The following is a 162,542-nucleotide window of genomic DNA, read 5'->3' as shown; positions in this document are numbered from 1 at the left end:
CGCACACCAGCGGGTCGAGGCGATCGTCGCCCACGAATATTTCCACAACTGGTCGGGCAACCGCGTGACCTGCCGCGACTGGTTCCAGCTGTCGCTCAAGGAAGGCTTCACCGTGTTCCGCGATTCCGGCTTCTCCGCCGACATGAACTCGGCCACGGTCAAGCGCATTCAGGACGTCGCCTACCTGCGTACCCACCAGTTCGCCGAAGATGCGGGCCCGATGGCCCACGCCGTGCGCCCGGACAGCTTCATCGAGATTTCCAACTTCTACACCCTGACCGTCTACGAAAAGGGCTCGGAAGTGGTCGGCATGATCCACACCTTGCTCGGCGCCGAAGGCTTCCGTAAGGGCAGCGACCTGTACTTCGAACGCCATGACGGTCAAGCCGTGACCTGCGACGACTTCATCAAGGCCATGGAAGATGCCAACGGTGTCGACCTGACCCAGTTCAAGCGCTGGTACAGCCAGGCCGGCACACCGCGTCTGGCAGTGAGCGAGTCTTACGACGCTGCGGCGAAAACCTACAGCCTGACCTTCCGCCAGAGCTGCCCGGAGACCCCGGACAAGGTTGAAAAACTGCCGTTCGTGATCCCGGTCGAACTGGGCCTGCTCGACAGCAAAGGCAACGAAATTGCCCTGCGTCTGGTTGGCGAGACCTCGGCTCAAGGCACCACGCGCGTCATCTCGGTGACTGAAGCCGAGCAGACCTTCACCTTCGTCGACATCGCCGAACAGCCGCTGCCATCGTTGCTGCGCGGTTTCTCGGCGCCGGTGAAACTGAGCTTCCCGTACAACCGTGATCAGTTGATGTTCCTGATGCAGCACGACAGCGACGGCTTCAACCGCTGGGATGCCGGTCAGCAACTGTCGGTGCAGGTGCTGCAAGAGCTGATCGCCCAGCAGCAGAAGGGCGAGAGCCTGGTGCTCGATCCACGGCTGATTTCGGCGCTGAAAACAGTGCTGTCCGACGAGTCGCTGGATCAGGCGATGGTTGCCGAGATGCTTTCGCTGCCGGGCGAGGCGTACCTCACCGAAATCAGCGAAGTGGCGGACGTCGACGCCATCCATATCGCTCGCGAGTTCGCCCGCAAGCAACTGGCGGACAATCTGTTCGAAGCGTTGTGGCTGCGTTATCAGGCCAACCGCGACCTGTCGAAGCAGACGCCGTACGTGGCCGAGGCCGAGCACTTCGCCCGTCGTGCATTGCAGAACATTGCGCTGTCGTACCTGATGCTCAGCGGCAAGCCGCAAGTGCTGGCAGCGGCGCTGGAGCAATTCGAAACGGCCGACAACATGACCGAGCGCCTGACGGCGCTGGCGGTGTTGGTCAACTCGCCGTTCGAAGAGCAGAAAGCATTGGCGCTGGCGAGTTTCGCCGAACACTTCAAGGACAACCCGCTGGTCATGGATCAATGGTTCAGCGTGCAGGCCGGCAGCACTTTGCCCGGCGGTCTGGAGCGCGTGAAAGCGTTGATGCAGCACCCGGCGTTCAACATCAAGAACCCGAACAAGGTGCGTGCACTGGTCGGTGCGTTTGCCGGGCAAAACCTGATCAACTTCCACGCGGCGGATGGTTCCGGTTATCGCTTCCTCGCGGATCTGGTGATCGAGCTGAACGGCTTCAACCCGCAGATCGCTTCGCGCCAATTGGCGCCGCTGACTCGCTGGCGCAAATATGATGGTGCGCGGCAGGCGTTGATGAAGGGTGAGCTGGAGCGGATTCTGGCTTCGGGGCAGCTGTCGAGTGATGTGTATGAGGTTGTCAGCAAGAGCCTGGCCTAAGGTGTTTTAACACCAAGCCCTGTGGGAGCTGGCTTGCCAGCGATAGCGGTCTATCAGTCAACAGTGATGTTGAATCTGCTGCCGTCATCGCGGGCAAGCCCGCTCCCACAGTTATTTTGCGTTACTTCAAATCAAATCGATCCAGGTTGGTCACTTTCGTCCAGGCCGCCACGAAGTCCTTGACGAACTGCTCCTTGGCATCCGAACTGGCATACACCTCGGCCAGCGCCCGCAATTGCGCGTTGGAACCGAACACCAGATCAACCCGCGTCGCCGTCCACTTCACGCTACCGGTTTTACGGTCGCGGCCTTCAAACTCATCGGCATCCCTTGAAGTCGGCTTCCACTCCACGCCCATATCCAGCAGGTTGGTGAAGAAGTCGTTGGTCAACGCTTCGGTTTGCGAGGTGAACACACCATGACGGGTTCCCCCGACATTGGTATTCAACACGCGCAAACCACCCAACAGCACGGTCATTTCCGGCGCGGAGAGGGTCAGCAGTTGCGCCTTGTCGATCAACAGCGCCTCCGCTGAAACCCGGTATTTGCCCTTGCTGTAATTGCGGAAACCATCGGCAATCGGTTCCAGAAAACCAAACGAATCAACATCGGTTTGCTCCTGCGAGGCATCCGCACGCCCCGGCGTAAACGGCACCGTCACCGAGTGACCGGCGTTTTGCGCCGCTTTCTCGATCCCGGCATTGCCCGCCAGCACAATCAGATCCGCCAGCGAGACTTTCTTGCCGGCGGCGCCGCCATTGAACTCGCCCTGAATGCCTTCAAGAGTTTGCAGCACTTTGGCCAGTTGCTCGGGCTGGTTGGCTTGCCAGAATTTCTGCGGTGCCAGACGTAACCGGCCACCGTTGGCGCCGCCACGTTTGTCCGACCCACGGAAAGTTGAAACGGCGGCCCAAGTGGTTGAAACCAATTGCGACACCGAAAGCCCCGACGCAAGGATTTTGCTTTTCAGCGCGGCAGCGTCGCTCTCGTCGATCAGTGCATGAGTGACCTCTGGAATCGGGTCCTGCCACAGCAGTTCTTCGTTAGGCAGTTCCGGGCCGAGGTAGCGGGACAGCGGGCCCATGTCGCGGTGGATCAGTTTGTACCAGGCGCGGGCGAAGGCGTCGGCCAGTTGATCGGGATTGGCCAGAAAGCGCCGGGAGATCTGCTCGTAGGCCGGGTCAAAACGCAGCGCCAGGTCAGACGTGAGCATGGTCGGGTCAATGCGTTTGTTCGGATCGTGAGCGTGAGGAATGGTCCCGGTACCGGCGCCGTTCTTCGGTTTCCACTGATGCGCCCCCGCCGGGCTTTTGGTCAGTTCCCACTCGAAGCCGAACAGGTTTTCCAGATAGTTGTTGCTCCATTGGGTTGGTGTGGTGGTCCAGGTCACTTCGAGGCCGCTGGTGATGGTGTCTGCGCCCTTGCCGGTGCCGAAGGCGTTTCTCCAGCCCAGGCCTTGCTCTTCAAGCCCGGCGGCTTCCGGCTCTGCGCCGACGTTATCGGCAGGGCCCGCGCCGTGAGTCTTGCCGAAGGCGTGACCACCAGCGATCAGTGCCACGGTTTCCTCATCGTTCATGGCCATGCGGCCAAAGGTTTCGCGGATATCGTGGGCCGAGGCTACCGGGTCCGGGTTGCCTTCGGGACCTTCCGGGTTTACGTAAATCAGGCCCATCTGCACAGCGGCGAGCGGGTTTTCCAGATTGCGCTCGCCCTGATCGGTGCGGCTTTCTTCTTTGCCATGCAAATCCGGTTCAGCCACCAGCGTACCGTCGCCGGGCTCCTGCATGGCGGACTTGTCTTTGCCGTAACGGCTGTCGCCACCCAGCCATTCGTGTTCCGAACCCCAGTACACGTCTTCGTCCGGTTCCCAGACGTCGGGACGACCGCCAGAGAAACCGAAAGTCTTGAAGCCCATCGATTCCAGCGCGACGTTACCGGTGAGCACAATCAGGTCAGCCCAGGAAATATTGCGGCCATATTTCTGTTTGATCGGCCACAGCAGACGGCGGGCCTTGTCGAGGCTGACGTTGTCCGGCCAACTGTTGAGCGGGGCGAAACGTTGCTGTCCGGACCCCGCGCCACCACGGCCATCGGCCGTGCGATAGGTGCCGGCACTGTGCCAGGCCATGCGGATGAAGAGCGGGCCGTAGTGCCCGAAGTCGGCCGGCCACCAGTCCTGGGAGTCGGTCATCAGCGCGCGCAGGTCTTGTTTCAGCGCCTGAAAATCCAGGCTCTTGAAAGCTTTGGCGTAGTCGAAGTCCTTGCCCAACGGATCGGACTTGGGCGAGTGCTGACTCAGGATTTTCAGGTTGAGTTGATTCGGCCACCAGTCACGGTTCGTCGTACCACCACCGGCGGCGTGGTTGAACGGGCATTTCGATTCGTTAGCCATGTTCGGGTCCTTATCAGGTCTGCTACGGCCGGCTCGTGCCGACTTCGGACTAGTAAGGCTAGACCCGACTGGATGAGTCAGCTAATAGCCCGACTATTGGGGGCTGATAGGCGCAGTCTTTCAGGATTTTTTCGCGACTGGCGCCTCTGCCTTAGGCGTTTGCTCAGAAGTTGAAATCCGCGTCCTTGAGCGTTTGGTGACACGCAAAAAGTCAAAATCGTAATGACAGGACGAAATGTTATTGTATAACATGAAATTCGTTTCATTCTGTTTCTGCCAGTGTCGTGTGCAAGACGCTGGCAGCGATGCTCACTTTTCTGCTCACGGAAGTTCTGAAATGCCTGCCCGATCCCAGCCCCTGCAACGACGACTGACTCCCTTGGCCGCCGCGCTGCTGCTCGCTTCACCGGTATTCGCTGCTGACGCCCTCGAATTGCAACCGCAAGTGATTACCGGCAATCCCTTGGGCAGCCAGATGCTGGCCTCACCGGCGACAGTGCTCAGTGGCGATGACCTCACGCTGGCACAGAAGGGCAGCCTCGGTGAAACCCTGAACAAACAGCCCGGCGTGTCATCGTCGTATTTCGGCCCGGGGGCCAGTCGCCCGATCATTCGTGGTCAGGACGGTGACCGGATTCGCATCCTGCGCAACGGTGTCGGCGCGCTGGATGCTTCGTCGTTGTCTTACGATCACGCTGTGCCGCTGGACCCGGTCAACGTTGAACGCATTGAAATCATCCGTGGCCCGGCCGCGCTGCTTTACGGTGGCAGCGCCATCGGCGGGGTGGTCAATACCTTCGATAATCGCATTCCCACCGAAGCCATCGACGGTATCCATGGCGCTGGCGAGCTGCGTTATGGCGGCGCTGATACCACCCGCAGCAGCGCCGGCAAACTCGAGGCGGGTAACGGTGAGTTCGCCCTGCACCTGGACGCCAGTGCTCGGGAGTTCAATGATCTGAAAATTCCCGGTTACGCGAAAACCGGCGCTGAGCGCGCCAACGATGATGGTGATTCACGCAAGCATCGTCTGGCCAATAGTGACGGTCGTCAGGACGGCGGTGCAGTCGGCGGTTCGTACACCTGGGATGACGGCTATGCTGGCCTTTCGTACAGCAATTACGACTCCAATTACGGCTCGCCCGCCGAAGACGACGTGCGCATCCGCATGGAGCAGGAGCATTACGCCTTTGCCTCGCAGATACGCAATCTCGACGGGCCGTTCAGTTCAATCAAATTCGACGCCGGATACACCGATTATCAACATCGGGAAATTGAGGGCGGTGAGGTCGGCACGACATTCAAGAACAAGGGTTACGAGGCGCGGGTCGAGGCCCGGCATCAGCCGCTGGGGCCAGTCGAAGGGGTGATCGGCGCACAGGTCAGCCGCAACGAGTTTTCGGCGCTGGGTGAAGAAGCGTTTGTGCCGCAGACCGATACGAATGCCGGTGCACTGTTCATTCTTGAGGAGCTGCAAGCCACCGAGCGACTGTTGTTCACTCTCGGTGGACGGCTTGAGCACACTACGGTTGACCCGGATGCCAAGGGCAACGAGCGTTTCGCCAATGCCGACCGCTCGAGCAGTTTCACCGCCGGCAGCCTGTCGTCCGGTGCGGTGTACACGCTGACGCCGGTTTGGTCGGTTGCCGCCACCGTCGGTTATACCGAGCGTGCGCCGACGTTTTACGAGTTGTACGCCAACGGTGCGCATGTCGCGACCGGCACTTATGAAGTCGGCGACGCCGGGCTGTCGAAAGAGAAAGCCGTCTCCAGCGACCTCGCTCTGCGTTTCGACAACGGCACGCACAAGGGCAGTGTCGGTGTGTTCTACAGCCACTTTTCCAACTACATCGGCTTGCTCGGTACGGGCCGAACGCTGAATGATGAAGGCGAGGAGGATAGCGGCGGTATTCCTGAATACGCTTACTCGGGTGTGCGTGCGCGCTTCAGTGGCATCGAAGCCCAGGATCGCTGGAGTCTTGGCGAGACTGCCTACGGCAAGTTTGCCCTGGAGTTGTCCGGTGATTACACCCGCGCGAAGAACCTGGATAACGGCGAGGACTTGCCGCGCATCGCGCCGCTACGCTTGAACAGTGGTTTGCTATGGGAGCTGGATCGTTGGCAGGCGCGGATCGACCTTGAACACGCCAGTTCGCAGCATCGTGTGCCGGCCAATGAAAGCAGCACGGATGGCTACACCACGCTGGGTGCCAATGTCGGTTATCACTTTGACGTCGGTCAGAGCAAATGGCTGGCTTTCGTCGATGCCGATAACCTGACCAACCAAACCGTGCGCTACGCCAGTTCGATCCTTCGCGACGTTGCGCCGGCACAAGGACGGAGCATTCAGGTGGGATTGCGCACCACGTTCTAAATCACTCCCCCCCATGCAGGAATTTGGTCGTTCCCGCGCCGAGCGTGGGAACAATCAAGAGGGGCGGGTAATCAGGTGGACTGTGCGGCTTCGTCTTCCGGCACGTCGTCGAGCGTGTCTTCCTGGCCTGGCAATTCCGTGATCACGCTGAAATCCGTGACCTCGACGGCTCCGAGGCCATAACCCAGCAGATGGAACGAAAAGGCTTTGCGCGGTTGCGGGTTTTCGAAGCTGAAATCCATCTCCAGCGGCTGATCGGCGGTGGCGACCATTTCCGCCGGCAATCCCAGTTGCACGTCCTGTTCGAATTCCTTGGCCTTGAGTTGAATGAACGCCGCCTGCTGCGGATCCACCGAGCGCACGGTCAGGCGTACGCGGGTGTGCGAGCCCTTGGGCATTTCCAGGTATTGCGCGCCGATCAGGTTGTCGGCCCAATCGTCGATGATCTGCGCTTGCAGCGGGATGATGTTGTTGCTGCCGAACTGATAGCGATGATTGAGCGGGGTGCGCAGCAGCGACAGGTCGAGTGCCGTGGCGCGGGCTGCGATCTGGCGAGCGCGCTGACCGCTGTAGGTGCCTTTGAACGTGGCGCTCTCGGCGATGAAACCGGTACTTTCGTAATAGCGGCAGCGGCGCGGCATGTCACATTCGGAAAAAATCCCCTTGCCGTCGTGATAGCGCAGTTTGCCGTTGGTGAACGACATGATCTCGCGCCCGGAATCGTAGTCGCGAAACAGTGAGCGACCGCTCAGCGCGGTAGGCACCGGCAGGTCGAAGTAGTCGAGGATCGACGTGCTCAGATCGACATGGCCATACACCCCGGCATTGAGTCGCGGCAGTTGCTCATGTTCAGGTGCCAATGTCAGGTTGAAACCCCAGGAAGAGGCCAGACGCACGCCGTCGATGCCGTGGGATTCATCCGAGGTGATCACCACGAGGGTGTCTTTCAATACACCCTGGCGCTCAAGTCCGCTGAGGAATTGATCCAGTGCATCGTCCAGATAACCGACAGCCGCCTGCTTCGGCGTGTCATAGCGCTGCAGATAATCTTCCGGCGCGGAGTAGGGCTGATGGGTGCCCACCGTCAACAATGTCAGCATCCACGGTTGCTTTTGCTTTTTCAGTTGACCGACATAATCCAGGGCACCTTCAAAGAAGGCCTTGTCGTCCTTGCCCCACGGGAATTCCAGATAGTTGCTGTTGGTGAACCACTCCAGGCCATGAGTCGCATCGAAACCGATGTGCGGCATGATCTTGTCTTTGGCCATGAAGCGCAGGCCGGCGCCCTGCAGGTAGTGGGTGCTGAAGCCGTGTTCGCGCAGTTGCGCCGGCAGACAGGCCTGATTGCGCTCCTTCTGGGTGAGCATTTCCACGCCTTTGGGCGTGCCGTTGTTCAGTTTGTCGTAATCACCGCAGAGCATGGCGTACAGACCGCGAATGGTCTGGTGTGTATGCAGGACGTAGTCCGGGGTATTCATGCCGCGCTCGGCCCAACGGCTGAGTCTGGGCATCAGGTCTTCCTGATAATGGCTGCCGATGGCCTCGCGATTGGCGCGGATGTAGGCGCCGGGAATGCCTTCCAGGGCGATGACCAAAACATTGCGCGCCTGCCCTGGCGCAGTCAGCAGCTTGTGGCCATCAAGATCGACGTCGGTGAGTCCGGCCATGGGTGGCGCGACTTCTTCGACATCACCGTCCAGCCATTCCTCGGCCTGGATCTGCACATCGGCGACCTGAGTGGCCAGCAGTTGATGGGGCAGGTTGTACGCTCGCCACGGATCTTCCTCGCTCGGCCACAGATTCTGTACGCCCCAGTGCGCGGCGAACAGCGCCAGCGGCGCCGCCCACAAGGCGCGAGGCAGGGCCGGGCGGGCGATGCCGCGTCCGGCAAACTGGGTTAGCAACCAGACCAGCAGCGCCAGCAACAACGTGACGCCCACACCTGGATGCGCCAGCCCACCGCCGGTGGAGTTTTCGACAAATTGCGGATCGAACAGGTAATGCAGATCGGCCGGGCTCGGCAGTCGGCCGACGGCGCTGACCAGTTCCGCCGTCGCCACTGCCAACAGGCCCCAGAACAACAGCACCGGCAATGCCAGCCACCACGCACGGCGATGCAGCAGAATGACCAGCGAGCTGCCGATGGCCAGATCCGACAGATAACCCAACGGTGTCGACCAACCGAGTGCTGCACGCAGGCACACCGGCACGATCAACAGCAGAAAAATCAGGGAATAGAGGCGGGCACGCGGATGTCGCAAGCCGTTCAAGAAAGCACTCACAAAAAAAGACCTTCCAGTCATTAAACCGTCAAAAAAGTGTGCGCGATGATACCAAGGGAGAGCTGTCTGATCGCCTTTTTAAACACACGGGTGATCTGTTGTCAGACGGCCCTGGAACCGGGGAAAAGGTGCTGGAGCCTTGACAGGCGTTCGTGTCAGACGATCAGGCCATAGGCGGCAGGCGAATCGGTGCAGGCGCTTTATTGTTTCAGACTGTTTATCTGGCCGTTGAAGCCGGGTAATCCCGCCAACAAAGGTTGGAACGGGCGTACGGCCGAGGCAATGGCACGCGCGCCGCTCAAGAATGCCGCTCACCGGGCGATACCAGTGATCTACACGTGCGCCGCAAACCATCGATACGGCGCACGGCATGAATCAGTTGTCAGACTCGGAAATCAAAAATGCTACGGAAAGTTTTCACCTCATTCGCTCATTGGGGCGCTATCACCCTGTGCCTCACGGTATTGAATGGATGCACGACTGCGCGCTATGACGGTTCCCGGCCACCGGATCCGGCCAAGGCGCTGATTGTGGGTTCGATTACCGAAGGTTATCTGACGCAACCGCATGGGTTGACGGTCGAAATCAGACAATTGAACGAGCCGAACGCGTCGATCACGTTGCAGACGCTGTATAGCGAAGACGATCAGCCTTCCGCCAATCTGCTCGGGCACTTGTTCATGTACGAAGTGCCACCAGGGCGTTATCAGTTCACCGACTGGCGCTACCAGTATTACCTGGGTAATGCGCTCGCACGCCCGGCTCCGGTGGTATTTGAGGTGAAGGCCGGTCAGACACTGTACATCGGCGACCTTTACGCCAATGCCCTGACGTTCTGCCTGTCCAACGTCGATAACGCTGAGAAAACGGTTGAAGGCCTCAAACGCAAGTATGCAGTTCTGCAAAACCGCACGATTTACAACCTGACCGCTGAAAGCGCTTTCAAACCCTGGCCAACTTCTGACGCCAAAGACTCGGGCAAAGGACTTTGCATGTTCTGATGCATGCGTTCGCTCTTGCTGTCCTGCCACCGCTTTTCGCTCAAGGAAAAACATTGATGAGCCGCACCATACTGCTCTGGGCCAGCCTGTTGGCCAGCCTGATCCTGCTCGGCGGATGTAACACCGGACCCGACTTGAAGGGCCAGCCATTCTTCAGTGCCGTGGAACAAGCGCAGCCGGATCAGGCAACGCTGTATTTCTATCGCACGGCCGCGTCGGTTGGGTACTTTGTGACGCCCACGATCAAGGTCAATGGAAAAGACGTCGGGGTTTTACCGTCGGGCGGGTATTTCAAAACGAGCCTGCCGGCCGGGCGCTACAGCATTGAGTCGACGTCGCCCCCTTTTGTCAGCAGCAGCGTCAACAAGCGTTTCGAGCTGAACGTCGAGAACGGCAAAACCTACTTCATTGCCGATCAGACCAGCTCGCAAGCCTTCAGTGATGAACAGACGCTGGGTGAGTTGAACGACGCCTACTACTCGGGGGCGCATTTCTTTTTCCGTTATGCGCTAGTGCCGGAGGAGGAAGCGTTGCGTTCGATCAAATGGTGTCAGCAGGTGCCGGTGGCCGTCAGGTAACCTTTTCAGCCGTTGTACCGAGTGGCGATGATGGGTCGAATCTCGCCACGCGGTTCACGTCAGTTCAGCCCATCATCAAAGATGCTTTCAATCGGCATCTCAAACGCCCGGGCGATCTGAAACGCCAGCGGCAGGCTCGGATCGTAGCGTTCGTTTTCAATCGCATTGATTGTCTGGCGTGACACGTTAAGCCGTTCAGCCAGATCGACCTGTGACCATTTGCGTTCGGCGCGCAGTTCCTTCAGGCGATTTTTCATTGGTAACGGCGTCGGGCGATTTGCAGGCCGAGGATCCACATCAAGCCCATCACTGGCCAGACGCATGTCCACGGAATATGCGGGGCACCGACGTTTTCCAGGAAACCGTAGCTGAAGGTCAGCAGGGCCGAGGCGGCGAAGGCGAAACCCAGCGCTTCGAACTGGATGCGCAGGTGCATTTCGTCCATGCGCCGCATGTTGCGCACGATCGCCCAGCACATCAATCCGGCCGGAATCATCGGCGTCACCGCGACGGCTGAGCGCAGAATAATGTTGGCCTCCAGCAGATACTGCGAGGCGATCAGCGATGCAGTCAGCACCAGCATGTAAAGGATCAGGGCTGCGCCCAATTCGAGGTAATAGCGGTTCATGCTGCACTTCCTGTGTAAAAGACCCTTTACATAGTCGCTGATGATTTTTCTGATGTAAAGCCTGCTTTCCATAAATTCTGCAGACTGTTTAATCGTCGGCATTCATCGACTTGATCAGGTTGTTGCGCAATTTGACGATCGATTGCTGCATCTGGGTGAACTCGTCCACGGTCAGTCCGGTCGCTTCAAACAGACTGCTGCCTGAGGAGACGTTGCGCAGATCCTTGCCGCTCTGGGTCAGGCTGATGCGCACCTGACGCTCGTCTGCCGGATCGCGCTGACGTTGCAGGTAGCCCATGGCTTCGAGTTTTTTCAGGATCGGCGTGAGCGTGTTGGATTCCAGGAACAGCTTCTCGCCAAGGCTGCCGACGGTCTGGTCGTCTTGCTCCCAGAGTGCGACAACGGTGATGTACTGGGTATAGGTGAGACCGAGTTTTTCGAGGATCGGTTTGTAGGCTTTGCCAAACGCCAGGTTGGTCGAGTAAACGGCAAAGCACAGGAAGTCGCTGAGTTTGAGATCGGTGGGGGCCTGGGTGTTTTTCATGTTCATCCTCGTGGTCTGTTGAACCGTTGAAACGTATGCGGCGAACTATACGTCGGATGCGATTGTATCGGGAGTGTTGGGTGTCACCATCGACTCAATCGGTGCGCCCTGTACAACAGAGCGAACCGATTGCTTATTTATCCTATGCGCCTATATCGCATGCGATATATCTATTTGGGCAAAATCACGCGGTGATGACATTCAACGCCACATCAATGTTGCCGCGCGTGGCTTTCGAGTAGGGGCAGATCTGGTCGGCGGTGTGCGCGAGGTTTTTCGCGATGTCTTCGGCAATGCCCGGTACGCGCAGGGTCAGGCGAGCCTGAAGGAAGTAGGCCGGGCCGGTCTGGCCAAGGTCGACCTCGATGTCCACCGACATGTCGGCAGGCAACACCACATTGAGGTCGTTGGCAACCAGGCCGACCGCAGCGGTGTAGCAGGCGGACCAGGCACCGGCAAACAGTTGCTCGGCGGTGGGATGAGGCAGGGCGTTGGCAAACACATGAGCCGGTTTTGCGCTGCCCGGCGAGGACAATTGAATGTCGAGGTTGCCGTTGTGACCACGGGAGGTGAGGCCGGCGCTGGCAGCTGTGGTGTGGGTTTTTCCGGTGGCGAGTACTTTTTCGATCTTGCTCATGGGATTAATCCTCAAAGACATAATAGTTGGTTTATTATCGTATGCGGTTAAGTCGCATGCGATTGAATAATAATCCTCCTGACGCGGATTTCTGTCAACCCGCCCTGGCGGCCTTATGCGACGGGCGGTAAATGATGTCTCGCGCAAAAAAAAACGGGGCGGCCTGATCAGTGATCAGGCCGCCCCGTGGGTACTGCAGTCAGTCAGATCAATGCATTTTGCTGTGATCGTGACCTTCCATGTTGGTCAGTGAGCGCACGGCGGCCTTCACTTCAACGGTTTCTTTCTCGCCCTTGGCGTTTTCCACGGTCAGGGTCAGCGGCACGCTTTCGCCTTCTTTCAGTTGACCGTTCAGGCCCATCAGCATCACGTGGTAACCGTTCGGGTCAAGCTTGACGGCTTTGCCGGCCGGCAGTTCGACGAACTTCACCGGGCCCATGCTCATGACGTCGTTCTTCATGGTCATTTCGTGGATCTGCACGTCTTTGGCCACCGGGGTCGCGACGCTGAGCAGCTTGCTGTCGCTGTCGGCGGTGAGGGTCATGAACGCGCCGCTGGCGGACTGGGTTGGTACGGTGGCACGAACCCAGGCATCGTCGACCTTGGTTTGCGCGGACGCCTGGAACGCCAGGCCCAGCAGCGAGAGACCCAATACCGCGTGTTTGATCGAGTTCAGAACAGGTTGCATCAGCAAACCTCCATAACAGTAAGCAAATCTTCCGTGCATTGTTCTGCCGAAAGCGAGGTGGACAGACCCAGGCGCAAGCCGCCGTTGGAGTCGTAAACGTAACTGGTGGCGGTGTGCGAGATGGTGTACGTGTCGCCGGCGGGGACTTTCTCGTAGAACACGTCGAATTCCTTGGCCGTGGCCTGGGTTTCCTCAAGCGTGCCGTACAGCGCAACGAAGGTCGGATCGAAGGCTTTCATGTAGGCGTCGAGGATTTCAGGCGTGTCGCGTTCGGGATCGAGGGTGATGAAAATCACCTGCAAGCGATCGCCATCGGCGCCCATCAGCTTTTTGATTTTCGCCGCGCGGGCCAGAGTGGTCGGGCAGACGGCCGGGCACTGGGTGAAGCCGAAGAACACCATCGGCATCATGCCGCGAAAGCTCGACAGCGTCATGGTTTCGCCATCGGTGTTCTTCAGTTTGAAGGTGCGCCCCATGATCTTGTTACTCAGATCCTTGCCGTACTTGTACGAAAGTTGGCCGCGAGTGTCGCAACCGGCGAGCAGGCCGAGCCCGAGTACGCCCATTCCCGCAAGCACCTTGCGGCGAGTCAACAAAGCCGTCATCTAATACCGCCTTTTGCAGCCCGTCAGTCGACAGGACTGGCGGGGGGGTTAACCGTAAAAGCGGCGCATGATACCAAACTGAACCGGCGAGTCGGTTTTTGATCGGCTGACAGGGTGTCGCAGGGCGACAAAAGGTGTAAGAAAAAGTGACGGGTGCTTACTGAACTTTCGCCTCCGTTGCCCGCCAACCGCCGCCCAGCGCGGTGTACAGATTCACTTCGGCGACCAGTTGCGCGAGGCGGTCGGTGATCAGCCCTTGCTGCGAACTGAACAGTGAACGCTGGGCATCGAGAAACACCAGACTGCTGTCGACGCCATTCTGATAACGGTGTTGCGCGAGGTTGTAATAGTCCTGAGTGGCTTGCACCAGATCGCGCTGCGCCTGTAATTGCTGCTGATACGTGCTGCGTGCCGCCAGCCCATCGGCGACTTCTTGAAACGCCGTTTGAATCGATTTCTCGTATTCGGCCACGGCCACGTCTTTCTGCAATTTCGAATAATCAAGGCTGGCGCGCAGGCTGCCGGCATTGAAAATCGGCAGGCTGATCTGCGGCTGAAACGTCCATGCCCCGGAGCCGGCGCCGAACAAACCCGAGAGGTCGCGGCTGGACGTACCGGCGTTGGCCGTCAGACTGACGCTGGGGAAAAACGCCGCTCGCGCCGCGCCGATGTTGGCGTTGGCCGCTTTCAGTTTGTATTCGGCCTGGAGAATGTCCGGGCGCCGTTGCAGCAGATCCGACGGCACACCGGCCGGCAGTTGCAGCACCAGATCGCTGGCCAGCGGACGTGCAGGCAAGGACTCCGGCACTGGCGCGCCGACCAGCAGCGTCAGGCTGTTCAAATCCTGGGCGACCTGACGCTGATAACGCGCCAGATTCGCCCGAGAGGTATCAACGCTGGTTTTCGCTTGAGCCTGCTCCAGCGCCGACGACTTGCCGGCCTCACGGTTGCGCGTGGTCAGGTGCAGGCTCCGTTCATCGGCGGCGAGGGTCTCGCGAGTCAGGGCCAGCAGTTCCTGATCGGCGCGCCAGGTCAGGTAGGCATTGGCGACGTTGGCCACCAGGCTCAACTGCGCACTGCGCCGCGCCTCTTCGGTGGCCAGCCAGGTTTGCAAGGCCTGCTCGCTGAGGCTGCGCACGCGGCCAAAAAAATCCAGCTCATAGGCGCTGATACCGAGGTTGACCGAGTAGGTCGAGTTGATCATGGCTTTGCTGCGGGTCACGCTCGGCGGCATGCGTTGCCGCGATTCGCTGGCGTTGGCCGACACCGCCGGCAGCAGGTCGGCGCGCTGAATGCGGTACTGCGCCTGGAAGGCTTCGACGTTCAACGCCGCTACACGCAGGTCGCGGTTATTGATCAGGGCGCTTTCGATCAACTGTTGCAGGGCCGGGTCGTTGAACAACGTGCGCCAGTCTTCGTCAGTGGTTGCCGCCTGCGGACCTTGCGGATATTGCGCGGCACTTGGTGAGGCGGGGCGTTGATAGTCGGGAATCAGTGAGCAACCAGCCATCAGCATGGCCATGGACAGCAAGGAAATTCGCAGGGTGGACATCGAACAGCCTCATGCGCGGAAGATGAAGGATTGAAAGCAGACGAGCATTTTGTGGTGAGGGGATTTATCTGTGGTGAGGGGATTTATCCCCGATGGCCTGCGCAGCAGGCCGCTTCTTTGAGATCAAAAGGGGGGCGCTTCGCGCCCCATCGGGGATAAATCCCCTCGCCACAGGTAAATTCCCAGATCACAGATAAATCCCCAGATCACAGATAACTCCCGAAACACAGAAAGATCTCTCTCCACAGTGTTAACAGGTCAGGAAATTCAATGGTTCAGATCACGCCCCGGCCATCCATTTCGCCAACCCATGCCGGCCACTGACACCCAATTTGGCCGTAGCGCGTTTAAGGTAGGTCTCGATCGAACTGTTCTTGACCCGCAGCTTTTCCGCCATGTGCGGCACCGTGCCGCCGGTCAGCAAACCCAGGCAGACTTCTTTTTCGCGTGCCGACAGCACAACGCCGCTCAACATCAGGCGCTCATCGAACACCAGCGCAAGGGGGGCGTGATCCAGATCGATCGAGGGCAGGCGCGGTTGTCTGGCGATGGTTTGCCGACTGATCTGTGCATGTCGCTCGATCAGAGGCAGCAGGGTGTCGGACAGACTCTTGAGGAATGACAGCTCCGGCAGGGAAAACACCCGTTGAGTGTGCGGACGGTAAAACGAGATGACGCAACGGCGGTTGGACGTGCGTGACACCAGATTGCATTGGTGGACGCTGTGTTGCGGGTGGCAGGGCAGAAGCGAGGCTTTCAATTGGATCAACAGTGAATCATTCATCTCGATCATTTTCTGCAACAACGGGTGATCGTCCGGGCTCTCCAGGGGATCCGGCGGCGGGAAGGTTCGTGCCGGACCGGCACTGCCCAACGGCTTGATCTCGACCACGCTGGCCTGACGCTCATCAAGCGTCCACTCGGTCAGATCGACCCGATTGACCGGCACCAGAGTGTCGACCAACTGGAACATGTTCGTGGCGAAGTGATCATCGCCCGTGCTTGCAATCAGTTCCCCCAATTGCCAGTAGAAGTGCGGGTTTTCCACATTGCGAATACTGCCGGTCAGATTCATATCCTTGTCATCCCTGGTACAGAGCCATCACTGAATCGTCTGCCGTCTATGTAAAAGCCGCCCACGCAGTCATTTCTCCTTGAACATGATCTGGAGCGGGATTTAAGCCTATGGATTTGTCCTACGTCTGTAGGGGAATCCGGGGACACAAAGTGCCAGCATTTCTGATTGTTGGCGCCGGGGTTCTGACGGGGTTGTTTGCTGGAAAGTCGTTCACCGTGACCATCCAGTCACTGCAAGGGCCCGGAAAATCGGCAGATCGTGTTCCTCGATTGCTGATGCTGGGGCAAATGGCAGCATTGGCATGTGGTTCTTTTCCTACAAACTTTTCAGTATTTTCTCTCCGAGAACTTAGACAGGACCTATGCGAAAAAGCCGATAAGCACTGTCGGGCGCGCCGGGGAGCGATGGTTGTCCGGGTTTCGGGTGTCATGTCGGCGCCGGGGCCGATGCTTGAATACGGGCAAAATCTCATGAGAAGGATCTTATGCCGCCTATTTCTGCCTCTGCGGCGGACACCTCGTCCGTTGCGCCCGCGACCTTTCCCCTGACCGCCGCACAGCTGGACATCTGGCTCGATCAAATGAGCCGGGGTGACTCGCCGCTGTACAACATCGGTGGATACATGGAGTTGACCGGCCCGCTGGATCCTGCGCGGATGCAGGCGGCGCTCAGCCACCTGGTGAGCCTGCATGACGCGATGCGAATCGAATTGTTGCCGAGGGCCGGCGCGGACGGACTGCCACGGCAACGATTTGCGCCATCGATGCCGGGGCCACTGATGACGTGGGATGTCTCTGGCCAGTCAGATCCAAAAGCGGCGGCGCGAGCGCTGATTCAGGAGCGGATCGACCAGACGTTCACGCTGGACGGCGGGCCGTTGTACCGTTTTTTGCTGATCCGGCTTGATGACGATCTGCACTGGTTCTCCATCCTGGCTCACCACCTGATCGTCGACGGCTGGGGCTTCGCCGAGATGATCAAGTCGTTGGCCGCCATCTATAACGCGCTAGACGCCGATCAGAAGGCACCTGACACCGCGTTGTCCTACGTCGATTTTATCGAGGACGATGCGCGTTATTACCAGTCACCCCGATACGCGCAGGATCGCGCGTACTGGCTGGACAAATACCGCCTCCTGCCCGAACCCCTGCTGGTGCCGCGTTATCAGGAGCGCTTTGTCGGGCATGCGCCGTCCAGTCAGGTCGTGGCGCGGACGTTCCCCGCCGTGCTGCATGAGCGCATGAAACAGCTCGGTCAGGGACTTGGCGCATCGGCGTTTCATGTGCTGCTGGCGGCGCTTCATGTGTATTTCAGCCGTACCGCACAGCGTGACGAATGGGTGTTGGGAATGCCGATTCTCAACCGGTCTGGCGCTCGATTCAAATCTACCGTCGGCTTGTTCACCCAGGTCAGTGCGGTGCGCATGGGGTTTGGTCGCGACCTCACATTCGCCGACTTGATCAGGGCGATTCGCGATGAGCTGAAAGAAAACTTTCGTCATCAGCGGTTTCCCCTGAGCGAGATGAACCGCGCCTTGGGCTTGCTGCGCGAGGATCGCGCGCAACTGTTTGAGCTGACGGTTTCTTACGAACTGGATGATCAAGAACATATTTACGGCCAGGCACGGGGTCACGTGGTCAAGGTTTCCAATCATCAGGAGGCTGCGCCGCTGGCTATTTATTTGCGCAGTAACCGCTTCGACGAACAGGCCTGGTTGCACATTGCCTACTCCCCGATGTATTTCGAGGAAGGTGAAGTCGAGGCGTTTGCCGAGCGGCTGTTGTCGGTACTGGAGCAAGGGCTGGAAAACCCGCAACTGCCCGTGACCGAATTCGGCCTGCTCTCGCCGACGGAAACCGCGCTGCTGCAGCAATGGAACGACACTCGCGTGGTTTATCCGCAAGGATTGACCATCGTCCAGCGTTTCGAGGCCCGAGCGGCGCAACAGCCCGAGGCAGTGGCGGCGGTTGGAGAAGGACAACCACTGACATATGCCGAGTTGAATCGTCAGGCCAATGCATTGGCACATCGCCTGCTCGGGCTCGGCGTGCAGCCGGATGATCGCGTGGCGCTGATGGCCCGCCGTGGACTCGACAGCCTGGTCGGATTGCTGGCGACTCTCAAGGCCGGAGCCGGTTATGTGCCGATCGATCCGGCGCACCCCGCCGAGCGTTTGAACTATCTGCTCAATGACAGCGCACCGGTTGTCGTCCTGACGCAAAGCGCTTTGCGCGCACGTCTGCCGAAACTGGATGTGCCAGTGATCGATCTGAATCTGCGCGACTGGCCGGCCGACAACCTTGCCAACCCGCGAGTGGCCGGGCTGACCCCGGCGAACCTCGCCTACGTGATCTATACCTCCGGTTCTACCGGCCTGCCCAAAGGGGTGATGGTCGAGCACGGGACACTGGGCAATCTGGTCGACTGGCATTGTGACGCCTTCGAGCTGCGCGCCGGTCAGCACACCTCAAGCCTCGCCGGTTTCGGTTTTGATGCCATGGCGTGGGAGGTCTGGCCGGCGTTGTGCGTGGGCGCGATCCTGCATCTGGCGCCCGCCACTGGCAGCAACGAAGACATCGCCGCGCTGCTCGACTGGTGGCGCGCGCAGCCGCTGGACGTCAGTTTTTTACCAACGCCGATCGCCGAATATGCCTTTGGCAAACAACTCGACCACCCGACCCTGCGTACGCTGCTGATTGGCGGTGATCGCTTGCGTCAGTTCAACCGACAGCAGTCCTTCGAAGTGATCAACAACTATGGGCCGACCGAAGCCACAGTGGTTGCGACCTCGGGGCGGATCGACGCCGGCCAGGCGCTGCACATTGGCAAGCCCGTGAGTAACAGCACGGTGTACTTGCTCGATGATAAACAACGGCCAGTGCCGATGGGGATTACCGGCGAGTTGTATGTCGGCGGCGCCGGTGTTGCCCGGGGCTACCTGAATCAACCGGAACTGACCGCCGAGCGCTTTCTGCGCGACCCGTTCAGCAGCGAACCGCAGGCGCGTATGTATCGCACCGGCGACCTCGCACGCTGGCGTGCCGACGGTAACCTCGACTACCTGGGACGCAATGACGATCAGGTGAAGATTCGCGGTGTGCGCATCGAACTCGGCGAGATCGAAACTGCGCTCGGCAGCCATGCCGCCGTGCAGGAAGCGGTGGTGCAGGTGCGCGACGGGCAACTGTTGGCGTGGTTCATCGAGCATGAGCCGCTCGACATCAACGCCTTGCACGCCCACCTGAAAACCCGTCTGACCAGCGCCATGCTGCCGAGCGCTTATGTGCGCCTGACGGCGTGGCCGATGACTGCCAACGGCAAGCTTGATCGCAAGGGATTACCGGCGCCGTGTCAGGACGACCTGATCAGACGCGAATATGAAGCACCGACAGGCGAAGTCGAAGTGTTGTTGGCGCAGTTATGGGCCGAGGTGTTGCAGGTTGAACGGGTAGGGCGCCACGACCATTTCTTCGAACTGGGCGGGCATTCGCTGCTAGCGGTGGGCATGGCCGAACGTATGCGCCAACACGGTTTGAGCGTCGATGTGCGGCAACTCTTCGCTCAGCCCACACTAGCGGCATTGGCTGCCGCCGCAGGACGCAGCCAGGAGAGCGACGTGCCGCCCAGCCGTATCGTTGCGGATTGCGAACTCATCACGCCGGATATGCTGAGCCTGGTGCAACTGGATCAAGCCAGTATCGATCAAGTCACCCTGACGGTTCCGGGCGGAGCGGCAAACGTGCAGGACATCTATCCGCTGGCGCCTTTGCAACAAGGCCTGTTGTATCACCACATCACCGCTGAGGGCCGCGATCCGTATCAGCAGAACGCCGTGTTGTCTTTCGCCAGCCGCGCGCAACTGGATGCCTTTGCCAGCGCTCTGCAAAAGGTTATCGAACGTCACGATATCCTGCGCACCAGCCTGGTCTGGGAAGGCATCGAACCCGCGGTGCAGGTCGTCTGGCGTCAAGCGAAACTGGGTATCGAAACCGTCGTACTGGAGCCCTGCGCCGGTGATATCGCACAACAGTTGCGCGAAGCCTTCAGCCCGCTGCAACGGCCTCTGAATATCCGCCAGGCACCGATGCTGGCGCTGGCGGCAGCCGAAGACAAACCTGACCGGCGCTGGCTCGGCCTGCTGCGCTTTCATCATCTGATCAACGATGCCACTTCGACGGCGGTATTGATGCACGAAATCCAGATGCATCTGCTCGGGCGCGAACATGAATTGCCGCTGTCGGTCCCGTATCGCAACTACGTCGCACAGGTTGGTTTGAAGGATCGGCAAGCGGAGCATGAGAGGTTTTTCCGCGAGCAACTGAGCGATGTCGATGAACCTACGCTGGCTTTTGCCTTGAGCGACCGTCAAGTCGACTCCAGTGGACACGACGATGCCAGACACCCCCTCGCTGCCAGCCTCGCGCAGCGCCTGCGCGATCAGGCGCGCCAATCGGGCGTCAGTCCGGCGAGCCTGTTCCATCTGGCCTGGGCCCAGGTGGTCGGGGCGTGTGCCGGGCGTGAGGACGTGGTATTCGGCACGGTGTTGTTGGGACGACTGCAGGCCGGTAACGGTGCCGACCGTGCGCTGGGCATGTTCATCAATACCTTGCCATTGCGCCTGAGGTTGGCAGGAGCCAGCGTCAGCAGGGCATTGGCCCAGACTCACGAACGCCTTGCCGCGTTGCTGGCCCACGAACAGGCACCGCTTGCACTGGCGCAGCGTTGCAGTGCGATAGCGTCCGGTACGCCGCTGTTCAACAGTCTGCTCAACTATCGACATACCGACGCGGCTCCATTGCTGAGCGCTGTGCCGGGAATCGAGTTGTTGAGCAGCGTCGAAATCGTCAGCTATCCATTGATGCTGTCTGTAGATGACGACACCACGGGTTTTCATCTTGCCGCCAAAGCGCCGCGCCTGATCGGTGCGCAACGTGTATTGGATTATCTGCTCACAGCGCTCGAAGCGCTGATCAATGCGTTGGAACACACGCCGCAATTGTTGCTGAGCAACGTATCGGTTCTGCCACCAGCCGAGCGCGAGAAATGGCTGGTCGAGTTCAACGCCACCGAGGTCGCTTGCCCACTGGAGCAGCCGCTTCAGACGTTGTTTGAACAACAGGTTCGCCGCAAACCGGATGCCATCGCGCTGCAATCCGAGCAAGGAGATCTGACTTACGCCGAGCTCAATGCACGCGCCAACCGACTGGCGCATCATCTGCGCGAACAAGGCGTGCAGCCGGATACGCGCGTGGCGATCTGTGTCGAGCGTGGACTGGATCTGGTGGTCGGTCTGCTCGCCATTCTCAAGGCTGGCGGGGCGTATGTGCCGCTTGACCCGGACTATCCGCTGGAACGCCTGCGCTACATGTTGCAGGACAGCGCGCCGGTCGCCGTGCTGGTGCATGCCGCTACCCGTGAGCTGCTCGGTGAGCACGATGTGCCGCTGATTGATCTCGAACGTGGCAGTTGGCAGTACAACCCCGAGAATAACGTGCAGGTACCGGGCCTGAGTGCCTCAAATCTTGCTTACATGATCTACACCTCCGGCTCCACCGGCCTGCCGAAAGGCGTGATGATCGAGCACCGCAGCGCCTGCAACATGGTGCACTGGGGCTCACAGATCAGTCCGCCCACCGAGCACGGTGCGCTGCTGCAAAAAGCGCCGTTCAGCTTCGACAGCTCGGTGTGGGAGATCTTCTGGCCACTGTGTTCCGGCCTGCGTCTGGTGCTGGCACGACCTGACGGCAACCGCGATTCGGCGTATGTGGTGCAGACCATTCGCGAGCATCAGGTCAGCGTGGTCAAGTTCGTTCCGGCGTTGCTCCAGCAGTTCATCGAGCAGGACGATGTTGACCAGTGCACCAGCCTCACCGATGTGCTCAATGGTGGCGGCGAACTCAGCGCGGCGCTGGCCCGTCAGGTGCGTCAGCGCCTGCCGTGGGTGCGTTTGCACAACGTCTACGGCCCAACCGAAACCACAGTCGACAGCACCGGCTGGACGCTTGAACCGCAAACGTCGGTGCCGGACCACGTCGTGCCGATCGGCAAGGCACTGAGCAACACGCGCCTGTACGTCCTCGATGCCCACGATCAGCCAGTGCCGCAGGGCGTCGCCGGTCAGTTGCACATCGGTGGCGTGGGCGTGGCGCGCGGCTATCACGGACTGCCCGAGATGCAGGCCGAGCGCTTCATCGACAGCCCGTTTGTACCGGGTGATCGGCTGTACCGAACGGGTGATCTGGTGCGCTACAACAACGACGGCGACCTGGAATTCCTCGGCCGCAACGATTTCCAGGTCAAGTTGCGTGGCTTGCGTCTGGAACCGGGTGAAATCGAAGCTCGGTTGATCGAGCATCCGGCCGTACGCGAAGCGGTGGTGATGGTGCGCGACGAGCGCCTGGTCGCCTGGTACACCGTGCGTGCCGGCGTTGCTGCGCCAGGTCTGGAGGCGTTGCGCGCCCATGTGCTGGAGCGCTTGCCGGAGTACATGGTGCCGGGGGCTTTTGTGTTGCTTGACGCTCTGCCGCTGACGCCCAACGACAAGATCGACCGCAAGGCCTTGCCTGAACCGGGAGCAGAGGCGGTGTTCAATCGCCCGTATCAGCCACCCGAAGGTGAAGTCGAAGCGGCGTTGGCGCAGATCTGGGCCGAGGTGCTCAACGTCCATCAGGTCGGGCGTCACGACAACTTCTTCGAGTTGGGCGGGCATTCGTTGCTGGCGGTCAGCCTGGTTGCGCGCATGCGCCAGACCGGGTTGCACACCGACGCGCGAGCGCTGTTCAGTCAGCCGACGCTGGCGGCACTGGCGGCCAACACCCGCAGCCAGGCACAGCACCTGGAAATCCCGCAGACCACCATCCCGAGCCTCAACCGCAAACGCCGGCTCTGACAATCCAGCCTGTGGGCGCTGCCGCAGCCTGCGGCAGCGCCTGCCGGGGGATGCAAAGGATCGCGGCTCATGGGGAGGTGGATTGTCCCTGCTTCCCATGTCAGCTCGCCAAGCCTTGATGTTTTAGTTTTTCCAGGCTGCGCGCAACTCGCACGGACTCGCGGCTGCGCGCTCCTTTTTCTCGTATTTACAGCAGGTTATCCCATGCATTTCAGCGAACTGATGGCTGTTATTTCGACCCATGCGATCCGCCTTCAACAGGAAGATGAAGACCTGGTCATTCTGGGCAGCGACGACGCGTTGGACGACGCGTTGTGGGACAGCCTCGCCGAACACAAGTCGCAGTTGCTGGAGCTGGTCGCCAGCCATGGCGGCGACTGGTTGAGCCCGGCCTTTCGCATCACCCCGGACATGTTGCCGCTGGTGCAGCTGGATCAACCGACCATCGACCGCATCGTTGGCGATGTGCCGGGTGGCGCCGCCAATCTGCAAGATATCTACCCGCTGGCGCCGTTGCAGGCGGGCATGCTTTACCTGCATTTGTCCGCTGCGGCAGGTGACCCTTATGTCTCGCAGGCGCGGTTCGCCTTTGACAACCGCGAACGTCTGGATGCCTTCGCGCAAGCGCTGCAATGGATGGTCGAGCGCCACGACATTTTGCGCACCTCGTTCATCTGGGAGCGGCTCGACGAACCCTTGCAAGTGGTGCAACGCCATGCGCCGCTGTTCTGCGAAGAAATCGAACTCAACGCCGACGGTGACGTACTGACGCAGTTGCTGGAACGCCACGATCCACGGTTTTTCCGTCTTGATGTGCAGCAGGCACCGTTGCTGCGTCTGGTGTACGCCGCCGATCCGGACAATGATCGTGTGGTTGCGCTGTTGCTGTTTCACCACTTGATCATGGATCACGTTGCCCTCGACGTGGTGCGCCGCGAAACCCGGGCATACCTTCTCGGACACGCGGAGCAGGTCAGCCCGGCCGTGCCGTATCGCGATCACCTGGCCAAGGCACTTCTGGGCCTGAACGAGCAGGCGCAGACCGCGTTTTTCCGCGAGATGCTCGCCGATATCGATGCACCGACGTTGCCCTGCGGTTTGCAGGACGTGCAGGGCGACGGCCAGGCTATCGAAGAGTCTTCGCTGCTGCTCGACAGTTCATTGAGCCGGCAACTGCGCAGCCAGGCCAGGCAACTCGGTGTCAGCGTCGCGAGCCTGTTGCATCTGGCGATGGCGCGGGTGCTCGGCCAGTTGTCCGGACGCACGGCTGTGGTGTTCGGCACGGTGCTGCTGGGACGCATGGAGGCGGGCGAGGGTGGCGAACAGGCGTTGGGGATGTTCATCAACACCTTGCCGCTGCGGGTGGATGTCGGTCAGGAAGGTGCGCGCGCCGCCGTGTTGGCGACGCATCGCCGCCTGACCGCGTTGCTCGCGCACGAGCAGGCCTCGCTGGCACTGGCTCAGCGTTGCAGTGCTGTCGCGGTGCCGACGCCGCTGTTCAGTGCGATCCTCAACTACCGCCACAGCAGCGCCGAAGAAGTCGTCGAGGTCAACGAACTGGCGCCCGGCGTGCAGATTTTGGGCGCCCGAGAGCGCACCAACTATCCGTTGACCGTCAACATCGATGATCTCGGCGAAGACCTGCGTATAACCGCGCTCGCCGATGTCGCTCTCGGTGCAGAACGCATCGCCCGCTACCTGAACACCGCGCTGCACAGTTTGATCCAGGCCCTGCAATCGACGCCGAATGCGCCGGTGCACGGCCTCGACATCCTGCCGGCCGACGAGCGCGAGTACCTGCTGCACGGTGTCAATTCGCCGTTGCCACGCTTCCCCGACACGCCGCTGATTCACCAGCAGTTCGAAGCCCATGCGCAGGCGCGGCCCGACGCTGCGGCACTGCTTTTCGAGGGCCGCATCGTCAGCTATGGCGAGCTCAATCGCCGCGCCAATCAGGTCGCGCATCAGCTGTTGGCGCGCGGCATTCGCCCCGATGACCGGGTGGCAATCTGCGTCGAACGCGCGCCACAGATGATCATCGGCCTGCTCGGCGTGCTCAAGGCTGGCGCCGGTTATGTGCCGATCGATCCGGCGTATCCGCTGGAGCGCATCGCTTACACCCTCGAAGACAGTGCCCCGGTGGCGCTGCTGATACAGGCGCAAACCGTTGATCGAGTCGGCGCACCTGACATGCCAATCATCGACCTCGACAGCGAGCAGCTGCAGGCTGAACTCACCAGTAATCCACAGATTGCCGAGCTGACCCCGAACCATCTCGCCTATGTGATTTACACCTCCGGCTCCACCGGTCTGCCGAAAGGCGTGATGGTCGAGCATCGCAACGTGGTGCGGCTGTTCTCGGCGACCCATGACTGGTTCAACTTCAATCCGCAGGATGTCTGGGCATTGTTCCATTCCTTCGCGTTCGATTTCTCCGTGTGGGAAATCTGGGGCGCGTTGGCATTTGGCGGGCAATTGTTGTTGGTGCCGCAGGCAGTCAGTCGCTCGCCGGACGACTGCTACGCGTTGCTCTGCCGCAGCGGCGTGACCGTGCTCAACCAGACCCCGAGTGCATTCCGCCAGTTGATCGCCGCGCAGGGTCGCAGCCCATTGCAGCACTCGTTGCGCGAAGTGATTTTCGGCGGCGAAGCCCTGGAACCTGGCCTGCTCAAGCCGTGGTATGCGCGGGCCGGCAATGCCGGCACGCGCCTGGTGAACATGTATGGCATCACCGAAACCACGGTGCACGTAACCTATCGCCCACTGGCGGCAGCGGATGCGCAACGGGCCGGCCGCAGCCCGATTGGCGTCGGCATTCCCGACTTGCAGCTGTACGTGCTGGACACGCAGCGTGAGCCGGTGCCGGCGGGCGTTGTCGGTGAGTTGTACGTGGGCGGTGCCGGGGTGGCCCGGGGTTACCTCAATCGCGAGGCACTGACCGCCGAACGCTTTATCGCCGACCCGTTCAGTGGCCGTGCCGAAGCGCGTCTGTACAAGACTGGCGACCTCGCCCGGTGGACGGCCGATGGCAACCTCGAATACCTCGGGCGCAATGACGATCAAGTGAAGATTCGTGGTTTCCGGATCGAACTCGGCGAAATCGAAGCGCGTCTGGCCGCGTGCGACGGTGTGCGCGAAGCCGTGGTCATCGCTCGCGAGGACAGCCCCGGCGACCAGCGTCTGGTGGCGTACTGGCTGGCGTCCGAAGGTGCTGAGCCGAGTGCTGCGCAACTGCGTGAACATTTGCTGGTTTCGCTGGCCGAGTACATGGTGCCGAGCGCTTTCGTGCGCCTCGATGCCTATCCGTTGACCACCAACGGCAAGCTCGACCGCAAGGCGCTGCCGCAGCCCGACAGCGACGCATTTGCCCGCCGCGGTTTTGAAGCGCCGGTGGGTGCCGTGGAAACGCTTATTGCCGATATCTGGCAGACCTTGCTCGGCGTCGAGCAGGTCGGCCGCCATGACAACTTCTTCGAACTGGGCGGCCATTCACTGCTTGCGGTGAAGCTGATCGAGCGCATGCGCCAACACGAATTGCATTGCGACGTGCGCGTGCTGTTCGGCCAGCCAAGTGTGGCAGCACTGGCGGCAACGTTGAGCGCAGCGCAAGCCATCGTGGTCCCGGACAATCTGATCGAGCCCGACTGCGCGCGCATCACTCCGGACATGCTGCCGCTGGCCGCGCTGGATCAGGCGGGCATCGATCGGGTCATCGCAACGGTGCCCGGCGGCATCGCCAACGTGCAGGATATTTATGGCCTGGCACCGTTGCAGGCGGGGATTCTCTATCACCATCTGGCCACCCATGCCGGTGACCCGTATGTGTTGCAGGCGCAATTCGCCTTCGACGGTTTGCCGCAGATCAAGGCCTTCGTCCGCGCCATGAACGCGGTGATCGCCCGTCACGACATCCTGCGCACCAGCGTGGTCTGGGAAGGCCTTGAAGAGCCGGTGCAAGTGGTCTGGCGCCAGGCCCCGCTGGCGCTGGAGCGGGTCGATGCCGATTTGCTGGAAGGCGATGTGCTGGAGCAGATGCAGGCACGGTTCGACCCGCGACACTATCGACTGGATCTCAATCGCGCTCCGCTGATGCGTTTCGCCTACACCGAAGATGTGGCGCACCAGCGCTGGGTTGCCATCCTGCTGTTTCATCACATCGTGCTGGACCACACCGCATTGGAAATGCTGGTGGCCGAAATGGATGAGGCCATGCGCGAGCAATCGAGCGATCTGCCAGCTCCGGTGCAATACCGCCACTACGTAGCGCAGGCGCGGCTTGGCACGGATGCCGAGGCTCACGAAGCATTCTTCCGCGACATGCTCGGTGACATCGACGAACCGACCGTGGCCTTCGGCTTGCAGGACGTGCACGGCGATGGCAGCACGATTGTCGACACAGAGCTGATGCTCGATGCCGGCGTTGCCCAGCGTCTGCGGGAACAGGCGCGCCAGCTCGGCATCAGTGTGGCGAGTCTGGTGCATCAGGCGTGGGGCCAGGTTCTGGCGCAAATGTCGGGCCGTGATGATGTGGTGTTCGGCACGGTGCTGCTGGGGCGGATGCAGGGCGGCGCGGGTGCTGACCGTGCGCTGGGCATGTTCATCAACACCTTGCCGGTGCGCGTCAGCGTGGGGGCGACCACGGTGCAAGAGGGCGTGCGTGCCACGCACGAACGTCTGGCGCAACTGCTCGGACATGAGCAGGCCTCCCTGGCCCAGGCCCAACGTTGCAGCGGCGTGCCCGGGTCGCTGCCGCTGTTCAGCACGCTGCTGAATTTCCGACACAGTGCGCCGCAAACCGCCGCAGTGGCGTGGGACGGTATTCAGATTCTCAGTTCCCGTGAGCGCAGCAACTACCCGTTGGTGATCAACGTCGATGACCTTGGCGAAGGTTTTCGTCTGGGTGTGCAGGCGTTGCCACAAGTGGATGGCGTGCGGGTCTGCGATTACCTGCAAACCGCGTTGCACAATCTGGTCACGGCGCTGGAGTTGCACCCGACCACGCCGTTACAGCAGGTGTCGATCCTGTCGCCGAGCGAGCGCCAACGGGTGCTGGTCGGCTTCAATATCACCGGCCGTGACTATCCGCGTGAGCAAACCGTGCAACGCTTGTTCGAAGCACAAGCGGCGCTGCGTCCGCAGGCATTGGCGGCGGTGCAAGGCCGGCAGCAGTTGAGTTATGAAGAGCTGAATCGGCGCGCCAATCGTCTGGCCCACCACCTGATCGGCTTCGGCGTGCAACCGGGGCACAGTGTGGCGACGTTGCTTGAGCGCTCGCTGGATCTGCTGGTGTGCATCCTCGCGATCAACAAGTGCGCCGCGGTGTACGTGCCGCTGGACATCAACGCCCCGGCCGAGCGTCAGAGCTTCATGGTCCAGGACAGCCGTGCGGTGCTGTTGCTGACCCAGAGCGATGCGTCAGTCGAGTACTCGGTGCGACGTCGGGATCTCGACACGCTGATGCTGGAAGAATATCCCGCGCATAATCCGAATCTGCCGCAGTCGGCAGAATCGCTGGCCTACATCATGTACACCTCAGGTTCGACCGGCGCGCCGAAAGGCGTACTGGTGCCGCATCGGGCCGTCACGCGGCTGGTGATCAACAATGGCTACGCCGATTTCAATGGCGGCGACCGCGTAGCGTTCGCTTCGAACCCGGCATTCGACGCCAGTACGCTGGAAGTCTGGGCGCCGCTGCTTAACGGCGGCGCGGTCGTGGTGATCGGGCAGGACGACGTGCTGTCTCGCGAGAGCTTCCTCAACGTGCTGCTGACGCAGGCCGTCAACGTGCTGTGGTTGACTGCCGGCCTGTTCCATCAATACGCCGATGACTTGATGCCGGTGTTCCGCCGCTTGCGCTACCTGCTGGTGGGTGGCGATGTGCTGGATCCTGCGGTGATCGCCCGCGTGCTGCGTGATGGCGCACCGCAGCATTTGCTCAACGGTTATGGCCCGACCGAAGCCACGACATTCACCACCACCCATGAAATCCGCGCTGTCGAAACCGGCAGCATTGCCATCGGCCGGCCGATCGGCAACGCCCGCTGCTATGTGCTGGATGCCCGTCAACAGCCGCTGCCGGTGGGGGCCGTCGGTGAGCTGTTCATCGGCGGTGCCGGGGTGGCGAAGGGGTACCTGAATCAGCCGCAACTGAGCGAAGAGAAATTTCTTGCCGACCCGTTTGCCGACGCGCCGGATGCGCGGATGTATTGCACCGGTGACCTGGTCTGCTGGCTCGCCGACGGCACGTTGCAGTACCTGGGGCGCAATGATCAGCAAGTGAAAATTCGCGGCTATCGCATCGAACTGGGGGAGATCGAAACCCGCCTGAGCGCCTGTGCCGGGGTCCGCGATGCCGTGGTGCTGCTGCGCGAAGACGTGCCGGGCGATAAACGTCTGGTGGCGTGGTTCACCGCGCAGGACACTGCTCACGTGCCTGCGATCAGCGAGTTGCACGGGCAATTGCAAGGGCAGTTGCCCGACTACATGTTGCCCGCGGCCTATGTGCGACTGGACGTATGGCCACTGACGGCCAACGGCAAACTGGATCGCAAGGCATTGCCGGCACCCGATCAGGATGCCGTGCTCAGCCGGGAATTCGCAGCACCGCAAGGGGAAGTGGAAGTCGCGTTGGCGCAAATCTGGGCCGACCTGCTCAAGGTCGAGCGCATCGGTCGGTATGACCACTTCTTTGAACTGGGCGGGCATTCGTTGCTGGCGGTGAGCCTGATCGAGCGCATGCGTCAGCTCGGCCTCAGTGCCGATGTGCGCGTGCTGTTCAATCAGCCGACCCTCGCTGCATTGGCGGCGGCGGTGGGCAGCGGTCGCGAGATAGAGGTACCGGCCAACTTGATCCCGGCCGGATGCACGCACATCACTGCGGACATGCTGACCCTGACTGAACTCGATCAAGCCAGTATCGAGCGCATCGTCGCCACGGTGCCGGGCGGCGCGGCCAACGTGCAGGATATTTATCCGCTGGCGCCGTTGCAGGAAGGCATCCTCTATCACCACCTCAGCGCCGAACAGGGCGATCCGTACCTGCTGCAATCGCGTCTGGCATTCGACAGCCTCGAGCGTTTGCACCACTTCGCTGATGCTTTGCAGCAGGTCATCGTGCGTCACGACATTCTGCGCACCAGCGTGGTCTGGGAAGGCCTGCCGAGCGCTCACCAGGTGGTGTGGCGTCAGGCGCAACTGGTGGTGCGAGCGGTGCCGCTGGACCCGGCGCACGGCGATATTCTCGAACAGTTGCACCAGCGCTTCGACGCCCGACATCACCGCATCGATCTGACCCAGGCACCGTTGCTGCGCATCGTTTATGCCGAGGACCCGGCGCAGCAACAAGTAGTGGCGATTGTGCTGTTCCAGCACTTGATCCTCGATCACACCGCGATGGACGTGGTCGGTCAGGAAATGCGCGCGATCATGTTCAATCAGGCACACACCCTGACAACGCCAATGCCGTATCGCAACTACGTGGCGCAGGCGCGTCTGGGTGCTGACGAGCAAGCGCACGAGGTGTTTTTCCGCGAAATGCTCGGCGCTATCGATGAACCGACGTTGCCGTTCGGCTTGCAGGATGTGCAGGGCGATGGCAGCGATATCGAAGAAGCCCTGCAAGCGGTCGATGCCGGTCTGAACGTGCGGTTGCGCGAGCAGGCCAGACAGTTGGGCGTCAGTCCGGCGAGCCTGATGCACCTGGCTTGGGCGCAGGTGCTGGGCGTGGTTTCGAATCGCCGTGATGTGGTGTTCGGCACCGTGTTGATGGGGCGTATGCAGGGCGGCGAGGGCGCGGATCGAACACTGGGCGTGTTTATCAACACCTTGCCTTTGCGCGTGGATGTCAGCGAAGGCGTGCGCGCTGGCGTCAAGCGCACCCACGCCCGGCTGACTGCGCTGCTGGGCCATGAACATGCATCACTGGCGCTGGCCCAGCGTTGCAGCGCGGTGTCCGCTTCGACGCCGTTGTTCAGCGCTTTGCTCAATTACCGCCACAGTGCCGCAGATTCCCAGGCACAAGAGGGGCAAGGAATCTGGGAAGGCGTGCGCCACCTGGGCGGTGAAGAGCGCAGCAATTACCCGCTGACCCTCAGCGTTGATGATCTCGGCGAGGGCTTTGCCCTGACGGTGCTGGCGGTCAGGCAGATCGGCGCGCCACGGATTTGCAGCTACATGCACACCGCGCTCGAACATCTGGTGACAGCGCTCGAGCAGGCGCCGCAACGTCCGCTGAACCGTTTACCGATTCTCTCGGTCGCGGAATACGAGCACCTGCTGGTCGGCTTCAACCAGCATTCAGCGGCGTATCCGCGTGGCGCGACGATCCATCGGTTGGTGGAGGCTCAGGCCGAGCAGCGGCCAGATGCTCTGGCAGTGGTCCAGGGCGCGCAGCAGTTAACCTACGCTCAGCTCAATCAGCGCGCCAATCGCCTGGCCCATCACTTGCTCGGCCTCGGCGTGCAGCCCGATGACCGCATCGCCGTGTGCCTGCGCCGCAGCCCGGACATGCTCGTGGCGTTGCTGGCGATCCTCAAGGCTGGCGCCGGTTACGTGCCGGTCGATCCGGCGTACCCGGCGCAGCGCATTGCCTATCTGTTGCAGGACAGCGATCCCGTGGCGGTACTCGCACAGGCTTCGACCCGCGATCTGCTGGGGCGGATGCCGGTGATCGATCTGGACAACCCCACCTGGCAACACCTGTCCGAAGCCAATCCGCAACTGCCGACCCTGACGCCGGCGCATCTGGCTTATGTGATCTACACCTCCGGCTCAACCGGTGAGCCGAAAGGTGTAATGGTCGAGCACTCGACCTTGGAAAACCTTGTGCACTGGCACTGCGAGGCTTTCGATCTACAGGCCGGCAGCCACACCGCGAGTGTCGCTGGATTCGGTTTCGACGCGATGGCCTGGGAAATCTGGCCGGCGCTGTGTGTGGGCGCGACCCTGCACCTGCCGCCGCAGTCGATCAGCAACGAACACCTCGATGACTTGCTCGACTGGTGGCGCGCGCAGCCGTTGCAGGTGAGTTTCCTGCCGACGCCGGTGGCCGAATATGCCTTCAGTCGCGATCTCGGTCACCCGACTTTGCGCACGCTGTTGATCGGTGGCGACAAGTTGCGGCAATTCCCTCGCAATCAGACCTTCGCGGTGATCAACAACTATGGCCCGACCGAGGCGACGGTGGTCGCCACGTCTGGCGCGGTCGAGGCCGGGCAGACGCTGCATATCGGTCGACCAATGGCCAACGCCAAGGTGTATCTGCTCGACGAGCAACAGCGGCCGGTGCCGGTCGGCGTTGCGGGTGAATTGTTCGTTGGCGGTGCCGGCGTGGCACGCGGTTATCTGAACCGGCCCGAGCTGAGCGCCGAACGCTTCCTCGAAGACCCGTTCAGCGACGAACCGCAGGCGCGCATGTACCGCACCGGCGACCTCGCACGCTGGCTGGGCGACGGCACTATCGAATACCTGGGGCGCAACGACGATCAGGTGAAACTGCGCGGTGTGCGCATCGAACTGGGCGAAATCGAAGCGGCGCTGAGCCGCCACGATGCGGTGCAGGATTGCGTGGTGTTGGTGCGTGACGGGCAACTTCTGGCGTGGTTCACCGGGCAGGTGAGCGTCGAGATAGAGGATTTGCGCAGTCAGCTGCAAGCGCAGTTGCCGCCAGCACTGGTGCCGGCAGCCTATGTGCGACTGGACAGCCTGCCGCTGACCGCCAACGGCAAACTTGATCGCAAAGCCTTGCCCGAGCCGGACCAAAGCGCCTGGCTCAGCCGCGAGTACGAAGCGCCGCAGGGCGCAGTCGAAACGACGTTGGCGCAGATCTGGTCTGACGTGCTGCAGGTCGAACAGGTCGGCCGTCACGACAATTTCTTCGAACTGGGCGGGCATTCATTGCTGGCGGTGACACTGATCGAGCGCATGCGTCAGGCCGATCTGCGCACCGACGTGCGCGTCCTGTTCAGCCAGCCAACCCTGGCTGCGCTGGCCGCTGCGGTGGGCAGTGGCCGCGTGGTCGAAGTGCCGGCCAATCTGATTCCGGCCGATTGCACCCACATCACCCCGGACATGTTGCCGCTGGTGCAACTGGATCAGGCCAGCATCGAGCGCATCGTCGCCACGGTGCCGGGCGGCGCGGCGAATGTGCAGGACATTTATCCGTTGGCGCCATTGCAGGAAGGCATTCTTTATCACTACATCACCGCTGAACGCGGCGATCCGTACCTGCTGCAATCGCGTCTGGCGTTCGACAGCCTTGAACGGCTGCAAGCCTATGCCGACGCATTGCGTCAGGTCATGGCGCGCCACGACATCCTGCGCACCGGGGTGGTCTGGGAAGGGTTGACCGCGCCTGTGCAAGTAGTCTGGCGCGCAACTGAACTGCCGGTGCAGGAAATCGCGCTCGACCCGGCGGCGGGCGATGTGTTGTTGCAGTTGAATGAGCGTTTCGACGCGCGGCAGTTTCGTCTGGATATCAGCCAGGCGCCATTGACGCGTCTGGTGTATGCACAGGATCCGGTCAACGATCGGGTGGTGGCGATGCTGCTGTTCCATCACATCGTCATGGACCACACCGCGCTGGAAGTCGTGCAACAGGAAATGCTCGCGATTCTCTTGGGGCACGGCGAAGCGCCAATGCCGGCGGTGCCTTACCGCAACTATGTGGCCCAGACACGGCTGGGCATCAACCAGCAGGAACACGAAGCGTTTTTCCGCGAGATGCTGGGCGCCATCGACGAGCCGACGCTGCCATTCGGCATGCTCGATGTGCGCGGTGACGGCAATGACATTGAAGAAGTCCGCCAAAGCGTGCCCGAAGCGTTGGCCATGCGCCTGCGCAGTCAGGCGCGGCAGTTGGGCGTGAGCGTTGCCAGCCTGTTCCATCTGGCATGGGCACAGGTGCTGGCGGCGACCTCGGGTCAGGAACGCGTGGTGTTTGGCACCGTGCTGCTGGGGCGGATGCAGGGTGGTAGCGGTGCTGATCGCGGCCTGGGGATGTTCATCAATACCTTGCCGATACGCGTGGATCTGGGTCAAACGCCAGTGCGTGCCGGTGTCAGGGCGACGCATGCGCAATTGACTGCATTGCTCGGCCACGAACATGCACCACTGGCGCTGGCCCAGCGTTGCAGTGGTGTGACCGGGTCATCGCCATTGTTCAGCGCCATGCTCAACTATCGCCACAGCGTCAGCGAGCAACAGCAGCAAGCCGCTCGCCTGAGCTGGCAAGGCATCGATAGCCTCTCCAGCGAAGAACGCACCAACTATCCGCTGAGTCTCAACGTCGATGACCTCGGTCAGGGCTTTTACCTGACGGTCATGACCCCTTCGAACATCGGCGCGACGCGGGTTTGCGGTTACATGCAGCGGGCCTTGTCGAGCCTGGCCGAAGCGTTGGAGCAATCACCGCAGGCGCCGCTGAGCCATCTGCCGGTGTTGCCAGAGGCAGAGCGGCAGAAATTGCTGTGCGAATTCAACGCTACCGAAGTCGATTACGATCTTGAGCAAACGCTCCATGGTCTGTTCGAGGCGCAGGTACAACGTACGCCACAGGCGCCGGCCGTGGCGACGGCAGCGCAACAACTGAGCTATGCCGAACTGAACGCCCGGGCCAATCAACTGGCGCGGCACCTGCGAGGCCTGGGCGTGCAGGCGGATTCGCGGGTGGCGATTTGCGTCGAACGCAGCCTCGATATGGTGGTCGGCCTGCTGGCCATTCTCAAGGCGGGCGGCGGCTATGTGCCGCTGGATCCGGCGTATCCGTTGGAACGTCTGGCCTACATGCTGCACGATAGCGCGCCAGTGGCGGTGCTGGTGCAGGGTTCGACTCGTGCGTTGCTGGGCGAGGTTGATGTGCCGATGATCGATCTCGATCAACCGCACTGGCAAGCGCAACCGACGGACAATCTGCCCGGCGCTGGATCGACCCCACAGCACACCGCGTATGTGATCTACACCTCCGGCTCGACCGGCCAGCCCAAAGGCGTGGTCAACGAGCACGCCGGGGTGGTCAACCGCTTGTTGTGGATGCAGGACGCTTACCCACTGACGGCGGCGGACACGGTGTTGCAGAAAACCCCGTTCAGTTTCGACGTGTCGGTGTGGGAGTTTTTCTGGCCGTTGATGACCGGTGCGCGCCTGGTCATGGCTCAGCCTGGCGGACACAAGGACCCGCAATACCTCGCAAAAGTGATTGAGGCCGAGAACATCACCACGCTGCACTTTGTGCCGTCGATGCTCGACGTGTTCCTTGCCAACAGTGACACCGAACGCAGCAGGGGGCTGCGGCGGGTGATGTGCAGCGGTGAGGCGTTGCCGGGCAGTCTGGTGCGACGTTTCAAACTGCAATTGCCGGGCAGCGAGTTGCACAACCTGTACGGCCCGACCGAAGCGGCCGTCGACGTGACCGCGTGGAACTGCGCCGGGCCAATCGAACACACACCGGACAACACGCCCATCGGCAAACCGATTGCCAACACCCGTATGTACATCCTCGACGCCCAGCAACAACCGGTGCCGCAAGGCGTGATCGGCGAGTTGTACATCGGTGGCGTGCAGGTCGCACGCGGCTACCTCAATCGCCCGCAACTGAACGCCGAACGCTTCCTCGACGATCCGTTCCGGCCCGACGGCCGGATGTACCGCACTGGTGATGTCGCCCGCTATCTGCCCGACGGCAACATCGAGTACCTGGGCCGTAACGACGATCAGGTGAAAATCCGCGGCCTGCGTATCGAACTGGGTGAGATTCAGGCGCGCATGACCGCGATCGCCGGCGTGCAGGAAGCCGCGGTGCTGGCCCGTGAAGAGGTCCCGGGGGACAAGCGTCTGGTCGCGTATTACACCGGCGAACGTCTGGAAGTCGACGTGTTGCGCGGGCATCTGCTGGAGCATTTGCCCGATTACATGGTGCCTGCGGTGTTCGTGCATCTGCACGCGTTGCCCCTGAGCCCCAACGGCAAACTCGACCGCAAGGCCTTGCCGGCACCGGATCAGAGCGCGCTGAAAACCCGTGAATACGAAGCGCCGGTCGGCGAAGTCGAAATCACCCTCGCACGGCTCTGGGCCGAGTTGCTCAACGTCGAGCGGGTAGGGCGGCACGACCATTTCTTTGAGCTGGGTGGTCACTCATTACTGGCGGTCAGCCTCATCGGCCGGTTACGTCAGGAAGGCATGGAAGCCGATGTCAGGGCGCTGTTCGAACAGCCGACCCTGGCCGGCTACGCCGCAATTACGGAAAGAATGGAGATCGTCCTGTGAATGTGATCGAACTGTTGGCAACCCTGAAAAGCAAAGACATTCAGTTGGCGGTCAGCGACGACCAGTTGCGCGTAAACGGCAACAAGCAGGCCTTGAGCGATCCGGCATTGCTGGCAGCGCTACGTGAGCACAAACCGGCGCTGATCGAACTGATCAAGGCCGGGCAATATTCGGCCACCAAGGCTGGCCAGATCGACGTGCCGGCCAACGGCATTGTCCCCGGTACCACGCGCATCACGCCGCAAATGCTGACCCTCGCCGAAGTTGATCAAGCGACTATTGACCGCTTGATCGCTGACGTCCCCGGCGGCGCCGCCAATGTGCAGGATATCTATCCGCTGGCGCCGTTGCAGGAAGGCATTCTTTACCACCATGCGAGCAACGAGCAGGGCGATCCGTACGTCATGCAGTCGTACTTTGCGTTCAGCAATCGCCAGCGGTTACAGGCTTTTGCTCAGGCCTTGCAAACGGTGATCGATCGCCACGACATCCTGCGCACGGCAGTGCATTGGGAGGGGCTGGATACGCCGCTGCAAGTGGTCTGGCGCCAGGTGCAACTACCCGTGGAAGAGGTGCTGCTCGACCACGCAGGCGATGCTTTGCAACAACTTCACGAGCGTTTTGACGCGCGACATTTCCGTCTCGACGTTACCCGGGCACCGCTGATGCGTCTGGCGTACGCCTGGGATGAGGCCGGTCAACGGGTCGTGGCGACGTTGCTGTTCCATCACATGGCGCTGGATCACTCGGCGCTCGACGTGGTGCGGCACGAACTGCAAGTCTGTCTCACCGGCCAGCATGAATTGCTGGGGCGGCCAGTGCCGTTTCGCAATTACGTCGCGCAGGCACGGTTGGGCATCACAGAGGCCGAACATGAGGCGTTTTTCCGCGACATGCTTGGCGATATAACCGAGCCGACGCTGCCGTGCGGCTTGCACGATGTGCAGGGCGACGGACTCGGCATCGCCGAACTGAGCCTGCCGATCAACCCGTTGCTGGGGCAGCGTTTGCGGGCGCAGGCGCGTCAGCTCGGCGTGAGTGTCGCGAGCCTGTTCCATCTCGGCTGGGCGCAGGTGCTGGCGGTGTTGACCGGCAAACCCAATGTGGTTTTCGGCACGGTGTTGATGGGGCGTATGCAAGGCGCCGAAGCCACCGAGCGCGCGCTGGGGATTTTCATCAATACCTTGCCGCTGCGGATCGATGTCGATGCGCAGGGCGTGCGTGCTGCGGTCGATGCGACGCACAAACGCCTGACCACGTTGATGCGTCACGAACACGCGCCGCTGGCGTTGGCACAACGTTGCAGCGGTGTGGTCGCGCCCACGCCGTTGTTCAGTGCCTTGCTCAATTACCGCCACAGCCACACGGCGGCGACGGCCAGTGCCGAGACCCTCGCTGCGTGGGAAGGCATCAGCACCCTCAGCTCCGAAGAACGTACCAATTACCCGCTGACCCTGAGCGTCGATGATTTCGCTGATGCCTTCAGCCTGACTTTGCTGGCCACCACTGAGGTTGACCCGCAGCGCATCTGCGAGTACCTGCACTGCGCGCTGGAAAGTCTGGTGCTGGCGCTGGAGCAAGCGCCGGACACTGCGCTTAACCAACTGCCGATTCTGCCAGCGGCCGAGCGCGAGCAAGTCTTGCTGGCGTTCAATGCCACCCACGCCGACTACCCGGCAACGCTGACCATCGCGCAACGTTTCGAGGCGCAAGTGGTGCAGCGGCCGGAGGCCGTGGCGGCGGTCTTTCTCGATAAGCCATTGAGTTATGCCGAGCTCAACCGGCAGGCCAATGCGCTGGCGCATCACTTGATCGAACTCGGGGTGAAACCCGATGATCGTGTCGCCATCGTCGCCCGGCGCGGCCTCGATACGCTGGTCGGGCTGCTGGCGATTCTCAAGGCGGGCGCCGGTTACGTGCCGATTGACCCGGCGCACCCGGCAGATCGTCTGCACTACTTGCTGAGTGACAGCGCCCCGGTTGTGATCCTCACCCAGAGCACTTTGCACCAGCGCTTGCCGGCGCTGAATGTGCCGGTGATCGACCTCGATCAGCGCGCCTGGCCGCTGGGCGTGACCGCTGATCCGCAGGTGCCGGGCCTGACCAGCGCGCACCTGGCCTACGTGATCTACACCTCCGGGTCCACCGGCTTGCCGAAAGGCGTGATGGTCGAACACCGCACACTGTCGAATCTGGTCGACTGGCACTGCACAGCGTTCGATCTGTGCGCCAGTCGCCACACGTCGAGCCTTGCCGGATTCGGTTTTGACGCCATGGCGTGGGAAGTCTGGCCGGCGTTGTGTGCCGGCGCGACCCTGCATCTGGCACCGACTCACGAAGGCAGCGAAGACATCGACGCGCTGCTCGACTGGTGGCGTGCGCAGCCGCTGGACGTGAGTTTCCTGCCGACGCCAGTGGCCGAATATGCCTTCAGCCAGAACCTTGAACACCCGACCTTGCGCACGTTGCTGATCGGTGGCGACCGCTTGCGGCAGTTCAGCCGCAACCAGCAATTCGACGTGATCAACAACTATGGCCCGACCGAAGCCACGGTGGTCGCCACCTCTGGCCGGATCGAGGCCGGTGATGCGCTGCACATCGGCAAACCGGTCGCCAATGCCACGGTGTATCTGCTCGATGAACAACAACGTCCGGTGCCGATTGGCGTCATGGGCGAGTTGTACGTCGGTGGTGCGGGTGTTGCGCGTGGCTATCTGAATCGTGCCGATCTGACGGCCGAGCGCTTCCTCGACGATCCATTCAGCAGCGCCGCAAATGCGCGCATGTATCGCACCGGGGACCTCGCCCGTTGGCGCGCCGACGGCACGATTGATTACCTGGGACGCAATGACGATCAGGTGAAAATCCGTGGCGTGCGCATCGAACTTGGCGAAATCGAGACCCGCCTCAACCAGTTGCCCGGCATCCAGGAAGCGGTGCTGCTGGCTCGCGAAGACGAGCCCGGCCAGCCGCGTCTGGTCGCCTATTTCACCGAGCAGGCGCAGGTCGAACCGCTGGCCGTGGCCGAGTTGCGCGCGCACCTGTTGACGCAGTTGCCGGATTACATGGTGCCGGTGGCCTTCGTCAAACTCGACGCGTTGCCACTGACGGCCAATGGCAAGGTCGACCGCAAGGCACTGCCCAAGCCTGATCGTGCGGCGCTGTTCACCCGCGAATACGAGGCGCCACACAATGAGCTGGAAACCGCACTGGCACAGATCTGGGCACAAGTGCTACAGGTTGAGCGAGTCGGGCGTCAGGATCACTTTTTCGAACTCGGCGGCCATTCATTGCTGGCGATGCGCATGGTTTCCCAGGTTCGCCAACGCCTCGGGGTAGAACTGGCGCTGGGCGATCTGTTCGCCAACGCTGAACTGGCGGCGGTCGCCGCAGCGGTGGCGCGAGCCGGGCGCAGCACGCAACCGGAGATTGTGCCGGTGGCCCGTGACGGTGCTTTGCCGCTGTCGTTCGCCCAGCAACGTTTATGGTTTCTGGCGCAAATGGAAGGCGCCAACACCGCGTACAACATTCCCATCGGCCTGCGCCTGCGTGGCCAGTTGAACGAAGAGGCGCTGCAACAAGCGCTGGGCCGCATCGTCGCCCGCCACGAAACCCTGCGCAGCCGTTTCGCTCAGTTCAATGACGAAGCACAGGTATTGATTGCCCCGGTCGACAGCGGTTTGCTGCTGCGCGTCGAAGATCTGCGGCAGCACCCGCAACCCGACAAAACCTTGCTGGCATTGATCCAGGGCGAAGCGTCGGGGCCCTTCGATTTGCAGGACGACCCGCTGATTCGTGGGCGGCTGGTGCGTCTGGCCGATGATCACCATGTGCTGTTGCTGACCCTGCACCACATCATCTCCGATGGCTGGTCGATGGGTGTTTTGACCCGGGAACTGATGGCGTTGTATCAGGCGTTCAGCCATGGCCAACCGGATCCGTTGCCACCGCTGGCGCTGCAATACACCGATTACGCGGTGTGGCAGCGCCGCTGGCTCAGCGGTGAGGTGTTGCAGCGCCAGAGCGAATACTGGCAACAGACGCTAGCCGGCGCGCCGGCGCTGTTGATGCTGCCGACCGATCGACCGCGCCCGGCAGAACAGGATTTCGCCGGCAGCACTGTCGATGTGCTACTTGACGAGCGTTTGAGTGCCGGGCTCAAAGCCCTGTCCCAGCGCCACGGCGTGACGATGTACATGCTGATGATCAGCGCATGGGCGAGCCTGCTCAGTCGTTTGTCCGGGCAGTCGGAAGTGGTCATCGGCTCGCCTGTCGCCAACCGTAACCGCGCCGAGATCGAAGGCTTGATCGGCATGTTCGTCAACACCCTTGCGCTGCGCATCGATACCTCCGGTGAGTTGAGCAGCGAGGCGTTGCTGGCGCGGGTCAAGGCGCAGACACTGTCGGCGCAGGCGCATCAGGATCTGCCGTTCGAGCAAGTGGTGGAAATCACCAAACCGCTGCGCAGCATGGCGCACAGCCCGTTGTTCCAGGTGATGTTCAGTTGGGAAAGCGGCCACGGCGCTGGCCTGAGCCTGGGTGATCTGACGCTGGAAAGCGTCGCCGAGCCGAGCCATTTTGCCAAATTCGATCTGTCGTTGACCCTGGCGGAGGCTGCGGACGGCATTCGCGGTTCGCTGGAATACGCCATTGCCTTGTTCGATGAGGTGACGATCCAGCGATATGTCGGTTACTTCCAGCGCTTGTTGCAAGCGATGGTCAGCAACGATCAAGCGGTGCTGGCGCAGGTCGAGTTGTTGGCGGACGAAGAGCGCCGGCATTTGCTGGTTGATCTGAACTCGACCGCCATCGAGCATGATCTTGAGCAGACTGTCCATGGCCGCTTCGAGGCGCAGGTCTTGCGCACGCCAGAGGCTGACGCCGTGGTGTGCGCTGAGTTGCGTTTGAGTTATGCCGATTTGAACCGCCGCGCCAACCAGCTTGCGCATCATCTGCGCGAGTGCGGCGTGGGCAGCGATTCGCGGGTGGCGATCTGCGTCGAGCGCGGACCGCAATTGCTGGTCGGTTTACTGGCCATTCTCAAGGCCGGCGGCGCTTATGTGCCGCTGGATCCGGGTTATCCCGCCGAGCGTCTGGCCTACATGCTCGAGGACAGCGCGCCGGTGGCAGTGCTGGTGCACTCGGCGACGCGTGCGCTGATCGGCGAATCTGCGGCGGTGCTGATCGATTTCGACCATTGCACCTGGCACAACCTGCCGGAAAGTAATCCGAAGGTGCCAGACCTGAGCGCTGCGAATCTGGCGTATGTGATTTACACCTCAGGTTCCACCGGCGCCCCGAAAGGCGTGATGGTCGAGCACCGCAACCTGAGCAATCTGTTGCACTGGAGCGCCAGCCTGTGTCCGCTTTCAACCGGCGCCGCGCTGTTGCAGAAAACCCCATTCAGCTTCGACGCTTCGGTCTGGGAGCTGTTCTGGCCGTTGACCACGGGCATGCGTCTGGTCCTCGCCAGCCCCGACGGGCACCGCGACCCGGCGGCGCTGGTGCAGCTCATTCGCGAGCAACAGGTCAATGTCGTTCAGTTTGTGCCGGCGCTGTTGCAGCAGTTCCTCGAAGTCGAGGATGTCGGCGAATGCAGCAGCCTGACCGATCTGTTCTGTGGTGGCGGTGAGTTGACCGCCGCGTTGGTGCGCAGCGTGCGCGTGCGCCTGCCGCACGTTCGCCTGCATAACGTCTATGGCCCGACCGAGGCCACCGTCGACAGCACGGTGTGGACACTTGAGCCGAATACGCCGGTGCCGGAAGGCGCACCACCGATCGGCAAACCGCTGTGCAATACCCGCGTGTATATCCTGGATGCTCATCAGCAACCGGTGCCATTCGGTGTCGTCGGCGAGATGTATCTCGGCGGCGTGCAGGTGACGCGGGGTTATCTGAACCGGCCGGAGCTGACAGCCGAACGCTTCCTCAACGACCCGTTCAGCGAGCAAGCGGACGCGCGCCTGTACCGCACTGGCGACGTCGCGCGATATCTCGCCGACGGCAATATCGAATACCTGGGGCGCAATGACGATCAGGTCAAGATCCGTGGTTTGCGCATCGAACTCGGCGAGATTCAGGCGCATCTGGCGCAGGTCGACGGCGTGCGCGAAGCCGCCGTGCTGGCCCGTGAAGACGCCCCGGGCGATCAGCGACTGGTGGCGTACTACAGCGGCGAGCCCTTGCAGATCGAGCAGTTGCGCAGCGAATTGCTCACGCATCTGCCGGACTACATGGTGCCCGCCGTGTTCGTGCATCTGGAAGCCTTGCCGCTGAGCCCCAACGGCAAACTGGACCGCAAGGCCTTGCCGGTACCGGACCAGACCGCGCTGTTGAACCGCGAATACGAAGCCCCGGTCGGTGAAGTCGAAACAGTGATTGCCGGGCTCTGGGCCGAGCTGTTGAAGGTCGAGCGGGTAGGGCGCCACGACCACTTCTTTGAACTGGGCGGGCATTCGTTGATGGCGGTCAATCTGGTTGCACGCATGCGCCGGGCCGGCCTGTCGGCGGATATTCGCGTGCTGTTCGGCCAGCCTACCCTGGCGGCGCTGGCCGCAGCCGTGGGCGGAGAACCTGAAGCGGCTGTCCCGGCCAATCTCATCCCTCCGGACTGCACGCACATCACTCCTGAGTTGCTGCCGTTGGTCACGCTGGATCAGGCGACTATCGACAGAATCGTGGCGAGCGTCCCCGGTGGTGCCCTGAATGTGCAGGATATCTATCCGCTGGCACCGTTGCAGACCGGGATTCTGTTCCATCATCTGGCGGCGGCTCAGGGCGATCCGTATGTTCTGCAAGCGCAGTTTGCCTTCGCCGATGAGCAGCGTTTGCAGGCATTTGTCGCGGCGCTGCAACGGGTGATCGAACGCCATGACATTCTGCGCACATCGCTGTTCTGGGAAGGCCTGGAACAGCCGGTGCAAGTGGTCTGGCGTCAGGCTTCGCTGAGCTGCGAGGCGCTGGAACTTGACGCTGATTCGGCTGATGCGCTGAGTCAATTGCGCGCGCGCTTCACCGTCGATAAATACCGCATGCCCGTCACCGAGGCACCGCTGATGCGCGTGGTGTACAACCGCGATGCCGTCAATCAGCGCGTGGTCGCGTTGCTGCTGTTCCATCATCTGGTGATGGATCACGTCGCGCTTGAAGTGCTGCAACACGAGATGCAGGCGTTTCTGCTGGGTCAGCCACTGCATCTGAGCGAGCCGGTGCCGTACCGCAATTACGTGGCGCACACCCGTTCCGGGTTGAGCGAGCAGGATCACCAGGACTTCTTCCGCGAAATGCTCGGCAATATCGATGAACCGACCTTGCCGTACGGCCAGCACCTGGCGGACGACGGACCTGCGCAAGAGGCACAACTGACGCTGCAAAGCACACTCAGCCACAGCGTGCGTCAGCAGGCACGGCGCCTGGGTGTCAGCGCGGCCAGCCTGATGCACCTCGCCTGGGCGCAGGTGCTGGGGCAACTGTCCGGCCGCGAAGCCGTGGTGTTCGGCACGGTTTTACTCGGCCGATTGCAGGGCGGTGAAGGTTCAGAGCGAGCGCTCGGGGTGTTCATCAACACCCTGCCGCTGTGCATCGAACTGAACGGGCACAGCGTCAAAGGCGCCGCACTGGCGACCCATAAACGCCTGAGTCAGTTATTGGCCCATGAGCATGCGCAATTGGCGCAGGTACAACAGTGCAGTGCGATGCCGTCGGGTACGCCGCTGTTCAGCGCATTGCTCAATTATCGTCACAGCGCACCGCTCGGGCCGATCTCCACCGAGGCGCAAGCAGCATGGCAGGGGATGCAGTTGCTTGAGGCCGAGGAGCACACCAACTATCGCTTGACGCTCAGCGTTGATGATCTCGGCGAAGATTTCAGCCTGAAAGTATTGGCCGCTGCCGGGATTGATGCGCAGCGGATCTGCGCGTACATGCAAAGTGCTTTGGGTGCATTGCTCGATGCGCTGGAACATACGCCGCATGTGGGTTTTGATCGCCTGTCAGTGGTGCCTGCCGCAGAGCGGCATCAGTTATTGGTCGAGCTTAATGCAACGGCACGTGAATACCCGCAATCGCTGACAGTGCACGGTCTGTTCGAGCGCCAAGCCGTAGCGCACGCACAAGCTGTGGCAGCGGTGCATGGCGAGCAATCGTTGAGTTACTTTGAGTTGAACACCCGAGCCAACCAATTGGCCCATCACCTGATCGCGCAAGGCGTGCAACCGGGCAGCCATGTGGCAATCCTGCTGCCGCGCTCGCTGGACCTGCTGATCGCGCAACTGGCGATTGCCAAGTGCGCGGCGGCCTACGTGCCGCTGGACATCAACGCGCCGAGCGAGCGTCAGGCGTTCATGGTCGAGGATTGTCGGGCGGTGGCATTGCTGACCCTGAGCCGCGAAGTGATCGACTACGCCGCGCCGCGCATCGATCTCGACAGGCTGACACTCAGCGGGCAACCGACGCACAACCCGAACCTGGTGCAATCCTCGGAATCGCTGGCGTACATCATGTACACCTCCGGCTCCACCGGTACGCCGAAAGGCGTGATGGTGCCGCACCGTGGTATCGGCCGCTTGGTGATCAACAACGGTTATGCCGATTTCAATCCGCAGGATCGCGTGGTGTTCGCCTCGAACCCGGCGTTCGACGCCAGCACCATGGACATCTGGGGGCCGCTATTGAACGGCGGGCGAGTGGTGGTCATCGATCATCAAACCCTGCTTGATCCAAATGCTTTCGGCCGAGAACTGAGCAGCTCCGGGGCGACGATCCTGTTCGTCACCACGGCGCTGTTCAACCAGTACGTGCAACTGATTCCGCAGGCGCTCAAAGGCCTGCGCATCCTGCTGTGTGGCGGTGAGCGCGGCGATCCGGCAGCGTTCCGCCGGCTGCTGGCCGAGGCGCCAGCGTTACGCATCGTGCATTGCTACGGCCCGACCGAAACCACCACTTACGCGACAACGTTTGCCGTGCATGACGTCGCGGAAAACGCCGAAAGCGTGCCGATTGGCGGTCCGATTTCCAATACTCAGGTGTACGTGCTCGATGCCCATCAGCAACCGGTGCCCATGGGCGTGACCGGTGAGCTGTACATCGGCGGGCAAGGGGTGGCGCTGGGCTATTTGAATCGGCCGGAGCTGACCGCCGAGAAATTCCTTCATGACCCGTTCAGCGACAGACCCGGCGCGCTGCTGTATCGCACCGGCGACCTCGTACGCTGGCTGGCGCCGGGGCAACTCGATTGCATCGGGCGCAATGACGATCAGGTGAAAATCCGTGGTTTCCGCATCGAGCTGGGCGAAATCGAAAACCGTCTGTTGAACTGCCCGGGCATCAAGGAAGCGGTGGTGCTGGCGCGCCGCGATGGCCAGGAGAACGCACGACTGGTGGCGTATTACACGGTGACTGGCGACAGTCTCGACAGCGCTGATCTGCACGCTCAGTTGCAAGCACTGCTGCCGGAATACATGGTGCCGACGGCGTGGGTGCAACTCGATGTGCTGCCGCTGAACAACAACGGCAAGGTTGATCGTAAAGCCTTACCCAAGCCTGATGATGCTGCGTTACTTATCCGTGAGTACACGGCGCCGCAGGGCGAGTTGGAAAGCGTTCTGGCGCAAATCTGGATTGAAGTGCTGCAGGTCGAGCAGGTCGGCCGTCACGATCACTTCTTTGAACTGGGCGGCCATTCGTTGCTGGCGATGCGCATGGTCTCGCTGGTACGTCAGCGCCTCGGTGTCGAGCTGGCGCTGAGCGATCTGTTTGCCGATGCGCAAATGCACGCCGTGGCCGCGACGCTGAATCGCGCCGGCCGCAGCACGTTGCCGGAAATACTCCCGGCGCCACGTGATCAAGCGTTGCCCCTGTCTTTCGCCCAGCAACGCCTGTGGTTTTTGGCGCAGATGCAGGGTGGCAACTCGGCGTACAACATCCCCATCGGCCTGCGCCTGCGCGGCCGTCTCGACGCCGATGCGCTGCAACGGGCGTTGACGCGGATCGTTGCTCGTCACGAAACCTTGCGCAGCCGTTTCGTCAGCATCGACGACACCGCGCAGGTGGCGATTGCGCCGGTCGGCAGCGATTTGCTGCTGCGCGTTGAAGACCTGCGCCAACACCCGCAAGCCGAGCCTGCCTTGCAGACATTGATGACGCAGGAAGCCTCGGCCGCATTCGATCTGCAAACCGATGCACTGATTCGCGGACGGCTGGTGCGTCTGGCCGACGATCACCATGTGCTGTTGTTGACCGTGCATCACATTGTCGCCGACGGTTGGTCAATGGGCGTGCTGACTCGCGAGCTGATGGCGCTGTATCAAGCGTTCAGCCATGGCGGGGCAGATCCGTTGCCGCCGCTGGCATTGCAATACGGCGACTACGCCGTGTGGCAACGGCGCTGGCTCAGTGGCGAGGTACTGCAGCGGCAAAGCGATTACTGGCAGCAGACCCTCGCCGGTGCGCCCGCGCTGTTGACCCTGCCGACCGATCGGCCGCGCCCGGCGCAACAGGATTACACCGGCGGCAACGTCGAAGTGTTGTTGGACGCGCGCTTGAGTGCGGCGCTCAAGGCCTTGAGCCAGCGTCATGGGGTGACCTTGTTCATGACCATGACCGGCGCCTGGGCGCTGTTGATGAGTCGTCTGTCCGGGCAGTCCGATGTGGTGATCGGCTCACCGGTGGCCAACCGTACCCGTGCCGAGATCGAAGGGTTGATCGGCATGTTCGTCAACACCCTCGCGTTGCGTATCGACACCTCGGGCGAACCGAACGTCGAAGCGCTGTTGGCGCAGGTCAAGGCACGAACACTTGAGGCCCAGGGGCATCAGGACCTGCCATTCGAGCAGGTGGTGGAAATTGTCCGGCCGGTGCGCAGTCTGGCACACAGCCCGTTGTTCCAGACCACGTTGAGTTGGGACAGCAGCGTCGGGCCGCGTCTGGTCCTCGGCGATCTGTCGCTGGAAGGTGTGGCCGGGATGGACGATGTCGCCAAATTCGACCTGACCCTGACGCTGGGGGAGGTCAACGGGGTGATACGTGGTTCGCTGAACTACGCCACGGCATTGTTCGACGAATCGACGATCCAGCGCTATGTCGACTATTTCCAGCGGCTGCTGGAAGCGATGGTCGGCGCTGATCACACCGTACTGGAACACGTGCCGCTGCTGGCGCCGGATGAGCGTCAACGCTTGTTGACGGATTTCAACGCCACGGCGCGTGAATATCCGCAGACGCTGACCGTGCATGGGATTTTCCAGCAGCAGGTCGCGGCGCATCCGAAAGCTGTCGCAGCGGTGCATGGTGCGCACTCGCTGAGCTACTTTGAACTGAACGCGCAGGCCAATCGTCTGGCCCATCATCTGATCGGCCAAGGCGTGCAACCGGGCGATCATGTGGCGATCCTGTTGCCACGCTCGCTGGAATTGCTGGTCGCGCAACTGGCGATTGCCAAATGCGCGGCAGCCTACGTGCCGCTGGACATCAACGCGCCGAGCGAGCGTCAGGCGTTCATGGTCGAGGATTGTCGGGCGGTGGCATTGCTGACGCTGAGCAGCGAAGTCATCGACTACCCGGCATCGCGTATCGACCTGGACAGGCTGAAGCTCAGCGGGCAGCCGACGCACAACCCGAACCTGTTGCAGTCATCCGAATCGCTGGCGTACATCATGTACACCTCCGGCTCCACCGGTACGCCGAAAGGCGTGATGGTGCCGCACCGTGGCATCGGCCGGTTGGTGATCAACAACGGTTATGCCGATTTCAATCCGCAGGACCGCGTTGTGTTCGCCTCGAACCCGGCGTTCGATGCCAGCACCATGGACATCTGGGGGCCGCTGTTGAACGGCGGGCGAGTGGTGGTCATCGATCATCAAACCTTGCTTGATCCGAATGCTTTCGGCCGAGAACTGAGCAGCTCCGGGGCGACGATCCTGTTCCTCACCACCGCGCTGTTCAACCAATACGTGCAACTGATCCCGCAGGCGCTCAAAGGCTTGCGCATTCTGTTGTGCGGCGGTGAGCGCGGCGATCGGACCGCGTTCCGCCGAATGCTGGCCGAGGCGCCAGCGTTGCGCATCTTGAATTGCTACGGCCCGACCGAAACCACCACGTTCGCCACGAGCTTCGAAGTCGATGAAGTGGCCGAAAATGCCGAAAGCGTGCCGATTGGCGGGCCGATCGCCAACACTCAGGTGTATGTCCTCGACGCTCATCAGCAACCCGTGCCGATGGGCGTGACCGGCGAGCTGTGCATTGGCGGGCAGGGTGTGGCGCTGGGTTACTTGAACCGGCCGGAGCTGACTGCGGAAAAATTCCTCCGTGATCCTTTCAGCGACACGCCCGGCGCACTGCTGTATCGCACCGGCGACCTCGCGCGCTGGATAGCGCCGGGGCAACTCGATTGCCTCGGGCGCAATGACGATCAGGTGAAAATCCGTGGTTTCCGCATCGAGCTGGGCGAAATCGAAAACCGCCTGCTGAACTGCCCGGGCATCAAGGAAGCGGTGGTGCTGGCGCGCCGCGACGGCCAGGAAACCACGCGTCTGGTGGCGTACTACACCGCCCACGACGAGGCGCTGGACAGTGCCGATCTGCACGCGCAGTTGCAGGCGCGCCTGCCGGAATACATGGTGCCGACGGCGTGGGTGCGGCTCGACGTATTGCCGCTGAACAACAATGGCAAGGTCGACCGCAAGGCGCTGCCGGCACCGACGCAGGAGGCGATGCTCAGTCGAATCTACGAGGCCCCGGCCAATCCACTGGAAGCAAGCCTCGCCGCCGTCTGGTCCGAGGTGTTGCAGGTCGGGCAGGTCGGTCGGCACGACAACTTTTTCGAACTCGGCGGTCATTCGCTGCTGGCGATGCGCATGTTGTCCCAGGTGCGTCAGCAAATGGGTGTGGAACTGGCGTTGGCCGATCTGTTCGCCAACCCGCAACTGGCCGCCGTCGCCGAAGTCCTCAGTCGTGCCGGCCGCAGCACGCTGCCGGATATTGTGCCGGCACCACGTGATCAAGCGCTGCCGCTGTCGTTTGCCCAGCAACGTCTGTGGTTCCTCGCACAGATGGGCGGTGGCAACTCGGCGTACAACATACCGGTGGGTCTGCGTCTGCGCGGGCGCCTCGATGAAGACGCCTTGCAACGGGCGCTGGCGCGAATCGTCGCCCGCCATGAAACCCTGCGCAGCCGCTTCACCCCGCACAACGATCAGGCACAAGTGCTGATCCTGCCGGTCGACACCGGTCTGTTGCTGCAAGTCGCAGATTTGCGTGAGCATCCGCAAGCCGACGAGGCGTTGCAGCAACTGAGCGAAGCCGAAGCATGCGCGCCGTTCAACCTGGAACATGATCCACTGGTGCGCGGCCGACTGGTGCGTCTGGCCGACGATCACCATGTGCTGTTGCTGACCATGCACCACATCATCTCCGACGGCTGGTCGATGGGCGTGTTGACCCGCGAGCTGATGGCGCTGTATCAGGCTTTCAGCCGTGGTGCAGCCGATCCGCTGCCGCCGCTGGCTCTGCAATACACCGACTACGCGGTGTGGCAGCGCCGCTGGCTCAGCGGTGAAGTGTTGCAGCGTCAGTCTGATTACTGGCAACAGAACCTCGCCGGCGCTCCGGCCTTGTTGAGCCTGCCGACCGACCGTCCGCGTCCGGCGCAGCAGGATTACAGCGGCGGCAGTGTCGAAGTGCAACTGGACGAGCAGACCAGCGCCGGCCTCAAGGCGCTGTGCCAGCGACGCGCCGTCACGCCATACATGGTGATCATGAGCACATGGGCGATATTGCTCGCGCGCTTGTCCGGCCAGTCCGACGTGGTGATCGGCTCGCCGGTGGCCAACCGTACCCGCGCCGAGATCGAAGGTTTGATCGGCATGTTCGTCAACACCCTCGCATTGCGCATCGACACGTCCGGCGAGCTGAGCGGTGCGGCGCTGCTGGCGCGGGTCAAGGCGCAGACCCTGCAAGCCCAGGCGCATCAGGATTTGCCGTTCGAACAAGTGGTGGAAATCACCAGACCGGTCCGCAGCCTGTCCCACAGCGCGTTGTTCCAGACCCTGTTGAGCTGGAACAACAACGACGGCCCAAGCCTGACCCTCGGCGACATGACGCTCGAAGGTGTCGCCAGCCCGAACCATTTTGTGAAATTCGACCTGTCGTTGACCCTCGGCGACTATCCGGGCGGGATTCGAGGTGCGCTGAACTACGCCACGGCGCTGTTCGACGAGACGACGATCCAGCGCTATGTCGGGTACTTCCAGCGACTGCTAGCGGCGCTGGTCAGCGATGATCAAACGGTACTGGAACACCTGCCGTTGCCGGCGCCGGAGGAGCTTCAGCGATTGCTGGTCGAGTACAACGCAACCGAGGCCGAGTGTCCGGTGGAGCAGCCGCTTCAGGCGTTGTTCGAAGCGCAGGTTCGGCGTAAACCGGACGCCGTTGCCGTGCAATCCGAGCAAGGCTCTCTGACTTATCAAGCGCTCAATGCGCGCGCCAACCGACTGGCTCATCATCTGCGCGAAATCGGTGTACAGCCGGACACGCGCGTGGCGATTTGCGTCGAGCGCGGGCCGGATCTGGTGGTCGGTCTGCTCGCCATTCTCAAGGCGGGCGGGGCGTATGTGCCGCTGGATCCGGGTTATCCGGCCGAGCGTCTGGCCTACATGCTCAAGGACAGCGCACCGGTAGCGGTGCTGGTGCAATCGGCTACCCGCTCGTTGTTGGCAACGTCTGCGGTCGCGCTGATCGACCTTGATCGCAGCACCTGGCAGCAACAGGCCGAACACGATCCGCAGGTGCCAGGCCTGAGTGCGTCCAGCCTTGCCTACATGATCTACACCTCCGGCTCCACCGGCCTGCCGAAAGGCGTGATGATCGAGCATCGCAGCGCCTGCAACATGGTGCACTGGGGGTCGCAGATCAGTCCGCCCACCGAGCACGGTGCGCTGCTGCAAAAAGCGCCGTTCAGCTTCGATAGCTCGGTGTGGGAGATCTTCTGGCCACTGTGTTCCGGCCTGCGTCTGGTGCTGGCACGACCTGACGGCAACCGCGATTCGGCTTATGTAGTGCAGGCGATTCGCGAGCATCAGGTCAGCGTGGTCAAGTTCGTTCCGGCGTTGCTCCAGCATTTCATCGAGCAGGACGATGTCGACCAGTGCACCTGCCTCACCGATGTGCTCAACGGCGGTGGTGAACTCAGTGCGGCACTGGTTCGCCAAGTGCGTCAGCGCCTGCCGTGGGTGCGTTTGCACAACGTTTACGGGCCGACCGAAACCACAGTCGACAGCAGCGGCTGGACGCTGGAACCAGGTAGCCCGTTGCCGGACAGCGTGGTTCCGATCGGCAAGGCACTGAGCAACACTCGCCTGTACGTCCTCGATGCCCACGATCAGCCAGTGCCGCTGGGCGTCAGTGGTCAGTTGCACATCGGTGGCGTGGGCGTGGCGCGCGGCTATCACGGACTGCCCGAGATGCAGGCCGAGCGCTTCATCGACAGCCCGTTTGTGCCGGGTGATCGGCTGTACCGCACCGGCGATCTGGTGCGCTACAACAACGACGGCGACCTCGAATTCCTCGGCCGCAACGACTTCCAGATCAAGCTGCGTGGCTTGCGCCTGGAACCGGGTGAAATCGAAGCTCGGCTGATCGAGCACCCGGCGATCCACCAAGCAGTGGTCATGGTGCGCGACGAGCGCCTGGTCGCCTGGTACACCGTGCGTGCCGGCGTTGCCGCGCCAGATCTGGAAGTGTTGCGCGCCCATATGCTGGAGCGATTGCCGGAGTACATGGTGCCCGGGGCTTACGTGCTGCTCGACGCTCTGCCGCTGACGCCCAATGACAAGGTTGATCGCAAGGCGCTGCCTGAACCGGGGGGGGATGCGCTCATCAACCGTCCGTACGTGGCGCCGCAAGGCGAAGTCGAAACGGCATTGGCGCGAATCTGGGCGCAAGTGCTTGGCGTTGAGCAGGTCGGGCGTCACGACAACTTCTTCGAGTTGGGCGGGCACTCGCTGTTGGCGGTGCGTCTGGTCAATCTGATGCAGCGAGCAGGGTTGCCAGTGTCGCTGGCGCAGTTGTTCCAGCACCCGAGCGTCGAATCCGCCGCTGCGCTGCTGAATCAGCGTCGCGACGTTGCCGGACAGCCCGAAGGACTGGTCGTGGTGCGCGCCGGGGATCACGGTACGCCGCTGTTTCTGATGCACGAGTTCAGCGGTCGCGAGGTGTATTTTCCGGCACTGGCCATGCACATCGGCGGAGAATTCCCGATTTACGGTTTGCCCGGTGTGCCACTCGGCGAGCCGCAACTGCGTACGATCGAGTGCATGGCTCGGCGTCTTGTCGGGATCATCCGTTCGGTACAGCCGCACGGGCCATATCGTCTGGCGGGATGGTCATTCGGCGGGGTGTTGGCCCTTGAAGTTGCCCAGCAATTGCTTGGCCTTGATGAGCCGGTTGCGTTCATCGGCATGCTCGACAGTTACGCGCCCAACCCACTGGCCCAGAACAAGGCGATGTGGAGCGGTGAAGGGCTGGACAAGCGCCAGTTGCTGGGCCATTGCCGGGGTCGTTCGATGATGCTTGGTGCAGAGGGGCAAACCGCGCTGGCGCGTGTGCAGGCGCTGGAGGCTGAAGTCGGGCAACTGGATTTCAATGAGCTGTTCCAGCGTTGCCTGGCGCAGCAACTGACGGATCCGGAATTGTCGACCGTCAGCACCGCCGATGCCAGACACTACTTCGAGCGCGAAGCCGCGCATCGACTGGCATTGGCGCATTACCGGGTCAGCCCGGCCAGCCAGACAATCCATCTGTTCCGCGCGCAGGAACTGATGGACGGGCAATCGGTGCCGAGTCCGACGCGCGGATGGGAGGAACGTTTTGCCAGCGCAATGCTGCGCTGTATCGATATCCCTGGCGATCACCGCACGATGATGAAAAACCCGCATATCCAGGCCCTCGGACAAGCCATCAGTCAGGCGCTGGAAGCTGCCGTGGCGCCGGAACCTACGCTGTATCAGCCACTGCTGACCATTCAGACCGGGCACGTCGGGCATGCGCCGATCTTTTGTGTGCCGGGGGCGGGGGACAGCGTGACCGGGTTCATTCACCTGACCGAAGCGCTCGGTCCGGAATGGCCGATCATCGGCCTGCAACCGCGAGGTCTGGATGGCAGCAGTGTGCCGCACAGTCAGGTGGAGGCGGCTGCCGCGTTTTATTTGCAGGCGATTGAGCAGGTTTATCCGCAGGGGCCCGTGCACCTGATCGGCCACTCGTTCGGCGGTTGGGTGGCGCACGCCATGGCGGCGCAGTTGCAGGCTGCCGGGCGTGCAGTGGCGTCGCTGACGTTGATCGACAGTGAAGCGCCCGGCGGCGACGGCACGGCTGGTAAACCGTATACGGCGACGGCTGCGCTGGAGCGCCTGATCGAAACGCTGCAATTGTCCAGCGGCAAGTCCCTGGGTATTGACCCGCTGACCTTTGCCAATGCCGATGACACGACGCAGATGCGTCTTCTGCATGCCGGCATGGTGAGCGTCGGGGTGCTTTCGGAAAAGGCTGCGGCAGACGCCATGCACGGCCCGGTGCGGACCTTCGCCACGGCGTTGCGCACGGTCTATCAACCGACACTCGCCTACCACGGGCCGGTCAGGCTGGTGCTGGTCGACGACCCGACGCTGGACGCCTGGGGCAATCAGCGCGAGCAGGCCGCGATCCTGGAAGGCTGGCAGCGTCAGGTCAACGATCTGGCGGTGTGGTACGGGCCGGGCAACCACTTCACGATTCTCAAGGCGCCCAACGTCTTCAGTCTCGCGGCGTGGTGGCATGACGGCCTGTCGGTGCCGGTCAACGAAACGCTGTCCTGAATGTTGTTTCTCTACCCGAGCCCGGCCGCTGGCCGGGCCCACTCCTGAACGGACTTGTGGTCATTTATGGAAAAGTCGAAGTTGCGCAAAGTCGGTATGGGATTGGCGTTGGCCGCGGTGGCCGGATTGGTGTTCTACACGGTGCAGGCGCCGGCTGAAGCACCGCAGTACCTGACCGCCACGGTCGAACGCAGTGATATCGAAAACGCGGTGCTCGCCACCGGGTTGCTCGAAGGCATCAAGCAAGTGGACGTCGGTGCGCAAGTGTCCGGCCAGTTGAAGTCGCTCAAGGTCAAGGTCGGCGACAAAGTGAAAAAGGGCCAGTGGCTGGCGGAAATCGATCCGCTGGTGTTGCAGAACACCCTGCGTCAGGCCCAGGTCGATGAGGAAAACCTGCAAGCGCAAAAGCGTGCCACACAGGCCCAGCTCAAGCAGACCAAAGCAATTTACGAACGCTATAAAAACCTGCAGGAAGACGCCTCGATCTCTCGCCAGGATTTCGAAACCGCCCAGTCGGATTACGAAGTGCAGCAGGCCAATCTGTTGTCGCTGGACGCGCAGATCAAGAGTGCGCACATCCAGATCGATACCGCCAAGGTCAACCTGGCGTACACGCGGATTGTCGCGCCAATTGATGGCGACGTGGTCGGTATCGTCACCCAGGAAGGGCAGACCGTGATCGCTAACCAGTTGGCGCCGATCCTGCTGAAACTGGCGGACCTGGACACCATGACGGTCAAGGCCCAAGTCTCCGAGGCCGATGTGATTCACATCGCCCCGGGGCAGGAGGTGTACTTCACCATTCTCGGCGAGGACAAGCGCTACTACGGCAAGCTGCGCGGCACCGAACCGGCGCCGCAGAACTTTCTGGAAACGCCGCCCGCCGGTACGCCCAAACAAAACTCGGCGGTGTTCTATAACGCGCTGTTCGAAGTGCCCAACCCTGATCACCGCCTGCGCATTTCGATGACCGCGCAAGTGCGCATCGTCCTCGACACGGCCAAGTCAGTGCTGACCGTGCCGGTGGCGGCGCTCGGCCCGCGCAATGCCGATGGCAGTTTTCCGGTGCGGGTGCTGGACGCCAAGGGCCATGCGCAGTCGCGCAACGTGCAGACCGGGATCAACAATAACGTCAAGGTGCAGGTCAATGAGGGGCTGGCCGAGGGTGATCGTGTGGTGATTGGTGATCCAGTGACCAACGTGGCGGGGGCTTGAACATGACGCAACCGCTGCTCCAACTCACGGGCATCACCCGCAGTTTCACCGCCGGTGACCGCGAATTTCTCGCGCTGAAAAATATCAACCTGACGATCAATGCCGGGGAAATGGTGGCGATCATCGGCGCCTCGGGCTCGGGTAAATCAACGTTGATGAACCTGCTAGGTTGCCTCGATTACGCCACTGCCGGCAGCTACAAGATCAACGGCCAGGAAACCCGCGATCTGGATAATCAGGCGCTGGCGGAACTGCGCCGCGATTACTTCGGCTTCATCTTCCAGCGTTACCATTTGCTGCCGCACCTGAGCGCCATGCACAACGTCGAAATGCCAGCGATCTACGCGGGTATTCCACAGCTGCAACGCCATGCCCGAGCCCGTGAGTTATTGGCGCGATTGGGCTTGCAGGAGCACTTGAGCCACCGGCCGAGCCAACTGTCGGGCGGGCAGCAACAGCGGGTAAGTATCGCCCGCGCCTTGATGAACGGCGGCGAAGTGATTCTCGCCGATGAACCGACCGGCGCGCTCGACACCGCCAGCGGCAAAGAAGTGATGCGCATCCTGCTGGAACTGCACGCGGCCGGACACACGGTGATTCTGGTGACCCACGACCCGAAAGTCGCGGCCAACGCCGAGCGCATCATCGAGGTCAGTGACGGTGCAATCTTCAGTGACCGCAGCAACGTGCGTGACACCACGCAACTGCCGGATGAAGAATCGGTGACGCCAAAAGCCACGGCTTCACGGCGCCTGGTGGCCAGCCTCGGCCTGTTCAAAGAGGCGTTCAGCATGGCCTGGGTCGCGCTGATCTCGCACCGCATGCGCACGTTGCTGACCATGCTCGGTATCGTCATCGGCATCACGTCGGTGGTGTCGATCTCGGCGGTGGGTGAGGGCGCCAAGCGCTACGTGCTCAAGGACATCGCGGCCATCGGCAGCAATACCATCGATATTTATCCCGGCAGCAGCTACGGCGACAAGCGCGCCGCCGCCATCGAAACCCTGTTGCCCGCCGACGTCACGGCGCTGAATCAGTTGTATTACGTCGACAGTGCCACGCCGATGATCGGCCGCAGTCTGTTGCTGCGCTATCGCAATATCGATCTGGACGCACAGGTCAATGGCGTCAGTCACCAGTACTTCCAGGTACGCGGCATCAAAATGGCCGAGGGCATCCCGTTCAGCGAAAGCGATGCGCGGCGCCAGGCGCAAGTGGTAGTAATCGACCACAACACCCGTCAGCGCTTGTTCGGTGGCGGCGTCGACCCGTTGGGGCAGGTGATCCTGATCGGCAATCTGCCGTGCACGGTGATCGGCGTGGCGGCGGAGAACAAAAATCTCTTCGCTTCGGGCAAGACCCTCAACGTCTGGGTGCCTTATGAAACCGCCGCCGGGCGGGTGTTGGGCCAACGTTATCTGGACAGCATCAGCGTGCGCATGAAGGACGGTCAGCCAAGCAAAGTGGTCGAAGAACATGTCACGCAGTTGTTGCTGCAACGCCATGGCATCAAGGATTTCTTCACCAACAACCTCGACAGCGTCTTGCAAACAGTGCAGAAAACCAGCCGCTCGCTGGCGTTGCTGCTGTCGTTGATCGCGGTGATTTCGTTGGTGGTGGGGGGGATCGGGGTGATGAACATCATGCTGGTGTCGGTGACCGAGCGGACGCGCGAGATCGGCATTCGCATGGCGGTCGGTGCCCGGCAATCGGACATTCGCCAGCAGTTTCTGGTAGAGGCGGTGATGGTTTGTCTTTTGGGCGGGGCGATCGGGATTACGCTGTCCTACGCCATCGGCCACCTGTTTTCGGTGTTTATCAAAGAGTGGGAAATGGTTTTCTCGCTGACGTCGGTGCTGACGGCGGTGGTCTGCTCGACGCTGATCGGCATTGTATTTGGCTTCGTGCCGGCAAGAAATGCCTCGCGACTTGATCCGATCGAGGCGTTGGCCCGGGATTGAAAACGGCCCTCACCCTAACCCTCTCCCGGGGGGAGAGGGGACTGACCGAGTCGTACTTGCGAGCTTCACCGACCTGAACCACCGAGTCGAACTCGGGTTTGCAAGCCGCGAAGATCGGCTCCCTTTCCCCCTCGCGCCTTGGGGTAGAGGGGACTGACTGAGTCGTACTTGCGAGCTACACCGACTTGAACCATCGAGTCGAACTCGGTTTTGAAAGCCGCGAAGATCGGCTCCCTTTCCCCCTCGCCCCCTTGGGGGAGAGGGCTGGGGTGAGGGGGATGGATCTGAAGTCGTACGCAATAAACGGGATTGTCAGGCAGCGCTTGAAGCGGAGGTTTCCATTGGCGAATACATCCAGCGCATCAGCGAATGACGGCCGCTGATACCGAGCTTGATGGCTGCACGTTTGAGATAGCTTTCCACCGTGTTGACCTTCAACTGCAACTGCTCGGCCAGTTCCGGCGCGGTGCGGCCGGCGAGCAGGCCGACACACACTTCGGTTTCGCGATTCGACAGGCTCAGCCCCAATTGCTGCAAGCGCTCGGTAAAACGCCCTCGCAGGGTTTCCAGCCCCGAGCCTTCGGCGGCCTCGCAGGGGCGCGCGGCGTCAATGCTGGCAGGCTGCAGTGCGTTGATGTGTTTTTCCACCATCGGCAACAGGACTGGGGAAATGTCTTGCAATAGGCTGCGTTCCTGCGCGGAAAAGCGCTGAGACTGACCGTTGCGGTACACCGAAATCACATAACGGTAACCGTCCTTACGGCGGGTCAGATGCAATTGCGAGGCGTCTGCGCACGCCGAAGACTCAGGCGGCGACACAGCGTCGGGCGTCGCAGTACTGTGTTCGGAGAATACCGTTTCGGCCAGCAGAGCCGGATCTTTCATCGGTTCGGATTCACTGCGGCTCGCGGTGCGCCCCACGGGTTCGACGCGCATCTGGCGAATGTGCGTGGCATCGACCGCCAGTTGGGTGCGGATGAGGTCATGCAGCATGCGCGGGAAATGCCGGCTGCCGGTACTCGCAATGACTTTGCCGATGTGGGGGAACAGGTATGAATTCATATACGTCATCCATGAATTTTCGGGTTTACAAACGTCCCGGCAGCGTCGTCTACGATCTCCTTGAACGCACAATTGCTGCAGGAATTGGATCCTATCCTAGTACAACGTTTGAGTGACGGCTGAATGAAGGGGTTATTTGTTAATAACCGCATGGCTTCTCCCTCTTGCGAAGTCCTGCGCCGGAAACACCGTGACGTCTGAGCGATTGTCCTTTCTGAGTTGACGGTGAAACGCTTTTCAGCTGATTTATCCCGTTTCAGTGTGTCAGTAATCTGTGCCCATCTTGAACGCAACAAGAACTCACACAACTGAAAAGGAATGCACAGATGAACACTCCAACCTACAACCGCCTCAACAAAGACGACGCCGTAGTGCTGCTGGTCGATCACCAGACCGGTCTGATTTCGCTGGTGCAGGACTTCTCGCCGAACGAGTTCAAGAACAACGTGCTGGCGCTGGCCGATCTGGCGAAGTTCTTCGACCTGCCGACCATCCTCACCACCAGTTTCGAACAAGGCCCGAATGGCCCGCTGGTGCCGGAACTGAAAGAGATGTTCCCGGACGCGCCATACATCGCTCGCCCTGGCCAGATCAACGCCTGGGACAACGAAGACTTCGTCAAGGCGATCAAAGCCACCGGTCGCAAGCAGATCATCATCGCCGGTGTGGTGACGGACGTCTGCGTCGCGTTCCCGACACTGTCTGCGCTGGCCGAAGGCTTTGATGTGTTCGTGGTGACCGATGCCTCCGGCACCTTCAACACCACCGTGCAACAGGCTGCATGGAGTCGCATGACCCAGGCTGGCGCACAGATGATGAACTGGTTCTCGGTGGCGTGTGAGCTGCACCGCGACTGGCGCAACGACATTGAAGGGCTGGGTAATCTGCTGTCGCAGCGGATTCCTAACTACCGCAATCTGATGAACAGCTACTCGGCGCTGACGGCTCAGCAAAAATAAGTGGGTGGAGATACCTGTAGGTGCGGCACGCTGCGATCTTTTGATCTTTTGCGAAGATCAAAGGATCGCAGCCTCGTTTCACTCGACAACTCCTGCAAAATCCCTGAACGACGCGCAAACCTGTGGGAGGGGGCTTGCTCCCACAAGGGTTATTCAGCGGCTCGCATAACGTCTTTTCCCCGCAAGTTCGGCGCCCCACGCAACGTCTCCGGAACCCCCACCCAAAGCAACACAACGGCCACCGCCGCAATCCCCGCCAACGTCAGAAATGCAGCGCTATAACCGGCGCCTTGCACGACAAACCCGGCCAGCCCGTTACTCAGTGCCGCACCGAGACCAAACACGGTGGTCAGTGCGCCCAGGCTGATATTGAAATGACCGGTGCCCTGTGTGAGGTCTTTCACCATGATCGGGAACAACGCGCCGAACAGACCCGCGCCGACGCCATCGAGCATTTGCACCGCGACCAGCCAATAGGGATCGTCAGATAACGTGTAGAGCACGCCGCGCAGAGGCAGGATCAGAAAACCCGCCAGCAGCAGGGGTTTGCGCCCCCACTCATCGGCTTTGGCACCGACCAGCAGCGCAGCCGGAACCATGACCAGTTGCGCCGCGACGATGCACGCGGACGTCAGTGGCGTGGCCATTTGCAGATTGGTTTGCGCGAGTTTCTGGCTCACCAGCGGCAGCATCGCGGCATTGGCCAAGTGAAACAGCGCGCAGCAAATGGCAAACAACAAAAGTGGCCGGTTGCTAAGCAGCACAGACAAACCGGAGGGTTGATGCTTGTCCGCAGTGGGGTCGAGGCCGCGGGCCAGGTCGTGGTCGATGGCATCTGCGCTGACGAAGTGGATGGCGATCACGCTGGCGAGTGCCATGGCTGCCATCAAGTAAAACACCGCAACGGGGCCGAACAGATAGGCGAACAGTCCGGCGAGCAAGGCCGCGCAGGCGTTGCCGGCATGGTTGAAGGTTTCATTGCGCCCGGTGCGCCGGGTGAACGCTCGCGGGCCGGTCATGCCCAGGGTGATCGCGGAAATGGCCGGGGCGAAGATCGAGGCCGCCGCTGCGCTCAAGGCTTGAGTCAACGCCACCAGAGTGAAGGACGTGACGAAGGGCAGCACCAGGCAACTGCCGGTCACCAGCAGTGCCGCGAGGGCTATCAGCGCGCGCTTGCTGCGGCTGCTGTCGACCAGTGCGCCGGCCGGTGTCTGGGTGATCAGCGCGGCGATGCCGGCAAGGGTCATGACCACGCCGATACTGGCCGGGTCCCAGTGATGCACCGCCAACAGGTAAATCGCCAGGTACGGCCCGAGCCCGTCGCGCACGTCGGCGAGGAAAAAATTGAGGCTGTCCAGTGACAGGTTATTGCGGCGATCCAGTTGATTGCTCACAGCAGCCTCACTCGAAATTGGCAGACAGCAGATGGCTGACCCGTGCCACCAGGGTGTCGACGGCAAATGGCTTGGTCAGGACTTGCATCCCCGGTCCGAGTTGGCCGCTGCCGATCACGGCATTTTCGGCGTAACCGGTGATGAACAGGGTTTTCAGTTTCGGACGGATTTCCCGGCCCGCTTCGGCCATTTGCCGGCCGTTCATGCCACCGGGCAAACCGACATCGGTGATGAGCAGGTCGATGTGTACGCGCGATCGCAACGTTTCAAGGCCTTCGACACTGTCCGCGGCTTCCAGCACGGTGTAGCCGAGCTCGCTGAACACATCCTTGAGCAGCATGCGCACCGTCGGCTCGTCGTCGACGATCAATATGGTCTCACCGGCCTTGGCCACCGGCGTAGTGGTGCTGTGGGTGGCGTCTTGGTTTTGCTGCGCCTCACCGCGATAACGCGGCAAGTAAATGCACATCGTCGTGCCTTGCCCGACTTGCGAGTGCACGCGCACCTGACCGCCGGATTGCTTGGTGAACCCGTAGATCATCGACAGCCCCAGGCCGGTGCCCTGGCCGAGCGGTTTGGTGGTGAAAAACGGGTCGAAAGCCTTGGCGATGACTTCGGCGCTCATGCCGGTGCCAGTGTCGGTGACGCAGAGGCACAGGTACTCGCCTTCAGGCATATCGAGGGTTCGGGCAGATTCGAGCGCAATGGATCGATTGGACGTTTCAACGGTGATGCGCCCGCCATCCGGCATCGCGTCGCGGGCGTTGATGCACAGATTGAGCAGGGCGTTTTCCAGCTGACTGGCGTCAACCAGCGCCGGCCACAGATCGGGTGCCGCCAGCGTCTGCAAGCGAATGCTCGGGCCGACGGTGCGTTGGATCAACTCGGTCATCCCGACAATCAGTGTGTTGACGTCGGTCGGACGCGGATCGAGCGTCTGGCGTCGGGAGAAGGCCAGGAGTCGATGGGTCAGGGCGGCGGCACGGCGGGTCGCGCCTTGAGCCGTGGCCATGTACTTGTCGACGTCTTTCAGGCGACCCTGCGCGATGCGTTTTTCCATCAGCTCCAGCGCGGCCGAAATGCCGGCCAGCAGGTTGTTGAAGTCATGGGCCAGGCCGCCGGTCAGTTGGCCGACCGCTTCCATCTTTTGCGACTGTCGCAGTTTTTCTTCGGCTTGCATGAGATCGGCGGTGCGCGCCAACACACGTTGTTCGAGGGTGTCGTTGAGCGCGCGCAAGGCTGCGTTGGCACGGTCACGTTCGGCCTCGACATTGCGCCGGTCTTCGACATCGATAAGTACGCCGGGGAAGCGCAACGGGGTACTGTCGTCGGCGCATTCGACGCGGCCGTTGGCTTCGATCCAGTTGTATTTCCCGTCGGCGCCGCGCACCCGGTACTGATGGGAATAGGCGCCGCCACGGGCAATCGCCGCAGTCATTGCGTCGGTGAGTCCAGCCTGATCGTCGGGGTGTACGGTCATCACCACTTGTTCCAGGCTCAGGCCTTCGCGACCCAGCGCCGGATCGAGGTTGAACACCCGGGCAAAGCCTTCGTCCACGGCGAAGCGATTACTCGGCAGGTCCCAGTGCCAAGTACCGATAATGGCGCCGGCGGCGAGGGCAAGTTGCACGCGCTCGACGTTTTCCCGGGCGACGGCTTCGCTGATCCGCAGTCGCTCTTCGGCGTCGCGGCGTGCGGTGACGTCGCTGAAAAAGATAGCAATCTGACGATCTGCCGGGTCACCGACGCGCACCGCCCGCACGTCGAACCAGCGCTCGAAGGTGTTGGCGTAGTTCTCGAAGTTCGCCGGTTCACCGGTCTTGGCAACGTGCCCGTAAGTCTCGAACCAGAACTTCTCCAGATTTGGCGCAAACTCGGTCACCCATTTGCCGCGCAGGTTGACGCCGCACTGACGCTCAAATGCCGGGTTGGCCTCGACGAAGAAGTAATCCACCGGGCGGTCGTCGGCGTCGAATTTGACTTTGACGATGGCGAAGGCCGCTTCGATGGTTTCCAGAATGGTGCTGAAGCGTTCCTCGCTCAGGCGCAGTGCGGTTTCGGCACTGCGCGAGCGGGTCAGGTCGAGCATTGCGCCGATCATGCGTTCGGCCTGGCCGTCGGCGTTGCGGATCACGTGGCCGCGGTCGAGCACCTCGGCGTAGGAACCGTCCTCGCAGCGGAAGCGATACTCGGCGCTCCAGGTCGAACCTTTTCCGTCAATCGTTGAGCGGATCGAGGTCCTGACGCTATCGCGATCCTGTGGGTGGATCTGCGCGAAGCGCCAATCGATGCTCGGGTCAATGGCGGCCGGCGGGAACCCGTAAGCCTGTTGCAGCGCTTCGTTCCAGACAATCTGTCCGCTTTGCAAATCCCAGTCCCAGACCGCATCGCGGGTCGCCTTGACCGCCAGGCGATAGCGTTCTTGAGTGTCGAAGAGCGCACGGCCGGCCAGATGTTCGCCGGTGCGGTCACGCAGGATTTTCACGAAACCCAGATGTGTTTGATCTTCAGCGTACAGCGGCATCAGTTCGCCTGACGCCCAGAACAATTGGCCATCCTTGCGCAGGTGCCAACGTTCATCGGAGGCGCGTCCCTCCAGCAGCGCGCGCTGCATTTCCAGCGCTATACGGCCAGCGGCACGATCCGCCGGGGTGAAAAAGCGCTCGGCGCTGTGGCCGAGAATTTCCTCGGCCGTCCAGCCCATGACATTGACGGCGCCTGAGTTCCATTCGGTGATGGTGCCCTGCGGGTCGGTAACGACCATGGCGAAATCGATCGCGCACTCGAAGATCGCTCGCTGGCGTGCCTCGCTGCTGGCCAGCGCCGCTCGGCTGGCGGACAGTTGCGTAGCCAGATCGTGCGGAACACAGGCGTCTGGCGAAGGCAATGCGGCACTTTCGAGCGCCTGGCGCAGGCGCAGAACCTCAGCTTCAAGCGCCTCACGAGTAAGATCTTTCAGGGTTTCCACCACTCATGCCTTATTGATTTTTGTGGCAAACGAACACTACGGGTCACTCATTGACACGGCGCCTCATGCTTAAGTTGCAGTCGTGAAGCGCGGCGCAGCCTGATCTCAAAACGACTGCCCGTTATCCAGCCTGTCGAGCAGCCCCTGGCCCCGTTGCCAAAGGGCCTGTTGTTTGTCCGCGGGCATGCGGTCGAGGTTTTTGTAGAGCATGCCCATGCGTTGATTGCTGCGCAGCACATCGCCGTGGCGCATGAGGAAATGCCAGTACAGCGCATTGAACGGGCAGGCGTTGTCAGTGGTGCTTTCGCTGACCTTGTAGACGCAATCGCGACAGTAATCGGACATCCGCTTGATGTACTGACCGCTGGCGCAGTAGGGCTTGGAACCGAGATAACCGGCGTCGGCATGCATCACCATGCCGAGCGTGTTGGGCAGCTCGACCCAGTCGAAGGCGTCCATGTAAATGGCCAGATACCACTCGCAGATCTGCTTCGGCGCGATGCCGGTCAGCAAGGCGAAATTGCCAGTGACCATCAGTCGCTGAATGTGGTGGGCATAGGCGTGTTTCAGGCTTTGACCGATCGCCTGGCGCATGCAGTTCATCTGCGTGTCGCCGGTCCAGTAGAACTCCGGCAAGGGTCTTTGGTTACCGAATGCATTGCCTTCGGCGTAGTCGGGCATCTTCAGCCAATACACACCCCGCACGTATTCCCGCCAGCCGATCAATTGCCGAATGAAGCCTTCGGCGGCATTCAGGGCGACGCTGCCCGACCAATACGCGGCCTCTACGTCACTGCACAACTGGCGCAGATCGAGCAGCCCGATGTTCAGCGCAGCACTGATCCGTGCATGGAACAGAAACGGTTCGTCGCTGGCCATGGCGTCCTGGTAATCGCCGAAACCGGCCAGACCGAAATCCACGAAGTATTCCCAGAGGGCTTGGGCATCGGCGTGTGTCACCGGGTAATTGAAATCCTCCACGGAACCGTAGTGGCTGGCGAAACGCTCCTTCACCAGCGCGATCACTTCAACGGTGATGGAGTCTGCGCAGAAGTTGAGCGGGTAGGGCGGCTTGACGCTCTTGGGCAGTGACTTGCGGTTGTCGGCATCGAAATTCCACGCGCCGCCCACCGGGGTGCCGTCGCCGTTGAGCAACAGGCGACTCTTGCGCCGCATCTCGCGGTAGAAGAACTCCATGCGCAGCTGTTTTTTGCCGGCAGCCCAATCTGCGAACTCGCCGCGTGAGCAGAGAAAGCGGCTGTCACTGTGCCAATGGATCGCCAGACCACACTCGCGCAGCGATTGCTCCAGACGCCAGTCGCCGGTTTCGCTCAGGTGCACTTCGTCTGGCTGTAAAAGCGCGTGCCAGCGCTGCAACTCGCTTGGCACGTCGCCGGTATTTTCAGGGTCGTCGAGGCGGACGTACTGCACCCGAAAACCCTGGCTGCGCAACGCCTCGGCAAAGTGCCGCATGGCGCTGAACACCAGCACGATTTTTTGCGGGTGATGAGGCACGTGGCTGGCTTCCTCCATCACCTCGACCAGCAGAACGGTATCGCGTTCGCGATCCAGCCCCTGCAACGAGGCGAGATCGAAAGATAACTGGTCACCGAGGACCAGGCACAGCCGGTGGGTTGCTTTCATTCGAACGGATTCAGCTTGATGAGAGGCAAAGGAGAAGCCAGTGGTTTAGGGACCTTTGTTCAGATAGTTGTACGGAATTGTGTTTTTGTATAGGTTTTTTTGATCAGCCGGGATACGTCGGGTAATCGACGTAACCTTCGGCGTTGCCGCCGTAGACCGTGGCCGGGTTGAGGGCATTCAGCGGCCAGTCGTTGGCGATTCGCGCGGGCAGATCCGGGTTGGCCATGAACGGTCGACCGAAGGCCACCAGGTCGGCGAGGCCGGAGTCGAGTAATCGCGCCCCGGATTCGGCGTTGTAGCGCCCGGCGTAGATGATCGCGCCGCTGAAGGTTTCGCGTACTGCTTGGCGGAAGGTTTGCGGCATGGCGGGCGCATCGTCCCAATCGGCTTCGGCGATAGACAGATAAGCAATGCCGACCGCTTCGAGGATTTTGATCGCTTCTATGTAGGTGGTGTGTGGATCTTCTTCGACCATGCCCAGATACGTGCGCGCCTCATCGGTTGTGGTGAACAACGGAGCGAAACGCACGCCGACTTTTTCCTTGCCGATGCACTCCGCCACACCCGCGACTACTTCGCGCAGAAAACGCAGGCGGTTTTGTAACGAACCACCGTACTGATCGGTGCGCAGATTGCTGTGGGCGGAGATGAACTGGTTGACCAGGTAGCCGTTGGCGCAGTGCAGTTCGATGCCGTCGAAGCCGGCGTCCATCGCATTGCGCGCGGCCTGAATATAAAGCTGGACCAGTTCCTGAACCTCGTCGGTGCTCAGCGCTCGCGGTGCCGATGGCGGCACCAGTTCGCCTTTGCCGGGCGCGGTTTCGATGAACACGCTGACCCGATCGGTGGCGACGGCGGACGCCGAAACCGGCGCTGCGCCACCCGGTTGCAAGGCGCTGTGGGACACGCGGCCGACGTGCCAGAGTTGGGCAAAGATGACGCCGTCGACCGCATGCACGGCGTCGGTGACTTTGCGCCATCCGGCAATTTGCTCCGGTGTGTAAATGCCGGGTGTCCAGGCGTAACCCTGGCCACGCGGTTCGATCTGCGTGCCCTCGGTCACCAGCAAACCGGCGCCGGCGCGCTGCTGGTAATACTCGGCCATCAGTTCATTGGCGATGTTCCCCGGTTGGGTGCTGCGCTGGCGGGTGAGTGGTGGCAGGACAATACGGTTTTTCAGGGTGTGAAGGCCGAGTTTCGCGGGAGTGAAATAAAGGCTGTTGTTCATCGGGAACCTTGTGGAGGGGCTTATTAGACCAGTCGTCTATTGAGTGGATGAAAAAAAACGCCGTGCGGCACGCGCACGGCGTTCGGATGGCTTTTACGGGGCAGGCGTCAGCCGAGCATCTTCAACAGTTTCTCGGCCACAGCGGCGGAACTGGCCGGGTTCTGGCCGGTGACCAATTGCCCATCGGCGACCACATGCACCTGCCAGTCAGCGACTTTGGAGTAACGTCCGCCGAGGCGCTGAAACTCGTCTTCGATCAGGAACGGCACAACGTCCGTCAGGCCGACCGCTGCCTCTTCCGAATTGGTGAAACCAGTGACTTCGCGATGCTGGATCAAAGGTTTGCCTTGAGCATTGACAACGTGACGCAGCACGCCCGGCGCATGGCAGACGAAACCGTGTGGCTTGTTGCTGCGGTCGAAGGCTTCGATCAGGGCTATCGACCGCTGGTCTTCGGCCAGATCCCACAGCGGGCCGTGGCCACCTGGATAGAACACGGCATCGAAATCATCTGCGCTCACCTCGGCCAGGCGCCCGGTGTTGGCCAGCGCCTGTTGGGCTGCCGGGTCTTGGCGGAAGCGGTCGGTCTCGGCGGTCTGCGCGTCGGGCTCGTCACTTTTCGGATCGAGCGGTGGCTGGCCGCCGGCTGGCGAGACCAGGGTGACGTCGGCACCGGCGTCCTTGAAGGCGTAGTAGGGGGCGGCGAATTCTTCCAGCCAGAAGCCGGTTTTCTTGCCGGTGTTGCCGAGTTGATCGTGCGAAGTCAGAACCATCAAGATTTTCATAGAGCACCCTGGGGTTGATCGAGTGGCGTCGCTGCACAACGGATTTGCACAGCGGCGACACCGGAAGATTGCATGTCGGAGCGCAGCATAGTTTCCAATTAGACCAGTCGTCTAGTAATTTTTTAGCCGAAGCTTTTTCAGTGACAGGTGTGGCAAACTTCCGTTCCTCTGAAATAAACGACTGGTCTATTGCCTGGTATTTTGTGCCCCATGAAAGCGACCTACGACGATACCCGCCAACATTTGCTCGACACCGGCCACCGGATGATGGCCGAGAAGGGCTTCACCAGTGTCGGCCTCAATGAAATCCTGCAAACCGCCGGCGTGCCCAAGGGCTCGTTCTATCACTACTTCAAATCCAAGGAGCTCTACGGCCAGGCCCTGCTCGCGGATTACTTTGTCGGTTATCTCGCGGACATGGAGCGGCGCCTGACATTGCCTGGGCTGAACGCTTATGAACGGCTGATGGATTACTGGCAGGGCTGGCAGGATCGCTGCACCCTCGAAGGGCATGGTGATGAGTGTCTGGTGGTGAAGCTCAGTGCCGAAGTCGCCGACCTGTCCGAGTCGATGCGCCTCACGTTGCGTGATGGTGCCGAACAAGTAGTGGCGCGCATTACCCTGTGCATCGAGCAGGGCCAGGCGGAAAAAAGCCTGCCGGCCGCAGATGCCCGGCACTTGGCGGAAACCCTGTATCAGCTCTGGCTGGGGGCGAGTCTGCTGAACAAGCTGCAACGTACCGGGCAATCGTTGGATACATCGATGGCGACCACCCGACAACTTTTGGCTGTTTGATGTTCAGGTTGATCCGCCGGCAGCGAGTGTCCGGCGGATCGACCCTTAACCGATGACTCAGAACTCCGGTGTGTACTTCACGCTGAACATCACGTTGCGCGGGTCGCCGAAGTTGTTGTTGCCGTTGAGCTGGTTGTAGGCAGCGGTGTAGTAGCGCTTGTCGAACAGGTTGTTGGCGTTCACCGCCAGGTCGATTTCCTTGCTCAACTGGTAGCCGAGACGGGCGCTCCACACGGTGTAACCGGCGACGTCATAGGTGTGTTCATAACCCAGCGTGTGGCTTTGGGTGGTGAAACCCAGACCGGTGCTGACCCGCTCCCAATCGCCGCTGAACTGGTAGTCGCCCCAGACTCGCAGCATGTGTTTCGGCGTCCAGGTGCTGAAGACTTTGCCTTCATTGTCCGGGTCATCGAGGTATTTGGTGGTGTTGTAGGTGTAACCGGCGAACAGTTGCAGATTGCTCAGGACTTCGCCGCTGATCTCGGCTTCGATGCCCTGACTGCGGACTTTGCCGGCGGCGTTGGAGCAATACCAACCGTCGCAGATCATCCCCGATGCGAGATCGTTGACGGCGCGGTTTTCCTGGTCATAGCGGAACAGCGCCAGGGAGGTGTTGACCCGGCCGTCCAGCAATTCACCCTTGAGCCCGACCTCATAGTTGCTGCCAACCACCGGTTTGAGCGTCTGGCCACTGGCGTCGCGGTTGGTTTGCGGCTCGAACACGTCGGTGTAGCTGGCATACACCGCCCATTCGCGGCTCAGGTCGTAAATGATGCCAGCGTAGGGCGTGACCACACCGGTTTCCTTCGCGGTGCTGTCCGGAAGGGGCGTAACGACGTCGCTGAAAGCCACTTGGGTCGCAGACTGGTAGTTGTAGTCATACCAGCTCACCCGCGAACCGAGTACCAAAGTCAGTGGCTCGATCGGTTTGACGCGCCAGCTGCCATACAGACCTTTTTGGCGGATGTCGTATTTACTCGGCGTGGCGCGGCCACCCGGCGTATTGAGCAAGCCTTCGTAGCTGATTTCGGGACGGTCGTGGTCGATGTCGAAGATCGTGTCGGTGGTGTTGTTGTTGAAGGTTCGGGCGAATTTATCGTCGGACGTGTACTTGGCGTAGTTACCGCCAAGCATCACTTCGTGCTCCATCGATAGGGCTTCGAAGTGGCCGCTGAGGTTCATGTCCAGGCCGAGTTTGGTCGCGTCGAAGTCCGTGACGAAGTCGGCGTATTGAATACCGCTGCCATCGGGCCTGATCCCGTCGCCGCTGGTTTGCAGACGCTGGCTTTTGCCTTTGTTGGTTTCACTCATGCGCACGGCGCCGACCTTGAACGCCCAATCATCGTTGAAGCGGTGTTCCAGATCGGTATAAAGCGTGGTGACGTCGATGTCCAAATGGTTCCAGCGAGCGCCACCGTAGGCTGAGCGCGGCACATTCAGCGGCTTGCCGTCGGAGTAGCGCGGCAGGCCGCGAATCATCGGTCGTGACTCGCCGTCGGAGTTACTGACCGCCACGCCCCATGTGGTGTCGTCGCTCAGGTCGAAGTCCAGTGCACCGTACAGCGAGTGAGTCTTGCTCCATTCGTAATCGACGAACGACTGACTCTGGTCTTCATCGGCGACGAAGCGCCCGCGCACCGTGCCCGTCGAGTTCAGCGGCCCACCGGCATCCAGTTGCAAACCGTAGTGATCCCAAGAGCCGGCCTTGCCAGTGATGGTCACGGTCGGGGCATTCTGGCCGCGTTTGCGCACCAGGTTGACCGCGCCGCCGGGGCTGCCGGCGCCTTGCAGCAGGCCGGATGCGCCGCGCAGCACTTCCAGACGATCGAAGAAAATCAGGTCCTGGGTCGCCCAGTTGCCCAAGGCGTAGGAGTTACGCGTGATCGGCACGCCGTCGTACTGCCAGTCGTCGATCTGGAAACCGCGCGAGGTGAGAATCATGCCTTTGCCCACGCCCTGAACACCGACCAGGCCGGTGGTCTTGTTGGCCGCGTCCTTGAGATCGGTAAGGCCCTGATCGTCCATTTGCTTGCGGGTCATCACGGTGACCGACTGCGGAATTTCCTTGAGGGTGTGCGTGCCTTTGCCGATGGTCACGGCCTTTGCTGCGTAGGAGCCCGAGCCCTCGGTGGTGGCGCCGTAGCTGCGTTCGACGATGTTGGTGGCACCCAGTTGCAGCGCTGCGCTGCTGTCGGTGGCGGGCTCGACGCTGAAGTTGCCTTGCCCGGTCACGCGTAGCTGCAAACCGCTGCCCGCCAGCGCCTTTTGCAGCGCTTGTTCAGCCGGCATCTGGCCAATCACCGCTGGCGCGCGTTTGCCCTGCACCAGGGCCGGCTCCAGCGAAATGATTTGCCCGCTCTGCCCGGCAATCGCATTGAGCGTGCTGGCGAGAGGGCCGGCCGGCAGGTTGAAACTCAGGTCTTGCGCCAGCGCTGAACTCGCCAGAGTTGCCAGGGCAACGGCGACGGGAAGGGTACGGGGCCACGTGTTGAGCACAACATTCTCCTGTTTGTTTTGAAGTGTCAGGAGATAGGAGGGATGAGAAATGAAAACCGGACACAAACAAGAACGGTTTTCAAAAAAAACTTTTCGTCCCTCACTGTTTGCTGATCAATGTCAGCCAGGGACTGTAACGATTCACGCGAATAGGCAGGGTTTCGGCCAGGGCGCCGAGGGTGCGCTCGGGATCGTCCAGCGGGAACACGCCTTGCACGCGCAGACCGCGAACCTCGGGAGCCACGCGCACGAAACCACGATGATAAGGACGCAGCGCTTCGACCACTTGCTCCAGCGACTCGTCCAGCACATTCAAACGCCCGCTCAGCCAGTCGGCGCGTCGACGCTCATCGCCGCTGGTCAGCGTAATGTCGCGCGAGGAGAGCAGCGCTGCCTGGCCTTCCTTGACGACTTGCGTGGTGCCATCGAACAAACGGGCTTGCACGGAATGCTGCAGCACCACGAGGCGGCTGGCGTCCTGTTCCTGAATGACCAGAAAACGCGTGCCCAGCGCACGCATTTCGCCTTCGGCGGTTCGTACTATCAGCGGGCGACGCGGGTCGGGCGCGACATCAATCACCAGTTCGCCGTGGCGCAGAATGACCACCCGTTGCTGCTCATCGAAGCGCAGATCCACCGCGCTGTCAGCGTTCAGGCTGAGGCGGCTGCCATCGGCCAGATTAAACGTCTGTCGTTGACCGCGCCCGGTGTGCAGATCAGCCAGAAGCGTTTCACCCAGGCGGGTTTTGCTGCCAAGCAACAGACTGCCACCGAGCAGACCGAGGCCGGCGATCATGCGCAAGGCATCGCGGCGCGAGGCCTGTGGCTGCAACAGAACCTGACGCGCCTCACTCGCCTGGCCGGGCAGGCGTCGATCCAGTGTGCGCACCGTGTTGAACGATCCGCCCAAGCGTTCCTGCAAATTGTCCCAGGCCTGGCTGTGTGCACGGTCCATCGCCAGCCAGGCGTTGAAACGCTGTTGCAGTGCAGCATCCGGCGTGCCGGCGCGAAGCTTGACCATCCAGTCGATGGCTTGCTCGCTGATCGGGTCCAGGCGTGTTTTGCTCATGGCGCCATGTCGCACAGGTAGCACTGGCGCAAGGCCTGTTTCATGTAACGGCTCACCGTGCGCTCCGACAGCCCCAGCTTCTGCGCAATTGCCACGTAGCTCAGCCCGTCCAGCTGGCTGTAGAGGAACGTCGCCTTGACGATCAACGGCAAGCCATCGAGGGCGCGGTCGATGGCCACCAGCGCTTCGATCAATTGCAGTTGCTCTTCAGGGGAGGGCGCCAATGCTTCTGGCAGCGCCGAGAGGCGCTCAAGGTAAGCCAGCTCAAGCTTGCGTCGGCGGTGACGGTCGAAGATCAACCGGCGCGCGATGGTCGATAGATAGGCCCGTGGCTGCTCGATGCTGTCGGGGTCCACTCGCGCCACCAACAACTGGCAAAAGGTATCGGCGGCAGTGTCCTCGGCATCCGCGTGGTTACGCACCTGCCGATTGATGTGTTGCAGCAGCCAACGATGATGATCGCTGAAAAAGAATCCCAGCTTGCTGGACGGAAGAGAGTGCACTGGTGAGCTTTCCAGATGTTAGTGAGAATCTCTCTCAATACTACCTGCGTGGCCAGAGCCAGTGCAATCGGTCTGTCGTGTCGGCTGTGTTTGCCGCTAAAGCGCCGCCCATTGATCGCGGTATTGCAGGAGGAAATCGACGAAGGCGCGCACGTGTTGCGGCACATAGCGACCGTGCGGGTAGAGCAAGGTGTAAGGCCTTGAGCGACCGCTATAGGGCTGAAGCACCTCGACGAGGCGACCGTCCGCCAGTTCCTGTTCAACAATGAATTTGTAGGTCTGGAACACTCCCGCGCCATGCTTAGCCAGCGTTACGCCGCCGAGCACATCGTCTGAGCAGGAGTAACCACCGTCGGAAAACACCTCACGATCCTTGCCATTTTCCTGAAACAGCCAGGAGATCCGCCGCCCGCTGCTGGGCAGTTCGAACTGGATGCACTCGTGCTGAGCCAGATCTTCCAGGGTCTGCGGCACGCCCGCTTTGTGCAGATAGTCGGGCGACGCCACCACCACCAGTTTCGCGTCTTCCAGCAGGCGGGCAATCAGGGTCGAGTCCGGTTGAGCACGGACGCGGATCGCCAGATCGTAGCCCTCCGCGACGAAGTCGATATTGCGATTGCCCAAGTGAATATCCACCGTGACTTGCGGGTAGAGCGCTCGAAAGGCTGGCAGCAGCGGCAGAATGCGGTGATGCCCGTAAGTGGTCGGCAGACTGATGCGCAAACGTCCCGACGCGGTCGTCTGCGCGCCCATGACTTCTTGTTGCGCCTCGACCAGTTGGGTCAGGGCCTGGCTGCACTGGACGAAAAAATTTCGGCCAGCCTCGGTCAACCGAATGCTGCGTGTGGTTCTGGCGAACAGCCGGGAACCCAGGCGTTGCTCCAGCCGCAGAATCGATCGGCTCACCGCCGCCGGTGTCACCCCGGCCAGCTGTGCGGCGGCGGTGAAGCTACCGGCCTCGGCGGCGAGGCAAAACAGTTCGATACTGCCCAATTGCAAGTCATCAAAGTGGCGTTTCATAAGGGAGGGCACCGAGTCTCAACAGACATTTCATCCCGGTGTTTACTACATGAAACGGCGCCGCCGGTATACACCGACGGCGCCGTTTTCTTGTTGCAGGGACAACAGGGAATTAATGCCCCGCGCTCTGACCGCCATCGACGTGCAGAATCTCACCGGTGACGAAATTCGCGCTGTCCAGATAGAGGATCGCCTGCACGATGTCGTCAATCTCACCCATATGGCCAACCGGGTGCAGGCTGCCGAGCGCTGCGTGAGTCTCCACACCGTGCATCGGCGTCTTGATGATGCCCGGCGACACGGCGTTGACCCGAATGCCGCGCTTGGCGTACTCGATGGCCAGCGATTTGGTTGCCGCGTTGATGCCGCCCTTGGTCAGCGAGGCCAGCACCGAAGGTACGCCGTCGATGGCATGATCCACCAGGCTGGTGGTCACGCTGACGATGTGGCCGCTGCTGTGCTTCTCCATCTCGGTAATCGCCAGTTGCGAGATGTGGAAGAAGCCGCTCATGTTGGTGGCCACAACCTGGGCGTAATCTGCCTGGCTGTACTCGGTGAATGGCTTCGCGACAAAGATCCCCGCGTTGTTGACCAGCGTGTCGATCCGCCCGAAGCGGGCGACGGCTTCGCGGATGACGCGCTCGGCAGTGGCAGGATCAGCGATGTCGCCAGCCACGGTCAGAATGTCCGGGTCGGTAGAAGGCTGGATTGACCGGGAGGTCGCGACCACCTGATAGCCGCGCTCACGAAAGCCTTTGACCAGACCTGCGCCAATACCTTGAGAGGCGCCGGTAACCACTACCACTTTGTTGGACGTGCTCATGATGAATCCTCATGTAATCGAAATGAATTGAGTGAACGGATTTTCAACGGTCAGACGTGAGCGCCAACCAGCGCCGCCTGACGTAACGCTTGCCGGTAATCAGCGACCGATTGCGATCCGGACAGGATGTGTCGGTCATTGATAACCATCGCCGGGACCGACTGGATGCCGCGCTGCTGATAAAACGCTTCGAGTTCGCGGACTTCACGACTGAACTCTGCAGAGGCCAGTACGGCTTCTGCACGCTCACTGTCGAGCCCCGCGTCCTTGGCCAGATTCACCAGCGTCTGGCGGTCATCCGGGTTTTTTCCATCGGTGAAGTAAGCCCGCAACAAGAGCTTTTTCAGTGCGCGCTGGCGCCCTTGTGTCGAGGCCCAAAACAGCAAGCGATGGGCATCGAACGTGTTGTAAAAATGACTGCGCTTTTCCAGGTCGAAGTGAAAGCCAATCTCCTCACCGCGTTGAATGATCATCGCGTTGCGCTGCGCCACTTGCTCAGCGCTGCGACCGTACTTGCGCATCATGTGCTCGATAGCGTGTTCGCCAGCCGCCGGCATCTCCGGATTAAGTTCGAACGGCTTGTAGGTCAGTTCAACCTCGACTTCACCCGCCAGACTTTCGATCGCTTGCTCAAGTGCGGTAACGCCGAGCGCGCACCATGGGCAGACGACATCCGAGACAACATCGATTTTCACCACGCGACTCATGATGAGGCGTCCGACAACTGTTTGCGGTACTCCGTGGTCGTCATGCCAGCGTAACCCCAGTTATCCGTGTCGACTTCCTCGATGACGATGTGCGTCAGTTTGGGATCCTTGTGGAGCACCCGTTCCATCGTTTCCGTGATCTCCTTGATCACCTGGGCTTTCTGCTCCCGAGTGACGCCGTCACGGGTGATGCGTACGCTGATGAAAGGCATTTGAGTATCTCCAGTGGTCAGCCTGTCGGATTGATGGGCTGCTGTTGGAGAGAACTTTAAGAAGTTGCAGGAGGTTGATAAATGGGGTTTCAGGTACATCATTTGTGATGTGGTGTATCAAGTGCCCAACGCACAGGGTCGGCCTTCGGATCCTATTCGGCGATAAAACGACGGGGACGGGTTAAGTTAAGTCTGCCTAGACGAGGGGCGCTGCCATAACATCGCGGTCTTACGGAGCAATCGATGATCGATGAAGAACAGCTAGTGGATCTTTATGAAGCCGGCGACGCGCTGGCTGGCGGAGATAGCAGTGCAATGCAACGTTTGCTTCCGCACATAAAAAACCGCGAGTCGTACAGCGACATCCCGGTGTTGTTCTACGTCGCTGAAAACGTGGAAACACTCGATTTTCTTGCGGAAAATGGCGTGGATTTTTTTCAGAAAAACAGTCTGAGCGGTGGCAGCCTGCTGCATCGCTCGGCGCTGGAAAGTGATGATTCTGTCTTCGCATGGGTACTCGACTGGTACAAAACCCACAACTTGATCGACGTCACTGATGACGCCGGCGTTACGCCGTTGTCGGCGCTTTTGAAACTCGGCCCGATAGAGCGTGCAGGTCGATTGATTGACGCTGGCGCAAGTGTTGATTCAGTGGCAGACAACGGTCTGACCCCTGCGCGACAAGCCGTTTTCCATATGGGCGAAGAGCCGCAGGCCATTGGAGGTCTGCAGATACTTCTAGCCCATGGATTGACCGTGGGTGCGGACGAGGCCGTCTATCTGGCGGATGCCGCGCGAAGCATTGACCGGCCCGTTCTTGCCCAGTGGGTTGAAGACAATCTGCAAGCTCGATGATGTTCTTCTTCACCCCAGGATTTACGGCGGCCAAGGAGCCTTGCAAACGTCAAGGTGGATGCAGAGGTCGCATCGTGTAACCTTGGCGCCGGGATAGAGAGGGATGTCATTTATGGAACAAGGAGCGGTGTCACCCCTTATGGACGACAAGCAATCACCTGTGCTGATCCAGGTTTACATGGCCGATGATGGTGGCGCTGTCCGTGAGGAACTGCTCGCGCGTCAGATTGATCAGCACACCTACGAATTACTCTCTTCACCTGGCCTGGCGCAAAACCTGGCGAGGGGGGATATCGTCTCGATCAAGGATAGAAATGCACCTGCCGAGGTGCTGAAGCGAGGCGGTAATTTCTGTATTCAAATCTACGCCGATTACATTTCCCCGGACGCGATCACTGCGCTTGAAGATGATGTTGTCCGCGAGTTGGATGGAACACTGGATGGCGTCTGCGAGGGAAGTTTGTCGCTGGCTGTTCCTGCGAAAAATGGCATGGAGAGAATCAACGGTTTTTTTGACAGGTTCCGTGAGCAAACCGGGATTCAGTGGTATTACGCCAACATCTATAAAAACCTCGACGACGATAGTGACGAGACGCTGTTGTATTGGTGGCTATTGCCCACTCCTGCACAGGCTCATGTGAAGGCTGAGTCGTTTGTTGACGCTATTGATCGGCGTGATAATGCAGCGCTCAAGCGGGATTTCGCAATATCGGACGCTGTGGCGGATGAAATCTACGCGTCAATCGATGAGTATTTTGGTCCCGGCACAACAATATCCATAGCCCCTGAAGAGACAGCCTTCGATACAAACGGGCGAGACCGACCTTTCATCGATGCTTATGAAACCAATAGCAAGACGTTAGGCATGGAATGCATCCTTTGGGCTAATGGCGCTCCCGGCGAGGCGATTCTCCATCTTGAGATTTCACAACGAGAGGGGGAGTTAGTGGTGTATTACAAATACATCGGGTCTTGATCCAAACCATCATTATTTTCTCCGTACACTCTTAGACGTAGTCCGCTCCCAAAACGGAAAAACATGGATATTAAATTCTCCGCAATATACTTCGATGCCTCCTCAGAAGATGAAGTTTTGACTGTCGCGCTGTCTGACAACGCCCATGAACCTGAGGACTTTCTGATTCTTCAGCGAGCGACGGAGGTTGATGAGCAAGATGTGGAACTGGGTCAAGACACTTACCATGTTGAAATCGGCAATCCTGGATTGGCAGGCTATGGTGGTGTTGACGAAGTTTTTATCGCGAATGATCGTTTGACTTTTGTTTTTTCAGATGCTGTTGCCTGGTGTAAGTCTATAAAAACACTTGAAGTGCGACTGTCGTCTCAAGCTGAAATTACAGGTGATCTCGCCGATTTGCTTGGAGCGGTGTTTGCAGGGCAATCAACCAGAATTTCGAGGTCATGATGTCCTGGACGTATTCTGACCAGGTTGATTGGGGGCTTTAATGAGTTATTACGTGCTTTCGCAATTGGAGGACGTTGGCTGTCCCGTCGGGATTTTGCATGGCGACCTTTTTGACAAATTTTATCCAGACACAAAAGATGTGAAATTCGGTTTTTTTCCATGGTATGCAGAAAGGGCAAAGGCCGGCCCGCGCACGCCTTTTCCGCAGGGGATGGTTCTTATTTCCAGGGATGAATACTACGATTTTGATATCAGAAGTATTTCGCGTTTTTTCTACGTGGTCAGTGATGCGTTTCTGGCGGTCTGTCGCAAGACGAACGTCAATATTATCGACAGCGTCAGGATTGAAGTGCTGTCAGAGGCGGGGAAGCGTATTTCAGAAAAAAATTATAATGCCGTGTTGTTTGATGAGCTGGACGTTCGAACGAACTGCGATCCGGCATCAACATTTGTCGAAGAAAACGGCCGGCCGATCAGGTTCAAAAAGCTGGTACTTCCAACTGAGTGGACTCTGGACCTGTTCAAGTACCGCAGACTGATTTCCGGTAGCGATAGTCTGGTCTGTTCTCAGGCGTTCAAGGAGTTGGCAGAAAGCTTTAAAGGTATTGGGTTTACCCCATTGGACGAGGTTCTATGGTCTGGGATAAGGCGAATTTAAGAAGGTTTCTGGTGACATCCTTTTAATAGTCAGGTCAGGATGGATACGGGGCGATATGGAATACTACGTGCTCTCTCAAAAGGAAGAGTCTGACTGCCCGCGTGGCTTATTGAACGCGAATTTATACGATAAGTTCTATCCCGATGCGGAAGGCGTGAAATTTGGCTTCTTTCCTTGGTATGCGGAGAAAATAAACTACACATTTCATACCCCGTATCCGGAAGGAATGGTGCTGATATCGAAGGACCGGTTCTATGATTTCGATATCCGCAGTGTTTCGCGTTTTTATATAGCCAGTGACGATTTTTTGTCAGTGTGCGCGGAGCTTGATGTCGGAATCGCGGATCGCGTGGCAATCGATGTGGTATCAACCAAGGGAGAGCCTGTATCCGTCAAAACCTACAATGCGGTCCTTTTTGAAGAGCTTGATGCTCGCTCTGATACAGGGTTGGGCTCGACATTTGTTGAAGAAGACGGGTTGATTTTCAGATTCAAAAAGTTAGTGTTGCCTGAGGTGTTCAAGCATGACTTGTTCAAGTTCAAAGGAATGATTTCCGGTAGTAATACGTTGATTTGTTCCAGCGCTTTCAAAGCACGGGCGGCAGGGCTTAAAGGCATTGAGTTTATACCGTTGGAAAGCGTGCTCTGGTCGGCTGTCAAGCCAATTTGAAATAGGGACCTAATGATGCAAAAAGCTGATTGTGCAACTCCGGACGAATCGCACCAGCAGGTGTGTGCCAGGTATGGGCTGACGCCACACCCTCCCGAGGAGGTGGTTGCCATTGCATTGAATACTCTCCACAAGTCGCCGATTTACGGATCGAGAGTCCAATTGCCTGAGGGTGGCACGGTCAGTTGGTTCATTCACTGCGGTGAGCACTCGCCAGCCAGCGGCTTCTATCAAACGCTGCACACCAGCCATTTGGTTGATGAATTACCGCAAGTGCTGAAGTATCTTTTTCTGCCCGCAGGTTCCAGGTTCATTATCGACAGAGAAGGTTACGAAGACGTTTGGATGGTGGGAGTGGAATCCTCTTCGGACTGAAATGTCGAGCGTCTTGACGCCAGTGAAAGCTTCCCTTTGAGCACGGATATGACTGATATTTTTCACAAGATTATTTTCAAGTTAACGCCTGACGAAGATGATTACCCTCCCTTTTCGGTTGAATCGGTATGGGGCATCTACCGAGGGAAGGACGTTTACGAAATAGACAACACACCTTATTACGTTCACGGCGTCAGTAAAGGTGATCGTGTGCAAGTACAACTGGATGGCGAGGAGCGGATAGCTGCCCGTGTGGTGAGTCAAGGCGGGCACTCGACAATCAGGGTTTTCGCGAGTGATCCGGGCGAGAAAGCAAAGATAATCACCCGGTTGCAAGAATATGGTGCGTTCTGTTTATCAACTCGCGGTCTATCGTTGTTTGCTGTGGATATTCCCGCAAGCTGTGATTTTTCCATGATCGACAGTTATCTGTCGTCGATTGCTGATGGCGAAAATATCGCCTATGGAGACGCGTGTCTGCAGCACTACCCGATAGAGCCATCTCGCGTACTGGAGTGCTCGTCGTTGGCTTCCATACCCTGCCTGTTACATTGAACATAAGGATGTAAATGGAGAAGGTATTTTTCAAGTTATTGGTCGAAGATGACTATCCACCGGTTTCAAGCGAGAGCCTGTGGGCTGAGAGATTGGACTCGGGCTCATTTATCGTGAAGAACATTCCGTTTTACACACGGGAAGTTTGTCTTGATGACGAGATTTCGGTAAGCCCCGTGGTGAACGCTGAGTACCAATTTGAGAAAGTCATAAAAAATACCGGCAACAGTACCCTTCGTATCATTTTTTTCGAGGCGGGTGAGCCATGGATTTCTAGTGTTTTGGAAGATCTGGTTGCTAGAGGCTGCGCATGGGAAGGTATGAGCAAAAAGTTCTTCTCCATCAACGTTCCTGCCGACGTTTCCCTTGACGATGTGCTGAGTGTATTGGCCGAGAAAGAAGCAAAGGGATGGCTGGATTATGAGTCTGGAATGCTTCGCCAATAAAAACTCCTTTTGAGCCTTATCAACGATGAAGAAATTCAACACGTTCACCGTACACGGAACCGCCGTTGGCAGTGAGAACAGCATCCGCCTCGATGATATTTCGATCCTTGCTGACCCCGAAACCATCAGGGCGCTTGGCGCTTTTCTAATCCGCGCCGCCGATGAAATGGCAGTTGAAGGCGTGGAGCATGTACATCTTCAAGACCTCGTAGAGAACTTCAGTCATGAAGACCACGTAGACGTGATTGTCCTTAACGGCAATCTCATAAAAATCGCCTAGGTCCAGACGTTGCAGTCAGTAATGTATGCGTTCGACAACTTTTTTTATTTCCGCAATTGAATGCGACTTTCAGAACAGTGACCGCTTCGCCACGCTGCCGCCAAAAAAAGGTCACGCATACTTTTGAATATTTCAGTCTGCAAGCCATGAAGGGTGCTCAGAAACAGGGAAGAGCCCGAGTGCATTCAATCGCTTGATATCGACTTTGGCGCGAACGCTCTGAGCAGTGCCTGCCTCTATCCGGCACAAGCCAACATTTCGGCGATCCATTGAACTTGCCGGGCAACGTCTTGCACCTTTGCCTCGGGCAAAGCCTGCTGCGCCCGGGCGAACTGGGCCAGTGTCTTCTGCTTTTCATGCAGCCGGCGTTGCCACTTGGTCAGGAATTGCGGACTGCGCACCTGCATTTGCAGCGGGCCGAAGTACAGCTCTTGATCGGTGTAGACCACTGACTCTGCACGTTCAGCGACGATGATTTCGTAGTCGAAACGGTTTTCCTGCAACAGTTCCTCGTGGCGGATGCGATAGCCATTGTCCATCAGCCATTGGCGCAGTGGCTGCTCACCGCCGTTGGGTTGCAGAATCAGACGTTCTTCGCCGCTCAAACGCGATTTACCGCCGTCGAGAATGTCGCGGATCGTCTCGCCGCCCATGCCGCAGATACTGATGGCGGTGATCCTGTCACCAGGCTCGATCGCCGCCAGACCATTGGCCAGACGCACGGTGATGCGTTGCTGCAGATCGTTGTCGCGCACCGTGCGTTGGGCCGAATGAAAGGGCGTCAACGCCACCTCACCGGCCACCGCCCCAGCAATCACCCCGCGACGCATCAGCGCCACCGGCAGATAGCCGTGATCCGAGCCGATATCGGCCAGCCTTGCGCCGGTCGGCACATGCGCTGCCACGCGCTCCAGGCGCATGGACAAAGTCTGTTCGTTCAACGGCAACCCCTGTTCATTACAAGTTTGCGGCAGCAATGACCGCAAAAGGGGTGCGACTTTGTCGAGCAACGCGGTGCCTGTCAAATTCCGGCGACAGGGATCACGGCGCGAACATTCAGTCGGCGAGCGTCGCGTTGTCGATCACGAAGCGATATTTCACGTCGCCCTTGAGCATGCGCTCGTAGGATTCATTGATCTGATCAGCACGGATCAGTTCGATGTCGGAGACGATGCCGTGTTCGGCACAGAAATCCAGCATCTCCTGGGTTTCCGGGATCCCGCCGATCATCGAGCCGGCAATGGTGCGGCGTTTCATGATCAGGTTGAACACGTTCGGCGAAGGATGTGGCGAGGCGGGCGCACCCACCAGCGTCAATGCACCATCGCGCTTGAGCAGCACCAGAAACGCATCGAGATCATGTGGCGCTGCGACGGTGTTGAGGATGAAGTCAAAGCTCTTGGCATGCGCCGCCATCTCTTCGACATTGCGTGACACGACGACCTCATCGGCACCCAGTTGTTTTGCCGCCTCGCGTTTCGATTCGGAAGTGGTGAACGCCACGACATGCGCGCCCATGGCATGGGCCAGTTTGATGCCCATGTGGCCGAGGCCACCGATGCCGACCACGCCGACTTTCTTGCCCGGCCCGGCATGCCACTGACGCAGCGGCGAGTAGGTGGTGATCCCCGCGCAGAGCAGTGGCGCGACAGCTGCCAGTTGCGCCTCGGGATGCCGAATGCGCAGCACGTAACGTTCATGCACGACGATGTTTTGCGAGTAGCCGCCGAGTGTCCAGCCGGGGGCGTCTGGCGTCGGGAAGTTGTAGGTGCCGATCATGCCGTCGCAGTAGTTTTCCAGCCCGGTTTCGCAGTCATCGCAGTGTTTGCAACTGTCGACGATGCAACCGACGCCGACCAGATCACCGACTTTGAAATCCGCGACATGCGCGCCAACGGCTGAGACGCGCCCGACAATTTCATGGCCTGGCACGCAGGGGAATTGTGTGCCGGCCCATTCCGCACGCACCTGATGCAAGTCCGAATGGCAGATGCCACAGAAGGCGATATCGATCTGCACGTCATGGGCGGCCGGCGCGCGGCGGTTGATCTGCATCGGCTCAAGGGGTTTGTCGCCAGCGTGGGCACCGTAGGCTTGTACGAGCATGGGAGCGTCCTCAATCGGGTTATCGAACGCACATTTTTGCCTTTTTGCCCGGCATTGAAGTAGTGCATTCCTGTGTAATGCTTGCCTGATCCTGCGAGGCCTTGTGACGTTGTGCAGACAGACGATCGAAGTGTTTGCAGGTAATCTGCCGGTTCGCTGACTAAAACAAAAACAGGAGCCATTGATGCAACCGATCCGTCTCGGTCTGGTGGGCTACGGCAAGATTGCCCAAGATCAACATGTCCCGGCGATTCTCGCCAATCCCGCATTCCAGTTGCTGTCTGTCGCCACGCAAGGCAAGCCCTGCGCCGGTGTCGAGAATTTCCAGTCGCTGAGCGAATTGCTCGCAAACGGCCCGCAGGTCGACGCGATCGCCTTCTGCACGCCGCCGCAAGGACGATTTGCGTTGGTGCAGGAAGCGCTGGCCGCCGGCAAACATGTGCTGGTGGAAAAGCCGCCCTGTGCAACGTTGGGTGAGGCAATGGCATTGGTCAGTCTGGCCGAGCAGCACGGCGTCAGTGCGTTGTTCGCCTGGCACTCGCGCTATGCGCCCGGCATTGCCGCCGCCCGCGACTGGCTCGCCACCCGTACCCTGCAAAGCGTGCACATCGACTGGAAGGAAGACGTGCGCAAGTGGCACCCCGGCCAGACCTGGATCTGGCAACCGGGTGGTCTGGGCGTTTTCGATCCGGGCATCAACGCCTTGTCGATTGTCACGCACCTGCTGGCGCTGCCGTTGTTTGTCGAGTCCGCCGAACTGCGCGTACCCGAAAACTGCCAGTCACCGATTGCCGCTTCGATCAAAATGTCTGACGCACGCCACCTCGAGGTGCGCGCCGAATTCGACTTCGACCATGGTCATGACGAACTCTGGAGCATCGAAATTCGCTGCGCCGAAGGTGTGTTGCGACTGGATAACGGTGGGGCGCTGTTGAGTATCGACGGTGCGCGCCAGACAGTTTCGGAGGAGGGCGAGTACGCGGCGGTGTATCGGCATTTTCAGCAGTTGATTGGCGACAAGGCCAGTGATCTGGATCTGCAGCCGTTGCGGTTGGTGGCGGACAGTTTCTTTGTCGGGAGTCGGGTGTTGGTGGAGGCGTTTTACGATTGATCACGGACAGCACAATTGTTCGCAACAAAAACCACAACTGAGCGCTTCACATCTTTTTGCGGCTAGTCGACAATGCGCGCTCTGTTCCGGGGTAGTTCAGCGGTAGAACACTCGGCTCTTAACCGGGTGGGCGCTGGTTCGAATCCAGCCCCCGGACCCATTACATCGCAGGTCACAAGGAAGTATGTCCAGCCACGACAGGGAGTTCGGCGAAAACGGTGGTGTAAACGCCGGTTATGCGGCGTTTCAGCTCTCTCGAGCCTTAACCGCTTCGCCGAACGACGCTGACCGGCAGGCACGCAAGCGAGTCGAGCGTTGGCTGCGGGTTATCGAACATCTGAAGCAAGGCAGCGCACAGTATGGCTCACGCATACCGTTCGCCGATTTGCCTGAGTGGGTCACGCTGGAAGTGGCCACGGGTGGTTTCGCTACCGGGCAACTCCAGGCTGGTGGCGATCTGACAGCCTATGAGCGCCAGTTGGCCGCATCAATTCCTGGCATTCGCGCAGGTCATGAACGTTTCGATCTCAATGCCTGGCATCTTTCGGATCCGGGCGTTGCAGCACTGCAAGAACGCTTGGCGAAAGGCAACTATCAGATCGATGTCCCGGAAGAGGCCTCGCTGCTCACCGTGTCCTGGCTTCTGCTTAATCAGCGTACAGACGAAGCGCGAACACTGATCGAACAGATCGTGCCGTTCTTCGACCGCCTGCGTTTCTTCCCGACCGCCATTGACGAGCCGCCGCTTTCGACGACAGAGGTGCATGTATTTGATACGGCCAGTGTCAAGAAACGGCTGATCCAACAACCGGCTCAACCGCGTCTGGCCGTTCAAAAACATGTTGTTGAAAATCGCCTGCCTCTCTACGACGTAGCCGTCTCGCTGTTTCTTTTGACGTATCAGGAGGGCTGGCCTTGCAGACACTATCCCGAAGACTGGTTCTATCGGGCGACGGCACTCGGCGCGCAGATCGCTGAAGTCTGTGACGCTGAACTCAGCAGCACCGGTCCCTTCAAGACTCGAGTAACGGAGCTGTTTGCATTACTTGAACAGTGTTCCCGTGATCATGCATCGCTGACGGGCCGACAAGTCGGACGTATCCGGCGAATCGTCGATGATTTTGTCGTCAAACATGGTCATCCCGAATCCGATGCACATGCCATTAAACGAGCAGAGCAGCGCAATCACGTGGCGGCCCCCGGGCATCACTTGATTGCCCATGCTGTCGCGGCACGTCTGACGAATTATCAGGATTCGGACGGCGTCAGTGACTTTTCGCCACTGCTGAAATCCATCACCGATGAGGAAGCCAAGCGTCACGGGCTGATCGTTGGGACGACTGTTCCGCCAGCCGTTCGCCAACGTCTCGAACGCTGCCGCAAGGGCACAATTGCCGAGTTGATTGACCATGGCTTGATCTCATCCGGAGACACCGTGGCACAGGTTCTGCCTGCGATGACAGCGGAAATCTGTAGCGCCGGATATCGAGACGGCACGCTGCGGGCACTGACCGGCGCTACGTATCGTGCCTTCCGCCGTCGGCGCTCATTGGTACTGGTCAACCTGCAAAGCCAGATCAAAATCGCAGAGCTGCCTTGGGTTGCGGCACTAGAAACTGAGCGTGAGGCAAGCGTCAGCTCCAGTGAAGGCGCCAGGCAGGCATTCATCGAAGCCTCTGCGTTGACTCTTTCAGCGTTTCCGCAGGCAATTCTTCCGAACAAGCTGTTGCAAGAGTTCGTAGCGCTGGCTGAAACGGCGAAACTGGATCTTCCGTTCGTCGAAGAAGTGGCGGCGGACATTTTCATGGGGACTTTCACCAACAAGTTCACCAGAGCCGCCAGGCAGTCGGCCAGTCTGATGGCCGGAACGCTTTACGCCCGCTATTACGACATTGATACCGACGGGCTGGTGGGACTTGCCGATAGGCGCGGATCGCGGCGCGCAAGTGATCACTGGCACCAGTCAAAAAAAAGTGATGCATTGGCGACGCTGTGCGCGCAGCGTGCAAACGCCACCATCGGAACGTGGCAACCTGCGATCAACGGGACGATCCTCGAACAGCAACAGATCCTGACAACGCAAAACCTCGCATTGTTATTTGGCGAATTGAATCTGAAAACACTGCTGAATCACCGTTTGGGTGCGTTGGCCCTGACGTGCTTCGAGTGGATTTGCAGGCGGCAACAGATGCAAATCGAGCTTTACCATGCTCGTCTGGTGATGTTGAAAAACACCGCATATGCCTGGCGCCAGATGTTGTTTTATCTGTCGATGCTGGAGGGGGAGCTGTTGCGTTCTGCGCTTGATTGCCTTGAGTCGCATTTTGCAGCTCAACCCAGCGAATTCCGGAAAAGATTTCTACCCGCGATGATCGGGCTACGCATCGCCGCAGCCGGGCATCAGCTGACCTCAAGTCGTCAGAAACACGAGGGAGCGAAGGTTTTTCTCGGCTGGACCACCGAGCGACACTGGCTGATGCCTTCGTAACGTCTGAGTCAACCCTGCCAAAAGCCTGCAATGCAAAGCAGACTTTTGGAAGAGGCGATTCCTCTCAGAAACGATTCAGTCGGTAAGGCTCGATATTCGGCAAACTTGCTGACTCGTTGAGTGCTGTTGCACAAACCATCCGCACCACCATCTCCGCCGTCACCGCCGCCTGCGTCAGCCCCAGATGCTGATGCCCAAACGCAAGCAATACCTTGCCCCCGCACGCTTGATCAATCACCGGCAACGAATCCGGTAGCGATGGACGAAACCCCATCCATGGCGTCGCCGCCTCAGCGCTCAGATCCTTGCGGAACAACCCCTGAGTCAACCGATGCAACTGCCACGCGCGTTCCATGCTCGGTGGCCGTTCCAGCCCGGCGAACTCGACCGTGCCCGCCAGTCGCAAGCCTTCAGACATCGGCGTCATGATGAACTTGCGTTCCAGCGAGGTGACCGGGAAGGGCAGGCGGTTATGTTCCTGCGGCAACATCAAGTGATAACCGCGCTCGGTGTCCAACGGGACTTTCTTGCCGGTGAGTGCGGTGGTGAGTTTTGCCGAGTGCGCTCCGCAGGCGATCAAGACGCGGCTCGCGGTCAAACCACCGGTTCCGGTGATCAGCGAAACACCGTGCTCCCGCACATAGCCGCCCTGAACCTGTTGCCTCACAAAACTCACGTCGCTGGCCTTGGCTGCTTCGACCAACTCGCAGACCACGCGATATGGATCGAGAAAATGGCCGGTGCGCGGAAAGAACAAACCGCCCTGAATCTGATCGCTAAATTGCGCTGCGGATTCCCGTACCGCGCCAGCCGGCCAGAAATCGACCGGCACTTGCTGCTGGCGCAAGCGAACCTGGAGCGCATCGATGGCCTGCCGCGATTCCGGGCGCTCGAAGACCAGCAACGATCCATCGACCTTGAGCAGGTCAGGACGTTGAATATCCCCCAGCAAACGATGCCAGGCATCCAGACTGCTTTCATTCAGCGCCCGCAAACCCGCCACGGTTTTCTGAAAGGGCTCTGCCCGCAGGTTCAGCAACAGCCGCGTAAACCAGGGCAGGGCGCGGGGCATGTATCTCCAGTCCAGGCGCAGCGGGCCCATCGGGTCCATCAGCATTGCCGGCAAGCGCTTGAGAATCGACAGGTCAGCAATCGGAAACACCTGCTCGGTCGCCAGATGCCCGGCGTTGCCGAACGATGCGCCGTGCCCCGGTTTCTGTTGATCGATGACCACCACACGCTGGCCCTGACGGGCAAGACGCAGTGCGCAGGCGACGCCGATGATGCCGGCGCCGACCACGGCGATGTCGTGCGAGACGTTATTCGGGCTGGTCATGCGCTTCCCTTTGCCCATCGAGCAGGCGACGCAATTGCAGGGGATTGGCCTGTTTCAGTGCCAAGGGCAACAAGCCGTCGGGGAAATCCTGATAGCACACCGGACGCAAGAATCGGTGGATCGCTGCTGTGCCAACAGATGTCGACCGCGCGTCGGATGTGGCCGGGAACGGCCCGCCATGTACCATCGCATCAGACACTTCGACACCGGTGGGCCAACCGTTGACCAGCAACCGACCGGCCTTGCGCTCCAGCGCTGGCAGCAGCGCGCGGGCCTGCTCGAGGTCTTCGTCGTCCAGGTGCAATGTGGCAGTCAGTTGGCCTTCCAGATGTTCGATCACTTGACGCATCTCCTCGTCATCGCTGCATTGCACAATCAACGACGCCGCGCCAAAAACTTCGGCCTGGAGGTTCTGATCGGCGAGAAAATCGCTGGCTTGGGTGACGAACAGGTGGGCCTGGCACTGATTGGGTTGCGTGCTCATCTGACCCACAGCCGAAATTTGCGCATGGGGGTTCTCGGCCAAGGCATTCACGCCAGCCTCATAGGCATTGAAGATGCCCGGCGTCAGCATCGTCTGCGCGGGGCTTTGTTGGAGCCGTTCGGCAGTGGCGGCGACAAATTTGTCCAGCGCGGGCCCCTTATGCGCAAGCACCAGACCAGGATTGGTACAGAACTGCCCGGCACCCACAGTCAGTGAAGTGACGAAGCCCTGCGCCAATGCTTGCACGCGATTGCGTAATGCCGCGGGAAACAGCAACACCGGATTGATCGAACTCATTTCCGCATACACCGGAATCGGCTCGGCCCTTGCCTGTGCCGCTTGGCACAGCGCCAGACCACCGCTGCGCGAACCGGTAAAACCCACGGCTTTGATGCGTGGATCGGTGACCAGCGCGATACCCACTTCGCGGCCGGAACCGTACAACAACGAAAACACCCCCTCCGGCAGACCGCAGGCTTGCACCGCTCGCGCCACTGCGCGGCCGACCAGTTCACTGGTGCCGGGATGCGCGCCATGGGCCTTGACGATCACCGGGCACCCGGCCGCCAGCGCCGACGCCGTGTCGCCACCCGCCACCGAGAACGCCAAGGGGAAATTGCTCGCGCCAAACACCGCCACCGGCCCCAACGGCACTTGGCGTTGACGCAGGTCCGAGCGCGGCATCGGCTGCCGCTGCGGTTGCGCGGTATCAACGCGCACATCCAGCCATTCACCGGCCCGTATTGTGCGGGCAAACAGTCGCAGTTGCTGACACGTGCGGCCACGTTCGCCAACCAAACGGGCGCTCGGCAGGCCGGTTTCGGCCATGGCACGGTCAATCAGCTCATCGCCAAGGGCTTCGATTTCCACGGCAATGCGTTGCAGAAATTCAGATCGGGCATCCAGCGTCGTTTCGCGATAGCGGTCCAGCGCTGCCCAGGCCAGCGCGCAGGCCCGCTCGACATGTTCGGCCGAACCGCCGGCATAGGCAGGCTCCAGCGTCATTCCCGTGGCCGGGTTGATCCCCCGAACGGCTTCGCGATTGCCCGCAACAGTGTGCTGTCCGATCAGCATGTGGCCCGTCAGAGTCATGGTTTATTCCTGATGAGAAAAGATTGCCCGCCGCTACAGTCGGCGGGCACGAAAACGCAGCGAGGGATCAGGCGAAGTTCTGCTCCGCCGACCAGTTCTCGTACCAGTGACGGAACAGCGCGTACTGGTTCTCTGCATAGCGGCGTTGTGAGTCGCTCAACGCATCGGTTTCGTTGAAATGCAGGGTGTATTCCTTGTCACCGTTGAGCACCATCAGGTGCTTGTAATACAGCACCAGATCGCAGCCTTCGTCGAACGACGACAGCACCGCCAGCGCCGATTCCAGTTCCCGCGCCTGACGCCGTGCCTTGGCATCGCCCTTGGCCGCTTGCTTGCTCAGGGCCACCAGTTGCAACACTTCGCGAGGCAGGGCGTTACCGATCCCGGTGATCGCACCGGTGGCGTTGCAGTTGACGAAGCCGTGCACCACTTGCGTGTCGACGCCGACCATCAGGGTTACGTCGTCATCCTTGGAGGTGATGTTTTCGGCGGCGTAACGCAGGTCGGCGCCGCCACCAAACTCCTTGAAGCCGATCAGGTTCGGGTACTCGCGGCGCAGCTCGAAAAACAGATCGGCGCGGGTGGCGAAGCCGTAGTAAGGGCTGTTGTAGATCACCGCCGGCAACTCGGGCGCGGCCTGCAGAATCGCGGCGAAGTGGGCTTTTTGCGCGGCGGCCGAAGCACCACGGGACAGCACGCGGGGAATAACCATCAAACCCTGCGCGCCGACTTTCGCCGCGTGGGCCGCATGGGAAACCGCTTCGCGGGTGTTCACCGCACCGGTCCCGACAATCGTCGCAATCCCCGCCGCCACCAGCCGCGCCACGCCTTCCTGACGCTCGGCTTCGGTGAGCAACGGCCAGTCGCCCATGGACCCGCAATACACCACGGCGCTCATGCCGATATCGATCAGCTCGCGCCCCTTGGCCACCAGCGCGTCGAAGTCCGGTTTGCGCTGGGCGGTGCACGGGGTCATCAGGGCTGGCATGCAGCCGGTGAAGATGTTGTCGCTCATTGTTTTAACTCCTTGGCACATCGTTCAAATAAGGGTGGAAAGTCGGCGCGGCAGCTCAGATGCCCCACGCGAACGGATCTGTTTCATCGATCAGCAATGTGCTGTCGGCGGTCATGAAGGCGCGGCCAGTGATGTAGGGGCGGATGCGTTCACCTTCCCATTCGAAGCGGCCTTCGAACTGGCTGCCGGTGATGCTTGCCTGTACCCAGCGCGCGCCGGGCTGCAGCTTGTCGTCGGCCGCAAGGCAGGCGAGTTTGGCGCTGGTTCCGGTGCCACATGGCGAGCGGTCGTAGGCTTTGCCGGGGCACATGACGAAGTTGCGGCTGTCGGCGTTGGTGTCGTCAGCGAACAGTTCGATGTGGTCGATGACCGCACCGTCCTCACCGTATATGCCTTGATCTTCGAGGGCCTTGAGCATCGCCCAGGTGTACGCCGTGAGGTGCTCGACGTTGTCCATCGTCAGGGTCTGGCCATGCTCGGACACAAGGAAAAACCAGTTGCCGCCATAAGCGATATCGCCGAACACCCGGCCAAATCCCGGCACATCCACTGGTACCTGTTTGCGGTAGCGATAAGACGCCACGTTGCCCAGCGTCACGGTGCTGTCTGCATGCAGCGTCGCGCTGACCGGGCCGACCGGTGTGTCGATCTTGTGCACGCCTGGGGCGATCTGGCCCAAGTGCTGTAACGAATTGATCAGGCCGATGGTGCCGTGGCCGCACATGCCGAGGTAACCGGCGTTGTTGAAGAAAATCACCCCGCACGTGGCGTCAGCCGACACCGGTTCGCAGTACAGCGCGCCGACCAGCACGTCGTTGCCGCGTGGTTCCAGCAGGCAGGCGCGACGCCATGCATCATGCTGATCGCGCAGGGCATCGCGTTTTTCAGCCATGGTGTTGCCGGGCAGGTCGGGAAACCCCTTCATCACCAGACGTGTGGGTTCGCCGCCGGTGTGGGAATCGATGACGTGTACTCGTTTCATGGACGTCTCTCGTTTGAAGATTTCAGTAAGCGCCGGCAGGGCGCGCATTCACGGTGGAGGCGGGGGCGGCGACTTCGCTTTCTTCATCGTCATCCTCAAGGCGCAGCAGATGTGCCGGTACGCCGGTCGCAGCACCCCAGTAATAGATGCCCGTCGCACAAGCAGCGACGACGAGGGTGTCGAACGGGTGGGCGAGGATGCCGAGGCCGCCGAAGGTGCCGAGTTTCGACAGCACGATCGTCACCGCGTAGAAGGCGATCAGCCAGGCCGAGGAGCGCACTTGGCGAGCCAGATTCAGGTGCGCAGTCGGTACAAAACGACCGCACAGCAGGTAGACGACAAACATCAGGATTTGCAGGCCGAGCAGCCACGACACGGTGCTCCAGCCCGACCAGTAGACGATCAGTGCAGCGATGATGAACGACACCGGTCCGAGCACGCCCATGCACTTGACCCGGAACGGCCGCGGCATGTCCGGCGCATTACGGCGCAACGCAGCCACCGACACTGGCGCCACGGCGTAGCTCAACACCAGTGCGGCGGAAACCACGTTGATCAACGCTTCCCACGACGGGAAGGGCAGGGTCCAGAACACCGACAGCGCAAACGTCAGCCACAGCGCCGGACGCGGGATGCCGGACTTCTCATCGATGTGGGTGAACACCTTGAAGAATGTGCCGGTCTGCGCCCAGCCGTAGATCACCCGAGGCGTGGCGTTCATGTAGATGTTGCCGCAGCCGCTCGGTGAGATCACCGCGTCGGCGACCACCAGATACGCCAACCAACCCACACCGAGCGCCAGTGCGATGTCGCGATACGGCAGGGCAAATTCCTTGCTCACACCGGCCCAGCCGTCGGCGAGCATTTCGGTCGGGATGCCACCGAGAAAAGCCATTTGCAGCAGCACATAAATCAGGGTCGAGAGCAGCACCGAGAGGATCAGCGCGATGGGAATCGTGCGCTGCGGATTCTTCACTTCGCTGGCCACCGAGATGATCGGCGTCAGGCCCAGATACGCGAAGATGATCCCGCCCGCCGAGACCGCCATCTCCACACCCGACAAGCCGAACGGCGCGAAGCCCTGGACGTGGAAGTTTTCCGGTTTGAAGAACGTGAACAGCACACCGATCACCAGCAACGGCACGATGAACTTGAAAATGCTCACCAGATTATTGGCTTTGGCGAAGGTCTTCACGCTGCGGTAGTTGAGCACGAAGAACAGGCAGAGCAGGCCGAACTGCACCAGCCAGCCGAGCAGTGTCGGATCACCGGTGCCGGTCTTGGTCAGCCCGGGAAACCACGCCGCGGCGTATTGGCGCGAGGCAACCACTTCGATCGCCACCAGACTGGAAAACGCGATCAGGGTGATGAAGCCCATCAGGTAACCGAGCAACGGCCCGTGGGAGTAAACCGGGTAGCGCACCACGCCGCCGGCACGCGGTAGGGCGGCGCCCAGTTCGCAGTAAACGATGCCCAGCAGCAACACGGCGAAACCGCCCAGCAACCAGGAAAATATCCCCGCCGGCCCGGCGATGGCGGACACGTGGCTGGCCGCGAACAACCAGCCGGAGCCGAAGATCGCCCCGAGCCCGATAAACGTGAGATCGATCAGTGAAAGCTGTTTTTTGAACTTGCCTTGGCCTGACATGGCATCGCCTTCTTGTGAGTTATTGGATAGGCAGTTGTGTCACTCGGACGGCCAGACTTTGAACTCATCGGCAGCGTGGCGATTGATGTTTTGCGGTGGGATCAATGACGAATTCAGCACAATTGCGCCGACGGGTCGCGGCGCTCGACAGGGCCGTGGTGTTGCTGCAATCTGCACGCGAACGGCGCATGGGCTATCCACGAACAGGGGAGAGAATCCTTGATGCAGAACGCTTTTTCGATTCTTTGCCAGGGTGGCGACGGCAACCGTCCGCAGACCCTCGAAGAGCTGGTGGCCAGCGCTGCGCTGCTGTTGCCGATGCTCGATGTGATCCCCAACGCGGTGATTTTCATCAAGGATGTGCACGCCCGGTATGTCCTGGCCAACCGCACACTGGTGCAGCGTTGCGGCTTGAAAGACTTGCGCCCGCTGCTCGGCAAAACCAGCGCGCAGGTGTTCCCGGCGCAACTGGGGCCGGGCTACACCGAGCAGGATCGCAAAGTGCTGGAGGAGGGGTTTGTGCTGGAGGATCAGCTCGAACTGCATCTTTATGGCAGTCGCGAACCCGGTTGGTGCCTGACCCACAAACAACCGCTGTACAACCGCGACGGGCAGATCATCGGTTTGGCTGGTATCTCCGTGGATGTGCAGTCAGCCAGCGAAACCCATCCGGCCTTCCAGCGACTGGCGGCGGTCGACGAACACATTCGCAACCATTTCAACCGCCGCGTCACGCTGGGCGAACTGACGCGCATCGCCGGTATTTCCGTCGCGCAACTGGAGCGCTACTGCAAACGGGTGTTCCACCTGACGCCCCGGCAAATGATCCAGAAAGTCCGCCTGGAACACGCCCATCGGCTACTGCACACAGACCTGCCGATCACCGACGTTGCGCTGCAATGCGGCTACACCGACCACAGCGCCTTCACCCGCCAGTTCAAGGCCTCGACCGGGTTTACACCTCGGCAGTATCGTCAGGCTACATCCCTGTAGGAACTGCTGGAGGCTGCGGTCTTTTGATCTTGATCTCCAAAATCAAAAGACCGCAGCCTCCGGCAGCTCTTACACAATCATTGTGGCGAGGGAACTGGTGTCAGTCCGGCATCTGCTGATTATCCAGCACCCGATTTACTGCCAGCTCCCCGAGCATGATCAGTTGCGCAATGCCCAGCAGCACCCGACGCTGCGACGGGGGCAACAGACTGGCAACGTCCTGGGCAATGGTTTTAGCCGAAGCGAGCGTTTCACTGGCATCAGTCAGCAGTTCTTCGTTTTTGTTGTCCGCAGTCACGGCGTACATCCCACGGATTTTGCGTGGAGGTGGCGTGGACCCGGGCGGGCAGAGGTAGTGATCGAGAGCGCGGTCGGCGGCTTCGTTGAGCTTTTTCGAATCGAGGGATTCGTAGGGGGAGGTGGGGTCGGTTTCGGGCGGGTTTGGCGTTGGTTTTATCATCGGTGAAGCCTCTAGAGTAATGAAGCTGCCACCGTTCGCTGCTAACGAAGGAGGTGGCGGCTGTACGCGGGTTAGCAGACCAGGACTCTAGAACCCGGCGCACCGAAGTGCCCCACGCAAAGCCGCCATAACGACAACGGACTTTATGCGTCTAGAGATAACCCGGGCTGCTAAACCCGATCACTGAAAAATCAGCGACCGCACCACAATAGAACCCGCCCCAAAGGCGCACAAGCCGGCGGATTCTGGCGTAGCTGTAGGCAATTACGCAAGGTCGTGTAGCCTGATTACGTGTCTTGGCGTGTCACTTAAACGTGGGTGTTTAAAATCAATAAATCGCAGGTGCAAGGGACGTTATCGACCAACGGCATGAGTCTGAACGCCTCTCATACCCGCTAGACTGAAGACCTTACGACCCTCTTGCAACAGGAGCCCCGCGATGATCGGAACACGAAAAGGCCTACGCTCGCTATGGCTCCTGCCTACCCTGATCGCCGTCAGCCTGACGCTGACCTCCGGCTGTTCAAACCGCAAACACTATCCACCCTCGGGCGTCGGCGACAGTTGCTACGCAAAAGCGCTGCCGACGGTCGGGGAGGGTGGTCTCGCCTGGGGTTCCAGCTTGAACATGGCCCGGCAAAAATCCATGGCCAACTGCATGCGGTATGCCGGGCGCTCCGGGGGCACGCCGGGTACGTGTCAGGTGGTGTTGGCCAAGTGCAAATGACTGGCGATACGCGCTCGCGGTAACACATCGTATGCCGCTAAACTGCGCGCCCCCGATTTGAGCAAGGAAGCTTTGGATGCGTGTTCCGTTCAGCGGTCTGCTCCTTTCCATGGTCCTGGCAGGCCCGGTTGTGGCCGACCCCCTGTCAATTGCCGTCAATGACCCCAGCGGTCAATACCTGGTAGAAGTGCTGTTCCCGCAGTTGCCGGAAAACCGCTACCAATTGGCGCCTGCGCTGATCACGCTGCGCGACAAAAACACTCTGCAAACGCTGCAGCAGTTGCAGACCCCGGCGGGTAATCCTCCGGCGAATCCAGCGGATAAAAATGATCCGCGTTTGCTTGGGCAATACGGCCTGCTGTACTTCGCCGACTTCAACTTCGATGGTCGTCTGGATCTGGCCATCCGCAACGGCACTGCCGAGGCGGACCAACAGGCGCAATTCGATGTGTATTTGCAGGATGAGCAGAAACCCCAGTGGGTGCTCAACGAGGCACTGACGGATCTGGCGAAGCAGACCCTGGGCGGAATGTTCGATGTCGTTCCGAGTGAAAAAAACCTGAGTTCGCAAGTCAACAAAGGTTGTTGCTGGATGAGCGCCAGCCGATGGGCCATGCGCGACGGCCGGTTGGTTCGCCTCCACGCGTACACCCAGGAAGAGGTTTCCCCAAGCGCCTGGGATGACACCTCCAGCATGCCTCGCGGCTATATGTTGCGCACGACCGGCGACTGGAAAGACGGCCAGTGGCACGAACAACCCAGCCTCGAAGGCCCGGTCACTGAAGACCCGGAGATGCTCGCGGGTGTGCTCAATGGCAAAATTGCGGTAGAGCTCTGGTACCAGCAACAGGGTGCCGTGCTGATCGGCGAGGTGCGCTACACCAAGGGCGGCAACGGTGAGCCGATCAAACTGGTGGGCGCGCGGGACAACTTCGATGAAGTCGACAACTCCGTATTTCTGCTGGAATCGGCGGCTGACGGCGGGCGAACAGGCCTCTGGCGCATGACCCGCGAAACCAATGAGCCTTACCGCTACACCGGTACCTGGATCAGCGGCGCGAAGGGCGACACAAGGGAACTGTCGATTCTGTTGCACACTGCAGAGCGTGAACCACCGATGGATAAACTCTACGACGTTGCCCGTGATCAGCGCAGCGGTCATTACCGGGTACGCAACGACTTTCTCGGGCGCGACGGTGAGCTGGATCTGAAAATTCTGCCTGAGCGCGATGCTCAGGGCAGAGAAGTAGCGGAGTTCACCGTGACGATGAAAGACGCGGTGACTGCCAAAGAGATCGTCACCGAGCACCACATCGTGCCGATGGAGACGCCAAACCTGATCGTCATGCGCACGCCACAAGCACCGGAGAAAAATGGCCCGTATCACATCCAACTGGTGAAGAATTTCGCGGTCATTGCCTACAACTATGCGACCGACTCCGATGACATGCTCACCGGTATTTACCGCAAACAACCGTGAGACCGTTTCACCGCGTCTGCCGTTGTCCCTGACACGAAAAACCCGGCTGATCAGCCGGGTTTTTTATGCGCAATGACTTTTGTACGTCACCCCTCGGGTCACCGAATCAAGCAATACCCAACGCCTTGAGAATCACCAGTGATTTCTCGGCAAACACGTGAGCACGGGCAGTGAACTCAGCGATGTTTTCTTCGACGGTCATCAGCGGCTTGCCATCCTTGACGAGGACTTCGCCTTGTTCGCCGACGATCGCCCACGCCAGTTGCGCCCATTCAGCCGGGTGCGTTTGACCTTGCTTGATCGAAATGAGGAAGAGTTGCTCGAAGCGGCTGACGGTGACGCCGCCGCCGGTGACCGGGCTGGCCAGCACCTGGATCTTGTCGCTCAACAACGAGCGCGAACAGAGCAGCAAGTTGAGGTCGTTGCATCGCGCCCGCACCTGGTTTTCCGCCGCCACGCTTTGGCACGGTGCCACGGCACTCATACCGATCAAAACGTTGAGGGCCTGCAATACGTCGTCATAAGGCAGCGCAGATGCTGCCGCGGCCAGCTGGCGCAAGGTTTTCGGTGCGTAGTCGTTGGCTGCCAGCGCTAGCAGTACCGGGCCGTAGATTTCGCTCTGCAGCGAGGCTTCGCCCGCAGGGCCGCGGACATGTTGAGGGACGCTTTCTGCGGCTTGCAGCAAGATGAAACGAGTGTTGAACAAGCCTTGGCGCTGTTCGGCAGCGGACAGCCGGGTAGCGCCGCGTACGTAGAGATCACGACGGAAACTCTGATTGACGAAATAGTCACGCGCCTGCTCACGCATGATCGGATGCTCGATCCCTTCCAGGAAGTCCATGCCATCGGCCCTGAGGTTGAGCGGGTCGACCGAGTCCAGCGGCACGGCGGTGGTGACATAGTCGAGTTTGGCAGGGGCCATGGCATCGACGACGTCGGTGAAATACATGCAGTCCCAGCTGCGATTGAAATACTCATGGGCGATGTACTGACGATTCTGCCCTTTGATGCTCTGCAGTTTTGCGTCGAGGTTCGGCACGCTGCTGGCGTAGTTGGGGTTGGCGGCCAGCAGTGCTTCGGAAAATTGCAGGGCGGCATCGATCCGTTGATCGGGGCCTGCAGAAGCAGACTTGGAAAAGCGGTCGTGCAGGCTGAACAGATTGCGCAGCGGCGCCGCAGGCGACCAGCCGGGGAAGCAGTTGTAGCTGACGTACAGCATCCCGCCCGGTTTGAGATGGCGACGGGCAAACTCGACGATCAGTTTCTGGTTGTCGCGACTGACCCAGGTCCAGATGCCATGCAGGCTGATGCTGTCGAATTGCGGCAGATCATCGCGGGCCAGCAGTTGCTCGAAACTGTCGTCATACAGTCGCGCGTCGCTGTTCCAGTCGCTGGCGAGGGTGCTGGCGTGGGCGGCCTGTGAGGGTGTGAAATCGGTGCCGACCCAGGAACCCGGGTTGGCTGCGGCATGGATATTGATCGAAACGCCTTGGCCAAAGCCCAACTCGCAGTGATAGGCCTGCGTGGATTCCAGAGTGGCAAAGCCGCGCAACAACAAGCAGTAGCGCTGGAAGACAGGATTGATTTCCCGGCTGTAGCTGTAGGTGTAGCCTTCATCGGTGAAATACCCTTCGTTCCAGGCGTCGCTCATGCTTTCGTATCCTTTTGTTTCGAGGCTGAAAAAGTTGCTCTTATAAGGGGTAGCGGTGACGTGCCACAAGGACAATATGCCGGTGAGTATGTCTTTTCGTTTCAGGTTTTCTGCCGCACACGTCTGAAGATCTTGAAAGTGTTCGATCACAGCCCGCCAAACTCCGGTCCAATTGCCCGTTTCACCATGCGAGCGTGCAGCAGGCTTGATACCGCGCCGCCTGCACCCCTCACCCTAGCCCTCTCCCGAGGGAGAGGGGACTGATCGGGTTGTTCTTGCGAGTTGCACCGGCCTGAAGAATTAAGCCGAACCTGGCCTCACAAGCGATGAAGATCAGCTCCCTTTCTCCCTCGCCCCCTTGGGGGAGAGGGCTGGGGTGAGGGGGCAGCGATCTACCTGACACTCCACAAGGCTGACAAACACCAAAAAACCAAAAGAAATCCGACCTAAGCTAATGCAAAAAAGATATTTGTCCGGCGTTTTATATATCGTTTAGTTTTGATTCATCAACGAATCAAAGCATCAAACCGATAGACCCCCGATTGCCATGACGGCGCACGCTGAATCGATCAAAGGCTCTTCTGGTTTGGTTCACACGGGAGTGAATCATGCCGCATACCCTCGACATCACCGCATTACCGACGCTGGACCTTGCGCAGTTCGAAGGCACAGCGCCACAGCGTTATGAATTTCTGGAAAACCTGCGCCACGCCGCTCGCGACGTCGGTTTTTTTTACCTGACCGGCCACGGCATCGACAGCGGCTTGCTCAAGCAAGTGCAGGACCACGCCCGGCAATTCTTCGCCTTGCCCGACAGTGAAAAAACCGCCGTCGGCATGATCAACTCTGCGCATTTTCGTGGTTACAACCGCGCCGCTTCCGAAATCACCCGGGGCAAGCCAGATCAGCGCGAACAGTTCGATATCGGCGCCGAACGCGAAGCCTTGCCGTTGCAACCCGACAGCCCGTTCTGGGCGCGCCTTCAAGGCCCGAATCAATGGCCAGAGTCACTGCCCGAACTGAAACCGTTGCTGCTCGATTGGCAGCAAGCCATGACGCGCATGTCCCTGCGTCTGTTGCAAGCCTTCGCCCAGGCCCTGTCGCTGCGCTCGGATGCGTTTGATCAGTTGTACGGCGACAAACCCAATGAACACATCAAACTGATGCGCTATCCCGGTCAGCCGGTCGATGCGAGTAATCAGGGCGTCGGCGCGCACAAGGATTCGGGGTTCCTCAGCTTCCTGTTGCAAGACGAACAGGCGGGTCTGCAAGTGGAGATCGAAGAAGGGCGCTGGATCGCTGCGCTGCCTCGCGAAAATACCTTGGTGGTGAACATCGGCGAACTGCTGGAACTGGCCACCAACGGCTATCTGCGTGCCACGGTGCACCGGGTGGTTTCGCCGCCGCCGGGCAGCGAGCGCCTGTCCATCGCCTTTTTCCTCGGTGCGCAACTTGACGCCACGGTGCCGCTGTATCCCTTGCCGACCGCGTTGCTGCGCGAGGCACGCGGGCCGGCCAGTGACCCGCTCAATCCACTGTTTCGCGATGTCGGCTGGAACTACCTCAAGGGGCGTTTGCGCTCGCATCCCGATGTCGCGCAGCGCTTTTATGCCGATGCGCTATTGCCGCAAGCGCCGGTTCGCAAAACCGCCTGAATCATCATTCGCTCAAGGACACAAAACATGTTGAAAAAAGCAGGTTTGACCCTGGCCGTCCTCGGCGCACTGGTGACCTCGTTCGGCGCTCAGGCGCTGGAACCATTGCGTGTCGCCGCCGACCCGGTGCCCCACGCGCAGATTCTGGCCTACGTGCAAAAAATCGATCCGCAGCTGAACCTGAAAGTCATCGAAATCCCCAACGGCGTGAACTCCAACGAGCTGCTGGTGCATGGCGATGTCGATGCCAATTACTTCCAGCATCTGCCGTACCTGAAGTCCCAGGAGCAGGCCCTCGGCGAGAAACTCGCAGTAGCCGCCACCGTGCATATCGAGCCACTGGGCATTTACTCGCACCGGCACAAAAACTTCGCCGACGTGCCGGTAAAAGGCACCGTCGCCGTGCCCAACAACGTCACCAATCTGAGCCGCGCGCTGTACCTGTTGCAGGACAACGGCCTGATCAGACTCAAGCCTGGATTCAACGATCCGGCAACCGATCAAGCGACGCCCAAGGACATCGCCGAAAACCCCAAACAGCTGAAGATCCTTGAAATCGAATCGCCACAGATTCCGCGTTCGCTGGACGATGTCGATCTGGCGGTGATCAACGGCAACTACGCGCTCGACGCCGGTCTGGTGCCGGCCAAGGATGCGCTGGGCCTGGAGAAGGCCGAGCACAACCCTTACGCCAACATTCTGGTGACCACGCCGAAATTACAGAACGATCCACGCATCGCGCAACTGGCCAAGGATCTGACCTCGCCGCAAGTGGCCAAGTACATCACCGATAACTTCGCCGGTTCGGTGATCCCGGTGGCGGGCGGCAAACCATGATCGTCGTCGAGCAGTTGAGCAAGACTTACCCGTCGGCATCGGCACCTGCGCTGGATCAGGTGTCGCTGAGCATTCCCGACGGTGCGGTCTACGGCATTCTCGGGCGCAGCGGCGCGGGTAAATCGACGCTGCTGCGCTGCCTCAATCTGCTCGAACGCCCGGACAATGGGCGCATTCTGCTGGACGGTGTCGATCTGACGACGCTGTCCGACCGCGACCTGCGCCAGCAACGCCAGCGCATCGGCATGATTTTCCAAGGCTTCAACCTGCTGCACTCGCGTAATGTCTTCGACAACATCGCTGTGCCGCTGGAGATCGCCAACGTCGCGAAACCGCAGCGTCATGAACGAGTTCGTGAATTGCTCGATCTGGTCGGCTTGAGCGACAAGGCCGAAGCGTTTCCTTCGCAATTGTCTGGCGGTCAAAAACAGCGCGTCGGCATCGCCCGCGCGCTGGCGGCGCGGCCGGCCTATCTGCTGTCGGACGAAGCCACCAGCGCCCTCGATCCGGAAACCACTGCGTCGATTCTTGAACTGCTACGTGACATCAATCGGCAACTGGGCCTGACCATTGTGTTGATCACCCACGAACTGGACGTGGTCAAGTCGATCTGCGATCACGCCGCATTCATGGCCAACGGGCGTCTGGTCGAGTCCGGGCCAGTGCCGCGACTGCTCGCCGATCCACACTCGCATCTCGGCAGCTCGTTGCGTCCGACCTGCGGACTGCCGCTGGGCCATGACGCGCCCGGGCTGAGTTTTCTCAGGCAATACGGCGTACGGGCGGCGCACTCATGAACCGCTCGATCAATTGGGATGAAATCCTGCAACTGGTGCTCAACGCCACTGGCGAAACCCTGTACATGGTCCTCCTCGCCGGGTTGTTCACACTGCTCATCGGGCTGCCGTTGGGGGTGTTGCTGTTCATCAGTCGGCGCACCGGTCTGCTGCCGATGCCGCGCTTCAATGCGGCGTTGAGTGGTCTGGTCAATCTCGGGCGCTCACTGCCGTTCGTGGTGATGCTGATTGCTTTGATTCCGCTGACCCGGCTGGTGGTCGGCACGACGCTGGGCAGCACCGCCGCTGTAGTGCCGATCACCATTGGCGCTTTTCCGTTCTTCGCCCGCATTGTCGAAAACGCCCTGGACGAAGTCGACAAGGGCCGCATCGAAGCGATCCTCGCCATGGGCGGCGATATTCGTCATGTGATTTGCAAAGTGCTGTTGCCCGAAGCGCTGCCGGCGTTGCTGGCGGGGATCACCCTGACGCTGGTGATGCTCATCGGTTTTTCCTCGATGGCGGGGGTGATTGGTGGCGGCGGGCTCGGCGATCTGGCGATCCGCTACGGCTATCAACGGTTCAACAATGAAGTGATGGTCGCCACCGTGGTGGTACTGGTCATTCTCGTTCAAGGCGTGCAAAGCCTGGGCGATCGACTGGTGCGTGCGCTGGCACATCGACGTTAAGGACATTTATGAGTGCGCCTGTTTCTGTGGCGTCCACGCCGCTGATTTGTGTACGTGAAGTAAGCAAGCTATTCGGATCAAACCGCGCGCTGGACCGGGTCAGCCTGGAGATTCATCCCGCCGAAGTGGTGGCGTTGCTCGGGGCCAATGGCGCGGGCAAATCGACGTTGGTGAAGATTCTTGCCGGCAGTCAGACCGCCGACGGCGGCGAGATTCTGGTGGAGGGGCAGCCGCGGCATTTCAACTCGCCGCTGTCGGCGCGCAGGGACGGGATTGTCGCCGTGCATCAGCAGATCAACGAAGGCATTGCGCCGGGTTTGAGCGTGGCCGAGAACCTGCTGCTCGATGAACTGTGCCGGCCCGACGCGGACTTCTGGCTTAACCGCAAACGTCTGCTCGAGCGCGCGGCGAGCATTGCCGCCGGGCTCGGATTGACGTTGCCGCTGGAGCAACCGATCGAGCATCTGGGCCAGGCCGAACGGCAATTGGTGGTGTTGGCCCGGGCGTTCGCCTTGCAGCCGCGTTTGCTGATTCTCGATGAGCCGACGGCGGCGCTGTCCGATGCGGAAGCGCAGCGCTTGTTCGGTTTGATCGACACCTTGCGCAGCCGTGGCGTGGCGATTCTGTACATCTCGCATCGGTTGTCGGATCTGCAACGGGTGGCGGATCGCGCCATCGTCCTGCGCGACGGGCGACTGGCCGGGGAGTTCACCGCGCAGCAATTGCCCGAAGCCGTGCAAGCCATGCTCGGGCAGGCGCTGGCCGCCCATGTCTATACCCCGCGAGTGGCGGGGCGCGTGGTGCTGGAATTGAGCGCGATAAAAGTTCTACCGCGCTCGCAAGCCTTCGACCTGACCCTGCACGAAAACGAAGTGGTGGTACTGACCGGATTGCTCGGCGCCGGCAAAAGCGAGATCGCCGAGGTGCTGTTCGGGCTGCGTAAAGCGTTGGCCGGCAGCGCACAACTCGACGGCGCTGACTGGCTGCCGGGCTCGCCCCGTGAGGCGATTCGCAGTGGGGTTTTCTTCGCCGCCGAGGATCGCGCCAGTCAATCGCTGGTACCGGATTTTTCCCTGCGTCGCACGCTGACCTTGCCGTTTCTCGAACGCTTCACTCGAGGCGGCTTTATCCGCAATCGCGCTGAAGCGGCGGCAGTTGAGGCGCAAGTGGCTGCGCTGGGGATCAAGACCGTCGGTATCGATGTGCCGATGACCGCGTTGTCTGGCGGCAATCAGCAGAAAGTCGTGCTCGGCCGCTGGCTACTCGGGGACGGGCGGGTGCTGATCCTCGATGAGCCGTTTCAAGGTGTCGACGTGCGCGCGCGCCGCGAGATCGGCCAACTGCTACGCGACAGCGCCAAGGGCCGCGCGACACTGGTGATTTGCGCCGATGTCGATGAAGCCCTGGAAATCGCCGACCGGATTTTGCTGGTGCGCGATCACGCTGTGGTCGCCGAATACCCGCGTGCCGCTCTCGAGCGCGCCACGCTGGTCGCTGCGCTGGCCGGTACCGATGATGATTTTTCTTCCCCTCAAGCCACGCCAAGGAGCAGAGCGAGTGCCTGATTCGAGTTCACTGATTTCGACCGTGCCGGCGCCTGCCGAGCGCCTGCTGCAAGCGTTGATTCGCTATGGCCTGTTATGGCTGCTGGCGCTGATCGTGGTGTTTTTCAGTTTTGCCGAGCCGGCATTTCTGCGCGTCGGCAACCTGTTCAGCATTTTGCAATCGGTGTCGATTGTGGCGCTGCTCGCGCTGGGCGTGACCCTGACCATGGCCGTCGGCGGCCTCGATCTGTCCATCGGCGCGGTGGCGGCGATGAGCCTGATGATCGCCAGTTACGTGATGGTCGTGCTCGGCTGGGGCGCGGTGCCGGCGGTGTTGATCAGTCTGGCGGGCGGCGCCCTGGTCGGGCTGCTCAACGGCTGGCTGATCGTCAAACTGCGGGTGCCGGACATTCTGGCAACGCTGGGCAGCATGTTTCTGGTGATCGGTGTGCAACTGATTCCAACTGGCGGACGTTCGATTGCGGTGGGCATGACCTTGCCCAATGGCGTTGAAACCGAGGGCACTTTCAGTGCGGCGTTTCTGGCGCTGGGCCGTGGGCGGCTGTGGGACGTGGTGCCGGTTCCGGTGCTGATCACAGCGCTGGTGGCGCTGGCGGTCTGGTTGTTTCTGGAGCGCACGCGCATTGGCCGTTTGTTCTATGCCATTGGTGGCAACGAGCAGGCCGCGCGCCTCGCCGGGGCGCCGGTGCAGCGCTTCAAACTGCTGGCCTACGTGCTCTCGGCATTGCTGGCCTCGCTGGGTGGATTGCTGCTCGCGGCGCGGCTGGGACGCGGCGATGTCAGCTCGGGCAATGGTCTGGTGCTCGATGCGCTCGGCGCGGCGCTGATCGGTTTTGCCGTCCTCGGCGCGAAGAAACCCAACGCCTTTGGCACCTTGGTCGGCGCGCTGCTTGTGGCTTCGTTGCTCAACGGTTTGACCATGCTCAACGCGCCGTATTACGCGCAGGATTTCGTCAAGGGACTGGTGCTGGTACTGGCCCTGATGTTCACGTTTGGCCTCGCGCATCGGGCGCGTTGAGCCGCTTTCAGTCAAGGAAGTTGTATGCACGGTTCAATCAAACAGTTCGCCCGTCACTGCCTCGCTGGTGCCGTGTTTTCGGCACTGGCGTTTAGTGTGCAGGCCAAGGCCTTGCCCGGCGCACCGGCACCGTTCGACAAGGGCCAGGTGCAGATCGCGTTGGTGGGGTATCTGTTTTCCGGGGATTTCCCCGAGGCTTATCTGCGCGGTGTGGAGCAACAGACTGAAGCGCTTGGCGCCAATCTGCGCGTATTCGATGCACGGCAGCAGGCGGCGAGTCAGGGCGAGATGATCGATCAGGCGATTGATCTGGGTGTCGACGGGATCATCGTGCAGCTTGGTCTGGCGGAAACGCTCAAGGCGCCGATTGACCGGGCCATCGCCAAGGGCATCAAGGTTGTCGCGTTCGATGTCGATCTGAATTCGCCGCAGGTGACTCAGGTCGAGCAGGATCACCATGCGCTGGCGCGTTTGGCATTGGATCAAGCGGTGAAGGATAACGGCACCAAGTTCGATGCCGGGTACGTCTACATCAGCGGCTTTACGCCGATGGAGCGGCGCGACGAGATCTGGAGTCAGGTGAAAAAAGCCAATCCGGGGATCGTCGAGAAGGCGCGGTTCGGCACGCTGAATCCGCCGATCGCCAACTCGGTGGCGGATCAGGCCAGTGCGGTGCTGCGGGCGAATCCGGGAATCAGCGTGATATTTGCGCCGTTCGACGAGTTCGCCAAAGGCGCGAAAATCGCCGTCGACGAGGCGGGGCTGGCGAGCAAGGTGAAGATCTACAGCGCCGATATTTCCACCGCCGATATCCAGATCATGAAAGAGCCGGACAGCGCCTGGGCGGCGACGGCAGCGGTCAATCCGCAAGTGGCCGGGGCGATCAGTGTGCGCAGTCTGGCGATGTTGATTGCCGGGGAGAATCCGGGGCACCAGGTGCTGGTGCCGCCGACGCTGATCACCCGCCAGCAACTGCTCGATCTGGACGTGAAAAACGTACGCGACCTGGCGCAGAAGCTCACGGCGTTTGGCGATACCGCGAATGTGGCGCGGACGGATTGGATACCCGTTCCGAACTGAAACCTCAAATACAACAATCAACCCTGTGGGAGCTGGCTTGCCAGCGATTGAGGCCCGTTCAATCAATATCTTGGTGACTGACACACGGCTATCGCTGGCAAGCCAGCTCCCACAGGTTGAGGTTTCAAGTCATGAGGTTGGGGTGAACATGCACAACAAAGCTGCGCGATTACGCAAAAGCCGCTCTCCGAAAGCAGATCCTGCATTCGGCGGGCGGTTGCCTGCGGGTCAGGTGCTGACCGAGCGCTTCCCGATCCTGCACGAAGGTGCGGTGCCGGAATATGATCTGGCGAACTGGTCACTGTGTCTGTACGGCTCGCTCAAAAATCCTGTCGAGCTGCGCTACACCGACCTGCAAGCGCTGCCGCAACGCCAACTGCAATGCGACATCCACTGCGTAACGCGCTGGTCGAAATTCGATACGCAGTGGAGCGGGGTGCACCTGCAGGATCTGTTGCAAGCTTTCGATATCCAGCCGCAAACGAATTTCGTTATGGCCCACGCCGATCACGATTACCAGACCAACCTGCGGCTTGATGACTTGCTGCATCCGCACACCCTGCTGGTGACTCACTACGCAGGCCAACCGTTAACCGCGCAACATGGCTGGCCACTCCGTCTGGTGGTAGCGGGGCGGTACTTCTGGAAGAGCGCGAAATGGCTGCGCGGGCTGGAATTTGTTGATCAGGAACAACCGGGGTTCTGGGAGCGCAACGGCTTTCACTTACATGCTGATCCGTTTGCCGAACAGCGCTTCAGCGCCGAAGCGTTGGACATTGCCGAAGATGCCTGGCTGGAAAAGGACTTCGACTAAGACACTTACCCTGTGGGAGCTGGCTTGCCTGCGATGAGGCCCGTGCAGTCACTATTTGTGTTGCCTGACACACCGCCATCGCTGGCAAGCCAGCTCCCACAGGGGCTGAGATTACAGGTGTGTTAGTTGTTTGTTAGTTGGTTAAGGTGTTGGCTCAGCAACACTTGTGCTGAACTAAGAACACTCCTTTATAGCGATCTAACCTAAGTGTTATTGGTTCTTTTGCGAAAGTCTTCCCCTCGTCTAGCATCGGGCTTCAAGGGGAAAACATTCACTCTGGGGATACTGCGCCTTACCGATACTTAACGTTTCAACAGCCTTCGCTGCCTTCCTGATTTCTAAAACTACAGCAGACATTGCCGTGCATTGATTGCCGGCTTTCTTTTGTCGGTGACGGCCGGGTATTAACTGCGATTCAAGGAGCTGTTATATGCATTACCGTTCCCGTTCATTACTGGCCGCCGCTGTTGTCAGTGCAATCTGGCAACTGCCTGCACAGGCCGAAGACACGTCCACCAGCGCTGAAAGCGAATCCCGACTCGGTACCGTTTTGGTCACCGGCACACGCGGCACCTCTCGCACTGTGCTCGACTCGCCGGTTCCCGTGGATGTGTTGACCGCCGAAGACCTGAAAACCGCCGGCGCCGCTGACGGTGAATTGGGCGCGGCGTTGCAGACATTGCTGCCGTCCTTCAGCCTGCCGCGCCAGTCCAACTCCGGCGGCGCCGACCATATTCGCGCCGCACAACTGCGCGGCATGAGCCCGGATCAGGTGCTGGTGCTGGTCAATGGCAAGCGTCGCCATACGTCGGCAGTGGTCAACGATTCCTCGAAAATCGGTCGCGGCACCGCGCCGGTGGATTTCAACTCGATCCCCATCAGCGCGATCAAACGCATCGAAGTGCTGCGTGACGGCGCCGGTGCGCAATACGGCTCCGACGCGATCGCCGGGGTGATCAACATCATCCTCGACGACGCCCCCGAGGGCGGCGAAGTGTCCACCAGTTACGGCGCTTATCACACCCATCAGGACGCCATCGACAAGACCACCACCGACGGCCAGAACAGTGTGACCACCGCCAAAATCGGTACGCGTCTCGGCGAGGAGGGCGGCTTCATCCGGGGCGGTACCGAGTACAAGTATCGCAACCCGACCAACCGCGCAGGCTTCGACGGTTTCGCCGATACACCGGGCCAGCGCAACTACGTAATGGGTGACGGCCTCGCCCGCGACGTCAATCTCTGGTTCAACAGCGAACTGCCGCTGGCCGGCGGCAAGGCCTACAGCTTCGGCACTTACAACCAGCGCCACACCACGGGTGCGGAGTTCTATCGCTACCCGTACGAACAACCGCAGTTCTACCCCAACGGTTATTTGCCGCAGTCATTGGGCGACAACAAGGACGTCTCCGCCACTGCCGGTTTCAAAGGCATGATCGGCGACGACTGGGACTTCGACAGCAGCGTCACCCATGGCCGCAACCGCTTCGAATCGTCAACCCGGCGCACCCTCAACGTCAGTCTTGGCGAAGATTCGCCGACGCAATTCGATACCGGCGATTACGAGTTGCGCCAGACCACCAGCAACCTCGATTTCAACCGTGAATTGCGCCTCGGCGGCCGTTCGTTTGTCCTCGCCGTCGGCGGCGAATACCGCTACGAAAACTACCTGACCTACGCCGGTGACGAAGCTTCTTACATCGGCTCCGGAGCTGACGGCGCCAACGGCCTGCGGCCGAGTGAAGAGTCGGATCTGGACCGCAACGTGTTCGGCAGCTACGCCGAATTGTCCGGCGATCTCACGGATAACTTCTTCGTCGACGCCGCCACTCGCTGGGAACATTACGACGACGCCGGCAGCAAGCTCACCGGCAAACTCAGCGGCCGCTACAAACTGACCGAGCAATGGGCATTGCGCGGCGCGGTGTCGAACAACTTCCGCGCACCGTCGCTGGCGCAGAGCGGTTTTCAGAACACCACCAGTAACTTCGGCGAGGGCGGCACGCTCACCGACATTCGTGTGCTCTCGGTCAACGACCCGATCGCCCGCGCGCTCGGCGCCGAAAAGCTCGATCCGGAAACCTCGAAAAATTTCAGCCTCGGCCTGACCTTCCAGTTGAACGAGCGCTTCGACGCGTCGCTGGATGTGTTTCGCATCGACGTCAAGGACCGCATCACTCTTTCGCAACGCATTGGCAGCGACGCCCTGGAAACCTTCATCAACGACAACTACGGCGTGGCTGGCGTGCACGACGTCAACTTCTTCACCAACGCCGCCGACACCAGCACCCACGGCGCCGAACTGGTGCTCAATTACCATCAGCCGTTCTACGAGGGGCAACTGGGCCTGACCACCGCGTACACCTACAACCACACCAAGGTCACCAGCACCAAAGGCACGCCTTCGCAGCTGACTGCACTGGGGATCGGCAACGACGCACTGGTCGGCGTCGAGGAGACCAACACCCTGACCGACGCCGCACCGAAGGACCGTTTCATCTTTTCCGCGAACTGGGCGAGTGAACACTGGGGCCTGCTCGGACGCTTGACCCGCCAAGGCGAGACCACCCGAGTGTTCGATTTCGGCGACTCGCAACCGGAGCAAACCTACGGCGCGGTCTGGCAGCTGGATGCCGAGGTGACTTACAAATTCACGCCGAAATTCGACATCGCCGTGGGTGGTAACAACCTCACCGACAACTATCCGGAACGCTCCGGTTCGGCGATCAACTACGGCGGTAACCTGCCATACGACGTGCTCTCGCCGATCGGCACCAACGGCGCTTACTACTACGCCCGCGCCACTTATGGCTTCTGAGTCGGGGCAGGGGCCGGGTCGGCATCTGCCGGTGTTTCAGGCGCTGTTGATCACGCTGGGTATGGTGATCACCACCGACATCCTGAAAACCGCGCCGACCGTGGCACTCAACGTCGGGCCTGAGCACTTCTACCTGGTTTGGGTGCTCGGCGGCGTGGCGTCGATGATCGGTGCGCTGTGTTTTGCCGAGATGGCCACGGCGTTTCCGCATCCGGGTGGCGACTATCACTTTCTGCGCACGGCTTACGGCGAGCGCATGGGATTTCTGTTTGCCTGGTCGCGGTTTTCGGTGATGCACACCGGGTGGATTGCGTTGTCGGCGTTCATGTTTGCCGATTACGTCAACGCCGTGGTGCCGCTCGGGCAGTACGGCTCGGGGCTGTTTGCCGGTGCGGTGATTGCTGCGTTGGTGCTGCTCAATCTCACCGGAAAGCACATTGGTTTTATCACTCAGACGCTTTTGGTAGGACTGTTGGCGTTGGGTTTTCTGAGCATTGCCAGTGCGGGTGTTTTTTTGGCCTGGCAAGGCATCGAACCGCCCGCGCCGAACGTCATCGCTGTCCCGGAAAACACGGGTATGGCCGGGTTTTCAGCGGCGATGATTTTTGTCTTCCTGGCGTTTGGCGGCTGGAGTGATGCGGCAACGTTATCGGCGGAAGTGCGTGATGGTCGGCGCGGGATTTTCACCGCCATGCTCGGCGCGTTGACGGTGTTGATGGTGATCTATCTGGCGCTCAACTGGGCGTTTGTCCGGGGTCTGGGTTTCGCCGGGCTGGCGGCTAGCAATGCACCGGCGGTCGAGCTGTTGAACCGCGCATTCGGTGCGCCCGGGGTGATGTTGATTTTGCTGATGGTCGGCATCGCGGCGATCGCGACCATCAACTCGACCCTATTGGTCGGCGCCCGCACCACCTACGCTGCTGCCCGCGATGTGCCGCAGTTGCGCAGTTTCGGCGATTGGGATGACCGCGATGGCGTGCCGCGCAAAGCCTTGCTCGCAGAGGGAGCGGTGGCGTTGCTGTTGGTGCTGTTTGGCAGCTTTACCCAGTGCGGGTTCAACACCATGGTCGAGTACCTGACGCCGGTGTACTGGTTGTTTTTGAGCTTGAGCAGTGTCGCGCTGATCATTCTGCGGCGGCGGTTTCCTCAAGTGCCACGGCCGGTGAAAGTGCCGCTGTATCCACTGTTGCCGCTGCTCTTTTTCGGCTTGTGTTTGTACATGCTGTATTCGAGCGTGACGGTGGTGGGCTGGGGGGCGTTTTTGGGGATTGGGGTGTTGCTGGTGGGGGCGGTGCTTTTGACCGGGTTGAGCCGCGTAGCGTCGACGCCTCGGCAGGCTCTCGAGCAGACTGCGGACTAGAACGACACCTGCGCCGGCTGCGACAAGCGCAACACAGAAAGATCCCCGGTAATTCGCTTATACGCCAGGCGAATCGCCTCAATACTCCCCTCATTCTTCGCACTGTTTTCATGCAACACCACAATCACCTTGGTGCTCAGCCGCTCAGGCTCTTTCGCCCCGTGATCTTTCCACTGTCCATACGCATCGAACACCGTGAATCCGTCGGGAAACCTCGGTGTCACTTCCTTATCCAGAAACTCGCGCCAGCGCGCCGGGCTGACCGCGCCTTCCTTGCCATCCAGCGAGCCCACCGAAAAGTACAACTCGGTCCGCGTCCATTGCGCCTGCGCCGGGCGCGTCGCGTCCCCCTGCAAGGTCGAGCTGGCGGGATCTTTGGTATGCACGGAAACCGGAGGAGGGCTGGCACACCCTGCGACCGCCACAAACAGTGTCGCCAGTAAAAGACGTTTAGGCATGGAACTTCCTTATTGTTGACAGTAGTCGGCAATTATAAGACGGCAGGTTAATAGCGATAAAAGATTAAAAAGTCGCGTGGGGCACTATTAATGGAATATGCGATGCGTTGAAATTAATACGAAGCGGTTAGATCAATAATTTCTTTCGGTTATTTAAATAGTGCTGCTTCGAATATCTATAGCTTGTAAAACGAAGCGCGTGCATTTGATATTTCTGTTATCGCGCCTACTCTGCTGTTCCTGCGCCTCAAGACGCATGGAACGCTGCGCTTGATCCGTTTGAACAGCCGTTTTTGCTGTTTGATGGGCATCTTGTTCAGGAATCGTCAGTCCTTAGAATCGGCCCCCATCAACTTCTCATCCAGTTCTTAAATCCTCAGGGAGCTTCACCATGATGAACGCCATGCAGATGCAAATGCCGATGAACGCCAACATGCCAATGATGCCGATGATGGGCATGCCGATGATGATGGCGACCATGACCTGCGAAATGATGGACGACGGCATGATGTGCAAGATGATGCCGGCCGCTGGCATGGACATGGCCATGTTCAAGAACAGCGGCGAAATGATGCAGATGATGATGAACTGCGGCATGCCGATGATGATGCACTGCGGCAACTTGACCATGATGTGCATGTCCCAGGCAGCCATGGCCATGCCGATGATGAACATGATGATGCCAATGCCGATGATGGGCATGCCGATGCCATCGATGAAGTGCGTGATGGAATGCACCATGATGGCCGACTGCATGATGTGCAAGATCATGCCGATGGCGGGCATGAACATGGACATGATGAAGAACTGCTGCACCCTGATGATGAAAATGATGAACGACTGCAGCATGCCAATGATGATGAGCTGCAACGGCATGCCGATGATGTGCTGCACCTGCTGATCCCGGGCAGCACAAAAAAAGCCCCCGAGGCCTCAAGGCCCGGGGGCTTTTGCATTCCACAGACCACTGCAAACCTCTGTGGGAGCTGGCTTGCCAGCGATAGCGGTGGATCAGTCGATTTAAATGCTGGATGTGCCGACGTCATCGCTGGCAAGCCAGCTCCCACAGGGGATTGTGTTAAAGCAAAGAGAGGTAAGGATCAGTCGAGGCGTTCGGGGTAGGTGACGACCAGGTAGGCGACGGCTTCACTGTCGGCCGGGTTGCGGTAGCGGTGAGGCTGGTCGGCGTAGAACAGGATCGAGTCGCCGGTCGAGAGCAGGTAGCGCTCGTCGTTGACGCTGATCTCCAGCACGCCTTGAGCCACCACAAGGTTTTCCTGCACACCCGGGCCGTGGCCCTCGGATTGGTCTTCACCCAACGGGCTCAGGCGCAATTCGTAAAACTCGGACTGACGCGCCACGTCGAATGGAAACAAGGCCCGACTGACAAACGCACCGCTGGCACTGACCAGCCGTTTGCTCTGGTTCGCCGACAACACTGCCACACCTTCAAACGCCCGGTGCTCGAGAAACGCGGCCACCGACACCTTCAAACCCTTGGCGATTTTGCACAGCACCTTGATCGACGGCACGCTGCGCCCGGACTCGATCTGCGCCAACATCGCCCGGCTCACACCGCACTGGCGCGCCAGACCATCCAGTGACAAATGACGCTTGCTGCGCAGACGCTGCAGATTCTGTGCGACCCGTTCGCAGATCGGGTCTTCTTCCAGTGATTCGAGGTTGTTCAGGTCCAGCACAGGCTCATCCGCGCTCGCCAGAAAGCGCGAGGGGTCACGGGCGTTCACGCTTGGCGCGGCTCGTTGGAATGCGCAGTCTGCACCCACTGAAACGCCTGATAACCGGCATTGCGCGCATACATTTCCCACATCGCCCGCGCAAGATTCTGGGCCTGGCGGCGTTTACGGTAGGCGGCGAAGTCGATCAGGTTGGCAGTTGGATTCATGGCGCACTTCACTGTGATCAATGACGGGATGAAAGTGAGCGTACGCCAATATTTTTATAACGATAAATACTGATTTTGTATTTGTTAATTCGTTTTGGTTCTTTGTGAAGGCAGCCCGTCAGACCCCCTCATGCTGCTTGCGATAAGCCCCCGGTTGCACGCCCACCGACTTGGCAAATGCCCGGGTAAACGCCGCAATCGATTGATAGCCGACCGCCGCACACACCTGCTCGACCGTGTGATTGGCCCGCAACAACTGACAAGCGTGACGCATGCGCAGGGCCAGCAACACTTGCCCCGGCGACTGCCCGGCCAGTTCATTGAAGCGTTTGAAGAACGCCGAGCGCGAAACGCCGATGCACGCCGCCATGCTTTCCAGCGACCACGGCAACTGCGGCTGCTCGATCAGTTGATCGAGCAGCGGCGCGAATTGCGGGTTACGCGCCAGTGCGACCAATCCGCCGAGGTGCTGGTTGTCAGCCATCTGCTGGCGCAGGACATAAAGAAACAGCAGATGGCTCAAGCGTTCAAGCAGCGTCGAGGAGGGCACCGGCAAGCGTGCGCATTCCTCCAGAATCAACTCGAACAAGGCACGGGCCGCACTGGAGGAAGGATCTCCGGCGCGCAGAATGATCCAGTCCGGCAAACCCTCAATGATCAGCGACGACAACCCGGACTTGAAATGAAAGAACCCGCAGACCAGGCCCACACCATCCTCGGCCGCACGATCCAGCGCGGTCATCGCCATGCGCGGCAGCGTCTGTGCCAGCCGCGAGTCTTCAGCGCTGGACAGGCGATAATCGAGATCGCGCAACAGGAACACTGCATCCCCGGCATTCAGCCGCAGCGCCGGTTCATGCCCGTCGATATGCAACCAGCAATGCCCCTGCACGATCAGATGAAAACTGGCCCGCGCCAGGCCATGAGTGCTGGCATGCCAGCCACCGCAATAGCGGCCGACGTGAAACAGACTCGCATCGAGTTCGAGGCTTTCTAATAACCAATCAACCAGTGGGCTGAACGAAATCATCTAATGGAAACACTCAAGAGCAAGTAATCGCTACTTTTGAATATGGATCGGAATTTTTATAACCAACAGACTGGCCGGACACTCATCAGCAGGAGTCCTCACCATGTCACGCGTCACTCTACACACCCTGCAAAGCGCACCCGAAGCAGCCCGGCCGTTCCTCGAAAACGCGCAGAAGAACTCCGGCTTCATCCCCAACTTGTTGGCGGTGCTGGCCAACGCCCCGGCCGCGCTGGAGACCTACGTTACGGTATCGGCGCTCAATGGCAAAGCCGAACTCAGTCTCGCCGAGCGCGAAGTGGTGCAACTGATTGCTGCGACCCATCACGGTTGCGATTTCTGTGTCGCAGGTCATACCGCCGTCGCGCTGAATAAGGCAAAACTGCCGGCGGAAGTGGTCAGTGCACTGCGCGAGAAAGCCACCGTGCCCGTGGAAAAACTCGAAACCCTGGCGGCGTTTGCCCGCGAAGTCATCGCCACTCGCGGCAAGGTCAGCGACCAGACCTATATCGCTTTCAAGGCTGCGGGTTACACCGAAGGCAACGCGCTGGAAGTGATTCTTGGCGTGAGTCTGGCGACCCTGTGCAACTTCGCCAACGTGTTCGCCGATACGCCGCTCAACCCCGAGCTGGCACCGTATCGCGCGTAATCGGCTCATCGATTCAGGCAGCGTCGTCTATGGTTGAGGCTGCTGCGTAAAAGGAGAAACGACATGCTCAATCCGGCATTGATGCAATGGCTGGACAACAACGCCCAGGCATTGGATGCAGGCGACGGTGACCCGCAACACGTGCTCACGCAACTGGCGAAGGCCGAGGTGTTGCGCGTCGGCATCAGCCCCGAGTTGGGGGGCAGTGGCGGCCATGTGGCCGACGCCGTGGAAGTGCTGGCCGCCGTCGCCAGTCATTCGCTGGCGGCTGCGTTTGTGTTCTGGGGCCAGCGCGCCTTCATCGAATACCTGCTGCAAAGTCCCAACCTCGCGTTGAGAGAAAAACTCCTGCCGTCGCTGCTCAGCGGCGAACTGGCCGGCGCCACGGGTTTGTCCAACGCAATGAAATTCCTCTCCGGCATCGAAGCGCTGACAGTGCGTGCCGCCACCGAGACCGATGGCTGGACATTGCACGGGCGCCTGCACTGGGTGACCAATCTGCGCAAAAGCGGTTTTGTCGTGGCCGCCGCCATCGAGCACGGGGAGGGCGGTTCGCCGTTCGTGCTGGCGATCCCCGATGGTGCGGCCGGCGTGCAACGTTCTGCCGATCTGCAACTGATGGGCCTGCAATCGAGCAACACCGCCGCCATCGAATTTTCCCGGGTGGCGGTCGGTCGTGAATGGCTGCTGCATGACGATGCGCGCAAGTTTCTGCCAGCGGTGCGGCCAGCCTTTCTCGGTTTGCAATGCGGCATGGCCATCGGTCTGGCGCGACGTGCGCTGGCGGAAGTCGAAGGGCATTTGCAGGACGGCCGCTCGATCTTGCTGGAACCGTTGCAGGAGCAACGCGAGCAGTTGGCGCACAGCGTCGATGAGCTGAAAAAAGGCCTGCACGACGGGCGTTTCCTGACCCAACCGGCGGCCTTGTTCCAGATCCGTATCGCCCTGGCCGAAGCCGCCGCGAACGCCGTGCAACTGGAATTGCAGGCCAGCGGTGGCAAGGCCTATCTCACCGAACACGGCAGTGGTTTTGCCCGGCGCTGGCGCGAGTCGGCATTCGTGCCGATTGTCACGCCGAGCCTGGTGCAATTGCGCGCCGAACTGCAGCGACAAAAACGGGAAGCGGCGGCATGAGTGCGCCGCTGCTGCACGCGCAAGGCATCAGCCTCGGCTACCCACGGGAGCAGGGCTGGCACACCGTGCTGGAACACTTCGACCTGCAATTGCAGCCCGGTGAAGTGGTGACCATTCTCGGCCCGAGCGGCGTCGGCAAATCGAGCCTGTTGCGCGTACTGGCCGGTTTGCAGCAACCGCAGCAGGGCCGCGTGAGCCTGCTCGGCGAACCCTTGACCGGTGCGCATCCGCGCGTTGCGGTGGCGTTCCAGGACCCGAGCCTGTTGCCGTGGCTGACGCTGGAAAAGAACGTCGCGTTCGGCCTCGACTTCGCCCGCCAACCGCACTTGAGCGCGGAGCAACGCAAGGCGCGCATCGATCATGCGATTGCCGCCGTCGGCCTCGAACACGCTCGTCAGCAACATCCCGCGCAACTCTCCGGCGGCATGGCCCAGCGCACCGCGCTGGCCCGTTGTCTGGCGCGTCAGCCGCAAGTGCTGTTGCTCGACGAACCCTTCGGTGCTCTCGACGAAATCACCCGTGCCGACATGCAACAACTGCTGCTGCAATTGATCGCTGACCATCAAACCGCTGCCGTGTTGATCACCCACGACATCGACGAAGCCCTGCTGCTCTCCGAGCGGATTCTGCTACTGGGTGACAGCCCGGCGCACATCCTCGGCGAGTGGCGCATCGACCTGCCGCAGCCACGCGCCGAGTTGGTTGAAGAACTGGGCGCGCTGCGCATCGACATCCTCAAAACCCTTCGGCGGGCGAGCCGCAATCCTCACACCCATCCTTTGCCCGCAACGTCGGAGATTGACCATGTGCCTGGACGACTTCACTCACACACGTCGTGACTTCCTCAAACTCAGCGCGCTGCTGACCGCTGGCGGCGCGTTGCCGCTGCTCAACAGCCTGAGCGCTCGCGCCGCGTCCGAGCCAAATGCCCCGGTGCGCATCGGTTATTTGCCGATCACCGACGCCACGCCGTTACTGGTCGCGCACAACAATGGTCTGTTCGAGGCCGAGGGCATTCAGGCCGAGCGCCCGGTGCTCCTGCGCAGTTGGGCACAGGTGATCGAGGCGTTCATTTCCGGCCAGGTCAACGTGATTCACCTGCTGTCGCCGATGACGGTGTGGGCGCGCTACGGCAGTAAAGTCCCGGCCAAGGTCGTCGCCTGGAACCACGTCGGCGGCTCCGGCCTGACCGTGGCGCCGGGCATCACCGAGGTCAAGCAATTGGGCGGGCAATCGGTGGCGATTCCGTTCTGGTATTCGATCCATAACGTGGTGGTGCAGCAGCTGTTTCGCGACAACGGACTGGTGCCGGTGAGCAAGTCCGCCAGTGCTGCGCTGGCGCCAAACGAAGTCAATCTGCTGGTGTTGCCACCGTCGGACATGCCGCCCGCGCTGGCGACCAAACGCATTGCCGGTTACATCGTCGCCGAGCCCTTCAACGCCTTGGCCGAAGACCTCAAGGTCGGCCGCGTGCAACGCTTTACCGGCGACGTCTGGCGCAATCACGCCTGCTGCGTGGTGTTCATGCACGAGCAGGATCTGAACAACCGCCCCGAGTGGTCGCAAAAAGTCGTCAACGCCATCGTCAAGGCGCAGGTGTGGACCCGCGACAACCGCGCCGAGGCCGCCAAACTGCTGTCCAAGGACGGCAGCAACCGCTACACGCCGCACGCGCAACCGGTGCTCGACCGGGTGCTGTCGCCCGCCGTCAGCGACCGCGAACAATACCTGGCCAGCGGCGCGATCCAGCACAGCCATTGGGACGAGCAGCGCATCGACTTCCAGCCGTACCCGTTCCCCAGCTACACCGAAGAACTGGTCAAACGCCTCAAGGACACCCTGATCGAAGGCGACAAGGGCTTCCTCGCCAACCTCGATCCGCAGCACACCGCGCGCGATCTGGTCGACGAGCGTTTCGTGCGCAATGCCATCGCCGCTGTCGGCGGCATGCAGACCTTCGGCCTGCCGGACAGCTTCGAACGCAGCGAGGAGTTCAGCCTCTGATGCGCACGCAAACTTCATCGACACTCCACGGTGTGCTGGGCGTGGCCGGGCTGTTGTGCCTGTTGCTGCTGTGGTGGCTGGGCGTGCACGTGTTCGGCGGTAGCGACAGTCTGGCGCAGCGCTTTTCACCCGAAGCAACGCTCGCAAGCCTCGGCGAACTGCTGCTGCGCCCAGAGCTGTACGAGCATGTGCTGGTCAGTCTGAAACGGATTCTGGTCGGCCTGCTACTGGCGTTGCTGATCGGCGTGCCGTTGGGCCTGATGATCGGCAGTTACCGCCATCTGGAAGCAGCGACCACGCCAGCGTTTCAGTTTCTGCGGATGATTTCGCCGCTGTCGTGGATGCCGGTGGTGGTGATGCTGATGGGCGTCGGTGATCAGCCGATCTACTTTCTGCTGACCTTCGCCGCAGTGTGGCCGATCCTGCTCAACACCGTCGCCGGCGTGCGCCAACTCGATCCGCGCTGGCTGCAATTGAGCCGCAGCCTCAGCGCCACGCGCTGGGAAACGCTGCGCAAAGTGATTCTGCCCGGTGTGCTCGGCCATGTGCTGACCGGCGTGCGGCTGTCTATCGGCATCCTGTGGATCGTCCTGGTGCCGTGCGAAATGCTCGGGGTCAGCGCGGGGCTGGGCTATTTCATTCTCGATACGCGTGATCGCCTGGCGTACTCGGAATTGATGGCAATGGTGCTGCTGATCGGTGTGCTGGGTTTTGCCCTTGATGCGTTGGCGCGGTGGCTGCATCGGCGCTGGGCGCCGGCCTGAGGTCAGTGGAAGGCGTTGAGCAGGAAATCGCGCACGTATAACAGGCTCGGGCTCTTGATCACGCTTTTGCGCCACACCAGATACAGCGCGTTGACCGGCGCTTCGTTGGGCAACGTCGGCGATATCAGCCGACCGTCAGCGATGGCGTCGGCGCACTGGTAATCCGGAAGGACACTCCAGCCGTGACCGCCGAGCAGCAGGTCCTTGATGATCCGCAGATCGGGGATGGTCAACGCGGCTTGCAGTTGCGGCGCGACCTGAAACATCGTCGTCCACAACGGCCGTACCAGCGCCAGATCCTCGTCAAAAGCAATCAGCGGCACTTGCTTGAGTTGCTCTGCGGTCGGCTGTTGCCCGAGGCGTTCCAGCAGACTCGGCGCGTACACCAGCAACATGCGTTCGGTGAGCAGATGCGCGTAGCCATGGGAGTGTTCGTCGGGCATGGACGCGGTGATCGCGAAGTCGATTTGCTTCGAATCGAGCATTTCATAAATGCGTTTTTTAGCGCCCGTGTGAAAGCGCAGGGTGAAGCCTTCGTTCATCAACGGCGCGAGGCGAGCGGCGACTTGCGCGTGGATGAAGTCCGAAGGGCCGACCAGGTGCACTGTGCCGCCCTTCATCAGGCCCGGGCGCAGCGAGGCAATCTTGCTTTCCAGTCCGTCGAGAAACGGCGCCACCGAGCGCGCCAGTTCATCCCCGGCTTCAGTCGGCTCGACACCACGTGGCAAGCGCTGGAACAGCGGTTTGCCGACCAGCGCTTCCACCGCTTGGATGTGCATTGATGCTGCCGGTTGGGTGATGCCCAGGTGTTCCGCTGCCCTGGAAAACGACTTGGCGCGGTAGGCTTCGAGGAAGGTTCGCAAGTGGGTGAGGTGGCTCATGGTGCTTTGGCGCCCAAAGGATGACGGTTGCTTTTACCACTGTGCCTGCCGGAACGGAACGCCATTACGGCGTTCCGCCTATCGAAGGCCTACAGGTTCTCAGCCGCCCGATAGTTTGATGTGGCCGACATCTGACTCAGCACCAGCAACAGGCCCAGCGCCGAAACCGCTGCACCGGTGAGCCCGACGAAGCTCAGACCAACCTGACTGATCGTGACGGCGCCCAGCACTGACCCCAGCGCGATTCCGGAATTGAATCCGGCAATGTTCAACCCCGCCGCGACCCCATGAGCGTGCGGCGCATGACGCTCGGCAACCCCGATCAATCGCGCCTGCAACGCCGGCACTGCGGCGAAGCTGAACATACCCAGCAGGGCGACCAGCACACCCATCATCAACGCTGAACCTGAGAACGCCCACATGCCCGCCGTCACCAGCACGATGCCGGCGATCAACGCAGCACTGGCGCGGTCGACACCCCAGGCATCCGTCAATTTACCGCCCAACACATTGCCGATAGCCGCCATCACGCCGTACAACAACATGAACACGCCGACCGTGGCGGCGGTGGTGCCAGTGACCTCGGTAAGCACCGGTGCGATGTAGGTGTAGGCAACGAAGGAACCGGCATAACCCAGCACCGTCACCAGTGCGCCGGCCAACAACTTGCCGTTGAGCAACGCCTTGAGACTGTGCAACGCCGAGCCGCTGTCGGCAGCTGTTGGCAACGGATCACGCATGCCGAAGAGCAAACCGAAGAAGCCAATCGCACCGAACACCGCAATCGCCGCCAACACCAGACGCCACGACATCACACCGCCGAGATAGGTGCTGATCGGCACACCAATCGCCATGGCCAAGGTAAAGCCACCGAACACCACCGCAACCGCACTGCCAGCCCGACCGGGACCGGCCAACCGCGCCGCCGTGCTCGAAGCCACGGCCAGAAACAGACCATGCCCCATGCCGGCGATAAACCGCGCGACCAGCATCAGCGTCAATGTCGTCGAAAATGCCGCCGCCAGGCTACCGACGCTGAACACCAGCGCCGTGGCGAGCATCACGTTCTTGCGTGACCAGCGGGCGGTCAATGCACTGAACAGCGGCGCGGACAGCGTGGCGCCCAAGGCATATGCCGTGACGGTCGCCCCGGTGGCTTCGACGTCGACGCCGAGACTGCGGGCCATGACGTCCGTCAGACCGATCGGCACGAATTCGGCCAGACCCAGGGCGAAAGCGCTAAGGGTGAAGATGTAAATGACAAAGGGCATGTGAGCCTCTCTCGGAAGGGGAAGATGGCGAGAGGCTAGAGAAAGAAGATTTATAAATGAAATTGTCTATTTGGCGTGCAGGTATAAATCCATTTATGTCAGCTCCTGCGGGGGGGGGGGGGCTGCAAGGTGAGTCAGGCACTTGCTGGCGGCTTCGCCAACTCAATCCCCGCCGCCCCCAATCGCTTGAGAATCTCGAACAACAAATCACTTTTAGTCACCCCGACAATCCTCGGGCTGCCCACATACCCCGTTATGGTCAGCGTAATGCCCTCCGGCGACAACTTGCTGAAACGCACGAACGCCGCCGGTTTGTCGAGGATGCTTTCGTTCTCCCGGTAAGTGCTTAGCAGCAGTTCCTTGACTTGCTCGGGATCGATATCCAGCGGAAACATCAGCTCCAGCGACGCCACACCCTGAGCGCTGCCGCCCAGCGTTACGTTGCGCAGGTTCTGCGAAATCAGTTGGGAATTCGGCACGATCACAATCGAACGGTCGCTCAACTGAATCTCCGTGGCGCGCACATTGATCCGGCGAATATCGCCCTCAACGCCACTGATGCTGATCAGATCCCCCACCTTGACCGGGCGCTCGGTCAGCAGAATCAGACCCGAAACAAAGTTCTTCACGATCTCCTGCAAACCGAAGCCGATACCCACCGACAGCGCACTGACGATCCACGCCAGATTGGTCCACTGCACCCCCAGCGACGACAGTGTCAGCAGGATCACCAGCGCATAACCGATATTGGAAAACAGCGTGCTCAACGACGCGCACATGCCCGGGTCCATATCGGTCTTGGGCAGGAACTCGTTGTCCAGCCAACGGCTCAAGGCACGGATCAGGTAGATGCCGATCAACAGCGCCAAAACCGCGTTGAGCAAATGCCCGGGCACGATGTTCAACTTGCGCAATCCAGCACCACCGAGGATCGCCATGATGTTGTGGAACAACTGCCCCAGCGTCGTGCCGATGCCGCCAACAAACAGCGCGATGACTGCTAGCAGTAACAGCCCGGCGCGGCTGACCCCGGAGAGCAGAATCGAAATCTGATCCAGCCGTCGATCGCCAATGCCCAGCAACTGCTTGAGCGCCTTGCCGCTTGAATGCTTGGGCGAGAACACGTACTCGCAACCGTCCTTGATGACCTGGATCAGCAAGTAAAAACCCGACAGCACGATATAAGCCCACACCACTTCATAGGTGATGAACCGCGCCAGCGACACGTAACCGGTGAGCAGGGCAACGGCCGAGACAAACATCGCCAGACTGACAGCGGTGTAGATCACCCCGGCAAAGGTGTTGCCCGTCGCCTGCGGATCATTGGCGGCAAGCAAGCCTTTGCGCACTTTGCTCACGCGCAGCAGCATCGTCACGACGATGACCATCACCACCATCGCAATCACGCCCCGTCCGGCAATCACGATCTGGCTGCTCATGCCGGTGGCGTTGCTGACCTGCACCAACGTCACCAGCACCAGCAAGGTGCCGGAAAGAATGCGCGGGTAGGGCTTCAACGCCAGCGCCACAGGATCGGCAATCGCTGGCAGCCGCCACGACGGATGCCTGGTCGACAACAGCGCGCGGCTCAGCCCGGTGATCAGCACGCAGGCATAGACAACCTTGGCAAACTCCTCGGAAAACGTCTCCAGCACCGGCGGCAAAGGCGCGTGCCGGGTGCAGGCGTAAAACAGGATCTGCAGGGCAATTCCCGTGGTGACGATGGTCGCCAGCGCCGAAGCAAACGCCAACGCACTGCGCCGCACACGCCCCTCCGGCATGCGATGAATACACAACCACGTCAGGCCCCGATCAGCCAGCCTGCGCCCGACTGTCCAGATCAGCAGTGCCAGCAACACCAGCACCGTCGTGTAAAACCGCTGCCCCGGCGCCCACACCGTCGCCCATGTATCGCCCACCTGGCCAACAAAAAAACGCAAACGCTGCCGATCGTCATCCCGAGGATTCACCAGCGGCGCCCAGAAATCCGGACTCAACACCGTGCCAGTGCCCAGCGTCAGCTCACTCTCCAGCAACGTGCGTCGGATCCCGGCAATCTGCGTGATCAGATCCGCCGCACTCTGCTTCAACGCCGCCAGGTTCTTCAGCGTCGCATCGACCTTGTTCTTCTGCTCCGCCAGCGACGCCCGCTGCGCGATGATATCCGCTTGCTCCGACGCCACCCCCGTATCCGGCGCCGCCCCCAGCACCCCCAACTGCACCGCCAGTTGCGCCTGCTGCGGCAACAACGACGCCGACAACCGATCGACATCCAGAATGAACGCCTGCACCCGATCCTGCGGCCCTTCGAGTTGGTTGTAATTGTTCGCCGACGAAATCTGCTGCTTGAGCCCATCGAGCCGCTGTTGCAGCGCCTGCAAGTCACTTTGATTGATCACCGGCAACGGCGCGGCTGCGGTCTCGGAAGGCGCGGGCAGATCCGCCGCCCACGGTGAAGAACCGCCCGAAACGAGCAGGATGAGTGCGATAAAAAACAGCGAGTTCAATGTGTTGCGCATGGAAAGGACGGACCCGAATTGATCACACAGTCTATGAGGGTAGGTGATCAGGGCGCGGTTCGAGGAAAAGTTTCAGGGGAGCAGGTGGATCAGCTCGGGTTGCAAGGCGTCTGGAGTGACATCGAGCAAGGCCAGCGTGACCGGGAGTTTGAAACGACGGCGACCGGCGCTGCCGGGGTTGAGGTACAGGCGATTGCCGCGGCATTCGATCAAGGGCTTGTGCGAGTGGCCGGTGATGATGAGTCTGATGGTGGGGTCGAGGTCCGTAGGGACGTCGGCAATGTCGTGGGTGAGGAGGGTTTGCCAGCCGTTGAGGTTGAAGGTGAGGTGGTCGGGGAGGGCGGCGGCCCAGGGGAGGTTGATGTCGTTGTTGCCGCGTACGGCGTGGAGTGGGGCGATTTCGGCTAGTTGGTCGAGGATTTCAGGGCTGCCGATGTCGCCGGCGTGGATGATGAGGTCGACGCCTTGGAGGAAGGTAAGGGCTTCGGGGCGGAGGAGGCCGTGGGTGTCGGAGATGATGGCGGTTTTCATGAGGGGGAGATTAGCAGGGAATGGGGCTGCTTTCGGCCAGAAGCAGACGCCTATGAACGAAAGTGCTTAACTAATAACCAAGAACACACTGCTGATAAATTTCACTTGTGTTACCACCCTATAGTTAGGTGCTCAGTTAATGCGTATCCAGGATCATAAACTAGCGTGGCGCTGGATCGACCCAGCGTATGCGGTGTTGCCAGAGGAAATCCTCGTGCAGATGCAGGTAGTGCTGCCTGAGGAGGCGAGGGAGCTGCACAATCGAGCGCTAAAGTTTTTGGGCAATCACAGCTTGAGCATCGAGTTACGTCCTGAAATATCCAACGCAGAAGAGGCCGCGTCGGAGGCTTGCTCCAATTGGCTGAAACAACTCCAGCCACATCTAGAGCAGCCGGTATCACTTTCTTGGGATGCAGAGACAGCCTTGCGCACAACATGGGAGGTGTTCATATCTTTCTGGCCGGAGTTCTGCTATCCGTCCTCGGATGATCTAGTTGTATTTCCAGAATCAGAGGCGTGGGTGCTCTTATACCATCATGACCGAGAGTTTCACTTTGGTAGACGATCGGGCAAAGCTTAGCAAGCCGCTGCAACTCGGCGCTTATCCTTGCGACAACTTTAGACACATGGATGTCCGCTTTTGGCCGATAGCTGCCGTCCACAAATGACTGCTTTCGGCCATAGGCAGTATGACGGGACTCCAGTAGAGCGGTCTGTAGGGCACGGACGAAATCGCTAGGGTGCGGCGTCGTCTTGGCATCGCCCACGCCGTAGCCACGGGTGAACAATCAGGCTTGAAAATCGCAGCGTTCGATCTGGCCACCTGCGGTGTCGTGAACGTCCGTAAAAGGGCGGATTTCCAAAAGTCGAGACAGCGAAGTCAGCCAGACGGCAACAATGTGATCCTGCTTTTTTTGTTAGATCTGAGTCTGTTTTTAACGGGGCGACGCTCTATAGAGTGTATATCCGACGCACAAGTGGACAGTGATCGGCCCGCTACTGTTTCTGGCTCTCTGAAGACCGGACGAATCGAGAGTCTTCAGGAATCACCATGAATACTCGTCCAAGCTTTCAGAGCAAGACCTTCCCCCAATCGCAACGTGACATTCTCGGCATGATCGCGACCGATCAGCATCTGGGCGATGTACTCTGCGCCATCTGCCAGATGCTCGACACACAGACTCCCGAAACCTACTGCTCTATCCTGCTGGCGGATGCAGAGGGCAAGCACTTACTCTACGGCGCGGCACCAGGCCTGCCGGCCGAGTACAGCGAGGCGATAGATGGAATGGCCATTGGTCCGCAGGAAGGGACCTGCGGCACAGCAGCGTTCCGGCGCGAGCTTGTAGTCACCGAAGACATCGCACGGGACCCGAACTGGGAACGTTTCCGCAGCCTGGCGCTGGGGCATGACCTGCGTTCCTGCTGGTCAGTCCCTTTGCTCTCCCATGAAGGAACGGTGTTGGGGACATTTGCCCTGTACCAAAAGAGTATCCATGCGCCGGACGAGGTGCAGATTCAACAGCTGGTGTTTGCCGCGCAACTGGCAGTCATTGCGATCCGTCATGAGCGTGACGGTCGGCGATTGGAGGAGAGCGAACAACGTTTTCGTTCATTGTTCACCTATAACCCCAACCCGGTGTTCGCCCTCGATCTGGCCGGCAACGTCCAGAGCGTCAATCCTGCGGGCCTGAAGCTGAAACCGCAGACGGCCGTCAATTTCATTGGTCATCATTTTTCCCATCTTGTACTCGATGAGGATCTGCAACGGGTCAGTCAGCATTTTTGCGCAGCCCGTGCCGGATCGCCTCAGCGCTTCGAGGCACAGCTTCGCGACGAAAGTGAGCAACTGTTGACCATGGATATCTCCAACCTGCCCATCATGGTCAACGGAGAGATTGTGGGAGTATTCGGCATTGCCCGGGACATCAGCGCACAGAAAAATTTCGAACGCGAATTGAGCTTCAATGCCAGCCATGACCGGCTGACCGGTTTGCTTAACCGTGTTTCGCTTGAAGAGCGACTTGTTCGGGATTGCCACATTAGTCGTCGGCGTAATCGGCGTCTGGCGGTAATGTGCATTGATCTGGATGGATTCAAATCCATCAACGATTCGATCGGGCATTACTTCGGCGATCAGGTGCTGATCGAAGTGTCGCAACGCATGACCCAGCAAGTTCGTCCCGGTGACACCATCGTGCGCATGGGCGGTGACGAATTCATTGTGCTGCTGCCGGACCTGCTGCGTGACGAGGACGCAGTGCCAGTCGCCGAGCGCTTGATGGCCAGCATTGCCAGACCCTACTGCATCCAGGGCATTGACCTGCATGTGAGTGCAAGTGTCGGCATCACCCTGAGCGATGGTCACATTGAGCAGCCGATGCAACTGATCCAGCAGGCTGACATGGCCATGTACAAAGCCAAGCAGCAAGGGCGCAACAACTTTCAGTGGTACACCAGCGAGCTCAATCAACGTGTTTGCGAGCACGCGAGCCTGCGCAATGACTTGCAAAAGGCTATCGAAACTCAATCCTTCCAGCTGCATTATCAACCGCAGATAGACGCACGCACGGGGCAGGTGGTCGGGATCGAAGCCTTGCTGCGCTGGGAGCATCCGGTAAAAGGATTTATCTCACCAGCGGTGTTTGTAACAGTGGCTGAAGACAGTGGTCAGATCATCCCGCTGAGCCTTTGGGTACTCGATACGGCCTGCGCGCAGTTGCGTCAACTGGGCGAGCAGGGCATCACAGGCATCTCGATGGCCGTGAATATTTCGCCGATGCATTTCCAGCGTGGGCAGTTCGTCGAGTGTATACAGGCAGTGCTGAACAGGTACGAACTTAGCGCCGGGCAGTTGGAACTGGAGATTACCGAGTCGCTTCTGTTGCATAACGTTGAGCAGGCGATCGACACGTTGCACCAGCTCAAGGCTCTAGGTGTACGCATTGCGCTCGATGATTTCGGCACCGGTTATTCCAGCCTCAGCTACCTCAAGCGCTTACCCATCGACAAAATCAAGATTGACCGTTCTTTCATCCGGGATATCGCTACCGACCATCACGATGCCGCGATCACCCAAGGCATTATTTCCATGGCCCATCACCTCAGCCTGACGGTGGTCGCCGAAGGTGTGGAAACCAAGTCTCAAGTGGATTTTCTCAAGGGCGGTCGCTGCGATGTTTTTCAGGGGTATTACTTTGCTAAACCGATGCCCTATGCTGACCTCGAAGCTTTCCTAAGCCTTCGCGCGTCCCGGTCCCTGACGCCCGATCTTGTCTGTTCCGAAGTTTGAAAAGGCGAATCTTCAGATTCGAACGAGTCCGGTTGCCCTGAACCACACTTCAGTTGCCACTTCGGTCCTGGAGCGTTCCTGTTGAGCGCTTCAGATCTTTTGCCGGGTCTAGAAGCGTTTGGGAAACTGAGCGCTTTAGACCCAAGCTCTGCTCAACACGCCTGGCCGTGGACGCATTAAGCGCGTGACTGTTGTTGGCACTGGAGGGTACCGAAAATTCGTTCAGTTACTACGGTAAGCGTCATCAACGACTATAGTCATTGGTGAGCCAGAGCGAATCCGACCATTCCCCTGCCAACCTGGCCTAATCCAATTCCGCGATTACACGGCGGATCTTCTTGTGTTCCTTGATGCGGAACGTAAACGTTTCGCTGCCGAAATTACTCAGGCTCAGGCTGAGATCGAGGCAGTGTTGTCTTTTTTTTTCCCCTTGATGGTGGATGGAGTTATCCCGCCGGGCACGTCGTATCCCACTGAGCACGTCCCAACCACCCATCTATCAAGGTTCAAGCAATGAATACTTCAGAGTTAGATGATGCACAAAAAACCAATGGCGACCTGGTTCAGGGTCCGCTGCCGGCCGGCACTGTCGCGCCCGACTTCACTCTTCACGCAACCCCTGATCAACAGTTGTCGCTGCGTGAGCTAAAGGGAAATCCCGTGATACTGGCGTTTTATCCCGCTGACTGGACTTCGGTGTGTGGTGACCAACTGACCTTGTACAACCAGTTGTTACCCACCTTCAGAGAATATGGTGCGGTGCTATTGGGTATCTCGGTTGACAGCGCCTGGTGTCATCAGGCCTTTGCCAAAGATCGAAATTTCCACTTCAGCCTGCTGGCCGATTTCGAGCCCAAAGGGGCGGTGGCACGACAGTATGGAGCGTACGAGTCCCAGCTCGGAGTTTGTAAGAGGGCACTGTTCGTGATTGACAAGGAGGGGGTGGTCGCCTGGAGCTACGTCTCACCAATGGCAATCAACCCTGGGGCGGACGGCATTCTGGATGCGCTGGATGCTCTGGTGAATTCGCCACAAAGCACGCCAACCAAAAATTAACAGGTGATTACATGGCCACTCTCAAAGTCCCGGTAAGTGCCAACGACCATCGCCAGGGAAGTGCGCATGCCAAGGTCACCTTGGTGGAATTTGGCGACTATGAATGTCCCTATTGCGGTGAAGCTTATTGGATGGTCAAGAATCTGCAACAGCATTTTCGCGATGACTTGCTGTTTGTGTTCCGTAACTTCCCTCTGACCACCGCTCACCCCCATGCATTGGGTGCAGCGGTCACCGCTGAGTATGCCGGGAGTCGAGGATTCTTCTGGGAGGCCCACGACGAATTGTACGAAAATCAGGATCGATTGGGCCTGCCGCTGTATCGCGCCATCGTTCTCAAACACGGCCTTCCCAAGGAGGAATTCGATCTTGCAATGCAAGAGGATACTTACATTCCCAAAATACAAGCCGATTTCAATGGCGGTGTACGCAGCGGCGTGAATGGCACCCCAGCGTTTTACATTGACGGGCTTCGCTATGACGGAGTTCCAGAGTTCATCGGGATGAGTCAGATGATTGAGCTTTTGTTAGTGCGTGGACGAAATCGCTAGAGAGCCAAATCGGCTTGGCATCACCCACATCGGAGCCGAGGAAAAACCAACGTTAGCTTCCTTTTACATTAAAGAGGTGGACACGGAGCCGGCAACTAATGAAATCTTTGAAGTATTATGAAGAAAATCGACACGCCACATGGTTGGAGTTGTTTTTTGACCTGACTTTCGTTGTTACGATAGGCCAGGTTACGCACACTCTCGGACATGTTCATGACGGCCACTTTGAACATAAGCAATTATGGACATTCTTACTGCTTTTTGTACCGTTGTGGTGGATCTGGTCCAGTCACACGATTTACTCCAACAGGTTCAATACAGACAGTAATCTTCACCGTTTGGCAACATTGTTCATAATGCTCCTGCTCATTGTGCTATCGGCACGGATTGGGGAAGACCTGGAAGTGAACTACCCGCTTATTATTGCCTGCTATTTTGGTATACGAGCGATCATCAGTGTTATGTACATTTCATCCATTAGTAAACTCGATTCTCGCGGCGAACTTTCCTCAAGGCTTGGTTTCGCCCTATTAGTTAGCGCAGTTATTAGTCTTTCATCCGTTATTTTTGACCCGCCCTTGCGTTACCTTGTTGCTTATATTGGGATTGTTCTTGATATTCTGTTTCCTGTATTTTTCTGGACTAAACTAAAACCGTTGCCAGCACACACGGAACATTTGGTTGAGCGCATAGGCCTACTCACCCTAATCTTATTGGGGGAGTCAATTATTAGCCTTTCCGGAGGCTTGTCTAACATTCAATGGGGTTATTATAATGTGATGGCGGCCATCACCGGATTTATCATGATTTGCAGTATCTGGTGGATCTATTTTGATAGTTTTTACTTATTGAACAAACATCAAAGCAGTATGAGTGGGCACGCCTTAATCTACTCGCACCTTTTTCTTTTTATGGGGCTGGCACTTCTGGCAAATTTGATTAGGCATGCGATCCTGAACGACATTGCGATACGCGATTTCCAGATTATGTCGATCACCGGCATGGCCTTGTTTTTCCTAGGTAAGCAATATGGCTATTTCATAGCCGTGAGTAGAATAAGGAAATACATACTACAAAACACGTTGATAGTGTTTTCTTTGGGCGGGTTAGTCGTGTTTTTACCCCGCGTCGAGTACATATTGGTCGGCCTGACAGCAACCATGATCTCTTATGTTTTTCTAAATTTCAGATATCGTTGAATCATTATTATCAGACCAGAGGGTGGGACCAAGTGAGCAAACGGCTGACTTGCGGTTACATGCTGCCCACTACGTCGTTCTCACTGCCCGTGCGCTACTCGCCGCTACCCTTGGTCTATTTGGGTTTGTAATCCTGGTATCGTCGACCATAGTTAAGAGTCTCGGATACCCCTCTTAGCTATCGCGATCTGATAGCGCCAGCCGCATCGTAACAACAGGAGCCACATCATGGTCAAAGTAGCGTTGTTCGTTCGCCTGGAAGCAAAACCCGGGAAAGAAAAGGATGTAGAAAGCTTTCTTTTGGGCGGCCTTCCGTTAGTGGAGGAGGAGCCAGCCACTACAGCCTGGTTTGGAATCCGCTTGGGGCCGTCCACCTTTGGCATCTTTGACGCATTCCCGGATGAAGCGGGCCGGCAGGCTCATCTTTCGGGCAAGGTCGCGGCGGCGCTTATGGCAAACGCTGCCGAGCTGTTTGCCGAACCGCCATCAATCGAGAAGGTTGACGTCCTTGCAGCCAAGCTGCCCGGTTAAGCAAATCCAACAGGAAGTTTCATTCAGTTCGGGGAGGCTCACGATGTCTTGTATGAAAATCAGGATCGCCTGGGCCTGCCGCTGTCCCGGGCGGTGATCAATTAAAACACTTGTATTGAAGATAAATGTCATGGCTAAAGTGCTGTGTCCAGGATTCATGCCATGCTTGCGCGTTTGGTATAAGTGAAAGGATATGCGCGCAAATCGCGTCCATGGACGGCGTGGAAGCCGCACAGAATCTGCAAGGCAATCTGCTCATCACGTGTTTAGGATGGGTAGGGTAGATTGTTTGCCGGGCACCGGTCGCTCATGGCGCGAAGATCTCCATCATTGATATAGAACCGTAGGTCATCCGCGCCGTGACACCTAATGGTTTCGTCAAGTGAGCATTCGTCGGCGTAGCAGTGACCGATGTTCAATGAGCTGCCTGACGCGGCTGCACTCCGAACTGCGCAACGATGTGCGTACCCAATTCCTCAATAACTTCCACCGCAGGGCGCTTGCCGTATTTGAGATTGAGAATGACGTGGTCCACGCCGATTTCCTCAAGCGACTCCAGCAAAAATCGTAGATGGTAACGTCCAAGTCTGAACCCCAAATGGATACGTGTGGGTGGCGTTGACGGATTTTCATCGAGATCGATGTACAGCGACTGAGTAAAGGGCTTATACACAGAACCACATTGTTTCGTGACCTCCAGTCGCCAATCTTCCACGACCAGCCGCTGCATGTTCGGAATGCGTGGATAGTTGATCCATCCGTTGCTCTCACGCGCGATCCAATCCAGTGACTGGCGACTGTTGCCGGTCACGAGCATTGGAATGAATTGGGTGGTAGGTTTCGGAATCAGGTCTGCGCCTTGCATTTCACCAGTGCTCCAGTGGATGGGCTCAAAACTGGTGCTGTGGGCACGGCGAATCACTTCGTAGTGTTCTCGAAAGATTTCTCCACGCCTTTCGGGATCGACGCCAAACGCCGAAAACTCCACTGGCCGATCTCCCGAAGCAACCCCCAGAATCAAGCGACCAGTGCTCAACTGATCGACGCTGGCTGACGCCTTGGCCGTGTGCAGGGGATGGTGCAGCGGGATGGCGATGGAGGCGGTGCCAAGTGCAATCTCCGAGGTATGGGCGGCCATATAACCCAGGTAAACCCAGGGGTCGAAGACTTGGCCGACATCCCCGAAGCCAGGGTCGCGAAGCGGCACGTCGCGAAACCAGAGCGCGCAGAAGCCCAGCGCCTCGGCTTGTTTAGCCAGTGTGACCTGGTTGAGCATGCTCGGAGTGTCCCCGTCGAAGGCCTCCATGGGAAAGAACAATCCAAGGCTCAAATGCCCCTGAGTGAAGGTTCGGCTGAACCCTCGATGCTGCTGGTAAGGAATCGTGCTCGGCCGATACATACGGATTGACCTCATGGCAGAACGTGAACAGCGCCCCCGTTTCCAGAGGTGCTGCGGCATCGGTCGCTTTTGAACGGCAGGTGGGGGGACTGGGTCTGGCTTTTACCCGTTGCGCCGTACTGCTGGTCGTGTGGACCGGACTCAGGGGCCAGTTGCTGGCGATAGGCGAGGGTTGATCCGGGTGGGTGTTAAGCGGACGGTCAAAGGAAGTCAGATCTCTCGGTTCTATACCACCAGATGGGCAAGGCGTTCGAGGAATCATTCTATAAGCGTAGGCGGTTTTGCAGCTCTCCGCCATATTCTTACAATCGAGCCGCTTCCGGGCGAAAGTTGCGTATCGAAGACAGTTATCGGTCGTTTCCTACCATTCCAGAACGGCCGCTATTGGCCGATAGTGGACATTTTGGCGTTTCAGGTAAATCCGGCAAGGAGAAAGGGCCAATGGACTTCATTATCGATTTGATAGCTCATCGCATCGGCGTGTTTGTGCCGGGTTTGCTGAGTGGCGGCCGTTTCAAGGGTGAGAGTGGTTTTGCCTGGGGCTGGGCAGTTGTCGTCGGTGGACTGATTCTGCTATCTCCGTTTGCAGCAGTCATAGCTGTGCTCGTCTATACCAGTGCCCCCTGATTTCATGTCTGTAATGGGTCAGAAGCTGCATTTCTCGAACGGTAGCTTTTGGCCGAAAGCAGTCACTTGCAAAGTTCACAGACGTGGCGTTGTTCTGTGGCGACGGATAAACCAGTCGCCACAGAATGACCGCAACTATCCAGCTACATCAACCTTATCCAAAGCACGATTCACCGCCAGCTCCCCAAGCATCACCACCTGCGCAATGCCCAGCAAAGTCTTGCGTATCGGCCCATCCACAAGCCCGGCAACATCACCGAGCATGACACTCGCCGAGGCCAACGATTCGCAGGCATTTGCCAGCAACGACTCAGCATCGGCCTCCGGATCAACCAGAAACATTGTGCTGGGTTTATACGGCGCAGCCATGATCGCCGCCGCTGGCTTGAGGTAATGGTCGAGGGCGCGTTCTGCCGCGTCGTGGAATTTCTTGGAATCGGGTGATTCGTAAGGGGAGGCCGGGTCGGTTTCCGGAGGGTCAGGCGTTTCTTTGCACATTTCTTCTTTTTCCTGTTTGTGGCTGCCGCTCCGAGCTACTAAACAGGGGGTGGCAGCTGTACGCAGGTTAGTAGACCGGGGAAAAGAAGAAAGCCGGCGCGCCCGGGGGCGCCCTACGCACAGCCGCCATCAAATGCAGGTAAGGGATACCTGTCTCAGCGACGCTTTTGCACTTTCATTTACCTCGGGCTACTAAACCCGATCACTGGGAATCAGTGACGGAGATCAAGTTACCGATGGCCCTCCAGGCGCACAAGCCGGCGGATTCTGGCGTAGTCGTAGGCAACGACGCAAGGTGTTGTAGCCTTCTGGGCGTAACGCGGCGTGTCATTTAAACGTTCCCCGGAATCCCTTAAACAAGCACTGAATATCGCTGCCAAAAGCACGCTGTTAAAGTGCATTCCCGCCGCCAAGGTCGGTGCATGGGGTGAACGGTTTTCCGGAGTCGGGTGATGGGTTTTTCTGCAACGATGCGGGAGTGGTTTGGCCAGGATGAGTACGGCCGAGTCTTTGCCGTGTGCGAGGGGCTTCTGGCTCTGCATTTTCTTGCCATGACGCCGGAAGAGCAGCGGGGGGCGATTCCGTACTGCCCGGCCTGTGAGACATGGTCGGAAGTGATGCTGCCGCTGGAAAGAACGCTGACAGCGTGCGCCGGTGCGTTGCCGATGGACATCAGAACCCGGCTGCAAAGTCTGTGGGAGCAATGTAATGGTCTGACGGAAGCGGCTTTTCACTGTGATGACTGGTTCATGTTTGATCATGCGCAATGGCAGCCGCTCAGAGTCGCGGCTGAAGAGTTGAAGCAACTGATGGAGTGGCAGGACATCGAGCCGTTTCGGGAGGAGTTGCTGGAGGATTGCCGCAACGCCATTCGCGGCATCAAGCGTCCAGTGACCGAGTAAGCCTCAGCAGAAAGAAGCGCACGGATGGTGGCGTGCTTGAACTGTGCATTCCTCATGGGAATGCACCACATAAAATCAATGCATTTTTCTTATCCCATCCCTCGGCGTACCTTGCTGCAAAGACAAGGAGAATCGCCCATTGAACGCATCCACCCCGACACCTGCCGATAAATTCGACGCCTCCCGCGCCAACGAATACGCCAGACAAAGCCGCATCGCCCTGGCCGGATACGACGCCTGCCACGATCTCGCGGCGTGCATGTTGGCCGCCCAACTCGGCCACTCGCCCTCGGCAAACGTGTTGGTGGTCGGCGCTGGCGGTACAGCTCAGGAAATCGTTGCGATGGCGTCGCTGGAGCCGGACTGGCACTTCACGGCGATCGATCCTTCCGAGCCGATGCTGGACGCCGCGACGCAGCAGTTGCAGGCCCATGGTTTGCGACATAGAACGACGGTGCGGCTTGGGCTGGTCGACGACTTGCCGGCGGATGAGGTGTTCGACGCGGCTACATTGATCGGTGTGCTGCATCATCTGAATGGCGATGAGCCCAAACGAGCCATTTTGCGGTCCATTCAGGCTCGTCTCAAACCCGGCGCTCCTTTGATCGTTGCGGGCAATCATTACGCCTACGCCAGCCAACCGTTGTTGCTGGCGGCGTGGGGGCAGCGCTGGCGGCAGCAGGGTGCCAGTGCGGAGGAGGTGAGTGCCAAGCTTGGCAAGATTCTGCAAGGTGCGGATCCGCCGCATTCCGAAGCGGCGGTTCAGGCGTTGTTGCATCAGGCGGGGTTTGGCGAGGCGACGCGGTTTTTCAGTAGTTTGTTCTGGGGGGCGTGGCTGACGTGTAAAAGGGACTGAGCGGATGGTGTATCCTCTGCGCCGCACTCCCGGGACAGGATTCTCCCGGGACGAACAAGGATGATTGATGAGTGAATATGGAAGTGTGCCTGTTCCCGCTATACCCAAGCCTTCACAAAATGAAAGAAGTCACGCCGGTGAAACTACCGAATTGCGTGCTGTTTTCGCTGGCCGGAGTATTTAAGTCGTCATGATGCGTTTCATTAAGTCGACAGCCCATATTCTGCTCTGCACGATTCAATACCTGGCCTCGGTTTTGATTAAGTTGGTGTTGGGTATCGCCGCAATACTGGCTTTGATTGTAGTTGTTCTCTACGCAACGGCTGATTCAACGGATCCCGAAATGGTGCCTCGGCTGGATACTCTGGTCACTGCATTTAACGGATATGGAATTTCTTATTATCAGGACCAGGACTGGTGTGAGAGTGTACGTGTCGAGTCGGCTGAGTATGCCAACTCGACCGCCTCGACTTGTGGAGTCGGCGACGAGAAAACGCCGTTTGATGAATCAGGCACGGCGCTTTTTGCCAAAGCCAGGGAGGCGGCGAGAAAAGCAAAAATAGCCCCTATAAGGCTCAGCGTTGAGTCCGCGCAAGGCCGTGTGTCGTTCGCACAAATCCATCTTTCTTGCTTTCTTTGTTACGCATCTTATGTCTATTCACCGCTCGCGAAATACCAGCCTGACAAGGCAGAAAACGCCATCGTCACCGAGATGGGTGGGGGGTGGTATTACGTGTCGACAGGCATTTGATTTAAATGCTCGATGAGCGCTTCTTTGAATTTTTATACGTTTAGCCATTCAGGTCCCGAAAATGAGAAATATGAAACTGTCAGTTGGTGTGCGGAACTTTCTGCTATGGATTTTTATGCTGTTGTTTATAGTCGCTACCAACACGTTGATCTATCTTTCGTCGCTTCTGGATTTCAGTGATGGTTCGCAGCTTATATTTGTCTTCAGTATTTATCTGCTTGTCTACGTGGTGTTTCTGATTTTATTAGTGTGGGCGTGGCAGTCTTTGCACAGACTACTGGCGCTTAAACCACTGCCGGGGCAGAAGATCCTCGTCACTTACGAGGTGACTTTTGACGAGTACGAAAAGCTCAAAAATTACTTGGCAGAGATTAGAGCCTGAAAGCAGTGCTTGAGTGAGCGAGTACGCTGTGTCAGCTAATAAACGCTGGTCGACGGCAAGGAGGAAAGTGGTTACGGATACTCAATCAGCTTTAATCGAACCGATCATAAAAGGAGCTTCCGTTCATGCCCGCGCCACGCAATCGACTCGTCCAGGCAGCGGCGAAATCCGTTCTCGCCCAACTCGTTGATCACATCATCCCAGGCTCTACAGAAGCCTCTATCGCGAAGTTCGCCGCCGACCGACTGGCGCACGCGGGGTACCCGCAAACCTGGTACTACGATTGCCCGGCCTTCGTACTTTTGGGGTCGCGTAGCCTGCTTTCAGTGTCCGGCCGCGATTATCAGCCCAGTGAAGAAAAGGTCGGCTTATATAACCTGATAACCGTCGATCTCAGCCCGCGATCAGGCGATATCTGGGGTGATTGTGCTCGTTCGTTTTACGTTGAAGATGGAGTGTGTCGAACGATGCCGGTGGGTGAGGAGTTCACTGGCGGATACGCGGTGCAACAGCGCTTGCATGCGCACATGCTGCAATTTGTTCGTCCTGAAACCACGTTTAACGACTTGTATGAGTGGGCTAATGAGGCTGTTCTCGATATCGGTTGCGAGAATCTGGACTTCCTTGGCAACGTCGGTCACAGCATCTGCGAGCGACGGGAGCAAAGGCTCTACATTGAATCGGGTAATCACCGGCAACTGGGTGAGGTGTCCTGTTTCACGTTCGAACCGCATGTCCGTTTTCACGGCGGTCAGTGGGGTTACAAGCATGAAAACATCTACTACTTCGACGAGGACGGTGCGCCCTGTGAACTGTAGGGCAGATACCTGAATCAGCTCTCGGACGAAACCACCGACTCCGAACTAGCCTCGGCTTCCAGTTTCGCGCGCTCGGCCTTGCTGATGTATTTAGGCTTTTTCGGGGCCAGTTTTGCGTTGGCCTTTTTGGCTTTTTCCTTGAACAACTGCTGCAGTTTTTTCTGACGATTCATATTTTTCACTCGATGTATTAGTGGCGGAGGGCAGTGGTTCAAGCCAATAGTCTAGGTGTTGAGGTAGGGCGTCACGGTGTCTTCGAGGATGCTCATCAACTCAGGATCCATGTAGCGATAGTCATCCGGAATATCCAGCGTGTGGATCGGCTTGTACTCAAGTAACCGGGCGTATTCGGCCTGCAAGCGATTCAAGTGTTTGCGTTCCATGACGAAGATGACATCGGCCCAGCGGATATCCGCCGGGCCGACCGGTTTGCGTGCATTGGGGCTGGTGCCGGCCGAGCGGGCGTCGAAGCCGGGGCGGCGGCGCCAGATGGCTTCCGCCGTGGGGCTGCGCCACTGGTTGCGGCTGCAGATGAACAGGAGATTGGTCACTCTTGATCCAACAATTGGCGCGTGGTGCGGATGGGATAGGGCATGCCGAGCTGGCGTGCCCTGACCAGCTTGTCAGAACGGGTGTATATCAACTTCCAGTTCTTTTCCGGCTTGAACTTCAGCGGATCGGCCGCTTTGCCATTGCCGCATTTACGGGCCTGTTTACGTCGCCAGGCGCGGGTTCTTTGCATGATTGTTTCCTCGTGAGTACCGGGTTCAGCAGCCGCGGTAATACGAGTTGCGGGTATGTTAAGCGTGAATCGGGGCCGTGACTAGTTGCTGAGTTCTTCGCGTTTGGCATGCGCAGCAAAAACACCGCCATTCCCTCACATCGAAATAAAGTCCCGAACAGCCTTGATTGTCGGCGCCGGCGCTTCCTCCATCAACCAATGCCCCGCACCCGGAATCACCACTTCAGTGACCTTGTCCGCGGCGTTGCGCATGACGATCGCTTCGTTGTTGCCGAAGGATTTCTCACCGCCCACGGCCAGCACTGGCATGGTCAGACGCTTTTGCAGTACGGGTTCGTTGTCGGTCGCGTCCTGGCGAATGCTGCGGAACTGCGCGAACGCCGCGTGCATGGCGCCGGGGCGCGCATAAAGTTTGGCGTAATGCTGGCGGGTGTCTTCGTCGATTTTCGCCGGGGTGCCGGCGAATTCATTCCAGAAACGGTCGAGGTAGATGCGCTCGCGTCCGGCCACCAGACGCTCCATGTCAGCGCCGCCGAAGTCGAAGTGCCAGAGCATCGGCGAGCGCACGATGTCGTTCCACGGCGTGATCCCCGGGACCGGCGCGTCCATGACCACCAGACGCTCGGTCCGCTCTGGATAGCGGGCGGCATAGGCGAAGGCGACCATAGTGCCGATGTCGTGGCCGATGACCACCGAGTGCTCGATTTTCAGGGCGCTCAAGACCGCGCGAATGTCACCGGCCTGAGTCTTCTTGTCGTAGCCAGTTTCAGGGATCGACGACAAACCCATGCCACGCAGGTCGGGCACCACCACCGTATGATCACGCGCCAGATCCGCTGCCAGCGGTGCCCACATGTCGCCGGTATCGCCGAAGCCATGCAACAGCACCACGGCCGGGCCTTTGCCACCGACGCGCACGTGCATTGTCGCGCCGTCGACGGGGATCTCTTGAACCCGGAACACCGCAGGAAATGGAGTGATGTCAGCATGGGCCGCAAAGCTCAGGGCGAGCAGGCTCAGGGCGGTCAACAGAGAGCGAGTCATGTCGGTGTCTCCAATCAGACGAGCGCAGGAAGTAAGCGCGCTCGATCAGCGTAGTCGAATTGGAGAGCTAACCTTGATGATTGCCCGGGCAGTCTGACGGTGTGGTGCCGATCTGGATCATGCCGACGTACACGGTGCTTGAAGGGCCATAACCCCAGATTAGTGGTCCGCCATAAGCCACCAGATCATAGATTTCGCTCTCGCCGAGCAACTGGCCATTGCGATTGTCGTACAAACGAAAAAACGCCGGGCTCTCCCAACTGACGAACCACGTCCGATCCTGCGGATCGTCCGGGTGGAACTGAGGATGAAAGGAATTGAACAACAGCCAATGGGGTCTGAACTGCTGGACACGCACGCAGCCGTCGGGGCTGATATCCGCGGCCCCGTCCGGCTTGGCGAGCGCTCTTTCCCACCAGTCTGAGGCCGTCCATAGCCCGGCGTAGAACAGCAATAAACCGAAGACGATCAGGGCGAGTCGTTTTTGCCTGCTCATGCCAGACGCATACCCATTTCGACTGCGCGATGCTCGAAGCCGAACTCCGCATACATACGCGCCGCGCGTTCATTGAACGGCCACACCGTCAGGCGTAAGTCCTGAGCGTCATGTTCGATGCCCCAATCCTTGACCCTTTGCATCAGCGCTCGACCAATGCCTTTGCCGGAAAACCGCTCCGCCACGCACACCGAGCCGATGCGCACGACATTCTGCGGTTGCATCAGCGGCCCGGCGCTTGCCGAAAGATTGGCGGTAATGAAGGCCGCCGGCTGATCACCGACGTGGGCAATGAAAGCGACCTGATTCGGCTTCTCGAACACCCCCGACCAGTGCGGCAGGTCGCGGGAAAAGTCTTCGGTGGGCGCGGCGTAGATATCGGGACGGGCGGCGTGGTGCACAGCGTTTAGCAACTGACCCAACTCGCAAAAGGTCAGTGCGTCTTCGGCGGTGGCGAGCCGGTAAGTGATGGTGTCATCCATGATGGATATTTTCCTTGAGAGTGTTGAGTGGCCGCAGTGAGAACTGGGCAATGGCGTGCCTTCAGATTGAGCTGACCTGCCGCTCACCCAGACGCTCCACCAGCCTGATGAGGTAACCATCGGGGTCCTGAACAATAAACTCGCGCTGGCCGACCTCGACGTTGTCCGCCCGGTACCACGTATCTTTGCATGCCCGGAAAAGTGCAAAGCCTGCCTGCTCCAGTCTGTGGATTACAGGGGCGACCGCTTCAACGTCAATTTGCAGATTGATGCCCCGGCCAAAGGGTTTGCTCAGCGCTGCGGTCAGCCATTGACCGGCGTGCGGATCGACTTGCTCAAGCATGACTTGAGCGCCGTTCAGGTCCAGATAGGCGAAGCCGTCTTCGGGGCGTTGGTAAGCGATGCTGAAACCCAGACAAGCGACCCAGAAAGCCAGGCTTTTCTCCAGGTGAGTCACCATGAGCTCTGGCACCAGCCTGTTGCGATGAAACATGAGATGACGTCCTTTTCGAGTCGTGCAGTCCATTGGCAGCCTCTTTAAATCGAACATCACAGAGGGTGACAGTTCAGGAGGCCCATTCGCCACACTTTACTCGAGATGAGTATCAGGCAGGGCGCAGATTCCGCTCGCGGCTGGGGGCTGGGTTGCTTTTCTGGCGGAATCTGTACATTGAATTCTCCCCTGTGCAGCCAATAATCGGGCACTCACTCCGCTGGGAGTCGAGTGCCATGTGGAAGCATTCGGCAGTGCCTTCGAGAAGGTCTCTCAGCCACGGACAAACCTTTCAGGACGACGCACATGAGCAGCCATACCCGCACCAAACGACTGACCGTTCCACAACTGGTGGCGATGAAAGGCCAGCAGAAAATCGTCTCGCTGACGGCGTATTCCAGTGCCATCGCCAAGCTGATCGACCCGATTGTCGATTTCATTCTGATTGGCGACTCGACGGCAATGGTCGGCTATGGCCGGCCCTCGACACTGAGCATGCAGCTCGAAGAAATCATCGGCCACACCCGGGCGGTGGTCGATAGCACGCAACTGGCTTGCGTCGTCGCCGATATGCCGTTTGGCAGCTATCAGGAATCCCATGAACAGGCTTTTCGCAATTGCGCCCAGGTGCTGGCGCGCACCGGGTGTGATGCGGTCAAGCTGGAGGTGAACACGGCGCTGGCGCCTACCGTCGAGTTTCTTGTGGCGCGCGGTGTACCGGTCATGGCGCACATCGGGCTGATGCCGCAGTTCGTCAATGTCATGGGCGGCTTCAAGGCCCAGGGGCTGACTGCTGAAACCGGCGCGGTGATTGCCGAGGATGCCCGGGCGAGTCTTCAGGCGGGCGCGTTCAGCCTGGTGCTTGAGGGCGTGGCCGAAGGCGTGGCGCGGCAGATCACTGCAGATTCGAAAATGCCCACCATCGGCATTGGCGCTTCGCCGGCGTGCGACGGTCAGGTGCTGGTCACCGAAGACGTGTTGGGCCTCGGCGGTGCGCACGTACCGCGCTTCGTCAAACAGTACGCCGATGTCGGCGCGGTGATTCGTGAGGCCTGCGAGCGCTTTGCCGATGAGGTGCGTCAGGGGCAATTCCCTGAAGCGCGGCATTGCTATGGACTCTGAACGGGGCTAACGGGCTTCGTCGAACGCCTGAGCCAGTTGCTTCAAGGCCTGAGCTATATCCTTGTGCCATTCGAGGGTGTAGCTCAGACGCAGGTGATGTTTCCAGGCGCCTTGCTGACTGAACACTTCCCCGGGAACGATGACGATGCGTTGCTTCAGCAAGCGCTCAAAGACCCGCCGCATGTCCACCGGGTGTGTGGCTTTGAGCCAGAAACTGGCGCCGCCCTGCGGGACCACTACCTGCCATCGACCTTTGCCATGCTCCTCCAGCAACGCTTTCATGCGCTGCATGCGCTCCTGCAACAGCGCGCGAAGCGTGATCAAGTGCTGGTCGATGCGTCTGGAGTGGAACAGGCGGGCGATTGCTTTCTGCCGGGTCGGCGAAAGGCGAAAGCCTCGCTCGATAAACAGCCGATGAAATTGCAGCGGCTGCTGGCGACAGAGCACGTAACCGTAAGGGGCTTCCGCGCCAATGATCTTGTCGAAGGTCGAAAACACCAACAGTTTCTCCGGGTCGGCAAAATCGCGGTAGCGAGCAGGTTCCGGTTCGAAGCAGAGTTCACCGTAGGTATCGTTTTCGAACAGCCAGATATCCCGCTCTGCCAACCAGCGGCAGATTTGCTGTTTGTCCTGCGCCGGCATCAGGTTGCCTTGGGGCACGTTCACCGTCGACGACAGCACCGCCAAGCGGATGGGCTCATCGTTGAGCAGCGCATTGAGCGCTGGCAGGTCAAAGCGTCCTTGCTCGTTCAGGGGCATTTCGATCACGCGAATCTGCGCCGCTTGCAGCTGGCGCAGAATCGCCCAAGAGCACGGCGATTCCACCACCGCCAGCGTGCCTTGCAGGTTCAGCGCCTGCAGCGACAGCGCCATCACACTCTGCAGATCGGCGCCGATGTAGACATGTTCGGCCTGCCAGTAATTCTCCGTGGAACGTGTATAGCGCTCGGCCAACGTGGCGCGCAGTTCCGATTCACCCAACGGCTGATAGTGCGGCGCCGGATCGCCCGGGTATTGCCGGGTCAGTTCGCGCTCCATCATCAACAATGGATTCTGCAGTGACGCCAGCATCGCCGGCGCGTCGCTGCACAGTGCGAGCATGCCCGGTTGCCGTGCGTTGAAGAACGCGCTGTCCAGCAGGTTGGTCGAGCGGTCATTCGGTAGCGGGGCGGGCGTCGATCGGGTGAAATAACCGAGCTTGGGTCGGGCGTAGATTCGCCCTTCGTCTTCAAGCAGCGCGTAGGCGTATTTGGTGGTCGACACCGACACGCTCAGGCGCTGGGCGAGTTGGCGCAGGGAAGGGAGCTTCTGTTCCCCCTTGACGCTCGTGGTCTCGATCAAACCGACCAGGTAACGGTAAACCGCTTGATAGGCGAAAGTGACGTCTTTACGGCTATCCATACTCACTCGCTGCCATTTTTATCGTGCGCTGAGGTCAGTGCGCGATCCACAAGGTATGCCGGCTGTGAGTCATGCAGTGTCTGCGCGGTGTCGAGTACCTGTTTGATCAACCGCCGTTCTTCGCCCGTCAATATTTTCCTGCCGAAATCCTGGAACACGCCACCCGGATCGATGTGCAACGAGAAGAGCCCGATGATCTGCTCGTCGATCTCCTCGAAAATCAATTCCATAAAAGCCTCGTTCGCTGTCGCGGTCAGATAGGTCATTCCTTCAACGACCGCGCTGCCGGACCACGAGATTCGCTCCCACGCCCATGCATTGCCGAGTAGATCCCATGGGTTTGAGTGCGCTGGGAGTGCTTGCAGCACCGACAGAAAACGCTCGCAGGAAAGCACATCAAGCTCATATTCGCGCTTGCCAGAGTGGGCGCGGCGCGAGGCTTCTGTTGTTGAGGCGGGGGCTTGAGCTGCGCCGACCACGTTGGCCTTCAAGAGGTAGCTTTGGGCAATTTCCGAAGGCTGTTCACTCCAGTCGTTCAAGTCGGAAACCGGCGGAGTCCAGACTAGATGGATGGTTTCGCCGTCGGCTGGAAGGTCGTTGTTATCAAAGAACGCGAAGGTTCTTGCGCCAATGCTTGGCAATATTTCATCGAGGCGAAGCGTGGCGGCGCCGTAGTCGATTCCTCGATGCTGAGACCAGAACATCGGCCAGTAGATTTTCATCGGTAAACGCTCCGAACAGGCAGTTCTGGTTTCACTTCAGATGTGTGAGGCTTCAGTAGTTTGAGCTTGAGTCGACAGGCCGGCCAGAAACGCCGAAATCTGCTGCGAGCCTCGCAGGTGAACGACCGGAATTTGCGCGCCGATGGCCAAGCGATTAGCGTCAATGCTCGGGCGATTGACCCGATCAAAGTGCCAGACGAACTTCAGAAAACCCAGAAATGCTTTATCCAGCCGCTCAGTGCAACCGGCCGGCAGGTCTGCGCGTGGCCGGTTCAACACGCTGCGCAGAATGACCCGCCCCAAACAGGTCAGGCGCGGCGTATCGAGCCAGATAATCAGATCCGCACGGGGCAGCCGCAGATCGAAGGTGCGTCGCGAATAATTACCCTCGCAGACCCAAGCGTCACCGGCGATAGCGTGTCGCACCCGCTCGCGGAACATCTGGTTATCCGGCTCGATCCAGCCGGGCTCCCAGAACAGCGGATCGAGGTGCACCACGGGCAGACCCAGACGTCGGCCAATGTCCCGGGCGATGGTCGATTTTCCACTGCCCGAGTTGCCCAGAATAACGATGCGCTGCATGTGCAAATCCTTTGCGAAAAAAGCCGCCAAGTCTAAATCAAGTGCGGCCTGGATTTACAGGAATCGCGCGGGACGACACGGGGCGAGGGCGGCCGATGATTGGCCGTCGATGATTTCCTCGCTGGCGAGTCGGCCGACGATTGCGGCCAGTGTGACGCCGGGGTGGATCGAGCACACGTAGGCGCCAGTGACATTGGGCAGGAAGCCGACGATGGGCAGGCTATCGGCAGTGACGGGTTTGAGGCCGATGCAGGCGGACTCTGGCTCGATGGACATGATCCCGTGAAGTTCGTTCTGAATGGCTTTGGCGGTTCGCAGTGCGATCGCCTGCGGAGAATTTTGCGGCGTGTCGTCGAGGTAATCCTCCGCAGCCAGCAAGGTGTCATCCGCACCTCGCCGAACTTCCATTTGTGGGTTGGAAATGATGCCGCGCACGACATCGGCCTGGGTCTTGTAGCGAATGAGGATGACCGGGGCAGCCGCAATGGGCAGCGCGGCGTTGAGCAGGGCGGTCAGATGGGGAATACCGGTGCCTGCTGCGATGACGACAATGTCGCTGGCGATAATGCCGGCGGTGGTTTCAACGCCGGTTACCTTCGTGCCGCTGAGGGTGAAACCGAGCACTCCGGTCTGTGTGAGTACCCGGGCGCCAAAGGACTGGGCGCCGGCGATCAAGGCATGGGTCGCGGGCGCCGGTTCGAGTGCGCCTTCTTCGGCGGCGAAATGGGCTTGCTGCGGGGGATGCTTGAGGTTCGGCTCACGGGCGAGAATCTCGGCGCGTGGCAGCAGGGTTGCAGACGTTTGCGCGATGTCATCAATGCTCGCGCCGTAGGACAGCGCGCCGGTCCAGCGTATTTTCAGCGTGGGCAGTTCGGTTTCGAGTCGGCGGTATTCGTTGATCGCCGCACCGCGCAGTTGCGCGATAGGATCGGGCCCGGCGTAAGTGGCGTTGATCCAGCCGAATGAGCGTCCCTTCGCGCCGCACGCGATGTCTTCGGCCTCGATCAGCGTGACGTCGGCACCTTTGCCCGCTAGGTGATACGCCAGTGACGCGCCGACGATGCCTGCACCAATGACCACGATGCGCTTGCCTGCTCCCTGTTCCATATCCACCTCCCTGTTGTTGACCGGATGACGGTACTACAGGTCGGCGCGGGCTGGTTCGCGAATGTAGCTTGGCATTCAGAGTTGATTGCGGCCGATCTGCCGCCTTCGGGAGCAAGCCCCCTCCCACAAGTGATCTTCAGTGGTGGTTGGATTGATGCAACAAAAAAGCCCGGCATTTCTGCCGGGCTCGGGGGGCGATCAAATACTTACGCGGCCATGTTGCCGGCCGCCATGTCCTTCTTGTAACTGGCTTTCATCGCTTCCATTTCGGCGCCGAGTTCGTCGAGCTTGGCTTTGCCGAGGAGTTTTTTCGCCTGCGGGAACATTTCCGTCTCTTCCTCTTCGATATGGTGCTCCAGCAGCTCCTTGACCACTTTCACCCGACCAGCGAACTCGGGCGTGCCGGGGTCGGTCATCTTCAGATCCGGCAGGACCAGCGAGTCCACGGTGCGGTGCTCTTCCTTGGCTTCGTAGTACATGATGTCCTGCTCTTTGCTGCCGGCTTCCTTGAATGCCGGATAGAGTATTTCTTCTTCGAGGCGGGTGTGGATCGAGATTTCCATTTCCAGCTTGGCCAGCAGTTCCGTGCGTTTTTTTATCGCCCGGTCGGTGGATTCGCTGAGTTGCGACAAGATGCCTTTCACTTTTTCATGGTCGGCTTTGAGAAGGTCGATGGCGTTCATGGGGGGTTGCCTCTGCTTTCACGGATTGAACACAGGCCGTTGTGCCACGGCGCTGTGGAGTCCCTGAAGCTGTCGCATTTGCTGTGCCAACTCCCGCCGAAACCGCCAACCGCGCTGGCGCAAGGGTTTGCGCGAGGCCGGGGCAAAAGGCCTTCGTGCAGCCTGCATGAACAGCCCCCGGCCGGCATTGCAGATCACCGCTTGGGATGAATTTGCGCGGCCGCGCTGATGTCCAACTCACAACAGGCGATACGCCTTCGAGGACGACGTGATGCGCAAAAAACCGCAAACCGGACGCCGCCATGGATACCGTTGAATCCGCGCTGATGGCGGCGCGCAGCCAGTTCGCGATCACCATCAGTTTTCATATCGTGCTGGCGGCGTTGAGCATCGGCCTGGCGAATTTCCTGATGGTCCTTGAAGCGCTTTGGCTGAAGAGCGGGCGCAAGATCTATCTGGACATCTATCGCTATTGGCTCAAGGTGTTTGCCCTCAATGTGGCGGTGGGCGTCGCTTCAGGGCTGATTCTGGAATATCAGTTTGGGCTGAACTGGTCGCGGCTGGCGGTGCAGGCGGGGGATGTGCTCGGGCCTTTGATGTTTTACGAAGTGCTCGCGGCGTTTTTTCTTGAGGCCGGTTTCCTCGGGATCATGCTGTTCGGCATGAAAAAGGTCGGCCCGCGTCTGCATTTTTTTGCCACGTGTTCGGTTGCAGTGGGCTCGTTGATCAGCGCGTTCTGGATCCTTTCGGCCAATTCGTGGATGCACACGCCCGTGGGCTATGCGCTTGCCGCCGACGGCCGATTCATCGCCGAAGACTGGTGGGCGATCATCTTCAATCCGTCGTTTCCCTATCGTCTGCTGCACATGACCCTGGCCGCGCTGCTCGGCACCGCCACCCTGGTGGCTGGCGCCAGTGCGTGGCAACTGTTGAAGGCGTCGGGCAATCCGCGGGCGCGCCTGCAATTTTCCATGGCGCTGTGGACGATTGTCGTGCTGATGCCGGTGCAGATCGTGGTCGGCGATCTGCACGGGCAAAACACTTTGCAGGTCCAGCCGCAAAAAGTTGCCGCCATCGAAGGGTCCTGGACTCGCCCGGCCGAAGGGGCGGGCGAGCCCTTGCGTGTGTTTGCCTGGCCGGACATGAGCGAGCGCCGCAATCACTGGGAGGTGGCGATCCCGCGCATCGGCTCTCTATACCTGACGCACGACTTGCGCGGCAGCATCGCCGCGCTGGACGAGTTCCCGCCGCAGGACATTCCGCCGGTGGCGCCGGTGTTTTTCGCCTTTCGGCTGATGGTCGGGCTGGGCCTGTTGATGCTGGGGCAGGGCGTGGTCAGTCTGCTGATGCGTCGACGGCACAGACTCTACGTCGCCCGCTGGTGGTTGTGGAGCAGCGTGCTGCTGGCGCCGGCTGGTTTCGTGGCGATGCTCAGCGGCTGGGTGGTCACCGAGGTTGGCCGACAGCCGTTCACCGTCTACGGTCTGTTACGCACGGCGGACAGTCTGTCGCCGGTTTCCCGCGCGCAGGTGCTGACATCGACCTGGCTGATCTTGCTGTTTTATCTGCTGATCTTCGGCATCGGGCTGTGGGTGCTGTTGCGCGTTCTGCGCGAACCACCCCACGAAGACGAACCCGGACCACAGCCGACCCTGGCCGATGAAACGGGGCACTCCCGATGATCGACACCGACTGGATCACGCTGCTGTGTGCCGCCGCCCTGGCCTTTTCGGTGATGAATTATGTGCTGCTAGATGGCACCGACCTCGGTGTGGGCATGCTGATGGGGCTGACCCGATCCAGTCATGATCGCCGCGCCATGGCCGTGACCATTCTGCCGATCTGGGACGCCAACGAAACGTGGCTGGTGCTGGGTGGCGGCGGGCTGCTGGCGCTGTTTCCGTTGGCGTATGCGGTGCTGCTGCCGGCGTTGTACCTGCCTTTTATTCTGATGTTTCTGGCGTTGATTCTGCGCGCGGTGGCCCTTGAGTTTCGCGACTACGCGCCGAGCGAAAAGACCAAGCGCATGGTCGATGGCGTGTTGCTGGTCGGTTCGCTGGCCACCGGTGCCATTCAGGGGGTAGTACTGGGGACGTTGGTGCAGGGTGTGCCGCACGCGAATGGTCAGTACAGCGGCAATGGCGCTGAATGGCTGACGCCGTTTCCGTTGTTTTGTGGTCTGGTGCTGGTGTCGGGCTACGCGTGGCTGGGGGCGAGTTGGCTGTACTGGCGCACCGTGGATGACCTGCAAAAACGCTGCGAACGCCAGGCGAAAGTGCTGGCGCTGGTCACCGTGGGATTGTTGCTGGTGCTGGTGCTCTGGACGGCGCTGCTGCAGGGGCAGTATTGGCAACGACTGACCGACGCTCGTGTGTGGCTGCCGTCGACAGCGCTGCTGATCGCATTGCTCGCATTCTTCTTGTTGGGGTTTCGCAGCCGCTTCAACGCCTTGCCGTTGTTCGCGGCGTTGGCTGTGTTCATCCTCGCATTTACCTTGATGCTGACGGCGTTGTTTCCCTTGATCGTGCCGCCGGATCTGACCTTGCAAGCCGCCACGTCCAGCCCGAAAAGTCAGGTGTTCATGCTGATCGGTTTCGCCGTGCTGATTCCGCTGACGCTGGTCTACAACACCTATGGCTTCAAAGTCTTCAGCGGCAAGGTGCGGATTGGCGAATGACGCCACTTATCCGAATAGGCCCAAACGTTATGAACTCGCATCGGCCTTTGTCCTTCCGAAATTGAAGCAGCCATCCTTTCATTCGAACGTACGAGGACACCCCCATGCGAGCAATGACTTACCACGGCGCCCATGATGTCAGAGTCGAAACCGTGCCGGACCCGATCATCGAAGCCCCGGACGATATCATTCTGCGGGTCACGGCCACGGCCATTTGCGGCTCGGACCTGCACCTGTATCGCGGCAAGATTCCCACGGTCGAGCATGGCGATATCTTCGGCCATGAGTTCATGGGCATCGTCGAGGAAACGGGGGCGGCGGTGACGGCGGTACAGCGTGGCGATCGGGTGGTGATTCCGTTCGTGATCGCCTGTGGTGATTGCTTCTTCTGCCAACTGCAACAGTACGCTGCTTGCGAAACGACCAACTCGGGCCCGGGCGGGGCGCTGAACAAAAAGGTCATTCCGCCGCCGGCTGCACTGTTCGGTTATAGCCGTTTGTATGGCGGCATTCCTGGTGGCCAGGCAGAACTGGTGAGGGTGCCAAAGGCCAATACCGGGCCGTTCAAAGTGCCGGGGACGTTGTCGGACGAGAAAGTGTTGTTCCTCTCCGACATCCTGCCGACCGCGTGGCAAGCCGTGACCAACACCGGTATCGGCCAAGGTTCAAGCATCGCGATCTACGGCGCGGGGCCAGTCGGCTTGCTCAGCGCTGCCTGCGCGCGAATGCTCGGTGCCGAACGCATTTTCATGGTCGATCACCACGCCTATCGGCTGGAGTATGCCCAGCGCACCTACGGCGTGATCCCGATCAACTTCGATGACGACGATGATCCGGCCGACACCATCATTCGCCAGACGCCCGGCAGTCGTGGTGTCGATGCGGTGATCGACGCAGTGGGCTTCGAAGCCAAGGGCAGTACCACGGAAACCATCATGGCCACGCTGAAAATCGAGGGCGGTAGCGGCAAGGCGTTGCGCCAATGCATTGCGGCGGTGCGCCGGGGCGGGGTGGTGAGTGTGCCCGGCGTGTATTCCGGACCGATCCACGGTTTCCTGTTTGGCGATGCATTCGATAAAGGCCTGACGTTCAAGATGGGCCAGACCCACGTGCAGCGCTTCCTGCCCGAACTGCTCGGCCATATCGAGACCGGGCGCTTGCAGCCAGAGGCGATCATCACCCACCGGATGTCTCTGGAACAAGCCGCCGAGGGCTACAAGATCTTCGACAAGAAAGAGCAAAACTGCCGCAAGGTGATCCTCACGCCGGGCGGCAGTGATGTACCGCTGGCGGAGACGATTGAGACACCCGCTTTAGTGCCAGCAACTTGATCGGTTGATAGAGCAGAAAGTGGAGTGCCCCATGCACTCCACTTTCAGTCGTTCAGTCTGCGGTCGAGTCGACATTGATCTCGTCGTTTTCCCCGAGGGAGCTGTAATGCGCACGCAGTTTGCGCAGTTCCCGGGTGCCCATTTTGTCCAGGCACAGCGTTGCATTCTGTGCGTCGGTGGTGGCCCGGATCAGCTCATCGATCTTCAGGTGCAAGATATCGTTGTCGCGGTTTTGTGTGTTCTGGATCAGGAACACCATCAGGAACGTGATGATCGTGGTCGACGTGTTGATGATCAGTTGCCAGGTGTCGTTGTAGTGAAAGTACGGGCCAGTCAGTGCCCAGATGATGATCAGGACGATCGCGGCGACAAAGGTTTTCGAGCTGCCGGCCCAATTGGACAGGGCCTGACAGAAAGACGCAAATTTCATGAATGGACGAGCTCTTGAGGAAGGTAGGGCATAGACCCCGGCAAACCTTTGAAATTCTTTTTTACAATTGCGGAGTGCTCAATGAGTAAAACGATCACCGCGCAGGACCTGCATATCCACTTCGGCCACGGCGATGAGACGCCGCTGTTCAAATGGTTGATCGCCAGTTTTCTGATGGGCAAACGCATTCAGGCCGACATTGCTGCACAGGCTTATCGAGTGATCATGGAAAAACGGCAGCGCGATACACCGCGCAAGTTGGCCAATTGCAGCCATCGGGAACTGGTGGCGATGCTCGGCGAGGCACATTACGTGCGTTACGACGAAACCACAGCAAAGCGGCTTCTGGCGTTGGCTCACAAGCTCAATGATGAATACGCGGGGAAGATCGGCAATATCGTTGCCGCAAGTGCCGATCGCCAGGCGTTCGAGCAACGCCTGGCGGAATTTGACGGGATCGGCCCGAAGACCGTCGAGATTTTCATGCGTGAAGCCGGCGCGCTACTGTTCCCTTAACGACCCGGATGCGACGCCGTATTCTGGCTGATGTGTTTAGGCCCGGCGATTGCCCAGGCGATCAGTCCGAACAGCGGCACAAACACGATCAGCACAATCCATACCCCCTTGTTACTCGATTTGCCCTCGCTTTTACGCACCCGATTGATGGCCCACAGTTCAATAAGCAGAAGAACTGCCGCCAGTACGATCCACACGGTTTCGATTTGCATTGGCTACCTCCTGATGGTCTTTGTTAGGTGGCGTGTGGTGCGGCGGGTTCATTTAATTTTCGTTGAGTGCCTTGAGTTGCCGGGCCAGATGCAGGGCGACCGCACCGCTGTTGACCGTCGGCTGTAAATGGGTGAATGGAATGTCGATCATGCGGTTCTTGCGCACGGCACGCAGGCGCGATAACACCGGGTCGTTGAGCGTTTGATGTCATGGCATTGGCTTGCCGGCGCCGGGCCCGATATCCTTCACGCTCCGTGTGCGGATGTGCGCAATCGGGAAAAACAGCAGCCGGTCAGTAGGGAAGTGGAAATGTCGTTCAGGGTGATGGTGGTCGGTGGCTACGGTAATTTCGGCAGCATTGTTTGCCGGCATCTGGCGGTCATGCCGGGTGTGGAGCTGGTGCTCTCCGGGCGCAATCCGGACAAGTTGCAAGGCAAGCTCGATGAGCTGAACAGCCAGTCGGGGGCTGTCGCCGAAGGTTGGTGCGGCGATGCCATGGGCCCCGAGTTCAGCGCGGCGCTGCGTTTGCTGAATATCCACCTGGTGGTGCATACCGGTGGCCCGTTTCAAGGACAATCCTATGCGGTTGCCGAGAGCTGCATCGCCGCCTCGGTGAATTACTGCGACCTGGCTGACTGCCGAACCTTCGTCAATGGCGTGGGCCTGCTCGATGAGCGGGCGAAAGCGGCAGGTGTGGCGATTCTCAGTGGCTGCAGTTCGGTGCCAACGCTGTCTTCGGCGATCATTGATCAGCAGCGTCATCGCTTCTCCCGTATCGACGTCATCGAGCACGGCATTTCCTCCTCGGCGAAGATGCCGGGGCTGTCGACCATCGAAGGCGTGCTGGCCTACGCCGGCAAACCGATCCGGCAATTGAAGAATGGCCAGGTGCAGGAAGTGTCGGGCTGGCTGGACCTGACCTTGCGCAAGATGCCGCAACTGGGCACCCGGTTGCTGGCGAACGTCGACGTGCCGGACATGGATATCTTTGCCGGTCGTTATGGCGCACACACCCTCAGTTTCAAGGCTGGCGCCGGACTGAAGCTCGGCGGTATTGCCAATGGTCTGTTGGCGCAGGCATTGAAAGTCGGGCTGGTGCGCGACCACGCGATCTGGGCGGCGCGCCTGCATCGACTGGGCACTCGGTTCGAACGTTTCGGCGATGGCAAAAGTGCGATGTACATCGATGTTCAGGGCGTGGGCGTTGACGGCAAACCGCTGTCGATGACCGCGCAACTGACCGCCCTGAATGACAAGGGACCGGAAATCCCAAGCTGCGCCGCTGTGGCGCTGGCGGCAAAAATGGCTCAGGGCTACGTGCCGTCACCCGGCGCCCGTCCATGTGTAGGGGAAATCAGCGTCGAGGAATACCTGGCGGCGATCAACGATCCGGCCAACCTGAGCCTGTCCGTGCAATTTTCTGACGGGCAGCGCTGAACAGACACTATCTGGCTGCTGACCTCGCTGGTCAGCTGTCGGAGTCAGCGGCAGACGGCGCCGCCATTTTCAGAAAGCGCTGTTCGTGGTCTGGATTGGGCAGCAGACAGGTATCGTATTTGCCGAACAGTCGATAACGATTCAGCGCAATGCGGTCATAGCCCCAGTCGCGCAACATGCGCGGGAAGATGCGCAGCAGTCGCAAAGGCTGCCAGCGGCCGGGCAACTGCTTGATGACTTCGAGAAAAGCATCTGAACGTTCCCAGTAATGCCGGTCACGAATCACCGCCATGGTGTCGAACTGATCCAGCGGCAACCCCGCCCACGCGAGCAGCGCCTGACCCTCGGGCGACTGCACCGCCGCCAGGCGCACACGCCGCTGATGATCATGCCGAATCAGGAACCGCGCCCAGCCATTGCACAGTTTGCACACACCGTCGAACAGCACCACCGTTTCGCCAGGCTTGAGCAGTGGCGCGGGGGTAGGGCGGGGTTGCGCGGTTGGCATGGTGTGGGTCCATTGGGTTGGGGGTAACGGGATCATAACCGTGGGGACGGTTGGCGTCTGCTTCCCTATCGGTCCCGTTTGCAGATGACATTGAGTTGTCGATGCGGGTCGGCTGATGTGAGTTTGCTCAGGGGCCACCGGTTTTGGTCGATGACTCCTGAGGGAGTGCCTATGGCGTTGAAAAGGTCATTCGTGTTGTTTCTGGCACTCCGAAAGCATTGAATAAACCGAGGTCAGAAATTTTTCCGGAGATTGCCTTTGGCGATTTGTTCCAAGACCTCCATGTAACGCTCAGGTGTGACGCCAGACATGTCGTAGGCGGTGGTGAATACGGGTGGAAAGTCTTTGCCGGGGACCTCGTACTTTGCCGAGACTTGCGTGATCAGAGTGTTGTAAAGGTTGATCAGTGTCGGGCAGCCTGCGTATTCGGGGAAAACGCGGACAGCTTCGTCCAGGCAGTCATACAGCGGGATGCTGTACATATGCCCTTCGTTTTCCTCGACGCTGCCGTGAAATCGCCCTTGCGCATCTTTCAGGAAGTGCTTGAGCAGGTGGGGGTCAAGCACAGGTATGCCATTGCGTGGGTAACCTGCGTGAAACTGGCCGTTGATGATCACCAAGGGCATTACCTTAAGATCTTCGCGTCCGGCGAGTGCGGGGTAGTACGCTGCGCAAAACGCTTGCAGATTCTCGCGAACCCGCTCTGCTTTTCGGCTGGCCTGAGCCGTTTTGGTTTCTATTCCATTGTTGTCGAATATTTCGTTGTGATAGTCCAGCGCAGTGACAGGCGTGCGCCGGCTTCTGAGTTCGGCAATGACGATCAGGTTGCCAAAAGCGAACGTCATGTCGATTTCTTCGAATTTTTTCGGCGCGTATCTGAACTTTAGCGCCGCTGTCCAACAGAGGTGCTCGGCCAGAATGGGGTTATTCGATCGACACTCTTGCAGGACATTGAGGATGTCTTGCTCGAACAACTTGCCACGGCGCTTGGCTTTAGGATCGACGCGCTTCAGCCAAGTGTCGAAGTTGCGTCCGATGCTGGCGGTGAGCAGGGCACTTACCGGAAAACTTACCTGTTCATCGAGCACCAGCAGGGGCTGGCTCCAGAGGTCGTGCTGAAGGCTGCTGGCGTTATAGGAGAGCATGTCGATAACGATCCTCACGTCTTCGACCAGCATATTCGTGCAGTGCGCCAGGTGTGCGATCAACTCGTCCATCCGGAACCTCGGAGCAAAGGCGAGCACCTCGTCCCACTGCCTCGGCGAAGGTTTTGAGAGGTCCGCTTCTCTTATCTGAGCGGCAAGAACGGTCAGGTGAAACCAGACTTTCAAGACATTGCGCATTGTCTGGTCCCTGGCGTTGCTGGATGCCGGGTCCAGGATGGGATGCAAGTGCTGATCGATCATGTAGTACGGCGCGGCTCGATGGTAGGCAGCCGACGTCTGCGCCTCTTCTGACAGGCCTCGCCAATGGGTGCTGGACAAGCTGCTGTCGGAGCTCTGGTAATGCAGGTATTGACCTTGATCCAGCCGTGCTTCAGTGATCAGGCGCCGACTTCTCATGTCGCGGACGATCTGCATGGCATTGGTGGCATTGTGGTGATCCCGGCGGTACTCGGAAATAGCTTTGATCAGATGCGGGTCCGGTGTTGTGGAAGCGAGAACCACGCCCTGGGGGTGCGGGAAAAACCGCGATTCCCCGTAGAGCAAGTCCTGCCAGATGCGCGAGAAGTTGTGAAACAACTGCACCATCGAGGTTTCATTCTCAAGAAGGGTGAACTTGTCCAGTTGGTGCGGGCGAGCTTCAGGAAAGAGCCGGTCGAGGTCCTCCCGGTGCTTGAGCAGCTCCCAGAACGCTCCGCACAGGCTGTCCAGACGATGCATGTTCAAGGTGTTGGGATCGACCTCGACGTTGCCGTAGGTCAAGGTGGACTTAAGGGCGAGGTGCTGTTCCAGCGACGCGTCGGGCCGCTCGGCCATAAGTTCCATCTGCTCCACGGAAATCCGGTAGAACGCATGATTGGCGGCACCCAGGTGCGCCTGAATCAGCTCGTTCGCACTCAGTGGATTGTCGCGGCTGAAGGTGAACTGCTTGCGCGTATTTTGCACGCGCTGGAAATGGTCATTTAGCCAGGCCACACCATTGAGGAAACCGCGTTCCTCGTTTCCTGGACCCCTTGTCCACTCATAAGCTTGAAGCCAACTGGATAGCTTGAATTCGGCCAGCATGGCCGGATGGGGAAGTTGTTTATCACGAGCTAATTTCAACAGCGTTGTCTGAGGCTGGTTCACGGCGAGAAGTCCTTATCTCAATTTTGCGAGAAATGTTCTGCGACGCACCTGATGGCGCTGCCAGACCTTAATTCCTCGTACACCGCACATCAAGCCAGTCTCAGCGCCGAACAGGTAGGACAGGGCCGTGAGGAAGGAGCCAGGTGCGCCTTTTTCAAGCCTTGAATTACCCTTGGAAACCTCGTTGCGTTGGGTTTGCCAGGATCATTGACTGCATCAATAACAACCATTAACGCAATCAGGTTCTCATATCAGCACCTCGGCGTAAGATCGGCTCCATTCCCAACCACTGCACATCGGAGCACATCAACATGAAACGCCAAACTCTTCTCGGCATTGCCTTCTCGCTCTTCGCACTGAACGCGGTTGCCGCAGCCACTCAGACTGATCCACTGTTCAGCGACGCGGTCGCTGCAGCCACCCAGACCGACCCACTGTTCAGCGACGCTGTCGCCGCCGCAACTCAAACCGATCCACTGTTCAGTGATGCCGTCGCTGCCGATGGTTCGGATCGCCTCAAAGGTAATCTGGTTGCCGAAGGTGGTGCAGACCGTTTGCTCGAACGCCGTGCCGCGTGAATGCAGGGTTTGACCGCAGCACTCGACAAGAGCCCGGCCTTATCAGCCGGGCTTTTTTTTGCCTCGAACATCTGGAAACAACCTGTTGATTGCCAATCTGTAAATCGCCTGTTTGCATGCCCGTCCACATAAGCATGAAGGTCAAGGAGACGGTCAGTGAAAACCATGGTGGTTGGTGCAAGCAAAGGGTTGGGCAAAGCCTTTATCGATGGACTGGGTGAGCAGGGCGATACGTTGATTGGGGTTTCGCGTAGCCGTCCCGAAACGCTGCCCTCCAGGCCCGGGATCGAGGTGCGGTGGGTAGAGGCCGATCTGGCTGAACCCATGAAAGCTGTGTCGGTGATTGAGCGAGCGGTTGCCGAAGGCGGGCTGGATACGCTGATCTACAACCTGGGCATCTGGGAGGACTTGGCTTTCGACCCCGCGTACGACTTCCTGGCTGATCACGACGATCAGGTGCAGGCGATCGTCAACTGCAACATTACGTCGACCATTGTGTTGATAAAACGCTTGCTGCCGGTGCTGCTGAAAAGCGCAAACCCAAGAATCATTCTGACCGGCTCGACCTCTGGCTTGGCGCAAAGTGGACGACCCGAAGTCACTTTCGGCGCTTCCAAGTTCGCACTACGGGGCATTGCCGATGCATTACGCGAAGGCTACAGGCAGCAACGCCTGGGTGTGACCTGTCTGAACCTCGGCTACCTGAATACCGAAGATCACCTCAGCACGCCCAGAGCGCTTGCCGAACAGCGCGGCGAGGGCAACGCCATTCCCGTGCACGACGTCGTGCAGGTGGTGCGGATGATCTTGAGTCTGTCCTCGGCAAGCTACGTCAAGGACCTGACCTTGCCGGCGATATTCGATGAGCGCTTCTGAGAGCAGGGTTTAGCCGCGCGGTTATGTTGGCCGGCGTCTCACCGATTGTCGGCAGCGACCTAATCAAGGACTTGAACGAGTGATCGACGCTGGCGCTTCGACCTGCGCCGAAATCCACTCACGGCTGTAAGCCAGCACGCTTTCAGCGATGGCTGTCGGAAAGTGGATGAAGCCGTGTGGGGAGGAGGGCAACAGATACACCTCGACGGGTGCTGAATTCATCCAGCGCTCGGCGATATCGAGGGTGTCGTCACGCAACGGATCCAGCTCACCGGCAAACATCAGGGCCGGCGGAAAGCCGCTGAAATCGCCGTACAGCGGGGACAGCGGCGGTTGGCGGCGCTGCTCGTCATTCAAGTCCGGCGTGAGCTTGCGCAGTGCTTCAATCATTCCCGGTCCGTCCAGCAGCAGGGTTTCTGGCGGTGCTTCGCGCACGCTCGGCGTTCCGGTCATATCGTAAACGCCGTAATACAGCAGTGCGCCGTTCACCCGTTGCAGCAACCCGGGCGAGTTTTTCAGCGCCAATAGCGTCGCCGCTGCCAGATGAGCGCCGGCCGATTCACCGACGACGATCACCGGCAGACCGGCAAATTCGTTCTGGCTGAGCAGCCAGCGGGCGGCTGCCACGCAGTCATCCATCACCCCTTCGATGGGCGTCGATACCGCCAGACGGTAGTCCACCGAGACGACCGCCACGTTGCACGTATTGACGATGGCGATGTTGAAGTTGTCATTCATCTGCGCATTGCCGATCACCCAGCCGCCGCCGTGGAAATCCAGCACCACGCCTTTGGCTCGACCCTTGGGCCGAATGATCCGCACGGCCGCGCCACTGTGGTCAATCCTCTTTCGCTCAGCCAGGAGGCCATGCTTGCGCAACTTGCCTTCGCCGCCAATCTGACTGACACGCAGCAACGCCTGAATCAGGCGTGGCACGACACGATTGCGGATTTTAAAGCGCGGCAACCACGCGAGTTTCTTGTTGAAATCGCGCACTTGCGCCAACTCGCGCTCGCCTTCGGGCCATGGTGCTTTACCGGGGGAGTGGGGCATCAGCGATTCTTGACCAGAATGGAAAAATTCAAGGCTGCGGCAACACACAGCCACGCCAGATACGGGAACAAAATCAGGCCAGTGATCAAATCAAGCTGCACAGCCATCACCACCATTGCTGCGACCACCAGCCAGAGCAGCGTCAGGATCACCATCCCGGCAACAATGTGATGCGCGCCAAAGAACACCGGCGTCCACAAGGTATTCAGCGCAATCTGCGCGGCCCATAAAGCCAGCACCGTCTGGCTCCCGGGAATCAGGCTCAAACGATAGCCAGCCCAGGCCAGCAACAGATAGATCACCGTCCAGGCCACCGGAAACGCCCAGTTGGGTGGGGTGAAGCCGGGTTTGGCCAGCGATTCGTACCACTGGCCCGGTTTGAAAATGATGCCCGTGCTCGCGGCAGCCGCGCAGGCCAGAAGGAAAATGAAAAAGGTCATTGCCAGTCCTTAGCTGTGGTCAGCTTAACGGGGGTGTAAACAAAGGACGCCCCGTGGCGCGAAAAGTTTGCATTGAACAATGACATTTATTGAAGCATCTGCTGTTCGTGATGAGGTTGAACCAAGAGCTGACTGGTCAGTCAGGATAGTCAGTACCTCTTCTTTCCAACGCGGATGAAACCATGCACACCTATCTTCTGAAATACCAGTTCAACGGCGAGCCTCGTGAACATTCACTCGAACTCAAACAGCCACGACTCGCCGATCACGAGGCCGCGATGCATCTTCTGGAATTGCATTATGGCGATGCGGAAAACAGTCTGCTCATGCCCACGGCAGATTCCACGCCGCCAGAGATCCTTGCGCAAGCCGAGAATCGAGGCATCACGCAGATTCGGGTCGAAGGCTAACACCTGTCCCTGAGGGAGTGGGTTTGCTCGCGAAGGGGCCGTATCAGCAAGGACTAATTCACGCTGAAACGCCACCTTCGCAATCAAAGTCAGGGTAAGACAGTGGACTCCGGCTCATCCCCTATGCAGTCGGGTGCATTCGGGCCGATGTCGATCATGGCGGCGGAGACCCGGGGCAACTCTCTGAAACCCCAGCTCAAAGGCCCGCCATCAGCCACCAGATCGTAAATTTCACTTTCACCCAGCAGTTGCCCGTTGCGCTGGTCGTACAGACGAAAAAACGCCGGTATCTCCCACCGGGGAAACCAGGCAAGCGGCACCGTTTCGTCCGGATGGGGGCGAGGGTGAAAAATGCCGGGCAGTACCCAGAAGGGTTTGAAATCCTGAACCCGGTAGCAACCGTTGGGACTGATGCGCGCTGCGCCCGAAGGCGTTGCCAGGGCTTTTTCCCACCATTGGGAAGCGGCCCACAACGCGGCCCATGAACCAACGCAGAAGAAAAGCGCCGCAAGGATTTGTCGGGAAGGTTTGGTCATGTTCGCGGACCTTTCACGGACCTGCCGTTCAGACACGCCGATGTGCCACGTGTGGCAGCCTGCGCATTTTCAATCCGGTGCATGGAGACATCCTGTCGCAAAAGGTCGGCAATTGTGCCGGTTCTGGAAATCCAGTCAAACAGCTGTTCCCCGTCACCCAAGTCCCCCACGTGGGAAATCTATAAAAAGGTATCGATATGGCCGATACACGCGTGCCATGGACCAATCGCGCAGCCATTTCGATCCAGAGTCAATCTGTCATATTCGGTATCACTTCATTGCAGATAGTAGCCAGCCCAATGCTTATTCCATGAGGCTGCACTGTGTTCCAACGTATTCTGTGTTCGCTGTCCGTTCTGAGTCTGTCCATCGCCGCTGCCCATGCCGCCGAGCCTGTTGCTCTCGATACGCCGCGCCTGACAAGCATCGACAACTTCCGTGATATCGCCGGCCTCACCACGGCCTACTCCACGGCCCATGACGGTACGATGCGCAGTAGCGTGTTCTACCGTTCGAATGCGCTGACGCCGTCGACGGCGGATCTGGCGACGCTCAACAGCCTTGGCATCAAAGCCGTTTACGACCTGCGCACCCCCAGCGAAATCGCCGCAACACCGGACACGATGCTCAGCGGTGCGACCTACGAAAACATCGACATCATCGGCAGCACCACCTCCGGCTCGAACATCACCAACATCTCATTCAACAGCGCCGCCGACGCGATCGCCATGATGGAACAGACCAACCGCGCGTTCGTCAGCGACGCGGGGATGCGCGGTCAGTTCGCCAAACTGTTCAATGAGCTGGCCAGTGTCGACGCTGCTCAACTGTTCCACTGCACTGCCGGCAAAGACCGCACGGGCTGGACTGCGGCGGTATTGCAGAGCATCGCCGGGCTCGATAACGCGACGATCATGGCCAACTACTTGGCGACCAACGATTACACTGCCGCCCGCGTCGCCGCGACCCTCAAAGCCATGCCGCCAGGCATGGCCGCCATTTACGCGCCGCTGCTCGGTGTGGAGGCCAGCTACTTGCAGGCCGGTCTCGATGAAGTCAGCGCGCAATACGGCAGCATGGACAACTACCTCAAGCAAGGTCTGGGGCTGTCGCAGGAAACGATCTATGTGCTGCGCGGCAAACTGGTCGAGTACAACAGTCTGCCGGGGCAGGCGGGACTGGTCGGCAATGCGGCCGCGGGTGCCGAGTTGTTGCGCCAGTTGCAGAACACCAACCTGTCCGGCACCTACAGTGCCTACAACTATTATCTGCAGTCGGCCATCGACGTCGGCACTCTCGGTGGTGTCGAGTCCTCGGTCGGCGGCCAGGTTCATGCCGATGCGGCCAGCTACCTGCTGCGCCAGAACGCGCTGATCGAACAGGCTGCCGCCCCGTTCGCCAGCGGCAGCGATCTGCGAGTCGGCCAATATCGTTTGTGGGCGACCGCGCTCGCCGGCTATTTGGGCACCGACGGTTCCGCGCACGCTGACAGCAGCAACGAACACAGCCAGGGCCTGATGGTCGGCATCACCCAGCGTTTCAGCGAACAACTCAGCGCCCGTGGTGGCTTCGGTTATAGCAAGGGCTCGGTGGGAGGGGCGGGTGGCGAAGCGGATACTGATTTCACCTTCTTCAACATTGGCGCCCGTTATGGCTTCGCCAGTCTGGAGCGCGGCTTCTATATAGATGCCAACGCCAGTGCCGGTTACACCGACTACGACAGCAAACGTGACCTCGGCGGTGGTCTCGGTTCAGCCAAGGGCAGCACTCACGGCAATCTGACGGGGGCGACTTTGGCATTGGGCTATCGCGTGCCGGTGAGCGGCATGACGCTGGAGCCGAGCCTCGGGGTGCGCGTCAGCCATCTCGATCTTGCCGGCTTCAAGGAGAAGGGCAGCGAGCTTTCTCTGGATGTCGATGACAACACGCAAACCCGTCGCAGCGCTGTGGCCAATCTCGACGTGTCTTTCGCCCCGATGGCGGTGGGCAATTGGCAACTGGTGCCGGGTGCGCGCGTGGGTTACGAACATGTACTCGGCGAGCATCAGGTCGATAGCGAAGGTCACTTGTTGGGACTGGATATCGAACAACGCGCTGCGTTCGACAATCGCGATCAGTTCAGCGGTGGCGTCAATCTCATGGCCAGCCTTGGCCCGGTCAGCGTGGGGGCAGAAGTGGGGGCCAGCGGTGGTGGCGACAGTCACGGCTTCGCCGGGAGCCTCAAGGCCAGTTATTCGTTCTAACTGTCATGGACTCCGGCCGCCCCGGTTTGGCGGCCGGACGCTTAGCGGCCCGACCGGGATTTCAAGTCTGCCGGGCTGACGCCATAAGCATTCTGGAAGTACTGGCAAAACCGCCCGACATTGCTGAAGCCAAACCGCAACGCCACCTCAGTCACCGAATTCGCGTGCCGCTGTGCCAGCGCCTCATAAGCCCGCTGCAACCTCACCTGACGCTGATACGCCACAATCGACGTCCCGACAAACCGACGAAACCCTTCCTGAAGCGCCCGCTGACTGACATTGCTCAACCGCGCCAGATACACGCCGCTGACCAACTGCTCCGGATGTGCCTGAATAAAATCCACCGCCAACTTCACATGCCGTGGCGCAATCAGGGGCGCTGGACGGCGTAGTGCTTGAGTGAAATTGTGCGGCCACGCCTCCAGCACCGCATCGATCAGCATTTCCCGCAGACGTGACGGCATGAGTGTGCCGGTGTTGATCAACAGATCGAACTCGCTGCCCGTCGCCAGATCGATCAACGCCTTGATGCCCTGAAATGCTGCCGTGTTCAGATCGACCACCGGTTCGAAGGCGATCTTTTGCAGAATCGGTTTGCCCAACAAGATCGACAACCGTTCGGTGAGTTGATTGCGATTGATCGAAATGCCGTGCTGGGCATGGTTGTCGAGAAAGTGCATTGAGCGAATTTCGGCTTTGTCGATGGCCAGGCCGATGTGCGCAGCGCCGACGGACTCGGTGGTGTGATGGAAAACGACCTTGCCGGAAGTAGGGATGACGAAGGTGATTTCGTCTTGCGGGTTGGGGAAGGACACCGAGAAGTCGCCGCAGTAATGCATGCGGCGGAAGCTGACTCCTTCATGTCGACCATAGACGCCGCCGATGATGATGTTTGAGGGCGGTGGCGGTGTGTCGCTATAGCGATTACCAAACATAGTCGAGAAGAGGGCGCCGAAGTCGTCGCTGCGCAGACCTTCGGAGCGGAGGATGATTTTCTGACGGGACGGGGATGGGAACAACTCGGTCGGTTCCTTTAGTGGGCGCTTGGGTTGAGGTCGGGAGGGGGACGTTAGCAGGTGGGGATAACAGGATTGTGACGGTTGGCCAGGGTTGCGCTGAGCGCCGTCTATATATAGTCGGCGCAAGAAGCGCTGTATTCGATGGGGTTTTCTCGTCAGGCAAAAGAATTTTCAGAGGGGGGTTGACCACGAATTCCAGTCCTGTATTATTCGCCTCCCGCTGACGAGGACTTTGAAACTGGTTAGCGCAAGTGATTGATTTAAATGAAAATAATCACTTGACAATAAATGAGGCTGCTGTAGAATGCGCGCCTCGGTTGAGACGAAAGATCTTAACCAACCGCTCTTTAACAACTGAATCAAGCAATTCGTGTGGGTGCTTGTGGAGTCAGACTGATAGTCAACAAGATTATCAGCATCACAAGTTACTCCGCGAGAAATCAAAGATGTAACCAACGATTGCTGAGCCAAGTTTAGGGTTTCTTAAAAACCCAAAGATGTTTGAACTGAAGAGTTTGATCATGGCTCAGATTGAACGCTGGCGGCAGGCCTAACACATGCAAGTCGAGCGGATGAAGGGAGCTTGCTCCTGGATTCAGCGGCGGACGGGTGAGTAATGCCTAGGAATCTGCCTGGTAGTGGGGGACAACGTTTCGAAAGGAACGCTAATACC

At 59.7% G+C, this 162,542-nt stretch carries 123 protein-coding genes, 1 tRNA gene, 1 rRNA gene and 2 pseudogenes; 64 read left to right on the top strand and 63 right to left on the bottom strand.

Annotated elements, in window-relative coordinates:
• Positions 1–1,783 (top strand): aminopeptidase N (pepN, locus tag ACIONG_RS05845; protein WP_401297373.1); only part of this gene is annotated, 1,783 nt, incomplete at its 5' end.
• Positions 1,784–1,904: 121 nt separating this feature from the next.
• On the opposite strand, the gene katG is transcribed toward pepN, so the two are convergent.
• On the bottom strand, positions 1,905–4,175 hold the full coding sequence (gene katG / locus ACIONG_RS05840) for a catalase/peroxidase HPI (RefSeq protein ID WP_401297371.1): 2,271 nt from the start codon (positions 4,173–4,175) through the stop codon (positions 1,905–1,907).
• Between the two features lie 337 nt (positions 4,176–4,512).
• Here katG and ACIONG_RS05835 point away from each other — a divergent pair, with 337 nt between their 5' ends.
• Positions 4,513–6,549 (top strand): TonB-dependent receptor, encoded by a 2,037-nt coding sequence (locus tag ACIONG_RS05835; protein WP_401297369.1) that lies wholly within the window; start codon positions 4,513–4,515, stop codon positions 6,547–6,549.
• A gap of 71 nt (positions 6,550–6,620) precedes the next feature.
• Here ACIONG_RS05835 and ACIONG_RS05830 read toward each other — a convergent pair whose 3' ends face one another.
• Positions 6,621–8,852 carry an LTA synthase family protein gene (locus ACIONG_RS05830; protein ID WP_401297367.1) on the bottom strand — a complete coding sequence of 744 codons (2,232 nt, stop codon included), beginning with the start codon at positions 8,850–8,852 and terminating at the stop codon, positions 6,621–6,623.
• A 380-nt stretch (positions 8,853–9,232) separates the two neighbouring features.
• Between ACIONG_RS05830 and ACIONG_RS05825 the strand changes: the two genes are divergently transcribed.
• Together ACIONG_RS05825 and ACIONG_RS05820 are read left to right on the top strand one after the other, a co-directional pair.
• Positions 9,233–9,832 (top strand): hypothetical protein, encoded by a 600-nt coding sequence (locus tag ACIONG_RS05825; RefSeq protein ID WP_401297365.1) that lies wholly within the window; start codon positions 9,233–9,235, stop codon positions 9,830–9,832.
• 56 nt (positions 9,833–9,888) lie between these two features.
• Positions 9,889–10,410: a DUF2846 domain-containing protein gene (locus ACIONG_RS05820; RefSeq protein WP_401297363.1), complete on the top strand. Its 522-nt coding sequence runs from the start codon at positions 9,889–9,891 to the stop codon at positions 10,408–10,410.
• Positions 10,411–10,469: 59 nt separating this feature from the next.
• Here the strand turns inward: ACIONG_RS05820 and ACIONG_RS05815 are convergent, their stop codons facing one another.
• From ACIONG_RS05815 to ACIONG_RS05780, 8 genes are all read right to left on the bottom strand, one after another.
• Positions 10,470–10,667, bottom strand: coding sequence for a helix-turn-helix transcriptional regulator (locus ACIONG_RS05815; RefSeq protein WP_103303527.1), 198 nt, complete (start codon positions 10,665–10,667; stop codon positions 10,470–10,472).
• On the bottom strand, positions 10,664–11,038 hold the full coding sequence (locus ACIONG_RS05810; protein ID WP_401297361.1) for a hypothetical protein: 375 nt from the start codon (positions 11,036–11,038) through the stop codon (positions 10,664–10,666). The genes ACIONG_RS05815 and ACIONG_RS05810 overlap by 4 nt, the downstream gene beginning before the upstream one ends.
• Before the next feature lie 88 nt (positions 11,039–11,126).
• The gene (locus ACIONG_RS05805) at positions 11,127–11,582 is read right to left on the bottom strand and encodes a MarR family winged helix-turn-helix transcriptional regulator (RefSeq protein WP_103303529.1); all 456 of its coding nucleotides are present in this window, start codon (positions 11,580–11,582) and stop codon (positions 11,127–11,129) included.
• Between the two features lie 184 nt (positions 11,583–11,766).
• Entirely contained in the window at positions 11,767–12,219 is a 453-nt protein-coding gene (locus tag ACIONG_RS05800; protein ID WP_315446576.1) for an Ohr family peroxiredoxin, read from the bottom strand.
• Positions 12,220–12,427: 208 nt separating this feature from the next.
• A complete protein-coding gene (locus ACIONG_RS05795; protein WP_401297358.1) occupies positions 12,428–12,907 on the bottom strand; it encodes a copper chaperone PCu(A)C in 480 nt (159 codons plus the stop codon).
• On the bottom strand, positions 12,907–13,512 hold the full coding sequence (locus ACIONG_RS05790) for an SCO family protein (protein ID WP_090284058.1): 606 nt from the start codon (positions 13,510–13,512) through the stop codon (positions 12,907–12,909). The genes ACIONG_RS05795 and ACIONG_RS05790 overlap by 1 nt, the downstream gene beginning before the upstream one ends.
• A gap of 157 nt (positions 13,513–13,669) precedes the next feature.
• Complete coding sequence (locus ACIONG_RS05785; RefSeq protein WP_401297356.1) at positions 13,670–15,064, bottom strand: efflux transporter outer membrane subunit; 1,395 nt, start codon at positions 15,062–15,064, stop codon at positions 13,670–13,672.
• A gap of 280 nt (positions 15,065–15,344) precedes the next feature.
• On the bottom strand, positions 15,345–16,139 hold the full coding sequence (locus ACIONG_RS05780; protein WP_213028420.1) for a helix-turn-helix transcriptional regulator: 795 nt from the start codon (positions 16,137–16,139) through the stop codon (positions 15,345–15,347).
• Positions 16,140–16,626: 487 nt separating this feature from the next.
• Here ACIONG_RS05780 and ACIONG_RS05775 point away from each other — a divergent pair, with 487 nt between their 5' ends.
• The 5 genes from ACIONG_RS05775 (at position 16,627) to ACIONG_RS05755 (ending at position 57,313) form a co-directional block, all read left to right on the top strand.
• Positions 16,627–23,031, top strand: a complete 6,405-nt coding sequence (locus tag ACIONG_RS05775) for an amino acid adenylation domain-containing protein (RefSeq protein ID WP_401297353.1) — start codon at positions 16,627–16,629, stop codon at positions 23,029–23,031.
• 204 nt (positions 23,032–23,235) lie between these two features.
• Complete coding sequence (locus ACIONG_RS05770) at positions 23,236–36,291, top strand: amino acid adenylation domain-containing protein (RefSeq protein WP_401297351.1); 13,056 nt, start codon at positions 23,236–23,238, stop codon at positions 36,289–36,291.
• Complete coding sequence (locus tag ACIONG_RS05765; RefSeq protein ID WP_401297349.1) at positions 36,288–54,137, top strand: non-ribosomal peptide synthase/polyketide synthase; 17,850 nt, start codon at positions 36,288–36,290, stop codon at positions 54,135–54,137. The genes ACIONG_RS05770 and ACIONG_RS05765 overlap by 4 nt, the downstream gene beginning before the upstream one ends.
• Positions 54,138–54,203: 66 nt before the next feature.
• On the top strand, positions 54,204–55,352 hold the full coding sequence (macA, locus tag ACIONG_RS05760; protein ID WP_103303537.1) for a macrolide transporter subunit MacA: 1,149 nt from the start codon (positions 54,204–54,206) through the stop codon (positions 55,350–55,352).
• Between the two features lie 2 nt (positions 55,353–55,354).
• The gene (locus ACIONG_RS05755; protein WP_401297347.1) at positions 55,355–57,313 is read left to right on the top strand and encodes a MacB family efflux pump subunit; all 1,959 of its coding nucleotides are present in this window, start codon (positions 55,355–55,357) and stop codon (positions 57,311–57,313) included.
• A gap of 312 nt (positions 57,314–57,625) precedes the next feature.
• Here ACIONG_RS05755 and ACIONG_RS05750 read toward each other — a convergent pair whose 3' ends face one another.
• Positions 57,626–58,375 carry a helix-turn-helix transcriptional regulator gene (locus ACIONG_RS05750; RefSeq protein ID WP_103303539.1) on the bottom strand — a complete coding sequence of 250 codons (750 nt, stop codon included), beginning with the start codon at positions 58,373–58,375 and terminating at the stop codon, positions 57,626–57,628.
• A 326-nt stretch (positions 58,376–58,701) separates the two neighbouring features.
• Here ACIONG_RS05750 and ycaC point away from each other — a divergent pair, with 326 nt between their 5' ends.
• Positions 58,702–59,334, top strand: a complete 633-nt coding sequence (ycaC, locus tag ACIONG_RS05745; RefSeq protein ID WP_401297344.1) for an isochorismate family cysteine hydrolase YcaC — start codon at positions 58,702–58,704, stop codon at positions 59,332–59,334.
• Between the two features lie 149 nt (positions 59,335–59,483).
• Here the strand turns inward: ycaC and ACIONG_RS05740 are convergent, their stop codons facing one another.
• The 5 genes from ACIONG_RS05740 to ACIONG_RS05720 all read right to left on the bottom strand — a co-directional run bounded on the left by ACIONG_RS05740 (position 59,484) and on the right by ACIONG_RS05720 (position 67,353).
• Positions 59,484–60,728 (bottom strand): MFS transporter, encoded by a 1,245-nt coding sequence (locus tag ACIONG_RS05740; protein ID WP_213028426.1) that lies wholly within the window; start codon positions 60,726–60,728, stop codon positions 59,484–59,486.
• 7 nt (positions 60,729–60,735) lie between these two features.
• Positions 60,736–63,648, bottom strand: coding sequence for a PAS domain-containing protein (locus tag ACIONG_RS05735; RefSeq protein ID WP_401297575.1), 2,913 nt, complete (start codon positions 63,646–63,648; stop codon positions 60,736–60,738).
• Positions 63,649–63,801: 153 nt separating this feature from the next.
• Complete coding sequence (locus ACIONG_RS05730) at positions 63,802–65,340, bottom strand: cryptochrome/photolyase family protein (RefSeq protein WP_401297342.1); 1,539 nt, start codon at positions 65,338–65,340, stop codon at positions 63,802–63,804.
• Positions 65,341–65,443: 103 nt separating this feature from the next.
• Positions 65,444–66,568, bottom strand: a complete 1,125-nt coding sequence (locus ACIONG_RS05725) for an alkene reductase (RefSeq protein ID WP_315446584.1) — start codon at positions 66,566–66,568, stop codon at positions 65,444–65,446.
• A gap of 107 nt (positions 66,569–66,675) precedes the next feature.
• A complete protein-coding gene (locus tag ACIONG_RS05720) occupies positions 66,676–67,353 on the bottom strand; it encodes a type 1 glutamine amidotransferase domain-containing protein (RefSeq protein ID WP_401297339.1) in 678 nt (225 codons plus the stop codon).
• Positions 67,354–67,563: 210 nt separating this feature from the next.
• Between ACIONG_RS05720 and ACIONG_RS05715 the strand changes: the two genes are divergently transcribed.
• On the top strand, positions 67,564–68,148 hold the full coding sequence (locus tag ACIONG_RS05715) for a TetR/AcrR family transcriptional regulator (RefSeq protein WP_103303547.1): 585 nt from the start codon (positions 67,564–67,566) through the stop codon (positions 68,146–68,148).
• 57 nt (positions 68,149–68,205) lie between these two features.
• Here ACIONG_RS05715 and ACIONG_RS05710 read toward each other — a convergent pair whose 3' ends face one another.
• The 7 genes from ACIONG_RS05710 to ACIONG_RS05680 form a co-directional block, all read right to left on the bottom strand.
• Positions 68,206–70,644 (bottom strand): TonB-dependent siderophore receptor, encoded by a 2,439-nt coding sequence (locus ACIONG_RS05710; RefSeq protein ID WP_401297337.1) that lies wholly within the window; start codon positions 70,642–70,644, stop codon positions 68,206–68,208.
• Between the two features lie 100 nt (positions 70,645–70,744).
• Positions 70,745–71,713, bottom strand: coding sequence for a FecR family protein (locus ACIONG_RS05705; protein WP_103303549.1), 969 nt, complete (start codon positions 71,711–71,713; stop codon positions 70,745–70,747).
• On the bottom strand, positions 71,710–72,216 hold the full coding sequence (locus ACIONG_RS05700; protein WP_103303550.1) for a sigma-70 family RNA polymerase sigma factor: 507 nt from the start codon (positions 72,214–72,216) through the stop codon (positions 71,710–71,712). Before ACIONG_RS05700 ends, ACIONG_RS05705 begins: the two co-directional genes overlap by 4 nt.
• Positions 72,217–72,312: 96 nt before the next feature.
• Positions 72,313–73,236, bottom strand: coding sequence for a LysR family transcriptional regulator (locus tag ACIONG_RS05695; protein WP_315446590.1), 924 nt, complete (start codon positions 73,234–73,236; stop codon positions 72,313–72,315).
• 112 nt (positions 73,237–73,348) lie between these two features.
• Positions 73,349–74,059, bottom strand: a complete 711-nt coding sequence (locus tag ACIONG_RS05690; RefSeq protein WP_103303552.1) for an SDR family NAD(P)-dependent oxidoreductase — start codon at positions 74,057–74,059, stop codon at positions 73,349–73,351.
• A gap of 50 nt (positions 74,060–74,109) precedes the next feature.
• Positions 74,110–74,766 (bottom strand): DsbA family oxidoreductase, encoded by a 657-nt coding sequence (locus ACIONG_RS05685; protein WP_401297333.1) that lies wholly within the window; start codon positions 74,764–74,766, stop codon positions 74,110–74,112.
• The gene (locus tag ACIONG_RS05680) at positions 74,763–74,978 is read right to left on the bottom strand and encodes a 4-oxalocrotonate tautomerase family protein (RefSeq protein WP_103303554.1); all 216 of its coding nucleotides are present in this window, start codon (positions 74,976–74,978) and stop codon (positions 74,763–74,765) included. Before ACIONG_RS05680 ends, ACIONG_RS05685 begins: the two co-directional genes overlap by 4 nt.
• A 243-nt stretch (positions 74,979–75,221) precedes the next feature.
• On the opposite strand from ACIONG_RS05680, the gene ACIONG_RS05675 reads away from it, so the two are divergent.
• From ACIONG_RS05675 to ACIONG_RS05635, 9 genes and pseudogenes are all read left to right on the top strand, one after another.
• Entirely contained in the window at positions 75,222–75,833 is a 612-nt protein-coding gene (locus tag ACIONG_RS05675) for a hypothetical protein (RefSeq protein WP_315446592.1), read from the top strand.
• Between the two features lie 139 nt (positions 75,834–75,972).
• Positions 75,973–76,446: pseudogene (locus ACIONG_RS05670) on the top strand (DUF4265 domain-containing protein); the annotation flags it as partial.
• Positions 76,447–76,872: 426 nt separating this feature from the next.
• Complete coding sequence (locus ACIONG_RS05665) at positions 76,873–77,259, top strand: Imm10 family immunity protein (RefSeq protein WP_103303556.1); 387 nt, start codon at positions 76,873–76,875, stop codon at positions 77,257–77,259.
• 40 nt (positions 77,260–77,299) lie between these two features.
• The gene (locus ACIONG_RS05660) at positions 77,300–77,917 is read left to right on the top strand and encodes an Imm43 family immunity protein (RefSeq protein ID WP_401297330.1); all 618 of its coding nucleotides are present in this window, start codon (positions 77,300–77,302) and stop codon (positions 77,915–77,917) included.
• A gap of 55 nt (positions 77,918–77,972) precedes the next feature.
• Positions 77,973–78,587: an Imm43 family immunity protein gene (locus tag ACIONG_RS05655; protein WP_401297328.1), complete on the top strand. Its 615-nt coding sequence runs from the start codon at positions 77,973–77,975 to the stop codon at positions 78,585–78,587.
• Between the two features lie 15 nt (positions 78,588–78,602).
• On the top strand, positions 78,603–78,962 hold the full coding sequence (locus tag ACIONG_RS05650; RefSeq protein ID WP_315446595.1) for a hypothetical protein: 360 nt from the start codon (positions 78,603–78,605) through the stop codon (positions 78,960–78,962).
• A gap of 48 nt (positions 78,963–79,010) precedes the next feature.
• Positions 79,011–79,517, top strand: a complete 507-nt coding sequence (locus ACIONG_RS05645) for a DUF4265 domain-containing protein (RefSeq protein ID WP_401297326.1) — start codon at positions 79,011–79,013, stop codon at positions 79,515–79,517.
• A gap of 14 nt (positions 79,518–79,531) precedes the next feature.
• Positions 79,532–79,963, top strand: coding sequence for a DUF4265 domain-containing protein (locus tag ACIONG_RS05640; RefSeq protein WP_103303561.1), 432 nt, complete (start codon positions 79,532–79,534; stop codon positions 79,961–79,963).
• A gap of 25 nt (positions 79,964–79,988) precedes the next feature.
• A complete protein-coding gene (locus ACIONG_RS05635; protein WP_213028437.1) occupies positions 79,989–80,243 on the top strand; it encodes a hypothetical protein in 255 nt (84 codons plus the stop codon).
• A gap of 236 nt (positions 80,244–80,479) precedes the next feature.
• Here ACIONG_RS05635 and ACIONG_RS05630 read toward each other — a convergent pair whose 3' ends face one another.
• Positions 80,480–81,184, bottom strand: coding sequence for a tRNA (adenine(22)-N(1))-methyltransferase (locus tag ACIONG_RS05630; protein ID WP_401297323.1), 705 nt, complete (start codon positions 81,182–81,184; stop codon positions 80,480–80,482).
• Positions 81,185–81,299: 115 nt separating this feature from the next.
• Positions 81,300–82,349: an NAD(P)-dependent alcohol dehydrogenase gene (locus ACIONG_RS05625; RefSeq protein ID WP_401297321.1), complete on the bottom strand. Its 1,050-nt coding sequence runs from the start codon at positions 82,347–82,349 to the stop codon at positions 81,300–81,302.
• A 184-nt stretch (positions 82,350–82,533) separates the two neighbouring features.
• On the opposite strand from ACIONG_RS05625, the gene ACIONG_RS05620 reads away from it, so the two are divergent.
• The 3 genes from ACIONG_RS05620 (at position 82,534) to ACIONG_RS05610 (ending at position 85,948) form a co-directional block, all read left to right on the top strand.
• Positions 82,534–83,460: a Gfo/Idh/MocA family protein gene (locus ACIONG_RS05620; RefSeq protein WP_401297319.1), complete on the top strand. Its 927-nt coding sequence runs from the start codon at positions 82,534–82,536 to the stop codon at positions 83,458–83,460.
• A gap of 85 nt (positions 83,461–83,545) precedes the next feature.
• Positions 83,546–83,620, top strand: a tRNA-Lys gene (locus tag ACIONG_RS05615).
• Positions 83,621–83,644: 24 nt separating this feature from the next.
• Positions 83,645–85,948 (top strand): hypothetical protein, encoded by a 2,304-nt coding sequence (locus tag ACIONG_RS05610; RefSeq protein WP_401297317.1) that lies wholly within the window; start codon positions 83,645–83,647, stop codon positions 85,946–85,948.
• 64 nt (positions 85,949–86,012) lie between these two features.
• Here the strand turns inward: ACIONG_RS05610 and ACIONG_RS05605 are convergent, their stop codons facing one another.
• From ACIONG_RS05605 to ACIONG_RS05585, 5 genes are all read right to left on the bottom strand, one after another.
• On the bottom strand, positions 86,013–87,284 hold the full coding sequence (locus ACIONG_RS05605; protein ID WP_401297315.1) for an NAD(P)/FAD-dependent oxidoreductase: 1,272 nt from the start codon (positions 87,282–87,284) through the stop codon (positions 86,013–86,015).
• Positions 87,268–88,860 carry an aldehyde dehydrogenase (NADP(+)) gene (locus ACIONG_RS05600; protein ID WP_401297313.1) on the bottom strand — a complete coding sequence of 531 codons (1,593 nt, stop codon included), beginning with the start codon at positions 88,858–88,860 and terminating at the stop codon, positions 87,268–87,270. The genes ACIONG_RS05605 and ACIONG_RS05600 overlap by 17 nt, the downstream gene beginning before the upstream one ends.
• Before the next feature lie 67 nt (positions 88,861–88,927).
• Entirely contained in the window at positions 88,928–89,875 is a 948-nt protein-coding gene (locus tag ACIONG_RS05595) for a dihydrodipicolinate synthase family protein (RefSeq protein WP_401297311.1), read from the bottom strand.
• Positions 89,876–89,930: 55 nt separating this feature from the next.
• Positions 89,931–90,857, bottom strand: a complete 927-nt coding sequence (locus ACIONG_RS05590) for a 4-hydroxyproline epimerase (protein ID WP_401297309.1) — start codon at positions 90,855–90,857, stop codon at positions 89,931–89,933.
• A 22-nt stretch (positions 90,858–90,879) separates the two neighbouring features.
• Positions 90,880–92,505: an APC family permease gene (locus ACIONG_RS05585; RefSeq protein ID WP_401297307.1), complete on the bottom strand. Its 1,626-nt coding sequence runs from the start codon at positions 92,503–92,505 to the stop codon at positions 90,880–90,882.
• Positions 92,506–92,727: 222 nt separating this feature from the next.
• On the opposite strand from ACIONG_RS05585, the gene ACIONG_RS05580 reads away from it, so the two are divergent.
• Positions 92,728–93,498 carry a helix-turn-helix domain-containing protein gene (locus ACIONG_RS05580; protein ID WP_401297305.1) on the top strand — a complete coding sequence of 257 codons (771 nt, stop codon included), beginning with the start codon at positions 92,728–92,730 and terminating at the stop codon, positions 93,496–93,498.
• 100 nt (positions 93,499–93,598) lie between these two features.
• Here the strand turns inward: ACIONG_RS05580 and ACIONG_RS05575 are convergent, their stop codons facing one another.
• A complete protein-coding gene (locus ACIONG_RS05575; RefSeq protein WP_401297303.1) occupies positions 93,599–93,958 on the bottom strand; it encodes a DUF6124 family protein in 360 nt (119 codons plus the stop codon).
• 439 nt (positions 93,959–94,397) lie between these two features.
• On the opposite strand from ACIONG_RS05575, the gene ACIONG_RS05570 reads away from it, so the two are divergent.
• Positions 94,398–94,685 (top strand): hypothetical protein, encoded by a 288-nt coding sequence (locus tag ACIONG_RS05570; protein ID WP_401297301.1) that lies wholly within the window; start codon positions 94,398–94,400, stop codon positions 94,683–94,685.
• A 76-nt stretch (positions 94,686–94,761) separates the two neighbouring features.
• Entirely contained in the window at positions 94,762–96,165 is a 1,404-nt protein-coding gene (locus ACIONG_RS05565) for an XAC2610-related protein (RefSeq protein ID WP_401297299.1), read from the top strand.
• Positions 96,166–96,271: 106 nt separating this feature from the next.
• Here ACIONG_RS05565 and ACIONG_RS05560 read toward each other — a convergent pair whose 3' ends face one another.
• Positions 96,272–97,816: a class I SAM-dependent methyltransferase gene (locus tag ACIONG_RS05560; protein ID WP_401297297.1), complete on the bottom strand. Its 1,545-nt coding sequence runs from the start codon at positions 97,814–97,816 to the stop codon at positions 96,272–96,274.
• A gap of 608 nt (positions 97,817–98,424) precedes the next feature.
• Here ACIONG_RS05560 and ACIONG_RS05555 point away from each other — a divergent pair.
• The 10 genes from ACIONG_RS05555 (at position 98,425) to ACIONG_RS05510 (ending at position 110,428) form a co-directional block, all read left to right on the top strand.
• A complete protein-coding gene (locus ACIONG_RS05555; RefSeq protein ID WP_401297295.1) occupies positions 98,425–99,471 on the top strand; it encodes an isopenicillin N synthase family dioxygenase in 1,047 nt (348 codons plus the stop codon).
• Positions 99,472–99,498: 27 nt separating this feature from the next.
• Complete coding sequence (locus ACIONG_RS05550; RefSeq protein ID WP_401297293.1) at positions 99,499–100,308, top strand: MetQ/NlpA family ABC transporter substrate-binding protein; 810 nt, start codon at positions 99,499–99,501, stop codon at positions 100,306–100,308.
• Entirely contained in the window at positions 100,305–101,105 is an 801-nt protein-coding gene (locus ACIONG_RS05545; protein ID WP_401297291.1) for a methionine ABC transporter ATP-binding protein, read from the top strand. The genes ACIONG_RS05550 and ACIONG_RS05545 overlap by 4 nt, the downstream gene beginning before the upstream one ends.
• Positions 101,102–101,773 (top strand): methionine ABC transporter permease, encoded by a 672-nt coding sequence (locus tag ACIONG_RS05540; protein ID WP_103306963.1) that lies wholly within the window; start codon positions 101,102–101,104, stop codon positions 101,771–101,773. The genes ACIONG_RS05545 and ACIONG_RS05540 overlap by 4 nt, the downstream gene beginning before the upstream one ends.
• 8 nt (positions 101,774–101,781) lie before the next feature.
• Entirely contained in the window at positions 101,782–103,338 is a 1,557-nt protein-coding gene (locus ACIONG_RS05535) for a sugar ABC transporter ATP-binding protein (RefSeq protein ID WP_401297288.1), read from the top strand.
• Positions 103,331–104,356, top strand: coding sequence for an ABC transporter permease (locus ACIONG_RS05530; RefSeq protein ID WP_401297286.1), 1,026 nt, complete (start codon positions 103,331–103,333; stop codon positions 104,354–104,356). Before ACIONG_RS05535 ends, ACIONG_RS05530 begins: the two co-directional genes overlap by 8 nt.
• A gap of 24 nt (positions 104,357–104,380) precedes the next feature.
• The gene (locus ACIONG_RS05525; protein WP_401297284.1) at positions 104,381–105,436 is read left to right on the top strand and encodes a substrate-binding domain-containing protein; all 1,056 of its coding nucleotides are present in this window, start codon (positions 104,381–104,383) and stop codon (positions 105,434–105,436) included.
• 148 nt (positions 105,437–105,584) lie between these two features.
• Positions 105,585–106,250, top strand: coding sequence for a sulfite oxidase-like oxidoreductase (locus ACIONG_RS05520; RefSeq protein WP_401297282.1), 666 nt, complete (start codon positions 105,585–105,587; stop codon positions 106,248–106,250).
• Positions 106,251–106,680: 430 nt separating this feature from the next.
• A complete protein-coding gene (locus tag ACIONG_RS05515; protein ID WP_401297280.1) occupies positions 106,681–109,068 on the top strand; it encodes a TonB-dependent receptor plug domain-containing protein in 2,388 nt (795 codons plus the stop codon).
• Positions 109,058–110,428, top strand: coding sequence for an APC family permease (locus ACIONG_RS05510; protein ID WP_401297278.1), 1,371 nt, complete (start codon positions 109,058–109,060; stop codon positions 110,426–110,428). Before ACIONG_RS05515 ends, ACIONG_RS05510 begins: the two co-directional genes overlap by 11 nt.
• Here the strand turns inward: ACIONG_RS05510 and ACIONG_RS05505 are convergent.
• On the bottom strand, positions 110,425–110,886 hold the full coding sequence (locus ACIONG_RS05505; RefSeq protein WP_401297276.1) for a DUF3574 domain-containing protein: 462 nt from the start codon (positions 110,884–110,886) through the stop codon (positions 110,425–110,427). The genes ACIONG_RS05510 and ACIONG_RS05505 overlap by 4 nt on opposite strands.
• A 391-nt stretch (positions 110,887–111,277) precedes the next feature.
• Here ACIONG_RS05505 and ACIONG_RS05500 point away from each other — a divergent pair, with 391 nt between their 5' ends.
• Positions 111,278–111,787: a hypothetical protein gene (locus tag ACIONG_RS05500; RefSeq protein WP_401297274.1), complete on the top strand. Its 510-nt coding sequence runs from the start codon at positions 111,278–111,280 to the stop codon at positions 111,785–111,787.
• Positions 111,788–111,986: 199 nt separating this feature from the next.
• Here the strand turns inward: ACIONG_RS05500 and ACIONG_RS05495 are convergent, their stop codons facing one another.
• The 3 genes from ACIONG_RS05495 to ACIONG_RS05485 form a co-directional block, all read right to left on the bottom strand.
• Positions 111,987–112,577 (bottom strand): helix-turn-helix domain-containing protein, encoded by a 591-nt coding sequence (locus ACIONG_RS05495; protein ID WP_401297573.1) that lies wholly within the window; start codon positions 112,575–112,577, stop codon positions 111,987–111,989.
• A gap of 53 nt (positions 112,578–112,630) precedes the next feature.
• On the bottom strand, positions 112,631–112,792 hold the full coding sequence (locus tag ACIONG_RS05490) for a hypothetical protein (protein WP_401297272.1): 162 nt from the start codon (positions 112,790–112,792) through the stop codon (positions 112,631–112,633).
• A 118-nt stretch (positions 112,793–112,910) separates the two neighbouring features.
• Positions 112,911–113,822 (bottom strand): AraC family transcriptional regulator, encoded by a 912-nt coding sequence (locus ACIONG_RS05485; RefSeq protein ID WP_401297270.1) that lies wholly within the window; start codon positions 113,820–113,822, stop codon positions 112,911–112,913.
• Between the two features lie 103 nt (positions 113,823–113,925).
• Here ACIONG_RS05485 and ACIONG_RS05480 point away from each other — a divergent pair, with 103 nt between their 5' ends.
• The 5 genes from ACIONG_RS05480 to ACIONG_RS05460 all read left to right on the top strand — a co-directional run bounded on the left by ACIONG_RS05480 (position 113,926) and on the right by ACIONG_RS05460 (position 118,373).
• Positions 113,926–114,471, top strand: a complete 546-nt coding sequence (locus ACIONG_RS05480) for a carboxymuconolactone decarboxylase family protein (protein WP_401297268.1) — start codon at positions 113,926–113,928, stop codon at positions 114,469–114,471.
• A 63-nt stretch (positions 114,472–114,534) separates the two neighbouring features.
• The gene (locus ACIONG_RS05475; RefSeq protein ID WP_401297266.1) at positions 114,535–115,605 is read left to right on the top strand and encodes an acyl-CoA dehydrogenase family protein; all 1,071 of its coding nucleotides are present in this window, start codon (positions 114,535–114,537) and stop codon (positions 115,603–115,605) included.
• The gene (locus ACIONG_RS05470; protein ID WP_103306975.1) at positions 115,602–116,444 is read left to right on the top strand and encodes an ABC transporter ATP-binding protein; all 843 of its coding nucleotides are present in this window, start codon (positions 115,602–115,604) and stop codon (positions 116,442–116,444) included. The genes ACIONG_RS05475 and ACIONG_RS05470 overlap by 4 nt, the downstream gene beginning before the upstream one ends.
• Positions 116,410–117,609 carry an ABC transporter substrate-binding protein gene (locus ACIONG_RS05465; RefSeq protein ID WP_401297264.1) on the top strand — a complete coding sequence of 400 codons (1,200 nt, stop codon included), beginning with the start codon at positions 116,410–116,412 and terminating at the stop codon, positions 117,607–117,609. The genes ACIONG_RS05470 and ACIONG_RS05465 overlap by 35 nt, the downstream gene beginning before the upstream one ends.
• The gene (locus tag ACIONG_RS05460; RefSeq protein ID WP_401297262.1) at positions 117,609–118,373 is read left to right on the top strand and encodes an ABC transporter permease; all 765 of its coding nucleotides are present in this window, start codon (positions 117,609–117,611) and stop codon (positions 118,371–118,373) included. Before ACIONG_RS05465 ends, ACIONG_RS05460 begins: the two co-directional genes overlap by 1 nt.
• A 2-nt stretch (positions 118,374–118,375) precedes the next feature.
• Here the strand turns inward: ACIONG_RS05460 and ACIONG_RS05455 are convergent, their stop codons facing one another.
• The 4 genes from ACIONG_RS05455 to ACIONG_RS05440 form a co-directional block, all read right to left on the bottom strand.
• Positions 118,376–119,254, bottom strand: coding sequence for a LysR family transcriptional regulator (locus ACIONG_RS05455; RefSeq protein ID WP_401297260.1), 879 nt, complete (start codon positions 119,252–119,254; stop codon positions 118,376–118,378).
• A gap of 89 nt (positions 119,255–119,343) precedes the next feature.
• Positions 119,344–120,525 (bottom strand): MFS transporter, encoded by a 1,182-nt coding sequence (locus ACIONG_RS05450; RefSeq protein ID WP_401297258.1) that lies wholly within the window; start codon positions 120,523–120,525, stop codon positions 119,344–119,346.
• A gap of 134 nt (positions 120,526–120,659) precedes the next feature.
• Complete coding sequence (locus ACIONG_RS05445; protein ID WP_401297256.1) at positions 120,660–123,044, bottom strand: DUF3772 domain-containing protein; 2,385 nt, start codon at positions 123,042–123,044, stop codon at positions 120,660–120,662.
• Between the two features lie 72 nt (positions 123,045–123,116).
• Positions 123,117–123,575: a metallophosphoesterase family protein gene (locus ACIONG_RS05440; RefSeq protein WP_401297254.1), complete on the bottom strand. Its 459-nt coding sequence runs from the start codon at positions 123,573–123,575 to the stop codon at positions 123,117–123,119.
• A gap of 1,051 nt (positions 123,576–124,626) precedes the next feature.
• On the opposite strand from ACIONG_RS05440, the gene ACIONG_RS05435 reads away from it, so the two are divergent.
• The 5 genes from ACIONG_RS05435 to ACIONG_RS05415 all read left to right on the top strand — a co-directional run bounded on the left by ACIONG_RS05435 (position 124,627) and on the right by ACIONG_RS05415 (position 130,204).
• A complete protein-coding gene (locus ACIONG_RS05435; protein WP_401297252.1) occupies positions 124,627–126,867 on the top strand; it encodes a putative bifunctional diguanylate cyclase/phosphodiesterase in 2,241 nt (746 codons plus the stop codon).
• Between the two features lie 513 nt (positions 126,868–127,380).
• Complete coding sequence (locus ACIONG_RS05430; protein ID WP_078047885.1) at positions 127,381–127,923, top strand: redoxin domain-containing protein; 543 nt, start codon at positions 127,381–127,383, stop codon at positions 127,921–127,923.
• 11 nt (positions 127,924–127,934) lie between these two features.
• Positions 127,935–128,474 carry a DsbA family protein gene (locus ACIONG_RS05425; protein ID WP_078047886.1) on the top strand — a complete coding sequence of 180 codons (540 nt, stop codon included), beginning with the start codon at positions 127,935–127,937 and terminating at the stop codon, positions 128,472–128,474.
• Positions 128,475–128,572: 98 nt separating this feature from the next.
• Positions 128,573–129,673 (top strand): low temperature requirement protein A, encoded by a 1,101-nt coding sequence (locus ACIONG_RS05420; protein ID WP_401297249.1) that lies wholly within the window; start codon positions 128,573–128,575, stop codon positions 129,671–129,673.
• 228 nt (positions 129,674–129,901) lie between these two features.
• The gene (locus ACIONG_RS05415; RefSeq protein ID WP_023047152.1) at positions 129,902–130,204 is read left to right on the top strand and encodes a putative quinol monooxygenase; all 303 of its coding nucleotides are present in this window, start codon (positions 129,902–129,904) and stop codon (positions 130,202–130,204) included.
• A 415-nt stretch (positions 130,205–130,619) separates the two neighbouring features.
• Here the strand turns inward: ACIONG_RS05415 and ACIONG_RS05410 are convergent, their stop codons facing one another.
• Entirely contained in the window at positions 130,620–131,603 is a 984-nt protein-coding gene (locus ACIONG_RS05410; RefSeq protein WP_043862986.1) for an LLM class oxidoreductase, read from the bottom strand.
• 441 nt (positions 131,604–132,044) lie between these two features.
• On the opposite strand from ACIONG_RS05410, the gene ACIONG_RS05405 reads away from it, so the two are divergent.
• Entirely contained in the window at positions 132,045–132,230 is a 186-nt protein-coding gene (locus ACIONG_RS05405) for a hypothetical protein (protein WP_401297246.1), read from the top strand.
• A 135-nt stretch (positions 132,231–132,365) separates the two neighbouring features.
• Here ACIONG_RS05405 and ACIONG_RS05400 read toward each other — a convergent pair whose 3' ends face one another.
• Complete coding sequence (locus ACIONG_RS05400; RefSeq protein WP_401297244.1) at positions 132,366–132,728, bottom strand: DUF6124 family protein; 363 nt, start codon at positions 132,726–132,728, stop codon at positions 132,366–132,368.
• Positions 132,729–133,180: 452 nt separating this feature from the next.
• Between ACIONG_RS05400 and ACIONG_RS05395 the strand changes: the two genes are divergently transcribed.
• From ACIONG_RS05395 to ACIONG_RS05375, 5 genes are all read left to right on the top strand, one after another.
• Positions 133,181–133,630, top strand: coding sequence for a hypothetical protein (locus ACIONG_RS05395; protein ID WP_401297242.1), 450 nt, complete (start codon positions 133,181–133,183; stop codon positions 133,628–133,630).
• 139 nt (positions 133,631–133,769) lie between these two features.
• A complete protein-coding gene (locus ACIONG_RS05390; protein ID WP_315448720.1) occupies positions 133,770–134,486 on the top strand; it encodes a class I SAM-dependent methyltransferase in 717 nt (238 codons plus the stop codon).
• 190 nt (positions 134,487–134,676) lie between these two features.
• Positions 134,677–135,237: a hypothetical protein gene (locus ACIONG_RS05385; RefSeq protein WP_401297240.1), complete on the top strand. Its 561-nt coding sequence runs from the start codon at positions 134,677–134,679 to the stop codon at positions 135,235–135,237.
• Between the two features lie 70 nt (positions 135,238–135,307).
• Complete coding sequence (locus ACIONG_RS05380; RefSeq protein WP_401297238.1) at positions 135,308–135,619, top strand: hypothetical protein; 312 nt, start codon at positions 135,308–135,310, stop codon at positions 135,617–135,619.
• A 125-nt stretch (positions 135,620–135,744) separates the two neighbouring features.
• On the top strand, positions 135,745–136,437 hold the full coding sequence (locus ACIONG_RS05375) for a M24 family metallopeptidase (RefSeq protein ID WP_401297236.1): 693 nt from the start codon (positions 135,745–135,747) through the stop codon (positions 136,435–136,437).
• Between the two features lie 14 nt (positions 136,438–136,451).
• Here ACIONG_RS05375 and ACIONG_RS05370 read toward each other — a convergent pair whose 3' ends face one another.
• The 7 genes from ACIONG_RS05370 to ACIONG_RS05340 form a co-directional block, all read right to left on the bottom strand.
• Entirely contained in the window at positions 136,452–136,610 is a 159-nt protein-coding gene (locus ACIONG_RS05370) for a DUF2986 domain-containing protein (protein WP_103307122.1), read from the bottom strand.
• A 51-nt stretch (positions 136,611–136,661) separates the two neighbouring features.
• A complete protein-coding gene (locus ACIONG_RS05365) occupies positions 136,662–136,988 on the bottom strand; it encodes a low molecular weight protein tyrosine phosphatase family protein (protein ID WP_103307123.1) in 327 nt (108 codons plus the stop codon).
• Complete coding sequence (locus ACIONG_RS05360; RefSeq protein ID WP_103307124.1) at positions 136,985–137,179, bottom strand: hypothetical protein; 195 nt, start codon at positions 137,177–137,179, stop codon at positions 136,985–136,987. The genes ACIONG_RS05365 and ACIONG_RS05360 overlap by 4 nt, the downstream gene beginning before the upstream one ends.
• 135 nt (positions 137,180–137,314) lie before the next feature.
• The gene (locus ACIONG_RS05355) at positions 137,315–138,223 is read right to left on the bottom strand and encodes an alpha/beta hydrolase (RefSeq protein WP_315448711.1); all 909 of its coding nucleotides are present in this window, start codon (positions 138,221–138,223) and stop codon (positions 137,315–137,317) included.
• 67 nt (positions 138,224–138,290) lie between these two features.
• Positions 138,291–138,719, bottom strand: a complete 429-nt coding sequence (locus ACIONG_RS05350) for a hypothetical protein (protein ID WP_401297233.1) — start codon at positions 138,717–138,719, stop codon at positions 138,291–138,293.
• Positions 138,716–139,201, bottom strand: coding sequence for a GNAT family N-acetyltransferase (locus tag ACIONG_RS05345; RefSeq protein ID WP_213028483.1), 486 nt, complete (start codon positions 139,199–139,201; stop codon positions 138,716–138,718). The genes ACIONG_RS05350 and ACIONG_RS05345 overlap by 4 nt, the downstream gene beginning before the upstream one ends.
• A gap of 61 nt (positions 139,202–139,262) precedes the next feature.
• The gene (locus tag ACIONG_RS05340; RefSeq protein ID WP_315448746.1) at positions 139,263–139,694 is read right to left on the bottom strand and encodes a VOC family protein; all 432 of its coding nucleotides are present in this window, start codon (positions 139,692–139,694) and stop codon (positions 139,263–139,265) included.
• Positions 139,695–140,000: 306 nt separating this feature from the next.
• On the opposite strand from ACIONG_RS05340, the gene panB reads away from it, so the two are divergent.
• On the top strand, positions 140,001–140,816 hold the full coding sequence (panB, locus tag ACIONG_RS05335) for a 3-methyl-2-oxobutanoate hydroxymethyltransferase (RefSeq protein ID WP_401297230.1): 816 nt from the start codon (positions 140,001–140,003) through the stop codon (positions 140,814–140,816).
• Positions 140,817–140,822: 6 nt separating this feature from the next.
• Here panB and ACIONG_RS05330 read toward each other — a convergent pair whose 3' ends face one another.
• The 5 genes from ACIONG_RS05330 to ACIONG_RS05310 form a co-directional block, all read right to left on the bottom strand.
• Positions 140,823–142,217, bottom strand: a complete 1,395-nt coding sequence (locus ACIONG_RS05330; RefSeq protein WP_401297228.1) for a PLP-dependent aminotransferase family protein — start codon at positions 142,215–142,217, stop codon at positions 140,823–140,825.
• Between the two features lie 2 nt (positions 142,218–142,219).
• Entirely contained in the window at positions 142,220–142,939 is a 720-nt protein-coding gene (locus ACIONG_RS05325) for a hypothetical protein (protein ID WP_401297226.1), read from the bottom strand.
• Between the two features lie 36 nt (positions 142,940–142,975).
• Positions 142,976–143,521, bottom strand: coding sequence for an AAA family ATPase (locus ACIONG_RS05320; RefSeq protein WP_103307135.1), 546 nt, complete (start codon positions 143,519–143,521; stop codon positions 142,976–142,978).
• 54 nt (positions 143,522–143,575) lie between these two features.
• The gene (locus ACIONG_RS05315; protein WP_401297224.1) at positions 143,576–144,628 is read right to left on the bottom strand and encodes an NAD(P)/FAD-dependent oxidoreductase; all 1,053 of its coding nucleotides are present in this window, start codon (positions 144,626–144,628) and stop codon (positions 143,576–143,578) included.
• Between the two features lie 206 nt (positions 144,629–144,834).
• Entirely contained in the window at positions 144,835–145,311 is a 477-nt protein-coding gene (locus ACIONG_RS05310; RefSeq protein WP_315448703.1) for a hemerythrin domain-containing protein, read from the bottom strand.
• Positions 145,312–145,613: 302 nt separating this feature from the next.
• Here ACIONG_RS05310 and ACIONG_RS05305 point away from each other — a divergent pair, with 302 nt between their 5' ends.
• The 3 genes from ACIONG_RS05305 (at position 145,614) to ACIONG_RS05295 (ending at position 149,319) form a co-directional block, all read left to right on the top strand.
• Complete coding sequence (locus ACIONG_RS05305) at positions 145,614–146,993, top strand: cytochrome ubiquinol oxidase subunit I (RefSeq protein WP_401297222.1); 1,380 nt, start codon at positions 145,614–145,616, stop codon at positions 146,991–146,993.
• The gene (gene cydB, locus ACIONG_RS05300; protein ID WP_401297220.1) at positions 146,990–147,988 is read left to right on the top strand and encodes a cytochrome d ubiquinol oxidase subunit II; all 999 of its coding nucleotides are present in this window, start codon (positions 146,990–146,992) and stop codon (positions 147,986–147,988) included. The genes ACIONG_RS05305 and cydB overlap by 4 nt, the downstream gene beginning before the upstream one ends.
• A gap of 104 nt (positions 147,989–148,092) precedes the next feature.
• The gene (locus tag ACIONG_RS05295; RefSeq protein ID WP_401297218.1) at positions 148,093–149,319 is read left to right on the top strand and encodes a zinc-dependent alcohol dehydrogenase; all 1,227 of its coding nucleotides are present in this window, start codon (positions 148,093–148,095) and stop codon (positions 149,317–149,319) included.
• A gap of 52 nt (positions 149,320–149,371) precedes the next feature.
• Here the strand turns inward: ACIONG_RS05295 and ACIONG_RS05290 are convergent, their stop codons facing one another.
• On the bottom strand, positions 149,372–149,749 hold the full coding sequence (locus ACIONG_RS05290; protein ID WP_103307143.1) for a low affinity iron permease family protein: 378 nt from the start codon (positions 149,747–149,749) through the stop codon (positions 149,372–149,374).
• An 81-nt stretch (positions 149,750–149,830) separates the two neighbouring features.
• Between ACIONG_RS05290 and ACIONG_RS05285 the strand changes: the two genes are divergently transcribed.
• Entirely contained in the window at positions 149,831–150,265 is a 435-nt protein-coding gene (locus tag ACIONG_RS05285; RefSeq protein WP_401297216.1) for a DNA methylase, read from the top strand.
• On the opposite strand, the gene ACIONG_RS05280 is transcribed toward ACIONG_RS05285, so the two are convergent.
• Both ACIONG_RS05280 and ACIONG_RS05275 read right to left on the bottom strand, forming a co-directional pair.
• Entirely contained in the window at positions 150,262–150,477 is a 216-nt protein-coding gene (locus ACIONG_RS05280) for a PLD nuclease N-terminal domain-containing protein (RefSeq protein ID WP_103307146.1), read from the bottom strand. The genes ACIONG_RS05285 and ACIONG_RS05280 overlap by 4 nt on opposite strands.
• 52 nt (positions 150,478–150,529) lie before the next feature.
• Positions 150,530–150,673 (bottom strand): annotated as a pseudogene (locus ACIONG_RS05275) (iron ABC transporter substrate-binding protein); the annotation flags it as partial.
• Between the two features lie 114 nt (positions 150,674–150,787).
• Here ACIONG_RS05275 and ACIONG_RS05270 point away from each other — a divergent pair.
• Positions 150,788–151,915, top strand: coding sequence for a saccharopine dehydrogenase family protein (locus tag ACIONG_RS05270; protein ID WP_401297213.1), 1,128 nt, complete (start codon positions 150,788–150,790; stop codon positions 151,913–151,915).
• Between the two features lie 31 nt (positions 151,916–151,946).
• Here the strand turns inward: ACIONG_RS05270 and ACIONG_RS05265 are convergent, their stop codons facing one another.
• Both ACIONG_RS05265 and ACIONG_RS05260 read right to left on the bottom strand, forming a co-directional pair.
• The gene (locus ACIONG_RS05265; RefSeq protein WP_401297211.1) at positions 151,947–152,423 is read right to left on the bottom strand and encodes a thiol-disulfide oxidoreductase DCC family protein; all 477 of its coding nucleotides are present in this window, start codon (positions 152,421–152,423) and stop codon (positions 151,947–151,949) included.
• Between the two features lie 233 nt (positions 152,424–152,656).
• Entirely contained in the window at positions 152,657–154,714 is a 2,058-nt protein-coding gene (locus tag ACIONG_RS05260; protein WP_401297209.1) for a hypothetical protein, read from the bottom strand.
• Positions 154,715–155,025: 311 nt separating this feature from the next.
• On the opposite strand from ACIONG_RS05260, the gene ACIONG_RS05255 reads away from it, so the two are divergent.
• Positions 155,026–155,292, top strand: a complete 267-nt coding sequence (locus tag ACIONG_RS05255) for a hypothetical protein (RefSeq protein WP_401297207.1) — start codon at positions 155,026–155,028, stop codon at positions 155,290–155,292.
• 156 nt (positions 155,293–155,448) lie between these two features.
• Positions 155,449–156,168 carry an SDR family NAD(P)-dependent oxidoreductase gene (locus ACIONG_RS05250; RefSeq protein ID WP_401297206.1) on the top strand — a complete coding sequence of 240 codons (720 nt, stop codon included), beginning with the start codon at positions 155,449–155,451 and terminating at the stop codon, positions 156,166–156,168.
• Positions 156,169–156,231: 63 nt separating this feature from the next.
• On the opposite strand, the gene ACIONG_RS05245 is transcribed toward ACIONG_RS05250, so the two are convergent.
• Positions 156,232–157,221 (bottom strand): alpha/beta hydrolase fold domain-containing protein, encoded by a 990-nt coding sequence (locus ACIONG_RS05245; RefSeq protein ID WP_401297204.1) that lies wholly within the window; start codon positions 157,219–157,221, stop codon positions 156,232–156,234.
• A complete protein-coding gene (locus ACIONG_RS05240; protein WP_213028501.1) occupies positions 157,221–157,661 on the bottom strand; it encodes a TspO/MBR family protein in 441 nt (146 codons plus the stop codon). Before ACIONG_RS05240 ends, ACIONG_RS05245 begins: the two co-directional genes overlap by 1 nt.
• 182 nt (positions 157,662–157,843) lie before the next feature.
• On the opposite strand from ACIONG_RS05240, the gene ACIONG_RS05235 reads away from it, so the two are divergent.
• Positions 157,844–158,071, top strand: coding sequence for a hypothetical protein (locus tag ACIONG_RS05235; protein WP_103307369.1), 228 nt, complete (start codon positions 157,844–157,846; stop codon positions 158,069–158,071).
• Between the two features lie 89 nt (positions 158,072–158,160).
• Here the strand turns inward: ACIONG_RS05235 and ACIONG_RS05230 are convergent, their stop codons facing one another.
• Positions 158,161–158,607 (bottom strand): hypothetical protein, encoded by a 447-nt coding sequence (locus tag ACIONG_RS05230; RefSeq protein WP_315448681.1) that lies wholly within the window; start codon positions 158,605–158,607, stop codon positions 158,161–158,163.
• Positions 158,608–158,930: 323 nt separating this feature from the next.
• Between ACIONG_RS05230 and ACIONG_RS05225 the strand changes: the two genes are divergently transcribed.
• Positions 158,931–160,850 (top strand): tyrosine-protein phosphatase, encoded by a 1,920-nt coding sequence (locus ACIONG_RS05225; RefSeq protein WP_401297201.1) that lies wholly within the window; start codon positions 158,931–158,933, stop codon positions 160,848–160,850.
• Between the two features lie 41 nt (positions 160,851–160,891).
• On the opposite strand, the gene ACIONG_RS05220 is transcribed toward ACIONG_RS05225, so the two are convergent.
• On the bottom strand, positions 160,892–161,869 hold the full coding sequence (locus ACIONG_RS05220) for a helix-turn-helix domain-containing protein (protein ID WP_401297199.1): 978 nt from the start codon (positions 161,867–161,869) through the stop codon (positions 160,892–160,894).
• 503 nt (positions 161,870–162,372) lie between these two features.
• Here ACIONG_RS05220 and ACIONG_RS05215 point away from each other — a divergent pair.
• Positions 162,373–162,542 (top strand): 16S ribosomal RNA (locus ACIONG_RS05215); the annotation flags it as partial.

This window comes from Pseudomonas sp. NPDC087817, from assembly GCF_044742875.1.
GTDB lineage: Bacteria > Pseudomonadota > Gammaproteobacteria > Pseudomonadales > Pseudomonadaceae > Aquipseudomonas.
The sequence above is the reverse complement of the archived record's forward strand: the minus strand, read 5'-3'. Positions and strand labels throughout refer to the sequence as shown.

Excerpts from the sequence above, each read along its gene's own strand:
- katG (WP_401297371.1), bottom strand. The coding sequence starts at position 4,175 with ATGGCTAACGAATCGAAATGCCCGTTCAACCACGCCGCCGGTGGTGGT.
- ACIONG_RS05835 (WP_401297369.1), top strand. The coding sequence starts at position 4,513 with ATGCCTGCCCGATCCCAGCCCCTGCAACGACGACTGACTCCCTTGGCC.
- ACIONG_RS05830 (WP_401297367.1), bottom strand. The coding sequence starts at position 8,852 with ATGACTGGAAGGTCTTTTTTTGTGAGTGCTTTCTTGAACGGCTTGCGA.
- ACIONG_RS05825 (WP_401297365.1), top strand. The coding sequence starts at position 9,233 with ATGCTACGGAAAGTTTTCACCTCATTCGCTCATTGGGGCGCTATCACC.
- ACIONG_RS05820 (WP_401297363.1), top strand. The coding sequence starts at position 9,889 with ATGAGCCGCACCATACTGCTCTGGGCCAGCCTGTTGGCCAGCCTGATC.
- ACIONG_RS05815 (WP_103303527.1), bottom strand. The coding sequence starts at position 10,667 with ATGAAAAATCGCCTGAAGGAACTGCGCGCCGAACGCAAATGGTCACAG.
- ACIONG_RS05810 (WP_401297361.1), bottom strand. The coding sequence starts at position 11,038 with ATGAACCGCTATTACCTCGAATTGGGCGCAGCCCTGATCCTTTACATG.
- ACIONG_RS05805 (WP_103303529.1), bottom strand. The coding sequence starts at position 11,582 with ATGAAAAACACCCAGGCCCCCACCGATCTCAAACTCAGCGACTTCCTG.
- ACIONG_RS05800 (WP_315446576.1), bottom strand. The coding sequence starts at position 12,219 with ATGAGCAAGATCGAAAAAGTACTCGCCACCGGAAAAACCCACACCACA.
- ACIONG_RS05795 (WP_401297358.1), bottom strand. The coding sequence starts at position 12,907 with ATGCAACCTGTTCTGAACTCGATCAAACACGCGGTATTGGGTCTCTCG.
- ACIONG_RS05790 (WP_090284058.1), bottom strand. The coding sequence starts at position 13,512 with ATGACGGCTTTGTTGACTCGCCGCAAGGTGCTTGCGGGAATGGGCGTA.
- ACIONG_RS05785 (WP_401297356.1), bottom strand. The coding sequence starts at position 15,064 with ATGTCCACCCTGCGAATTTCCTTGCTGTCCATGGCCATGCTGATGGCT.
- ACIONG_RS05780 (WP_213028420.1), bottom strand. The coding sequence starts at position 16,139 with ATGAATCTGACCGGCAGTATTCGCAATGTGGAAAACCCGCACTTCTAC.
- ACIONG_RS05775 (WP_401297353.1), top strand. The coding sequence starts at position 16,627 with ATGCCGCCTATTTCTGCCTCTGCGGCGGACACCTCGTCCGTTGCGCCC.
- ACIONG_RS05770 (WP_401297351.1), top strand. The coding sequence starts at position 23,236 with ATGCATTTCAGCGAACTGATGGCTGTTATTTCGACCCATGCGATCCGC.
- macA (WP_103303537.1), top strand. The coding sequence starts at position 54,204 with ATGGAAAAGTCGAAGTTGCGCAAAGTCGGTATGGGATTGGCGTTGGCC.
- ACIONG_RS05755 (WP_401297347.1), top strand. The coding sequence starts at position 55,355 with ATGACGCAACCGCTGCTCCAACTCACGGGCATCACCCGCAGTTTCACC.
- ACIONG_RS05750 (WP_103303539.1), bottom strand. The coding sequence starts at position 58,375 with ATGAATTCATACCTGTTCCCCCACATCGGCAAAGTCATTGCGAGTACC.
- ycaC (WP_401297344.1), top strand. The coding sequence starts at position 58,702 with ATGAACACTCCAACCTACAACCGCCTCAACAAAGACGACGCCGTAGTG.
- ACIONG_RS05730 (WP_401297342.1), bottom strand. The coding sequence starts at position 65,340 with ATGAAAGCAACCCACCGGCTGTGCCTGGTCCTCGGTGACCAGTTATCT.
- ACIONG_RS05725 (WP_315446584.1), bottom strand. The coding sequence starts at position 66,568 with ATGAACAACAGCCTTTATTTCACTCCCGCGAAACTCGGCCTTCACACC.
- ACIONG_RS05720 (WP_401297339.1), bottom strand. The coding sequence starts at position 67,353 with ATGAAAATCTTGATGGTTCTGACTTCGCACGATCAACTCGGCAACACC.
- ACIONG_RS05715 (WP_103303547.1), top strand. The coding sequence starts at position 67,564 with ATGAAAGCGACCTACGACGATACCCGCCAACATTTGCTCGACACCGGC.
- ACIONG_RS05705 (WP_103303549.1), bottom strand. The coding sequence starts at position 71,713 with ATGAGCAAAACACGCCTGGACCCGATCAGCGAGCAAGCCATCGACTGG.
- ACIONG_RS05695 (WP_315446590.1), bottom strand. The coding sequence starts at position 73,236 with ATGAAACGCCACTTTGATGACTTGCAATTGGGCAGTATCGAACTGTTT.
- ACIONG_RS05690 (WP_103303552.1), bottom strand. The coding sequence starts at position 74,059 with ATGAGCACGTCCAACAAAGTGGTAGTGGTTACCGGCGCCTCTCAAGGT.
- ACIONG_RS05685 (WP_401297333.1), bottom strand. The coding sequence starts at position 74,766 with ATGAGTCGCGTGGTGAAAATCGATGTTGTCTCGGATGTCGTCTGCCCA.
- ACIONG_RS05680 (WP_103303554.1), bottom strand. The coding sequence starts at position 74,978 with ATGCCTTTCATCAGCGTACGCATCACCCGTGACGGCGTCACTCGGGAG.
- ACIONG_RS05675 (WP_315446592.1), top strand. The coding sequence starts at position 75,222 with ATGATCGATGAAGAACAGCTAGTGGATCTTTATGAAGCCGGCGACGCG.
- ACIONG_RS05665 (WP_103303556.1), top strand. The coding sequence starts at position 76,873 with ATGGATATTAAATTCTCCGCAATATACTTCGATGCCTCCTCAGAAGAT.
- ACIONG_RS05660 (WP_401297330.1), top strand. The coding sequence starts at position 77,300 with ATGAGTTATTACGTGCTTTCGCAATTGGAGGACGTTGGCTGTCCCGTC.
- ACIONG_RS05655 (WP_401297328.1), top strand. The coding sequence starts at position 77,973 with ATGGAATACTACGTGCTCTCTCAAAAGGAAGAGTCTGACTGCCCGCGT.
- ACIONG_RS05650 (WP_315446595.1), top strand. The coding sequence starts at position 78,603 with ATGCAAAAAGCTGATTGTGCAACTCCGGACGAATCGCACCAGCAGGTG.
- ACIONG_RS05645 (WP_401297326.1), top strand. The coding sequence starts at position 79,011 with ATGACTGATATTTTTCACAAGATTATTTTCAAGTTAACGCCTGACGAA.
- ACIONG_RS05640 (WP_103303561.1), top strand. The coding sequence starts at position 79,532 with ATGGAGAAGGTATTTTTCAAGTTATTGGTCGAAGATGACTATCCACCG.
- ACIONG_RS05635 (WP_213028437.1), top strand. The coding sequence starts at position 79,989 with ATGAAGAAATTCAACACGTTCACCGTACACGGAACCGCCGTTGGCAGT.
- ACIONG_RS05625 (WP_401297321.1), bottom strand. The coding sequence starts at position 82,349 with ATGCTCGTACAAGCCTACGGTGCCCACGCTGGCGACAAACCCCTTGAG.
- ACIONG_RS05620 (WP_401297319.1), top strand. The coding sequence starts at position 82,534 with ATGCAACCGATCCGTCTCGGTCTGGTGGGCTACGGCAAGATTGCCCAA.
- ACIONG_RS05610 (WP_401297317.1), top strand. The coding sequence starts at position 83,645 with ATGTCCAGCCACGACAGGGAGTTCGGCGAAAACGGTGGTGTAAACGCC.
- ACIONG_RS05605 (WP_401297315.1), bottom strand. The coding sequence starts at position 87,284 with ATGACCAGCCCGAATAACGTCTCGCACGACATCGCCGTGGTCGGCGCC.
- ACIONG_RS05600 (WP_401297313.1), bottom strand. The coding sequence starts at position 88,860 with ATGACTCTGACGGGCCACATGCTGATCGGACAGCACACTGTTGCGGGC.
- ACIONG_RS05595 (WP_401297311.1), bottom strand. The coding sequence starts at position 89,875 with ATGAGCGACAACATCTTCACCGGCTGCATGCCAGCCCTGATGACCCCG.
- ACIONG_RS05590 (WP_401297309.1), bottom strand. The coding sequence starts at position 90,857 with ATGAAACGAGTACACGTCATCGATTCCCACACCGGCGGCGAACCCACA.
- ACIONG_RS05585 (WP_401297307.1), bottom strand. The coding sequence starts at position 92,505 with ATGTCAGGCCAAGGCAAGTTCAAAAAACAGCTTTCACTGATCGATCTC.
- ACIONG_RS05580 (WP_401297305.1), top strand. The coding sequence starts at position 92,728 with ATGCAGAACGCTTTTTCGATTCTTTGCCAGGGTGGCGACGGCAACCGT.
- ACIONG_RS05575 (WP_401297303.1), bottom strand. The coding sequence starts at position 93,958 with ATGATAAAACCAACGCCAAACCCGCCCGAAACCGACCCCACCTCCCCC.
- ACIONG_RS05570 (WP_401297301.1), top strand. The coding sequence starts at position 94,398 with ATGATCGGAACACGAAAAGGCCTACGCTCGCTATGGCTCCTGCCTACC.
- ACIONG_RS05565 (WP_401297299.1), top strand. The coding sequence starts at position 94,762 with ATGCGTGTTCCGTTCAGCGGTCTGCTCCTTTCCATGGTCCTGGCAGGC.
- ACIONG_RS05560 (WP_401297297.1), bottom strand. The coding sequence starts at position 97,816 with ATGAGCGACGCCTGGAACGAAGGGTATTTCACCGATGAAGGCTACACC.
- ACIONG_RS05555 (WP_401297295.1), top strand. The coding sequence starts at position 98,425 with ATGCCGCATACCCTCGACATCACCGCATTACCGACGCTGGACCTTGCG.
- ACIONG_RS05550 (WP_401297293.1), top strand. The coding sequence starts at position 99,499 with ATGTTGAAAAAAGCAGGTTTGACCCTGGCCGTCCTCGGCGCACTGGTG.
- ACIONG_RS05545 (WP_401297291.1), top strand. The coding sequence starts at position 100,305 with ATGATCGTCGTCGAGCAGTTGAGCAAGACTTACCCGTCGGCATCGGCA.
- ACIONG_RS05540 (WP_103306963.1), top strand. The coding sequence starts at position 101,102 with ATGAACCGCTCGATCAATTGGGATGAAATCCTGCAACTGGTGCTCAAC.
- ACIONG_RS05535 (WP_401297288.1), top strand. The coding sequence starts at position 101,782 with ATGAGTGCGCCTGTTTCTGTGGCGTCCACGCCGCTGATTTGTGTACGT.
- ACIONG_RS05525 (WP_401297284.1), top strand. The coding sequence starts at position 104,381 with ATGCACGGTTCAATCAAACAGTTCGCCCGTCACTGCCTCGCTGGTGCC.
- ACIONG_RS05520 (WP_401297282.1), top strand. The coding sequence starts at position 105,585 with ATGCACAACAAAGCTGCGCGATTACGCAAAAGCCGCTCTCCGAAAGCA.
- ACIONG_RS05515 (WP_401297280.1), top strand. The coding sequence starts at position 106,681 with ATGCATTACCGTTCCCGTTCATTACTGGCCGCCGCTGTTGTCAGTGCA.
- ACIONG_RS05510 (WP_401297278.1), top strand. The coding sequence starts at position 109,058 with ATGGCTTCTGAGTCGGGGCAGGGGCCGGGTCGGCATCTGCCGGTGTTT.
- ACIONG_RS05505 (WP_401297276.1), bottom strand. The coding sequence starts at position 110,886 with ATGCCTAAACGTCTTTTACTGGCGACACTGTTTGTGGCGGTCGCAGGG.
- ACIONG_RS05500 (WP_401297274.1), top strand. The coding sequence starts at position 111,278 with ATGATGAACGCCATGCAGATGCAAATGCCGATGAACGCCAACATGCCA.
- ACIONG_RS05490 (WP_401297272.1), bottom strand. The coding sequence starts at position 112,792 with ATGAATCCAACTGCCAACCTGATCGACTTCGCCGCCTACCGTAAACGC.
- ACIONG_RS05485 (WP_401297270.1), bottom strand. The coding sequence starts at position 113,822 with ATGATTTCGTTCAGCCCACTGGTTGATTGGTTATTAGAAAGCCTCGAA.
- ACIONG_RS05480 (WP_401297268.1), top strand. The coding sequence starts at position 113,926 with ATGTCACGCGTCACTCTACACACCCTGCAAAGCGCACCCGAAGCAGCC.
- ACIONG_RS05475 (WP_401297266.1), top strand. The coding sequence starts at position 114,535 with ATGCTCAATCCGGCATTGATGCAATGGCTGGACAACAACGCCCAGGCA.
- ACIONG_RS05470 (WP_103306975.1), top strand. The coding sequence starts at position 115,602 with ATGAGTGCGCCGCTGCTGCACGCGCAAGGCATCAGCCTCGGCTACCCA.
- ACIONG_RS05465 (WP_401297264.1), top strand. The coding sequence starts at position 116,410 with ATGTGCCTGGACGACTTCACTCACACACGTCGTGACTTCCTCAAACTC.
- ACIONG_RS05460 (WP_401297262.1), top strand. The coding sequence starts at position 117,609 with ATGCGCACGCAAACTTCATCGACACTCCACGGTGTGCTGGGCGTGGCC.
- ACIONG_RS05455 (WP_401297260.1), bottom strand. The coding sequence starts at position 119,254 with ATGAGCCACCTCACCCACTTGCGAACCTTCCTCGAAGCCTACCGCGCC.
- ACIONG_RS05450 (WP_401297258.1), bottom strand. The coding sequence starts at position 120,525 with ATGCCCTTTGTCATTTACATCTTCACCCTTAGCGCTTTCGCCCTGGGT.
- ACIONG_RS05445 (WP_401297256.1), bottom strand. The coding sequence starts at position 123,044 with ATGCGCAACACATTGAACTCGCTGTTTTTTATCGCACTCATCCTGCTC.
- ACIONG_RS05440 (WP_401297254.1), bottom strand. The coding sequence starts at position 123,575 with ATGAAAACCGCCATCATCTCCGACACCCACGGCCTCCTCCGCCCCGAA.
- ACIONG_RS05435 (WP_401297252.1), top strand. The coding sequence starts at position 124,627 with ATGAATACTCGTCCAAGCTTTCAGAGCAAGACCTTCCCCCAATCGCAA.
- ACIONG_RS05430 (WP_078047885.1), top strand. The coding sequence starts at position 127,381 with ATGAATACTTCAGAGTTAGATGATGCACAAAAAACCAATGGCGACCTG.
- ACIONG_RS05425 (WP_078047886.1), top strand. The coding sequence starts at position 127,935 with ATGGCCACTCTCAAAGTCCCGGTAAGTGCCAACGACCATCGCCAGGGA.
- ACIONG_RS05420 (WP_401297249.1), top strand. The coding sequence starts at position 128,573 with ATGAAATCTTTGAAGTATTATGAAGAAAATCGACACGCCACATGGTTG.
- ACIONG_RS05415 (WP_023047152.1), top strand. The coding sequence starts at position 129,902 with ATGGTCAAAGTAGCGTTGTTCGTTCGCCTGGAAGCAAAACCCGGGAAA.
- ACIONG_RS05410 (WP_043862986.1), bottom strand. The coding sequence starts at position 131,603 with ATGTATCGGCCGAGCACGATTCCTTACCAGCAGCATCGAGGGTTCAGC.
- ACIONG_RS05405 (WP_401297246.1), top strand. The coding sequence starts at position 132,045 with ATGGACTTCATTATCGATTTGATAGCTCATCGCATCGGCGTGTTTGTG.
- ACIONG_RS05400 (WP_401297244.1), bottom strand. The coding sequence starts at position 132,728 with ATGTGCAAAGAAACGCCTGACCCTCCGGAAACCGACCCGGCCTCCCCT.
- ACIONG_RS05395 (WP_401297242.1), top strand. The coding sequence starts at position 133,181 with ATGGGTTTTTCTGCAACGATGCGGGAGTGGTTTGGCCAGGATGAGTAC.
- ACIONG_RS05385 (WP_401297240.1), top strand. The coding sequence starts at position 134,677 with ATGATGCGTTTCATTAAGTCGACAGCCCATATTCTGCTCTGCACGATT.
- ACIONG_RS05380 (WP_401297238.1), top strand. The coding sequence starts at position 135,308 with ATGAAACTGTCAGTTGGTGTGCGGAACTTTCTGCTATGGATTTTTATG.
- ACIONG_RS05375 (WP_401297236.1), top strand. The coding sequence starts at position 135,745 with ATGCCCGCGCCACGCAATCGACTCGTCCAGGCAGCGGCGAAATCCGTT.
- ACIONG_RS05370 (WP_103307122.1), bottom strand. The coding sequence starts at position 136,610 with ATGAATCGTCAGAAAAAACTGCAGCAGTTGTTCAAGGAAAAAGCCAAA.
- ACIONG_RS05360 (WP_103307124.1), bottom strand. The coding sequence starts at position 137,179 with ATGCAAAGAACCCGCGCCTGGCGACGTAAACAGGCCCGTAAATGCGGC.
- ACIONG_RS05355 (WP_315448711.1), bottom strand. The coding sequence starts at position 138,223 with ATGACTCGCTCTCTGTTGACCGCCCTGAGCCTGCTCGCCCTGAGCTTT.
- ACIONG_RS05350 (WP_401297233.1), bottom strand. The coding sequence starts at position 138,719 with ATGAGCAGGCAAAAACGACTCGCCCTGATCGTCTTCGGTTTATTGCTG.
- ACIONG_RS05345 (WP_213028483.1), bottom strand. The coding sequence starts at position 139,201 with ATGGATGACACCATCACTTACCGGCTCGCCACCGCCGAAGACGCACTG.
- ACIONG_RS05340 (WP_315448746.1), bottom strand. The coding sequence starts at position 139,694 with ATGTTTCATCGCAACAGGCTGGTGCCAGAGCTCATGGTGACTCACCTG.
- panB (WP_401297230.1), top strand. The coding sequence starts at position 140,001 with ATGAGCAGCCATACCCGCACCAAACGACTGACCGTTCCACAACTGGTG.
- ACIONG_RS05330 (WP_401297228.1), bottom strand. The coding sequence starts at position 142,217 with ATGGATAGCCGTAAAGACGTCACTTTCGCCTATCAAGCGGTTTACCGT.
- ACIONG_RS05325 (WP_401297226.1), bottom strand. The coding sequence starts at position 142,939 with ATGAAAATCTACTGGCCGATGTTCTGGTCTCAGCATCGAGGAATCGAC.
- ACIONG_RS05320 (WP_103307135.1), bottom strand. The coding sequence starts at position 143,521 with ATGCAGCGCATCGTTATTCTGGGCAACTCGGGCAGTGGAAAATCGACC.
- ACIONG_RS05315 (WP_401297224.1), bottom strand. The coding sequence starts at position 144,628 with ATGGAACAGGGAGCAGGCAAGCGCATCGTGGTCATTGGTGCAGGCATC.
- ACIONG_RS05310 (WP_315448703.1), bottom strand. The coding sequence starts at position 145,311 with ATGAACGCCATCGACCTTCTCAAAGCCGACCATGAAAAAGTGAAAGGC.
- ACIONG_RS05305 (WP_401297222.1), top strand. The coding sequence starts at position 145,614 with ATGGATACCGTTGAATCCGCGCTGATGGCGGCGCGCAGCCAGTTCGCG.
- cydB (WP_401297220.1), top strand. The coding sequence starts at position 146,990 with ATGATCGACACCGACTGGATCACGCTGCTGTGTGCCGCCGCCCTGGCC.
- ACIONG_RS05295 (WP_401297218.1), top strand. The coding sequence starts at position 148,093 with ATGCGAGCAATGACTTACCACGGCGCCCATGATGTCAGAGTCGAAACC.
- ACIONG_RS05290 (WP_103307143.1), bottom strand. The coding sequence starts at position 149,749 with ATGAAATTTGCGTCTTTCTGTCAGGCCCTGTCCAATTGGGCCGGCAGC.
- ACIONG_RS05285 (WP_401297216.1), top strand. The coding sequence starts at position 149,831 with ATGAGTAAAACGATCACCGCGCAGGACCTGCATATCCACTTCGGCCAC.
- ACIONG_RS05280 (WP_103307146.1), bottom strand. The coding sequence starts at position 150,477 with ATGCAAATCGAAACCGTGTGGATCGTACTGGCGGCAGTTCTTCTGCTT.
- ACIONG_RS05270 (WP_401297213.1), top strand. The coding sequence starts at position 150,788 with ATGTCGTTCAGGGTGATGGTGGTCGGTGGCTACGGTAATTTCGGCAGC.
- ACIONG_RS05265 (WP_401297211.1), bottom strand. The coding sequence starts at position 152,423 with ATGCCAACCGCGCAACCCCGCCCTACCCCCGCGCCACTGCTCAAGCCT.
- ACIONG_RS05255 (WP_401297207.1), top strand. The coding sequence starts at position 155,026 with ATGAAACGCCAAACTCTTCTCGGCATTGCCTTCTCGCTCTTCGCACTG.
- ACIONG_RS05245 (WP_401297204.1), bottom strand. The coding sequence starts at position 157,221 with ATGCCCCACTCCCCCGGTAAAGCACCATGGCCCGAAGGCGAGCGCGAG.
- ACIONG_RS05240 (WP_213028501.1), bottom strand. The coding sequence starts at position 157,661 with ATGACCTTTTTCATTTTCCTTCTGGCCTGCGCGGCTGCCGCGAGCACG.
- ACIONG_RS05235 (WP_103307369.1), top strand. The coding sequence starts at position 157,844 with ATGCACACCTATCTTCTGAAATACCAGTTCAACGGCGAGCCTCGTGAA.
- ACIONG_RS05230 (WP_315448681.1), bottom strand. The coding sequence starts at position 158,607 with ATGACCAAACCTTCCCGACAAATCCTTGCGGCGCTTTTCTTCTGCGTT.